The following is a 174,428-nucleotide window of genomic DNA, read 5'->3' as shown; positions in this document are numbered from 1 at the left end:
GCGGAGGCAGCAGCGGCGCCACACGCTGCCAGAAGGCGTCGGGAACGAGTTCGCGGACCATGCACTCAAGCTGGGGATGCCCTTCGTCGGTGGCCACCCCAGCCCTGACTTTTGTTAGGTCCTCTTAACCCAAAGTATGGTGTTCCTTTGATAGGTTCAAATCCGAGTCGCCCCCAATGCTGCTGAAGCTTTTTACGCGCGGCAAGCTGTTGGATCTTCGAAAAGCTGGAGAGCGAGGGGTCGGTCCTTCTGTTGATGTCGAACTGAAGCGGGAAGGGTTTGCAGATAACAAGTCCGCAGCCTCTTTCAAGGGTTTCAATGAAGCGAGATGCAACTGCAAGCCCAAGGTTGTGTCATGTGTAGAGGCTTTGTTTGGATTGTCCCATGGTCCAGTCAAGGCTGCGCCAGAGAACTCAAGGGATACATGGCGGTAGAGCACGAGAATCGAACTCGCCAGAGACGTCTCTCAACGCCTCTCACTGGGTTTGAAGCCCAGGCCGGCCACCAGGTCCGGAGGCCCTACCGTGGCCGATTAGTGCCGGGCCTTCCCAGCTCCGTCAACGCTCACCGTGCCGCTGGCTTCAACCCCGGCAGCCCATGCACCAGCGTCTCCGTCAGCGTCTCTCGCAGTTCCTCCGCGGACGTCTGGAACGCCGCGCACGTCAGCTTCAAGCTCACGATGCCGTGCAGCCCCGCCCACAGGGCCTCAGCCAGTCGCCCCGGGTCCGCCTCGGCCGCCAGTCTCCCCCCTGACTTCAGGTCCTCGAACACGCGGGCCAACAGGCCGAAAGCACGAGGCCCCGCTCCATCCGAGTCGCCTTGGAAGAGCTCGGTCGACAGCCTGGGGTCTTCCATGAAGATGAGTCGGTACGTTTCCGGGTGCTCCAACCCGAACCGTACATAGGCCGCGCCCATCACCGACAGTCGCTCCAGTGGCTCCGCCACCGCCGAGCCCGGCTCCAGCGCCCCCAACAGCTCCCCGAAGCCCCGCACGCACAGCTCCCGGGCAATCGCCTCCCGGTTCTCGAAGTGCAGGTACAGCGTCGCGGGCGCGTACTCGACCGCCTCCGCCAGCTTGCGCATCGACAGCGCGCTGAACCCCTCCTTCACCACCATGTCCCGAGCCACCCGGAGGATCTGCTCCCGCAGCTCCGCCCGCTGCCGCTCCTTGCGCTCCGAAATCCCCATCCTTCAACCCTAGGGCTTGACGCTTCGAACGGCCACCAGTAAATGAACAGCGTTCACGGAACGGTGTTCATAAAAATCTCGATGTTCGAAACGGAGCGCATCATGGATGGCAAGGTGGCGTTGTTCGGAGCCTCGGGAGTCATCGGGCAGAGCGTGGCCAACGCGCTGAAGGCGCAGGGGAGGGCCTACCGGGTGGTGGGCCGCTCGAAGGCCTCCCTGCAGGCCGAGTTCGGCTCGGACCCGCTCGCGGAAATCGTGACGTGGAACCCCGAGGACCCGGCGTCGGTCCGCGCGGCCGCCCACGGTGTCGACACCCTCGTCTACATGGTCGGCGTCAACTACTGGCAGTTCCACCTGCACCCGGTGCTGATGCGCAAGACGCTCGACGGAGCCATCGCCGAGGGCGTCAAGCAGGTGGTCCTCATCGGCACCGTCTACCCCTACGGCCTGCCGCGCACGACGCCCGTGAAGGACGACCACCCGAGCGAGCCCAACAGCTTCAAGGGCCGCATGCGCAAGGAGCAGGAGGACCTCCTCCTGGCCGAACACGCCGCCGGCACGATTCGCGGCACCATCCTTCGCCTCCCCGACTTCTACGGCCCCGGCGTCGAGCTCAGCTTCCTGTACCGCGCCTTCGTCGCCGCTGTGGACGGCAAGCCCGCGCAGCTCATCGGCCCCATCGACTCGCCGCACGAGTTCATCTACGTGCCCGACGTGGGCCCCGTGGTGACGAAGCTGATGGACGAGCCTCGCGCCTATGGCCGCTCCTGGAACCTCGCCGGCGCGGGCGTGACGAGCCAGCGCAAGCTCGTCGAGGAAACCTACCGACAGGTCGGCCGCCCCACGAAGGTCATGACGATGGGGAAGGGGATGATTCGCCTCGTCGGCCTCTTCGACCCGTTCATGCGCGAGCTGGTGGAGATGCACTACCTGCACACCCAGCCCGTGCTGATGGACGACTCGGAGCTGCGCCACCTGCTCGGCGACGTGCCCAAGACGCCCTACGCCGAGGGCATCCGCCAGACGCTCGCCGCCCTGAAGCAACGGCGCGCGGCCGCCGCCGTCAGTCCAGCCCCCGCAGCCACAGGTCGTCCTCGTCCAACCCCATGAGGTGACCGACCTCGTGCATCACCGTGATTCCAATCTGCTCGATGAGCTCCGCGCGCGTCTTCGCGAAGCGCTCCAGGTTCTTCTGGTACAGCACGATGGACGCCGGGAAGTGGTCATACGCGTTCGTCACGCTGCGCTCGCCCACGGGCGTTCCCCGGAAGACGCCGAGGATGCTCGGAGACAGGGGAGGGGACTGCCCCAGGAGGTCCTCCTCCGACGGCAGGTCCTCCACCGCGATGGTGACGTTGTCCAGGTACTGCTTGGCATGCTGGGGCAGGGCCTTCACCGCATCCTCCACCGCGCGGTCGAACTCCGCCTCGGCCAGCTCCACGGGGGGAGGGAACTCCTCGGACGCCAGTGACTGCGCCTTGGCGAAGCGCTTCCTGGCCTCCTTCTCGTCCCCCCGCCGCTCCGCCATCAGCCCCAGGTAGTGGTGCGCCCACGCCTCGTCGGACGCGTCCTTCAGCACCGCCTCGAAGCCCGCGCGCGCGTCGTCGAAGCGGCACAACTCGAACAGGGCGATGCCCCGCTCCAGCCGCGCGTCCACCGAGCGCGGCACGTGCCCCAGCGCCGCGTCCAGGCTCAGCAGGGCCTGCTCGGACTCACCCATCTGGTTGAGCCCCATGCCCTCCAGGAGGAGGAACTCGTAGAGCATTTCCACGTCGTCCTCGCGCTGGGCCAGGCGCTTGCCCCGTGCGCACAGGCCCAGGCCTTCCTCCACCGCTTCCCGGTCCTCGCCGGCCCGGCAGACCAGGCAGTCCGCGGCTCCCAGGAGGATTTCCAGGTCCTCGGGGGCGACCTTGAGGGCCTGGCCATAGGCGCGGCCCGCCTCCTCCAGCCGTCCCAGCTCCGCGAGCGCCGCGGCCCGGTAGTGCAGGGCCTCCGGCAGCTCCGGCGCGTCCGAAAGCAGACCTTCCACCTGTGCCAGCGCCGCCTCGATGTCACCCGACTCGAAGGCGTCCGACACCGCCTCCAGCCGCGCCGTCGGGTCCCCCGACCCCGATCGCTTCCCGGTCCGCTTCTCCATGGCCCGGCTCATAAGAAGCCCCGCTGTGCGTTGTCAACGACGGGGGCGGCTGTTACGTTCCGCCGCCCGTGCTGGTGCGGCGTTCCGTCCCGTGAACATCCTTGTCGTCGACGATGATCTCGAGCTGTGCACCTTGCTCTCTCGCTTCCTGGAGATGCATGGGTACACGGTGTACTCGGCGTCGGATGCGCTCCAGGCGCTCGACATCCTCGAGCGCAACCAGGTGGGCATGGTCATCACCGACTTCATCATGCCCCACATGGACGGCATCACCTTCACCGAGCAGCTGAAGGCCGACCCGCGCTTCCAGGCCATCCCCGTGCTCCTGATGACGGCCAGCACGGACGGGAACATCACCGAGCGCGGCCTGCGCAAGGGCGTGGCCCTCACGCTGAACAAGCCCCTGGACATGGGCCAGCTGCTCACCTTGATGCGCTTCGCCGAGTAGCCCCCGAAAAGGCTCCTCCCCGGCACGCGTCGGGCCGTCCGCTCGCCCACACGTCCGCCCTTCCTGGTTGACATCGTTGGGCTGACCCTTATGTTGGCGCTCGCCAGGGTCGAGTGCTAACGACCTGCGTAGTATCCACGAAAATTCCAAGTAACATCAGGAGGTTGCGATGGCAGCGAAGGAGATTTTCTTCCACCAGTCCGCGCGTGAGGCCATCCTGCGAGGCGTCCGGACGTTGTCGGACGCGGTCGCGGTGACGTTGGGTCCCAAGGGCCGCAACGTGGTCATCGAGAAGAGCTTTGGTTCGCCCACGATCACCAAGGACGGCGTCACCGTCGCCAAGGAGATTGAACTCGAGAACCGGTTCGAGAACATGGGCGCGCAGATGGTGAAGGAGGTCGCGTCCAAGACCTCCGACAAGGCGGGCGACGGCACCACGACGGCGACGGTGCTGGCCCGGTCCATCTACGAGGAGGGCCTGAAGCTGGTGGCCGCGGGCCACAGCCCGATGGACCTCAAGCGCGGCATCGACAAGGCGGTGGAGGTGGTGGTGGCGGAGCTGAAGAAGCTCTCCAAGCCGACCTCCGACAAGAAGGAGATTGCCCAGGTTGGAACCATCTCCGCGAACGGGGATGAGACCATCGGCACCATCATCGCGGACGCGATGGAGAAGGTGGGCAAGGAGGGCGTCATCACCGTCGAGGAGGCCAAGGGCCTGGAGACGACGCTCGAAGTGGTCGAGGGCATGCAGTTCGACCGCGGCTACATCTCTCCGTACTTCGTAACGAACCGGGACCGGATGGAGGTCGTCGCCGAGGACCCGTACATCCTCATCAGCGAGAAGAAGATCTCCTCGATGCAGGACATGGTTCCCATCCTGGAGCAGGTCGCGCGCTCCGGTAAGCCCCTGCTGCTCATCGCCGATGACATCGAGGGCGAGGCGCTGGCCACGCTCGTGGTGAACAAGATCCGCGGCGTGCTGAACGTCTCCGCGGTGAAGGCGCCGGGCTTCGGCGACCGTCGCAAGGAGATGCTCAAGGACATCGCCACGCTGACCGGCGGCATGGTGGTCAGCGAGGAGCTGGGTCACAAGTACGAGAACCTGACCCTGAACGACCTGGGCCGCGCCAAGCGCATCACGGTGGACAAGGACAACACCACCATCGTCGATGGCAACGGCAAGAAGGAGGAGATCGAGGGTCGCATCAAGCTCATCCGCGGCCAGATCGACACCGTCACCAGCGATTACGACCGCGAGAAGCTCCAGGAGCGTCTGGCGAAGCTGGTGGGCGGCGTGGCCGTCATCAACGTCGGCGCGGCCACCGAGACGGAGATGAAGGAGAAGAAGGCCCGCGTGGAGGACGCGCTGCACGCGACTCGCGCGGCCGTCGAGGAGGGCATCGTCCCGGGCGGCGGTGTTGCCTACCTGCGCACGCTGCCGGCGCTCGAGCAGCTCAAGCCGGGCGGCGAGCAGAACTTCGGCGTGGACATCATCCGTCGCGCGCTCCAGGAGCCGCTGCGGAAGATCGCCAGCAACGCGGGCGTCGAGGGCGCCGTGGTCATCAACAAGGTTCGCGAGGGCAAGGGCGCGTTCGGCTACAACGCGCGCACGGACACCTACGAGGACCTGGAGAAGGCCGGCGTCATCGACCCGACCAAGGTGGAGCGCACCGCGCTGCAGAACGCGGCCTCCGTCGCTTCGCTGCTCCTGACCACCGAGGCCATGGTCGCCGAGCGCCAGAAGGGCAAGTCCAAGGGCGGCAGCGGCGGTGGTAGCGGCGGCGGCATGCCGGACTACGGCGGCGACGACATGGAGTACTGAGCCACGCTCCGCGTCCCGGGCCCCACGGCTCGGGATGTGGCGGGTGAGCTGGCCTCGGCCCCGGATGCCTCTTTCGAGGCGCCGGGGCCGTTGTCTTTCGTAGGGAATGGAACTTCAGGGAACGCGGCCGACGGCGCCCCCGGTGCCGCTCTCCTGGGATGTGAAGAGCAGGGTGTCGCCGTCCGCGATGAGTCCACCCGGGCCGGTTCCCTCGGGGCCGACCGCGTCGGAGGTGCCGGGAGGACAGCCCCGGGTCCGGCGCAGGAAGGCGGAGGAGCGGGGCACGGCGTCCTTGAAGTAGACGGCGCCATTCAGCTCCACCGGGAACAGCGGACCTTGCAGGCCCTCCGCGAGCACGCGGGCCTCGCCGCCAGCTCGGGGCCGCTTGAGCAGCCGGCCGGTGCCTCCGCTGCCCTCGGTGATGAGGAAGTGCGTAGGCGTGAGCTCCAGCGAGGTGCCCGTGGTGATACTCGCATCCACGCGCTGGGCCGGCGTGTCCAGGTCCAGGGGGACGCGGTAGAGGCCCGGCTCGGTGCCTCCCGTGACGAGGAACCACACGTCGGTGCCGTCGATGCGCGCGCCACGGACCTGGGTGTCGACGGTGCCCTCGAAGAGCACCAGGGACGAAGGCGTGGCACCGGTCGTGTCGACGCGGACGAGGCGGCGGCGCCCCGTCGCCACGACGAGGACGTCCTTTCCGGACAGTCGTCCGATGCGGATATCGGTGCCCCCCGTGATGACGCTGTTCAGCGAGGACTCGATGGGCACCGTACCGCGCTCACCCGTGGCCTTGTCCACGCGCCAGAGTCCAATCTGGTCGAGCACGTAGATGTTCTTCTCGTCCACGGCGATGGCATCCGGCGCGAAGAAGCCTTTGGCAACCGAGGTTGCTCCTCCTCCTGCTCTTGGCAGTCGAAGGATTTGTCCCTCTCCTTCCGGGGCTTCAGGCCGCAGCGAGTGCGACTCGGAGATGTAGATGTCCGTCGCGTCCACGGCGAGTCGGCGGGGGTTGTTCAGCCCGGGCACGAGCAGGGACTCCCGCACCGACGGAGGGGGCTCGCAGCTTCCCGCGTCCTCCTCACCGGGCCCCGCGTCGGCGCCCGTGCCGCCGTCATCCCCCGAGCCGCCGTCGCCAGGGTCCACGCCTCCGTCTGGCTGCGTCCCCGCGTCCGAGCCCGAGTCCTCCGGGCCGCTCGCGTCCGGTTCGCCCTGCACCGGGGGCTTGTTTGAGGAACACGCCACACCCAGCAGCAGGACGGACAGGAGCGCAAGCCTCATGGGACGCCTTTCTTGAATGCGCGGCTCAGCTCACGGCTCAGCGCCGTGGTGTCGGACAGCAGCTTGGGCAGACAGGCCGAGGCCCCCGCGCGAAGCGACTCCAGCGCGGTCTCCATGGTGAGGTGCTCGGCCAGCACCACGAAGGGCGCTCCCTGGGCCATGGCCTTGCCCAGCTCCAGCGCCTTGCGCCCATAGGCCGGCGCGAAGTCCCAGGACACCACCACGCCCGCGGGCGGCTCCAGCGCGATGAGCTCCGAGGTGGGCAGCACGCGGGCTTCCAGGCCAATCAACTCCAGCGCCTCGGCGATTTGCGCGGCGGTGGCGGGGTTGTCCTCCAGCACGTCCACGCGCTTCACCTGGGCCGCGGCGCCGGGCTGTGTGGGCGGCGCCGCCAGCGTGGAGCGCAAGAGCGTGCGCACCTCGCGAATGTCGTCGAAGGGCTTGAGCAGGTAGTCCACCACGCCCAGCTCCAGCGCCTGCTGTGTCGTCACCAGCGACGGATAGCCCGTCATCAGGATGACCCGAGACGTGGCGGACAGCCGCCGCGCCTGCTGCGCCAGCTCCAGCCCGGACAGGCCCGGCAGGTTCTTGTCCGTGACGATGAGGTCCACGGGCGCCTCGCGCAGCAGGTCCAACGCCTCCTCGCCGCTCGCCGCCTCGATGACCTCGCACTCCTTGCCCATCAAGTCGCGGAACACCATGCGGATGATGGTCTCGTCATCCACCACCAGCAGGCGCTTGCGCGGCCCGGGTGCCGTCTCCGAGGCGGGGAATTGCACGCGGAACACCGTGGCCGGCGCCGGCACGTCCCGCAGCGCACCCTGCGGCGCGAGGTCGATGCGCGCGTGGTGCTCCTCGGCGATTCGTCGACACACGGCGAGCCCCAGGCCCGTACCGCGTTTGCTCGCGGTGACGTACGGCTCGAAGATGCGCTCGCGCAGCTCGTCGGGGATGCCCGGGCCCCAGTCCGCCACGTACAGCACGGGCGCCGAGCCCTCGCGCGTGAGCACCACCTTCACCCGTCCACGTCCGGACATGGCGTCGCGCGCGTTGTTGAGCAGGTTCAGCGTGAGCTGCTCGATGAGGCGCGAGTTGCCCTGGACGGAGATGTCCTCCGGGGCCTCCACCTCCAGCGAGATTCGCGCCGAGTCGGGGTTGACGCTGAAGAGCTTCGCAGCGGCCCAGATGGGCGCCGCCAGGGACAGTCGCTGCTGCGGCGCATGTCGCTCGCTGGCGAGCCGGATGAAGTCGGAGACGATCTGCTCCATCCGCTCCACCTGGGACATCAAGAGGCGCAGGGGGCCGGAGGGGCCGCCGTCCTCGGCGAGCAGTTGTGCATAGGCCTTCACGCCGAGCAGGGGCTGGCGCAGCTCGTGGAGCACCTCCGCGGCGAGCTGGGTGGCGTGGAGGCCGGAGCGCTGGAGCGCCGCCGCGGCCGTGCGCGCGGCTGGCAGGTCCCCCGCGTCCAGGGCCTGGAGCAGTTGGGCGAGCGGCGCGGGAATCTCCATGTCGGGAAGCATGACGGAGGCGGCCCATCCCACGCAACGCGCCTGGAGGGAATCCGTTGACCGGCCCGCCGGGGACGCGGATGCTCCCCGCGTTCTTCCCGCGTCGCCCAGCCTGCTGGACGCCGTCGCCCGGCCTCGGAGGGCCTCTCATGCCGCAGACCGACCCGTTCCACTCCCTCGTGCCTCGGAAGATGACCGACGCCGAGCTGGCCCGCTCCATCCGGCTCAACATCGAGGCGGAGCTGGACGCCATCAACCTCTACGCCGCCCACATCGACGCCACCGACAACGAGGAGGCCAAGGCCGTCCTCCGGCACGTCATGGACGAGGAGCGTGAGCACGCCGCCCTCTTCTGGCAGCTCATCGCCCGGTTGGACCCCGAGCAGGCCCAGCACGCCCAGGAGGCGGTGGAGAAGTTCAAGCTCATCATTTCCGGTGCCCCGCATGAGTCGGTGGAGGCCGTGGGCAAGGAGGGCGCCAGCGCCGAGGCGCCGGAGCCCAGCATCGTCAAGCGGCTCACCGTCGGCAGCATGCGGCCTTGAGCTAGGTGCCGGTGCTTCCCTGGCGACGTTCGGCTGGGGGGGCTTCCAGGTCCTGCGCGGCCATGTAGACGACGTTCCGGGTGCCGCGCTTGCCGCGGTACATGGCCCGGTCCGACAAATCCAGCAGCGTGGCCTTGTCTCGCGTGTGCTCGGGGAAGCTCGCCACGCCGATGCAGGTGGTGAGCTTGAGCGACAGCCCCTCGCGCGCCAGGAACCGATGGGTCTCCATGGTGCGGCGGATGCGCTCGGCGACCTTGAGGGCCCCGCCCGAGTCGGTGTTGCGCAGCATCACCACGTACTCGTCGCCGCCATAGCGCGCCACGACGTCATGGTCTCTCACGCAGCCCTTCACCACGCGCGCCGTCTCCACGAGCAGCTTCGAGCCGACGAGGTGGCCGTGGTTGTCGTTGATGGACTTGAAGTGGTCCAGGTCCAGGAACAGCAGGCTGAAGGGGCGGTGCGTCTGGGGCGCGTCCTGGAACTCCCGGTCCAACATCAGGTGCAGGTAGCGCGTGTTGAACAGGCGCGTCAGGTCGTCGATGTACGCCAGGTCCTCGACGGCCGCGAAGCGACCCAGGTTGCGCAGCGCCAGCGCCCAGTTGCGCACCAGGTAGCTGGCGGCCTCGGAGGCGCTGCCCTCGCTGTCGCGGGCGTCCGCGTAGAAGAGCACCGCGTGCCCCAGCACCGCGTCGCCCTCGACGGCGGGGAAGGTGAGGACTCGCTGGAAGGGGACGTCCGGCACCTCGAGTTCGCGAGGGGAGCGCGCTTCCAGGAGCTGCTCGCGCAGCCAGGCGACCACCGTCTCCTCGGCGCCGGTGGGCAGCCCGCGCGTGCCCTGCGTGCGCAGGCCCACCGCGGCGTCGCGCTCCAGCAGGACGATGGCGTTGGCGGAGCCCATGGACTCGAGCGCGCCGGTGGTGGCGGTGGCCAGCTTCTCCCGGTCCAGCGTCGTGGCCAGGCGCTGCCCGGCCTCCAGCAGCGCGACATGTCGGCGCAGGGAGGCGTTCTCCCGCATCAGGTCGCGGGTGGTGAGCGCGCGGCGCACGGCGTGCTGCAGGGCTTCTGGTGCCACGGGCTTGACCAGGTACTCCGCGGCGCCGCTCTTGATGGCGCGCACGGCGGGGTCCACCTTGTCGAGTCCGGTGATGACGACGACCTCCACGCCCGGGTGTCGCTCCCGCACGTGCCGGAGGACCTCCATGCCGTCGCCACCGGGGAGGATGAGGTCCGTCACCACCGCGTCGAAGCGGTCCGCGGCGAGCGCCTGTCGGGCCTCGTGGAGCGTGGCCACCGCCGTGACGGTGTGCCCCACGGCCGTGAGGTAGTCGCCGTAGAGGGTGCGGGCGATCTTTTCGTCGTCGACGAGGAGGATGCGCGCCATCTCCCGCATGGCTTAGCACCATCCATCGGAACGCTGCTAGGGTCGCTCCCGTGTCGCCCTTCGAAAGCGGTCGCCGACTCTGCTTGCTCGTCGAAGCCGGGGAGACCCGTTATGCCGTGGAAGCCACATCCGTCATGGAAGTGGCGATGCCTGGCTCCCATGGAAGCAACCTGCGAGGCGTGCTCGAGGTGAAGGATCTGGCGGCGCTGCTCGGCGGCGCGCCGGAGCCGGACGTGGGCATGGTGGTGGTGCTCGACGTGAGTCCCACGCTCGCGGTGCGGGTCCGCTCGGTGGTGGAGGTCGCGGATGTCGCGCGCGCGCCGTTCTTCCTGTTGCCTTCGGGCCTCGCGGACTCGCTGGCGCCGCTGAGCCGGGGCGCGGTGCTCCACAAGGAGCGGCTGTACCTGGAGCTCATCGCGGAGGCGCTGCCGCACCGGGTGGGGCCTCGGGCCACGCCTGCTCCCCCGCGCCCCGTGCACTGGGCCGAGTCCGTGCCCGAGCGGGCGCTCGTCTTCGAGTCACAGGGGCGCCTGTTCGGCGTTCCCCTGGCCTTCGTGTCCCAGGTGGTGGAGCGGGGCGAGTCCTTCAGCGTCCTGCCCGTGCAGAGCGGACCGGTGGCCGGTATCTTTCCGCATGCCCAGGTCCTGTGGCCCATCTGTTCGGTTCCCGCTTTGCTGGGGGCTCCCCCCGCGCCAGAGCCATTCTTTCTCCTGGCGGAACTGGCGGGGCGTAACGTAGGGCTGACGGCCACGCGAGTGCTGGGTGTCTTGCAGCGCTTCGAGCCGGACGACACCGCGGGAAGCTTCCGCGTCCCTGGATTGCCGGAGCCAGTGCTGTTCCTTGACCTGCAGCGCATGTTTTCTTGATCGTCCCGGAGCGCAAACCGTAAGCTGCCGGGCTTGATACCGTGCCGTGAAGAAGGTTTTCTCGGCCGGATTTCTCAACGAATTCAGGGGGGTCGACGCCCCCGAGGCCCGATAACGATGCCCAAGAATCTGCTGGTCGCCGATGACTCGCTCACCATCCGCAAGGTGATCGGCATGATCTTCGCGACCGAGGACTTTCAGGTGACCGTGGTCGACAACGGGCTGGATGCCATCGCGCGCGCGCGCGAGACGCGCCCGGACGTCGTCCTCGCCGATGTGACGATGCCGGGCAAGAGCGGCTACGAGGTCTGCGAGGCGCTGAAGAACGACCCCACCACCCAGGGCATCCCGGTGATGCTGCTGGCGGGCACCTTCGAGGCCTTCGACGAGAACCGGGCCCGCGCCGCCCGCGCGGACGACCACGTCACCAAGCCCTTCGAGAGCCAGATTCTGCTCGACAAGGTGAAGGCGCTGGTCGGCCAGAAGTCCAACACGCTGCCGGCCTCCATCGCCACGCAGGTGATTCGTCCTTCCGCCACGCCCGCCGCTCCGGTGGCGCCGCAGCCCGCGCCCGTCGCGGCGCCCGTGGGTGCCCGTCCTGGCATGCCGCCCGGGCCGGGTGCGCGTCCTCCCGGGCCGGGCATGCCGCCGGGGCCTGGCATGGCGCCGCGCCCTCCGGGTCCTGGCATGCCGCCGGGGCCGGGCATGGCGCAGCGTCCTCCGGGTCCTGGCATGCCGCCGGGGCCGGGTGCGCGTCCTCCCGGGCCTGGAATGCCGCCGGGGCCGGGTGCGCGTCCTCCTGGGCCTGGAATGCCGCCGGGACCGGGTGCGCGTCCTCCTGGGCCGGGCATGCCGCCGGGCGCCGTCGCGCGTCCGGGTGTGCCGCCTCCGCCGGGTGCTCCCGCGCCGGGCATGCCTCCGCGTCCGGGCATGCCGCCGGGCCCTGGGGCTCCGGGCATGGTGGCCCGTCCTGGCGCTCCGGCTCCGGGGATGCCGGGGGGGCTGCCGCGTCCTCCGGGCGCCACGCCGCTTCCTCCCATCCAGGGGGGCGCGCCGCAGCCTGCGGCCCGCGCGAGGGATCCGTTCGGGCTGGGCGCTCCCGCCGCTCCGGCTCCCGTGGCCGCGCAGCCCGCCATCAGCATCGAGGACTCGCTGCCCGACACGAGCGGCGCGGAGGAGATCTCGCTCGACATGGGTGGGCCCGTGGCTCCGGCCGCTCCGGCGCAGCGGGGGCCTCCGGTCGCCCGTCCCGCGGCGGATGGGGGCGAGGCCCTGCTGCGCGAGGCGCTGTCCAAGGCTTCCCGTGAGGTCATCGAGAAGATTGCCTGGGAGGTCGTACCGCAGCTCGCGGAGACGATCATCCGCCAGGAGCTCGAGCGGCTGATCAAGGACCGAGAGACGCAGCACTGAGGCGAGTTTCTCGCCGCAAACCTCCTGACTTCCCCGCCGGCCCCCTCAGGGGGGCTGGCCGTCTTCAATGACCGATACGACCGAACTGTCCAAGGCCTACGAGCCCACCGAGGTCGAGGCTCGCCTCTATGCCTTCTGGCTCGAGCGCGACTACTTCCGCGCCGCGGCGACGTCCGACAAGCCCGCCTTCTCCATCGTCCTGCCCCCGCCCAACGTCACGGGCAGCCTGCACATCGGTCACGCGCTGACCGCGACCATCCAGGACATCCTCACGCGCTGGAAGCGGATGAGCGGCTTCAACGCGCTCTGGCTCCCAGGCACGGACCACGCCGGCATCGCCACGCAGATGGTGGTGGAGAAGGAGCTGAAGAAGACCGAGGGCAAGAGCCGTCACGACATCGGTCGCGAGGCGTTCCTCAAGCGCGTCTGGGAGTGGAAGGGCAAGTACGGCGCCCGCATCGGCGAACAGCACCGCTTCCTGGGGGCGTCGCTGGACTGGAGCCGCGAGCGCTTCACCATGGACGAGCCGTCGTCCGCCGCGGTCCGCGAGGTCTTCGTCCGGCTGTACGAAGAGGGCCTGATGTACCGGGCCCAGAAGCTCATCAACTGGTGTCCCTCGTGTCGCACGGCGCTGAGCGACCTGGAGGTCGAGCACGAGGAGAAGAACGGCTCCATCTGGCACATCCGCTATCCCATCAAGGGCAGCGACCGCACGCTCACCGTGGCGACGACGCGCCCGGAGACGATGCTGGGCGACACGGCGGTGGCCATCCACCCCGAGGACGAGCGCTACGTGGGGCTGGCCGGCCAGCTCGTCGTCCTGCCGCTGACGGGGCGCGAGATTCCCATCGTCGCGGACGCGGAGCTGGTGGACCCGAAGTTCGGCACCGGCGTGGTGAAGGTGACGCCCGCGCACGACTTCAACGACTACCAGACGGGCCTGCGTCACAAGCTGCCGATGGTGTCCATCCTGGACGAAGCGGCGCGGATGACGAAGGACACCGGCAAGTACGCCGGCATGGACCGCTTCGAGGCGCGCAAGGCGGTGCTCGCGGACCTGCTGGAGCAGGGGCTGCTCGAGAAGGAAGAGCCGCACAAGCTGTCCATCGGCGCCTGTCAGCGTTGCACCACCGTGGTGGAGCCGCGCCTGTCGCCGCAGTGGTTCATCAAGATCGAGCCGCTGGCGCGTCCCGCGATTGAGGCGGTGGAGCAGGGCCGCACGAAGTTCGTCCCCGAGGCGTGGACGAACACGTACTTCCACTGGATGCGCAACATCCACGACTGGTGCGTCAGCCGCCAGCTGTGGTGGGGCCACCAGATTCCCGCGTACTACTGCACGTCGTGCAGCCCCCGGCAGGGTGACGACACGGACCTGCCGCTGGACGCCCCGACGGTGAAGGTGGGCGGCGTGGACTTCGCTCGCGCGGAGCCCATCGTCGCGCGCACGATGCCGGAGTCCTGCCCCAAGTGTGGCGGCAAGAGCTTCATCCAGGACTCGGACGTGCTGGACACCTGGTTCTCGTCCGCGCTCTGGCCGTTCTCCACGCTGGGCTGGCCTCGCGACACCGCGGAGCTGAAGACCTTCTACCCGACGTCCGTCATGGAGACGGGCCACGACATCATCTTCTTCTGGGTCGCCCGGATGATGATGATGGGCCTGCACTTCATGGGCGACGTGCCCTTCCGCACCGTCTACCTGCACGCGATGGTGCGCGACGAGAAGGGCGAGAAGATGTCGAAGGTCAAGGGGAACGTCATCGACCCCTTGGACGTCATCCTCGGCGCCAAGCCCGAGCAGCTCAACGCGACGCTGAAGAACAAGTTCCCGCAGGGCATGCCCGCGTTTGGCGCGGATGCGCTGCGCTTCACGCTCGCCTCGCTCACCCAGCAGGGCCGCGACATCAAGCTGTCGATGGACCGGCTCGCCGGCTACAAGGCGTTCTGCAACAAGCTGTGGAACGCCAGCCGCTTCGCCCTGATGAACATGGGTGGGTACCAGTACGACGGCCGCTCGCCGAAGGAGCTGCCGCTCACGCTGGCGGACCGGTGGATTCTCTCGCGGCTGCAGCGCGCGACGACGGAGGCCAGCGCGTCGCTGGAGGTCTACGGCTTCGCGGAGGCTGCCTCCACGCTGTACCAGTTCCTCTGGGCGGAGCTCTGCGACTGGTACATCGAGCTGGCCAAGGGCTCGCTCTATGGCGAGGACCCGGCGGCGAAGGACACCACGCGCGCGGTGCTCGTCTACGCGTTGGATCGCGTGCTGCGGCTGATCCACCCGTTCATGCCCTTCATCACCGAGGAGATCTGGCAGAAGCTGCCGATGACCCGGCCGACGGAGAGCATCATGATTGCCCCGTACCCGACGCCGGACACGGCGCTGGTGGACGAGGCGGCCGAGTCGGAGATGGCGCCGGTCATCGCGGCCATCGAGGGACTGCGCACCATCCGAGGCGAGAGCAACCTGTCTCCGGCCACCAAGGTGAAGGCGGTGGTGCAGAGCGCGGACGCTCGCACGCGCGAGCTGCTGGAGCGCTGGCGCGGCTACCTGTTGCCCCTGGCGGGCCTGTCAGACGTGCAGGTGGGTCCTCCGGGCCCGAAGCCTCCCCAGGCGGCGGCCTTCATGGCGACGAATCTGGAGATCTACGTGCCGTTGGCGGGGCTCGTCGACCTGGACGCGGAGCGGGACCGGCTGCGCAAGGAGATGGCCCGCTCGGAGCAGGAGGCGGCCAGCATCCTGCGCAAGTTGGAGAATCCCAACTTCGTGGCCAAGGCGCCGCCCGACGTGGTGGAGAAGGACCGCGCTCGCGTGCAGGAGTTGAAGGAGCGCAAGGCCAAGCTCGAAGATCACCTGCAGCGGATCGCCCCGGAGCCGTCCATGCCTGAGAATCTGCCGACCGAGAGCAGCAGCACGTCCACCCAGGAGAGTGCCTCCCCCTCCCAGCCAGCCCAGGTGAAGGTCGCCCCGTCGAAGGAAGACAAGGGCGGCGTGGACCTGGGCCAGGAACTGAAGGGTGAGATGGGGGACGAGGGCCGTGTGCCCGAGGAGGACCCCCAGGTGCAGGACGCGCTGGCGAAGCTGCGCGAGGGGACGAAGGAAGGCCTGTCTCCCACGGACCACCATGACCTGGGCGTCGCGTACATGAGCATGGGGCTCGTGGACGACGCGATGCGCGAGTTCGGCAAGGCGAAGGAGGGCGGCGACTCCCGCGAGGCTCCGTCCAAGGGCGCGGCGTCCACGCCCGCGCGCACGGGTGGCAAGAAGGCGAAGCCCCAGGCTGTTGCCGCCTCCGAGGCCAGCGAGGCTCCCGCGAAGCCGGCGGGAGTGAAGGCCCCGAAGGCTTCCAGCGAGAAGCTGACCGTGGCGACGCCCGCCCCGGCGAAGGCACCCGCGAAGAAGGCCGCGAGCACCCAGGCTCCCGCCAAGAAGGCTCCGGAGAAGAAGGCCCCGGCGAAGGCCGCGAGCACCGAGGCTTCGGTGAAGAAGCACTCCGCGAAGGCCGCGAGCACCAAGGCTCCCGCGAAGAAGGGGGCTGCCGCGAAGGCGGCGGGTGGTAAGGCCTCCTCGAAGAAGGCCGCTGCGGTGAAGAAGGCCGCGGGTGGCAAGGCTTCGGCGAAGAAGGGCGCGGTGAAGAAGGCCGCGGGTGGCAAGGCTTCGGCGAAGAAGGGCGCGGCGAAGAAGTCCGCGGGCAGGGCTTCCTCGAAGAAGAGCGCGGCGAAGAAGGCTCCCGTGAAGAAGGCGGCGGCCAAGAAGGCGGGCGGAAGAGCTCCCGCGAAGAAGTCCTCCGCGAAGAAGGCGGCGGCCAAGAAGGTCACCCGGGCGAAGCCCTCGGCACGGGCCAAGGCCCGGCGGTAGCAGGAGGAGACGTGCAGCAGGATTACCTCGATCGGCTCATCGACCTCGCCCTTGACGAAGACCTGGGGGCGGCGGGAGACGTCACCTCGCAGGCCCTCATTCCGCCTGACGCGGAGGGCAGTGCCGAGCTGGTCGCCAAAGAGCAGTTGGTGCTCGCGGGGCTGGAGGCCTTCACGCGCGTCTTCCACAAGGTCGACCCGGACGTCGAGGTGGAGCTGCTCCGCCAGGACAGCCAGGAGATCAAACCCAAGGTCGTGGCCGCTCGGTGTCACGGGCGGCTGCGCTCGCTGCTCGCCGCCGAGCGAACCGCGCTCAACCTCGTCCAGCGCGCCGCCGGCATCGCCACCCTGGCTCAGCAGGCGATGACGTCGGTGCGGGGCTCGAAGATGCAGGTGCTGGACACGCGCAAGACGCCCCCTGGCATGCGCGTGCTGGCCAAGGACGCCGTCCGCATGGGCGGCGCCACCAACCACCGCTTCGGTCTCTTCGATGGCGTGCTCATCAAGGACAACCACATCGCGGCCGTCGGTGGTTCCATCTCCGAGGCGCTCCGGCTCGCCAAGGTGAACGGTCCTCGCCTGTGCAAAATCGAGATTGAGGTCACCAACCTCAAGCAGCTCGCCGAGGCACTCGAGCACGGCGCCGATGTGGTGATGCTCGACAACATGGACGACGCGCAGATTCGCGAGGCCGTGAAGCTGGCGGCCGGGCGTGTACCGCTCGAGGTATCCGGTGGCGTCACCCTGGACCGGCTGCCGCGCCTGGCGAAGATGGGCGTGGACTTCGTTTCCATGGGGGCGCTGACACACTCGGCGCGGGCCATGGACCTGTCGTTGGAAATCACCGCCGCGAAGAAGACGCGCCGTCCGCGCGCCGCCCCTTCGCAGGGCTGAGCCCCGCTCACTCCGGGCCCTTGCTCCGCTGAGCGAGGGCCTGGGCCTTGAGCCCCTCCATGTCAGGCGTGAAGCGGCGCTCGGGCACCAGCCTGGGCCGGTGGACGCGGTCCATCCGGAACATGCGCGCCGCTGACTTCTCCACGTCGCGCGCCAGCACGTACCAGACCGGGGACTCGACGAGCAGCCCGTGTGGCTCCACACAGCGGCGGCTCTTCTTCCCGTGGCGGTCCTCGTAGTCGAAGGCGAGGCACACCTGCTCGCGGAACGCCTGCTCGAAGATGGCGAGCAGCTCCTCGGGAGGCTCTCCCAGGTCCGCGAGAACGCGGGCTGTCGCGGGGCGGCCCACCACCACGCGTTGGCAGAGCTCGCGCATGCTCCGGGAGCGCTCCCTCGGCACGCTGGCGAAGAGCTTGTCGAGCCCCGAGCGCGCCGCGCTCCCCCACGGCAACGCGCTCCCCGTCGACGATAGGCTCGCGGCCAGCCATAGCGCGACGACCTCCTCGACGCCGAGGTGGACGGCGGTGACACCCCTGTCTCGCTCCAAGCGAACGCCGCCTCCCGGCCCGGTGTCACTGGCGATGGGCAGGCCCTGCTCCCGCAGGGTGGCGAGGTCCCTGTGGATGGTGCGCGGACTCACCCCCAGTGCGGCGGAAATCTCCGCGACGGTGGTGGCCTCCCGGCCCCGGAGAAAGTCGACCAGACGCATGACTCGGCTGACGCGTGCCATTTGCTGACAGATTCTGACAGGGATGGGCCGTACTCAAGGATTCATGGCGCGGTTGGACGCGCCCCTGAATCGAGGAGGTCGTCATGAAGGGCCCGGCTGGGACGCTGTACGTGGATGACGGTGGTGTGGGTGGGCTTCCGGTGGTGTTCGTCCACTCCAGCGCTGGGAGCACGAAGCACTGGGCGGCCCAGCTCTCGCATCTGCGCGAGACGCGTCGGGCGCTGGCGCTGGACCTGCGAGGCCATGGCCAGTCCGAGGTCCCCACCGAGGGAGCGATTTCCGTCGAGAACTTCGCGGCGGACGTGGCGGCGGTGGTGGATGGCTTGAAGCTGGAGCGGTTCGTGCTCGTGGGGCACAGCCTGGGCGGAGCGGTCTGCACGGCCTACGCCGCGGCGCATCCGTCGCGCGTGGCGGGGTTGCTGCTGCTCGACCCTGCTTCCGATGGACGACTGATTCCAGAAGAGCAGGCGCAGGGGCTGATGGCGGTGCTGGGCACCGAGGCGTGGCTTCAAGTCGTCGAGGAGTACTGGGCGCCGATGCTCGCCCCCTCGCGGCCCGAGGTCCGGGAGCAGGTGCTCGGAGGACTGCGTGCCACCGCTCAGATGGCGGTCCGGTCGGGACTGGGTTCGCTCCTGACGTTCGACCCGGTCTCCGCGCTGCGTCGCTATCCGGGGCCCAAGCTGTCCGTCGTGACGGCGCACAACGAGGGTCCCGATGCGTACCAGATTCGGGTGCCCGAGCTGCCGTTCAAGAAGGTGGAGCCCGTCACCGGGCACTGGGTGCAGCTCGATGCACCGGCCTGGGTGAACAGAGTGCTCGACGGGTTTCTCGCATCGGTGCGCTGAGTTGCTCGTCCCGTCGGCGGGGACCTCACGCGGGAGGTCCCATGCCTCGAATCCCGCTCACTTCCCCGTGAGAATCTCCGCGCGAGGCTTGCCCTCCGTGGACGCGGGCATCCCCATCTCGAGCAGCGCCGCGAGCGTGGGCGCCACGTCCACCGGGTCGATCTCCGTCATGTACATCCCTGGCTTGATGCCCTTGCCCGCGAACACCACGGGCACCTGGGAGTCGTATGAATACGGCGAGCCGTGCGTGCTTCCCTCCGGGTCGAAGTAGACGACCTGGAAGGGCCGCAGCAGATACACCACGTCGCCGCTGCGCTCCGGGTAGTAGCCCTTGCGCAGGGGCGCCAGGTAGCCCGCGGGGTCCGGCGCGGAGAAGAGCTCTTCACGCGTCACCGCCGCGACGACATGGGGCTGCTTCAGCAACCAGTCCGCCACCGCGCGCCGCACCTGCGCGCCATCCACCTTGCCCGACGTCAGCGCGGGGCCGCCGAGGTACACGTCCAGTTCCTCCATCATCACCGTGACATCCGGGCCGAAGCGCTCCTTCACCATCGCGGAGATGCCCTCGCTGATAGTCTTGGGGTTCATCCGCTGCGCGGGAAGTCCCGCGGCTGCCCACTGCTCGGGCGCCGTCGCTCCACCATGGTCCGCCACCAGCGCGATGGTCAGGTTGGCGCGTCCACCGGCCGCACGCTCGGCCGCGGAGATGAGGTCCCCGAGCGCCTTGTCCAGCCGCAGCATCGTGTCCTGCATCTCCCACGAGTACGGGCCGTACTCATGGAACACGTTGTCCGTCCCGCTGAAGCTCACCGCGAGCAGGTCCGGCACCGCGTCCTTCCCCAGCGCCTCTCCGACGATGGCCGCCTTTGCCGCCTCCACGAGCAGCATGTGCGAGTCCGGCGAGACGCCGAACGCCTTGTAGAAGTTGAGCCCCGGCTCCTTCAGTCCGCCGGTGAGTGGATGGGGGAAGGTGCGGCCCAGGCCATAGGAGTCCGCCTCGTAGCTCCGGTCATCCTCGCCGATGTACTCGGCGCGCGGACGCATCAAGTCCCACGTCTTGCCGAAGGAAGACTCCGGAATCTTCCGCGCGTTGAGCTGCTTCACCCACTCGGGGAACTCCTTCGTGTACCAGGTGCCGGTCACGAACTTCCCCACGCCGTCGTCGAACCACCAGGCCTGTCCCAGCCGGCCCGCCAGGGCGATGGCCGAGCGCGACTTGAGCGACACCGCCACCGCCTTGCCTCGCTCCTGCGTGGCCATCCGCAGCCGGTCCGCGAGCGTCTCCGCCATGAGGTTCGCGGGACTGGCGTCCTGGCCCGGCTTGAGCGTCGCCTCCAGCACCGGATGCGCCGGGTCCACGAACGAATAGACGAGCTTCCCCGTGGAGCGGTCCACCCACCGGTTGTCCACGATGCCGTGACGCCAGGGGTTGGTGCCCGTGGCCAGCGTGGTGTGGCCCGGCGCGGTGCGGCACTTCGCGTAGGCATAACGCGCGTACGGGAAGTAGGCGCCACTGTCGAGCAGTTGACCCAACGCGCCCTGGAGCCGAGGCCGGTTGCGCAACAAGACGTCGCTGCCGAGCGCGTCCACGGTGATGAGCAGGGTGAGTCGGGGAGGACGCGCGGCGGCGGGCAGCGAACCCAGCAGGGCGGTCAGGACGAGGGCGCGAATCATACGTCCAAGAAGCTGCACTGCCCGACGGGGAAGATGCAACCGACAAGCGCTTCGGCGTCTTGGACGGCGGCAGTCAGCCCCTGCTACGGTCCGCGCCCTCATGGTCGAGGCCCGACTGCGCGTCATCTACGGTGACACCGATCAAATGGGTGTCGTCTATTACGCGAACTATTTCCGCTACTTCGAGTTCGCCCGGAGCGAGTACTTCCGCGCGCGCGGAGGCAGCTACCGGGAGATGGAGAGCTCCGGGTTGATGCTGCCGGTGGCGGAGGCGAGCTGCGCGTACAAGTCCCCCGCGCGCTACGACGACGTGCTCATCATCCGCGCGATGGTGAGCGAGTTGCGCCGGGCCTCGGTCGTGTTCACCTACGAGCTTTTCCGCGAGGGCGAGCCGCGCACGTTGCTGTGCACCGGTCGTACCCTGCACGCGTGCGTGGGGCGCGACGGCAAGCCCACGCGGTTGCCGGAGTCCGTGGCCCGGCTGCTGGAACATCCGAACGCAGGAACCTGAAGGAGCACAGACGATGGATCGCAACCTTGCAATGGAGGTCGTGCGCGTCACCGAGATGGCGGCCATCGCCTCCGCCCGACTGATGGGACGCGGCGACAAGAACGAGTCGGATCAGGCCGCCGTGGACGCCATGCGCCGCGCCTTCGACGCGCTGCAGATCGACGGCACCATCGTCATTGGCGAGGGCGAGCGCGACGAGGCGCCCATGCTCTACATCGGCGAGAAGGTGGGCCGACGCGGCGAGGGTGACCCCGCCGTGGACATCGCGTTGGATCCGCTGGAGGGCACCAACCTGTGCGCCTACGGCCGTCCGGGCTCCATCACCGTGGTGGCCATGGCCAGCAAGGGCGGGCTGCTCAACGCGCCGGACACGTACATGGAGAAGCTGGCCGTGGGCCCGCGCGCCCGGGGCGCCATCGACCTGCGCAAGAGCGCCACGGAGAACCTGCGCGCCGTCGCGGAGAAGATGAAGGTCTACGTGGAGGACCTCACCGTCGTCGTCCTGGACCGTGAGCGGCACCAGGACCTCATCAAGGAGATCCGCGCAGCGGGTGCTCGCATCCGGCTCATCGAGGACGGTGACGTGGCGGGCGCCATCGCCACGTGTTTCGAGGGCACGGGCGTGGACGTGCTGATGGGCACCGGTGGAGCGCCCGAGGGCGTCATCGCCGCGGCGGCCATCCGCGCCACCGGCGGCGACATGCAGGGCCGGCTGGTGCCCCGCAACCCGGGCGAAATCGAGCGCGCCAAGAAGATGGGCATCACCGACATGGCGAAAATCTATGCCGCCGAGGAGCTGGCCCGGGGCGAGGTGATGTTCGCCGCCACCGGCGTCACCAGCGGCGACTTCCTCAAGGGCGTGCGCTTCTTCGGCGGCGGCTGCGAGACGCACTCGGTGGTCATGCGCAGCAAGACGAGCACCGTGCGCTTCATCCAGTCCCTGCACAAGTTCGACAAGAAGCCGGGCTACGCTGCCTTCTAGGCCGTCCCCTCGACGCTTTCGGAGACCGACACCATGCCTGGCGCCTCGCGGACCATCGTCATCAACGCCCCCATCGAAAAGGTGTTCGACGTCATCACCCAGTATGAGCGCTACCCGGAGTTCCTGTCCGAGGTGAAGGAGACCCGCACCGCGAACCGGAAGGACAACACCGTCGACGTCCACTACAAGGTCGACGTGATGAAGACGGTCCGTTACTCCATCCGCGTGGTGGAGGAGCGCCCGCGCCGCATGTCCTGGACCTTCATCGAGGGCGAGGTCATGAAGGACAACAAGGGCAGCTGGGTGCTGGAGCCCGAAGGCGAGGGCAAGACGCGCGCGACCTACAACGTGGAGATGGCGCTGGGCCTGCTGGTGCCCAAGGCCGTCGTCAACGCCCTGGTCGACACGTCGCTGCCGAAGATGCTGGAGGCGTTCAAGCGCCGCGCCGAGGCGCCCTGAACGTGGCAGACAGGGGTCGCTCTAGACCCCATGTTCCTCGCTGACCCGCCCGCCTGGGAGTAGACAGGCGGGCAGGCCCTTCCGCCGGGTGCCCGCCGCCCCGAACGCCGGAGGTGTGCCGGGGAGTGGGTCCGCTTGCGGGCCGTCGCGAGGGCATTAGAATCAACACCATCCCGACCGGAAGTTTCGGGTCTCCATGACATCTACGCCACGGTTCCCCTGGCTCGGATGTCGGATGGCGGACGAGCAACCGTGCGAGATGGCGGCAGTGTACCCAGTGCGGAACCGGGGTTCTTAATTTGCATCTGAGAGTGGTGGCAGTGATTTCTGGGCGGGACGGCGGGCGTACATCGGGGTACGTAGGCTGAGGGGAGACGGAAACCCATGCTCGACGCCTTCATCATCGAAGAAATCAAGCGCAGGGAGCGCCGCCGGGAGGAGCACGACAGGCCCGTGGTGGAGCTGCCGCTGCCCATGCCCGACGACCGCCCGCGTCGTAGGACTGAAACCGACGAAGAGAAGCCCCAGCGGGGCGTGGTGGTCATCGACCTGCTGGCGTGAGTGACAGTCGCGGCCCCCAGGCCGCATTGGCGTGGCAACGAGCCCGCGGCGGGCGTCCCCCTGAGGACCGTCCCCCGCGGGCTTCGTGTATCCAGCGCCCCGCACGGGCGACGTCAGGCGGGGACCAGGCTCAGCAGATGCCGCGGGTGGTAGACGTCCCAGAGCGGGCCCTTCACCGTGCCGAGCGCCTCCAGCACCTGCTTGCGCCATTCGGCGGGCAGCGCCTCCTCGCCGTGGAAGGCGCCCACCAGCGCGCCCGTCACCGCGCCGTGGACCTCGGTGTCTCCGCCCCGGTGGATGACGTCGACGAGGGCGGCCTGGGCCGTGGGCGCATGGAGCAGCTCCCAGAAGGCCAGTCGGAAGGCGACGTGGATGGCGTGCTGGGCGCGGTGCACGTGCAGGTCCGGACCGTACAGCCGGGGGTCGTCGTCGCGGGCGCGCGCCAGGTCCTCGCGCAGCAGGCTGGAGGCGAAGGAGACCTCCTGGACGTAGTCGGGGGCGGAGCGCCCCAGCGCCGCGCCAGCCAGCAGGATTCCGGACTCCGCTGCGGTGAGGAGGTCCTCGGCCTTCAGGTCGGCGCCGGATGTCACGGCCTTGGCGATGGCGGCGGTGAAGGCGGCGCACGCCAGCTGGCAGCGCGGGTCGAAGTGGGTGAGCGCGGAGTCCTCCAGCGTGGCCTGGGTGCGGGCCTTCGGGTCGCTCGCCAGGTACACACCCAGCGGGGCGATGCGCGCGAGGCTGCCAGCGCCCACGGCCTTGCGGTGGCCGCGCAGCCAGACGCGCTTGCCCGAGCCCAGGGGCGGCAGGCCGGCCTGACAATCCTCCAGCACTTCCTTCATGGCCTCGCTGACGTCGAAGGCGTGAGGCTGCCAGGCCCGGTAGCGGCGCAGCGCGTCCGCGGCGTCATAGCGCTTGAAGTCGCGCAGGCTGTGCCCCAGGCAACAGGCCAGGTGGACCTCCTCCGTCACCTGACCCTTGCGCAGCTGATGAGGGCCTCCACCCATCAATCTGTCGTAGGGCCCATCCGCCATAGAGGGGAAGGGCGCGGCCTGCAGCGGACGGTGCGCGGTGGGCACGGCGAGGGCGTTGCCCACGGCGAGTCCGAGCAGGGCACCCCTGCGTCGCTGGGCGAGGAGGGGGTCGGGCCCCTGGGGGGCATTGCGGCGACGGGGCGGCGGCGGCATTCGGCGGGTGGACACTGTAACAGCGGCGCCGGTGAGCGTGCTTGCCCATGCTCGGGGGCTCCTCTACAACCGCGCGGCTATGCGGAAACCGCGCATCCTCGTGTCCAACGACGACGGCTATTTCTCCGAAGGACTTCAGGCACTGGTGGAGGCGGTGAGTCCCCTGGGAGAGGTCTGGGTGGTGGCGCCGGACCGCGAGCAGAGCGCCGCGTCCCACGCCATCTCCCTGCACCGGCCCCTGCGCATCAAGGAGGTCCGGGAGCGGTGGTTCGCCGTCGACGGGACACCCACAGACTGCGCTTATCTGGCCATCGTCCATCTCCTGAAGGATGATCGCCCCACGCTCATGGTGTCCGGCATCAACCACGGTTCGAATCTGGCCGAAGACGTCACCTACTCGGGGACGGTCGCGGCGGCGATGGAAGGGGCCCTGCTCGGGATTCCCGCCATCGCCTTCAGCCTCGTGGCGCGAGGCTCGTTCGACTTCGCTCCCGCGGCGCGGTTCGCCCGCTCGCTGGTGACGGCCGCGCTGTCGCGACCGCTGCCCAGGCGGATGCTGCTCAACGTGAACATCCCCGGCGGCGTGGAGCCGGAGGGCTACACCGTCACGCGTCTGGGCCGGCACTCGTACGGCTACAGCGTCGTGGAGAAGGAAGACCCTCGCGGCCGGAAGTACTACTGGATTGGCGGCAGCGACTATCAGCACGAGGACATTCCAGGCAGTGACTGCAACGCCGTGCACCTGTCCAAGCGGGTGTCGGTGACGCCGCTGCACCTGGACCTGACGGACCATGGTCAGCTCGAGGACCTGGGGGGCTGGAGCGTCCCGGACTTCGTCCGACACGAGCCGGATGGTGCCTAGCGTTGAGGCCGGGCACCCCCATCCGAGCGGGCAGGGCGCTCCTGGTTCTCCTCGTGTCCGCGCTCGTCGCGGGTTGTGTGGGCCCCCGAGCCGCCTCTCCCGGGACGGAGCTCACGCTGGTGGACTCGGACGCGCCAGCCCCGTCCGGTGAGACGCGTGGGGCGCCCGCCGCTGCTTCCCCGGAGCCCGCGCCGCCGCCGCGCAATGGGGCGTTGCCGTTCGCCTTGCGCGCCGCGCACCCGGAGCCGGAGCTGGTGTCCGTGCGGCACCGCGTCGCGCCGGGCGAGACGATGTACCGCATCGCCAAGACCTACGGCCTTACGGTGGACGAGCTGTCCTCCGCCAACGGCATCAAGGACGTTCGCGCGCTGGCGGTGGGGCAGGAGCTGACGATTCCGGGCGTGGAGCGCAGCGTGCCGGTGGAGTCGTCGGACACGCTCGCCGCGGAAGCGGACCCGGAGCCCGTGCGGACGTCCACCGGTGCGGCGCCCCGGCAGGTGGTGGCGCGTCGCGAGGAGCCACCACGTCGGCCCGCGTCGCGTCCTGGCGCCGGGCGGCCCCGGCTGGCCACCCAGGGGATGATTGACTGGCCCCTGAGGGGCGTCCTGTATGGGCGCTTCGGGAAGAAGGGGCGCGAGCCCCATGACGGCATCGATCTGGCCGCGCCCGCGGGCACACCGGTGAAGACGGCGCAGGAAGGCACGGTGCTCTACGCGGGCGAGCAGCGTGGCTACGGCAACATCGTCATCGTCGAGCACGCCAACCGGCTCATCACCCTCTACGCGCACAACCGCGACCTGCGCGTGCGCACCGGGCAGAAGGTGCGCCGGGAGCAGGTCATCGCCACCGTGGGCGAGTCCGGCAAGACGTCCGGCCCGCACCTGCACTTCGAGCTGCGCCTGGACGGAAAGCCGGTGGACCCGCTCGACTACCTGGGGCCGATGCCGTCCACCTGAGCCTCGGGACGGGGGCTCGCCTCCTTCCTCGCCCGTGGACCTGGATTCGGAGGGCGCACCCCGCGAATTCAGGCGCCACGGCCCGAGGCCCCCTCTGGGACCGGGCCAGGGAAGGGTAGAGTGCCGCGCCGTGCCGCACCCCTTCGCACAGCTCGCCCTCCTCCTCGTCCTTCTCGCTCCGACCGCACGGGCCCAGGTGTTCTCCCCGTCGAGCGGGCCTGACTCCGAAGCCGCGGCCGCCGGGCCGACGGCGCCTTCGTCGAAGGAGGAGGCGCCCCTTCGCGTCGCGGTGCTCGCGTTCGAGGCCAACGCCTCCGCCCGGGACTCCGCGACGGGCGTCACCTCGCTCATCACCGGGCGGCTGGCCGAGGCTCCGCGCCTGTGGGTCGTCTCCCAGCGTGACGTCGAAGCGTCGCTCGATGACGCCCAGCGCCGGCAGCTCGCGGACCTCAAGACCTCGTGCGAACGGGGCGCCTGCCTCAAGGACCTCTCCACGCTCACCGGGGCCCGGTTCGTCGTCATCGGCCGCGTGGACCGCTTCGGCGATTCCTACCTGCTCTCCGCCAATCTCCTCGACACCGAGCGCGAGGAGAGCCTGTCCAAGCCGCGCGCGGAGTCGCCCGAGGCGGACACCCTGTTCCCCACCGTCTACGCCATCGCCGACGCGCTGGTCGCCGAACTGGTGGCTCCCGGTGTGACTCAAGGCGCGCGGCCGCTCATCGGCGGGGCTCCCATGGTCGGCGGCGGTGGTCTCTCGCTGGGCCTGCGCATCAACAACAACTTCGTCGACAAGCTGGCCAACTTCAATCCAGGCGCCGACCTGGAGGTGGGCTACTGGTTCCACCCGGAGTGGCTCGGCTTCGTCCAGGTGGGCTTCTCCTATCTGCGCTCCGACACAGCGGGCGCCGAGGGTGGCCTCAACGTCCTGCCCAGCGTCGTCGGCGCGCGCCACTACCACAACGTGGAGAAGTCACTGCGCCCCTATTGGGGTTTCGGCCTGGGCGTGCAGCTGTCCTTCGGCGACTTCGGCATCTTCCAGTCCACCGGGCCGCTGCCCACCGTCGTCGGCTTCCTCGGGTTGGAGTACCTCATCGCCGGACACGTCGGCGTCCAACTGGAGGCCGGTACGAATGTGGCCCAGGCCGTGCTCGGACTCGCGGAGTCCAAGCTCGGCGATGGCCTCAATCTGGACCTCAACCTGGGCATCGCGTACCACTTCTAGGATTCGGAGCCCCCCATGTTCTCGCGCCTGCGTTCCCTGTCCCTGATTGCCCTGCTCGCCACCGCCGCCTGTGACGACAGTCCCACGGTGACGCCCAAGGACCACGCGGAGGGCCTCTACATCAAGGGCACCGCCGAGTATCTCCAGGGCCATTTCGAGGCCTCGCTCGCGTCCTTCGAGGAGATGCGCAAGCTTGCGCCCACCGACCCCCGGTTGCCTGCGGCTCGCGGCGAGGTCTTCCTCTCCATGGGCAAGCTCGCCGAGGCCGCCACCGAGTTCGAGGCCGCCCTCAAGCAGGACCCCAAGCGCTCCACCAACTGGAGCCGCCTGGGCTTCGTCCAGGCCCAGTTGGGCCGCCCCGATGAGGCCCTCAGCTCGCTGCGCAAGGCCGTGGCGCTGTACCCCAACGACTTCAACGCGCTGGAGCAGTTGGGAGAAATCCACCTCAAGAAGGGCGAGCAGGACGAGGCCATCCGCCACTTCATCCTGGCCGCCAACGCCGCCTCGGGCTCGGTGAAGTCCGAACTCGTCCTCCGCACCACCGAGGTGCTCATCCAGGTCGGCCGCCAGCAGGAGGTGCTCGCGCTCGTGCAGAAGGCCGCCAACGAGGGCATCCGCACGGCGGCGGTGCTCACCGCGCTGGGAGACGCCCTGGTGCGCGCGGGCAAGCTTCCCGAGGCCGCCGCCGCCTACAAGGAAGCCGCCAGCAAGTCCCCCAGGGACCCCACGCTGTGGGAGCTGGTGGGCACCATCCAGCTGCAGCTCGACAAGCCGGGGGAGGCCATCGATGCGTACAAGGAATCCCTGCGCGTGAAGGACCGCGCCATCGTCCACGTGGCACTGGCCCGAATCCAGCTCGCGATGAAGAGCAAGCAGGGCGCGGAGCAGGAACTCGCCGCGGCGCTCGAGTCCGTGCAGGGCAACGACGTGCGCGAGCTGCGGGAGCTGGCCGACCTGCTCGTCACCATGGAGCGCAAGCCGGATGCGCTGCGCATCCTCGCGAGCCTCAGCGCCGAGCACGACCTGGTGAAGGACGCCGACCTCCAGCTCTCCACGGCGCGGCTCGCCCGGGAGCTGAAGGATGTCGTGCTGGAGAAGGCCGCGTGCACCCGCGCGCTGGCCGCGGACCCTCGCGTGAAGAAGTGCCCCTGAGCGTGCGCCCAGGGGCGGAGGGCCCGCGACGACGCTACGCGCGCCCGCCCTGCATCTTCCGGTAGACGCCCACCACCAGGCCCAGAATCATCGTCGAGCGGAACTCCGTGCGGCTCACGTAGATGGGCTGCATGGTGGCGTTCGCCGGCTGGAAGCGGATGCGCTCGCCTTCCGGGTAGTAGCGCTTCACCGTGGCCTCGTCCTCGATGAGCGCCACGACGATGTCGCCCGGATTGGCCGCCGGCGTCTTCTTCACGAAGAGGTAGTCGCCGTCGTGGATGCCGTCGTCGATCATCGACTGTCCCTTCACCCGCAGGGCGAAGACCTCCCGGCCATTCACGCCGCCCAGGAGGAAGCTGTCGATCTTGACCGAGTCCTCCATGTGCTCCTGCGCGAGCAGGGGCGCGCCGGCCGCCACCTTGCCCAGCAGGGGGACCTCCACCATGCCCGCGTCGCGCTTGGCGCCCAGGCCCAGCAGCAACCGTGCTCGCTTGGTGGGCACCAGGGAGCGGCTCTGCTGCTCACCCCGGTTCAGGTAGCCCTTTCGCTCCAACGCCTTCAGGTGGTCATTCACCCCGTTGGTGGAGCGGATATCCATGTGCTCGCCAATCTCCCGGATGGTGGGCGGGAATCCGCGAGTCTCCGACTCCTTCACGATGAAGCTGAGAATCTCGCGCTGGCGGTCCGTCAGCTCTTCCATGCGCTCCCTCGCTCGGCCGGCCTGATTCCCTTGGGGCAGGTCCCCAGGCAACAGGCTTTCAGTGTCCACTTTCCCTGAACATACGTGTAGAGTCAATCCGTTCAGTGTCCCACGGCGCACCCTCAGTGCGTGTCGAACTTTTCGGCATTCTCAGTTCTTGAGGGCAGACGACGATCTCGACGTACAATTCCGCCCGCTTTGTCCGAGCTCCGCCACACGCTGCTCTTCGTCGACGATGAGGCCGACGTCCTGGACATCCTTTCGCGGATGTTCCAGCGCCGGTATCGCGTCCTCACGGCCTTGAGCGGTCAGGCCGCGTTGGAAGTCCTACGTCGCGAGTCGGTGGACGTGCTCGTCACGGACCAACGGATGCCGGAGATGACGGGCATCGAGCTGGCCGCGACAGCCCGCGCGGAGGGGTTCGACGTCACCACGCTTCTGCTGACGGGCTTCACCGACCCTGATGACCTCATCGCGGCCATCAACAAGGGGCAGGTGTACCGGTACATCACCAAGCCCTGGGACGTGAACGACCTGCTCATCACCGTGAAGAACGCGGTGGAGTACACGCAGCTGCGGCGGGACAAGGAGCGGCTCATCCGCCAGCTCCACCAGCGCGTGGAAGCGCTGTTCGTGCTGTACGAGGTGAGCCGGGCCAGCGCGAATGATCCGGCCAGCTACGACAACATCATCGACCGCGTGCTCATCGCCGTGGCGCGCGTGCTGCCGTACGACTGCGGCGCGGCGCTCATCGCCCCGGACGAGTCGCGCAGCGCGACGCTGCGGCTGCGCTGCCATGGCACCGTGGGCGAGCAGGCGCTGTTGGGCGTGAAGGAGTCGATGCTCGGCGCGTACCGCAAGAGCAGCGGCCTGCTGTTGCCGGAGGACCGGGTCATCACCCGCGTGGCGGGGACGACGACGCAGGACGCGGCGGCGCCTGCTGTCTACCCCAGCCAGCTCACGGTGAATCTGGTCGCGGGTGGGCGTCCGGTGGGCATGCTGTCGCTGTTCAGCCAGCGCGCGGACGCCTTCACCGAGGACGACGGCGTGCTGTTGGACGTGCTCGCCAACCAGACGGCGGACGCCATCCAGTCCCTGCGCTCGGCGGAGGAAGAGGCCCGCCACCGCATGGAGCGGATGGTGGAGTCCATGGCCGACGGCGTGGTGCTCACCGACGAGAAGAACGACATCGTCGTGATGAACCCGGCGGCGCGCAGGCTCTTGCGCGTGGGGGATGATCCGACCGAGCACACCAGCCGGATGATGGAGGAGCGGCTGGGCTTCCAGCCCTTCCACCTGGTGCGTGGCTGGGAGTACAGCGGCACGCAGGTGCTGCGCGAGGAGGTGAAGCTCTTCGACCGGCACGTGCAGACCACCACCACGCCGGTGAGCGATGCGCGCGGCACGCTGCGCGGCGTGTGCGTGGTGCTGCGCGACATCACCGACCAGAAGAGGTTGGAGGAGCGCAAGGACGAGTTCGTCTCCATGGTGAGCCACGAGCTGCGCACGCCGCTCACGTCCATCTCCGGCGCGCTGGACCTGGTGCTCAACTTCATGGCCGGGGACATCAACGAGCGGCAGCGCCGCTACCTGTCGCTGGCGCGGGACTCGACCGAGAAGCTCAACACCATCGTCGACGACCTGCTGGACCTGTCGAAGTTCGCCAAGGGCCGGCTGCGGATGAACTTCGAGGTCGCCTACCTGGACGAGCTCGTCCAGCGGGTGGTGGAGAAGTACGGCCCGGCCTTCGGCGAGAAGCGCGTGCAGGTGACGCCGGGACTGCCGCGCCATCCGCTGCGCGTCGTCGCCGACCCGAACCGGCTCAACCAGGTCCTCAACAACCTGCTCAACAACGCGGTGAAGTTCACGCCGGAGGGCGGCGAGGTGCGCGTGGAGCTGCACGCCACGTCCAGCCTGCCCGGCTACGTGGTGCTCTCCTGCTGGAACAGCGGCGACCCCATCGCCGAGGACAGCCTGGAGCGCATCTTCGACCGCTTCGAGCAGGCGCGCACCAAGGCCAACCGCACCGTGCGCGGCACGGGCCTGGGCCTGGCCATCTGCCGCAACATCGTGGAGGCCCACGGCGGCCGCATCTGGTGCGAGCCGTGCGCGGACGGCGTGCGCTTCATGGCGGTGCTGCCCACCGAGCCGCCGCCGGAGCTGCGCCAGTCCGACGACGCGGGCGAGGCACCGGGCCCCCGACGACGCGAGAGCCGGGGCCGCGTGCTGGTCATCGAGGGCGAGCCGGAGGTCGGCTACATCGCCAAGGCGCTGATGTCCGCGCGCGGCTACGACGTGCGGCTGGCGTTCAACGCGGAAGAAGGCCTGGCGAGCGCTCGGCTCCACCACCCGGACATGGTGCTGGTGTCCGTGCGGCTGCCGGACGTGGACGGGCTGCGGCTGGCGGAGATTCTCCGGCATGACCCCGAGACGCGGCGCGCGCCGCTGCTCCTCTCGTCCGCCTTCGACGAGCGCCAGCGCGCCTTCCGCGCCGGGGCCGATGCCTTCCTGGTGCGCCCGCTGATGCCGGACAAGCTGCTGGCCACGGTGGACTCGCTGGTGCGTGGCCGCGCGGGCACGGCCCACGGACGCGTGCTGGTGGTGGACGACGACGTGAAGATCGCCACCATCTGCCGCGAGGTGCTGGAGAACATCGGCTTCGACGTGGTGGTGGCGGGCTCGCTGGAAGAGGGGCGCCGCTCCCTGCGCGAGCGCCGGCCGGATGTCATCCTGCTGGACGTGACGCTGCCGGACGGCGATGGCTTCCTCTTCCTGGAGGAGATCAAGGCCGAGCGCGCCAGTGGCCACATCTCCGTCATCTTCATCTCCGCTCGCGCGGAGACGTCCTCGAAGGTGCGCGCCCTCAAGCTGGGCGGCGACGACTACCTCACCAAGCCGTTCGACGCGCTGGAGCTGGGCGCCCGGGTGGAGAGCGTGCTGCGCCGCAAGGAGCAGGAGCTGTCGGCCTCTCCGACGACGCAGCTTCCGGGCTCCACCGCCATCGAACGCGAGGTGCAGCGGCGGCTCGTGGCTCGGCGGCCGTTCGCGTTCTGCTACCTGGACCTGGACAACCTCAAGGCCTACAACGACTACTACGGCTTCGCGAAGGCCGATGGCGTCGTGCGCCAGACGGGCGACCTGATGCGCGAAATCTTCGCGCAGGAAGGACTGCCCGGAGACTTCCTGGGACACGTGGCCGGGGACGACTTCGTCTTCATCGCCGCGCCGGAGTCGGTCGACCGCGTCTGTCAGACGGCAATCGAAACTTTCGACCGCATCATCCCGCTCTACTACGACCGGCAGGACCGTGAGCGGGGCCACATCGAGGCGGAAGACCGCTTCGGAGAGCGCCGGCGCTTCCCCATCATGAGCGTGTCCATCGTCGCGGTGATGACGGACGGCACCCAGGACCACGCGGAGCTTGCCCGGCGCGCGGCGGACATGAAGAAGCGCGCCAAGGCCATCCTGGGCTCCGTCTATCTGCGCAGTGACCGCGAGCAGGTGGTACGCTCCGTCGCCGGGTGAGGCTCTACCAGCAGCTGGTCCTGTTCATGCTCGCGGCAACGGTGCTGCCGCTCGCCGCGGTCGGCTTCCTGTTGCTCTCACGCGCCGAGGCGGAGCTCGCTGCTCGCATCGACGCGGAGCAACGCACGCGGGCTTCCGCCGCGGCCGAGGCCGTGGGCGCCACGTTGATGGAGGTGGTGGACGCGCTGGCACGCTCCGCCGAGCTCATCGACTGGCAGTCCGCCACGGAGGCGGAGACGGTGGGAGGGCTGCGCCTGCTCTACGGCCAGTCCCCGGCGGTGAGCGCGGTGTTGAAGCTCGACGCCCACGGCCGCCCGCTGGGCGCGCCCGTGTTCCGGACGCAGGGCGTGGAGGGGCACCCCGGCTTCCAGGCAGAGGGGCTGACGCGGATGGTCCAGTCCGTGCCCGTGCAGCAGCTCCGCGGGGGCGGCAAGGGACAGGCCGCGCTCGGCGGCGCCTATGTCCACGCGGAGAGCGGGCACGCGGCGGTGGCCGTGGCGGTGAAGCTGGCGGATGGCGAGGATGCCCCCTTCGCGCTGGCGGAGGTGGTCTTCGAGCCGCTGGAGGCCGCGCTGCTCCGCCGTCCCGAGGGCGCCCTCGGGCGCGTGGACCTGGTGGACGAGGACCGGCGAATCCTCGCGAGCTCCGAGCCCGCGCGACGCATGAGCACGCTGGCCCCGGAGCTGGCCGCGCATCTGTTGACGCAGACAGCCCCGGAGCCGGATCTGGTGCGCAGCTTCCGCGTGGAGGGGCCGCCCCGGCGCGTGAGCGTGGCGCGGGTGTCCCGCGGCCTGCGCTTCGATGTGGTGGTGGAGTTGGACGAGGCCACGGCCCTGGCCCCGGTGCACGCCATGCGGCGCACGGTGCTGGCCTCCATCGGCGGGGCGTTCTTCGTCCTCCTGGGGCTGGGCGCGCTCTTCACGCGGCGGCTCAACCGCAGGCTGGAAGAGGTGGTCCAGGGCGCGGAGGCCTACGGGCGCGGCGAGCTGAGCCGGCGCGTCAAGGTGGAAGGCCAGGACGAGTTGAGCGAGCTGGCGAACACCTTCAACCGCATGGGCGAGGAGCTGGAGTCGGCCCGCGCCAGGATGCTGCGCTGGAATGACGAATTGCGCATGCGCGTGGACGAGGCCACCCACGATTTGCGAGGCGCGCAGGCCCAACTGCTCGAGGCCCAGAAGCTGGCGGCGGTGGGACAGCTCGGCGCGGGCGTGGCGCACGAAATCAACAACCCGCTGGCCGGCATCCTCGGCAACGTGCAGTTGCTCATGCTGGACCGAGGCACCTCGGACCCTGATTTGGAGACGCTGCGCAAAATCGAGCACAGCGCCAAGCGCTGCAAGGAAATCACCCAGAACCTCCTGCGCTTCTCCCAGCAGCGCGAGCGCGCCGACCTGCGCCCGGTGGACCTCAACGCCGTGGTGCGCGATGCCCTCAGCCTCACCGAACATCAGATTCTCAGTGACGGCGTAACACTTGCCACTCAGTTGTCACCGGGTCTGAGCCGTGTTCGCGCCGACCCCGGGCACCTGTCCCAGGTCATCCTCGCGCTCCTGTCCAACGCGCGCACGGCGATGCTGAAGTCCCCCACGCGGCGGCTCACCCTGCGCACGGGCCAGCGCGACGGCCGGACGTTCCTGGAGGTGGAGGACACCGGCAAGGGCATCTCCCCCGACATCCGTCCTCGCATCTTCGAGCCGTTCTTCACCACCAAGGACGTGTGGTCCAACGTGGGGTTGGGCTTGAGCGTGGCCTGGCGCGTCGTGACGGAGTCAGGTGGAACGCTCTCCGTCCGCTCGGAAGTAGGGCAGGGGGCCTGCTTCACCGTCGAGCTGCCGAGGGCCTGAGCATCCCACTCCGGCTGTGATAGCTAGAGAGACGCCATGGCCGAGCCCCGCCCCTCCCGGCGCCAGACGCCTTTCTTCGTCGGCCTCGCGCTGATCCTCGCGGCGTTGCCGTTGGGATGGTTCATCTTCCTGCGCGAGCCGCCTCCGCCGCCCCCGCCTCCCGCTCCGCCCGTGGTGTCGGTGCCGGCGCCCGTGGTGCCCAAGGCGATGGAGCTGGAGCTGACCGAGGTGACGGGCACCGTCGAGGTGAAGGAAGGCGACGGCACCTGGCGAACGGCTTCCGTGGGCATGGCCCTGCGGCGGCACGACAAGGTGCGCACCAACGACGGCTCCTACGCGGTGCTCATCGGCGGTGAGGCGGTGGAGTTCCGCATGGACCCGGGCACGGAGGTGTCCGTGGAGGAGCTGACCGCGTCGGTGTCCCGCATCCTGCTCGCCAACGGCATGGCGACCGCCGTCGTGCGTCCCGGCAAGCGCCACACCTTCGAGGTGAAGGCAGCGCAGAGCGACGCGGTGGCGACCCTGCAGGAAGCCGGTGCCTTCACCATGAGCAACAACGGCCAGGGCACCGTGGCCGTGGGCACGCGCGAGGGTGAAGTGACGTTGCTCGGTCAGGGCAAGGTCGTCATCGTCCGTGCGGGCCAGCAGTCCGTCATCCGTCCCGGTCAGGCCCCGTCGGAGCCGGCGGCTGTTCCCACCAGCCTGCTGCTCAAGGTGGACTGGCCCTCGGAGCGCACGCGCCGGGAGAAGGACCTCGTGGTTCGGGGCCAGACGACACCCGGCAGCCGAGTCCAGGTGAACAACGTGCGAGTCCTCGCCGACGCGGACGGACGCTTCGAGCGCAAGGTGAAGCTGCGCGAAGGCTCCAACACCGTGGACGTGCGCGCCGTGGGTGTGGGTCGTGTCGAGCAGCACGAGAAGGCGGAGCTCATCGTCGACACCCGGCCGCCTTCGCTCAAGACGGACCCCGACATCTGGAACCAGGCCAGCGACGCGGCTCCCTGACTCGGGGAGCGTGCGGGCAAGCAGTCGGCTTGACCCCTGCCAGGGGGTCTCCCTAGACTCTGAACCACAGTCGTTCCTGTTCAAGGGCAATCCTGGCCGAAAGGCCTGGTGCGCAAAGCCGCGGGGCCTGAAGTCCGGCCGGCCGTGACCGCCGTGGGAAGCACGCTCCGGGGAGCATTCCGGGCCCACTGCGCCTTGTGCGGGCCATGGGTCTGTCGTTCCTGAGTCCCCCCGGGAAGGTGGTTTCCGATGCTGCGCGCTCTGGCCCTCTTGACGTGCTTGTTGCCTGCGCTGTCCCCCGCCTCCCCTGAAGTCGGCAGTCTCTCCGGGTCCGCGAAGCTGGTGAACGGTGGCCCTGGAGACCAGACGGACCCGCACGTGAGCGGGGCCCTGGTCGCCTACACGAGCGAATCCGGAGGCACGAGCGAGATTCGCTACCACGACCTGGCGTCTGGGACGGACCAGGCGATTCCGAACGACGGCGCGTTCGACTTCGTGTCGGACATCAGCGGAAGCACCGTGGTGTTCACCCGCGTCAACACCTCCAGCGCCATCTTCACGTACGAGGTGGGCAAGGCGCAGGCGCCGGTGGAGCTGGCGCCACAAGCGGGCAGCAGTCGCAGGGCGGCGGTGATTGGCGGTCGCACCGTGGCGTGGCAGGACTTCGGCTACACCGGCAGCACGCTGGAGCCGGAGATCGCCCTCTTCGATCTGGACCAGGGCACGCTCACCCGGCTCACGGATGATCGCATGCTGGACCGCACGCCGTCGGTGGCTCCGGACGGGAAGACGGTGGTCTGGGCCAAGTGCGACGCGCAGGGGCAGCACTGCGACATCTGGCAGGCGCGCTGGGCTGGCAATGGCTTCAACTCGCAGGCGCTCACCGGCAGCGAGGGCGAGGAGTCGCAGCCCGACACCAATGGGGACATCGTCGTCTACGCCAGCACGCGCACGGTGGATGGGGTGTCGGACCGCGACATCTACTGGAAGCCGGTGAATGGCGGCACCGAGCAGCGACTCGCGCTGCCGGGACTGGATGCGAACCCCAGCATCAGCGGCTCGTTGATCGCCTTCGAGCGCAAGGACCCGGCGAAGGGCGACTTCGACATCGCGCTCTACGACCTGGATACGCAGACGCTCTACCTGCTCACCAAATCGGCGGAGAACGAGAACCTCAACGACTTGAGCGTGGCCGACGACGGCACGGTGCGGGTGGTGTGGACGGTGGCGGAGAACGGTGACTTCAACGTGCACTCGTTCACCTTCAAGCTGCCGGGAAACGCCCCCTGCGAGGACGTGGCGTCCGCGGAGCCTCAGCGCACGGCCGAGGCGGTGTGCACGCAGCCGGGGTCCACGCCGCTGCTCGCCGCGCTGGAAGTGGCGCGGACCACGGGCCAGCCCAATGCGGTGTCACTCGGCTTCTACGGCCTGGGGGCCGGGGTGCTGTGCGTCGACAACGGCTACAGCGGCGAGCGCGCCACGTCCGGCTGGGTGTGGCTGGACGGCGCCGAAATCGTCGACCCCTCCAGCTTCAAGCCCACCGTGTCGCTCGTGGCCCGGGATGTCACCCTGGATGGCAACACCTGGCTGGCGGCGCTGATCTCCGGAAATGCCGGAAGCTCCTTCCGCATTCGCATTTATGGCACCGCGTCACAGTGCGACGTGACGCCGCCTCCCGTGAAGGGGGAGGAGCGCATCCCCGGCGAGTACGTGGCTCCCCTGTCCCTCGAGGTGGGTGGGGTGTCATCCCTGACCTTTGTGCCGCAAGGCGAAACACATGGAGCAGGGTGTAGCGCGGGAGGCACGTCGATGGCGGCGGCCGGGTTGGTGCTGGTGGCGTTGTGGCTGGCGCGTCCCCGGCGTGTCTCCGTGAGGGTTTCGCGGAAGGAACTTCGGCGGAGCGGACGGGCCCTGTAGACTTCGTCTCGTCCTGAAACATTTTCCGCTCCCAGTCCTTGTGATGCTGTGCGTGTGTGCTTCGGCCCGAGCCGACACACTCGAACTGCTTGGGCCGTCGTCCGCCGTGACGCCAGAGGGCTTCCCGGTGGCGGTGGTTCGCAAGGATGCGTCCGGAGTGCCGGTGCCCTGGGTGGGGACGCCGACCCTCACGGTGGATGGCGCGGAGCTTCGAGAAGGGCCCGCGCAGCCGCCGCTTCGCACCTTCATCGTCGTGCCCCGTCCAGGCGCGCGCGACGTGGAGGTGCGCGCGCGGGTGGATGGACTGGAGGCGCAGGCGCGCTTCGTGCTCGGACCTCCGGCCACGGACGTGAAGCTGGGGTTGGAGCCCGCCGCGCCGGTGAAGGGGCGCGACAAGGAAGCGGTGCTCACGGTGAGTCTGCTGCGGCCGGATGGCACGGCCGACGACAGCGGCGCGCCGCCAGTGGTGCGGGTCAGCACCGGCAAGGTGGAAGGGCTGGAGCGCGTCGCGCCGGGGACGTATCGCGCGCGCTATGTCCTCCCGGACACGCGCCATCCGGAGGTGGCCATCCTGGTGGCGTTCTCCGCGTGGCCCAGTCCGCAGTCCGTCCACGGAGCCTATGGGCGCGTGCTGGTGCCGCTCGCCGCGTCGGTGAACCTTCCGGGCACGACGGAGCCGGATGCGCGCATCTCCATCGACATCGCGGGGGAGAGCTTTGGCCCCGTGACGGCGGGACCGGATGGCCGCTTCCGTCTTCCCATCGTCGTGCCGCCGGGGCATCGCTTCGGCCAGGGCCGCGTGGTGGACAGGGCTGGCAATGCGCGGCGTGAGAACATCGACTTGAAACTGCCGCCCACCGACGGGCTCGCGTGTGTGTTTCAACCGCAGCGACTCCCGGCGGATGGAGTGTCTCAGGCGCGGCTCCTGTGCGCGACGAGCGACCCCTTGGGCAAGCCCGTGGAGGACGCGAAGGTGACGGCGCAGGCGCGTCGCGGTGTCCTTCGAGGACCGTCACGCGCGGCGGGCGGCATGCTGGAGTGGCTCTACACGGCGCCTCGGACGCTCGGCGATGACGAGCGAATCGAAGCCGCGTGGCCCCAGCGCGGCGCGGGCTCTCGCGAGGTGCTGTCGCTGCAGCTCGTGCAGGGGCCGGTGGCGGAGCTGGCCCTGTCCGTGTCGGAGGCGCTCGTGCACCGGGGCGCCCAGGCGCGGGTGTCCGTGCGCGCGCGGGATGCGCTCGGCCGTGCACGCCCCGGAGCGACGTTGTCGCTGGAGGCTCGCGAGGGTGGCTTCACGCCCGCGGTGGAGTCCGCGTCCGGTGACTTCGCGAGTGCCTGGCAGCCGCCTGTCGCCGGGGGCGCGGAGCAGGTGACGCTGAGTGCTCGGGCCTGGGGGCCGGTGGGCAGCGAGCCCGCGCGCATCGCCGTGTGGCCGCGCGGGGGTGTGCTGTACGCGGGCGTCTCCGACCTGGCGGGACTGCCGGTGCCCTCGCAGCCGTTGCGCCTGGATGGACATGAGCTGACCACGGGCCTGGACGGCACGGTGGCCCTGGGCGCGTTGTCGCCGGGGACGCACCTGGTGGCGCATGGCCTGTGGACGGGATTGGTGCGCACCGTCCACGTCCTGGGCGGCGAGGGACTGGCGTATCCGCTGGATGTGCCGCTCGTGCCGGAGGCCGTCTCGCAGCAGGTGCGCGTGGCGCCCGAGGTTCCCGTCAACGTGCGGCTCCGCGGGGAAGGCGCTCGCGTGACGTACTGGCTGGAGGACTCCCGCGGACACGTCCTGGAAGGGCGCGCGGTGCATGTCGCGCTGTCGGACGGAACGCGTGAGGGCGAAGAGGTCCGCGAGGGACGCACGTCCTTCACCGTGCGCTCCACGCGTCCGGTGAGCGTCTCCGTGGCGGACGTGGCCACGGGTGTCACCGCGCTCATCGAGGTGCGCCCATGAGGCTTCCGGGCCTGCTGCTCGTGAGCGCGATGCTGTGCGCTGGGGCGGCCTGGGGACAGGGCGTGTCCATGGACGTGCCCTCGCTGGCGTCCACCATCGCCGGTCGCGTGTGTCTGGATGTCGATGGGGATGGGCGCTGTGGCGTCGACGAGCCCGGTGTCGCGGGCGTGCGGCTGGTGCTGACGACGGGGCGCGAGGTGCGCACGGACTCGCGAGGACGCTTCCACCTCACGGGCGTGGACTCCCGCACGCCGGACGCCACGCGCGGACTGCACCTGCGTCCGGGGCGCCACCGGCTCAAGGTGGATCCGCGCTCGCTGCCGGCCGCCAGTCGTGTGACTCCGGAGGCCGCCACGGTGGAGGTGCCGTGGGGCGCCGTCGCCCTCCAGGACTTCGCGGTGCGCAGTCTGGCTTCGGATGCGCCGCCGCTGGAGCTGTCCTATTCGCGAGTACCTCCCGTGGCGGACGTGGTCGCCGGCGAGGGGGCCGTGCGCTTTCGCCTCGCGGGTCAGGCCGCCGTGGGAGACCGCGTGCGCGTCGGTGCGCTGGACGCGGAGGTGGATGCTCGCGGTGGGTGGAGCGCCTGGGTTCCCCTCATCGCCGGGGACAACACGCTGGCCATCCAGGCCACGGCTCCGGATGGCAGGGTGCGCCTGTCACGGCAGCAGGTCGACGTCGTGCGCCGGGCCGAAGGCTGGTTGGTGGTGCCGAGGCCGCTGGTGCTCGTGGGCTCCTTCCAGCTTCCCTCCGCGCGTGACGAGGCCGCGGCCAGTGGTGTCACCCGGCTGAAGGTGGAGGCTCCGGCGGGGACGTCGGTGCGAGGCCCGGCGGGTGAGTCTTCCGTGGTCGGGCCCGAGGGTCGCGTGGAGGTCCCCGTGACGCTGGCTTCAGGGAACAACCGCGTGACGTTGGCCCTGACGCCGCCAGGAGGCTCCGCGCACGAGACGGTGGTGGACATCCTCGCGGAGCCGAGGCCGTTCGCGGTGGGGTTGCTGGACCTCGAAGCGAGCTATTCGCCGGCGGACAGCGACTTCCAGCTGCGAGGCCGGGGCTCCGCGCACGCGGAAGTGCGCCTGGGGCCGGTGGACGTGGTGGGGGAGTTGGACCTGCGCGACACGGATGGCCGCACGCTGCGCGGCGCGGAGCTTCCGGACTGGCTGCGTCCTCGCGTCCCCGAGCGTTTCGACCGGGTGGCGGACCCGGACTTCTCGCCGGAGGAGTGGGGCGACGACTCGGTGTCGCTGACGCCGAACGCCACCGAGGCCCGGCTTCGCGTGGAGGCGCGTCACCCGGACTTCGGCCGCGCGGGGTTGGGCACGTACCGGGCGCTGGTGCAGGACCGCGAGGTGGGCCGCTACCACCGCCCCCTCTTCGGCCCCTATGCGGAGCTGACCACCTCGAGCGAGAAGGGCCCGGGGCTCCGCGCCGGTGTGGATGCTTTCGGCGGCAGCCTCACGGACCCGACGCGGGGGCTCTCGGCCGTCCCCGCCCATGAAGAGCTGCGCGCGACGGGCGGCAGCCTCTTCTACCTGGGCGCGGTGTCGGTGGCGGAGGGCTCGGAGCTGGTTCGCGTGGAGGTGCGCGACGGCGTCACCGGTCTGCCGTTGGCGGAGCGCCACCTGGTGCGCGGGCGCGACTACGACATCGACTACTTCGCCGGGCGCATCCTGCTGTCGCGGCCGTTGTCGTTCCTCGCGGGCGACACCTTCCTTCGCACCGACATGCTCACGGAGGCCCCGGAGCCGGTGCTCGTCGTCGACTACGCGGCGCTGCGCACGACGGGCACGGAGGACTCCGGTGGCGGCGAGGTGTGGGCCGAGTGGGGCGGCGCGCGCGTGGGGCTGGCCGCGGTGCGGGAAGGCCGCGAGGGCCGTCCCTACACGCTGTACTCGGGCCGGGGCTCGGCGCGACTGGGCGCGTACTCGCTGGAGGCGGAGGCGGCCTCCAGTCGTGGCATGGCGGTGGACTCGGCCGTGTTCGGGGTGTCCGACGACGGAGGCCTGAGCTTCCTGCGCCCTGGCGCGGGGCTGGCGACGGGCGGCGAGGCCCTGGGACTGCGCATGCGGGGGCCGGGCCTGTGGGGCGACGGCACCGTGGATGCGTCCTATCGCTGGCGCGGGCGGGGCTTCTCGGATGGCGCGCACCTGGACGCGGCGCGCTTCCAGCAACTCGCGCTGCGGCTGCGTCAGCCGGTGGGACGGCTCCGATTGTTGCTGCTCGCGGATGGTCGCAACTCGGCGGACCCTCGCGAGCCCTTCGTGGACAACCCCTTCTCCGCGAGCACCGTGGGCGCGAGCGTGGGGTGGGAGGAGTCCACCTGGGGCGTGAGCGTGGAGGCGCGGGATGCTCGACTCAAGGCGGCGGAGGTCGTGGGGCAGGGCGAGGCGCTGACAGGCGGCCGCACCTCCATGGGCGTCGCGGGTCGCTACCGGCTGCTCGACGGCCTCTGGCTCCAGGCCTCGCATCGCCAGAAGCTGTCCCTGCATGGCGCGGGGCCGGGACGCGTGGACGACACGTTCAGCGCGGCGGGCGTGGACGTCGAACTGGGGCGAGACACGCGCGTGGGTGTGCGCGGTGGTTGGGGGCCCGAGCTGGGGCCTCGCGCATGGGCCAACGTGGAGTCTCGTCGCGGCTCGGACGTGTACTACGGCGGCTACTCGGTGGACGTGGATGGGCCGGACTTCGGTGCCGGACGGACGCTCACGGGCGCTCGCACGGAGCTGCCCGACAGCGGCACCGCGCTGTTCGTCGAGGAGGTGGGCCTTCACGACGCGACGTCCGTGCGGCTGTCGCGGGCGGTGGGCCTCCAGAAGACGGTGCTGGATGGCTTCAGCGTGGGCGCTCGCTACGAGCGCGGCGTGCGCAGCCTGCTGGACGTGAATCCTCCGCTGCGGCGCGACGCGGGCGGCGTCTTCGGACAGTTGCTCCTGGAAAAGCTGCGGGTGGAGGGGCGGTTCGAACTGCGACGGGAGAAGGGCACGCCGGAGCGCGGCACGACGGAGGCCGTGGACCGGTTGCAGACGGTGGTGGCGCTGGCCGCCGAGGCGGAGCTGGCGCGCGACGTGACGGCTTCCGGTCGCGTGGACTTCTCGCGAACCCTCAACGACGACGCGCTGGAGGCCCGGCTGTTGGAGGGCTACGCGGCGTTGGCGTGGCGACCCGGACCGTGGCTCGTGGTGGCGCGCTACGGAGTCACCCGGGAGCTGCTGCCGGGCACTCGCGCCGCCTTCGGCGACAGGGCGCTCCAGATTCTCTCCCTGCTTCCCGCGGTGCGCCTGGGCGACAAGTTCTCCGTCGCGGCGGGATTGCACGCGGGACACAGCAGCCTGGAAGGCTCCTCGCGGTGGGTGTGGACGGGCACGGTGCGCCCCGCCGTCCGCGTGGTGGGTGGGCTGGAAGTGGCGGGCGAGCTGGCGCGTCGGACGGCTTCACCCGACGGCGACCGGCTGACAGCGGTGCGGGCTGAAGTGGCATATCGGATGGATGAGAAGCTCCGAATGGCCGTCGGGTACACACTGCTGGGCTTCAGCGGCTTGGGTTTGGGCTCCGAGTCGTCTGAAGATCAGGACCGGCTCTACCTCCGGGCAGAGCTCGCCTACTAGGAGTATCGCGTGCGCTCCGGCATCCTCATCTGCCTCTGCTTGGGACTGTCCGCGGTGGCGGCCGCGGAGTGGAAGGAAGGCCTCTCGGTCGCGGGAGAACCGAGCGATGTGAGGGTGTGGCGTCCTGGCACCGTCGCCATCGCTTCCTCCCAGGGCGTGGAGCTCCACATCGACGGGGAGCAGGTGGCCAACCGGGTCTTGTCGCCCGCCGTGGGCACATTGCTGTTGTCCTCGGGTTGCTTCGCGGGCGTGCGGGGGGATGGGGATATCTTCGCCCACAACGACTGCCTTCCTCCTGACAGCATCCTCCCGGAGCTGCCCACCGCGACGACGACCGAGGTTCGCCGGGTGATACAGACCGCGTCGGGCACTGGCTACGCCTCCGTCGCGGTCGATACGAACGAGTTCCTGCTGCTGCACGCGAGCCCGTCCCAAACCGCCACCTTCCCGTGGAACACCCGCGTCCTGGAGACGGGGCAGTACAAGGCGACGTCGGTGATGGGCGTGACGGAGACCGCGGGGGGAGTGGCCCATGCGATCATCCCCGTCGTCGGCAATCCGAACCTCCTCTACATCCGAGGCGACCGGAGCGAGGCCGCGTTCAACATGGACGCTTCGCTGACGACGCTGCCGCTCCTGACAGTGGACCTCATCGCCACGAGCGGGGTGTATCCCATCATCCTGGCGGGCAACTCGGATGGACTGTTCCGCGCGCCGCTCTCCGCCTCGCCGGTTCCCCAGGACTTCCAGCGCGTCACGCTGCTCGACTCGGGACCGGTGAGCATCGTGTCCGTGGACATGAACACCGAGCTGAGCAGCAGCCGGGGGACGGGCTTTGGCCTCGCGGTGGGCACGCGCAACGGCGGAGAGAACGTCGTGCTCGGCGCGGTGCCGACGGGAAGCGCGACCGACTCGGGGGTGACGTGGCGAATCCATCCCGCGTTCGCCAACGCGTCGTTGCCGGTGTCGGACCCGTTCGCCCAGGTGTCCTGCGTGGACTCCACCTTCTGCGTCATCGCCCTGCGCAACCCGGTGCAGAACGTCATCTACTACATCAACGCCGTGGCACCGGTGTTCGGCGCGATTCCGGCGCCGGTCAACATCAACGAGGCCACGACGCGGACGCTGGATGTGACGGCGACCGATGAGGACGGCGACGCGGTCCGAGTCTCCGCGGAGGTGGGGCAGTCATTGGTGCAGGTCAACGCCACGCCCGGAGTGGACGCGGTGTCGCTGTCCCTCACGGCTCCAGTGGTCTGCGAGCCGACGATGACCCAGTTCACGGTGTTCGCCTCGGATGGTCTGGGCACGCATGACCGGCAGGCCACCGTGTCCGTGCGCATCGAAAACACGGAGGGACCCGGGGCGCCCGTGGTGATGCCGCTCCAGGCCACGACGTCCGCGGGAGGCCCCGCGCTCGTGTTCGCCGCGTCACCGGGCGCCGGAATCTGCGAGTCCGTGGACTACGTGTGGAGCACGCCCCCGGGCCAGCCGGTGTTGCACACGGACGCGGGCGGCCGCTCCGCCACGTTCATGCCGTCGGACTTCCTCTGCTCGGCGACAGGCGCGCGTTACACGTACGAGGTGCGGGCGAGGGACAAGGGCCTGGCTCCATCCGAGCCCACGACGTTCACCGTGGACGTGCGGCCGTGGGGAAAGCCCGCGGCGCCCTTTGCGCCGAACACCGTGCGCCCGTTGACCTCCGGGCACACCGTGGAGCTGCGTCCCGAAGCACTGCACCCCTGTGAAGCCACGGCGGGGCTGCCGCAAGTAGAGACGGTGTGGCGGCTCCAGGATGGGGGCGCGGTGCCTCCGGGGCTGACGGTGAAGGATGGTGCCGGCAACCCCGTCGACCTGACCTCGCCCGTCACCGCGCCGGTGCTCCAGGTGTCAGCGGAGAGCTGCGCGAGCACGTCGCTGACGCTGGTGGCCCGCAACCGGATGACCGTCGCGGGAGTCGGCGTGTTGGAAGGGCCGGAGTCCGTGGTGAAGGTGGAGGCCCAACCGGAGGCGGAGGATGTGTCGGCCGCCAGCCTCGACCTGTCGATGCGTGTCACGGGCGGGCAGGACGTCGAGGCGACGCTGGGCACGTCCCTGCGCTGCCCTGGGGCGCATGCGCTCAAGGCGCGCATGTTCCTGGAGTCCGCCGATGGCGCGCCCATTTCCTCCCAGGTGGTGCCCGTGCCCGGTGCGTGGCGCTTCCAGTTGCCAGCGGTCTGCTCGGCCACCCCGTACACGGTGCGAGGCGAGCTCTTCTCCGACGTCGCCGCCCCCGTCGAGGCGGGCCGGGCGCGACAGACGGTGACTTCCGAGGCGCGAGCGGTCGCCCTGGGTGAGCTGGAGGGTGAGGCGCTCGTCGCGCGTTGTGGCGAGGGCGCGACGACGACCCTCACGCAGGAAATTCCTCCCGACGCGTGCTCGGACGTGAGCGTCTCCTGGTCCCAGGAAGGTGGCCCCGCGCTCGCGCAGGGAGAGCTGTCGGGCCGCAGCGTCACCGTGGCCACGCGCGAGACAGGCCTGCAGGAACTGGTGGGGACGTCCGTCACCCTGCGCGTCAGTGCCGACGCGGGTGGGGGCAACGCGGCGGCGCGGGTGCACACGGTGCCGATTGTCGCGGAGCCCTTCGTCGACGTGGCGCATTCCACGGAGACCGCCTCCGGCCAGGAGACGGGGCTGGTGGGCGTGGTGGTGCAGCTGAGCAACACCACCGACTGTGCCGTCACGGGCCTGCGCTACGTGGAGCGCGTCGAGGGAATGGAGCTCGTGCCTGGCAGCGTGAAGGTCGCGGGGCTGGCCCTCGCGGAGCAGTCCGATGAAGGAGGCTTCGCCGTGGAGGGTGTCGCGCTCGCCGCGCACGCGACGAGCACGCTGACGTATGTGGCCCGGCCTCGGCTGCTGTCCTCGCCGCGCTTCACTGGCGAGGTGTTCCTCAATGGCGTGCCCGTGTCGGGAGCCCTGTCTCGCGAGCCGTCCTCGTCCTGTGGCTGCTCGCAGGGAAGCTCTGGCGGGGCCCTGTTCGGCTTGCTCGCGGTGGCTCAGTGGCTGCGCCGTCGCTGGGCCGGCGCGAGGCGCTGAGTCAGAGGCCGAAGGAGATGCGGTGGCGGCGGCTGGGAGTCTCCGGCCGCTCCTCCAGCACGCCGAGCAGCTCCAGGCCCCGCAGCGTCGCCAGGGCCTGTCGCTCCGACAGGTCCGTCAGCGCGAGCAGGTCCTCCACCGTCTTGCTGCCGTCCGCGTAGGCGAGGAGCAAGGCCTGCGGCCCTTGCAGCTTCAGCTCGTGCAGGCCGTAGGGCGGGTCGGCGGTGGGGAACAGGCGACGTCCCTGGCCCATGCGCTGACGCAGGGCCACCAGCGTCTCCGTCTTCTCCACACCCTCCAGCACCAGGTCACCCGGGAAGACAGACAGCTTCACCAGGTCCGCGCGCTGCGGCCTCATGGCGCTGAATCCGTAGGCGCCTTCCGTCCAGGTGAAGGTGGACCAGAGCAGCTCGCGGACCTGCTCCTCCAGGAGTTGTCGCCGCCGCGGGGCATCCAGCACGCCCAGGCGAATCATCGCCTCGCCGGTGCGCAGCCCCTGCTGCTTCGCGATGGCGGCCACCTCCGCGAGCTTCTCCTCCGTGAGCACGCCGCGCCGGACGCAGAAGCGACCGAAGCGCTCGTGGGCCAGGTTGGAGGCCGCGTACACGATGCGGCCGGACTCGAAGTAGACGACCTTGAGGATGGAGCCCTGCTGGAGCTTCAGCTCCCCGTGGTGGCGCGCCTCGTAATAGGCGTTGAGCAGCCGCGCCACGGAGGTGTCCTTCAGGTCTCCACCGAGGGACCACTCGGGCAGCGCGCGCCGTGTCTTGGCCGACGCGGGCTGAGCGTCGGTCCACACCTTCCCCCGGTGGGCGAAGGGCAGCGGCAGGGCCGGCTCCTCGCTCTCCAGGCCGGGCAGCGGCGCGGAGTCGGGGATGGCCTGCATGGGTGCACTGGCCTCGCCCGCGTCCTCCTCCGTGTCGGGAATCAGCTCCTCCAAGACGATGAGGTCCACGTCGTCGAGCAGCTCATCCTGGGCCGCGTCTTCCTCCACGGGAGGCGCGGCGCGGGGCACGGGCTCGACGCCGCCCGCGCGCTCCAGGGCCTCCATCACGGTGATGAGCTCGAAGGGCTTCTCGAAGAAGCCTCGGGCGCCATGGACCTGCACGGCCTCCTGCGCGAAGCGGTCACCCTTGTACACACCGCTCACCGCGATGGCGGGGATGCCGTGGGCCCGCAGGGCACCGAGCACCTCGCTGCCTCGGATGTCGGGAAGCAGCAGGTCCACCAGCGCCGCGTCCCACTGGGAGCCGGGGCTGAGCGCCTCCAGCGCGGCCTCGCCGGTGTGCACGGCGCGCGCGTCGTGGCCCCGGCTCTGGGCCGTGGAGACGATGAGGGAGGCCAGCTCGTGGTTGTCCTCGACGATGAGCAGTCGCGCCATGGGCGGCCGGACCATAGCATCGCCCCCATGAACGTTCAGGGCTTCCACCACGTGGCCATCCAGGCGTGGGACATCGAGCGCGTGACAGCCTTCTACAGGGACTTGCTGGGCTTTCCCGAGCTCACCCGGCATCCGCGCCCGGACGGCACCCTGCGGAGCATCTGGGTGGGCGTGCCCGGGGGCGGCTTCCTGGCCATCGAGGCGGCGGGCGCGGAGCCCGAACCCCAGCCCTTCCGGCACCCGGGTCCGGGCCTGCTGATGCTGGCGTTCCGCATCGCGAGGGCGGAGCGCGACGCGGTGGTGTCCGAGCTTACTCAGGCGGGCGTACCCCTGGAGCACGAGACGCGGTGGACGGTGTACGTGAGGGATCCAGAGGGCAACCGGGTGGCGCTCAGTCACCACCCGGAGGACTAGGGGGCGGGGTGTGCGTGCTTGCGGACCGGGATGGGGCGCGGCTACAAGCCGGTCATGCGTCTGGGCGAACAGCTCCTGAAGGATGGCCTCGTCACCGCGGAGGGTCTCGAGGAGGCGCTCGAGGCGCAGGTGGTGCATGGCGGGCGGCTCGGGACGAACCTGGTGGAGCTGGGGCTGGTGTCCGAGGTGGACCTGGCCCGGGTGCTGGGCTCCCTGCACAACAGCGCGTTCGCCTCCGGGGAGATGGTGCCGGACCCCAAGGCGCTGGAGCTGGTGCCCGCCAACCAGGCGGATGACAAGGAGCTGCTCCCCATGCGGGTGGACGCGACGCGCCTGAGCGTCGCCGTGGTGAACCCGCACGACTTCGAGACGTTGGACGCGATTGCCTTCAAGACGGGCAAGCGCGTGGTGCCGGTGGTCATCCCCGAGTTCCGGATGAACCAGCTGCTGCGCCGCTACACCAAGGCGTTCCGCCCGCTGCGCGCCATCGACATGAACGCGGTGCGGCCCCGTCCCAAGCCGGGCTCGCCCCAGGCGGAGGCGGAGATCGCCAAGGCACAGGAGAAGCCGCCCGACCTGATGAGCGAGGAGGAGTTCCAGTCCGTCTACGCGCAGGCCCTGCGCGGTGGCGCGGACTACGAGGGCGACGTCGGCGAGGAGGAGGTCATCACTGGCGTCGAGGTGGTGGAGGCCCTGCCCGAGCTCCCGCCGATGCCCATGGCGACGGTGCCCGTGTCGCGTCCGGTGGCCCCGCCTCCCGCCATGCAGGCGCAGCCTCCCGCGCCGCGCCCGGTGGCGCCTCCGCCGCCCATGCCGCCCCCGCCTCCTCCGATGCAGGTGGGCGTGCCCGCGGCCCCGGTGCCCCCGAGGCCGCCGGTGGCACCCGTGGCGAGTCCTCCCATGGCCACCGCGCCCGTGCAGCGTCCGCCCGAGCCACCTCCCACGCCGCTGACGTTCGCGGAGGCGCAGGCGGAGCTGGCGCGCAGCACGGACCGCGAGGATGTGGCGCGCACGGTGCTGCGCTTCGCGCTGGGCAAGTGGCGGCGCAACCTGCTGCTGTCGGTGCAGGGCAGCCTTGTGACGGGCTGGCACGGCATGGGCCCGGGGGTGCGCGAGGCGGCGGTGCGTCGCATCGGCGTCGCGCTCCGGGAGCAGAGCACGTTCCGTCTGGTTCGCGACACCCGCTCGCACTACGTGGGGCCGGTGCGCCGCGACGCGGCGATGGGCGTGTTCTACAAGCTGCTGGGTGGCGGCTTCCCGACGACGGCGGTCATCCTGCCGCTGCTGGTCCGGGGCAAGGTCGTGCACCTGTTGTACGTGGACAATGGGCCGGATCAGCTCACGCCGCCGGATGTGGGCGAGCTGATGATCCTCTCGCAGAGCGTGGGTCGCTCGTACGAAGCGATGATGCGGCGCCGCAAGAGCGCGTAGTCCCCGTTCGGGATTCTCGAAGACGGTTCGGGTGTTCGCTGACGCCGCGGTGACGTGGCGTCGCGAGACCGGGTGCGTTTCGTCCCAGTGACGGACGCGGGTTCACGGGAGCAAGGCTTGGAAGACGACGGCAACCAGGGGACAGCACCGCACGAGGCGCAGCTCCGGGACCTCCTGGCCGCGATGGAGGCAGCCAACCAGGGTGACTTCTCACGGCGCGTGTCCGTCCGGGGCACGAATCCGCTCATGGACCGGTTGGCGGAGACCTTCAACACGGGCGCGGAGCGGTGGTCGGCCCTCTCGCGAGAGGTTGCCCGGGTGGGCCGCGAGGTGGGAGTCGAGGGGCGGCTCGGCGCGCGGGTGGACGTGGCGCGGTCCGTCGGAGCGTGGCGGGAGCTGGCGGACGGAGTGAATGTCCTCGCCGGCAGTCTCTCCGCGCAGGTGCGGGACCTCATCCGGGTGAGCGGCGCGGTGGCGCAAGGGGACCTGTCGCAGACGCTCACCGTGGAGGTCCGGGGCGAGTCGCTGGAGCTCAAGAACATCGTCAACAGGATGGTGGCGCAGTTGACGACCTTCGCGAGCGAGGTGAATCGCGTCTCGCGGCGGGTCGGTGTGGAGAGCACGGGCGGCGGCGCGGACACGGGGCACTCCGGCGTGTGGAAGGAGCTCAACGACAACGTGGGCTTCACCGAGAAGCTGGCGCTCGCGTCACGGCACAAGAGCGAGTTCCTGGCGAACATCAGCCACGAGCTGCGCACGCCGCTCAACAGCCTGCTCATCCTCGCGAAGCTCCTCTCGGAGGACTCGGACCAGCGGCTGGGGCCAAAGGAGGCGGAGTACGCGCGGACCATCCATGCCTCGGGCGTGGATCTGCTCTCTCTCATCAACGACCTGCTGGACCTGTCCAAGGTGGAGGCAGGGAAGCTGCGGATCGAACCGGAAGAGGTGGCGCTCACGGAGGTGAAGTCGCTCATCGAGCGCGACTTCCAACACGTCGCCGAGCAGAAGGGCCTGGGCTTCGGCGTCGCGCTCTCGGGCACGCTACCTCCGACGCTGCGCACCGACTCCATGCGGCTTCGGCAGGTGCTCAAGAACCTGCTGTCGAACGCCTTCAAGTTCACGGATGCGGGGCGAGTGGAGCTGCGCATCACCCAGATGGCCCAGGGGTTGTTCCACTTCGAGAACCCGGTCCTGAATCAGGCCGACGAGGTGCTGTCGTTCAGCGTCGTGGACACGGGCATCGGCATCGCGCAGGACAAGCTCCAGCGCATCTTCGAGGCCTTCCAGCAGGCGGAGCCGGGCACGGGTCGCAAATACGGGGGCACGGGCCTGGGGCTGTCCATCAGCCGCGAGCTGGCGCGCCTCCTGGGCGGAGAGCTGCATGTCGCCAGTGAGCTGGGGCGTGGCAGCACCTTCACGCTCTACCTGCCTGATGTCTATGTGGGGGCGGAAGCCCTGGACGAGGTGGAGGAGTCGCGGGACTCCACGCGCGCTGGAAGGTCCGTCGTGCAAGGCGCGGTGGAGCTTTCGGCGGCCGACATCCCGGCGTTTGCCCGGGGTGGGCCGACACAGGGCGGACCTCGTGGGCCTGACGATGGCTCGAACTCAGTCGTGGTGGCGGCGGCTGGGGTCCTGGAAGAGGGGCGCGAGTCGAGAATGCTCGACTACGACGCGCCGCCCGAGACGGTCATGCGGCGTCGCGTGCTCGTCGTGGACGACAACATCCGAGAGGCCTTCTCACTCATCAGCGTCCTGGAGTCGCGCGGGCTGGAGAGCCTCCACGCGGAGAGCATGGACGAGGCCCTGCGTGTCCTGTCGGACTCGCCCGAAGTGGATGGACTGCTGCTGCTCATCGCGATGACGGAAGCGGGCTACACGGCCCTGAGGACGCTCCGCGCGGATGCGCGCTTCAGGGGGCTGCCCATCGTCGTCGTCACGGCGCATCCGCGCGATGACGAGCGGGCGAAGTGCCTGGACGCGGGCGCCAGCGACTGCGTGACGCGTCCCTTGGACACCGACCAGGTCATCGCGCTGCTGCGCCTGGAGCGCCGCGCGTAGGCGCTGGCAGGGCTCATTTCCGGGAGCGCCTGCCAGCGAGCATCGAGGGGGCCTACTCCTCGGAGGGCGACTCGAAGTCCACGTCGAATGAGACGCGCTGCCCGGGCTCCAGCTTGAAGGTCTTCTGCCACCGCGCGCCGTTGGCGATGACGAGGAGCTGGTGCGTGCCTTCGTAGACGTCCTGCTCCTCCACGGGAGCGGCGCCGACGAGCCGACCGTTGAGCGTGACGATGGCGTCCTTGGGCGCGCGCACGTTGATGAACCCCTTGTTGAGGAAGATCTGCTGCGCGTTCCGTCCGCCCGCGGTGATGGTGAACGTGCGTGCCACCTGGATGCCGAGCACGGCATTGGTGAGCGTGAGCACGTGACGGCCCGCGGGCAGGGCCACGCTGAGCGGCGTGCGACCGAGGAACCCGCCGGAATAGGACACGTCCACACGAGGGTCGACGGTGAGGTCCAGGAAGCCCGTCGCAATCACCTCGGCGCCCGCATCCACGCCACTGTCAGCGCTCGTCCCCGCGTCGGTATCCGGGCCGACCATCGCCACGGACGGAGGACCCGCGTCCTCCAGCTCCGCTTCGATTCGAGGGGGCAGTCGCTGGACGATGACGGCCGCTCCACCCAGCGCGAGCACCGTGCCCACGCCCACGGCGGCGAGCCAGGCCCGAGAGGACTTTCGAGGAGTACCGGCCGTGGGCGGCACGGGGCCCGAGGCAGGCACCGCGCCCGTTTGCGGCGCGGAGACCCCGGATGCACCCGCTCCACTCGCGACGCCCGGTGAGGTGCCCGCGAGCGGCGCGGCACCCATGGTTGAGGAAGCGGTGGCCGCGGAGGGCCCGGAGCTCACGGTGGCGGCGGGCGTTCCCGAACTCAAGGTCGCCGACTCAGTGGCAGCCGGAGTTCCAGCGCTCGCGGTAGCCGACCCGCTGGCGGTGGGAGCTCCAGCGCTCGCGGTGGCCGACCCGGTGGCGGCGGGAGTTCCAGCGCTCGCCGTAGCCGACCCGGTGGCGGCCAGCGTTCCCGCGCTCGCGGTAGCCGACCCGGTGTCGGCGGGAGTTCCCGTGCTCGTGGTTGAGACACCCGCGCTGCTGGTCCCGTCCGGGGTACTCGTCGACGCGGTGGCGGAGGCGCTCCCCGTCGCCGGAAGGGTCGCGACGGCGGGCAGCGTGGGATTGGATGCGGTGATGCTCGTCGCCTCGGTGGCGGGCGATGCTCCCGCCGCGACGGTCGCGGAGGAGCCCGTGCTCTCCGTCGACGGAGCAGGGCTCGTCGTCGTGCTCACCTCGGCGAGTTGCACGCCGCTGGTGCCGCCGGACATGGCCGCGAGGATGGAGAGCTGGCCCTGCATCGCCGGCCACACCTTCGGAATGGCCGAAGGGGGCAGGGTGCCCGTGACGAGGAACTCCGCCACGGCGGGAGGGGCGACGCCGACCTTCTGGAGCACGTCCGCGATGCCCGCCTCGATGACCCGGCGCCGCGCGGCGCGGGCCTCGTTCTCCGGCGGGAACAGTTTGGCGAGGTAGTCCGCCAGCGACGTGTGCGCGGGCAGCGTGCCGACCGCCTCCACAATCGCTTCACGGAAGGCGTGCGCGGACGGGTACCGGTCATACGCGCGCTTCGCCGTCGCCTTGCGAACCACCGCATCCAGCTTCAGCGGCACGTCCACGGACATCGTCGGCAGCGTGCGCGTCAGCGTCGCCTTGTCCGGGTCCGCGTTGTCCTTGAAGGGCATCTTCCCGGACAGGCACTCGTGCAGCACGAGCCCGAGCAGGAACACGTCCGACTGGACATTCACGGCCTCGCGGCCCCCCAACAGTTGCTCGGGAGCGCTGTACGCGCGGCGGTTCTTCACGCGCTTTCCATCGCGCTCGCGCGGGGCCACGCTGAGCGCGCCGTAGCCCGTCACCTTCGTCAGGCCGCTGAACGAGAGCATCAGCGTCTCGGGCCGCACGTCGCCGTGCACCAGCGGCGAGCCGTCGTCGTTGCCGGCCATGTGCGCGTAGTGCAGGCCCGTGGCGGCATCCGCGGCCACCAGCGCGGCCAGCGGCGGAGGCAGCCGAGGGCTTGCCTCCAGCACGCGGCGCAAGGGTTCTCCATCGGCGAACTCGGTGACGCGCGCCAGACCGCCGTCCTGGGCCGCGAGGCTGTGGACGCGCAGGATGTTCGGGTGCTCGAAGACGAGCGCCCGGCCCGTCTCTCGCGTCAGCTTCGCCGTCAGCTCCGGGCTCTGCACCACCTCCTGCGGAGCCCAGATGAGAACCACGGGGCGAGGAGGCAAGCCATCCTCGAGGGCAAGCCCCAGGAAGGCTCGGGAGCCCGCCCCGGCGAGCAGGGGACCAAGTGACAGGTAGCGCACGGTGCTCATGGGGCACGCATGCTAGTGCGAGTTGCGCGCCCATCGAAATCCGAGGAAGCCGCTGCCACGCTTGCCCGGAGGCCAGCCCTACAGGCTCTGGCCCCGGTCCTGCTCGAAGGGCAGCGTGATGTGGTACCCGTAGCGGCCCCTCCGCACGAGCAACAACACGCTCCGTCCGCGCCTCGCCGTCACCAGGGCCTCCTTGAACGCGTCCGCCGAGGCCACCGGCTGGTTGTTCACCCGGAGGATGATGTCCCCGGGCTCCAGCCCCACCTCCGCCGCCGCGCTCCCCGCCCTCACCCCCGTCAGCGCCAGCACGCCCCGGGACTCTTTCACTTTGAGTCCTAGTCGGTCCCAGGCCAGGGACTCCACCATGCGTGGGGGGAACTCGGAGGGGGTGAGCTGGACGGTGCGTGAGGCCCCTTCGCGGAAGAGGACCAGGGGGAAGGCGGAGCGCGCGGGGTAGCCGCGCACGCGGGTGTCGAAGTCCTCGGCGTCCTGGATGCGGGAGCCGCCCAGCTCCGCGACGATGTCCCCTCGCTTCACGCCGGCCTGGTCCGCCGGGCTGCCGGCCTCCACGGACGTCACCAGCGCGCCGTAGGAGCGGTCCCACCCGAGCTGTCGGGCCGCCCTCGGCGTCAGGTCCACGGCATCCAGGCCCACCCAGGACGGGCGCACCTTGCCGAAGCGGGTGAGCTCATCGACGATGCGGCGCACCTTGTCGGCGGGGATGGCGAAGCCGATGCCCTGGGCGCCGCCGCCGAAGATGGCGGTGTTGATGCCGATGATTTCTCCGTCCACGTTGAGCAGCGGGCCGCCCGAGTTGCCGGGGTTGATGGCCGCGTCCGTCTGGACGAAGTCGTTGTACACGCGGTTGTCCGCGCGGAAGGTGCGGCCCACAGCGGAGACCACGCCCGCCGTGACGGTTTTACTCAGGCCGAACGGGCTGCCGATGGCGACCACCGTCTCGCCAATCATCAGGTCCGCGCTGGTGCCCAGCCGGGCGATGGGCAGTGCCTCCTTCGCCGTCACCTTGAGCACGGCCAGGTCGTTGCCCGCGTCGCTGCCGATGACCTCCGCGTCGTACGAGCGACCGTCCGCGAGCACGACGTGGATGGCGGAGGCGCCCCGGATGACGTGGTCATTGGTGACGATGATGCCCGTCGGGTCGATGATGACGCCGCTGCCCAGGCCCTCGATTTTCTGGCGGCCCTGCTCGCCGCCCATGCCCCCGAAGAACTCCTCCAGCGGAGAACGGCGGCGGAAGCGCGACTCCACCTCCTGTTCGGTGCCGATGTAGACGACGGCCGGGGAGACCTTCTGGACGACCTCCACCACGGCATCGCGACGCCGGGCCATGTCCGCGCTCGCGCCGCTGGACGCCAGCAGCGTCACCACCAGGGGTCCCCACCTCATGACTCCAGCCTTCATGTCAGCCCTCCGTGCGCCCGCAGCGGATTGTCCGGCGAATGACACGCAGACTGTCGGGAAGCCGGCGTCATTCCCACGATTCGCTGGAGGCGGTGCGTTGCCTTTCATAGATCAGTCCGCACGTCCGTGAACGATTGCATCACCGGGAGGCGGCCGTTCCCCGAGGATTCCGGTTCATCCCAGGGGCAGGCGAAGTCCTGGCGGCGTGGCTTGGGGGCCGCGCTGGTGCCGAGGAGCGGAAGAATGAGTCTCGTCCTGGTCGCGGATGATGAACCCGCCGTGCTGGAAGTTCTCAGCCAGGTGGTGGAGGACCTCGGGCATGAGGTGGTGAGGGCTCGAGACGGCGAGGAGGCGCTGGGCCTGGCCCGGGCGTGTCGCCCACACCTGGTGGTGACGGACCACATGATGCCTCGGCTGAGCGGGGTGGAGCTGTGCCGCCGGCTGAAGCGAGACGCGGACCTGAAGGATGTGCCCGTCATCCTGCTGAGCGCCGTGTTGCCGCAGGGGGCGCCGGAGGCGCACGCGTTCCTGCACAAGCCGTTCGAAATCACGGACTTCGAGGCGCTCATCCACCAGTCGCTGGTGAACGCGCCGAAGCCCGTGGTGGGAGTCGAAGTCCCACCTGGGGCGACGCTGAGCCAGTGGGCGGCGAGGGCGCTGCAGGGGCCGCTGGAGGAAGCGCGGCGACAGCTTCGACGCCTGGAGTCGGGGCCCTCGGTGGACCGGGCCGCGCTGGAGGTTCTGCGCGCGCAGCTCGAGTCGATGGATACGGTGGCGTCGGAGCTGGCGCGCCTGCATGGGGGCGCGCTGTCCGTGGAGTCCCCGTTGGGGCGGGGCCTGTTGTTCGGGGCTCGGGTGCCGAAGGGGAGCGTGAGCTGAGGCTCAGGCCTTCTGGGACTTCAGCATCCAGCCAATCATCTTGTAGAGCAGGCGGGCGCCGACGTTGCCGTCCCACTCGCTGCCTTCGGGGTCCGGGGCGACTTCCGTCAGGTCGAAGCCGACGATGGTGCGGCCGGAGCGGACGACACCGGAGATGAGGGCGATGGCTTCCGGGAAGGACAGGCCGCCGGGGACAGGTGTGCCGGTGTGCGGGCAGAGCACGGGGTCCAGGCCGTCGATGTCGAACGAGAGGTAGACCTGCTGCGGGAGCAGGGCGACCATCTCATCGACCTGGCGATTCCAGGGGATGCCGTCGAAGCGCTTGTTCTGGAGGGTGGCGTCGAAGAAGCCGTGGACGCGGCCCTTCGAGTCCTCGATGTACCGGTGCTCTTCCTGGCTCATGTCGCGCAGGCCGACCTGGACGAGCGTCTTCACGCCGGGGATGCGCTCGGAGACGTTGTACATGATGGACGCGTGGGACCAGGTGAAGCCCTCGTAGGCGACGCGCAGGTCGGCGTGGGCGTCCAGGTGGAGGACACCCAGGCCGGGGTACTTCTCCGCGTGGGCGCGGATGATGCCGAAGGAGATGGAGTGGTCTCCGCCGACGGCGGCCACGCGCTTGCCCTGGTCGAGCCAGTGCTTCGTGGTGCGGTAGACCAGCTCGTTCATCTGGTCGCAGAGGGCGTTGACGTCGCGAGCGGCGGCGAGCAGCTCGGCCTCGCCCGAGTGGATGCCGCCGGCCTCGATGACGACCTGGGCGCGCTCCTTGGCGCGGGTGTTCCAGTCGCGGAGCTCCTCGGACTCGGGAAGCATGGCGATGCCGCGCTCGTAGGGGCGGCCCGTCTCCACGTCGAAGAGGTCGACCTGTCGGCTGGCGTCCAGGACGGCGGCGGGGCCCTCGGAGGTACCGCCGCCGTAGCTGGTGGTGGCCTCGAAGGGGACGGGGATGAGGACGACGTGCGCCTCGTCGGGAGAGTGGGGGAGTCCGAAGACGCCGGAGCCCGGCTGCGCCGCGGCGCTGGGGTCGAAGTGGGTGGCCATGGCGGCGGAGGATAAGGGGCCGGGAACGGGGTGCAACTGTCCGTTAGGGGCGCGGGCCACACTTCCCCACGGTCTGGCCCACCTCTTTCAGGCAGTGAAGGGTTCCGTCGCCTGGCGCGCAGTCGTGGTCCTTGGTGCAGCCCATGTCGACGGGACAGTCATGGCCGGCCCCCCCGCTCAGGGATGTCACCGTGAAGTCCGAGTTCGCGACGGATTCGATGATGGGCTGATTGCCCACGGCGCCCGCGGAGACGTGGCGCAGCTCCAGGGTTCTTTCCTCCCTGGTGACACGAAGCCGCAGCTCGGAGGGTCTCGTCTCGGGCGCCGTACAACCCGGTTCGAGTGCATCTCTCGTCGCCATGAAGATGGCGGTCTGGAGTGACTGGGCGATTGCAATCGATTCGGCACCGGCCGCGATGGCGACGGGAGTGTGGGTGCCAGGCGTCACGCCGTTGGTGTCGAACTCGAAGATGCACCGACGATTGCCGTCGCTGAGGATGACGAGTTCGCCGTCATTCACTGTCCCGTTGACCTGGATGCGGCCCTGGGCCCGGCCAGGAGTCTGTTCCTGGGTGCAGTCGTGGCTGCACGCGCCGCATGCATTTGAGTTCCCATCATCACAACTCTCGGGAACCAGGCTCGTGACGTTGACATGCCCATCGCCACACTTCGCGACCCTGCAGGTGTCGACGCAGTTGTCGCTGCTGTCCTCATTCCCGTCGTCGCACTCTTCTCCGGGGTCGACAAGGCCGTTGCCACAGCGCTCATTGGACCGACAGTCCGCGCGGCATCCGTCGCCGTCACGTGTGTTGCCATCGTCACACACTTCGCCCGAGGCCGTGTCGATGAGGCTGTTGCCGCACCGCTCCGTGGAATGACAGTCATCGCGGCACCCATCGTTGCTCACGGTGTTTCCGTCGTCACACTGCTCGCCCTGTTCCGTGTCGCGCACTCCATTTCCACACGTTTCGTTGGAGTGACAGTCTGGACTGCACCCATCACCCTTGAGCTTGTTGCCGTCGTCACACACTTCCCCCACGACGGAATCGACCACGCCGTTCCCGCAGGTCTCCGTGGACTTGCAGTCGGCACTACAGCCGTCACCCGAGAGGGTGTTCCTGTCGTCGCACTTCTCGTCCGTGGCCGCGTCCACGACGCCGTTGCCACAGACCTCCCGGGACCGGCAGTCCGCGCTGCATTGGTCGCCGCTCTCGTTGTTTCCGTCGTCGCAGGTTTCACCCCACTCGACATTGAGAAAGCCGTCGCCGCATTTCTCCTGGGACTTGCAGTCCTGGGAGCACCCGTCGCCACCGACGGTGTTGCCGTCGTCGCAGGCTTCCTGAGTCACGGCGTCGACGACGCGGTTGCCACAGGACTCATCGGACAGACAGTCGGCGCTGCATCCGTCGTTGTTCGTGTTGTTTCCGTCGTCGCACATCTCGCTATCGGCCGCGCTGAGGATTCCATCGCCGCACCGCTCGACCTGGCACGCGGAGTTGCATCCGTCGTTCTGGTTGATGTTTCCATCGTCGCATTGTTCGCCCTGGTGGGGCTGGACGAGCCCGTCACCACAATCGTTGAGGATGCAGGCCTTTTGGAACGCGGCGCATCTCTGGCCTTCGGGGCACACGATTCCGGAGGGACAGACCGTGCTCTCGGGCTGGACACAGGCGAGGGGGCCGGCGGTCAGGAATGAGAGGATGAACGCCGTAACGGTTCCACGGAGGAAGGAGTCCTGGTTCATGAATCACCTCTTCAGAAGCGAACCGTGCCCACGACGCCCTTCGATTCGGAGTCGAGAGCGGGGGCAATGACCATGGATGGACCTGATTCCTCGGGATTGAGGCGGAAGGCCCGCTGACGATTGAGATAGATGAGCACCGCCCCCGTGACGGCGGCGGCGCCTCCCAGGGAATAGGCACCCACGGCACCCGCGTGGAATCTGGAGCCCGTTCTGCGGAGCGCCGACAGCTCTCCCTCCAGGAGGCTCCCCTTGGGGTCGATGCGTGAATCGAAGTCCCGGAAAGCCTCATTCGCCTTCCAGTGCATCAGCCCGCCACCTCCCGCCGCCACCACCCCCACGCCCAGCACCGTCCACGGAATCCACGCCGACCATCGGCGCCGATAACGGATGACCTCGTCCTCCGTGTACAGCTCCAGGTGCAGCTCGGCCTTCTCGCCGGGCAGCAATGGCTGACGTTTCTCCGTCGGCAGATACCCATCCTTGAAGGCGACGATGCTGTGCACACCGGGCCGGATGAGCGCCTGATATCTCCCAGGCGCCGTGAACAGCGCCTGCCCGTTCAACGTCACGACGGCGCCCTCCTGGTCACACCGCACGTCCACCCACGCAAGCTGCTTCTCGAGCAGTGCGTTGTAGGAGCGGGCATGCTCGTACCTGCCGGCATCGAGCGGCTCGGGTCCATGGCCCATCGCCGCCTTCAGGTGCTTGTGGACCTCGATGGGCTGGTCGAGGTTCATCAACGCCAGCGCCAGGTTGTAGTGAATCGCCGGGTGGTTCCAATGCCGCAAGGCCCGGCGGTAGTTCCGACTCGCCTCGACGAAGACCGACTCTCGCAGGCGCTCATTTCCCTCGAAGAAGAGCGCCTGGGCGGCCTGCTGCTCATCCCGGGGCACGCCCAGGGCCCAGGGGCGGTCGCCGCCCACGTCCAGCGGCTTGTCCACACGCTGCGCCATGGATGCGCTCGCGCATAGACACATCAACACCACGGCCAGCCCGCGTCCACGCGAGCCGCCTCTCTGAATGGCTGTCATGGGTGCCTCACCTCAGGGTTTCGATGAAGGAACTTCCGAGCGTGGATTGGATGCGCAACGTCCGTTCCTGCTCGCGTTGGAGCAGTCGTTCCGCCTCCGCGCGCGCGAGTCGCGCCTGCTGAGCGCTCTGCTCGGCCCCGCGCAGCGCCTGGTTCGCGAGGTACTGAGCCCATCGCGCCCGCTGCACGGCCTTGACCAGCTCGGCGTTCTTCCTCAACAGCTCGTCGTTGGTCGATTCGACCTGGGCGTTGGCCTCGAGCGCGCGAAGCTCCGCTTCCTGGCGGTCCAGTTCCTTGGCCTGGACCTCCGCCAGTCGCTCCTCGGCCTCCGCCGCGGAACGCTTCGCCAGGAACTCCGCGTTTCGAGCCGAGGCCTCCGCGCGCAACGCGATGATGGCCTGGTGCTCCGCCTCCTGTTTCGCCTCGCGGATGAACACCAGCGCCACCGCCGCCGCCGCGAACAACAGCGTCACCAACGTCGCCGCGCCAACGACGAACCCCCGCTTGAGGCGAGCCATCCGAGTCGCCTGCGCCAACACCGCGTCCAGGAACGCCCGCTGCAACAGCGGCAGCTCTCCCCGATTTCGCCGCTGGAATCTCCGAGCCTCGTCCGCCATCTCGCCGCGCCAGAGCAGTCCGCTGTCCCGAGCCTTTGCCTGCCATTGTCGGGCCGCGTTTCGCAGTTGCTCCAGGAACGCCGAGTCCTCCTCGCCCTCCTCGAGCCACCTGCGCAGCGTGGGCCAGCCGGAGATGAGTGACTCGTGGACCAGCTCCACCGACGCGCCCGTGGCCTTGTTCCCCGTCTGGATGACGAGCAGTCGCGCCTGGACCAGGCTGTCGATGAGCCGCTGAAGCTCCTCCGCGTCCCGGGTCAGCTCTCGCAGCTCCTCCAACGAGACAATCGCGCGCGTGCGCTCGGACGTGACGAGCCGCAGGAAGATTGCCCGGGCCAGGGCCCGCTCCTGCGATGACATGCCCGCGAGCACGCTGTCCGCATGCGTGGCCAGCGCCCCCGCGATTCCGCCGAGCTGCTGGAAGGCGCTCTCCGTCAACATCCGGCGCGACGGGTCTCTCGCCTCCCACAGCCGGGTGGCCGCGAACTGGAGCAAGGGCAGGGCGCCGGGTGTCGTCTCCAGGTGCTGGAGCATCTCGGTCACCATCTCAGGGGACTCGAAGCGATAGCCCGCCATCTCCGCGGGCTGCACGAGTGCGTCACGCAGGCCGTCCTTCTGGGGCGCCGCCAGGAAGAACAGCCCTGGAGACAGCTCCGCCATGAAGCGCTCGTCCTCCGATACCCGGTCCAGGAAGTCGGAGCGCAACGAGAGGACGACGCGGATGGGAGAGGTGGCGTCGTCGGCGATTCCAGACAGGCAGGCCGTGAAGGCGCGACGCTCCCGCGCATCGGGCACCAGCGTGTAGAGCTCCTCGAACTGGTCGATGAACAACACGATGCGCCGGCGCTCGCGGCGGGCGCGGGCTCGCAGGACGGCGCCCACGTAGCCTGGCTCCAGTCGCAGGTGCGCGGTGATCTGCTGCTGCTTCCGGAGGTCTTCCTCCAGCGTGGGCGACGACGTGACGAGCGGAGCCACCATGCTGGCCAGCGCCCCGAGCGGATCTCTTCCCGGTCGGATGATGAGCGACTCCCAGGGGATGCCGGTCCGCTTGAGCACCGGCACCAGTCCCGCGCGAACGAAGGACGACTTGCCCGCACCCGATGGGCCGACGACCGCGAGCAGGGGCTGGTCCTGGAGCCGGTTGACGAGCGCGGCGGTCTCCCGTGCGCGGCCGAAGAACCGCGCCGAGTCCGCCTCCTGGAACGAGCCGAGGCCCGCATAGGGACTCTCGTCGAGCCCCGCCTCGTGGACGAACCGACCGGGGAGGAATGGCTCCAGGGCCCGCAGCACCGCGAGTGCATCCGGGAAGCGCTGTTCCTTGTGCTTGAGCAGGCACCGGTCGACGACGGAGGCGAGCTCCACGGGGACATCCGGAACCACGGCCCGGAGGGTCGGCATGGGCTCGTTGAGCAGCGCGGTGACCATCAACTGGGGACCCCGCAGGGGCTCCAGCGGATGGCGGCCCGCGAGCATCCGGAACAGCATGATGCCGACAGCCCAGATGTCGGTGCGGTGGTCGACGGGGATGCCGTTGCCCCACTGCTCGGGGGACATGTACGCCAGCGTTCCGAGCAGCGCGCCCTGGCGCGTCAGGTGAAGCGACTCATTCCGGGTCCCCGGAACAGGCAGCAGTCGCAGTCCCTCCAGGAGCGCGCGCGGGTCGGTCTCGCCGCGGTGCTCATCGCCCTGGAGCACCTTCGCGATGCCGAAGTCCAGCACCTTGATGGTGCCGGAGTCCGTCACGATGATGTTCTCCGGCTTGAGGTCCCGGTGGACGATCTTGTGCGTGTGCGCGCAGGAGAGGGCGCGGAGGACGGGCGACATCAGCTCCACGGCGCGCGAGGGCGGCAGGCGCGGGCTGCTCTTGAGGAGTTTGTCGAGCGGCTGGCCCTGCAGGTACTCCAGCACCATGTACGGGCTGCCGTTGGCTTCACCGACTTCGTAGATGATGACGATGTTCTCGTGGCTGCACCGGGCGGTGGTGCGGGCCTCGAGGATGAAGCGGCGGGCGAACTGCGCGTCCTGCGTGTGCAGCAGCTTGATGGCGACGCGGCGGCCGAGCCGGGTGTCGCGCGCCAGGAAGACGGTCCCCATGCCTCCGCTGCCGAGCTGTCGAATCAGCTCGTAGTGCTGGATGCGAGTGCCCGGGCCAAAGGCTCCCAGGCTTCCGGGCAGTGGGGCATGGGGATGGGGCGCACTGCGGGCGGATGAAGAGGGTTCTGGCTTCATAGGGGTACTCGGTGAGGCAGGGGGGCCTCGGGAAAGCGCGAGCGGCCCATCGCCCCCGCGAAGGGTGCGGGCCGTGCTTCAGCGAATCTCGATGAGGGCGGGTCCGACAGGGACGAGACCGCAACCGGGTCCCTGTTCGCGGGGAGACTGATGCCAGCCGTTGACGAGAGCTCTAGAAGGGGAGGACGGACTTTCCGGAGAAAGCTCTCGTTGCCAATCTTGAGCACACTTGCCTGCTTGCCTATGTGAACGCGAGGGCAGGGCTGTGTCGTGTGAGCGGCGCTTGAGCGTGCGCGTGCGCCCCGGGCGGAAACAGGCCTCGGGACGGGAGGTGGGGTGGGGTATCGACTGCGCGACACCTTGTCATGCCCGCCTGCTACGGTGAGGGAATGACACGTTGGCTCGTGCCCGTCCTGGTGTTGGTGGGCGCGGCGATGATGACGGCGCTGGGGCACCTCTCGTTCAACGCGGCCCTCTTCGTGCCGTTGCTGGCGCTGGGGGGAGGGCTGCTGCTGCTCGTGACGCTGGTCCTCGCGGTGCTGCCCGCACGGAGGTCGGTGAACTTCGTCACCCTGGCCTACCTGCTGGGCGGCGTCGCGCTCGCGAGCGCGGGCATGGTGCGCGGGATGTCCTGGCGATTTGATCGAGTCGAGGAGGAGTTCGCCCCGCTCATCGCGGCGCTGGACGCCTATCACGCCGAGAAGGGGCAGTACCCCGAGGCGGTGGCGGAGCTGATTCCAGCGCACCTGTCGAAGGCGCCGTCGTGCGAGCTGGAGAGCGAACCCGCGGTGAGGCAGGGACTCTCGGATGGCGGCTATTACCGCAAGGGACCAGACGACTACGGCATCACCTGCTACACCATCGTCTTCTGGAAGTACTCGTACAACCCCGTGAAGAAGTATTGGTACGGCTGGGATTGAAGGAGCGCCCGGGTCCGAGGTCCGGGCGCCCCAGGCGGGTCAGAAACCCACGCGCGTCATCGTGAAGGGCTGTGAGCCATTGACGCCCTTCTGGAGGACGATGCCGGTGATCTTCCCCGTGAAGAGGCTGCGCTGGATCTGGCTGATGGAATAGACGTCACGCGTCTCCCCAGCCAGGTCCCTGAAGGCGATGAACGAGCCGATGGCGGGGTTGTTGGGGAGCGCGTAGAAGCTGGCGGTCTCCGTGTTGCAGCCCAGCACGGGGCAGGTGCGGCTCACCGTGCGCACGTAGCTGCCCTCGACGCGGTCGGCGTACTCAGTGCCGGTCAGCGTCATCGTGAGCAGTTCCTCCGGCGCCGCGAGGGGCCACGTGCGGGAGTAGGTGCCCACCAGCCCCGCCAGACTGTCAGGTGACTCGTAGACGGCGGCCTCGACGGTGCCGGTGTCCTCGGGGCGCTGCACTCCTGCCTCCGTGCCCTCCAGGCCTCCACATCCCGCGAGCAGCGCCAAGCCGATGACCATGCCATGCCGAAGGTGTCCCATGTCGCGCGTTGCCTTCCCGGGCCGCACGTGTGCGGCGAATCCGTGAGTTGAGGGTTGATTCAGTCTTCAGATAAGTCGCCGCGCGTGACGCCGTCAAGCACCGTGCGTGGAGGCTCGCGGGCGGGAGCGTGACGTTCCCGTCACTGATGCACCGCGTTGATGTCTCACGGGATTCCATCGGTCACGCCAAAAGGCCACGCCAGCGGAACTGGCAATCCAAGACGTGAGGGAATAGAGGCCTTCCACGATTGACCGCGAGTGGTTGTCAGGTGCGAGTCTGCATATGGCCGTACCCAGACACGCAATTCCAAAGAGGAGCAATCATGACGCCAGTCCGAGGCGCAGCGCCGAGGTTCATGGGGTGGGGGCTGTTGGTCATTCCGTTGCTGTGGTCGTGTGGGTCGGCGACGGGGGACGCCGGAGGACCGTCGGCCTCACCGCCGGCGGGGGAGTCCGCGCGAGGCGTGGTGTCATGGGAGGAGTACCAGCGCAGCGCCCGGCAGGTGGTGGATGGCAAGGAGCACTACATCGTCGAGTGGGACCTGGGTGTGTCGCTGGAGGCGCTCCGTGAGCGTTATGACCGGTATGTGAAGGCGGAGGCCTTGGGGGAACGAGGAGCCCCGGAGCCGCTGGGGACTCGGACGTCACCGCTCATCGTCAACACGGTGGGCGGGGTGGATGACATCTGGCCCTGGGCTTCACGCTTCAACCTGCGCTACTGCGTGAGCAATGCGTTTGGCTTGAACAAGGCGCGCATGGTCAATGAGATGGCGAACGCGGCGGCGACCTGGCGGTTCGTCGCGGACGTCCAGTTCATCTATGACGCGAGCCAGGATGCGAACTGCAGCAATACCAACCCCGCGGTGACGTTCTCCGTGCAGCCCTGGACGGGCAGCGGCGCGTGTGCCTTCTTCCCCTCGGGAGGTGGCTGTGTGGCGCGCACGCTGGTCATCAACATCGCCGGACTGGACCCCGCGCCGCCCAGTTCGCCCAACGTGACGACGGCCACGGTGCTCATCCACGAGCTGGGGCACATCCTGGGTTTCCGTCATGAGCACACGCGGAACCCCAGTCCCTGCTTCGAGGACAACAACTGGCGCGCCCTTACGCTCTATGACGTCAACTCGACGATGCACTATCCCTGGTGCAACGGCGTGACGACCTCCACGCTCAACATCACCTATCCGGACGCCGCGGGCGCCGCCCTCCTCTATGGCTGGCATACGAACGCCAACGTGGACCGCTCCGTGCCCGCGACGCACACCCACAACGTGTCGGTGACGGCCCAGGTGGCCCAATCGTTCTACTTCCCCATCGACGTGCAGACGAACTTCGCGGAGGGCTGCTTCGCCGCGGGGGCGGCGCCGACGGCCGCGCACATTCGCGTGGGCAATGGCTTCGCCGGCGCCGTGGCGGGAGTCGCTACGTCTGTCTTCAACACGGGAGTCCAGTGCAGCCCCTTCGGCGCGACCTACACCTGGTACCGGGCCACCTTCGCGGGGGTGTCCATGCCGGCCCTGAGCACCTATACGGTTGCCTTTGGCACGGGGACCCAGCCGCTCACCATCGCCGTCGACAACAACAATCCCTACAGCGGCGGGACCCTGTGGGACTCAGTCGGTGGCGGGCGTTTCTATGCCACGGCGGACGGGCGAATCCGCGTGGGCCGCCTCGGGCCTCCCTGAGCTGAGCGCCACGACCTTCCAGGAGCGGGGCGGCCAGGACAACTCGGCCGTCCCGCGCTGGCCCGTCACTCCCAGCGCACGACCAGTTTTCCCACCGAGTCGTTGCGCGCCATGCGCTCCAAGCCCTGACGCAGCTCCGCCTTGGGCAGCACCGCGTCCACCACGGCGCGCAACGCGCCGGAGCGGAACAAGGGGAGCAGGTGGCGCTCCGCGCTCTGCGCCAGGGCCATCTTCTCCTCCACGGGGCGGCTGCGCAGCACCGTGCCCGTCATGGTGAGACGTTTGGTCAACAGCAGCCCCAGGCTCAGGTCCGTGTGCATCCCGGCCACCAGCCCCACCAGCATCATCCGCCCCCGAGGGGCCAGGGCCTGGAGCGACTCCGGGACGTAGTCTCCTCCCACCAGGTCCAGGCACAGGTCCGCGCCGCGGCCTCCGGTCTCCTCGCGCACGGCGTCCGCGAAGCTGGGGGGCGAGGACTCGCACAGCACCGTGCGCGCCACGCCCCACTCGGAGGCTCGCGCCAGCTTGGCCGCGTTGCGTCCCGTGCCCACCACGCGCGCACCCATCGCCTGGCACAGCAGCGCCGCCGCGGAACCCACGCCGCTGGCCACCGCGTGTACGAGCACCGTCTCGCCGGGCTTCAAGCCTCCCTGGATCACCAGCGCGTCGTACGCGGTGAGGTACGCCTCGGGCAGCGCCGCCGCGTCCGTGAAGTCCATCCCCTCTGGCATCGGCAGGGCCTCGCGCTCGTGCGTGAGCAACTGCTGCGCCCAGGCGCCGCCTCCCACCAGTCCCATCACCCGGTCGCCCACCTTGAAGCGGCGCGTGCGAGGACCCACGGCCTCCACCTCGCCCGCGTACTCGAGGCCCGGCACGTCAGGGGGCACGTCCGGCGGGGCGGGGTAGAGCCCGCGAATCTGGAGCAGGTCCGCGCGGTTCAGGGCGGTGGCCCGGACGCGCACCCGCAGCTCGCCGGGGCCGGGCGTGGGCTCGGGGCGCTCCTCCTCCGCGAGCACTTCGGGGCCACCGGGTTCGGTGATTCGCATGACCTTCATGGCGCGGACCTCCCTCTCGAACGAGCGGGCACGAAACGTCCTGGCTCGCGAGAGCGTCAAGGCTTATCTAAGGACAGGTCCATCATGAGCACTGCCCCCTGTCCCATCTGTAAGAAGCCCTCCCCTCCGCGGTCGGAGAACCCAGCCTTTCCGTTCTGTTCCCGGCGTTGCCGCGCCGTGGACCTGGGCCGGTGGTTGGGGGAGGAGTACCGCATGCCCGATCGCCAGGCCGAGCAGTCGGAGGATGAGCTGCCATCCGGCAGCCACCCCGACCGCCAGGGCGAGGATGCGTGAGCGGCTTCGTCGACCTGCACTGTCACCTGCTGCCGGCCGTGGATGATGGCGCGCGCACGCTGGAGGATGCGCTGGAGATGGCGCGCATCCTGGTCGACCTGGGCTTCTCCACCGTGGCGCCCAGCCCTCACGCGCGCCCCGAGTACGCGCCCGTCGACGTCGTGGAGGCCCGGCTCGCCGAGCTGAAGGCCGCCCTGGAGCGGGAGCGAATCCCGCTGTCGCTCGGCCGCAACGCGGAGAACATCCTGGATGACGCCTTCCTGCGCGGCCTGGGAACGCCCTCGGCGCGCATGCTGGGGGCGGGCCGTGTGACGCTGGTGGAGCTGCCCTACACCGCGCCCGTCCCGGCGCTCCTGGACATCCTCTTCCGCATCCGCACCAAGGGCGTGGTGCCGCTCATCGCCCATCCCGAGCGGTGCCTGGAGTTCGAGCGCAAGGGGCGCGCGGCCGACGCCGTTCGTTCGGGCGCCCACCTCCAACTCGACGTGGGCGCGCTCATCGGCCGCTATGGCGCGACGGCGAAGAAGCTGGCCCGGGCCTTCCTGGACGACGGCCTCTATTCCGTGGCTGCCACGGACCTCCACGGCCCCGTCGGGGCCCGGGATTGGCTCGGTCGGGCACTGGAGGAGCTCAAGGGCAGGGCAGGGGAGGAGGCATTCGGCCGCCTCCTCCGGGGCAACCCGTCTCGCCTTCTGGTGGGAGAGTCGCTGGAGTCCGGCCAGGACTGACGGTATACCCGGCCGCCGTGAAACGCGCCGTCAAGCTCACAGCCAGTCTGCTGGTCACCGTCCTCTTCCTGTGGTGGGCCTTTCGGGACACCGATTGGGGCACCCAACTCGCCAGCCTGAAGTCGGCCAACTACGTCTGGTTGGTGCCGTACTTCGGTTGCCTCCTCGCCATCCACGTGTTCCGCACGCTGCGATGGGGGAGCCTGCTGTCGGGCATGGAGCGCATCCCCTTCCGCAAGCTGAACGAGGCGTCCGGCATCGGCTTCATGATGCTGCTGGTGCTGCCGTTCCGCCTGGGGGAGTTCGCCCGGCCCTTCCTCATCGCCCAGCGCAGCTCCATCCGCCGCAGCGCGGCGATGACGTCCGTGGTGCTGGAGCGAATCGTCGACGGCCTCTTCGTCGCCTCGTCGATGCGCGTGCTGCTCTTCTTCGTCCCGAACGAGACGCCCGAGGTCCGCTACGTCAAGCTGGGCTCGTGGCTGATGTTCGCCGTGTTCGGCGGGGGGCTGCTCTTCCTCCTCGTCGGGCTGTGGCAGCAGGAGCGCACCGTGCGTCTGGTGCGCGCGACGGTGGGCCGCCTCGCTCCGGGCCTGGCCGACAAGGTGGCGGACATCGTCGACACCTTCGTGGGCGCCATGCGGCAGCTGCCGGACGCGAAGCAGGTGGTCTACTTCTTCCTCTTCACGTTGGGCTACTGGGGCCTGAACGGCTTCGGGATGATGCTGCTGGCGAACGCCTTCGACTGTTCGGGCGTGGCGGCCGGCACCGCGTGTCAGCCCTTGGAGCTGTCGCTCTTCCAGGCCTACGTGGTGCTGTGCGTGCTGGTGGTGGGAGTGATGATTCCGGCGGCGCCCGGCATGGTCGGGACGTTCCAGGCGGCCTGCAAGGTGGGCCTGAGCCTCTTCCTTCCCGCCTCCGTGGTGAATGCCAGCGGGCTGGCCTACGCGAACGTGATGTGGTTCGCGCAGACGGCGCAGACGGTGGGCTTCGGCATCCTCCTCATGTCGCTGGGCCACCTGTCCTTCAAGGACATCGCGGGCAAGCTGGAGAAGGAAGGCGAAGCCGCGGCTCCCACGACGTGAGCCCCGCGAGGTCCTCGCGGGAGCGCTCCCTGGACTTGTTCAGGGCGCCGACGGGTCGATGTTCCGCTTGATGGTGCCGAAGGGCGTGTCGACCTGGTGCTCGCTGCGGCCCTCGTCGGCGTAGCCGTCCGGCGCGCACCAGGCCTTGGCGGTGTCCCGGATGGAGACGACGGGGGTGTCCACCGCGACGCGCTCCTTCGACGTCGCCTTGGAGACGAGCTTGTCGTCGCGCATCAGCACGCAGCGGTCCTCGCCGTAGTACCAGGCGGTGGACTTGTCGGGGAACTCCTGGGCCCGGGTGGGGCCTTCGCCCATGGCATCTACGACTTCCCGCGCCGTCATGCCGGGGTAGAGCTTCTGGAAGCCACCGGTGGTGGAACAGCCGGAGGCGGCGACGGCGAGGGTGGCGGTCAGGATGAGAGAGCGCATGGGGTGCGGGGCTCCTGCGAAAGGATGCCGCCAGCCTAGCCCGCGCGTGTCGCCAGCCTCCAGACAGGGGCCGGGTGTGTCGGTCCTACAACTCCTGGTCCAACCAGCGAATGATGGCGTCGCGGATGGAGGTGGGGCGCTCGGAGGCCGGACGAGCGCGCGGGCCACGCGCCGTCTCCGCGTCATGGAGCCGCGCGGGCGACAGGTGCTCGCGCGTGCGGGGCGGCATTCCGTGCTGCATGAAGGCCCGACGCGTCACGACTGGCCTTCTTCCTTCGCGGGGCCTCGGCCGTACTTGCCGAGCAGGTCCTCCACCGCCTCGCGGAGGTACTCGCTCTGGTGGATGCGGGTCCGCCGCGCCAGCTCGCGCAGCTTCTGGACCTGCTCCTCCGGCACCAGGACGTGGGTGGAGACGATGTCGGCCTCGGGCCCACGTGCGTCCACGGAGACCTCGGCTGCGGCCGGGGACACGGGAAGCTCGGGGCTCAGGGGGCTGGCGTTTCCATCTTGCATCGGGGGTTCCTCCTGGCGTGGCTGCTACAGGCCGCTACCGACCTGTCCTGGCATTAGGAGGGCGCTCCGGGGACTCGTCAACAAAACGGCCCGGACCACGCGGGGTGGAATTGACACCTTTGTTATCCGTTTTCTCAAATTAGTGTGGTAATTCGCGGACTTCTCACCTGGAGCGAACTGATGAACATTCGTCGTGTGTGCGTCGCCGCTGCCGCTGTCTTTTCGTTCTCCGCTGGCGCCGAGGGAGTTCGGGAGTCCGTGTCGCTGGTGCAGGCGGACGAGTCCGCCGCGTCGCTGGCGAAGGTATGTCCCGCGGTGCCGCTGTCGTTGACGGCCATCAACGCGTCGTCGCTGGAGCCGGCGCGGGTGGCTTGGAATGCCGGCTCCAACAGCGGTGCCTGGCATTACCTGGACACCATCAATGCCTACATCACCCCGCAGTGCCCCGCGACTCCGGTGACCATCCAGGCGGTGCTGGCCAAGGTGGCGGACCTGAACCAGGGCCTGCCGTTCCCCGAGGACGGCATCTTCACCAACCGCGCGGGCCTGTCCCAGAGCATCTTCCTGAGCTCGAACTATTACGGCAATGGTCTCGCGGTGCTGGCGGCCATTGATGCCTACGCGGGCGGTGGGGAAATCCAGGCATGGATTGCCACCCAGGAAGTGCCCTGCCACAACTGCCACGAGTTCTACCAGTACGCCGTGCTGTACTACCCGGCCAGTCGCAAGGTCGTCGTGCTGCAGGGCTACACGGGTTACGACTCCTGAGCTGAAGGTCGTGAGGCGTCGGCCCTGGGTTCGGGCCGGCGCTGCTTTCCGAGGGTGTATCAATCCGACAGCGACTCGGTGCTCGCGCGGGTGTGACGGGATTGGCATGTCTCGTGGCCGGATGGTCGCGTTCTTGTTTATTCCCTGCGTCAACCGCCTGGAGCGGACTGATGAGGCTTTGCAACCTGTTGCTGTTGGTTGCGTGTCTGGTTGTATGGGGCCTGTCGGGCCTGCCGCTGTTCATCTCCGTGGAGACCTTCACGGGGACGGCCACGAGCTACACGGTGTGTATCCGCGCTTCTTCGACTTCCGTGGCTCGAATGCGGTACCAGGACTCCCCGACGTTCACGGAGGGTATCGCGACGAACCGGGCGGGGCTTGCGCAGAGCCTCCTGCTGTCGTCGAACGACTCCGGTGACGGGGCGGCACTGCTGGCGGCGATTGATGCCTACGCCGGGGGTGGCGAGGTCCAGGCGTGGCTCGCGACGCAGGAGGTCCCCTGCCACAACTGCCACGCGTTCAACCTACCCGGCGACGCGCACGGTCGTCGTGCGGCGGGGGTCCACGGGTTACGAGCCTGAGCCGCTCCGGCGTGGGGCTGGCCCCTTGGGGAGTCCCAGTGCCACGAAAAAAGAAAAGCCCCGGAATCACTCAGAAAGTGACTCCGGGGCAGTGGCCAGGGTCGGACTTGAACCGACTACCTGCGGATTATGAGACCGCCGCTCTAACCAGGTGAGCTACCTGGCCGTGAAGTGAGGGCCCGTATATCGGGAGCGTCGCGTCACCGCAAGAACTTCGAAGCGACCAGGCGACCAGGATGTTGCCTCCGTCGGGCTTCAGAGCGCGGGGCGGGTACAGGGCCCTTCCGGAAGTGGACCTCTGTGCCGGACCGGGAGTCCTTTCCTCCCTGGTGGCATGAGGAACAGAGGACCTTGCCGCGCCTGGGGCCTGAGCAGCCCGGCCGTACTCGTGGTGTTGGGTCCTTGCCTTCCCGGAGATAAAGCTGGGGACCCGCGCGGCGGGGGCCGCGGAGCGGTCAATCCGCGCTGCTACTCCATGGATTTCGGAAGCAATGGCGCGGAGGGGCGCATGACGCGGCACCGGGGCATGGTGTTGCTGCTGGTGTTTCTGGGAACAGGCTCGGCGACCCCGCGCGTCGTGCGCCTGGAAACGGGCGAGGGGCCCGCCCTCGTTTACACGCCACCTACGAAGTTGGCATGTGCCTACGGAGGCTGGTGCCAACGCAAGAAGAAGCCTCAGGCTCAAGCCTTGGCAGCAGGTGGTCTGTTTCGATGAGGCTCCCAACCAGTTGATTGGAGAAGCGCGCACGCCCCCGCCGGCCATGCCTGGCAAGCCCGCCGTTACGACGCTGAACACGGTGGAGATTGAAATCAGCGTGCTCACCCGCCAAGGCCTGGACAGGCGAATTGGCACCAAGGCCACCTTGAAACGGGAGGTAGCCCGCGTCCGCTGCTGCCTGAACCCTTCAAAATCTCTGTGCCGAGGTACTCGCCGAGGGTGGCTGACTCAGCAGGTCAGCGGATGATGGTGCCAAGTCAGCTCAAGCAGGCCGATTTGCTCATCAATGCTGCCGCGGCACACGGCGGAGCAGGGACAAAATGGCGGGCGGACCTGCCCGACTTGCGGAGTTGGGATTGAGGTGCCACCCCGCTTTGGGAAGCCCCGAGACTGCTACAACAGCCACCCAGAAGCGCCCTGGAATATTCGGTTCAAGCACCTGAGAGGTTCTGGAGCAACCTGGCGGGAACGAGCACCTGCAAGGTCAAGACGTTGCCAGAAATGAGAGGAGGGGCTGATGGAAGATCCCCATCAACCCCCCTCTGGTAATCGGAAACGAGGGACGCCCAGATGCGACAGCTGGCGTCAAACGACTGACTACTAGCGCGCCTTCGGGCCGCCGCGGACGTGGAGCTTGATCTTCATGTCGTGCCTCCTTTCAAGTTGAACGCTACGTGTACTCGAAACTGGATGTCAAATCGAACCAAGGAACAATAGTTCCTTCAGATGTGTGGCGCATTGCGGCGATGCGGGCGAAGCCCCGCGTCGCATCGATGTGCACGTATTCAGCCAATGGGAGCCTGAATCAAAAGCAGTGGCCGAGGTGTTGACAGGGCGCGACCATCAAGGCGACTTTGGTTCGCGGACCACGGCATATCCCTTCGAGCGGACCCTTCGTTCCCTGAACTACGAGTCGGACACTCGCCTCGTGTTTGTCGCTCTGATGGTGGTGTGCGCCGGCGGGCTCATGACCTGGTCGCTGTTCGCCAAGGTCCCGCTCGTCGAGGTCAGCTCACAGGCCCGGATCGAGCCACACAACGCCGTCCATCGCATCGAGCCGCCCAGCGCGGCAGGGTCGTGCTCTCGCTGCCCAACCTCGACCAGGAGGTCAAGGAGGGCGACCTTCTCATCGAGTTCGACGCACAGGCCGAGCGCCTCGCGCTCGAGAGGAGCAAGGCGACGCTCGCCGCGACCGAGAAGGAGCTCGCCGTCATCCGCCAGCAGAGCGCCAACGAGCGCGAAGAGGCGGCTTTGACGGCAGGGGTGGACGAGGTCGCGGTCAAGGAGGCGCTGTGGAAACGGGAGGTGGCCCGGTGGGCGCGAACGCGCAACAAGGAGGGTGCCCGCGTCCGCTGGCGTTTCACTCCAGACCGCGCCCGCACCAGGCTTGGGCGAGCGGACCCCCAGGTCCAGGCAGCAGTGGCCGCTGCTGCCTGAACCCTTCAAAATCTCCGTGCCGAGGGTGGCTGACTCAGCAGGTCGGAGGATGAGGGTGCCAAGTCAGCTCAAGCAGGCCGATTTGCTCATCAATGCTGCCGCGGCACACTGCGGAGCAGGGAGAAAATGGCGGGCGAACCTGCCCGACTTGCGGAGTTGGGATTGAGGTGCCGCCCCACTTTGGGAAGCCCCGAGACTGCTACAACAGCCACTCAGGCGCGCCCTGGTATATTCGGTTCAAGCACCTGAGAGGTTCTGGAGCAACCGGGCGGGAACGAGCACCTGCAAGGTCAAGACGTTGCCAGAAATGAGAGAAGGGGCTGATGGAAGCTCCCCATCAACCCCTCCTCTGGTATCGAAAACGAGGGACGCCCAGCTTCGACAGCAGGCGTCAAAACGACTGACTACGCGCGCGCCTTGGGGCCGCCGCGAACGTGGAGCTTGATCTTCATGTCGTGCCTCCTTTCTGGTTGAACGGTACGTGTAGTAGAAACTGAATGTCAAATCGAACCAAGGTACAATGTGTGGCGCATTGCGGCGATGCGGGCAAAGTCCCGTGTCGCATCGATGCGCCCGTATTCATCCAATGGGAGCGTGAATCACAAAGCAGTGGCCGAGGTGTTGACAGGGCGCGACCATTAAGGCGACTTTGGTTCGCGGACCATGGCATATCCCTTCGAGCGGACCCTTCGTTCCCTGAGCTATGAGTCGGACACGCGCCTCGTGTTCGTCGCTCTGATGGTGTTGTGCGCCGGCGGGCTCATCGCCTGGTCGCTGTTCGCCAAGGTCCCGCTCGTCAAGGCCAGCTCACAGGCTCGGATCGAGCCACACAACGCCGTCCATCGCATTGAGCCGCCCAGCGCGGGCAGGGTCGTGCTCTCGATGCTCAAACTCGACCAGCAGGTCAAGGAAGGCGACCCTCTCATCGAGTTCGACGCACGGGCCGAGCGCCTCGAACTCGAGAGGAGCAAGGCGACGCTCGCCGCGACCGAGAAGGAACTCGCCATCATCCGCCAGCAGATCACCAACAAGCGCGAAGAGGCGGCTTTGACGGCACGGGTGGACGAGGTCGCGGTCAAGGAAGTGCTGGGGAGGGCGCAGGAGCTCGTGCCCAGGCACCGGCTCGCGGTGGAACGCGCGGAGCTGGCCATCAAGAGCCCGACGGGCGCGGTCTCGGAGATGGAGAAGCTCGAGCGCAAGACCGATGTCGACGCGCTCAGCTTCGCGCAGACGGCGCAGGGCCTGGCGCTCACCCGACTGCAGCGCGAGCAGAACGTGCGCCGTCAAGCCCTCGCCGCGCAGTTGCTCGGACTCGAGCGCGAGGAGCTGGGCGCCGAGGGGCGGATCCGGGAGCTCCGGGGCGCCATCGACCGTCTCGAGTACCAGATTGAGCGGAAGCTGTATCGGGCGCCGGCCACGGGCCACCTGGTCGACGTGGCGGAGCTCGGCTCGGGAGCATTCATCGCCGATGGGCAGCGGGTCGGCACCATCGTCGCGAGCAATGCCGAGGTGCGGGTGCGCGCCCGTTTCCCGAAGGAGGTCGTCGGATTGATTCAGCCCGGCCAGACGGCGCGCCTCAAGCTCGACGGCTACCCGAACACCATCTACGGGACGGTCCCCGCCAGGGTGACGGCCGTCGGGACCGAGCCCGGGCAGACCGCCACGCCCGAGGCCATCCCCGGTACGGTGCGCGTCGAGCTCAAGTTCGCACCGCCGGACGATCCGCGCATCCAGCTCCGCCACGGCATGACCCTGGTGGTGGAGGTCGAGGTCGCGCGGGCGTCGCCTGTCGCGCTGCTGATGCGGGCGCTCGGCGAATGGAATCCGCAGCCTGAAGAACCGCCCGTGACCGTGTTTCAGCCCGAAGCCGAGGCCCGCTGACCATGACTGCTCCCAGGGTCCGGCGCTCGATCATTCCCGAGGTGATCCAGATCTCGGCGACGGACTGCGGTCCCGCTTCGCTCAAGAGCCTGTTCGCGGGAATGGGCGTCGAGCTCAACTATCGCGTCCTTCGCGAAGTGTGTCAGACGGACGTCGACGGCACCTCGATCGTCACCTTGGATGAAGTCGCGAACCAACTCGGGCTCGACTCCGAGGAGGTGATGCTTCCGCTCGATCACGTGGTGGTCCCTGAAGCCAAGGCGCTCCCCGCCATCATCGTCACGCTCAGCGCGGGAGGACGGCCGCACTTCGTGGTGCTGTGGAAGCGCGTCGGCCCATTCATCCAGGTCATGGACCCGGCGGCGGGCCGTCACTGGACCCGGATTTCGACGCTGCAGAGCCACCTGTACCAGCACACCACGTCCGTTCCGGCGGCCGGCTGGCGGGAATGGGCCGGGTCCGAGGAGGCGGTCGCGACGTTCGAGCGCCGCCTGCTGGACCTGGGGGCGACGCAGGCGCGGGAGCTGGTTGCCCGGGCGCTCGAGGACCCCGGGTATCTGTCGATCGCCAGGCTCGACGCCGCGTGCCGGGCGTCCGAAGCGATGATCCGCGCGGGCGCTGTCCGTCGAGGTCGGACGGCGGCGGGTCTGCTGCAATCCATGATTGCGAAGGACGCTTCCGGCGAAGTGCCCATTCCCGCTGCCTATTGGTCCGCTCGCCCCAACCCCGAGGTGGAGGGCGAGGTGTCGATGACCGGCGCGGTGCTGATGCGGGTTCGCGGTTGGCGCGAGGCTTCGAGCGCGGGCGAAGACGCGCCGAAAGCCGTGCTCGCGAGCAGCCTGGCGACGGAGCTCGTCGCCAAACAGGTGAGCCCGGCTCGAACGCTGCTCCGCCTGCGAGGCGAAGATTCGTGGGTCGTTCCGGGCCTGATTGCGGTGGGACTGGTGTTCGCCACCTTCGGGCGGATCCTGCAAGCGCTGATGCTCCGGGGCGTGCTCGACCTGGGGCGCGACCTCGGCACGTTCGCGCAACGCGCGACGGGCATGGCCGTTCTCGCGGGCGTCGCGCTCTGCTTCATGGTCATCCAGATCCCCATTTCATTGGGATTGCTCGGCATCGGCCGCCGGCTCGAGGTGCGGCTGCGGAAGGCGTATTTCGAGAAGCTCCCCGAGATGGAGGACCGCTATTTCCAGAGCCGGCTCGCCTCCGACATGGCGTCTCGCACGCACAACATCCAGGCGATGCGGTCGCTGCCGCAGCTGCTCGCGCAGGCCGTCATCCTGTCGCTCGAGGTCGCGAGCATCACCGCCGCGCTCATCTGGGCCGCACCGTATGCATGGCACATCGTGCTCGCGCTCGCGGCGGTCACGCTGATCGTGCCCCTGGTCGCGCAGAAGCTGCTTTTCGAGCCCGACCTGCGCGTGCAGATGCACTCAGGCGCGCTCAGTGGATTCACCCTGAACGCGCTCGTCGGGCTCACTCCCATTCGGATCCACGGCGCCGAGCGGTCGCTGCGCCGCGCGCAGGAGACCTTGCTCGTCAGCTGGACCAAGGCGCGCTATTGGATCCAGACGCTGTCGGTCGGGTTCGAAGGCGGGCTGATGCTGGGGAGCTACGGCCTCGTCATGCTGCTCGTCTATTCGTACCTCGCGGGCACCGAGCGGGCTTCGCTGGTGTTGTTGGTCGTCTATTGGGCGCTGCGGTTCCCCATCCTCGGCCAGCGACTGATGGTGCTGAGCCGCGCGTTCCCGAATGCGATGAACCGGGTTCGCCGGCTCCTCGACATCATCGGCGACATCAAGGAGACGCCGGCCCGGCCCGAGGCACCAGTGCAGGAACCTGTCGCGCCTGCGGACGCCGCGAGCGGCGTTTCGATCGTGATGGAGAAGGTCCGCGTGAAAGGCGGCGGTCACACCATCCTCGACAAGGTTTCCTTGAACATCGCCCCCGGCGAGCACGTGGCCGTGGTCGGTGTCTCCGGAGCAGGCAAGTCGACGCTGGTCGGCCTCTTGCTCGGCTGGCTCCGGCCGGCGCGCGGCGAGATCAAGGTCGACGGGCAGGTGCTCGATCAGGCCGCTGTCGAGCGGCTGCGGCGCACCACGGCCTGGGTGGATCCGGCGATCAGTCTCTGGAACCAGAGCCTCATCGACAACCTCCGGTATGGCAACGATGGCGCGCACGGCTGGGCACTGTCTGGGGCGCTCAAGGGCGCCGAGATGCTCGACATCCTCGAGGCGCTTCCAGACGGGCTGCAGACGTCGTTGGGCGAAGGCGGAGGGCTGGTCTCGGGAGGCCAGGGTCAGCGTGTGCGCCTGGCGCGCGCGATGCTTCGCTCCGGCGTGCGCCTGGCCATCCTCGACGAGCCCTTTCGCGGTCTCGATCGCGACCGGCGCGCGCGGCTCCTCGCTGAGTCCCGGCGGCTCTGGGCGGACATCACGCTCCTCTGTGTCACCCACGACGTCGAGCACACCCAGGAGTTCGATCGCGTGCTCGTGGTCGAGAACGGTCGGATCCTCGAGAACGGGCCGCCGAAGGTGCTGCTCGCGAACAAGGAGTCGCGGTACTCCGTGCTCCTTCGCGCCGACCAGGAGAATCGCACGCTGCTCTGGGGCGGTGGGCACTGGCGCCATTGGTGGCTTTCGGGCGGCCAACTGGTGGAGAGGCCGGCGCCGAAGCCCGTGGAGACGCCGGTCGCGGAGCCCGCCGCGGGCGGCTTGGAGCTGGTGGGATGACGCGCTCGAACTCCGACCTGTTGTGGCCGGTCGAGCGACTGCCCGACGCGCTGGAGCAACTGGCGCAGAGGCAAGGCTATGGCAGGGCCGCGGGTGAGATCGCCCCGCCCGCGGCGGCCGTCGAGCCGAGCCGGGTCTGGATGTTCGCGCTCGGAGATCGACTCGGCGTGGAGCTCGAGCCAATCACGCCGCTCTACAGCGAGCTGCCCGACGTCCTCGAACGCGCCGCGCCCTGCATCCTCCAGGTCCGGCGAGACGGCGTCCCGTCCTATCTGGTGCTGCTGGGGATGCGGCGCGGGAAGCTGCGCCTGCTCGCGCGCGACGCCACGGCGGTTTCGGTCCCGACGAAGAGCGCGCTCGCGCTCCTGCGCGAAGAGCAGGAAGCCACCGTCGCCGAGGTGGACCAGCTGCTCGGCGGCGTGGAGATGTCGCCCCGTGCGCGCGAGCACGCCCGCTCCCAGATGCTGTTGCAGCGGCTCGGCCAGGCGCAGTTGCGCACCGGTTGGATCATGCGCCCCAGGCGCACCGCGAGCCGGCGGACGCTGCTTGGCGACATCCCGTCGCTCGTCGTCGGCATCCTCGTGAGCCACACGCTCCTCTCGCTGGTGCTGGCCGCCTCGTTCTGGTTGCTCGGTCGCGCCGCGCTCCAGGCCCACCTCGAGACCGGCTGGTTCCTGGGGTGGATCGCCGTGATCGCGTGCGCGATTCCGCTGCGCATGCTCGAGGTGTGGTGGCAGGGCGTGTTCTCGATCCGGCTCGGAACGCTGCTCAAGCAGCAGCTCCTCGCGGGAACCCTCAAGCTGACCCCCGACGAGGTGCGGCTCGACGGCATCGGCCGCCATTTCGGCCGCGTCGCCGAGGCCGAGGTCGTCGAGCAGCTCGCGGTCGGCGGCGCCCTGCTCGCGGTGTTGTCGCTCGTCGACCTGGTCCTGGCGGGCGTCATCCTCGTGCTCGGGGCGGGAGGGTGGCTCCAGGCGATGGTGCTCGTCCTGTGGGTCGTGGTCGCGTTCGTCCTCGCGCGCCGCCACTACGGCGTCCAGCGGGCGTGGTCGGGCGCGCGCGTCGAGATCACCCACGACCTGCTCGAGCGCATGCTCGGCCATCGAACGCGGCTGGCTCAGCTCCCCCTCGAGCGCTGGCATGATGGCGAAGACGTCCGCTTGAGCTCCTACTCCGAGATCTCGAAGGTCATGGATCGCCGGACCATGCAGCTGACCGCGCTCCTGCGCGACGGCTGGTTGGTGCTCGCCCTGCTGACCTTGCTGCCGACGTTCGCCAGCGGTACGGCCAATGCCAGCGCGCTGGCGGTGTCCGTGGGCGGCATCTTGCTCGCGCTGCGAGCCTTCGACGAGGTCTCCGTCTTCTTCCAGCAGGTCTCACAGGCGGCGGTGTCGTTCGAGCAGATACGCGACTTGTTGCTCGCGGTGGGCCGCCCGGAGCTCGAATCGAAAGTCCCTCTCGAAATGGAGGGAGGCAAGCCCACCGACGCCGCCGGCGGAAACCTCATCGAGGCGCGGGGCGTGACCTTCCGGCACGACGCGCGCACCCGGCCGGTGCTCGAGAACTGCTCGTTCCAGATAGCGCAGGGCGACCGCATCCTGCTGGAGGGCCCATCGGGCGGTGGCAAGTCGACGCTGGTGTCGCTGCTCACGGGCATGAGGACGCCGCAGGGCGGGGTGATGCTGCTGCACGCGTTGGACCGCGCGACGTTCGGCTCCTCGGGCTGGCGCAAGCGCATCACCGCCGCGCCGCAGTTCCACGAGAACCACGTCCTGTCCGGCAGCTTCGCGTACAACCTCCTGCTCGGGCGCGAGTGGCCGACCTCGCCCGAGCTGCGGACCAAGGCCGCCGCGCTGTGCAAGGAACTCGGGCTGGACGAACTGGTCGCCAAGATGCCCGCCGGCCTCGAGGAGATGATCGGCGAGACCGGCTGGCAACTCTCGCACGGCGAGAAGAGCCGGCTCTACATCGCGCGCACGCTGCTGCAGGGGGTCGAGCTGGTCATCCTCGACGAGAGCTTCGCCTCCCTCGACCCGGAGACCATGCGGGTCGCGCAGCGCTGCGTCCTCAACCACGCGAAAGCCCTTGTGGTCGTCAGTCACCCATGAGCCTTCGACTCACGCTCGCACTCCTCGCGACGACCTGCTCCGGTTGTGGGCTGATCCGTCCCGTCGTCGTCACACCGCCTCAGGCGCCAGGCAGCTACTCGACCTCCGTCGAGCCGCCTCCACCGTCCAGCGCACCAGAGGGTGGGGCTCCAAGCCCTCGGCCGCCGAAGGAGGAGGGCGCACCCTCGCGGCCCGCCGAGCACGTCGCCCAGGACGAGGTCTGGTGGTCGGCGTTCGCCGATCCGGCGCTCGACACGGCCATCCAGGAGTGCTTCGCCAACAGCCTGGTCCTGCACGACGTGCGGGATCTGATCTACGAGAACCAGCTCGACCCCAACGTGCCGCAAGGTTGGTGGTACCCGCTCCAGGTCGGCATCCTCAACCCGGCGGGGCTGAGTCATGTGGTCGCCATCGTTCCGCCCGCGCCGGCAACCCGGGCCAGGTACAGCATCGCCACCGCCGATGTCGGCGCGAGGTACCAGGTCGACCTGTTCGGAAACCTCGCCGCGCAGCGGAGCGCGGGAATGAACTTCGCCGAGCAGCAGCGGCAGCTCACCGAGGCCCGCGTCCAGGACCTCGCGCAGCGGATCGCCCAGGTCTGGTTCGACATCCTCGAGGCCCGCGCGCTCCGGGACCTCACGCTGCGGCAGATCGACTACAACAAGGAGCTGCTGCGGCTGATTCAAGCGCGGTTCGAGCAGCAACTCACGCCCCGGCTCGCGGTGCTGCAGCAGGAGCAGTTGCTGCTGAACCTCGAAGCGCAGGTGCCGCTGATCTCCGCCCGGAGCGCGCTCTTGAATTCGGAGCTGAAGGCGCTGCTGGGCCGGGTCCCCAATCCCGCGGACGACATCGTCCCCCTCGAGCGACAGCTCCCCGATCTCCCGCCTCCGCCCAGACTCGGAACGCCAGGAGACCTGAACGCGAACACGCCGGAGATGCGGCTCCAGGAGCTGCGCGTCGCCGAGGTCGAGCACCGCATCAACGCGAACCGGGCGAGCTGGCTTCCGACAATCGAACTGGTGGGCAGCGTGGGCGCCGCGAAGGTCGGCCTCTCGGAGCCGGTTCTCCACCAGTCCGTCGTCGGCGTGAACCTGACCTGGGCCTTTTTCGATGGAAGGCGATTCACCGAGCACATGCGCCTGCCGATCCAGCTCCACCGTCGCCACGTCCAATACCAGCTCGCGCTGAACACCGCGATCGGACGGGTGCAGGATGCCGTGGTCCAGGAGGAGACCGGGGCGACGAGCCTGCGCGCCCTGCGCGCGCAGGTCCAGCTCGGGCGGCGGCTCCTGGACGAGGCGAGGCGGCTCTTCGAGCAGGGGCGTTCGGACTACCTGACGGTGCTCTCCGCCCTGACGAACCTGGTCGGGCTGGAGCGCGCGAGTCTGCAAGCACAGCGGCTGCTGCTCAACCATCGCGTCGCGGTCTATCGTTCGCTCGGCGGCACCTGGTCGCGCGACGTCACACTGAATCGGGAGTGAGAAGCCATGGCACAGCTACAAGCGGATGAGATTCTCTACATTCCCCATCGAAGGCGACTCACGCACGACCGGATCGACGCGGGGAATGGCCAGCAGGTCCTGCACCTCTTCTATGGCGAGGTGGAGCTCATCTTCGACGAGCCGGACATCGCGCCCGTGGGCGAGAAGCTGCTCCAGGTCGAGCAATTTCAAGCCTCCGACGCCATGGCGTGGTCGGACGGCGCGCCCCATTCCTGGGACACGATGCGGGACCTGCTCGAGGCATTGATCGAACAGGGGGTGTTGAAGCGGGTCTCGGATGCGCCCACGGGCCGCACCTCGGTGTCCTACCCTGAGCGGTTGGGTGAGGTGCCAGCCGGGCGTGAGCCGCTCACGTTCAGCGCCCACGACAATCGTTGCCCCGTGCTGACCGAACAGGCGTACGGACGGGCGTTGGAGCTGTCGAACCTCGAGGTGGTCGTACCGGTCTACCGCGTGGCGCATCCGGCGGTCGACGGTGACGGCCGGCAAGTGGGCGAGAACAACGTCGGACCGCGCACCTTGTTCCTCGATCTCCCCACCGTGCGCAAGCAGTGCCACTACGCGGGGAGCCGGTACCAGAACGAACTCCCGATGAACGTGACCGCGATGAAGGCCATGGCGCGTCAGTGGCCGGACCTGCTCTCGCTGACCGAGCAGTTCCGCAAGGCCTTCTTCGCGCGCATGCCGCCCCGGACCCCGGGCGTGCTCACCGCGGGCGAACTCCACATGATGGTCGTCTGCACGCTCGCGTCGGTCGGGTACGTGATGGTGCGGGGCACCCAGCCGGTGCCGAATGGAGAGCTCGACAGCGGGCTCGCGGCCATGTTCCGGCTGATCGACGGAGTTCGCCTGGTCACCAACGACCTGGTGCGCGACGCCCCTGAGCAGCCCGTCACCGTGCAAACGATCGTGGACTATGCCGAGCGTCACGCGGTCTTCAATGGTCCGCACGGCGTGTGCGCCGGGCCGCCGGCGCTGATCAATGAATACATGCAGGTGTTGACCGGCGCGGCCCCGGCACCCATTGATGCCCAGCCCGACATCGCGGCGCGCCTCGGAGATCTCGACGCCGCGATCGATTACGGCCTGCTCGGGCAGCGCGTCGAAGCGGTGGTCCGCTTCCTCGGAGCGAGCCAGGGGCTGCTCCACGAACGGCTCCGGGCGGCGTTCGCCGGACACCTCCCGCGCACCGCGCTGCAAGAGTTCGTGGAGGCGCCGATCGATGTCGCGCGTTACCCGTTGCTCCGGGACGATTTCCCACTCGCGGAGACCTACCAGCGCGAGATCAAGCTCAGCCGCTGGTTGTTCGCGCGCATCGGCGAGGCGTTCCCCGGCACGCCACAGGGCACCTCGCTGGACGAGCTGGCGAAGCTGGATCCCGCCGAGCAGGACACGAGCCGGCGGCGACTTGCCGAGCTCTTCGCACACGGGCTGCCGCAAGAGGCGGTCGTGGCGGAGCCCATCCGCGGCGAGCTCGCCAGCGTCACTGCCAGCGCGTTCGCCCTCGAGCGCCGGTGCCTGCGCGTCGTCGAGCGCGAGCAAGCGATGCTGAACCAGCGGCTCCGGCGCCCGGATTCCCCCCTGACCGGCATGGACCTGGCTGTGTTCACGCGGCCGCGCAATGGCCCCCCGTTGGCGGAGACCCTCGCGCGCGGCCTGGGCGTCTCGGTCACCAGCGACTCTGCTTCGACCGTGCTGGGCTACGGTGGGAGCAGCCTCACGTTGAAGGACTAGAGGGTTCGATGCATCCAGAGCTTGTCCGCCGCTTCCACGAACCGATTCGCGATGAGGCCGCGCGCCGGTATGGCCTGTCCCCCGAGCAGCTCACCGAGCTCCAGGCCTTCGAGAACTTCGTCTACGAGGCGGAGAACGACGACGGCGAAGGCCTTATCTTGCGCATCTCGCACAGTACGCGGCGAACGATTGACTACACGCTGGGGGAGGTCGAGTTCGTTCGCTATCTGGCCGCCGCGCGCATTCCAATCGCCTCGCCGATCCTCTCCGATTCGGGGCAGTTCGTGGAGCGGATCGAAGACCGCGAGCCCGGCAGCTACTTCGTCGTCACCGCGTTCGAGCGCGCGCCGGGCGTCGTCTTCGACGACGCGCCTCCACTCAAGGAGCGCTACTGGAAGCCCCCCCTGTTCCGCGACATGGGCCGGCTGTTCGCGCGGCTCCACAACCGCGCCGAGACCTACGCGCCTTCGAGCCCCAGGCTCAAGCGCCAGGAATGGCATGAGTACGACGTGGTCGACATCGACCGGTTCGCGCCTCCCGAGGAGACGCTCGTTCGCGAGCGCACCGCGGCGATCATCGCGCGATTGAACCGGCTCCCGCGAACACCGGAGAGCTACGGGCTGATCCACGCCGATCTCCACATGCACAACTTCTGCTTCGCCGAAGGGAAGATCACCGCGTTCGACTTCGACAACTGCGAGTACGCGTGGTTCGTCAAGGACATCGCGGTCCTCCTCTTCTACATCGCGCGAGGCGAGGCTCGAGAGGCGCGTGACGAAGCGGTCGCCGCGTTCCTGGGGCCATTCCTCGAAGGATATCGGGAGCTCCGACGGATGGATCGCGAGTGGCTCGCGGCCGTGCCGGACCTGCTCGCGCTCCAGCGCTCGATGAATTACGCGCTGTTCCACCAGTATCGCGACCCGGCCGTGCTCGACGAGAGCACGCTCGACCGATGGGGGCGGTTCCGGCGCGACATCGAAGCGGACACACCCGTCCTGCAGATTGATTTCAGCGCATATTGATTTCAGCGCATAACGAGCACTTCTCCAGCCTGCTGTGGAAGAAGGACCTGGCCCACCAGCTCGCCATCTGGCAGGGCGGCAATCACGACTGGCCCGTGTGGCGGGAGATGATTCAGCAGTACCTGCCCTGGTAGGCACCGGGCCTTGGAGCCCGCTCAGGCCTTGAGCGGGCGCAGCGTGCCGGCGCTCACGCGGTGGAAGCGCCAGAGCAGCGCGAAGGCCACCGCGATGAGCCCCGCGCACAGGCCCCACCAGATGCCCACCACACCCAGCCCCAGCTTGAAGCCCAGCAGTCACGTGAGCGGCAGGCCGATGGCGTAGTGCCCCACCATGTTGGCCAGGAGGGTGAAGCGGGTGTCTCCCGCGCCGCGCAGCACGCCCGCGCCCACGCGCATAAGAGGGAAGGGGGCGCTGTTGAGGGGGAGGGAGGGTGCAGAGGGGCGGAGGAGGGCCGCAGACGGGGCTGCCCGAGAGATGCACCCGGCCGGTGGACAGGCCGCGCTCCCATCAGGTGCGTGGCAGGAGCCTGGGCCTGTTGGCAAGTATCTCCCTCGAAAACCAGCGTGCATGACCAGAGCTGGGGACTGCCTTCGTAGACACCTTGCCGGCCCGAGTGGGTACGGCGGAAGCAATCAGAAGGTCCCCTCATGTCAGGAGAAAATTCCGTGCGTGTCACATCCTCCTTCTCCATCATCACCCGCTGGCTCATCCTGGGGTTGAGTCTCTTCGGAGCGAAGGCCTTCGCGGGCTACGTCTCCGCGCCGGATGGCTACATCCTGCTCGGCATCGAGACCTCGAATCGCTACTACGTGGCGGGCGGAGCGCGCTTCTTCATCCCTCCCGCGCAGCACAGCCTCTACTCGGGACGTTCGACGGTGGCCCTGCCCCAGGCCACCATCGACTCGTACACGCAGGTCCCCATGGACGGCACCCTCTTCCGTCAGATTGGGACCACGCCCATCTACGTCGTCGTGGGTCAGCGGCCCTGGTGGATTCCCAACCCCACGGAGCTGGATGTCTGGGATGACTGGAAGGAAGTCCACAACATCCCGAACAGCAACTGGAGCGACCCCTTCATCGACTACACCTACGCCATGAGCCTGCTGGTCCAGGAGCGCACCACGAGCCAGATCTATCTGTGGGTCGCCGGTGCCAAGTACCTGCTCACCGACCCTGCGGACATCGCCTACTTCGGTGGCTACAGCAGCGTGAAGACGGTGCCTCTGGGCACGATGGCGAGCGTCCCGAACGAGCCGTGGTGCGGCGCCGTGCTGCGTGAGCGCTCCAACTCCACCGTGTACGCGGTGGGCTTCATCAACAGCAGCACCCCCGGCCTGCGCAAGCACGCCACGACCCATCCGACGCACGGGGTGGTTCCGGATGGGGCGCTCTCCGCGTTCCCCACCATGTCCGTCAGCTCCCTGTCCTGCATCTGGTAGAGGAGTGCTCTCGCGGGAGGGCCTGTCTCACGGGCCCTCTCGCGGTTCGGGTGACGTTCGGCGCCGGAGACGTGCAGACAGCTGCCGCTTTTCAAGCAGCTTCGACATTCCGGCCAGGGTCCACCACGACTTCTACCCCGGCAATGCCTCCGGTGAGCGTCAAGGTAGATGTCGCGTGAGAGGGTTCAGCCGATGCGCTTCATCTCCTGCACGGACAGGGTGAGGCTGGGCGAGGGGCCCAGGCGGACGGAGCCCGCGGGAGTCCAGTTGCGCGTGACGCGGCTCCAGCGCTCCGGGTGACGGAATTGGGCGAGCAGGTACACCCGGTGGCGTCGAGCCAGCAGCGAGGCCTCGCGACCGAAGTGCCTGTCGTCGGGCGTGACGAAGCGGATGGCGGAGTGAAGGTGCTCGGTGTTGTACCAAGCCACGAAGCGCGTCACCCAGCAGCACGCGGCCTCGACGGAGGCAAAGGGCCGCCGGGGGAAGCTGGGGCGGTACTTCAGCGTGCGGAAGAGGGCCTCGGAGAAGGCATTGTCGTCCGAGACGCGGGGCCGGCTGAAGGACGGGGTGACGCCCAGCCATTGCAAGGTGGCCAGCAGAGTGGCGCCCTTCATGGGGCCGCCATTGTCCGCATGCAGCACCAGCCCCTTGGGGCAGCCCGCCTCCTGCCAGCAGCGGTGGATGAGAGACGCTGCATGCTCGGACGACTCCTCCTCGTGCACCGCGAAGCCCATGATGCGCCGGCTGAAGACGTCCACTACCAGGTACAGGTAGAGGAAGGCGCCCTTCACCGGGCCCTTCAGGTAGGTGATATCCCAACTCCAGACCTGGTTCGGCCCGGTGGCGGTGTGCTCGGCCCGAGGCCTGGGCGTGGGGGCCCTGGCATGGCCACGGTGGGCCAGTTGCCCCGCTTCGCGCAGTACCCGGTAGAAACTCGCTTCGCTGGCGACGTACTCGCCCCGGTCCGCCAGCCTGGGGACAATCTGCTTGCGCGAGGCGTCCCGGAACTCCGCGCTGTTGGCCACCGCCAGGATTCGGCGCCGCGCCGCCTCCGACAGCCTGTTGGCCGGACGGGTATGCGGTCCGCACCGCCGGTCCTCGGCCGTGGCTGGCTTCCTCCAGCGTTGAATCGTGCGCGGGGCTACCCCGAGCCGCTCGCAGATGGCCTCCAGGCGCACGCCTCTCTCCAAGGCCTCGTCGACGTGGGCGAGCGTCATTTCTCGCTCTTCTCGTCCGCTGCGTCGTCCTCGTCGCCGAGTGCCTGTCGTCCCACCCCATCGCCTGAAGTTTTTTTTCGAGCACCAACAGCGCCGCCGTCTCCGCCAGTGCCTTCTCCTTGCGGTGCAGCTCCCGCTCGAGCTCCTTCACCCGCTTCTCGGCGGCGGCCAGCCGCTTGCGCTCCTTGGCCGGCAGCGGCTCGCTCGCCGTGCCGGAGAGCGCCCCCGCAGCCGCCTGCTGCCACTCCCGCAGCTGCGCTTCATGCAGCCCCTCTCCACGCAGCAACGCCCCCAACTCCTCCCCTTTGAGTTCCTGGGCAGCCGCCAGCACGCGCAGCGTCTCCTCGGGCGTCCACTTCTTGGGCCCAGCGGGCGGGGCGGGCTTCTTCTCGTCGGACGGGGGCATCATGGCCGCTACCCTATTCGCCGCGCGCAACCACTGCGACAACGTCGGTTGGGACACTCCCACCTGCCGGGCCAGTGTCGAGGCATTCACCGCACTCGGGCCCATCATCCGCTTCACCATCTGCGCCTTGAATGCGTCTGTGTACGGCACTGCAACCGCCTGCGCTCGTCCCCATCGGGTGGTCAGCTCGGCAACTCAGCCGAGGCGACTTCTTCCCTGACACAGGGGGATATCGTGAACGGGAAACCGATTCGCGTCCCATCAATTCTTCTCGCCACTTCCCGCCCAACAATGGCCGAAAGCAAAGAGACAAGAAAACCGCACAAGCGTTCAGCATAGGTCCCAAGAAACCCTCTGGCGACAACTCCTCCGCAGCGTCAGCATTGCATAACGGGCTACCCTGCTCCGGACCAACCATCAACAACATGGCGCCTCACAGAGGCTCACCGAGGACTCCCGACATGACTATCACGGCGCCTTCTGCCTCGGCTATCACTCCTACCCCTCAGACCTCAACCACACCCCAACAAAACGCACTCACCCCCTCTCTTCCAGACACGCTAACTAACGCCATAAAGCAAGCCCTGGAAGAACTCCCAACGCATTTGACTTGGTCATCATCAACCTCGACAACACATGAGGTCCTCCAGGTCGTCGGATGGGGAAAGAACACAAAGGCCATCGATGCGGTTGCCACCTATTTCGTTGGCCTACTAGTCAGCTCAATAACCCGAGCACTCCAAATACGAGCCCAAGTCCAGGACACCCTAGAAGACAAGCTAGAAATACTCAAGAGTGTAGAGAGTCTCGCAGGCTCCCCGAGCGTCCCCCTCAGCCCCAAACAAAAGACCGATGAGCGAAATCCCTGGATGGCCGAATGCCTTTGGCACCTATGCCTCAATCTTTCATCCAAGCTCCCCGCCCTACATCCGCATGGACAAGTCGTCGCCCTCGATTTTCCGCACATCGCAGCAAAAGATCACGGCTTCGATGTCATAGCCCTGTACCTAAAGGGCAACACGCTAGGTATCTCCATAGTCGAATCAAAGGCATATGAAAACAACCCTAATGGAGCAATAAGCGATGCCGTTGAATTCTATAGAAGCGTCGACCAGGGCACGCACGACGTGCGCCTCAGGCAAACAGTTTCAGCCTTTCGCGAGAGCATTCCCGCAAACCTCCAGGGGATTCTGTCGGCATCGCTCTGGAAGAACATACGCACTTATCTGCCGAACCCCCACTACAACAACACTGCTGCAGTCGACTGGACAAACCAAAGACACTCATTCAAGACGCTTAAAGTTGGCAAGAGTCAAATTCTAATCATGCCACACGAAACAAGTGGCTTCTCGACATTCTTCGATGCCATCGGTGCATCAATGTGGCAGTTCGCCCAGAGCCTTTGACATGTTCGACAAACACGCACAAGCACTAATCGAAGACCTCCCTAGAATAGAGACGCTCGATCCAGCAGACTGCAGGCGAGCCCTGTCTCGAGCCTATCTCTTTATCATCAACAATCAAATATCCACGCATTCCTCTCCCCAGGAATCCGCGGAACGGCTTGCCGTTCGGGAACAATTACGACAACTGGCGAACACGTTGGAGAGCGCAGCCGTATTCGACAATCAGCGAGAACGAAGGATTGCGTCAAGAGCAACTCAGGCGGCTGCCTTTGTCGCAGCCGAAGCTCTCTCCCTTCTTGCAAAGCTCGTCTCATTCGACGTTACGCCATCACGACCTATCGACCCCATACAGGACGAGCGCGCCTACACGCTCATCGAAAGCGCTTTGCTTTTCATAATTGGCGGGTACGATATCAATGCCTCGGCAGTTGTTCGAGAGTTCAGCGAACCGCTATCGGCGACTGAGAATACGCCTGCAGGACAGCGAATCCAAAGCGGCCAGAAACTTTGGCAACGAATTAAGGCCCTCTGTGAAGGTAGGATTACTCAATTCTCGGACCAAAACACTTCCGATCGCAGCACTGAGACGAACTCGCTGGCTGACACCATAGATGCAACACGGACATCTTTGTATGTAGCCATATCTAGGGCGCTTGATAAGTATTTCGATTGGCTTCGAGGCGGAGACGCATTTCTGCTTGAGGTTGCAATAATCGAGCTCGAAAAGATTCGAAACCTCTCCGTTTCCGCACGAGACGTAAACCTCTCACTCATTACCCATGAATTTTCCGACACTTATCACCTTGCGACATTGCTATTGACGGCCCTTCGTGAAGGGTGCGCTCGTTCACTGACGCATGGCGTACCGCCTCCGATTAGTGATTCCTCTATCTTTGGTCAACAATTCAAAACTTACATTAATGCGCGTGCTGTTGGGACAAGCACTCTGCGAGGCCGACCATTTCTCTGGCCATCCGCTGTCGAATATATTCAGGAGTGCCTTCCTGGCCCACATAGAGATGCCGTCATCTCGATGCCAACTGGTAGCGGAAAAAGCTTCTTGGCCGAACTTGCTACGGTTCACGCTCTTGCTCGTGGCTGGGTGCTGTACTTAACCCCAACGAATGCACTTGCTCATCAAGTAAGAAGAGATCTAAAGGCTGCCCTCCGCCCATTCGCAGGAGTCGCAGTTTCGGCATTCCTTGGCGGCGCAGAGTATACATCTCTCGCAGACGAAGAGATTAGCACCAATTCTTTCATTGCAGTCATGACGCCCGAGAAATGCGCATTGGCACTGCGCCTTCATCCTGAGAAGTTCCGCCACTGCGCTCTTTGTGTCTTCGACGAATGCCACCTGCTAAATGATCCGCACCGGGGAGTGATTGCTGACATTCTCATTGCTCAACTTCTCGCCACAGCACCAAGTATGCGCCTGCTTCTAATGTCGGCCATGCTCAGCAATGCCGACGAACTAGCGGCATGGCTATCCGCTGCGCGTAATGCCGAGGAGGCAAATGCTCTATCCTCGCGCATTCGCTGGCGACCATCTCGTGCCGCCAGAGGATTCATCTTCGTAGAAAAAAAGCCTCTAAGAGATGCCTTAGCCTCCCGAAAGGACGCGTTGACTAGTCCTCCCTCCACATCCAAGGCGATTAGTTTCTCCGACAAAATTCCTCTCGGATGGATTGCAAGTCTGTCCGGTCCATGGACTCTCGATGGGGTAGGGGACTACAGGACTTCATCTCTCCCTCTGAGCGCAAAGCTCGTCCAGAAACGTTCAAAGAAAGGAGAAATCACCCGAGAGTTTGAGAGCTGGAAAAATCAGACGGGACTAAACATCGCGGAGACACTCGCCTCTCGAGGGATTCCCGCCATCAACTTCATTTTATCAAGCCGCCATCATGCGTTTGGGAGCGCCGAGCGCGTTACGACAGTCATCCCCGGGGCGGTCGGCAACACTCCGTTCCCAGATCTAATTGAAGCCCTACTGTCCGTCGCAGACGCTGAGTTGGGTGTGGACACATACCTGCGCGACACTCTTCGAAAAGGCATTGCCGTCCATACTAGCGCCATGCTCCAAGTAGAGCAGACGGCAACCGAGCAAATGTTTGCGACCGGGCATGCGAAATTAATGATTGCGACGGGCACGCTAGCCCAAGGGCTGAATCTGCCGGCAATCGCTGTGGTGATTTCGGGAAGCCAACTGGCTGGACAGTTTTACGACGACGATATTGACATCTCTGCTGGGCTCACACGGGCGAATGAGTTGATTCTCAATGGGTTCGGCCGCGCAGGCCGCCCCGGCTTTGCCAATCAAGGCGTTGTCATCTTGGTGAGCGACAGTCCACTTGCGGTAAGCACGGCAGAGGAAGACGGGGCGTATATTCTAACAAAATACCCTGTCTTAGGAGAGCCAGATGCATCTATCGCAGTTCGAAGCCCCGTCGAGCGATTTTTAGACGAACTCATGACCTCAAGCGATCTCGAAACAGCTTCTGGATTCGAGCTCACTCTCACTTCATTAATCTCAACAGAAAACTCTAACGGCGACAATGCCGGAGCAATCTTGCAAAGGACGTTCGGAGGGTTTCGCCAAAGAGCCCATTTCACTCAAGAACGCGCAGTGCTAGCTCAACAGCGGCTCAACGACGTTAAAGAGCGATTTCTTCTTCGCCCAGGCGTTCCTGTTTGGATGCCTCTGGCCGCAATGCGCGCTGGTGTTGACTTCTTCAGAGCGCAGCGCATGTGGGAGGCTTATCAGGCCCATGGCCTTCCCACGATTGAGAAACTCCAGTCCTTGAGCGTCGTTGACTGCTTTAATCTGCTAATCGAAGTCCTCAGTGCAATGCCTCCAAATCGAATTGATGAGTATCTCGACGAAAAGAAGACTAAGACGCCAAGGACTGTGCTCAATGATATGGCGAAGAAGTTGCCTGCAGTCGACTCAGTCCCCTGGCCTCGTCCGTCTGAATGGGTAAATGCATGGAAGGCCCTAGGCAACGTAGTGGCGGCCTATATGGCAGGAGAGCCATTTACTCAAATCGGTGCTCGCCTGTTTGAATGTTCTCCGGCTGAATTCACCTCCAAGCGCAACAATGGGGCAAAGGGGATTCCTGCTGTCTTTAAATTCATTGGCGACATTGTCGACCGAGCAATGTCGAGGGATGCTGGTTGCTTTCTTGCGATCAACGAATGCTGGCTAGCCTACAGCTTCCCGGGTAACACTGCGCCGGAGACGCTTCAGGCATTACCTCTGTGCATCAAAAATGGAGCAAATGCGCTGGACGTACTCGCTTGGTTTCGCTTCGGATATCGACAAAGAACGTGCGCACATCTATTGGCCAACGAATTCCCCCTAGAACCAGGAAGCACTACCGATGAGTTAAGGGCAGCGTCCGTTAGGCGGCTTCGTCGCCAATGGCTGGCCTCAACAACTTCCAGCCCTCCGCAGTTGACCGACCATGCCAGGACAATCATTCTCGAGGCAGACGAAACTCCAGGGTAAGGAGAGACTCGTGACTCTCGATCAAATTGGAGGGTAAACGAGCACGAGGGCGGTGAGCGTCAAGGTGGAAGTCGCGTGAGAGGGTTCAGTCGATGCGCTTCAACTCCTGCACGGCCGGGATGAGGTTGGCGCATAAGAGGGAAGGGGGCGCTGTTGAGGGGGAGGGAGGGTGCAGAGGGGCCGAGGAGGGCCGCAGAGGGGGCCGCCCGAGCGATGCTCCCGGCCGGTCAGACAGGCCGCTTGAGCTCCCTTGGGGCACACGCCTGCCCAGGCCGCGCACCCATCAGGTACGTGGCAGAAGCCTGGGCCTGTTGGCTGTCTTGAGGCTCAACACCACAAGGCCTGGGGTGGCCCTCGTGCCGGGGCCAACCTCGCACATGCCGTGGGCAAGCCCAGGTGCTCCAGAATCGCCCGTACCCCGGGGGGGCCCTTCACGTGCGCCAAGACCCTTGAGCCTGCCTCCACACCTCACGCAGTGGGCGTGACGCCGGGCCCCACGAAGGGCACCGGGGATGCACGGCCGGGCAGGTGCTTGCCGCCTGTGCAGCCGAGCACTCCACCCCGTGTAGCGGGCTGCACACCCGGCGGGGGCGCTGGGCGGCGGCCGGGCCCATCTCCTCGGAAGGAGGGGGCTTCCCGGCTGGCCCTGTTGGTGCATTGCTGAAACTCCATGTGCCGGGAACGCGCCGCCCCCCCTTTTGACGGCCTTCGCGCCGGTCAGCCCAGCGAGCACACCCGCTGGCTGGCGGAGCCCGATGAGCCCGCGCTGCGCGAGCTGCTCCACGCGCGCTACGCCGGGAGCTACTCCTACCGCTTCCTCCATGAGCCTGGAGGGGCCTCGCGGCTCTGGAGGGCCGGCGCGCTGCTCAGCCTGGGGGAGTTCGACGCCCAGGGCACGCTCCTCTGGCACACGGGGCTGTGGTGCAAGCCGGGGCGGGACTCCCTGGACTCGGGGCTCTCCTTGGCCCTGCCCATCCGGCGCACCGCCATGGACCGCTCCGAGCACGAGCGGCTGTGGAGTCACCTCCTGGAGCTGCTCAAGGCGCGCGTGGGCTTCCTGCACCAGCAGACGTCCACGCTGCACCTCATGGCGCAGCGCTACGCGTCGCGCTTCATGCGGGCCGTGCCGGTGGGCCTCATCGTCGACTACACCGAGGGGGAGAGGCTGGTGGGGGTGGAGGGCTCGGGCCTGCCAATGCAGGCGCTGGCGATGACGACGGTGCTTGCTCCGCTGCCTCCGCGTCGGCGCTTCCTGCCCGCGGGGCCGTGGGGGGAGTGGCTCGCGTCCATCCTCGCCGCTTCGGGCCTGCCGGGGACGGTGGAGCTGACGCCGCTTGCGCGCCGCCCTCGCGCTGGGGGCCTCGTGCCGCGCCCGCTCGACTGGAACGAGTCCCTGCGGCTCGAACGGCGGGAACTCGTGGGGCCCGCCGGGGAAGGGCAGGGGGCCACGGCGCTCCCGTCCTCGCGGGCGCGCGTGGACCTCGTCCACCTGTCCATGGGCGAGCCCCAGCGGGTGGCCGAGGCCACGCCCGTGCTCCTCGCGGCGGGCTACCTGCCGACGGGCCTCCGCCCGCGCCTGGACGCGCCCGACGACATCGTCTTCCAGCACCTGCCGGCGCCGGAGCGGGCGCGCGAGGCGGTGGGGCGGGCGCGGGTGGACGGCGAGGCGGCCCGGGCCCTGTGGAGCGGATGGGTGGAGCGATGCGCGCGAACTTCGTAGACACGCTCCTCGCGCGGCTGGACGGCGAGGTGGCCACCATCTGGGCCACGGTGCTGCTGCGCATCGACGCGCGGCCCGACGTGGCGCGGCTGCGCGGGGCCTTGCGCGCCCTGGTGCGCGAGAGCGAGCGCCTCAACGTGGCCTGGGACGACGCGCGCGGTGCGTGGGTGCCCGCGCCGCGCACGGACGAGGCGGTGGACGCGGCCCTGCTGGAAGGCGCCGAGCCGCTGGACGAGCCCGAGGCGGTGACGCGGGTCATCAACACCCGGGTGGACCTCGCGAGGGACGTGCCGCTGCGGCTGCACCTCCACCCCCTGGCCGATGGCGCGCCGGGCCCGTGGCTGCTCGCCATCCAGCTCCACCACGCGATTGGGGACGCCAAGGCGCTCGCCCACCTGCTGGAGCGGCTCTGGCTGCACTGCGCGGGGCGCGCGTCGGAGTCGCCCCCGCTGGGCCCCTCGACGCTGACGGATGGCAAGGTGCTGCTCGCGGCGCTGCGCGGGCCGGGCCGGGTGCTGGGCCTCGCGAGCCCCCGCCGCCGGCTCCTCGCGCAGCGGGGCCTGGGCCTGCGCCGCAGTGGAGACACCGCGGGCCGCTCGTTGATGGCGACGGCGCGCCTGACACTCCCGGCTGGCCGCACGGACGTCCAGGCCTCGGAGGTCTTCTTCGCCGCGCTGCTGGCGGGCGTCGCGCTGCGCGAGCCCACGAAGGACGGGCTCATCCGCCTGCGGGTGCCGGTGGACCTGCGGCGCATGCTGGGGCTGGGGCGGATGCTGGGCAACGGCTGCTCGACGGTGCCGCTGGAGTTTCCCCTGCGGGAGGTCCGCGCCCGGCTGAAGGACGCGCCCGCCCTGGCGGCGCTGGTGCGCGAGGCGCTGCGGCGCGTGCTCGACGAGGGCGTGCACTGGACGACGGCGCTGGAGTGCATGGCGGTGGCGCGGCTCGCCCCGGGGCCCGTGCTGCGGCGCAACGCGCGCCCCGGGCTGGTGGCCGAGCCCCGCACCAACACGCTGGTGGCGACCTACCTGGGGCGGCTCGACAAGCACTTCGTGGACGCGCCCTTCCGCATCCACTCCCTGCGCAGCCACACGGCCACCTGGGGCGCGACGGGCCTGGGCTTTGGCGACACGCTCAACATCAACACGGCGACGTTCGAGGGACTGTGGACCCGGGGCGAGCTGCGCGACTTCACCGAGCAACTCGCGGGCTGGGCCTCCTCGGGCTTCGGGCTTCCGGCGGAGGTGGTAAACCCATGAAGGGGCTTCGCGACGCGCCCGCGCTCTACCTGGGCTTCATCTCGCTGCACCTGCTGCTGGGGCACCTGGGCGCAAGCCTCGTCTACCGCCTGCGCTTCGGCCGCAGCCCGCTGGCCTACCGGAGCACCGGGGCCGACTCCGCCCACACGCGCCTCACGCGGCGCATCAGCGGCGCCTCGCTGGTGTGGGCGGGCTCGGTGGTGGCGGCGGCGCTCTGGCCGCGCTGGTCCGAGCTGCCCTGGGGCCGGCCCCTGCTGGCCCTTCCGCCGGAGGTGGGCTGGGCGCTGGGCGTGCTCGGGCTGGTGGGCATGCTGGCGGCGCAGTACGGCATGGGCGCGACGTTCCGCATCGGCGTGGACGCGGGGGAGGCCCCGCCCGTGCTGCACGAGAGAGGACTCCACCGCTCCTCGCGCAACCCCATCTACGTCTTCTCCTACCTGTACCTCGTGGGCGCCTCGCTCTGGGCTCCGTCGCTGGTGACGCTCGGGGCGTGCGCGGTGCTGGGGGGGCTGTTCCACGGGCTGGTGCTCCAGGAGGAGCGCTACCTCTCCGCCCGCCTCGGCGACGCCTACGCGCGCTACCGCCAGCGCGTCCCCCGCTACCTCTAAAGGCCCCATGCAGCCCGCCCTCGCCCCCGTCTCAACTTCACCCGCAGCCCCCGCCGGGCCGGGCCCCTCCCGCGACGAGCTGGTGGAGTTCTTGCGCATCCGCCCCGCGCGGGCCCTGGGCATGGCGGCCCTCCACCTGGGCGTGTGGGGGCTGGCCGGCGTGGGGCTCGCGCATGTCAGCGGCTTCTGGCTGAAGCTGCCCCTGTGGCTGCTGGCGGCCCAGGCCGTCATGGGGCTCATCCAGCTCGACCACGACGCGTGGCACGACACCCTCTTCACGAGGCCCTGGCAGAACCGCCTCTTCGGCAACGGGCTCAGCCTGCTCGTGGGCATCGCTTACGAGCCGATGCGGCACGACCACCTCGCGCACCACCGCTGGAACCGCACCGAGAAGGACCCTGACGCCTACAACGCGGGCCGCCGCTCGCCCGGGCTGTGGGCGCTCTTCTACGCCACCGTGCTGCTGGGCCTGCCGCTCAGCCTCGTCTACTTCAACGTCCTCTACCCGGTGCAGCACTTCGACGCCGCCCGCCTGCGCCGCCATGCGCTGGTGCTGCTCGGCTACGGGGCCTTCTACGCGCTGCTCTTCTGGCTCCTGGCGGGCCACGGGCTCCTCGGGGGCGCGGTGGAGTGCTGGCTGCTGCCGGTGCTCTTCGCCAGCCCCCTCAACGGGCTCAAGTCCATCTCCGACCACCACGCCAACGTCTGGCGCGGCGACCGCTTCCACACCGCGACGACGGTGCGCGGCACCCGGCTCGTCACCTTCCTGTGGAACGGCCTCAACCACCACCTGGACCACCACCTCTACCCGCGGGTGCCCGGCTACAACCTCGCGCGGCTGCACGCGCGCCTGCGCCCGGAGCTGCTCGCGCGCGGGGCCCCCCTCTTCGACAGCTACCTCCACGTCATGTGGCGGGCCCTCCTGGCCGGCCCCATGGTGGTGGAGGAGGACGTGCGACTCGTCACCCTGGAGCGAAAGCGCCCATGAACGCCCTGCGCCGGCTGTACGCGGACATCCGCTACGAGGACGGCCGCTGGCCGCTGTCCCGGTGGGACCTCAACCTGCGCTACCTCACCAAGAGCCTCCTGCACCTGCCGGAGCCGCGCTCGGCCGAAACCGGGGAGCACTTCTCGCGAGTCGCCCGGCACCTCGCCTCGGGGAGCTGGCGGCACGCGGGCGCGCCGGAGCTCCGGGTGAGCGCCGTGGGCGACATGATGTGGATTCGCAGCGGCTTCCACCGCGCCCTGTCTCCCGGCGTCCGGGAGGTGATGGCGGGGGACGCGGTGGCCTTCACGAATCTAGAGACGCCGGTGGACCCGGCGCGGCCCGTGCCCCGGCTCGTCTACGAGACGCTCCACTACAACGCCCCGCCGGACTACCTCGCGGCCTGGGAGGGCACGGCGCGCCACCGCGTCTTCTCCCTCTGCAACAACCACGCGCTCGACCAGGGCGCCGAAGGGCTCAAGCGGACCCGGGGGACGGTGCTGGCCTCCTCCCAGCACCGCTGCGTGGGAGGCCCCCGGCCGGAGGACGCGGTGGCCGCCCTGGAGGTGGACGGGGTGCGGATGGGCATCGCCGCCGTGACGTATGACATCAACCACCTGGTGGGGGCGCCGCCCGCCGGGGTGCCGGTGACGCGGCTGGGCAGCCCCCTCCACGCGCCGGACTGGGGGCGGCTGGGCGCGCTCATCGACGCCGCTCGCGCGGTGGGGCCGGACCTGGTGGTGCTGATGCCGCACTGGGGCTTCGAGTACGAGTACTGGCCCGAGGCCCTCCAGCGCGAGCACGCCTGGCGGCTCATCGAGCGCGGGGCGGACCTCGTCCTGGGCTCCTCGCCGCATGTCCTCCAGCCGGTGGAGTGGGTGTCCATCGACGGCGCGGACGCCACCTGCCCCACGCAGGTGCGACGGGGCGGGCCCGCGCGGATGGGGCTCATCGCGTACTCGCTGGGCAACTTCCTGAGCATCATGCCCACGCTGGCGTGCCAGACGGGGGCCGTGCTGAAGCTCGCGCTCGCCCGGGACGCGCGCGGCGTGCTCCAGCCGGTGGATTTGCGCGCGGTGCCCACCGCCTGTGGACGGGGGCTCGGTGGGGAGGGGTTCCTCGACGCGGGCGTGGTGCGCCTGGACGAGCTGCCCCGCGAGCGGGCGGCGCCGCACCTCGCGCATGCCCGGCGGACGTTGGGCGCGCTGCTTTCGGACCGGAGGGACTGAGGATGTCGTCGATTGAGGAGCAGTTGGAGGCGCTCACCGTCGGGATGGCGCGGCAGGTCGCGAGCTGGCTGCCGGCGGTGACGCCAGAGCGCTACGTGGCGTTCCTCGACATGATGTACCACTACACGCGGCGCAGCGGAGACCGGCTGCGGCTCGCGGCCGAGCGCGCCACGCTCCCCGAGCTGAAGGCCTTCTTCGCGGAGCTGGCGGAGGACGAGCAGTCGCACTACCTGCTGGCCAAGGCGGACCTCGCGGCCTTCGGGCGCGAGCCCTCGTCCGACACGCCTCGCGAGGTGGCCGACTTCCACGCCTTCTGGGAGGGAATCGGGCCGGAGCGGCAGCTCGCCTTCCTGGGCGCGTTGCGCGTGCTGGAGGGCGTGGCGGGGCACCTGGGAGGCGAGGCCCGCCAGGGGCTGGGGCGGCTCGGGCTGGAGCGGACGAAGGCGCGCTTCATCCTCGTCCACCTCGACGTGGACCTGGAGCACGGCGCGCGGGCCCAGGCGCTCTGCGCGGCGCTGGGGGCCGGGCACCCGGAGCCGCTGCTCGAAGGGGCCCGGCGGGCCGCCGACTTCTGGGTGGCCATCCACCGCGCGGCGCTGGCCGGCGAGGCGCGGCCCTGAGCGGGCGCCTCAGCGTACGGAGAGGGCGACAGCGTCCCTCTCCGTCTGAACCTCACGTACCTGCGTCACGACCGTCGGTGTCCAAGAAGTTCACGAATCCTGTCCCACGTTCGCGGATCGTGCTTTTCACGAGGTGGCAGTTTGGCGAGCGCGGTTTCGTTGTACTCATCAACCGCCCGCGGATCCGCCCCCTCCGCCATCAAAAGCTCGATGATGGGAACGTTGAACTTACGAGCGGCCATGCCGAGCGGCGTCAATCCGCGAAGTCCTCCCCACTCGTCCATCGTTCGTCCAGCACCATGGCGCAGGAGCAGCGCCGTGAGCTCCGGATGTTCATGTTCTACGGCCAGTTGCAAAGGTGACTCATGCGTTGATCTGCGGACGTTCGGATCCGCGCCTGCTTCGAGAAGCACCCGTGCGACCTCCAGCTCCGGAGGTTCCATGGCGCTGAGGAGCGGCGTCTCGTGATGATGGGCATCCCATTCGTTGACGTCCGCACCGTGCTCGATCAACAGCTTGATGAAGTCAATCGTTCCCCCAACGCCCATCTGGCCGATGGCGACATGCAGGGGTCGCCAGCCATCTTCCCTGGGCAGGTTGGGGTCTGCACCGCGAACCAGCAGCGCACGAACACGCTCCAGATCATGCTGGACGATGGCCTCGAACAATTCGGATGACAGCATTCGGGTTGGCAATGCTCGCCTGGGTGGCGGAAAGGGACTCGTGCATCGACGGGCGGTTTTGTAACGACTCTCCTCCGCGCTGTCGACACCCTCCTTGTTGGGGCACCACCTCCGGCCCCTGTGCCCCCTGCCTCGATGCGGCCGAGGGGCTCGACGGGGCACCCGCCTGCCCAGGCCGCGCCCCCATCAGGTGTGTGGCGGGAGCCTGGGCCTGTTGGCACCTCTTGAGCCTCAACGAGGGCGATCGTCTCCCAATCGCCGCTACCGCCGCCCTGGCGGGCCGCATCATGGGGTCCTTCATTGGGTTTGAGCTGTCTCATGCCGCCAATAGCGCGACACCAGCGCCGTCGGATGTCAGCGTGCTTCCGTCGGTGGCGGTGTCTCAGGGTGGAATGGCGTTGGGGCTGGGGGGGCCGCTTCTGAGCTCCTGACCTGACGAGCCGCCGCTCGTGATTCAACGCGGCACCGAGCTGTCCTCCAGGCTCGGGCCGTGGTGCGGTGCGTCGACCTGGTGTGTGTGGATGTCGCCGTTGGCAGGTGGGACGGAGGCGTCACCTGAGATGCGGAACAGAGGACCTGGACGACCTGCTATCCTTTGAGGCGCTTCAGCCGTGAGCGAGTTGGAAGCCGCTGTCATACCAACCTGGGAGGGGACGATGCTCTGTTCCGCGAAGAAGGCTGTTCAGGTATTGCTTGCCGTTGTCACGGGGGCGGCTGTGTCGTTCGGAGCCACGCTGGCGGTCGCAGCGCCCGCGGAGCCGCTGTCCTATTGTTCTGGCAATTGCGTCAATGAGTGCATCGAGGCGGGCTTCGCCTATGGTCGATGCTCTGGCGATGTCTGCGTTTGCTTCCCCTTCTCCTGAGCCTCCGGGCAGCGCCTCGCGCGGATGTGCAGGGTACCGCGGTGCGAAGCCGGGATGACTCGCGTGCGGTTGCTCGCCCTGCTCTCGAATCCCAGTCGGGGGGAGGAGGTCAGGGCGTCGACGCGGCGGGCTGCGCTCCGCGGGTACGGAAGGAGGCGCCGTCATGGGAGGCAGGGACCTCCTCTGGACATGTGGATGGCGACCTTGCCGCGGGCGTGTCCCTCCTCGAGGTACGCGAGGGCCTGGGGCAGCTCCTCGAACGGGTAGGTGCGGTCGATGACGGAGCGCACGGAGCCGTCGGCCAGGCGGTCGCGCAGGTACTCCAGGTCGTCCAGGTTGCTCTTCATCGTCAGGTAGCCCAGGCGCTTGCGACTACCGAGCGAGCGCAGCGGCCCGAGCAGGAGCGCCGCCGCCATCTGCTTTCCCGCTCCGCCCGTCATCACGTAGCGGCCGCCGGGCGCGAGCGCGCGCGCGTAGGCGCTCAGCGGGTGGTAGCCGTTGGCCGCGAGGATGACGTCGTAGCGCTGGCCGCCGCGCGTGAAGTCCTCCTTCGAGTAGTCGATGACCTCGTCGGCTCCGAGCGAGCGGGCCAGCTCCTGGTTGCGGGCGCTGCACACCGCCGTCACCTTCGCGCCCAGCGCCTTGGCGAGCTGCACGGCGAAGGTCCCCACGCCTCCCGAGGCGCCATTCACCAGCACGGACTCGCCCGCCTGGAGGCGACCCTCGCGACGCAGCCCCTGCAGCGCCGTCACGCCGGCCAGCGGCGCCGCGGCGGCCTCTTCGAAGCCGAGGCTCGCGGGCTTCGAGGCGAGGACTCCCTCGGGCGCGCAGACGTACTCCGCGAAGGCGCCCCAGTTGCTGCTGCCCAGCTCGCCCATCACTTCATCGCCGGCCTTGAAGCGCGTGACGCCGGGACCCGCGGCCTCGACCACGCCGGCCAGGTCGCAGCCGAGCACGTTGTACCGGGGCTTGAAGAGTCCGACCGCGAGCCTCGCGAGGAAGGGGTCGGCGCGCAGGATGTGCCAGTCGGCCGCGTTGAGCGCGCAGGCCCGCACGCGCACGAGGACCTGGCCTGCGCCCGGCGTGGGGACGGGGCGCTCCTCGCACTTCAGGACCTGGGGTGAGCCGTACTCGTAGAAGGTGATGGCGCGCATCAAGGGATGGCTCCAGCGGTAGGGGGCGGAGGAGGGCCGCGGACGGGGCCGCGGGTGCTGGCGGAGCAGGGAAACAGGACTCAGGACACCTGCACCATGATGGGTACGGCCGGCCTGCCGCTACCGAAGCGAGGCGGCCAGTGCCTGGGGCTCCTCCTCCGGCGACGCAGCGGCGGCGGCGGCGGGAAGCACCGTGGTCCCCTCGTATTGCACCGACTTGGGATAGGGAAGTTCCAGGCCGTTGGCGTTGAAGGCGTCGAACAACAGCCGGTTGAGCAGTCGCTTCACGTCGAAGTGCGTCCCTGGCTGCACCTTGGCTTCAATGCGAATGGTCATCCAGCTCTCGTCCATGCTCTCGATACCCAACAGCTTGGGCATCTCGGACACCTTGCCTGCCGACAGCATGGGCACCTGCTCGCAGACCTTTCCAATCACATCCAGCACCTTCTTCAAGTCGCACTCATAGGCCACGGCCATGTCCACGACCGCCAGCGTCCAGCCGCGACTATAATTGATGACATTCTTGACTTCGCCATTGCGGAGGATGTGAAGGCGCCCGAAGCGATCGCGAATGCGGGTGATACGAGGCGTTATCTCCTCCACCACGCCCTCGGTATCGTTGATGCGGATGTAGTCGCCGTTCAAGATCTGGTCCTCGAAGAGCAGGAAGATGCCGTTGACCATGTCCGTGACGATGGCCTGTGAGCCCAGACCCACGGTGAGACCGACGATGCCGGCGCCAGCGAGGATGGGGGTGGGGTCCACACCCAGGTCGCTGAGCACCATCATCCCCACCAGGAAATAGACCAGGTACGTGGAGGCTCTCTGGATGAGCGCGACGAAGGTGTTGCGCCGCCGGGCCTTGTCATCCAGGTCGAGACCGTCCACCTTGAAGGCGCGGGCGATGAGCAGCCGGACGAACTCCACGACGACGCTGGCGGCGAAGAACAGGGCGATGACGCGGATGAGCACCGGCCCGTACGGAGCAAAGGACTCCAGGCCCTGGAACCGACGGATGATGAGGGTCGCCACCGAGATATAGACGATGGCCTCCAGGCTCCGCTGCCCCACCGGTAGCAGCCGGCTGAGGGCCATGAAGTACTCCTCGTACTTCGTGGCCGTGCTCTTCGTCCGCCAGGACTCGACCAGCCGAACCGACATCAGGTGCAGCAAGGACACCGCCAGGCGCCCACCGCTGATGCACAGCAACACGAAGACGGTGGTGCCAACGAGCCATTCGAGCGCGGCCGGGGGTTGCAGCGAGGTGACCGCCATGCCCACCGCGAAGTAGGCCAGCACCAGCTTGATGAAGCCGGGCCCCTGCTCCATCGCCTTCTGGGAATGTGCCTTCGGCTCCGGGCTCAGTTGCCACTCGTTCATCCTGCGCTCGAGCCGCATCAGGAGCTGGCGTGCCGCCCGATCCAACACCAGGTAGGCCGTCAGCAAGAGCACCAGCAGGCCCGCTCCGCGCCCCAGGGCCGCCAGCCCCTCCACCGTCACCCCCGCCAGCAAGGCATTGAAGGAGGGCTCCAGATCCTTCTTCGCCCACAGGGAGAAGCCCAGCACGGCGATGCCGATGATGACCACCACGAAGGACAGGAGGGCGGCGCTCAGCCGGGCGCGCTTGCGAAGAGCGTCCGCCATCTGCTCCAGCGCCTTCACACCCATCAGCCGGATGCCCTGGTACAGCAGCGCACTGGAGGCCACGAGCACGGCCCAGAGGACGAGCAGCAACAATGCCACGCTCAGTCCGACGAGCCATGCGTTGTTCAACTCGACCGTATCCGCAAGTCGGAAGATTTCCATGCGCTGGGGCATAGCACACCAGCGAACACGTCGCGCCCCGCGCCCGAGGTGGAACAGAGGCTTGCCAGGCAGGAAAGGCCGCGAGCCTTTCGCCGTGGTTCCCATCCAGTGCGGGCAAGGCAACCGTGGAGCCCGAGACAGCGGCTGGGAGGGAGTCGATGAAGGGGCAGACGCCGTGAGCGCATAAGAGAAAGGGGGCGCAGTCCCCTATGACCGCGGTTCGTGTGGCGACGGAGTCTGCGGCTACAACGAGGAGATCTTCTCCTGCCCGGCGGACTGCGACATCTGCGGCAATGGGATTTGTGGTCCCACCGAGACTCCATACGACCGCGGCGCGGACCGCGGATGGCTCCCGCCGGGTACGAACGCACATCGCGATGCCCAGCGCGGCGAAGTTGCTGGCGATGCGCCCCGGCTCCTCCGCGTTCAGCAGTTCCTTCTTGCCGCCCCAGGACGCGGGAGAACAGTACGTGCAGCGGAAGCTGCGGCGGTCCGTGATGCTCAGCCGCAGGTACGTCATGCGGCGCCCCAGCGCATCCAGCAGGGGCGGGGCGAGCGGATCCGTCTGGAATGCGCACAGTGGGCGTGGCGGGCGGGAGCAGAGCGGGAGGTGAGGGACGCTGACGCGGATCCCGACGGTGCGCGGGCAACGTCGAGCGTGGTTTGGACACCATGCCTGGCGGCCTCGAAGAGCGGACTGCGGGGCCGCTTCCGCCGGACGGCAGAAAGCGCGTGGCATGAGGGCCCGCCAGGCGATAGGGTTTCTCGGATGTACTTTGCTCGCGCTCTTGTCCGACTGTGCTCGGTGGTCTTGCTCTCAAGTCTCGTCATCGTGGGGGGCGCGAGTTGCGGGGATTCAGAGACGGCGTTGCCGTCGGCCGTTCTCGACGTCACTCCATCCGCCCTCTCTCTCGTCGCAGGCACGTCCGCGACCGTGAAGGCAACGTTCACGGCCGATGGCGCGGCGACCCAAGACGTGACGGAGTCAGCGACGTGGGCGAGCAGCGCTCCCGGCGTCGCCACCGTCGCGGCCGGCAAGGTGAACGCGGTCGCGGCCGGCGCCGCGACGATCAGCGTGACCTCGGAAGGACAGACGAAGACCGTCGCCGTAACGGTGACGGCCGACAACAATCCCCTCGTCTCGCTGAGCGTTACGCCGGCGGCGCCAACGCTTCCGCCCGGCGCGAAGAAGCAACTCGTGGCGACCGGCACCTACGCCGATAGCAGCACAAAAGACATCTCGAGCGCAGTCGTTTGGAACTCGGCGACGTCCACCGTGGCGACCGTCGACCCGACCGGGCTGCTCACGTCGCTCGCCGCCGGAACCTCGAAGATCACGGCGACGCTCGGCACCGTCACTGGGAGCACCGAGGTCACGGTCATCGAAGTAGAGGTCGTCTCAATCGCTGTCACGCCGGGAAGCCCGAGCATTGGCGCTGGCGCCACGCAAGCGTTCACCGCCACCGCGACGATGACCGACAACACGACCAAGGACCTGACGACGCTCGCAACATGGACGTCGGGCACGCCGACCTCCGCTTCCATCGCGAACACGGGCATCGCCAAGGGACTCGCGGTAGGAACGTCGACGATCACCGCGACGTTCAACGGCATCAATGGGTCGACGCTTCTCACGGTCACGGAGGCAACCCTCGTGTCGATCTCCCTGCTGCCGGCGAACGCAACGATCCCGGTGGGCATGAAGCAGAATTACTTCGCCACGGGCACGTTCAGCGACGGGTCGACGGAGGACCTCACGGAGACGGTTGCGTGGAGTTCGGGCGATCCGACCCACGCAACGATCAGCGATGCCGCCGACTCCACCAAAGGAGAGGCAACGGCGATCGCTCAGGGCTCAGCGGTGATCACCGCGACGTACGGCGCGATCATGGGCAGCACCACGCTCACCGTATCGCCGGCAGAGGTCATGTTGATCCGCGTCACGCCGATCGCCTCATCGGCTGTGGTGGGAGCCACTCGTCAATACACCGCCACGGGCGAGTTCACTGACGGGACGTTCCACGATCTCACGAGCGTGGTGGCGTGGGCGTCGAACAATGCCACCGTCGCGCCCATCAGCACCTCAGGGAGCACACCCGGCGTCGCCCTGGCCGTCAGCCCGGGCAGGGCCACGATCAGCGCAAAGTCGGGCGGGGCCATGGGCTCCGCGGTCCTCACCGTCACACCCTAGCGTTACTGCCGCGAGTGCGCCTGGTACGCCCGCGGCGCGTCCTCAGGCCCTTGCGCGGGCAGGGCGCCTCTTTTCTCCAGCAGGCGCGGCGCGCCACGAAGCGGGCACGGTCTCCGGCGATTCACGCTGGAGGCCGGCCCGCTCCGTGACAGGTTCAATCGCTCCGGGGTCTCGCGCTAGCGAGGCGTGATCGCGAACCCGGTGCAGTCCCCGCTCTCCATCGTCCAGAGCGAGGTGGCGGGACCTTCCTTCACGTAGAGCTCGCCGTTGCTCGCGAGCACCGCGATGCCCGTGCCCGAGAGCTGGAAGGCCGTCACGGACGAGCTGACCCATTCCCAGGGACCGTCCCACGCCCCTTCCTTCACGAACACGTGGCTGTCCGTCTTCAGGACGCCGATGCGGTTGCCCGAGAGGGAGATGGCCTGGACGTCACCCGTCACCATGTTCCACAGCTCGGTGAGCGCGCCTTCCTTCAGGAAGAACTGGCCATTGTTCTTCAGCATGCCCACGCGGTCGCCCTCGAGCGCGAGGGCCGTGACGTCTCCACTCATCAGGACCCAGGCCGCGTTCCATGCGCCTTCCTTCACAAAGGCCTCGCCGTTCGTCTTGATGATGCCGATGCGGTCGCCCGACAGCGAGATGGAGGCCACATCCCCGGTCACCAGATTCCACAACCCGGTGAGCGCGCCTTCCTTCAGGAAGAACTGGCCATTCTGCTTCAGCACGCCAATGCGGTTGCCCGCGAGGGCAATGGCCTTGATGTCGCTGCTCTGGACGACCCAGGCCGCGTCCCAGGTGCCTTCCTTCACGTAGGCCTCGCCGTTCGTCTTGACGATGCCAATGCGGTTGCCCGCCAGCGCGACGGAGGCCACGTCCCCGGTCACCGTATTCCACAGCTCGGTGAGGGGGCCCTCCTTCAGGTAGAGCTGGCCCCCCTGCTTCAACATCGCGATGCGGGCGCCGTCCGTGGGACAGTAGTCGCCCGCCTCCAGACACTGCCCCCGGCAGGCCTGGGCCGTGGGGCAGACCTGATTGCCCTCCAGGCACGTCTGCCCCCGGCGCATGCAATAGGTGCCACAGAGGTACGCGTTGCTGCAGATATACATGCCGTTCAGGCAGGTCTCGAGGGTGGGGCGATAGCAGGCCCCACCACACTCCTCGGAGCCCAGGCCGCAGACGGTGCCATTGCTGCAATTGGAGCTGCCTGGGAAGTAACAGGCGCCGCCCAGCGGAAAACCACAGGTCGACCAACCCGTGGGGCATTGCGCGAGGGCCTCGGTCGAGACCAACGCGACGAAGAGCGACAGGAAGATGGAGAGAAGGGGCCCGTTGGAGGGCCTGAAGCGTTTCGGTGTCATGTGTCCGTTCATGGGGGTATTCGAGCTACGGCGTGGCCAGGACGAGCTGCGTGGTGGCCGTGGTCTCCCAGGTCCAGAGCCCGGTCCACGCCCCTTCCTTCACGTACCCATTGCCATCCGTCTTGACGATGCCGATGCGCCTGCCCGCGAGGGAGATGGACTGGACGTCACCCGTCACCAGGTTCCAGGCCGCGGTGAGGGCTCCGTCCCTGAGGAAGAACTCACCGTTGAGCCGCAGCACGCCCACGCGGTTCTCGGTCAGCGCGATGGCCTTGCTGTTGGAGCCCAGCGCGACCCAGGTGGCGTTCCAGGCGCCTTCCTTCACATAGGACTCGGTGTTCGTCTTGACGACGCCGATGCGCTTGCCCGACAAAGCGATGGCGGCCACGTCTCCCGTCACCAGGTCCCACTGCTCGGTGAGGGCGCCGTCCTTCAGGTAGAAATCGCCGTTCAGCTTCAGCATGCCGATGCGCTTGCCGGAGAGGCTGAGGGCCTTGACGTCGCCGCTCATCAGGACCCAGGAGGCGTTCCAGGCGCCTTCCTTCACGTAGGCCTCGCCGTTTGTCTTGATGATGCCGATGCGGTCGCCCGACAAAGCGATGGCGGCCACGTCTCCCGTCACCAGGTTCCACATCGCGGTGAGGGCGCCATCCTTCAGGTAGAAGTCGCCATTGAGCTTCAGCACGCCGATGCGGCTGCCAGACAAGGCCACCGCCTGGATGTCACTGGACTGAGGGACCCAACCGGAGGCGGCGCCACCCTCTTGTACGTGCGCTTCGCCTTGGGTCTTCAGGATGCCCACGCGGGGAAGGGGAGGGAGGGTGTCGTCCATCTTCTCCTGAAGGAAGACCGTCATGACGGCGTAGCCCGTCTCGTTGGGGTGCGCGGTGCCCGTGGTCTCGGCCTCGCTGTCCTCCGGCCCCTGCGTCGAGGACGCGTCGTAGCCGTTGTTCACCCAGCGGTTGCTGGGAGAGGCGCACAGCCCGTGGCCCACGCCACTGCCGACACCCGCGAATGCATCGGAGATGCCCGACACATAGTTCCAGCCATGGCGCTCGGCGGCGTCCTGCATCATGTTCATCAGGGGCAGCCGGACATAGCCATCCAGGTACGCCAGCTCCCCGTAGGACACGTCCGCTCCGACACCGGCGTAGAGGTTCGTCTCCTCCAGGATGGAGGAGCAGATCTGCCCGGAGTTGCCACGGGCGAAGTCCGGATACTCCATGAGGTACGTGCTCCGCACGTCGAGGCCCACCTGCTTGAGTTGCGTCTGGAGCAGGTCGTAGCTCGTGGGCAGGGCGGCCTTGAGCACGTCGACCTTGGAGCGCAGCTCCTGCCCGTCGTTGCCCTGGTGGCAATCCGTGTGCACGACACAGAACCGGAGGATGTCACCGAAACCCACGTCATTGCCGCCGGCGCTGAGGACGAGCGCGTCGATGGGGCGGTTGCCCACCAGCGTCACGAGCCGGTTGAGCTGCGAGGGCATGTAGTGCTCGGGATTCCAGGCGCCGTGCTGGTAGGCCGGGGCCTCGATGCCCACGTAGGGGCCGAGGATTCCCGAACCGCGGGGCGGCCCGTCGCTGGCGGTGGCGAAGCCGTCGAAGATTCCCAGGGGGAAATTACCGCCCCAGTTCTCATATTCGTAGGTCGTTCGCTGGATGGTCGCACCGGAGCACGCCAGCGACAGGAAGGTCACGGACGAGTGAGGGTCGCTCAACTCCAGGGCCAGCGCGGCCCGCGCCGCCGGAGACTTGAAGGAGCGATGGCATCGCGCATTCTGCCAGACCGGATGTGTGTCGTTGTCCCAGTTCGCCGCGGCGTCCGGAGCCCCTTCTCCCGAGCCATAGGAGTCACCCAGGCTGACGACGAGGTAGTCACGGATCGTCACGAACCGCTGGTACTGCGCGGTTTGAATCGGCCCGCCCCCCAGGAGCTCCGAGTGGGTGATCGTCAGGCGGACGTCGTAGGCGCCTTGCGTGGGAAAGGAATGGTTGATCTTGCAGACGCCGCCCATGTCGACGGTCGTGCCGGCAATGGTCCAGGTGAAATTGTAGCCAAAGAGGGAGTAGCCGATGTCGTCGAATTCCGGGGGACAGCCATTCAACGTGCTGGTGTAGCCGCTGTGGGCCTCTGGCTGGAGGTAGCTCGCGGTCTCGTTTTCTCCGCTGGCGAAGCGGGCCCCTTGAAACCAGCGAATGCCCTCGGGCAATGGATTGTACGGATCGGTGAGAGCCTTTTCCTCCGACCCCGTCTGTTGCGGCGCATCCTGGTGGTTGGCTTCAGGGGAACCACACGCCAGGGTGATACACAGGACCGTGGCGAACACGGCTTGCACACAACGATACATGAAGGATTTCCTTTGCGCGCGACAGGGAGGGCCGCGAGGAGACGGGTCGCTGATTTCACCCTGACGCGCGCTCGAACCAGTTCCCCCAACAGGGCCCTCGGCCCTCTTAGTCGTAAGTCCGATTTCGGACAAGTGTGGTTTGACGCGATGGAAAGACTGAGGGTGGCTCAACTCATTTGAACGGGCTCCCTGGCATCCAGGCCATCGTGGCGAGCGCAAACCCTTGCTCACGCTCGAGGTATGGGGGCGCGTGGTGGAATGGCTTGGACTGGCCCGTGTCAGGCCACCCGATGAGCGTGTCGGGCCTCACCTGGCGGAGGCTGCGGAAACCGAACCCATCGAGTCCCTCACACGTTGGACGACGATCCGACCTGGCGCCTGAACGGCTGCCCAGTGTCTTGAACGGGTGTGGACTGTGTCGTTCCCGGAGCGCTTCCACGGCGGGGTGTGCCTGACGCTGTCGGCGAGGGACTCGGCGCGCGAGGCGAAGGCGGGCGCCGGACTCGACAATCCCAGGCGCGCCGGACCAGCACGCCGCCGTCCTGATAGGTGCCGTGGGCGTGGCGGCCCTGTCGCGTGGCTGCACCAGGCTGAAAGCTCCGCACGCAGTTCGTGCCACACCTGTTACGCGGTTGTCCCTGGGGACCTGCTTGCACTGGCATTGACGGGGGACGGGGGGCTCATTTCAAGAGTCGAGGCCATCGCGCCTGGGGCACGCTTCCCTGGCGCTGTGGCTCACGGCATGACCGCCGCCAGTGCCAGATGAACTGTCCACCGCCGTCCCTATCGATGTCGCGCTTGGGGGGAGCTGCCCCACGGGTCCACGCTGCCAGACGAGTCCAGCGACACCTTCACGATGCCTCCCGCCACGAAGGCCGTCACATGGCCCGAGCCCTCGGACACGAGGTCCAGGTCCACGGCCCGGAGCGAGCGCGCCTCCAGCCCACCGCTGCCATATGGTCGCGCATCCAGGTGACGACGAGGTGCACTTCGTCCCGTTGCCGCCGCTCACGCGAGGAAGTGGAGCGGCTGGTGGCGGTGGCGCGCAGGTGGGCGCTGACGGCGAGAGCTACGGCTTCGCGGCAGGTGATGGTGCTGGCTGGTAGTCGCGGACGAACTCCATCGCGGCGACCGTCCGCGACGCGCCCCCAGGGCCCACCAGGTAGAAGAACGGAACGTCGCTGCTGGCGTACCTCTCGCCGGCATCCCTGGCGAAGTCGACCACCCTCCAGACGGGGAGCGGAGCGTCTCCTCCATCTTTCACTCCGGCCTCGACCCATTCGGACCCGATGGAAACGGACGTGACGCTGAATGGGCTCATCCCGTGGACTCTACCCTGGCCGAGACGTCCATGCTGCACAATCCGCGGAAGCCGTTGACCCAGTCGATAATCTCAACAGAATGACAAGAGTTATTCAGTGGAGGAAGTCATGCGCCGTCTCTTTCGGAGTCTCGCGGTCTGGTCCTTGTGCACCTTGCAATGGGGTTGTGGGCAGACAGACATTTCCACGCCGGAGGAGCCACTGTCCTCCAAGGTCGAGCCCGTCGTCGCCACGCTGTTCAATCAAGATGTGGGGGTCATCGCGGGCTCCGCCGGTTGTCCCAGCTCCGCGCCCGCCCTCTGGATGCACATGGACAACGAAGACAGCCGCGCGGCCAGCTATCTGAGGGATTGGGTGGGGAGCACCCAGTTGGATGAAGCGCGCAACACCACCTTCCGGTTCTGCCGCGTCGATGGGGCGAAGTTCAAGCCACTCGAGACTCACCCCACCACGCGCAGCGCCTATGCCGTGCTGATGCTGGGGGAGATCTGCCCCCCGGGTTCCTGGTACTTCTCTCGATTCTTCGACAACGAAGACCGAGACAACAGGAACGCGAACTCAGGCCGCATCCAGCCCAACGGCAATGCGGCCGGGGATACGATCATGTTCTTCTGTTTGTTCCATGGGGGCGGCAACGCCAGCACGCCCGCACCGAGCCTTCCGGACCTGGGGTTCGAGTATGGCGTCTTCGCGGCGCAGAGCTTCACCTTCGGCACGGCGAAGGGACAGATCTTCACCGACGACGAGGACACCCGGAACACGAACAGCTACAGCGTGTGGTCTGAGTATCGACACCTGGCCCTGGCCATGGTCTCGGAGGGAGAGAACACGTACATGCACGTGGCCCGTGCCGGCGCCATCTCCTGCGGCGACAACGTCTGCAACGGATTCGAGAGCGAGCTGACGTGCCCCGCGGACTGCACCCGGTGCGGAGATGCCTCCTGCGGCCCTCTCGAGAACCCGACCTCGTGCCCCTATGACTGCGGTTCGTGTGGCGACGGAGTCTGCGGCTACAACGAGGAGATTTTCTCCTGCCCGGCGGACTGCGACATCTGCGGCAATGGGATTTGTGGTCCCACCGAGACCCCCTCCGACTGCAGCGCGGACTGCGGATAGCTCCCGCCGGGTACGAACGCGCATCAGAGGGAAGGGGGCGCAGTTGAGGTGGAGGGAGGGAGCAGAGGGGCGGAGGAGGGCCGTAGACGGGGCCGCCCGAAAGAAGCTCCCTGCCGGAGGACAGGCCGCGTGAGCCTCCTTGGGGCACCCGCCTGCCCGAGGGGCCCCCTTCACGTACGCCAAGACCCTTGAGCCTGCCTCCACACCTCACGCAGGCGAACACGTCGAAGTCGAACGTCCTGCTGCGCACGGCGCTCGCTTCTGGTCAGGCCCGAATCTCGCCAGACGCATCATGGCGCCGCGCCTAGCGTCGCGAGCATGACCTCAGCGAACCCTTATGGCGACTCGCGCTTCGAATGCCTCGGTGGAAGAGGCGTCCTGTTCCTCGCGGCAGCGGCCGGCGTGGCCACGTCGACGAGCTACGTCGTCCAGCCGGAGCTAACCCGCATAGCCGCCGATCTCGGCGCGTCGCTCGCGACGACGAGCACGGCGGCGGGCCTGCCCATCCTGGGGTACATGTTCGGCTTGGCGCTTCTGGTGCCCCTGGTGGATCGCCATCCCGCCCGACAGCTGGTGTCCGTCCAACTCGCTGTCCTGAGCCTGTCCCTCGCGCTCGCCGCCATCGCCACGAACGTCTACGCCTTTGGCACAGCTCTCCTGATCTCGGGGATCTGCGCGAGCACCGGCGCTCAGATGAGCACCCTGGCCGGCAAGCACTCGCCAACCGAAACGCGGGGACGTGCGCTGGGAGGCGTCACGGCCGGGATATCGGCAGGCGTGCTTCTCGGCCGGGCGGTCGGGGGCGGTTTAGCCGATGGAATCGGCTGGCGCGCCATGCTGGTGATCGTGGCCGGCGCCTGCCTGGTTTGCGCGGCGGGGAGCAGGGTCATTCTTCCGGGCGCGACTCAACACCGAGATCAACCCTACCTCGCCACGTTGGTCGCCATGCCGCGATTGCTGTGTACTTCCCCTGAACTGAGCGCGGCGGCCGTGTCCGGGGCTTTATGGTTTTTTGCCTTCAGCCTGATCTGGATGGGTCTGTCTCTGGCGCTCGCCTTGCCGCCGCTCAACCTGTCGCCGACCGTCATCGGCCTCTACTCGCTCGCAGGCGTGGCGGGGATCGTCGCGACCCGCGCGGCGGGACAACTGGCGGACAGGTTCGGAAGCCGCCCGGTCGTGTTCGCCGGCCTGGCGCTGGCCCTCGCATGCACATTGGCGATGGCGCCCGCCTTGAGCTTCGCTCCCTTGATGCTATTGGCCTTGGCCCTGTTCGACACAGGCCTGTTTGCCGCCCAGGTCGCCAACCAGCGCCGGGTCCTGAACATCGATCCGCTGCAGCCGGCCCGATTCAACAGCGTCTACATGGTCGTCTATTTCATTGGCGGGAGTCTCGGCACGGCCATTGCCGGCCCCATCGTCTCGCTCTTCGGCTGGCCCGCCGCTGCGGCCACCGCGGCCTTTGCCCTCGCGGCCGCCGGCGCCCTCTACCGGATGCGGGAGCCCCGCAGGGCCGACTAGCGACCTCGGTGGACGGTCAGTTCTCGACAGCATACAAAAACGAGGGGCTTGAGAAGGCAACGGACGACTTGATTGATACGGCAGTGCCGGTGGGGCCGTCCTTCAAGTCAGCGCAACACTCGCGCCGCTTTCAAATCAAACCATGATTTCAGAAGAAGGCGTTGTGACGCTTCGCGCCTTCAACACTGCGTGCGGGTCATCCTAGACAGCGAAGAGCGTCTGGGCCGCGGTTGGCGTCCGGCGCCAAGTTCAGATATCCCTGATAGATGCGTTCGATTGACAGCTTTCCGCGTCTTTCTGTCTTGCTCCAGGAAAACCACACGAAGTGAAATGGACACGACGCTGTGTGGTTATTGTGTCCGTTTGTGTCCATCAGGGCTCCCCTCTGTTTCATTGGGTTTTGATACTGTATGGTGGCGGATAATTGCGCTGACCGTGGATCATACGGGGCCAAGGTCTGAGGCTGTCCGGCCCCTCCACCCTGAGTGTGATCCTTCCGGCGGCGGCACGCCACCACGGGTGCTGACGGCGGGAGTCCCCCCGAACGCTGTGTGGAGTCAACTCAATGTCCAAGCCGTGGCCCCGGTGGCCTCTGCTCCTCGCCGGTCTTTTCTCGGCGAGCTCATCCCTCGCGGCTGAGAAACTCACCCCTGTTTCACCACTCACGCTGACGCAACTCCAGGTCCGGGAACCCGCCCGTGTCGCGGAATCCCTGTCAACCCTCAAGGCGCAAAGCCTCCAACTCGGGCTCGGCTCGCGGGACGGCTTCCAACTGTCCAGCTCCAGCACGGACCGCTTTGGTCAGACGCACGCGCGCTTCGCGCAGACATACCAGGGCGTACCCGTATGGGGCGCCCTGGCCATCACCCACCAGGGACTGTCCGTGGGGGACCTCCGCATCACCAGTGAGGGTCTGCGCAAGGGCATCCGCCTGGACGTGACGCCCACGCTGGACGCGAAGTCCGCGGTGACGAAGGCCACCCAGGAACTGGCGCCCAAGGGTGAGTTCGGTGCCGCGCCGAAGAGTGAGCTCATCGTCTACCCCCAGACGCGGCTCGTGAACCGCTATCCCGGCAAGCCCGTCGCGAAGCAGAACGCGGCGGACTTCGACACGCAGGTCATGGGTTACCGGCTCGCGTACCACGTGCACACCGAGCTGGAGAACGCGAAGGACGGCGTCAAGCACACGGACTTCATCATCGACGCGCACTCGGGCGACGTGCTGAAGAAGTGGAACTCGCTCCAGACGGCCGCGGCCAAGGGCCTCGGCCGCTCGCAATACAGCGGTGACGTGCCGTTGGACGTCTTCCAGAACGCCCAGGGCCTCTTCGAGCTGCGCGACGTCACGCGCGCCGGCGGCGAGGGCATCCGGACCTATGACGTCAACCACGCCGCCGTGCAGAACGGCGTCATCCCCACGTTGACCCTCTACACGGACGCCGACAACACCTGGGGCGACGGCCAGAACTACATCGTCGGCGCCAACAACACCCTGAGCACCAACGGTCAGACCGCCGCCGTCGACGCGCACTACGGCCTGCTGACGACGTGGGACTTCTACAAGAAGATCTTCGGCCGCGACGGCGTGGACGGCTTCGGCTCGCCCACCTACAACCGGGTGCATGCCAGCAACCTTTACGACAACGCCTTCTGGAGTGATGGCTGCTTCTGCATGAGCTACGGCGACGGCTCGTACCCGGCCGCCAATGGCATGCGGTCCATGGGCGTGCTCGACGTGACGGGCCACGAGATGACCCACGGCGTCACCTCGCACACGGCGGGCCTCATCTACGAAGGCGAGTCCGGCGGCCTCAACGAGGCCAACTCGGACATCTTCGGCACCCTGACGGAGTTCTGGGTGGCCAACGGCCGCGGCAGCGTCATTGGAGACACCGGCGGCAACTGGCTCATGGCCGAGCAGCTCAGCGACATCCCGCTGCGCGTCATGTTCCGCCCGTCGCTGGACGGCGCGAGCGTGGACGCCTGGTACCCCGGCCTCGGAAACATCGACGTACACTTCAGCAGCGGCCCGATGAACCGTGCCTTCTACTTCCTGTCCCAGGGCGCGCAGCCGCTGTCCGTCGGCACCGACTACTCCAGCACCTACCTGGCCTCGGGCATGAGGGGCATCGGCAATGACAAGGCGGCGGCCATCTGGTACCGCGCGCTCACCGTCTACCTGTTCCCGTCGTCCAACTACATGTCGGCCCGCACCAGCAGCCTCCAGGCCGCGGCGGACCTCTTCGGCTCCCAGTCCAACGAGTACCGCGCGGTGCAGAACGCCTTCGCGGCCATCAACGTGGGCTACACCGCCGGAACGTACGACGACCGCACGTCCCCCACCGTCTCCGCGAGCGTCTCTGGCAGCGCGCCTGATCTCCAACTGCACGCGCAGGCCGACGACAACGTCGGCGTGGCCCGCGTGGAGTTCTTCGTCGACGGCGCCCTGACGGGGAACGTCTCCGCCCAGCCGTACCAACTGCCGCTGGACGCCACCTCGCTGTCCAACGGCTCGCACCAATTGGTGGCTGTGGCGTACGACGCGGCCGGAAACTCCACCGCGTCCGCTCCGGCGAGCTTCACCGTCTCCAGCAGCTTCGAGCAGCTCCTGACCGACCCGGGCTTCGAGCTGGCCGGCCAGGGATGGGTGGCGGACCCGCCGGAGAACATCAACTTCCCGGTCTCCTCCGGCACGCACTCGGGCCAGGGCTACGTGTGGCTCAACGGCTGGGGCACGACGCACGTCGACCGGCTGTGGCAGGACGTCGCGATTCCCTCTGGCGTCACCCAGGCCTCGCTGACGTTCTTCCTCAACCTCACCACCGCCGAGACGACAACCACCGCCGTCCGCGACACGCTGACGCTGCAGGTGCGCGACACCTCCGGCACGGTGCTGGGGACGGTGGCGACGTGGTCCAACCTGGACGCGACGCTGGGCTGGGTGCAGCAGAGCGTGGACCTGACGGCCTTCGCGGGCCAGACGGTGCGCATCTTCGTGGAGGGCAGCGAGAACGCATCGCTCGCCAGCAGCTTCCAGTTGGATGACTTCTCGCTGCGCGTCATCCGCGCGGCGGATGCCGAGGCGCCCCGGGTGAGGGCCAACGTGGTCTTCTCCGGCACGCGCGTGGGCTATTTCGCGGACGTGTCCGACAACGGCTTCGTCAACGCGGTGGAGTTCCTCGTCGACGGCGTGTCCCTGGGCAACTCGGTCAAGTCGTTCACCCGGGTCGTCAATCTCTCCACGTTGACGGCCGGCGAGCACACGCTCGTCGCCCGGGCCACGGACGCGGGCGCCAACGCGGGGGACTCTCCCGTGGTGACGTTCTACGTGGACACCACCGCCACCCAGCGCGTGCTCAATCCCAGCTTCGAGACCTCCACGAGCTGGACAGGGGCGACGACCTTGTCGGGCTCGGCGGGCATCTTCAGCAACGCGTCCTTCGCGCACACGGGCAGCCGCATGTACGTCTTCTGGACCAACGCGGGTCCGGCGCGGCACTCCGTCCGTCAGTCCGTGGCCATTCCGGCGACCGCGACCTCGGCCATCTTCAGCTTCTGGCTGCGCATCTACAACGGTGCGTTCACCGACGCCGTGGCCCACCACACCTTCAGCGCGAAGGTGCGGGATTCCGCCGGCACCGAGTTGGCGACGCTGAGGGCGCTCTCCAACGTGGATGACACCAACGCGGAGTACCTCCAGCACCGCTTCGACCTGACCGCGTACCGGGGCCAGACGGTGCAGTTGTTCTTCGACGTGGACCAGACGGCGGCCCCGCAGATCGCGGACGAAGTCACCCAGTTCTTCCTGGATGACATCAACCTGATCACCTCGACCCAGGCGGACATCCAGCGCCCCACCCTCTCCGCGGCGGTCGAGGGCAGCTACGGGACGGTGCAGCTCCGGGCCTCCGTGCGCGACAACGTTTGGACGTCCACCCTCGCGTTCCTGGTGGACGGCGCTCCGGTGAGCTCGTTCACGGACGTCGATGGCGTCTACGCGACGGCGTTCGACACGAGGAGCCTGTCCAATGGCCCGCATGAGTTCAAGGCGACGGCCACGGACAAGGCGGGCAACACGACGGAGCGCACGGTGAGCTTCGAGGTGCGCAACTCCACCATCCAGGACCAGGGCGCGCCGCACATCACCGCCAGCGTGGAGGGCCTGTTCGAGACCTACACGATGCGGGCCGAGGTCACCGACGACACGGGCGTGGCCTACGTGGAGTTCTACGTGGACGGCGCACTGAAGGGGAGGAGCACGTCCGAGCCGTACACGCTGCCGCTGTTCCCGATTCCGCTGGCGCCGGGGGAGCACGTCCTCGAGGCGGTGGCGTACGACGCCTACGGCAACTGGTCCAGGGCGACCACCCCCTTCACGCTGCATCCCGTCACGGTGGAGTTCGCGGTGGCACCGCACGTGGTGCCAGTGGGTGAAACGGTCGCTCTGCGGGCGAACGTGGCGAACGCGGTGAACACGGCGGTGAGCTGGTCCGTGGTGGAGGGCCGCATCTGCGGCACCATCAGCGCGGACGGCGTCTACGCCGCGCCGGGGGGCCGTGGCCTGTGCCACGTGTCCGCGGTGAGCGTCGTGGTACCGACGGCGAAGGCCGTGGCGACCTTCCGGGTCTACACGGGCGACATCAATGGCGACAACGTCGTGGACGGAGAGGACATGGGCCTGCTCGCGCAGGACTACGGCACCCAGGGCTCCGAGGAGACGAACCTCGACGGCGTCGACTCCGTGAACGACAGCGACATCACTCTCTTCGTCAGCCAGTTCGGACGGTAATCCCCAATGAAAACGTGGATGAAGCTCATTGTTCCGCTCCTGATGGGGGCGCTGGTGGCCTGCACCGACTCCGACTCGGGGCCGGTGACGGTGACTCCGAAGAACGTCACGGTGAAGGCCGGTGAGAAGGCGACCTTCAACGCCTCGGTGAAGGACGCGAAGGACCCGCGCGTCCTCTGGTCGGTGGAGGGAGGCGACTCCCACGGCACCATCAGCAGCTCGGGCGTCTACACCGCGCCGGCCGAGGCCGGCACGTACACCGTGGTGGCCACCAACGCGGTGGACACCTCGAAGAAGGACTCGGCCACCGTCAAGGTGGAGGCAGTCCAGACTCCGACGGTCATCGTGAAGGTGACGCCGGAGGTGGTGACCATTGGCCAGGGGACCGCCACGGACCTCACGGCGGAGGTCTCCGGTTCCTCCATCACCGCGGTGCAGTGGTCCGTGGAGGGTGGCGACGAGAACGGCACCGTGAGCAGCACGGGCCGGTACACGGCGCCGAACACGGCGGGCACGTACACCGTGACGGCCACCAGCGTGGCGGACCCGACGAAGAAGGGCTCCGCCTCCGTCACGGTGGAGCCTGTCGTCGTCGGGGAGGTGGCGGTGACGGTGAGCCCCTCGTCGGGCACCACCACTTGGGATGGCGTCGTCCAGCTCACGGCCGAGGTCACCGGCACCAACAACCTCGCGGTGCAGTGGTCCGTGGAGGGTGGCGACGCGAACGGCTTCGTCAGCAGTACGGGCGTGTACCGCGCGCCGAACAAGACGGGCACGTTCACCGTGACGGCCACCAGCGTGGCGGACCCGACGAAGAAGGGCTCCGCCTCCATCACGGTGGAGCCTGTCGTCGTCGAGGCGGTCGCGGTGGCTGTCTCTCCGAAGACGGGCACGGTGGAGCAGGATGGCTCCTTCTCCCTGTCCGCGCAGGTCACTGGGACGAACAACGTCGCGGTGCAGTGGTCCGTGGCGGGTGGAGACGACAACGGCACCGTGAGCAGCACGGGCGTGTACCGGGCGCCGCGCCGCGCGGGCACGTTCGTCGTGAGGGCCACCAGCGTGGCGGACCCGACGAAGTCCGACTCGGCCAGCCTCTCCGTGGAAGCCATCGTCGTTCCGACGGTGGAGGTGAGTGTCACTCCGAAGACGGCGACGGTGGGGCAGGCGACTGTCGTCAACCTCACGGCTGAAGTGACGGGCACCTCCGTCGTCGCGGTGACCTGGGCCGTCGAGGGCGGTTCGGCCAACGGCACCGTGAGCAGCACGGGTGTGTACACCGCGCCGAACAGGCCGGGGACGTACACCGTGACGGCCACCAGCGTGGCGGATGCGTCGAAGAAGGACTCCTCCGTCATCACCGTGCCTGTTGCTGGCACGGTGAACTACGTGGACCCCACGGGGGCGGGCTGGCGCCTGGTTCGCAACGCCAGTCTGTCTTCGGGCAACACGCTGGTGCTGGACCTGGTGGGCCCCACGGGCCAGTCCGGCCGCGGCGCGGACCTGACGCTGGGGCTGGATGCGGCCACGGCGTCGTGGTCCACCGTGGACGGCTCCGAGTACGTGGCCAACCGTGGCTATGAGCTCGGCGCCGCGCCCCAACTGCTCAAGTCGGGCGTGAAGGGCAGCACGCTGCGCGTGGGCGTGTACCAGAAGGGCGCTCCGGCGCACGCGTACGACGGCGCGCTGCTGTCCGTGGCGCTGACCGTGGAGGTCATCGCCGAGACGCCGGCCGGTATCGTGGTGCCGCTGAACGTCCTCAAGGCACACGCGCTGCCAGCCTCCGGCTCGCTGCAGGCAATCAACGTGGAGGTGGGCACCATCACCACCGCTCAGTAGTCCGGAGCCCGAAGCAGTGAGAGCGGTGGCCTCCCCAAGGGGAGGCCGCCGTTTTCATTACGAGGCCGCCGACCGTCAGCAGGGACGCGGCGACGTACCACGTGTGTCTCCACTCCCAGTGGTTCGCCACGAACAGCCACGCATAGAAGACGGCGACGTGGACCCCGTTCCACGCCACGAGCAACCCCAATTGTGTCGAATACCGCGCACCGCGGAAGCGCCACGCGAGCGCCATGCCGAGAAGAGCGAAGGCGATGGCCTCCGTGGCCATCTGCCCAAGGCTGCCGTTCGGGTGGTCGTAGTAGGTGTCGCAGTTCGGGTCGCTTTGCATGCCGACGCCGACCGCCACGAGGACCGCGAGGTGGGGCAGGAACTGCCATGTGGGGACCGCGCGCCACCGGAAGCTCAGTGCGAGGACCACGTTCATCCACAGCAGCAGGTTCGCCTTCGTGTAGAAGAAGAAGTTGCTCTCCCCCCAGTCGCAGCCGCCCTCCATGAAGAGCGCCATGCCCTCGTCACACAGCGGGCCGGGGGGCAGGGACAGGAGCAGACCCGTCGCGCACGTCGAGAGGAACATCGCCGGCACGACGAGTACGGCGAGGCGCGCGAGGCGAGCCTGCGCGGTCCGGGGCCTGGAAGGCTTGGCGTCGAGGAGCACCGCAGCACCTTATCGCGTTGCTCGCCGCCGGGGACTCAAGCCGCGGCTGGTGAATCAGAAGGACGCGGCCTTGAAGGCCCACAGGGGCGCGGCCGGGTCCCTCTTTCCAGCACCTGCTCGAGCACACCGCGGGCGGATGGGACAACAACAGCGCCGATGGCACGGGCGACCCCATGTCCAACTACGCGGGCCTGACGCACGAAGAACTCATCAACTGGGTGGTGCGGAGCGAGCCCCTCGAGTTCGCGCCTGGGACGACGTACCAATATTCGAACTTCGGCTACAGCATCCTCGGGCGCATCATCGAACGCGTCACGGGGATGACCTACGAAGCCTATATGCGTGACCAGGTGTTCACACCCAGCGGAGCCACCAGCTTCGCCGTGGGAGGCGATACGCTGAGCGAGCGTCTGCCCGACGAGGTCGTCTACCACCAGCTCGGAAAGAGGGCCTACAATCCCTACGGCATGCAGCTGCGTCGCATGGATGCGCATGGCGGATGGGTCGTCACGCCCATCGACTTGCTGCGCGTCACCGTGAGAGCGGATGGGTTCTCCACCGTCCCGGACCTGCTGAGCACGACCTCACTCACCACGATGACCACACGCACCACGGCGCGCGACCCCTCGGGAAATCCCACCGCCTACGCCAGGGGATGGGTGGTGAGCAACGACTCCGATTGGTGGCACAACGGCTACCTCCAGGGCACCTTGGCCATGTTGGTGCGAACCGCTGACCGCCATGGGCCCAGCGGCTCCGAAGAGTTCACCTGGTCCGCCATGGCCAATTCCAACAACAGCCCCGCCTCGAACACCCCCGACATCAACCTCGACGAACTCATGTGGGATGTCGTGAACGGCGTCAGCGCATGGCCCGCGCACGACCTCTTCTGACAGCAGCCTCGACCGACCTTCCGGCGCGGAACACAGGACCGGCGGGGCTCGCAAGGGCCTCCGTCGGTCCGCGATGCCCGCCATCGTCAGGCGGCTCGAGCTCGCCGACGACGCGGACGCTCAGTCCACCACCTTCGCCTCGCCCTGGAGCCGCACTCCCCCGGTTTGCTGCATGAGGCTGAAGAGCGCCAAGGCCAGCGAGTACTCGTTGAAGATTCCCTTGGCCATGTCCCCCGTGCGGCTCACTTCGATGGCGTTCCCCGAGCCCTGGGTCACCGACGTGGTCGAGGTCAGGTCCACGCCTCGGTAGCTGAGCCCCAGGCCCGCGAACCGGCCCTCCTCCTTGAGCAGCGAGGTGAGCGCCAGCCCCGAGCGCTCCTCGAGCGGCTGCATGAACTTGAGAGCGACGTGGCGATGCAGCGCCGAGTCCCAGGCGCGGAAGACCTGCCCCATGCCTCCCTGTCCAGCCGCTCCGTTTCTCCTCGGAACTTCGCCCCTGCTAGGAGGGTCGAAGCTGGATATAGCCGGGCACTTGCGGACGCCTGTCCGGCGGGAGGGAGCACGTGATGCGAAGACGCGCGTGGATGGGAGTGGGGGCCGCCGTGCTGGCGGCGGGCCTCGGCCTGGCGTGGAGGTGGGGCCAGCCGCCCGCCACCGCCCCAGCGCCCGCGGTCCACCGCCCTGCCACGGAAACGGAGGTGGAGCGCCTGAGGGCGCACGTGCGCATGCTGTCGGAGACGTTCCACCCGAGGGACTCGCGGCACCCGGAGAACCTGGAGCGCGCGGCGGACTACATCGCCGGCCACCTGGCGCAGGCGGGAGGGCACGTGGAGTCGCAGCACTTCCGGGTGGACGGCCGGGACTACCGCAACGTCATCGCGCGCTTCGGGCCGGAGGACGGTGAGCGCATCGTGGTCGGCGCGCACTACGACTCGGCGCGAGGCACGCCCGGGGCGGACGACAACGCCAGCGGGGTGGCGGGGCTGCTGGACCTGGCGGCGCGGCTGGGCCGCCAGCCGCCGCTCCTGCGGGTGGACCTGGTGGCCTACACGCTGGAGGAGCCGCCGCACTTCCGCACGGGGAACATGGGCAGCGCGGTGCATGCGCGCTCGTTGAAGGAGGCAGGGGTGCGGGTGCGCGCCATGGTGGCGCTGGAGATGCTGGGCCACTTCACGGACGTGCCGGGCAGCCAGGAGTATCCACTGGCGGCGCTGAAGCTGAAGTACCCGGACACGGGCCACTTCATCGGCGTGGTGGGCACGCCGGGGGACGGCGGGCTTACGGACACCGTGGCGGAGGCGATGCGGGGGGCGAGCCCCTTGCCGGTGGAGTCGCTGAGCGCGCCCCGGGCGCTGGAGGGGGTGGACTTCTCGGACCACGGCAGCTTCTGGGCGCAGGGCTACCGGGCCGTCATGGTGACGGACACGGCGTTCTTCCGGAACCCGCGCTACCACGAGGCGGGGGACACGTGGGACACGCTTGACTACGCGCGCATGGCCCAGGCTGTCCAAGGGGTGTATGCCGCTGTGAGGACGTTGGCCGGAAGCCCCTCCCCTGCGCGGTGAAGTCGAACGTCCTGCTGAGCAACTCGGCGTCAGTCCACTCGCGGTGCCTGGGCGTGGCCCGGTTCCGCAGACCGCGGCGGCTCCCTGGATGAGGACCGCCCGGGCGCTGGGGGTGGCCCGGGCGGGAGCTCATCACCAGTCGTAGCCGTGGTAGCTCTTCAGCGAGATGACCTTGCCGCTGTTCGGGTAGTACAGGACGCCATACTCGGCGTACCTGTGGCAGTTGTGGCAGGGGATCTCCTCCCAGGCGAACCACGCCTGGATGGGGCCACCGCCCGCGAACGTGTCGAGGGCGGCCAGCAGCGGGTCGCTGCTCGAGCCGAAGAAGTAGTTGTCCACCACCATGCCGGCGCGGTCGGTGGCCACGCCCCAATCGAACGGCAGCACGGTCTGCGTCGTCTCGTGGAGGTGGTCCACCACCGTCTGGATGGTCACCGGGGTGGCCGGGCACTCCGGGGTGCTGTACGCGTCGATGCCGACCAGCCCGTACCACGTCGTGGCCGAGGCGTCGGAGGCGGGCGCCTGGAGCGCGTGCGCCGGGGGCGGGAAGCCAATTTCGGTGAGCGACAGCGGCTGGCCGGGGAGCACCTCGCAGGCGCTCGCGTACGTGCAGCGCTGCACCTGGCGGTAGGTACCGCACGAGCTGAAGTCCAGCGTGCCCGCGGGCTTCGAGTGGTAGCAGTTGTAGACGGCCGGCTGGCAGGCGGGGGACGGCCACGTGTTGTACGGGTCGTCGTTGGTGCTGATGGCCAGCCCGGTGACGCGCACCACGAGGCGCGCCGTCTCGTCCACCACGGCGCCGGTGTTCAGCGCGGCGGTGAAGGTGAGGGGAATGGTGTGCGGGTCCACGGCCAGGTGCACGGCCGGGTAGCGCCAGTCCAGGGTGAAGGTGTCCGCGTCCACGCGGGAGACCGTCGGCACGCCGTCCGGCGCGGTGACGGTGAGCGACGTGGCCGCCGAGTCCACCCGGCCGCGGTACATCAGGGCCTCGGTGCCGGCCGTGTTGCGCACGTAGACCGGGTCGACGTTCTCGAAGACGGAGATGGAGTTCGGCCCGCGGAAGTCGAAGAAGCGGGGCGCGAGGATGATCTGCGCGTAGTACCGCGTCGGCGAGCCCGTGAAGGTGTCGATGGAGACCAGCAGCGGCAGGCCGGAGAGCATCGTGTTCAGCTCGTGGCCCTCCTCCAGTACGACCTCGAAGCGCCGCTCGCTGATGACGCTCGCCGTGCCGAAGGCGTCATCCGGCACGAAGCTGAAGACATCACTGATGTAGCGGTTGGTGGTGCCACGAATCACGAGCACGCGGCGGTTGTTGCGCGTCTCGAAGGTGCCCAGCGTCTCGAAGCTGAGTTCGTGCGTGCCGGTGGGCTCGTACGCGTAGATGCGGGTGGCCGTCGCCGCGGCGGTGGAGACGCCCGTCTCCTCGACAGGGACGACGGGCGACTCGTCGGGAGACGTGCTGCCACAGGCAGTGACTCCGAGAGACAGAGCACAGGCGAGTACGAAATTGCGGAACTTCATGTGTTTCCTCCAAGTGAAGAATTCCGGGGGATAGCACATGTGCCTGACGCAAGCGTGACGCGGCATGTCTCAGCTGTGTGACGACACCGGTGTGGCACGTCGGCGGAGGATGGTGGGCTTGTAGCGAGGAGCTTGTTCTGCCCCATCACGCGAACAGATCCACCTGGCGCGGCATCGCTCCTTCCAACTGCAGCAGGAACTGCTTGGTCGGCAAGCCGCCGCCGAAACCGGTGAGGCTGCCGTTTGCGCCGATCACGCGATGACAAGGCAGCACGATGGGAATCGGATTGCGCCCATTCGCCGCGCCCACTGCGCGTGTCGCCGTGGGTCTGTCCACGCGCAGCGCGAGTTCGGCGTAACTGATCGTGCCGCCAAATGGAATGTTGGCGAGTTCCCACCACACCTGGCGCTGGAACTGCGTCCCCTGCGGCGCCAGAGGCAGTTCGAAGCTGCGGCGTTTGCCCGCGAAGTATTCGCCCAGTTGCTTCTGAGTGTCCCGCAGTACCGCGTGGTCGCCTTCGTGCCAATCCTCGCTACGACGCATCGGGTGGCGCGGTGCATGGAACTCGATCAGCCGCAGGCCCTCGTCATTGCCGGCAATCAGCAACGCCCCGACCGGGCTTTCGATGTGGCGATAGAACACGTTGCTTTGCATTACGCGGTCACCTTCGCCTTCTTGACGGGTGCGCTCTTGGGCGGCGTGCGCTTGAACCGCGGGGGCTTGACCGTGGTGTTCGTGGAGGACGCGTTCGCGATGGAGGTGGCCTTCGCGGGCCCCATCGAATCCTTCCACAGATGAATCACACCATAGGCGCGCCAGGGACGCCAGGCTTCCGCCCGCGCGGTCAGCGCCTTCGCGGTCATGCGCGAACCATCATTGGGTACCGCGCGCTGCAGCACCAGGTCGTCGGCGGGGAATGCATCGGGATGGCCCAATGCGCGCAGCGCGATGTAATGCGCGGTCCACGGGCCGATGCCGGGCAACGCGACCCATCGCGCCGTGAAATCGTCCAGCGTGCGCTCCGGCTTGAAGTCGACGTGGCCATCCAGAAGTGCGCGCGCCATGGTCCGTACGGTCTGCGCACGCGCGCGTGTCAGGCCGATCGCACCCAGGTCGGCGTCGGCCAGCGCATCGGGTGTGGGGAAGATGTGGTCGAGTCCAGGCGCGAGGGGGGCGGGCAGTGGCTGACCGAAGTGATGCGAAAGTCGCGTCGCCAGCGTGCGTGCGCCGGCGACGCTGATCTGTTGGCCGATGATCGCGCGCACCGCGATCTCGAAGCCGTCCCAGCCGCTGGGAACGCGCAGTCCCGCGCGCTGCTTCAGCAACGGACGCAGCCGCGCATCGGCGCCGAGCGCTTCGATGATGGCCCGCGGATCCGCGTCGAGATCGAACATGCGTCGCAGCCGATGGACGATCTCCAGCATCTGCGAAGGGCGCGCGCCGTGCAGTTCGAGCTTCAGCGCATTGTCGTCCGCCAGGCGATGCGATGCGGGCCATTGCGAAACACGCAGCCAGCCCGGCGCATCGAGCGAGCCGAAAACTCGCGAGTAACTCGTGGCATCCACCACCTCGACACCGGGCAGCGCGCGCCCGCGCAGGAAATCGAGCATCGCGACGAAGTCGTAGGGTGGGCGGTAACCCAGGCGCAGCGTCACGGTCTCACCGGGAACTTCGACTCGTTGCTTGCGCAGGTCGCGCGGAGCCATTCGATAGGCTTCGAGGAAGGCGGCGTTGAAGCGGCGCAGGCTGCCGAAACCGGCCGCAAGCGCGACTTCGGTGATCGGCATCGCCGTTTCCGTCAGCAGCTGTTTGGCGAACAACAAGCGTCGCGTGCCATGCACCCCCGTTGGCGACACGCCGAGGCGTTCGACGAACAGCCGACGCAGCTGGCGTTCGCCGATGTCGACGCGTTCGGCGAGCGCCGACAGTGGCTGTTCGTCGAGAACGCCTTGCTCGATCAGTTTCAAAGCGCGCGCCAGCAGCGCATCGCCACGACGCCATGCGCCGTCGCCGGGTGACAGTTCCGGGCGACATCGCAGGCAAGGCCGGTACCCGCCGGCTTCCGCGGCGGCTGCGCTGGCGTAATACGTGAAGCGCTTGGCCATCGGCGCCGGACAGACGGGGCGGCAATAGATCTTGGTGCTGGTGACCGCGGTAAAAAAGAGCCCGTCGAAACGCGGGTCGCGGGTGATGCGCGCCTGCTCACAGGTGTGCGCGTCAGGGATCGCGGTGGCGTTGGCAAGCGTCGACATGAGTGCAGGCTAGCACCGCGTCGGGAGGCGGACTCGCCGGATTCGGACATCGTCATGAATGTCCGTTTCGTTCAGCAACTTCGTTCAGCCGACGCCGCTCAACCGGCCACTTCAACGCGTGCATAAGAGGGAAGGGGGCCCTGTTGAGAGGGAGGGAGCATGCCCCTCGCCAGCCTGGGCCTGTTCGCCTTCACCGAGGCCAACGCCCGCGAGGGGATGGCGGGCGTCGGTGCTCGATTCACGTTCGGCTTGCAGAGGAGGGAATGAGGGGCCCCAGCAGCGCTCGACTGCGCAGCCCTTCGGGTCGCTCCCGAACACCGGGGCGTCCGTCGGACGTGCGGGCGGCTGCGGCGAAGCTCTACCCCGGCGGAACGCGCGTCTGGGCCGTCTTCGCGGGCACGTAGCACCCGCCCTCGTGGACGTAGCCGACAGAGCCGCAGTCCCTGAGCCACAACTCCACCTTCTCCCAGCACCCGCCGTTAATGCCCAGGGACCCTCCGGTGCACGGGGGCGTGGCCTGGCCCGGGAGTGGCTTCGCTGGGATTCCGAATCCGAGGAGTCCGCCCGGCTCAAGTCCGCGGTCGTCGTTCTGCCAGTCCTCCCTCCACTGGCGGATGGCAGGCACCGCCATCACGAGTCCGGCGACGCCGAGCAGGGCCGCGAGGGCAATCATGAACTTCTTCAAGGGCACCTCCGCACGAGGGAGGCGACCATAGCCCCGCTTGCCGTCGAGCGCCCCTCTCTCATGCCGGGGCAATGGCTGGCGAGGGCGGTGCGGCGGGCCGTTAGACTTCCTGGCCCGTCCTTTACGGGCACGTGACATCCACCGGCGGGTGGCGTCCAATGATGAGGGATGACGCCTGAGCGTGACGCGCTTCTGCCGCTGGTTCCCTCGTCGGTGGCCACGCCGGAGGGGAGCCCCGATTCGGCACGTACCAGGGGGATTTGGCCGAGGTGGACCTGCCCAGTCTGCAGGGGAGGTGGGCCGTCTCCAGGATGTACCCGCTGGCTGATGTGCGCTTCGAATATCGCGACATGGAGTTGATGCGGCCGTGGAAGGTGACGACAATGGATGGCTCGGTGGACCTGCGTTTCCAGCCTGTCTACGTCCATGCCGAGAATCGCGAGGAGGCGCTCGTCCGCAGCAAGTTCGAGCAGCCCATGGGGCTCTTCGAGGGCACGGTGACCGTGGGTGGAAAGGCGCTCCAGCTCTCCAATGTGCCTGGCGTCACCAAGAGTCAGTCCACGCGCGGCCCCCACCGGTCCACCCTGTAGGCCATGAGCGCGCTGGCGCCCCAGGCCATGGCGAGGAAGGATGGGACGCCCACAGAGGACTGGGTGTGGCTACCGCGCAGCACATTCTGAGAGTCGGGCATTGTGCAATGAATGGCGTGGGCAAACGACTGCCCCCGCTCACGAGGGGGACGTCATGAGCTGGATTCCAACTGGGCGGAGTTTGCTGTCTCGCATGGCATCCGCCGTGGTGCCGGTGGTTCGCTACGTGCGCCAGAACACACGAGGCTGGCCGGCGAAGCTCGCCGTGCTCACGGCGCTCAAGGGGCTGCGCCGCATCCATGGTCCGCGGGACTTCGTGGTGCGCACCTCCTGGGGCTTTCGGTTTGCGGGGAACACCGCGGATCTGGTGCATGGCGCTGTCTATGCCGTGGGCGTATGGGAGCCGAGCCTGACGGCGTGGCTGCAGTCACGGTTGGTCGCGGGAGATGTCTTCGTGGATGTCGGCGCGAACGCGGGCTACTTCACGCTGTTGGGGGCCGCGTGCGTCGGTGCCACGGGCGGGGTGGTGGCCATCGAGGCCTCGCCGCGAAACTTCGAGTTGTTGCAAAGGAACTTGTCCCTGAACCCCGCCGCCAACGTCCGCGCTGTGAACATGGCCCTGGCGGATGAGGACTGCACGGTGAAGATCTACCCTCCCGATGCGGGCAATTCCGGCACGGCGATGACGTGGAGGGATGAGCGCAGAGGACGCGCACCCGAGAGCGAAGTGCCCGGGCGCCGGCTGGTGGACCTGCTCACGCGCGAAGAGGCTGCCAGGGCCCGCGTCATCAAGGTGGATGTCGAGGGGGCCGAGGGGTGTCTGGAGAGTGGGCTGGACGAACTGCTGGAGCGCTGTCATCCCGAAGTGGCGTTCGTGGTGGAGTTCGACCCCAAGCTCTTCCACCTGCAGGGACGGGATCCCGCGCGCTTCCTGGCGCGGTTCATGAACGCCGGGTTCGCGCTGTACACGCTCGACAACCACTCGGTGGAACCTTACTGGGAGGGCCCTCGCGACATGGCACCGGCCGAACCCGGGCAGGTCCTGGCCGAAGGTATCGTCGACCTCATCTTCGTGAGGGACTCGGTCGCCGGTGCTTCGCGGGCTCCGCGACGCGTGGGGTGAACCGTCGCCGTTGGGACGCGGCTTCGCGTCGCCCCAAGGCCGGTGTCGGAGGTCCTGGCCCAGGGAGCGGTCGAGTCCACGAATGCGTCCCGGGGGATGCTGGGTTGGCCCTGGAGAGAGGGCCAACCCACCCGTTGAATCAGTTGCGGACGGCGATGTAGCTGAGCGTTTCTCCATTCCAGCTGCCTTCGCCGTTCTGAAACCGGTACTTGAATGCGCCGAACGCCTGCCACTGGTAGGTGCCCGAGGCCTGAACGGTGCTATCGAACAGCAGAAGGGCATTATCGCCCTCGCTGCCCACTTCCTCGAAGCCCACGCTCGTGGGGAGCACGAGCACCGACCAGTCGCTCACGGCGGTGTTTCCCTGCGTGGCGAAGGTCTGGCCGTGCGTGGCGGAGCCAGTGAAGCTCGCGTCGCGCGAGACCAGCAGGTAGCTCACCTGGCCTGCGCCTACGAACGACAGGCCCTGGTTGGAATGGCGGAACTTGTAGGGGGCTTGGAGCTGCCAGGTGAAGTTGTCGACGATGGTGTAGGACGTCGAGAACCGCAGCAGGGAATTGTCGAACTCGGAGCCGGGCTCTTCGAAGCCGGCCGACGCGGGACTGACGATGATGTTCCAGTCAGCCACCGACGTGCCTGATGGCACGGCAAGGTTCTCACCATGCGTGAGCGTACCGGCGGCGCTCAACGCCTTGCGGACCAGCAGATAGTCGACGGCGCCGGAATACCAGGTGCCACTCCCACTGCTGTTACGATACTTGAAACGGGCCCAGACCGACCACTCAACGTTGTTGAGAGGAGAAGCCGATACCTCGAAGCGCAGGAGGGCATTGTCGCCCTCGGAGCCGATCTCCGTGAAACCCATGTTCCTGGGAACGACCAGGATGTTCCAATCGCTGACGCTCGTCCCCGGTGGGGCAGTGATGCTTTGTCCATGATACGTCGTGCCCGCGACGGCATTTGCGGCCATCGCAACCGAGGGGACGATGAGGGAGAGGACAGCGAGAAGAATGAGATGCACTCGGATGGTGAGCATGGTGAGGTCGCTGAGTGTGAGGTTGGGCTCGGTCTATGGTTGACTGGCCGTGAGGGCCAGCAACACAAGGTGTACCATCGAACAAGTCGATTGCTTGTAGCGCGGTGCTTCAATCTGGGGAGAGCGGTCGCCTTTCAGTCGCTCAAGATGCAAAACGTAAGGCGGTTTGGGGACTACCATTGTGCACCTTGTGCGACAGGGCCACGCGGTGTTCTCGTGCCCGCGGATGCCCTCTATGGCTGGCTGGATCTGAAGACTCGGTATGGCCAGTCATCAAAGGCCGGCGCCTTGGATGCATCGTGTGTCAAACCGTGGAATACGAAACCGGGATACGAGCGCGTTGATGCCGGTCCGCGGTGTGACGGCCTCAACCCGCTCGTAGCCTCCTCATGGCTCCGCCGCACGCCGGGCCTGCTCCAGCCCGGTCTGGCATTCGGCGGGTGCCTCCTGCAATCTCAAGCAGCGGTGGAACGCCGCTTCCGCTTCACTGACTCGCCGCTGCTCCATCAACACCGAGCCCAGCGCCTGCCACGCGAGAGGATTCTCGGGCGCGAGCTGAGCCGCCTTGGCGAGGTTCTGGCGCGCGCCTTCCAGGTTCTGCTCCTGGTAGTCCAACATCCCGAGGGTGCGGTGGAAGTTGGCGTTGTCAGGGGCGGTGTCCCGCACCGTGGTGAGCTCCTTCCGGGCCTCCTCCCGCCGGCCGAGCTTCATGAGCGCGAGCCCCAGTCCATGCCGCGCGTCGAGCAGGTCTGGCTTCAAGCTCAGTGCCTGGCTGAAGCGCTTCCGCGCTGACTCGGGGTCCCCTTCCTTGAAGTAGGTGAACCCCAGGTTCGAATGCGCCTGTGGGTGGTCTGGGTTGAGCTTGATCGCCAGGCGGAGGTGCCGCTTCGCCGTCGCGGTGTCATTCCGCATCAACGCGATGACGCCCCTGTTGGCGCGCAGCTCGGGGTTCTGGGGACTGAACTCCAGGCCCATGTCGCAGTGAGCCTCCGCCTTGTCCAGGTTCCCCCTGGCCAGTTCCTCCACACACAGGTCGAGGTGGTTGCCCAGGAGCCCGCATTCGATGACCGGCGGGTCATGCGCGCAGGCAGCGAAGAGCAGCGTCGCAGTGGAGGAGAGGGCGAGAGCGGGCCTTCGAAAGCGCATGGAGGGTGAATCCTAGTCCGCGCGGGTGTCGAGCCTGCCGATGGCCATGACTCACCGCCGCCGCTCTGCTCGCGGGGGGATGACTGCTGTCAGGGCCCTGATGACCGTGGACATCAGGGCCCGCCCCTGGCCTGCCGAGTCCCTCCCTCCAACCTGTTGAAATCAGGGAGGCGCGTTGCCCACGTCGTGCGACTTGAGCGTGGCATGTCGGGTGCAATCAGGCAGGACACCGCCGCACTGAACCACTCACCGCACTGCTTGAGGAGCCTCCCATGCGTACTCGCCGCCTTGGTTCGTCCCCCTCCCGTTCCTCGACCTTCCCTTCCTCCTCGACGTCCAAGCCCAAGCCGCCCGCGCGCGCCAACACGCTCCCCGCCTCGGCGCCCTCTTCGCAGACCCTGAAGCCCTCGCAGACGAAGCCCGCCGCGAGCACGCCGACCGCTCCGGAGTCCAAGCCGGTGAAGCACCCGGGCATGCCCGAGGGAGGGCCGTCCTACAGCCCCTGGGAGAAGACCACGGGCCAGGCCTCGGACATCATGGTGAGCGGTGGTGACAACAAGCTCACGCCGCCCCCGGGCGCAACGCAGAACATGCTCGTCGACAGGCCGGGCCGGCCCTTCGAGAAGGACACCTACGGCGGTGGCAAGCTGAGCGGCAACGTGGGCTCGATGCAGGCCTCCACGTCGAACTACAGCGGCAACGGCGTGCGCTACCAGTCGGCCCAGGCCGAGGTGAATGGGCCTGGCGCCGCCTACGAGCTGCAGAAGACGCACGCGGGCCGGTATGGCGTGACGAGCGGCCAGCTCACCGCCGATGCCACCAGCTTCAAGGGCCAGGCCCAGGCCGGGTATTCGCTGGACAGGAACTCGCACGCGTACACGGGGGCGCTGACGGCGAAGGCGGAGACGGGCGTGGGCGTGGGCGCGAGCGCGAGCCACGACTTCAACCGGCACGTGGGTGGGTACGTGAAGGGCGACGCCAGGGCCTCCGCCAACGCCTATGCCGAGGGCGTGGCCAGCCTGGACCCGAGGACGGCCACTGCGATGCTCTCGGGCCAGATGGGTGCGTCCGCCACGGCGGGTGCGTACGGCACGGCGGGCGGGCACCTGGGCCGGCTGCATGGCTCCGTCACGGGCGGCGTGGTGGCGGGAGCGGCGGCCCAGGCGGGCGGCAAGGTGGGGCTGGAGAACGGCTTCTTCAAGACGGCCGCGGACGTCAATGCCGCCGCGGGTGTGGGAACCCACCTGAAGTCCGACGTGGCGGTGGACCTGCGTCACCACATCAAGCCGGGCATCGCGTCGGGCCTGCGTCCCGCCCTGGGCACCGCCACGAGCGTGGCCTCGCCCGCGAGCACGATTCAGCCCGAGAAGTCGCGCCTCGAGAACCTCTTCGCCAGGGCCTTCCACACGGCCTGATGCCCCTCGGGGGCGGCGGCTTCGATTGCCGCCGCCTCCACGAAAACGTCCCCTCCATCAGCCCGCCGTGAAAGCGGGTGAACGCGGCCAACGCGAAGCTCGTGCAGCGGGTGTCCGCACCGCTCGCCACGCGCGACCTCCTCGACTTCGCCCGCATCGCGAAGAAGCTCATCGCCGCCCTCGACAGGCCCGACGACGAAGAAGGCACTTCGACGAGCACTTGAAGAGGACGCACCGTGCCCCACCCTGATGCGTGGGACACGGTGCGTTCAAAAGTGACTCAACGCTGGAAGCGCCCCGTGAACGCGGGGGCGGTGGCGCTCCACGGCGCGTCGAAGCGGGGACTGCTCACAGCCCCTCCGGTCCGCACGTCGGAGGTCACCTGGAGGAAGTAGTGGCCCCCGGGGTAGAGGAGCTCCGGCGGAAGACGGAGCTGCGTCTCGGTCGTGCGGAAGAATGCTCGCTGGATGCGGCCCGTCTGATTCGTGCTCGTCGCGTAGAGCCCATACAAGCGCACGGTGTACGAGGTGGGCGTGCCCAGGACCGGTGCACTCCAGGTCACCAGGGGCGTCTCGCCCACGCCCTGGAGCCCATCCTCCGTGGCGGCCAGGCCATTGATGCGAAGGTCGCGCGGCGGGCCCACCGTGGGGCTGAGCCGCAGGGGCTCGCCTTCCTGGAACGGCGCATGCGTATAGACGGTGAACCGGACCGACGCCGGCACGGTGTTGCCACCCCCCTCCCGGGGCACCGAGTAGGTCATGGAGCCCGCCGCGATGTTTGCGGCGAACCGGGTCCACGATGCCGGGAAGGGGTCCGCGAACTCCAGCTCCTGGGTGACAAGCGGCTGGCCTGGAACGAGGTTGGTGCCGAAAGCCAGGTCGAACCAACTGGCGTAGCTGCCGAAGCGCATGAAGCCCGGCAGCGCTCCGACAGTCAGGTCCTGGTTGTTGCGCATCGTGACGCGGGGATGGGCGGCGAGCGCCAGGGCCTCGAACTCGGAGGCGTTTATCCGCACCGTCCGCGACGAGGTGGCCTGGGGCAAGAGCATCCCCGTCAGGCTGACCGCGCCGCCCCCGGAGACGACGCCTCCCGGGCTCCCGCTGGAGACCTCGAAGCCCCGGCGCACCTCCCGGAGCACGTTCAGTCCCCCGGCGACTGGAGCGCGCGACACCAACTGGCCGACGTGCACCGTGTCCCCGCGCGCCAGGTCGATACGACCGACCCGGTTGCCGCAGTATTCGAGGGACGTGTTGTACCCGGTGCCGCCGGAGAGGACCGTCGAGCCCACCACGGGTCCCAGGGCCGGTGAGGCACAATCCCGCAGGCTGAGGTAGGTGAGGCCCGCTCCGAACGTGCTGATCTGGAGCTCGTCCCCGGAGGCCCATGGGTTGAGCCCGCTCAGGTTCAAGTTGAAGCGCGTGCCCTCGGGCTCCGGCTCCAGGTCGGCGCGGCCCGCGAGCGCCTGGCTGAAGTCCGGCGTACGGCTGTGCGTCCAGTAGTAGGCCGTGCCGATTTGCAGCAGGTAGGGCGTGTTCTCCACACCCTGGATGACGAAGGTTCCATCCCGCAGTCCGAGGCCGTAGTGCGACGTATAGGTCCCCTCCGCCGTGGGCACCCAGGCGACGATGAAGTTCGTGCTCAGGTCGGTGGGACGCGTGACGGTGGAGCCGTCCTCCTGGAAATAGAACGTGGAGCTGTGACCGAGGACCGTCGTCTCGTCGCAAGGAGGGGTGTTGGACCCTGGCCGGACGGTGAACGTCACCTCCGTGGCGGCGCCGCTCGCGTCGGTGATGATGGCGGTCACCTCGGCGGGGGCGTCGAAGCAGGCCGGGGCGGTCCAGTCCGCGGAGGCCGAACCCCCGCTTCCGCGAGTCGCCACGAGGGTGCCTTGCGAGGCCACCCAGGAGACGCTCAGCGCCGTTCCTTCCGGGTCATGCGCGGTGAGTTCGAACGTCACGAGCTGGCCGAGGCCCGCACGCTGGAAGGACTGGGAGACGCCGTCCACGACGGGGACCCGCTGTATGTCCACCTGGGGGCCGGGGCCCACCTGGAGGGTGAGGGTGCCGTCGTGAATGCCGCCAGAGAGGTCCGAGGCGAAGACGCTGAAGCCGCACCGGCCCTCGACAGGGGCGGCGCTCAGGGTGAACGTCGGGGTGGGGGCGTTGACGAAGTCGAAGGTGCCCTCACACGTGGAGGTCCAGTAGAAGTACAGGGTGTCTCCATCCGGGTCGGAGGCCGAGGCCGCCAACTGCGTCGGCCGGTCCACGGCGAGCACGGAGGGCGCCCCCATCATCGCGCTCACCTCTGGCCAGGTGTTGAGGCGCATCGTCACCGCGGCGCGGCCTGTCGGGCCCACGTTCCGCACGGTGAGGTCGACGGTGACGGTGGCCGTGGCGTTCTTGGAGTCCCGCACCTCGAGCTGGATGCGCTGCACGCCCTCGGTGGCGGGTGCGGTCCACGTGGTGGACGCGGCGGACGGGGGGCTGAACGTGCCCCCGGGCGCGCTCCACGTATAGGTCAGCGTGTCACCCGGGTTGTTGTCGTGCGCGACCGCCGAGAGGGTGAGGGATGCCCCCGGCTCCACTTCATTGGAGGACACCGCGAGCGAGTCGATGATGGGGGCCTCGTTCTCGAAGGGCGGGTGGGGATTGGCCTGCTGCAACACCATGAAGACCGCGGCCACTCGGCCGGCATGGATGGCCATGGGACTCACATGGCCCGCGTAGAGGAGGGTGGACGCCGCGTCGTACGCGTTCGCCGTGAAGAAGCGGTCAGCCCCCGCGGGGATGTCGTGGAGCGTACCGTTCCACGTGTTCCCATCGCGGACGAGGTCCATCCCCAAGGCGGTGGGGATGCCCGGGCCATGGACCTCCACTCGGATGCGCGCCACGTCGTCGGCCGACAGTGCCTGGCCGAGCATGACCTTGACGTCGGCACTCGCCGCCGGAGGCAAGGCCCTCTCGTCTCCACCGCAGGCCGCGAACACTCCCAGGGCAAGCACTGTCGTCACCAGGGACGCGGCACGCCCGACACAAAGAAACACAGACATTGAATCCCCCTCTTGGTTGAGCGGGGCTATAGATCAGGAGGTGGCTCTCCTGCAAACCTGTCGTTCGCGGCGGGGAGGCACCTCGGATGGGACTGCGTGGGGTATTCTCTGCCCCCACCTGCCGGGTTGCTGGCTTCTTGAAGAGGCCTGGCTGTATGTGGCACCGGCGGTCAAGAACGATGTGGGGGCTCCTGGATCCCAGGAGGGGAGCGGCTCACTGTTTCATCCTTCGAGTCGAGCGTGCGTTGGCTTGTCTGGCCGAGTCCCGCCCAGGCCAGTAAGCCCGTTAAGTCTCGTTGTTTGAACAAGGCGGCTTAATCAGGTTATGTTCTCGGGGTCGGTCATCTCGCCGGCACACACCCCAAGGACAATCACCCGTGAAGATGAAGACCCTGATTATCAGTCTGGCGTTCGGAGGCCTGTTGGCGGCGTGCGGTGGCGCGCCGGAGGAAGTGGCCGACACCGAGGTTCCTGTGGGCGAGGCGGAGCAGGGTGTTTGCGAGGGTTATGATCGCGGCGCGCGGCACTGCACGTTCAAGTGCACGGCCAACGACTGGCGTCACTGGTATGGCTACAACGACGTCGCGTGGGGCCAGTGCGAGAACGTGGCGCGGCGTGACTGCGGCAGGGAGCCCTACAGCGTCTGCTGGAGCATTCCCTGAGTCGGGCCCCACCCCTCTTCACCCCAGGAATCCCTCCCATGAAGAACCTGATGAATCCCCTGATGATGGCGTTGGTGTCCATGGCGTGCCTCTCCGCGTGCGGCGGAGCTCCCGAGGAGATGGCCGAGGAAGCCGCTCTGCCGGACCCCTCGACGGCCGTGTTGTCGAGAGACCGTGTTCCGGGTGAAGTCAGCGCGTCCTGGACCGCGAACTGTGCTGGCTGGGCGGACGGCGGGCGCACGTGTTCGTGGCGCTGCCGCAGCTCCAGCGAGTGGATGTGGGCCACGCAGAGCGTGGCGTATGGGCAGTGCAATGCCTACGCGAACAACTTCTGCGGGCGTGATGCCTACGCCACCTGCTGGAGCAGCAACCCGCATCCGTAGTCGCGATTGACGTCCGCGATGTCTCGGAGGCCCCGGGCTCCCTTTCGAGTCTGGGGCCTTCTTCATTTCGGGGGGTGTGCGGAGTCGCCGACCTTGTGTGTCATCTCGTGGTGCGTGTCTTTGGGGTGGTGGTTGGCTTTGCTGGACATCTGGGCCCACTCGCGTGGAGCGAAGCGCTGGCGCCTGTTCAGACTCCCAGCCGGGCGGAGATGCAGGACTGCAGGGAGTGGCGAACCTCCTCGAGCGTGGTGCCGCTGACCACGAGGCGCCCCGCGAAACCCGAGTCGCGCAGCTTGTCGGCGGCGAGCGCCTCCCTGCGGGGACTCGCGACGGTCTCGACCCCCGGCGGAGTCGCGGCGAAGCGCTGCACCTCCACCGTCACACCCTTCGCGCGCAAGGTCTCCCCGGCACGAAGCTCGTCCTCGGAGGCGCACGTCACCTGCCCCACGTAGGCGCCAGGTCCTTCGCGGAAGGGTGGGAGCGTGGGGACTCTCTCTCCCAGGTGCGTCTCGAAGACGAGCTCCGCCCACTTCATTCCGGTGGCTCTATCGACCAGCCCCGAGAGTCCCCCTCCGGAGAGGCGGAAGCCCATCTCGACGAAGAAGGCGCCTCCCTGATTGCGGAGGAGGTCCACATGGAAGGGGCCCTCGCGGTAGCCCGTGGCATCCAGACACGCCTGGGCCAGTGCGCGCAGGGCGGGCTCCGCGCGGTCTCCATGCGTGGCGATGTGGCCCGCCTCGCGAAAGCCACGCAGCTCGGGTGTGCCTGGCGCTGGCTCGCGCGTGACGAGCTTCTCGCAGGTGGTGAGGAGCAGCGCCCGCCCCTCATGCGCGAGCCCCTGGATGGAGTGCTCGCGTCCCTCGATGAACTCCTCGAGCAACACCCGCTCGAAGCGCCCGCCGTCGTAGTTGGACAGCTCTCCCAGCGCCGCCAGGGCCTGGTCGCGTTGCCGCGCATCCTCGACGAGGAAGACGCCCAGGCCGCCACTCCCGTTCGAGGGCTTCACCACCAGGGGAAAGCCCACCCGGGTGAGCATGGCCGACGCGCCCGGTGAGCCCAGCTCGAAGCTGACGTGGCGCGGCTGGAGCACGCGGGGACATGCGTGGGCCAGGGCCTCGCGCTGTCCCCACTTGTCGAGGGGATTGAAGGCCCCATGAGGCCACCGCTGGCGAGGCCCGTGCTCCATGACGGGCGCGAGCGCGAAGGCGCATTCCACGTACCGTTCGAAGCCCGCGAGCAGCAGCGTCACGGGGACACCGAGCGACTCGAGGAAGTGCTGGACCTCCGCGGGCTGCGAGGGGTGCTCCACCGGAAGTTCCAGGTCGAAGGGGCGGCGACCCAGGTGTTGCCGCCAGCTCAGATAGGCGGGCGTCTCCACGAGGATGGTCTGCAGTCCGCGCCTGCGAGCCGCGTCGAGATAGGGCTCCAGTCCATCGCGGGTGGCGCCGAGCTGGACGAAGGCGCCCGAGGAAGTCGTCGTCATCAAGGCCATGCGAAGTGCCTCATCGCCCCGAGAGGGTTGCCAGCACCGCCGGCCCAATCGAAGCCGGGCTCGCCCTGATGGCATCCGGGCGCGGTTCACTCGCGAGGTCGGCCTTCAGCAGATCCTTCTTTCCCTCCCGGGGTCATCCCAGCGCCGAGCGTCCGTGGGCCGAGCGTCCGCCCCTGGACGATGCCCATGCCGCGCCGTTGCGAGAGCGTGACCTGGAGGGCCCTGCTCTCGTCGAAGAGGGCAGGTGCATGTGTCGTCCACAGCACCTCCTCGTGGAGCGCGCCCCGCGCGTCAGCGCGTCAGTCCCAGACGAACAGCCACTTGAGGCCCTTGCCCAGGCCATAGAACACCCAGCCCACGGGCCCGGGCCGCACCGGTCGCTGGAAGTCCAGGTACACGGTGGACAGCGCGATGCTGCCCTCCAGCCCCTCCAGGCGCGACTTGAGGGTCTCGTATTCGAGCGTGATTCGCTCCAGCTCCTTCTCCACCTTGAGCGTGTCCTCGACGGTGACAGCACGCTGGAGCAGCTCCAGGTAGCGCTCGCGAATCCGCGTCACGTTGTCCAGGCGCACCTTGAGGTCACGGTGCGTGTCCGTCACGTCGTCGGCCGAGACGCTCTTGTTCGCCACCGTGCCCAGGGCGGGCACCGCGGCCAGGAAACCCTCGAATCGCTCGGCGGGGATGCGCACCACGACGGCCTGGGTCATCGCCTGCTGGGCATAGCCCCCATGGGACTTCGCCAACGCGATGGCTTGCGCGGGCCCTTGCTCCGGCTCGTCGCGCTCCAACTGCACCGTGGCGCGGTGGATGATGGACCGGTTCTGCTCGGCCGCTCCCGGGGCGCCGCCCGTCGCCAGGCCGTCCATGACGTCCCCGCGCTCGTGGACACGAGAAGTGGAGCACGCGACGAGTGCGAAGAGGGGGACGAGGAGGAGCGGGCGCACGGAGTTCCTTGGAGAGAGAGGACAGTCGCGGACTTCCTCCAGGACACACCTGCGATTATTCGCGTTCCATCCTCACGCGTCAGCGCCCCCTCCTGGAGGGCACTGACGGCGGGAACCACGACTTCAGGAAACGCGGGAGGCGGGGGCGGGGAGCGGCTGCACGCCGTCACCCTCGTAATAGATGCTCGCGCACCCCTTCTCGTAGACGACGAGCACTCGATCACTCTGGCCCAGCAGGTCGGAGGCTTTCTCCGTGGCCTTGCGGACCAGGGTGTCGAACTTCACCGAGCCCTGCTTGCTGCTGCTGGCCCGGACTGTCACGACTGGCATGCGGTGTCCCGCTCCTTGGTGCCCCACGGTGGGCGGCTCCAGGCAAGGCCCGGCTCCGTATCCATCCGCAGGTAACGAACGCGTCATAGCCAACCCAACACTTCGTTGACAAGCGCTCCGCTCCGTGGCGGGAAGAAGGTTCCTATGGACCGCAAGCTCTTCGTTTTGCTGGTTTTTACGCTGGGTCTGGTTTCCACCGCCCAAGCCCAGTCACGTCCGCGCCGCGTGCACACCTCGCCCACACCCGCCTGGTTGCCCCGAGGTGTCCTCGTGGGCGCCTCTCTGCGCGAGGAGCTCCTCACCACGCGCCTGAAGGTGCAGTGGGAGTGGGCCTTCTTCCAGGACCGCAAGGACGCCTTCGTCTTCCTGCTCGAGGGTGGGGTGGGGTGGGGCGCGTCGATGCCGACCCCGGAAGCAGGCAAGCCGGAGACGCTGCTGGGCTCGTACTACGAGCACACCGCGCAGGTGGGGGTCGGCTACCGCAACCACCTGCCCCACGGCCTTCACTGGGGCTTCCAGGTGACGGGCGGACCCGTCTTCTACGGCGCCCACTTCGACGGCGGCGCCCCCGCGGACAAGAACACCGTGGGCATCATCGAGGGCCGCCTCCAGGCGGGCTACCAGTTCGACACGTTCGCGCTGGGACTCGCCGTGGGCTACGGGGAACCCTTCGGCCTGAAGAGGCGCTACCTGGGCCGGAGCTTCGTGGGTGGCCCGCTGCTCGGGTTGTTCGTGGATTGGCGGTGAAGTCCGCGTAGACTGGGTTTCGCGGGAATCTCCCCCCTCCCGCGCCCCCTGTATGCCCGAGCTGCTGAGCGCCCATGTTTCGCGGTACCTGCGCAACCGGGGCGACCTCGAGCGGCACCTGCCGCCCGGGCTGCTCGTCTTTTCGCCTCCGGCGGTGGTGGAGAGCCTGGCGGACCAGGAGGAGTACCGGTTGAAGACGGTGACCAACGCGGGGCCGCCGACGCTGGGGGCCCACGAGCCGGTGGTGTTTCCGGTGGTGAAGTGCCGGACGAACGCGTTCGGCCGGGGCGTCACCGTGGGCCGCACGGGGAACAACGACGTGGTGCTGGATGACGGCAGTGTGTCGCGATTCCACGCCTGGGTGGCCCGTGATGAAGCCCAGGCGGGTTTCCTGCTGACCGACGCGGGCTCCAAGAATGGCTCGTGGCTGAGCGGGGTTCGGCTCACCCCTCGCAAGCCCGTCCTTTTGGAGGATGGCGTCCGGTTGCGCTTCGGACAGGTGGAGCTGGCGTTCTACACGGCAAGCGGCTTTGTCAGGATGCTCGCGGTTCGGATGGCTCCCTGAGCCTTGCCACGTCTCAAGCGGCCTGCATAACGTGCGGAGTCGCCTACAGTCACACACGGGAGTGTTCGCGGTGGCCTTGACCACAGAAGCCTTCGGACTGACCGACGTCGGCCGCAAGCGGCAGCACAACGAAGACGCGATGTTGGTGGACGTGCCGCTCGGCCTGTACGTGGTCGCCGACGGCATGGGCGGGCACGCGGCGGGAGAGGTGGCGAGCAATCGGGCCACCGAGGTGGTCAAGCAGCACATCACCGCGAACCGGCATCTGCTGAAGGACCTGGGCAACAACCCCACGGCGGACAGTCGTTCGGCGGCGGCGGCGTTGGTGGAAGTGGCCGTCCAGCGGGCGTGCGCGGACATCTACCGCACGGCGATGACGGACTCGACCAAGCGGGGCATGGGGACGACCTTCGTGTGCCTGGCGGTGGGCGGCAACAAGGCCGTCATCGGCCACGTGGGCGACAGCCGCGTCTATCTGGTGCGGCACGGGCAGTGTCACCGGCTCACCGAGGACCACACGCTCGTCGCCGCCCAGCTCAAGGCGGGCACCATCACCAAGGAGCAGGCGGCGACGTCGCAGTACCGCAACGTGATTACGCGTGCGGTGGGCATCCAGGAATCCGTCCAGGTGGACACGCTCATCGTGGACCTGGTGCCCGGCGACATGTTCGTCCTCTGCTCGGACGGCCTGCACGGCTATGTCGAGGATGAGGAGATGCTGCCGCTGGTGTCGGGGCTTCAGCCGGCGGACCTGCCCAAGCGGCTCATCGACATCGCGAACGAGCGCGGTGGCAAGGACAACATCACCGCGGTGGTGGTGAAGGTGGCGGGCGACAGCGCCGCCATGGCCAACGAGGAGACGAGCGAAGCGCAGTCGCGCATGGAGGCGCTGCGCAAGATTCCGCTCTTCCGTCACCTCACGTACAAGGAGCAGACGGCGGTGTTGTCCATCGCCACCACGCGCACCTATCCCGCGGGGCGGGAGATCGTGGTGGAGGGGCAGCCGGGCGAGGAGCTCTTCGTCGTCATCCGGGGCCGGGTGGCCATCGAGAAGAACGGCGTGGAGATCGCCGAGCTGCGTTCTGGCGGCCACTTCGGAGAGATGGGCCTCATCGACAACGCGCCGCGCTCGGCGACGGTGCGCGCGACGGAGCCCACGCGCACCATGGTCATCTCCCGTCCGGACCTGATGGGGCTGATGAAGCGCGAGTCCATCCTCGCGGTGAAGATGCTCTGGAGCTTCGTGCAGGTGCTGAGTGACCGGCTGCGCGCGACCAACTCGGAGTTGAGCGAGGCCCGACAGGAGCTCGCCGTGGCGCAGGCCATCCAGCCCTTCGCTGAAGAGTGAGGAGACCGACCATGAGCCAGCGCACCCGTCGTGGTTCCGTTGTCTCGTCCGGTCCTCGTCAGACCCGCCATGTAGCTTCCCGCCAAACCATGGTGGGAGGTCGGATGGCGAGGGCGGTGGGGCGGGATGTCATGGTGCGGTTGATCGGCGAGGTCGCGGAGCTCCGGGAGGAGATGCAGACCACGCGGACGCATACGCGAGTCATGGCCTCGAGCATGGGCTTCGTGCTGAAGAGCATGGGGGTGATGCGCGAGGACATGGGCGTGATGCAGGCCAACATGGGCGCGATGCAGGCGAACATCGAATCGCTTCGCGCGAACGTGGACTCCCTGAGCGCGAGCACGGACTCCCTGCGCGCGAACATGGACGTCATGATGACGCACATGGAGACGGTGGCGGGTGAGCTTCGTGGCCTGTCCGGTGGACTCCAGCGGATGGAGACACATGCGGGCCGCATGGCTCGGCTGCTCGGCTCGTTGGCGGATACGACGAACGCGCGCTTCGAGCGGGTGGAGAAGCGACTGGACGCGCTCGAGGACGACACGAAGCAGTGACCAACGCATGACGGTGTTTCCCCGGTGGCAACGCAGGCCACCGGGTGGGAACGCGTCATGGGGGGAGCGTCCGGGAGAGGACGGGGTCCGGAATTTCCGGAGGGAATCACCCGTTCCGGGCCCGGCCGCGGGCTAAGGTCCGAGTGACGTGCGCATGCGCAACTGGATTCTCATAGGGGTGATTTCCGCCCTGGTGGTGGCCGGGGCAGCCTGGCTCTGGTCCCATTCCGAGAGTGGGCCTCGGAGCCCTGCGTCCGCCGCGTCCCTGGATTCCACGCCGAAGTCGCTGCCCGAGTTCTCCGCGGTGGAGGTCTCCTCGGGAGGCCAGGAGGGCCTGGCGCTCACCGGCCGCGTGCTGGATGCGTCGGGCAAGCCCGTGTCGGGGGCGGAGGTGTTCCTCGCGGCCAGCGCCGAGCGGACGCTGGCGGACGTGCGCTGCGACGAGTGCGACCAGGCGCTCCTGTCCTGCCCGGCCCGCGAGTCCGCGTTGCACACGCTCGCCTTCTTCGAGCAGGAGCGAGGCTTTCTCAGTCCACGCGCGACGGTGCGCACGGACGAGCAAGGGCGCTTCCGTTTCGAGCACCTCGTTGGTGTGTCCTTCTCCGTGTGGGCTCGCGCCTCGGGGTTGGGTGTGGCGCTGAGGGACAGGGCGGCCCCGGGAGACCCGGTGGAGCTGTACCTCCCGCCCTTGCGCTCCATTCGAGGCCAGGTGGTGGACGAAGCGGGGCAGCCGCTCAAGGGCGCTCGCGTACACGCCGTCTCCCGTCGCGTGCCGCTGCCCTTCGAGGCGGAGTCCGGCGCGGAAGGGGCCTTCTCGCTGGATGGCCTGGGCGAAGGGCCTTTCTACGTGTTGGCGATGGCGGAAGGCTACCTGCCCGCCGTGGAGGCTCACGTCGAGGCGGGGCCGCAGCCGGTGCGGTTGCAGCTGACTCCCGCGCGCACGCTCGAGGTTCGCGTCATGCGACAGGGCCAGCCCGCGGCCGCGACGGTGCGCCTTCGTGCCGACCATCTGTCGCGTGAGCTGCGCACCGAAGGCGAGGTGGTGCGCTTCACCGGCCTGTATCCGGACGAACTGGTGGTGACGGCGGAGGCCCCGGGTCTGGGCTCGGCCCCGCGCACGCTGACGCTCGACGCGCGCGTGACGCAGGTGACGCTGGAGTTGGAGGAGGCGGGCAAGCTGCTCGTCACGGTGGTCGACGAGGCCGGACAGCCCGTGCCCACTCCGGAGCTGATGCTGCGCACCTCGCGGGGCGAACTCGTCCGGCGTGAGCGCGCGGCCACGGGCGCATTGGTGGAGCTGGGGCCACTGGCCGTGGGCGAGTACCTGCTGGAGGGCAAGGCGGAAGGCTTCCGCGACGTTCAGCTGCCCGCTCGCGTGGGCAAGGGCGAGACGACCCTGGAGCTGGAACTGGAGCGCGCCACGCTCATCACCGGACGGGTGATGGACGAGTATGGACGTCCCGCGCCCCGCGTGTCGGTGCTGGTGCAGCCCACGGGCGAGTCGGTGCTGGCGGATGGGGAAGGGCGCTTCGCGGCGCAGGTGCCCACGCCGGGCCTGTATGAACTGCACGCGCACCATTCGGAGTGGGGCGGTGGTCAGGTGAAGGTGACGGCGCCGGCTTCCGGTGTGGAGCTTCCGCTGGAGCCTCATGCCGCGCTGGAGGTGACGGTGTCATCCGGCGGTCGGCGCGTGGAAGGCGCGGACGTGGTGCTGTGGGTGGATCAGGAGGGCATCTTCCGGAGTGACCGTCCCTCCGGCCCCGATGGCGTCGTGCCCATGCGCGGGCTTCCGGAAGGGTCCTACTCGATGGTGGCCTCGCATCCGGACTACCAGCCCTCCGAGCGGCGGCAGGTGACGGTGGTGGAGGGTCAGACGCTCAAGCTGGAGGCGGAGCTGAAGCCCGGTGCGCCCCTGACGGGCGACGTGGTGGACACGCAAGGCACGCCCGTGGCGGGTGCCTCTCTGTCGGTGGTGCCGCGGGGCGCGGAGCCTGTCATCAGCGACGCGCGGGGCCACTTCGAGTTCCGCTCACTGCGCCCGGACCGGGGCTACCGCCTGGAGGTGAAGCACTCCGGTTATGACCAGACGGAGCGCGCGGAAGGCAAGGCGGGCGGGCCGCCGGTGAAGGTGGTGCTCAAGAAGCGCGATGTCTTCCGGGGGCGCGTCGTTGGCGATGACGGCGCTCCGGTGCGTCGCTTCCGGATGGACGAGCATCAGGTGGACAGCCCGGATGGCCGCTTCGAACTGGCGCTGCCCACCGCGGGCGACCGTGTCATCGTCGCGGTGGATGCCTCCGGTTACGAGCCGCTCATGGTGGACCGCCCGGTGTCACCCGAACTGGGCGACCTGGTGCTGGAGAAGCTGCCGAGCATCAGTGGCCTGGTGAGGGACGCGAGCGGAGGGCCGGTGGCGGACGCGGTGGTTTCCTGCGAGGTGTGCGACGAGTCGGTGCTCTCGGGACCGGACGGCCGCTTCACGCTGGCGAGCCCCCCTTATGTCGCGCGCTACACCGTCTCCGCGCGCAAGGGCCGGCTGAGCGGAACGCAGGCGGTGGAGCGCGGGAATCGCGCCGCGCTGGAGCTGACGCTGAAGCAGGCCACGCGCCTGAGTGGTCGCGTGTTCCGTCCGGGAGGACAGCCGGCGGCGGGCATCGAAGTCGAGGCGGTGAATGGCGACCGAGGCGAGCCGCTCACCATCGTCACCGGTCCTGACGGGGGCTACTCCGTGGACGTGGCGCCGGGCAGCTACCGGTTCATGCTGGGCTCGGGACTCGAGTACTCGGGGGAGCCCGCGCTGGTGGTCCAGGTGGGCGGCGCGGAGATGCACCTGGACCTGGGCCCCTCGCCCGGGAGCGCTTCGCTCACGGTGCAGCTCAAGCCCGAGCGGGGCAAGGCGCTCTGGGTGGTGGCCGGAGAAGTCCCGGTGTCGAGCAACCCGCCCGCACAGGAGTTGATGCGCTCGCGGTGGGCGCACCTCGTCTATCAGCCTCGCACCGAGCAGGTCATCGTGTCGGGCCTGCCTCCCGGCCGCTACACGGTGGTGTGGGGCGCGTTCCATGTGGAGACGCCCGGTGGCCCGGAGGTGCGCGTGGTGGATGTGCCCTCGCGGGGCGAATTGACGCTGGGGCGTTGACGCGTCGGTGGCTTGGGCACTGCTTCGGTTGCGAGCCGACGGGCGGGCGCATTAGGAAGCCGCATGGACGTATCGGCACTGAAGGGCCGTCGCATCGTGGTGGGCGTGGCCGGTGGCATCGCCGCGTACAAGGCTTGCGAGCTGGTGCGCGAGCTGGGTCGGGCGGGCGCCGAGGTGCGGGTGGCCATGACGGAGTCCGCTCGCCAGTTCGTCACCCCGCTCACCTTCCAGGCGCTCAGCGGGCATCCGGTGCTCACCGACTACTTCGACCCCTCGCAGGAGGGGAACTTCGGGCACCTGGACCTGGCGCGCTGGGCGGAGGCCTTCGTGGTGGCTCCCGCGACGGCGGACCTGCTGGCGCGAGTGCGCGCGGGCATGGCCAACGACGCGGTGACGACGTCGCTGCTGGCCTTCCGCGGGCCGGTGGTGCTGGCCCCGGCGATGAACGTGGCCATGTGGGACAACGCGATGACGCAGGAGAACGTGGCGGCGCTGCTGGCACATGCGCGCTTCTCCTTCGTCGGCCCTGGCGCGGGCCTGCTGGCCTGTGGCGACGTGGGTGAGGGGAGGCTGGCGGAGGTGCCGGCCATCGTCGCGGGAGTGGCCGCGCGCTTCGCCCCGGGGCCGCTCGCGGGCAAGCGGGTGTTGCTGACGGCGGGCCCCACGCGCGAGTTCCTGGACCCGGTGCGGTTCATCTCCAACCCCTCCACGGGGAAGATGGGACTGGCGCTGGCGCATGCGGCGCGTGCGCTGGGCGCCTCGGTGACGGTGGTTCTGGGGCCCGTGGGCGCGGTGGACCGCGCGGGGCTGGAAGTCGTCGACGTCGTGTCCGCCGAGGACATGGCGCGCGAGGTCCTGGGGAGGGTTGGAGAGGCGGACGTATTCATCGCCACGGCGGCGGTGAGTGACTGGCGCCCGGAGACTCGGGCCGCGCAGAAGGTGAAGAAGGGCGCCGCCTCCGGGCCGGAGACGTTGAAGCTGGTGCGCACGCCGGATGTGCTGGCGGAGGCCTCGCGGAAGGTGGCGGGGCAGGCGCGGCGTCCGGTGCTGGTGGGCTTCGCCGCGGAGACAGAGCGGGTGTTGGAGCACGCACGCGAGAAGCTGGAGCGCAAGGGCCTGGACGCGATTGTCGCCAACGACGTGACGGCGCCCGGCGCGGGCTTCGGCACCGACACCAACCGGGTGACGGTGTTGACGCGCGCCGGCTCGCCACGAGAGCTCCAGGGCACCAAGGACGCGGTGGCCCGGGGAATCCTCGAACTGCTGCTGGTGGAACAACGCCCGGCGAACGGCTGAGCGGCGGGGCCTGGAATCGACGGACAGGGCTGAATGCCGCTCCAGGACGTCCGAGCGACAGGTCTGTGACGCGATGTGTGGGCCCAGCGAGGACTTGACCCGGTGGGTGCCGGTGGGCCCGCCGTGGCGAGAGGCGTACGGTCGCGAAGGATGACCGCTTCCTTGCGCTCGGTCCCGTCGTCCGATACCGATCCACCACCGTGAACGACGACTCGCCCGATGCCTCGCAGGAACTGAGCGCCGTGCTCGAGGACGTGCGCCGTCACCTGCTCTGGCAGGAGGACGGTGCTGGCCGGTTGCTGATGATCGACGCGAAGGCGGCGGCCGAGCTTCAGCGCCTCGCCCCCTCCATGCGTTCGCGATTTGCTCGGCCCGGTGGTGCGGCCGAGCCCACGGCTGCCGCGCCCGAGCGCCGACCTGGCCCCGTGCAGGGCTCGCCCGGTGCGACGCCCCCCGTCGCTCCCCCGATGGCCGAGCGCCGACCCGGCCCCGCGCAGGTGCCGCCCGGTGCGACGCCTCCCAGCGCGCCCCCCATGGCCGAGCGTCGACCCGGCCCTCCCGTGAGTCCCCCGGATTCGAGCCGCGCGGCGCCCGTGTCGCGTCCGCTCGTCGATGCGCCCCCGCCTCCTCGTGCGGAGGCGCCCGTGGCGGCACGCGCGCCGCTGTCTCGTCCCTCCGCTCCCGCGAGCGCCGGAATGCTGCTCGACGTTCCCCGGTCGTCTCCGGGCGGAACCACCGTGCTGCCGGGGAGTGTCGACGGTGAGCGGCCGACGTTGGACCAGGTGCGTCGCGAGCTGGGGGACTGCCAGCGCTGCAAGCTGTGCTCGGGCCGCAAGAACATCGTGTTCGGTACGGGCAATCCTCGCGCGGAGCTGGTGTTCGTCGGCGAGGGGCCGGGCGAGAACGAGGACCTGCAGGGCGTTCCCTTCGTGGGCGCCGCGGGAGATCTCCTGACGAAGATGATCGAGGCGATGGGCTTCCGTCGCGACGACATCTACATCTGCAACGTGGTGAAGTGCCGGCCTCCAGGCAACCGCAATCCGGAGCCGGACGAGATCGCCGCGTGTGAGCCGTTCCTCCGGGCGCAGCTCGCTGCCATCCAGCCCAAGGTCGTCGTGGCCCTGGGCAAGTTCGCGGCGCAGACGTTGCTGCGCGATTCGACGCCCATCACCCGAATGCGTGGTGCCTGGCGCGTTTATGAGGGCATTCAGCTCATGCCCACCTTCCACCCCGCGTACCTGCTCCGCAATCCAGCGGAGAAGCGCAAGGCGTGGGAGGACCTGCAAGCCGTGATGAAGATCTTCGGCAAGAACCCGGGCTCGCGCGCATAGCGGGGCCTCGGGGGGGAGACTCAGATGAGGGGATTGTTGGAAACGCGCGAGGTGCAGTCGCCCGCGTTGGAGTCCAATCCGTTGGGCGACCCGGCTCGGCGGCGGCTCACCGTGTACCTGCCGCCAGGGTATGGCGAGGGAGACCGACGCTATCCGGCCGTGTACTTCCTGCACGCGTTTGGCAGTGGCGGCGGCAGCTGGACGAATGCCTCGGGCTTCGCGCCCAGCGTGCCCGAGCGGCTGGACGCGCTCATCGAGTCTGGCGCGGTGCCGCCGGTGGTGGGCGTGTTCCCGGATGGCTGGACGTCCCTGGGCGGCAGCCAGTGGATCAACAGCGACGCCATCGGCCGTTACCGGGACTACCTGGCCAAGGACATCGTCGGCTTCGTGGACCGCACCTTCCGCACGTTGCCCAAGGCGGCGTCGCGAGCCGTGCTGGGACACAGCTCGGGCGGGTATGGCGCGCTGGTGATGGGGCGCTACCACCCCGAGATTTTCTCGCACCTGGGCGCGCACTCCGCGGACTCGTATTTCGAGTACTGCTACCTGCCGGACCTGCCGAAGGCGGCGGGCGTGCTCCTCAAGGCCGGAGGCATCGAGGCCTGGCAGGGCGAGTTCCGCCAGCGCGTGCGCGAGACGAAGATGCGCGGCGATGACTTTCCGGTGGTGAACACGCTGGCGATGGCGGCGGCGTACTCGCCGAAGAAGGGAGAGCCGCTCAACCTGGAGCTGCCCTTCGACGCGCAGACGGGCCGGTTGAAGATCGACGTGTGGAACCGGTGGCTGGTGCATGACCCGGTGCGCTTCGTGCCCAAGTTCCTGGACGCCTACCGGAAGATGAAGACCGTCTTCCTGGACTGCGGCACCCGAGACGAGTTCAACATGCGCTGGGGCACGCGGATGCTGGCGGACGACCTCAAGAACGCCGGCGTGGAGCTGGTGCACGAGGAGTTCGAGGACGGCCACTCCGGCGTGAGCTATCGCTTCGAGCGGTCGCTGTCGGTCCTCCTGCCGAAGCTCGCGCGGGAGTAGCGGACCGGGCGCGGCGTCGGTCCTGGACGGGCCTCATGGGACGTGGGGCCCCGGGACTGATTGCCGCGTGACGTCATCCCTCGGAAGCGTGACGTTGCGCTGGCCATTGCCCCAGGGGAGCGGGTAGAGGCAGAGCGCCCGCGCGCCACGGTGGCTCGGTGGCAGGTGCGGGAAGACCTTCAGGGAGATGGGAACATGAGCAACGACCTCTACGGGCTGTCTCGCGTCGTCGGTGAGAAGGGTGTGCTGCCGCAGCGTGCGCGGAAGCTGGACCCCTCGCTGCCGTGCCGCGACTCGGAGGTGCTCATCGACGTGGAGAGCCTCAACATCGACGCGGCCTCCTTCAAGCAGATCAAGGGCGAGGTGGGCGGCGACCCCGCGCGCATCGGCGAGCGCATCCAGGAGATCGTCCGGGAGCGGGGGAAGATGCAGAACCCCGTCACGGGCTCGGGCGGCATGTTGATTGGCCGCGTGAAGGAGATTGGCGCCAAGCACCCGGCGAAGGGGCAGCTCCAGATTGGAGACCGCATCGCGACGCTGGTGAGCCTGACGCTGACTCCGCTGGTGATTGAAGAGGTGAAGGCCGTCCAGGTGGACATCGACCGGCTGGACATTCGAGGGCACGCGGTGCTCTTTGCCAGCGGTATCTACGCGAAGCTCCCGTCGGACATCCCGGACACGCTGGCGCTGGCGGCGCTGGACGTGTGCGGCGCGCCCGCGCTGGTGGCGCGCTACGTGCGGCCGGGCATGACGGTGGCGGTGCTGGGCGCGGGCAAGAGCGGGGCGCTGTGTCTGGCGCAGGCGCGGCGCAACCTGGAGAGCCGGGGCAAGCTCATCGCGCTGGACGTGTCCCAGGCGGCGCTCGACATGCTGTCGTCCATCGGCCTGTGTGACGTGGCGCTGAAGGTGGATGCCACCCAGGGCGTGGACGTGATGGAGGCGGTGAGCCAGGCCACGGATGGGCAGCTCTGTGACCTGGTGGTGAACTGCGCCAGCGTGGGCAACACGGAGATGGCCACCATTCTCTCGGTGAAGGATGGCGGCACGGCCATCTTCTTCTCCATGGCCACCAGCTTCACGACGGCGGCGCTCGGCGCCGAGGGCGTGGGCAAGGACGTCACCATGCTGGTGGGCAACGGCTACGTGCCCGGTCATGCCTCGCTGACGTTGGCGCTGCTGCGCACGGAGCCGGCGCTGCTCCAGCTCTTCGCCACGCGCTACGTCTGAGCGAGCCAGCGGGGCGCAAGCCCGTCCAGAGCGGCTTGCTCCCCGCGCGTCAGGCCCCTGTCGCCGCATCCTCCGCGAGGCCATCGGTCGCGACGTGAGCGTCGTGTCGCACTACCTCGCGGCGGAGGACGCGCCATCGGTCTCGGGCGCCACGGGTGCCTGGGGCTCGGTCTGCGTCCGCGCCCAGTCGCCGACACTCCGGCCACTGGCATCGCGAGCCTCGGGAGAGGCGCCCTTCTCGCGGAGCTGGTCCACGACTTCCCGCCGCCCGAAGAGGGAGGCGAACATCAGCGCCGTCTGGCCCAGGCTGTTGGCCTGGTCCACGGCGCACGGCTGTTGGTTCAGCAGCGCGACGACGTCGCCGTAGCCCTTGAAGGCCGCGCCCATCAGCGCCGTGTTGCCGCGCTTGTCGCCCGCGCATGCATCCGCACCCGCCGCGAGCAGCGCGCGCACGGTGTCCAGATGGCCGTGGTACGCCGCGAGGATGAGCGGCGAGAAGCCCCGCGAGTCGCGAGCCTCCACGGGGGTTCCGGCCTTCAGCAACCCCGTGACAATCTCCGTGTCACCGACGCGCGCGGCGGCGAGCAGGTAGTTCTCCGCCTCGCTCGTGGCCAGCATCCGCCCCTGGGGCGCGGGCTCCGCGCGCAGGGACCACCAGGCGGCCGTCAGCACCGCGCACACCAGCACCAGGAGACCGAGGGCTCCGAGCAGCACCTTGCGAAACATGGTCGTCCTCCAGACGAAGTCGGATGAGAAGGCCGGGGCGGGGGAGGCCACCTCGCGGGGAGCGCGCCTTCCCTGGCCACGCCCCGGCCGTCTCTCAAGGGGGCCCGGCGACACCCTGGCGCCGAGACCCGTGTGAATCACCGCGAGCTTCAGCGCGTGGCGAGCGGGGCCACGGCGGCGCGAGCGTCATCCACCTTCACGCCCACCGCGTTGGCCAGCTTGGTGCCGTACTCCGCGTTGGCGACGTAGAAGTGGCCGACCATGCGCGCCTTCACGCGGGCGTCACGCACCTGACCCAGGTCCGCGGCCAGGTTCTTCACCAGCCGGTCCTTCGCGGCCGCGTCGAGCGCCGTGTAGAAGGCGCCCGCCTGCGAGAAGTTGTCCGTCTTCTCGATGGGCTGCTGCTGCGTGGTGCCGGACAGCGCGGCGCGCGAGAAGAGGTCGGCGGGGGACTCCTGCGACTCACGGGCGATGCTCGGCTCGTAGTTCACGTCCGACTTCGTGTTGGCGATGTTCATGCTGCCCGCCTGGTTGTTGCTGTTCACCGCGGCGCGCGAGCGGTTGACGGCGAGGGACTGGTAGTTGGCACCCACGCGGTAGCGCTGCGTGTCCGCGTAGGAGAAGAGCCGGCCCTGGAGGAGGCGGTCCTCGGACGGCTCGATGCCGGAGGGCTGTACGCCCGGGGAGAACGCGGCCTGCTCGGTCTCCTCGAAGAAGTTGTCCGGCATCTTGTTGAGGACGAACTTGCCCAGCTTGATGGAGGGCACCTTGTCCTCCGGCCAGATCTTCGTCGGGTCCAGCGGGTTGAAGCTGAAGCTGTCCAAATCCTTGGGGTCCAACACCTGCGCGGACAGCTCCCACGCGGGGAACTTGCCCGCGCCAATGGACGCATACAGGTCCGTCGTCGCGTGCTGGTGGTCCTCGCCCGCGGTGCGCGCGGCCTCCTCGGAGGTCAGGCTCTTGACGCCCTGTTGCGAGGCCCAGTTGAACTTGACGTAGCGGTACTCACCCTTGGCGTTGACGAACTTGAACGCGTGGACGCCGTGCCCGTTCATCTGGCGGTAGTTCGCCGGGATTCCGATGTCCGAGTACACCTGTGTCAGCATGTGCGTGGACTCGGGGATGTGGGAGAAGAAGTCGAAGAAGCGGTTCGGGTCCTGCTTGTTGTTGATGGGCGACGGCTTGAGCGAGTGCACCATGTCCGGGAACTTGATGGCGTCGCGGATGAAGAAGATGGGCAGGTTGTTGCCCACCAGGTCCCAGTTGCCCTCGTCCGTGTAGAACTTGAGCGCGAAGCCGCGTGGGTCTCGCAGCGTCTCCGGCGAGCCGGACGGATGGATGACGGTGGAGAAGCGCACGAACAGGGGCGTCTTCTTCCCCTTGCTGGAGAAGACCGACGCGCGCGTCAGGTTGGAGAAGTTGCCGTAGCTCTCGAAGACGCCGTAGGCGCCCGTGCCGCGCGCGTGGACGACGCGCTCCGGGATGCGCTCGCGGTCGAACCGGGCCAACTTCTCGATGAGGTGGAAGTCCTCCAGCAAGATGCCGCCGCGAGGGCCGGCCGTCTTGGAGCTTTGATTGGTGCCCACGGCGGCACCGGTGTCCGTGGTGAGGGGCGGCGGATTGGCCGCGAAGGCAGGACCACTGAGCAACACGGCCGACAGCAACAGGGAGCGGGTTTTCATTCGAAGTCTCCTCTCGGGGGATGAGGCGGACCGCTCCAGAGCACGCGCCGTGCCGATTCCTGGATTCCAATAAATCCAAAGGCTTGTCACGAAGCCAACAGCGCCACTCACCGGCATGTCGGTGGAAACACCGCCTGCTCGGTGCAGGGGATCATCGCTTTTTCGGTGCGTTGGCTCCAGAACCGATAATGCGGTGCGGCAGCGCGTTCGGGGTCTGCTTCGGCGCTTCCTGTAGGCGTTTGGGCGGGTAAGGTGCGCGGATGCCTGGCCCGTTCATTGACGACGCGCAGATTGCGCACGCGCGCACTCTGGCGGAAGAGATCGTCAACCCGATCTTCGACCTCATCCGCCGTAACACCACTGTATCCATCGAGCGCACCGTGTTGCGCTTCTTCGGCATTTCCGGGGCCGGCGCGCGGGGGGTTCCGCTCGCCAACCTGATGGTCGACAAGCTCAAGGCCGCCGGGGTGCTCAACCGGGGCGCCGCCTATTGGTATGGCCGGGCGCTCCAGTTGGGCGCCAAGAGCCCGCTGGAGGCCGTGGAGCGGCTGACGGCGCTGCCGACGGACAAGTTGGGTCCCCTGTCTCCGGAAGTCGAACAGAACCTCCGCGCCGAGGTGCGCGCGGAAGCCCGCTCCGCCCTGGAGGACATGAAGTCCCGCCTCGCCGCGCGCGACGCGCTCCGCCAGCAGTTCCCCATGTCGCCGGCGCCGCACAAGTATGTCATCGTCGCCACGGGCAACATCTACGACGACGTGGACCAGGCTCGGGCCGCGGCCCAGGCCGGCGCGGACGTCATCGCCGTCATCCGCTCCACCGCGCAGTCCCTGCTGGACTACGTGCCTCACGGCGCGACGACGGAGGGCTACGGCGGCACGTACGCCACCCAGGAGAACTTCCGCATCATGCGCGAGGCCCTGGATGAGGAGAGCCGCAAGCTCAAGCGCTACATCCAGCTCACCAACTACTCGTCCGGCCTGTGCATGTCGGAGATCGCCTTCTGCGCGGCCTACGAGAAGCTGGACATGCTGCTCAACGACGCGATGTACGGAATCCTCTTCCGCGACATCAACATGCGGCGCACCTTCATCGACCAGTACTTCAGCCGCCGTATCTGCGCGCTCGCCGGCATCATCATCAACACCGGAGAGGACAACTACATCACCACCGCGGATGCGTACGACGCGGCCCACACCGTCATCGCCAGCCAGTTCATCAACGAGTGCTTCGCCAAGCGCGCGGGCCTCAAGGACTGGCAGCTGGGCATCGGTCACTCGTACGAGATCGACCCCTACCGGGACGACACGCTCCTGTTGGAGCTGTCGCAGGCGATGCTGGTGCGCCGCTGCTTCCCGGACGCGCCGCTGAAGTACATGCCGCCCACCAAGCACAAGGAGACGGACATCTTCTTCAGCCACGCGTACGACGTGATGGCGGACCTGGTGGCCATCTGGACGAAGCAGGGCATCCAGCTGCTCGGCATGATGACGGAGGCCATGCACACGCCGCTGCTCGCGGACCGCTTCGTGGCGCTCAAGTCCGCCAACTACATCCACCGCGCCGCGCGGGGCATCGACGAGGAGTTCACCGTCCGCGAGGACGGGAAGATCGCCAACCGGGCCCGCGAGGTGTTCGGCCAGGCGATGAAGCTGCTCCAGGAGTGCCGCGACGAGGGCATGGTGGCGGCCATTGGCAAGGGTCACTTCGGCGACGTGAAGCGCGAGGAGACCGGCGGCAAGGGGTTGGATGGCGTGATGGAGAAGGCTCCCGATTACTTCAACCCGTTCCTGGAAATCCTGGAGGCAACATGATGCTCGGTACCATCCTGACCGTGGTGATGGCCGCGGGCGGCTCGGCGGACTCGCTGGCGCAGTTCCAGGTGAAGAACGTGGGCGTGCAGGTGCCCGCCGCGTGGAACCGCTCCGTCGAGGACGGGACGACCAAGTTCACCGCGCCCAGCGGCGACGCGTACTTCCTGGTGGACGTGGGTTCGGTGCAGACGGCGGGCATGAAGGCCCAGGTCTGCGTGGACAAGATTGTCGCCGGCATCGGCGGGGCCAACTGGGAGCGCCTCAAGGTGGGCGGGCAGCCGGCGGCCAAGCGGCTGGACTCGGACAATTCGACGAACGGCGGGGTGGTGGACACGGTGACGTACGTCGGGTGCGATGGGCGCACGACGTGGTCGGTCGTCTTCCACCTGGAGCAGCGCAAGAAGGAGCGCTTCGCCGCGCTCGCCGACAAGGTGGGCACCAGCGTGAAGATTCAGCGGGCCGGGGGGAAATGATCCGATGGTGAAGCCCAGCAAGCAGATCATCCGTCCCTACGGAGACCGTCGGGACGACGGCGTGGTGCAGCTGTCGTTCACCCTGCCGGTGCCCCTGTCGGAGAAGGCCAAGGAGGCCGCCGCCGTCTTCACGAAGAAGATGGGGTTCTCCGACGTCAAGGTCGCCGCCGCCGAGCGCGCCGCCGACAATTACACGTTCTTCATCGTGTACGCCCGCTCGGGCATGTACCTGGACTACGCCGAAATCGACGTGCCGGAAGTCGTCGTGAAGAAGATGTCCTTCGACGACCTCAACGCCTTCATCAAGGAGAAGGTCGGCCGTCGCATCGTCGTGTTCGGCGCGTGCACGGGAACGGACACTCACACGGTGGGAATCGACGCCATCCTGAACATGAAGGGCTACGCGGGCGACTACGGCCTGGAGCGCTACCCCGGGTTCGAGGCGTTCAACCTGGGCAGCCAGGTGCCCAACGAGGACCTCATCAAGAAGGCGATGGCGAAGAAGGCCGACGCCATCCTGGTGAGCCAGGTCGTCACGCAGCGCGACGTGCACAAGGACAACTCGCGGCAGTTCATCGACGCGGCGAAGGCCGCGGGCATCCACGGCAAGGTGCAACTGCTCCTGGGTGGCCCGCGCGTGGACCACAAGCTGGCGCTGGAGCTGGGCTTCGACGCCGGCTTCGGGCCGGGCACCAAGCCGTCCGACGTGGCCAATTACATTGTCCATGCGCTCCTGAAGAAGGAAGGCAAGGAGCCCAAGGACGCGCACTACCAGGGAGAGCCGACGTGAGCACTGGGACGAAGGCCATCATCCGCCTGCGCATGAGCAGCCACGACGCGCACTACGGCGGCAACCTGGTGGACGGCGCGCGCATGCTGGGCCTGTTCGGCGACGTGGCCACGGAGCTGTGCATCCGGGCGGACGGCGACGAGGGCCTGTTCCGCGCATACGACTCGGTGGAGTTCCTGGCGCCGGTGTACGCGGGAGACTTCATCGAGGCGGAGGGCGAAATCATCAGTGCGGGCAACACGTCGCGGAAGATGCGCTTCGAGGCCCGCAAGGTCATCCGGCCTCGCACGGATGTGAATGATTCGGCGGCGGACCTGTTGCCGGAGCCTGTCGTGGTGTGCCGTGCTTCGGGCACCTGCGTGGTTCCCAAGGACAAGCAGCGAGGCCAGCGATGAGCACTCCCATGGTCATCACCGCGGCGATGGTGGGCGCGGAGACGACGCGCGAGCAGACGCCACACCTGCCCATCACCGCCGAGGAGATCGCCGAGGACGCCGTGCGCTGTCGCGAGGCCGGCGCGGCGATGGTGCACCTGCACGTGCGCACCGCGGACGGCAAACCGTCCCAGGACGCGGAGCTGTTCCGGGCCGCCATCCGGGCCATCCGCAAGCGCACCGACGTGCTCATCCAGACGTCCACCGGAGGCGCGGTGGGCATGACGGTGGACCAGCGCTGTGGCCCGCTGACGCTCACGGGAGAGGACAGGCCGGACATGGCCACGCTCACCACGGGCACGGTGAACTTCGGCGAAGAGGTGTTCTGGAACCCGCGCCCGCTGGTACGGGACATCGCCAAGAGAATCAAGGCGCTGGGCCTCCGGCCGGAGCTGGAGTGCTTCGACGTGGGCATGCTCGACGAGGCCCGCTATCTGGCGAAGGAGGGCCTGGTGGACCTGCCGGCGCACTTCGACTTCGTGCTCGGCGTGCCGGGCACGCTGCAGGCGCGGCCGGAGGTGCTGGACTTCATGATTGCCTCGCTGCCGGAGGGGAGCACCTGGACGGTGGCCGCGGTGGGCCGTCACCAGCTTCCCTTCGTGGACGAGGCGGCGAAGCGCGGCGGCAACGCGCGGGTGGGCCTGGAGGACAACATCTACGTGTCCAAGGGCGTGCTCGCGAAGGGCAACTGGGAGCTGGTGGCCGAGGCCGCCAAGCGCGCCCGGGCCCATGGCCGCGAGCCCGCGACGCCAGAGCAGGCGCGCAAGCTTCTGCGCCTGAGCTGATGAACTCCCGCCGACGCGCCTTCCTCGCGTCGGCGGTTTTCTTTTCCATGTCAGCAACCGCGGGCCTTTCGCGTCGGCAGCAGCCCGACGCCACCCGTCTGTCCGGATTCCGGCGCGACAGGGCCCCATGTCTTCCGAGGAACCATCTGAATGGACACGGAGCTGAGGGGCAAAGGCGTCCTGGTGACGGGCGGCGCGGGCGGTATTGGCACCGCGCTGGTCCGAGCGTTCTCCGACGAAGGCGCGAAGGTGGCGGTGCACTACCGCTCTCGCGAGGCGCAGGCGCGAAAGCTCGCCAGTGAGGTGGGCGGCGCGGCGGTGGGCGCGGACCTGACGGTGGAGGCGGAGGTGGATGCCCTCGTGCCCGCGTCGGTGGCCGCGCTGGGCCGGCTGGACGTGCTGGTGTGCAACGCGGGTGTGTGGCCCGCCCCGGATGAGCCCGTCTGGGAGATGTCGCTGGCGCGCTGGCGCCGCACGCTGGCGGAGAACCTGGACAGCGTCTTCCTGTGCTGCCGTGCGTTCCTCCGGCACGTGTCCACCACGGGCGCAGGCAACATCGTCATCGTCAGCTCCACGGCGGGTCTGTTCGGCGAGGCCGGGCACGCCGACTACGCGGCGGCGAAGGGCGCGCTCGCGAGCGGCTTCGTGCGCAGCCTGAAGAACGAGCTGGGCCGCATCGCCCCGCTGGGGCGCGTCAACGTGGTCTGCCCCGGCTGGACGGAGGTGGACCGCAACCGCGCCAAGCTGGAGGCCGAGGGTTTCGTGAAGCGGGTGACGCGCACCATGCCGTTGCGCAAGGTGGGCCAGCCCGAGGATGTCGCGCGCGTCGTGGTGACGCTCGCATCGGATCGCATCTCCGGCCATGTGACGGGTGAAGTCATCACCGTGGCGGGAGGCATGGAAGGAAGGGTGCTGCATGACGACTGAGTCCGTGGACGTGCGGAAGTACAATCGCGAGGCGTGGGACCGGCAGGTGGCTGCGGGAGACCGGTGGACGGTGCCGGTGACGCCAGAGGTCATCGCCGCGGCGAAGCGAGGGGAGTGGAGCATCGTCCTCACCCCGACAAAGCCCGTGCCGCGCGAGTGGTTCGGTGATGTCACCGGCAAGCGGGTGCTGTGTCTGGCGGGCGCGGGCGGACAACAAGCGCCAGTGCTCGCGGCGGCGGGCGCGCGGGTGACGGTGTTGGACAACTCGCCCGCGCAGCTCGGTCAGGACCGCAAGGTGGCGGAGCGGGAGGGCCTGGAGCTGCGGCTGGTGGAGGGGGACATGAAGGACCTGTCCGCATTCGAGGACGGAACCTTCGACCTCATCTTCCACCCGTGCTCCAACGCCTTCGTGGACGACGTGCGGCCCGTCTGGCGCGAGGCCTTCCGTGTGCTGCGTCCGGGCGGCGCGCTCCTGTCGGGCTTCAGCAACCCGGTCATCTTCCTGTTCGACCCGGATCTCCAGGAGCAGGGGGTGATGCAACTCAAGTACAAGATGCCGTACTCGGACTTCACCAGCCTCACGGACGCCGAGCGCAGCAGGTACACCGACAAGGGTGAGCCCCTCTGCGTGGGGCACTCGCTCCAGGACCAGGTGGGCGGACAGCTCGACGCGGGCTTCCTCCTCGCTGGTTTCTTCGAGGACCGGCACGTCGCGGGCGACAAGCTCTCCGAATACTTCGAGGGTTTCATCGCCACCCGCGCGGTGAAGCCCAGCGCGCCCTGAGCTCCCAGGGCTTCGCGACTCAAATGTGTGTTGCGCTGAGGGTCTGAAAAGACTCCCATGTGGGTTGTCCTGGAATCCCCAGGACTTCCCGCAAGGAGCGCAAATGCGTACACCCTGGCGTATCTCCTCGTTCTGTTTCGTGAGCCTCGCGCTGCTGGGCGCGGGTTGTGAGCCGGCGCCGTCGCCGGTGTCGTCCGAGTCAGGCGCGGTGTTGGAGCAGAAGAAGGACCGCGCGGTGGGTGACGTGAAGTTGTTCTGCGAAATCCCGCAGGACGGCAGCTACTTCGAGCTGAAGCAGACGGCGACGGGCTACGAGGGCGTGGTGGCGACGCAGGTCTATGACCCGTGGGACTGCCGCTGCATCTACCTGAAGCGCGAGGTGGTGGGGCAGTACACGTCCTGCCAGTTCGCCCCGTCGGACCCGCGCATCGTGAGCTGCTGGCGCCGCGAGCCCAATGGGACGATTGGGAAGATGGGCATGTTCTCCACGAAGGTGACGCGGCAGTCGCTCGTCATCGGTGGACCCACCCAGGAGGTGTCGGACCAGCTCCTGGATATCGGCGTCGTCAACCAGGACCCGGGCCAGACGCCGCGGCGCGACTTCTCCTACGCGCTCAATGACTGCACGGCGGGCTAGCGAGCACGAAGGGGGAGGGGAGGTGCTCCAGCCCGGTGCCGGAGCGTGGATTTAACCTTCTCCTCCGCGCGGGGTTCTTCCAGGCAACGAGGACGCGAGCGGGAGTGCCGCTCGCGTCCAGTTCAACCCACTGGAGAGCCTCACCATGCGTCAGAGTTTCCTGCTGCGTTCCCTTGTCACGGCTTCGCTCCTGTTCTCCGTTCCGGTGCTCGCGGAGGACACCGCGCCCGCGCCGCAATGCAAGGAGGGCCACCACGGGCGGCATGGCCACAAGGGCATGAAGGGAGAGCGGAAGCTCGCCCGGATGGAGCACCGCTTGGACCGCGCGGTGTCCGAAGGTCGCCTCGCCCAGTCGCAGGCGGACCAGTTCAAGACGGAGGCCCGCCAACTGCGAGAGGAGCTGAAGGCCCAGCGTGACGCGGCCGGCGGTCAGCTCTCCGAGGACCAGCGCCTCCAGGCGCGTGAGCGTGTCCGTGCCTTGCGCGAGAAGGTGAAGGCCGCCGTGCAGGCCACCGCGCCCACGAAGACCTGAGTCAGAAAGACAGCGGGTTCCCATGGAGCGTGAGGCCTTCCCAAGACAGGCCAGTCGCTGACCCCGGCGGGCCGTGCCGCACCCGCCTCCCGCCGTCATCACGGAACCCGCGGTTCCAAGATGGAGATCGTGGCGGAGGCCGCCTGAAGATTCTCGACGAGCGCAGAGCGGCATTGGAAGCAAGCGGCCTCGCCGACGACGCGCACGCGCGGCGTGACGGACCTTGGGGAATCGCGCAGACTCGTGGCACGAGGTCTCGCATGCGGCTGGTGGTGTCCCTGGTGGTGTTCGTGTCGCTCGTCGGATGCGGTGCGCACTCGTCGCGCGCGTTCCTCGGCGACGCCGCGGCTCCTGCTCCCTCTCGAACTCCCGTGGACGACGCGGAGTTGCTCCGGGTCCAGGCCCGCGCCCGCTACATCGTCGAGGCGGAGCGTGCCGCCATTCGCGCCACGGACGTGCTGATGGAGAGCAAGGACGTGGACCTGAGTCCCGCCCGGATGCAGATGCACGTCACCCTGCCTCACGAGGGCGCGTGGTACGGCCTCTTCGGCCGGGTGGATGACGGGGGGACCTTCATCCCGGCCTATGCGTTGAAGGCGCCGCACGAGGAGCCCGAATGGATGGAACTCATCCCCGTGGACACGCTTCCCGTCGACTTCAGTCCCGTGGCTCGGGCCGTGAAGACGGCGAAGCAGATCACCGTGGAGACCTTCGGGCGAACCAGCGTCAACCCGGTGGTCGTCAGGGAGGCGTCGGGCGACATCACCGTGTACACGCTGCAGGGGACGCGAGATCCGAAGCGCTTCTTCTACGGGGGTGACTTCCGGTTCCGCTTCGCTCCGGATGGCAGGACGCTGCGCGAGCAGGTGAAGCTGCACCCGAGCGTCATCGCGGTCGACGTCGCGCCCATCACCGAGGATGCCTCGCGGATGGATGCCCACCTGCACCAGCACTTCAAGGGGCCGCTGGAGACGGAGCTGGCCCTGCTGATGCTCTATCCGGAGCTGACCTCGCTGGCGGTGGGCCACGTGGACACGGCGGTGACCTACGTCCTGTTCCCGGATGGCAGCATCAGCGTCGTCACCGAGGACAATCCCGCGACGAGGCGAGACCTGCTGTCGGATGGCACCTTCGCGCCCGCGCCCGATGCGGCGAAGCCTCCGGAGCCGGAGGCCTCCCACGAGCAGGCGCCGTGAGCCTCAGTCGCGCAGCCGCTCGGCCCACGTGAAGTACACGGTCCGCGCCTCCACGAAGGGGTCCCTGAACAAGGCGCGGACTTCCGCCTTCGCCAGGCGCCCCTCGTCGAACGCGCGGTAGAGCCTGTCTCCGAGCAGGTAGCCCAGTGCGTGGCTGACGCCATGGAACAGGCGGTCCTTGCGCAGGGGCAGCAGCTTCACCGCCTCCTCGGGCGCCTCCAGCTCCGCGGCCTTGTGCGCCAGCACGAAGGCGGAGACCTGCCGCTCGACGCCTCGGCTCTCGCCGAAACGCTTCGCCCACTCGGCCAGCCCCAGACACGTGCGTCGCGGGTTCACCAGTCGGGAGCCGAAGAACCCCAGCGCCTCTTCCATGCACCGCGCGTAGAACGCGTCGGACGCCGTGCGAGGCGCCTCCATCGCGCTGCCCACCGCGCAGTGCCGCACGAAGTGCGCGGCTTCTTCCGCCGCGTGGTTCAAGGACAGCGAGGCAAGATAGGCCGTCCGCGCTCGGGGGATATAGCTGCTCTCCCGAGACAGGATGTGGCGGCGCAACTGGGACAGCTCCGCCTGCGTGAAGCGCCCGCGCCGCTGGATGCGCGCCAGCACGTCTCCGTCCGCCACCGTGGCGACTTCCACCGACTCCAGCGCGCGCACCACCGGCACACCCGCGAGCCGGCCGATGAGCGCCGCCATCTCCCGGAAGCGCTCCGAGGCGCCCCGGTCCATCAACGGTGAGTCTCCGGCCTCTGCTTCCAGGTAATCCAGGAAGCTTTGCTGGCAGACGACAGGGGAGGCGTTGAGCAGGCACACGGTGTCGTCCGCCAGCTCCACCGCCTCGGCCACGCCCATGCGCCCGTCGCGGGCCAGCCGCCACCAGACGCCTTCCGCGTTCTGGTAGACGACGAGGCCTCGTCGCGTGTCGTCACCGAGCGCGCGCTCCACCTGCGTGGGCAGGTGACACGGCGCCACGTGGTACTGGCCCACCAGGACGAGGACGAGCGGACGGTCCTCGGCTCGGGCGACCCGCGCGATGCGCTCCGCGGCGTAGGCATCCCTCAGCGCGAGCGAGCGTTCACCCTGGGCGCGCCGGTCGATGCCCACGACTTCCAGGCGGTGGCGCCGGGCGAAGGCGAGCAGCGTGCGCAGCGTGGTGCCCGGGCCGAAGCCCGCACCCTCCGTTTCACCGCCCAGCCGCGCCAGGAGGGAGCGCTCCGAGAGACGTCCCGTGCGCCAGGCATCGAGCGAGGCCTGGTGTCGGCCCTCGATGCACTCGAGGGCCAGGACGACGCGGCGACCCGAGGTGAGCGCGCGTTCGACGAGCTCCAGGTAGGTCTGCTGCGCCAACGGCAGCGTGTGGTAGTCGCCCACGTACACCACGTCCGAGGCGCGCACGCGCTGGTGCACCTCGGTCAGCGGCAGGACGCGCCGATAGCTGGCGGTACGCCGCCGGTAGCGGGCCTCGTAGGAGCGGAAGGCATCTGTCTGCCCGTCCACCACGCGGGCGATTTGTGCCCGCTGACGACGGAAGAGGGCAAGGTGCAGGGCGAGCGAGTCGCGCATGGAGTGCGGCGATCCCTCGCACGGCCCTGAAGGCCCGGCAAAAAATCAGCGGCGAGTGGCCCGGGGGCTCCCTTCCTTGACTCGGGGATCGGGGCAATGGACCATCCCCCTCAGCTTGAAGAACACACTCGCGCGCGCGACCCTCCTCAGCTTCGTGCTCTTCCTGGCGGTACCTGTCCGTGCCGAGGAGCCTTCTCTTCTTCACTCCGCACCGACCCGCGCCGAGCCCAAGCTGCCTCTGCGGCTGGACGGCACGCTCGTGGAAGGCGGTCGCATCCTGGAGATGTACGTCCGCTACCGCGGCCCGGGCGAGCCGTTCGCCCGCGTGCTGATGGAGCGCCAGTACGGCGACCTCTATCGCGGCGTCATCCCCGCCGAGCACATGGTGCCGCCGGGCGTCGAGTACTACGTCGAGGGCCTCACCGCCGACGGTGAGCGCATCCCCATCTTCCAGACGGCCGCGCGGCCCGCACGCGTGTTCGTGGCGGGTGACGTGGCCGCCACCGCGAGCCGGCCCGCGACGCCGGAGCCGGCGCCTTCCAACTCCGCCGACGAGCGACCGTCCACCCGGACGCCACCTCCCGAGCGCACCCGGACGCCGCCGCCCACGAGCAGCACCTCCGACGACGATTCGATGGCGGCCCTCACCGCGGATCTACCCTCCGATGTTCCGCCGCCGAAGGCGTCGTCGCGGGACACCCGCACCCCCTCGACGTCGCGCGAGCCTCCGCCTCCGACGCGAGGAAGCGCGACCACCTCACGCGAGCCCACTCGAGGGACGCGAGAAGCGCCCCCGCGTGAGTCGGGGACCTCCCGCGACGCGACCGCCCGCGAGACCGGAGCCTCACGTGACGCGCCCACGCGAGAGGCTGGCACTTCACGCGACGCACCCATTCGCGAGCCCGTGGCCTCGCGTGACTCCTCCCGGGAGTCCTCGACGCGCGACACGTCATCCTCGCGAGAGTCCTCCTCGCCGCGCGAGAGCGCGGTCGTCGCGCCGCCGCGCTCGGAGCTGGAAGAGGACATGGCCCTCTACAGCGCCGAGGACACCCTGGCCCTGGCCACGCGCCACGAGGAGAAGGTCCGCAAGGTGCCCGCCATCGCCGCCTCGTTCGGCCGCGAGCAGATCAGCGCGCTGGGTGCCCGCACCGTCGCCGACGTGCTGGACGTGGTGCCCGGGCTCACCATCAGCCGCGACGTGCAGGGCTTCCATCGCACGGCGGTGCGCGGCCTGCGCAATGACGCCGAGGTGCTGTTCCTGCTCAACGGCCATCGCCTCAACAACTTCTTCGACGGCAAGGCGCTGATGAACCTGCCTGTGGAGAACCTGGAGCGCATCGAGGTCATCCGCGGTCCGGGCTCCGCCCTCTACGGCGCGGGAGCGTTCCTGGGCGTGGTGAACATCGTCACCGACACCTCGGATGGTGTGCGCACGGCCGTCTCCGCCGGAGGCTTCCCGGAGAAGGACGACCGCCTGGCCATCACCGTCAACGGGCACGCGTCGGCGGGAGAGACCTTCGGCGACCTGCGCCTCTTCGCGGACGCGGACGTGTGGAACCAGACGGGTGACTCGAACGTCATCGAGCACGACGGCCTGGATGACGAGTCCACCTCCCAGGGGCTTCGCGCGGTGGAAGACCCCGCGGGCAAGACGCGGGATGACCGCTTCCTCCTCAACCTGGGCGGTGGCGCCACCTACGCCATGGGAGACGCGGGGCGCCTGGGGGCCTCGGTGCGCTTCCTCACCGAGAACCGCACCGCCCTGATGGGCCTCTTCGACACCGTGGGCGAGGACTCCGAGCTGAAGTGGAATGTCCTCATGGCGGACCTCCAATGGGAGCGCGCCATCGGGTCCTCGGTGCTGCTGCGCGCGCGGGCCGGGTTCGACCAGCAGTCCACCGACCGCCTCTTCCAGATCACCCCCCTGAACTTCCGCACGGGCCCGGACGCCAACCAGCTCTTCGACAAGGGCCTGCGGGAGCGCACGCGCATCTCCGTGCGTTCGATCACCGGCGGAGTGGACGCGGACATCTCCCTGTCGGCCAACAACCGGCTGTCGCTGGGCGCGGTGGTGGAGCAGCAGTCGTTGGGCGACTACGACTACGAGACCAACTACACGCTGGACGCGCGCGTGCGCCCGGAAGGCTTCACCGCGCCCGAGGGCCTCACGGACCTGCTGGGCCTCGCGGATGGCGCCGCGTCACGCCGGCTCATCGTGGGCTTCTTCGCGCAGGACCAGTGGACCGTCATCGCCCCCCTGACGCTCACGTTCGGCGTGCGCGTGGACGCCACGCAACTGCCCACCGTGGACGGCTCGGGCACCATCACCGGCACCAGCTTCGTGCCCAGCATCAATCCCCGCGTGGGCCTGGTGTTCTCCGCCACGGACGCCCTGGTGCTCAAGGCCCTGTACGGCCGAGCGTTCCGCGCGCCCACGCTCCAGGAACTCGTGGAGCGCATCCCGGACACGACCTACAACCAGGGCCGCTTCGAGGGAAACCCGCGCCTGCAGCCCTCCACGGTGGACACCTTCGAACTGGGCGCCGACCTCATCCAGTCCGCCGGAGAGGCTCGCGTGCGGCTGCGCGCCAACGCGTACCTGGAGCTCTTCGACTCGCCCATCATCCCGGTGGACACGTCCGGCAACATCGTCCCGCTGCGCAACCGCGAGCTGGGCGTGCGCGTGTACGGCATCGAGGGTGAGGCCCGCCTGGAGGCCTCCAAGCGCGCCAACGCCTGGTTCAACGCGAGCATCTCCCGCGCGCAGGACATGGAGCTGCCCTCGCAGTCCCGCCTGCTCACGGATACGCCGCAGGCCCGCTTCAACGCGGGCGTGTCCATGCCCATTGGCGCGTGGGTGAACTTCGACGTGGTGGTGCGCACGGGCGCGGAGCGACGCAACAACAGCCGCTCCGTGCTGGAGCTGGTCCGCCGCTACAAGATTCCCGCCTACAGCCTCATCACCGCGCAGATTCGCAGCGAGCCCATCGCCGACATCTGGGAGGTGTCGCTGGTGGCGCACAACGTCTTCGACCATGACCTTCGCGACGATGTTCCCCGCCCGGACCGCGTCACCGGGAGCCTCCCGCGCGAGGGCATGTCCGGCTACCTCACCGTGAGGGCCCACTTCTGATGCCGCTCCCCAAGTCCATCATCGCCGCGCTCGCGTGCGCCCTGGCGTCGCCTCTCGCCGGGTGCATCTCCTACAACGACTCGTGCCAGCCGCTCGTCGCGGACCCGGATGCCGTCGTCGGCTACCTGGGCCAGGACGTCCAGCTCGACAAGCCCTTCACCCGACATGACAACAACGCGCTGGCGCAGTTGGTCGCCGACGCGTTCCTTCATGCCGAGGACGGCTCGGTGCGGCCCGCCGTGCTGGGCGTCGTCAACGGCGGCTCGCTGCGCGCGGAGGGCCTCTGCTACACGCGCATGGCGCTGCGCAAGGGACCGCTCACCGACGGCGTACTCCACGAGGTCATCCTCTTCGAGAACCTCATCGTCACCGTGGACCTCACCGAGCGCGAGGTCGTGGGGATGATGGAGAACAGCGTGGGCGCCCTGTACGTGGAGGGACAGCTCATCGCCTCGCCCTCCGGCGCCTTCCTCCACGTGTCCGCGGGGACGTCGGTGCGCGTGGACTGCTCACGCCCCAAGGGCGAGCGGGTGCGGGCGCTGACAGTGGGGGGGCAGCAGATTCCGCTGCCGCCTCGCGACGACGCGAGCATCCGCTATCGCGTGGCCATGCCCAGCTTCCTGCTCGAGGGGGGCGACGGCTACGGCACGGTGTTCGGCAATGCCGGTCAGGACCCTGACCGGAACCCGGTGCAGGCGCGAAAGCTGGGCGGCACCGACGCGAACATCGCCTCGGCGTACATGCGGGAGAAGTACCCCACGCCCGTCCAGGCGCTCTCCGAGGAGCCTCGCGTCGTCTTCGAGAACTGCGCGCTGCCCGCGAGGCCCGCCGGCGGGTGAGTGCCGGTGGGCCGCTCGCGGGGCCCTTCAGGACTTGGGCTCGTCCGGGTTCGGAGCGGCCGCCACCATGCTCGGTGGGGTCGCGGGCGCCGCCGCCGCCGGGCTCGCCACGACAGGGGCGGGACGCGGTGGAGGAGGCGAGCTGAGCACGTCGTTGACCGACGGCATTCTCCGAATCTCCGCACGCGCGACCTTCCACGCCTGCTGGACAATCCAGGAGAGCGAGCGGTCCTGCCTCGTCGCCTCGCGCTGGATTTCCTCCAGCATGTCCTCCGGGAAGTAGAGGCTTTGTTTGCGGTGGTCGGTGGTGGCCATGCCTGCGCTACTCCTCGCGCGGGTCCTGGCGCTCGTCGCCAGTCACGTCGTTGACGGCGGGGAACGACTTGATGCGCTCGCGGGCGATCTTCCACGCCTGCTGGACAACCCAGGAGAGGGAGCGGTCCTGTCGATTCGCTTCCTCCTGAATCTCCTTCAGCATCTCCTCGGGGAAGTACAGCGACTGCTTGCGCTTGTCGGTGCCTGCCATACTTGAGTCTCCGGGGCGGATTCGAGGTGACGACCTGAACACACCGGGGCCGTTATCCGACAGACGCCCAAGAGGGTCAACGGTTTCGGAGGACTCATTCCGCGCTCGCTGGGTCCTCGCCCGGGCACGTTCAGTCAAGCCTGACGTATCCAACTGTGCGCGAAAAAGGAAACGCCCCGGCCCTCGCGACAGGAGGACCGGGGCGTCTCGGAAAGAGGGACCGCCGGGAGTGGATCTCCCAGCGGACCCGTGGGCCCAGAGGGGGAGGGGGGGGACCCCTAGGCCCAACACCTTGAAAATTCGACCGTCCCCTCAACAACTCCGGGGGCCGCGCATATTTCCTCTTCCGAGTCCGCGCCCATCCGGTGTGACGATCATAAGAACCAGCCCCCCTGCCTTCAACCGCACGCGCCTCTGTAACCCTGTTACCCGACACTCCATTCCCCCTGTCAGATGTCACGCACTGGACCCACGACACGTTTGCTGACGACGACGCTGCTCGATGCGTACGCGCGCCTCGGGTTGGAGGGCCGCTCCGTGCTGTGCGCCGTCTCCGGAGGCGCGGACTCGGTGGCCCTGCTCGTCGGCACTGCGAGCGTGCGAGAGCGCCTGGGGCTGCGCGTGGAAGTCGCCACGGTGGACCATGGCCTGCGCCCCGAGTCCCGAGCGGAGACGCGGGCCGTGGCGTCGCTCGCCGCGAGGCTGGGGCTGGAGTGTCATGTCCGCGAACTGGCGCTGAAGTCTGGAGCGGGAGTGGAGGCGCGCGCGAGGCATGCGCGGTACGCGGCGCTGGAAGAGGTGCGGCTCGCGCGAGGGTTGTCGGTGGTGGCGACAGCCCACTCGGCCACCGACCAGGCGGAGACGCTGCTGATGCGGCTGGCCCGGGGGACGTCCTCGCGAGGCGCGGTGGGCATCCACGAAGCGCGTCCCGGGCTCGTCCGGCCGCTCTTGGAGCGCACGCGCGAGGAGCTGGTGAACTTTCTGGCCGAGCAGGGCGTCGAGTATTGGACAGATGCGATGAACGCCGACCCGGCCTTCTTCCGGGTGCGGGTCCGAACGGACGCCTTGCCCGCGCTCAGCCGGGCGGCCGGCTTCCGGGTGGACGCGCGGCTGGCCTCGTTCGCGCGGCTGGCCGCGGAGGACGATGCGCTGCTGAGCGAGCTGGCGGACGCGGCCTGGCGCCGCGTGCGGCTGTCGGAGGGAGGATTGGATGCGGTGGCGGTGCGCGCGCTGGAACCTCCGCTGCGGCGCAGGGTGCTCGCCCGACTGCTGGCCGAGCATGACGTGGTGACGGATGCGGGGACGGTGGAGCGCGTGCTGCGCGCGGTGGAGCAGGGCGGCTCCGCGACGGTGGGGCGCGGCTCGAGGGTGCGAGCGACGGGAGGGCGGGTGCGCTGCGTGCCCCAGGTCGCCGGCGCGCGAGCCTCGCCGACGCTGTGTCTGGAGGGGGCGGGTGCCACGGGCGTGCTGGAGGGGACGGGGTGGGCGTTCCGCGTGGCGGTCCACGCACCTCCCGAGGGAGTGCATGGGCTGGCGCTGGCGGGGGATGTGAACTGGCCGCTCACCGTGCGGACACGCAAGCCGGGGGACAAGGTCCGGATGAGCGCGGGACAACGCCGGCTTCAAGATGTGTTGGTGGATCTTCGAGTGCCCGCGGAGTCGAGAGATTCGCGGCCGGTGGTGCTGGACGCCTCGGGCACGGTGGTGTGGCTTCCGGGACTCTGGATGCCTCCGCCCGGCAGGGCGGATGTTTCCGGACACTACCTGTGGGCGACACCCCCGGGTCCGAGCATTCAGCGGACCCCTTCGTTATAGAGTGGAATGAGAGTTGTCGGGGGTTGGTCGCGGCCCCTAAATAGTTGAGGGCGTTTTGCTGTTGCTGATACGGTCCGACGACAGGGGAGCTCGCCTGGTGTCGGGCAAACGACTGAAAAGGCTGGGTTTCTCCCGGCGCGGCCCTCATCCCGCCGAGTACCGAAAGGGCAGCTGACACGTGCGTTCGACTTACAAGACCATCGGGCTCTGGGTCATCCTGATCGTCCTCTTCGTCGCCTTCTACAACTTCTTCTCCCAGGGCAACGACCAGGTCCAGGAGCCCTCCTTCACCCAGCTTCTGACGAAGGTGGAGGAGAAGAAGGTCAAGGAAGTGGCGGTCAAGGGCAACACCTACTCCGGCAAGTTCGTCGACACGAGCGAGAAGTTCCGCACGACGGGCCCCGCGCCGGACGCGGCCATGCTGAACCAGCTCCGCAACAACGGAGTGGACGTCAAGTATGAGCGGGAGGAGCAGAACAGCCTCTGGCTGACCATCCTTGGTCAGTGGATGCCTGTCGTCTTCCTGTTCCTCTTCTTCATCTTCTTCATGCGCCAGCTCCAGGGGGGCAGCGGCAAGGCGATGACCTTCGGGAAGTCGAAGGCCAAGCTCCTGAGCGAGAGCCACAACAAGGTCACCTTCGCGGATGTGGCCGGTGTGGACGAGTGCAAGGAAGAGCTGGAGGAGATCGTCGCCTTCCTGAAGGACCCCAAGAAGTTCACCAAGCTGGGCGGTCGCATCCCGAAGGGCGTGCTGATGATGGGCCCCCCGGGAACGGGCAAGACGCTGCTCGCGCGGGCCGTGGCCGGCGAGGCGGGCGTGCCGTTCTTCTCCATCTCCGGCTCGGACTTCGTGGAGATGTTCGTGGGCGTCGGCGCCAGCCGAGTCCGCGACTTGTTCGAGCAGGGCAAGAAGAACGCCCCCTGCATCATCTTCATCGACGAAATCGATGCCGTGGGTCGTCACCGTGGCGCCGGCCTGGGCGGTGGGCACGACGAGCGTGAGCAGACGCTCAACCAGCTCCTCGTGGAGATGGACGGCTTCGAGTCCAACGACGGCGTCATCCTGATTGCCGCGACGAACCGTCCGGACGTGTTGGATCCCGCGCTGCAGCGTCCGGGTCGCTTCGACCGCCGCATCGTCGTTCCGCGTCCCGACCTGAAGGGCCGCCTGGGCGTGCTGAAGGTGCACACCCGCCGCGTGCCGCTGGCTCCGGAAGTGGACCTGGAGGTCATCGCTCGCGGTACGCCGGGCATGACGGGCGCGGACCTGGAGAACCTGGTGAACGAGTCGGCGCTGATGGCCGCGCGGCAGAACAAGGAGCGCGTGGACCTGAGCGACTTCGAGGCCGCCAAGGACAAGGTCTTCATGGGCCCGGAGCGCCGGTCGATGATCATGACCGAGAAGGAGAAGAAGAACACCGCGGTGCATGAGGCGGGGCACGCGCTGCTCGCCAAGCTGCTGCCGGGGTGCGACCCGCTCCACAAGGTCACCATCATCCCGCGCGGTCAGGCCCTCGGCGTCACCTGGAGCCTTCCCACCGAGGACAAGGTCAACGGGTACAAGAAGCAGATGCTGGACCAGATCGCCATGGCCATGGGTGGCCGCATCGCCGAGGAGCTGCTCTTCAACGAGATGAGCAGCGGCGCGGCGAACGACATCGAGCGGGCGACCGAGACGGCGCGCGCCATGGTGTGCCGCTGGGGCATGAGCGAGAAGCTGGGGCCCCTGGCGTTCGGCAAGAGCGACGGCGAGGTGTTCCTGGGCCGCGACTTCAACTCGTCCAAGGACTACTCCGAGGACACCGCGCGGGAGATCGACTCCGAGGTTCGCGCCATCGTGGTGGGCTGCTACGAGCGCGGCAAGGGCCTGCTGACGGCGAACCTGGACGCGCTCCACCGCGTCTCCGACGCCCTGGTGGAGTACGAGACGCTGGACGCCGAGGACGTGAACATCCTCCTGCAGGGTGGTCAGCTCACCCGTGAGCGCCCGCCCCCGCGCGTGAATGCGCCCCCGAAGGCGACGGAGAAGAAGGACAAGCGGAAGATCCTCGACGCCCTGGATGGGCTGCCGAAGATGGAGCCGAACAAGGCGTAGTCTCGCCGCTGTCCGAAGTGACGAAGGCCCTTCCCGCTGTCGGGGAGGGCCTTCTGCTTTGCGGGCCTCGCGCTCGGGTTTGCTTCCAGCGGCCAGGCGCGTGGCTCACGGGGTAGGGTGGCGCGGTGCCCTGGAGTCACTTCCCATGATTCGTGCCCGCCCCATCAGCGCTGACCGCGCAGAGGACCTGACGCTGGCCTTCCGGCGCATGGGCCTGCCCACGCCCGCGCGCGAGTACCTGCTGGAGAAGCTGCCGCACGCTCAGCTCCTGCTCACCGGCCTGACGAAGGACGTGGGCGCCTTCCTCCACTCACTCCCCGAGCGGGCCCTCGTGCCTGGACGCGAGGAGCATCCTTCGTGGGTCTCCGGTGACGTGCGCTCACGCCCCGGCGTGGGGCTGCTGTCGGGCCGTCGCGAGCAGTTCGAGCGGCTCATGGCCCTGGCGCGCGGCGAGGGCGGCGTGCTCGCGGAGCTGGCGAGCGCGCTGGAGCGCGGCCTGGACGCAGGGAAGTCGCCCGGGTCGATGGTGCTGGGAGAGCGCACGTTCGAGTGGGGCTCGCGCACCTACGTCATGGGCGTGGTCAACGTGACGCCGGACAGCTTCTCGGACGGGGGCCGCTACCTGAGCGCGGAGGCGGCCATCGCGCATGGACTCGCCCTGGCGGAGGCGGGCGCGGACCTGCTGGACGTGGGCGGTGAGTCCACGCGCCCCGGCTCCCAGGCCGTCACCGCCGAGCAGGAGGTGGCCCGCGTGCTGCCGGTCATCGAGGGCCTTCGCGCTCGCACCTTCGTGCCCCTCTCGGTGGACACCACGAAGGCCGCGGTGGCGCGCGCGGCGCTGAAGGCAGGCGTGCATCTGGTCAACGACATCACCGGCTTTCGCTCGGACCCGGAGCTGGCCCGCGCCGTGGCCGAGTCCAACGCCGCCTGTTGCCTGATGCACATCCAGGGGACCCCCGACACCATGCAGCAGGCTCCGCGCTACGAGGACCTGGTGGACGAGGTGCTCGACTTCCTCGACGACTCGGTGCGGCTGGCGACCTCGGCGGGCGTCGCTCGCGAGCGCATCCTGCTGGACCCTGGCATTGGCTTCGGCAAGACGTTCGACCACAACCTCTACCTGCTGCGGCGTCTGGGGGAGCTGCGCGTGTCGGGCCTGCCCCTGCTGGTGGGCACCAGTCGCAAGGGCTTCCTGGGGGCGCTGACGGGCGGCAAGCCGGCGGGCGAGCGGCTCGCGGCGACACTGGGCTCCGTGGCGGCGATGGCAGTGTTGGGTGGCGCGGATGTCGTCCGCGTCCACGACGTGGCCGAGGCGCGTGATGCGCTCGTGGTCGCCGATGCCATCCGGTCCGCCCGTGACGGAGGCACCCTGCTCGGACGGTGAGCGTGCGTGGACGAGGGGCCACGCGGCGTGGCCCTCGTGGTGTGGGCCCCGCGGGTGGGTCCTGGTATCGTTTTCGCACCGTTGTTCAGGGGTGATAGAGCCTGCAAGGCCGGGCCGTTGCCAGGGAGGCGTTGGGGCCCTACCTTCGAGCCCCGGCGGTGGGCGGGGTATAAGCCCCGACGTCGAGCGACCGGCACAGGCCCGGCGTGGGAAAGGTGGAGCGGCACCATGGCGTACAGGATGAACATGCCTCCGAAGGAGGAGCGCACGACACAGAAGCTGTTCGGTACGGACGGGGTTCGCGGAAAGGCGAACGTCTACCCGATGACAGCGGAAGTGGCGATGCAGCTCGGGCGGGCACTCGCGTTCCTCATCCGCAACGGGCCGCACCGGCACCGCGTCATCGTGGGCAAGGACACGCGGTTGTCCGGTTACATGCTGGAGCAGGCGCTCGCCGCGGGCCTGACGTCAATGGGCGTCGACGTGGAGCTCGTCGGTCCGCTGCCGACGCCGGGCATCTCCAACCTCACCACGTCCATGCGCGCCGACGCCGGCGCCGTCATCTCCGCGTCCCACAATCCGTACGAGGACAACGGCATCAAGTTCTTCTGGCGCGACGGCTTCAAGCTGCCGGACGAGACGGAGGGCAAGATTGAAGAGCTGCTCTCCACGGGCGCCATCGACTCCATCCGCCCCACCGCGACGAAGATTGGCCGGGCGTTCCGCATGGAGGACGCGCGGGGCCGCTACATCGTGTTCCTCAAGGCGACCTTCCCCCGCGAGCTGACGCTGGAGGGGCTGACCATCGTCGTCGACTGCGCCAACGGCGCGGCCTACAAGACGGCGCCCGCGGTCCTGGAGGAGCTGGGCGCCAAGGTCATCACCCTGGGCGTGTCGCCGGACGGCAAGAACATCAACCACAAGTGTGGCGCGCTGTTCCCGGAGAACCTGGCGCGCTCGGTCATCAAGCACGGCGCCCACCTGGGCATCGCGCTGGACGGCGACGCCGACCGGCTCATCGTCGTGGATGAGAAGGGCAAGGTCGTGGATGGCGACGCCATCATGGCCATCTGCACCGGCGAGCTGATGGCTCGCAAGCAGCTCAAGAAGAAGGTCCTGGTCTCCACGGTGATGAGCAACATCGGCCTGGAGCGGGCGGTGGCGCGCTGGGGCGTGAAGGTGGCTCGCACGCGCGTGGGTGACCGCTACGTCGTCGAGGAGATGCGCCGCAACGGCTACAACCTGGGCGGCGAGCAGAGCGGCCACCTCATCTTCCTGGACCACACGACGACGGGTGACGGCACGCTGGCGGCGCTCCAGCTTCTCGCGGTGATGTGCCGCGCGGGCAAGCCCCTGAGCGAGCTGGCCTCCATCTTCGAGCCGGTGCCGCAGACACTGGTCAACGTGGTGGTGAAGCAGAAGAAGGAGCTGGGCGAGATGCCGGAGGTGATGAAAATCATCAAGTCCGTGGAGCAGAAGCTCGGCAACTCCGGCCGCGTGCTCGTCCGCTTCTCCGGCACCGAGCCC

General features: G+C 68.3%; 134 protein-coding genes, 2 tRNA genes and 4 pseudogenes (1 of these 140 cut by a window edge). 90 read left to right on the top strand and 50 right to left on the bottom strand.

Annotation, left to right across the window (positions count from 1 at the left end; translation table 11 throughout):
• Positions 1-425: 425 nt before the first annotated feature.
• Both HUA76_RS27955 and HUA76_RS27950 read right to left on the bottom strand, forming a co-directional pair.
• A tRNA-Sec gene (locus tag HUA76_RS27955) sits at positions 426-524 on the bottom strand.
• A gap of 40 nt (positions 525-564) precedes the next feature.
• Positions 565-1,188 carry a TetR/AcrR family transcriptional regulator gene (locus tag HUA76_RS27950; RefSeq protein WP_174462555.1) on the bottom strand — a complete coding sequence of 208 codons (624 nt, stop codon included), beginning with the start codon at positions 1,186-1,188 and terminating at the stop codon, positions 565-567.
• Between the two features lie 81 nt (positions 1,189-1,269).
• Between HUA76_RS27950 and HUA76_RS27945 the strand changes: the two genes are divergently transcribed.
• Complete coding sequence (locus tag HUA76_RS27945) at positions 1,270-2,298, top strand: NAD-dependent epimerase/dehydratase family protein (protein ID WP_254614519.1); 1,029 nt, start codon at positions 1,270-1,272, stop codon at positions 2,296-2,298.
• Here HUA76_RS27945 and HUA76_RS27940 read toward each other — a convergent pair.
• Positions 2,252-3,325: a metallopeptidase family protein gene (locus HUA76_RS27940; protein ID WP_141645752.1), complete on the bottom strand. Its 1,074-nt coding sequence runs from the start codon at positions 3,323-3,325 to the stop codon at positions 2,252-2,254. The genes HUA76_RS27945 and HUA76_RS27940 overlap by 47 nt on opposite strands.
• Positions 3,326-3,416: 91 nt before the next feature.
• Between HUA76_RS27940 and HUA76_RS27935 the strand changes: the two genes are divergently transcribed.
• The gene (locus HUA76_RS27935) at positions 3,417-3,773 is read left to right on the top strand and encodes a response regulator (protein WP_174455618.1); all 357 of its coding nucleotides are present in this window, start codon (positions 3,417-3,419) and stop codon (positions 3,771-3,773) included.
• Between the two features lie 169 nt (positions 3,774-3,942).
• Entirely contained in the window at positions 3,943-5,595 is a 1,653-nt protein-coding gene (groL, locus tag HUA76_RS27930) for a chaperonin GroEL (RefSeq protein WP_174462554.1), read from the top strand.
• A gap of 114 nt (positions 5,596-5,709) precedes the next feature.
• Here groL and sinM read toward each other — a convergent pair whose 3' ends face one another.
• Both sinM and sinK read right to left on the bottom strand, forming a co-directional pair.
• A complete protein-coding gene (sinM, locus tag HUA76_RS27925) occupies positions 5,710-6,873 on the bottom strand; it encodes a signal integration modulator SinM (RefSeq protein ID WP_174462553.1) in 1,164 nt (387 codons plus the stop codon).
• Positions 6,870-8,381, bottom strand: coding sequence for a hybrid histidine protein kinase/response regulator SinK (gene sinK / locus HUA76_RS27920; RefSeq protein WP_174455878.1), 1,512 nt, complete (start codon positions 8,379-8,381; stop codon positions 6,870-6,872). The genes sinM and sinK overlap by 4 nt, the downstream gene beginning before the upstream one ends.
• A 149-nt stretch (positions 8,382-8,530) precedes the next feature.
• Between sinK and HUA76_RS27915 the strand changes: the two genes are divergently transcribed.
• Positions 8,531-8,923, top strand: coding sequence for a demethoxyubiquinone hydroxylase family protein (locus HUA76_RS27915; RefSeq protein WP_141645756.1), 393 nt, complete (start codon positions 8,531-8,533; stop codon positions 8,921-8,923).
• 1 nt (position 8,924) lies between these two features.
• Here HUA76_RS27915 and HUA76_RS27910 read toward each other — a convergent pair whose 3' ends face one another.
• Positions 8,925-10,304 carry a diguanylate cyclase gene (locus tag HUA76_RS27910; protein ID WP_141645769.1) on the bottom strand — a complete coding sequence of 460 codons (1,380 nt, stop codon included), beginning with the start codon at positions 10,302-10,304 and terminating at the stop codon, positions 8,925-8,927.
• Between the two features lie 50 nt (positions 10,305-10,354).
• Here HUA76_RS27910 and HUA76_RS27905 point away from each other — a divergent pair, with 50 nt between their 5' ends.
• The 4 genes from HUA76_RS27905 to nadC all read left to right on the top strand — a co-directional run bounded on the left by HUA76_RS27905 (position 10,355) and on the right by nadC (position 17,326).
• A complete protein-coding gene (locus HUA76_RS27905) occupies positions 10,355-11,170 on the top strand; it encodes a chemotaxis protein CheW (RefSeq protein ID WP_141645757.1) in 816 nt (271 codons plus the stop codon).
• A gap of 117 nt (positions 11,171-11,287) precedes the next feature.
• Positions 11,288-12,580, top strand: coding sequence for a PleD family two-component system response regulator (locus tag HUA76_RS27900; protein WP_174462552.1), 1,293 nt, complete (start codon positions 11,288-11,290; stop codon positions 12,578-12,580).
• 67 nt (positions 12,581-12,647) lie between these two features.
• Positions 12,648-16,433 (top strand): valine--tRNA ligase, encoded by a 3,786-nt coding sequence (locus HUA76_RS27895; RefSeq protein ID WP_174462551.1) that lies wholly within the window; start codon positions 12,648-12,650, stop codon positions 16,431-16,433.
• Between the two features lie 11 nt (positions 16,434-16,444).
• Complete coding sequence (nadC, locus tag HUA76_RS27890; RefSeq protein WP_174462550.1) at positions 16,445-17,326, top strand: carboxylating nicotinate-nucleotide diphosphorylase; 882 nt, start codon at positions 16,445-16,447, stop codon at positions 17,324-17,326.
• 7 nt (positions 17,327-17,333) lie between these two features.
• Here the strand turns inward: nadC and HUA76_RS27885 are convergent, their stop codons facing one another.
• Positions 17,334-18,035, bottom strand: coding sequence for a YafY family protein (locus tag HUA76_RS27885; RefSeq protein ID WP_254614518.1), 702 nt, complete (start codon positions 18,033-18,035; stop codon positions 17,334-17,336).
• A gap of 104 nt (positions 18,036-18,139) precedes the next feature.
• On the opposite strand from HUA76_RS27885, the gene HUA76_RS27880 reads away from it, so the two are divergent.
• Positions 18,140-18,901 (top strand): alpha/beta fold hydrolase, encoded by a 762-nt coding sequence (locus tag HUA76_RS27880; protein ID WP_174462548.1) that lies wholly within the window; start codon positions 18,140-18,142, stop codon positions 18,899-18,901.
• Between the two features lie 57 nt (positions 18,902-18,958).
• Here HUA76_RS27880 and HUA76_RS27875 read toward each other — a convergent pair whose 3' ends face one another.
• Positions 18,959-20,575, bottom strand: coding sequence for an alkaline phosphatase family protein (locus tag HUA76_RS27875; RefSeq protein ID WP_174462547.1), 1,617 nt, complete (start codon positions 20,573-20,575; stop codon positions 18,959-18,961).
• A gap of 100 nt (positions 20,576-20,675) precedes the next feature.
• Here HUA76_RS27875 and HUA76_RS27870 point away from each other — a divergent pair, with 100 nt between their 5' ends.
• From HUA76_RS27870 to HUA76_RS27855, 4 genes are all read left to right on the top strand, one after another.
• The gene (locus HUA76_RS27870; RefSeq protein WP_141645763.1) at positions 20,676-21,086 is read left to right on the top strand and encodes a thioesterase family protein; all 411 of its coding nucleotides are present in this window, start codon (positions 20,676-20,678) and stop codon (positions 21,084-21,086) included.
• Positions 21,087-21,099: 13 nt separating this feature from the next.
• A complete protein-coding gene (gene glpX, locus HUA76_RS27865) occupies positions 21,100-22,068 on the top strand; it encodes a class II fructose-bisphosphatase (protein ID WP_141645764.1) in 969 nt (322 codons plus the stop codon).
• 33 nt (positions 22,069-22,101) lie between these two features.
• Positions 22,102-22,527, top strand: a complete 426-nt coding sequence (locus HUA76_RS27860) for a type II toxin-antitoxin system RatA family toxin (protein ID WP_141645765.1) — start codon at positions 22,102-22,104, stop codon at positions 22,525-22,527.
• A gap of 384 nt (positions 22,528-22,911) precedes the next feature.
• The gene (locus tag HUA76_RS27855; RefSeq protein WP_174455609.1) at positions 22,912-23,088 is read left to right on the top strand and encodes a hypothetical protein; all 177 of its coding nucleotides are present in this window, start codon (positions 22,912-22,914) and stop codon (positions 23,086-23,088) included.
• Positions 23,089-23,201: 113 nt separating this feature from the next.
• On the opposite strand, the gene HUA76_RS27850 is transcribed toward HUA76_RS27855, so the two are convergent.
• Positions 23,202-24,272: an ADP-ribosylglycohydrolase family protein gene (locus HUA76_RS27850; protein WP_174462546.1), complete on the bottom strand. Its 1,071-nt coding sequence runs from the start codon at positions 24,270-24,272 to the stop codon at positions 23,202-23,204.
• 79 nt (positions 24,273-24,351) lie between these two features.
• Here HUA76_RS27850 and surE point away from each other — a divergent pair, with 79 nt between their 5' ends.
• The 4 genes from surE to HUA76_RS27830 all read left to right on the top strand — a co-directional run bounded on the left by surE (position 24,352) and on the right by HUA76_RS27830 (position 28,464).
• Complete coding sequence (gene surE, locus HUA76_RS27845; RefSeq protein WP_141648760.1) at positions 24,352-25,134, top strand: 5'/3'-nucleotidase SurE; 783 nt, start codon at positions 24,352-24,354, stop codon at positions 25,132-25,134.
• A 2-nt stretch (positions 25,135-25,136) separates the two neighbouring features.
• Positions 25,137-26,090, top strand: a complete 954-nt coding sequence (locus HUA76_RS27840; RefSeq protein ID WP_174455607.1) for a peptidoglycan DD-metalloendopeptidase family protein — start codon at positions 25,137-25,139, stop codon at positions 26,088-26,090.
• Positions 26,091-26,220: 130 nt separating this feature from the next.
• Positions 26,221-27,312: a hypothetical protein gene (locus HUA76_RS27835; protein ID WP_174455606.1), complete on the top strand. Its 1,092-nt coding sequence runs from the start codon at positions 26,221-26,223 to the stop codon at positions 27,310-27,312.
• Between the two features lie 15 nt (positions 27,313-27,327).
• The gene (locus HUA76_RS27830) at positions 27,328-28,464 is read left to right on the top strand and encodes a lipopolysaccharide assembly protein LapB (protein WP_174455605.1); all 1,137 of its coding nucleotides are present in this window, start codon (positions 27,328-27,330) and stop codon (positions 28,462-28,464) included.
• 34 nt (positions 28,465-28,498) lie between these two features.
• Here HUA76_RS27830 and lexA read toward each other — a convergent pair whose 3' ends face one another.
• The gene (lexA, locus tag HUA76_RS27825; RefSeq protein WP_141648756.1) at positions 28,499-29,164 is read right to left on the bottom strand and encodes a transcriptional repressor LexA; all 666 of its coding nucleotides are present in this window, start codon (positions 29,162-29,164) and stop codon (positions 28,499-28,501) included.
• Positions 29,165-29,362: 198 nt separating this feature from the next.
• Here lexA and HUA76_RS27820 point away from each other — a divergent pair, with 198 nt between their 5' ends.
• The 7 genes from HUA76_RS27820 to HUA76_RS27790 all read left to right on the top strand — a co-directional run bounded on the left by HUA76_RS27820 (position 29,363) and on the right by HUA76_RS27790 (position 46,080).
• A complete protein-coding gene (locus HUA76_RS27820) occupies positions 29,363-32,689 on the top strand; it encodes a response regulator (RefSeq protein WP_141648755.1) in 3,327 nt (1,108 codons plus the stop codon).
• Positions 32,686-34,533, top strand: coding sequence for a sensor histidine kinase (locus HUA76_RS27815; protein WP_174462545.1), 1,848 nt, complete (start codon positions 32,686-32,688; stop codon positions 34,531-34,533). The genes HUA76_RS27820 and HUA76_RS27815 overlap by 4 nt, the downstream gene beginning before the upstream one ends.
• 36 nt (positions 34,534-34,569) lie before the next feature.
• Entirely contained in the window at positions 34,570-35,538 is a 969-nt protein-coding gene (locus HUA76_RS27810) for a FecR domain-containing protein (RefSeq protein ID WP_174462544.1), read from the top strand.
• 249 nt (positions 35,539-35,787) lie between these two features.
• Positions 35,788-37,455 (top strand): hypothetical protein, encoded by a 1,668-nt coding sequence (locus HUA76_RS27805; protein WP_174462543.1) that lies wholly within the window; start codon positions 35,788-35,790, stop codon positions 37,453-37,455.
• A gap of 43 nt (positions 37,456-37,498) precedes the next feature.
• The gene (locus HUA76_RS27800) at positions 37,499-39,403 is read left to right on the top strand and encodes a hypothetical protein (protein WP_174462542.1); all 1,905 of its coding nucleotides are present in this window, start codon (positions 37,499-37,501) and stop codon (positions 39,401-39,403) included.
• Positions 39,400-43,005 carry a flagellar motor protein gene (locus HUA76_RS27795; protein ID WP_174462541.1) on the top strand — a complete coding sequence of 1,202 codons (3,606 nt, stop codon included), beginning with the start codon at positions 39,400-39,402 and terminating at the stop codon, positions 43,003-43,005. Before HUA76_RS27800 ends, HUA76_RS27795 begins: the two co-directional genes overlap by 4 nt.
• Before the next feature lie 9 nt (positions 43,006-43,014).
• A complete protein-coding gene (locus HUA76_RS27790; RefSeq protein ID WP_174462540.1) occupies positions 43,015-46,080 on the top strand; it encodes a hypothetical protein in 3,066 nt (1,021 codons plus the stop codon).
• A 1-nt stretch (position 46,081) separates the two neighbouring features.
• On the opposite strand, the gene HUA76_RS27785 is transcribed toward HUA76_RS27790, so the two are convergent.
• Entirely contained in the window at positions 46,082-47,476 is a 1,395-nt protein-coding gene (locus HUA76_RS27785; protein WP_174462539.1) for a response regulator, read from the bottom strand.
• A gap of 12 nt (positions 47,477-47,488) precedes the next feature.
• Here HUA76_RS27785 and HUA76_RS27780 point away from each other — a divergent pair, with 12 nt between their 5' ends.
• The 3 genes from HUA76_RS27780 to HUA76_RS27770 all read left to right on the top strand — a co-directional run bounded on the left by HUA76_RS27780 (position 47,489) and on the right by HUA76_RS27770 (position 51,364).
• Complete coding sequence (locus HUA76_RS27780; RefSeq protein ID WP_174455597.1) at positions 47,489-47,875, top strand: VOC family protein; 387 nt, start codon at positions 47,489-47,491, stop codon at positions 47,873-47,875.
• Between the two features lie 54 nt (positions 47,876-47,929).
• Positions 47,930-49,306 (top strand): general secretion pathway protein GspE, encoded by a 1,377-nt coding sequence (locus HUA76_RS27775; protein WP_174462538.1) that lies wholly within the window; start codon positions 47,930-47,932, stop codon positions 49,304-49,306.
• A 117-nt stretch (positions 49,307-49,423) separates the two neighbouring features.
• Positions 49,424-51,364 carry an ATP-binding protein gene (locus HUA76_RS27770; protein ID WP_174462537.1) on the top strand — a complete coding sequence of 647 codons (1,941 nt, stop codon included), beginning with the start codon at positions 49,424-49,426 and terminating at the stop codon, positions 51,362-51,364.
• 52 nt (positions 51,365-51,416) lie between these two features.
• Here the strand turns inward: HUA76_RS27770 and HUA76_RS27765 are convergent, their stop codons facing one another.
• Complete coding sequence (locus HUA76_RS27765) at positions 51,417-53,729, bottom strand: protein kinase (RefSeq protein ID WP_174462536.1); 2,313 nt, start codon at positions 53,727-53,729, stop codon at positions 51,417-51,419.
• 78 nt (positions 53,730-53,807) lie between these two features.
• On the bottom strand, positions 53,808-55,151 hold the full coding sequence (locus HUA76_RS27760) for a trypsin-like peptidase domain-containing protein (RefSeq protein WP_174455593.1): 1,344 nt from the start codon (positions 55,149-55,151) through the stop codon (positions 53,808-53,810).
• A gap of 243 nt (positions 55,152-55,394) precedes the next feature.
• Here HUA76_RS27760 and HUA76_RS27755 point away from each other — a divergent pair, with 243 nt between their 5' ends.
• The gene (locus HUA76_RS27755; RefSeq protein ID WP_141649307.1) at positions 55,395-56,030 is read left to right on the top strand and encodes a response regulator; all 636 of its coding nucleotides are present in this window, start codon (positions 55,395-55,397) and stop codon (positions 56,028-56,030) included.
• Between the two features lie 3 nt (positions 56,031-56,033).
• On the opposite strand, the gene HUA76_RS27750 is transcribed toward HUA76_RS27755, so the two are convergent.
• From HUA76_RS27750 to HUA76_RS27735, 5 genes and pseudogenes are all read right to left on the bottom strand, one after another.
• Positions 56,034-57,071, bottom strand: a complete 1,038-nt coding sequence (locus tag HUA76_RS27750) for an agmatinase family protein (RefSeq protein ID WP_141649308.1) — start codon at positions 57,069-57,071, stop codon at positions 56,034-56,036.
• Between the two features lie 43 nt (positions 57,072-57,114).
• A complete protein-coding gene (locus HUA76_RS45640) occupies positions 57,115-57,591 on the bottom strand; it encodes a hypothetical protein (protein WP_254614516.1) in 477 nt (158 codons plus the stop codon).
• 87 nt (positions 57,592-57,678) lie between these two features.
• A pseudogene (locus tag HUA76_RS46525) lies at positions 57,679-58,815 on the bottom strand (DUF4215 domain-containing protein); the annotation flags it as partial.
• A gap of 11 nt (positions 58,816-58,826) precedes the next feature.
• Positions 58,827-59,846, bottom strand: a complete 1,020-nt coding sequence (locus tag HUA76_RS27740) for a hypothetical protein (RefSeq protein WP_174462534.1) — start codon at positions 59,844-59,846, stop codon at positions 58,827-58,829.
• A gap of 7 nt (positions 59,847-59,853) precedes the next feature.
• Positions 59,854-62,688 (bottom strand): serine/threonine-protein kinase, encoded by a 2,835-nt coding sequence (locus HUA76_RS27735; protein ID WP_174462533.1) that lies wholly within the window; start codon positions 62,686-62,688, stop codon positions 59,854-59,856.
• A gap of 389 nt (positions 62,689-63,077) precedes the next feature.
• Here HUA76_RS27735 and HUA76_RS27730 point away from each other — a divergent pair, with 389 nt between their 5' ends.
• Complete coding sequence (locus HUA76_RS27730; RefSeq protein ID WP_174462532.1) at positions 63,078-63,608, top strand: hypothetical protein; 531 nt, start codon at positions 63,078-63,080, stop codon at positions 63,606-63,608.
• A gap of 39 nt (positions 63,609-63,647) precedes the next feature.
• Here the strand turns inward: HUA76_RS27730 and HUA76_RS27725 are convergent, their stop codons facing one another.
• Positions 63,648-64,130 (bottom strand): hypothetical protein, encoded by a 483-nt coding sequence (locus tag HUA76_RS27725; protein WP_174462531.1) that lies wholly within the window; start codon positions 64,128-64,130, stop codon positions 63,648-63,650.
• Between the two features lie 344 nt (positions 64,131-64,474).
• Here HUA76_RS27725 and HUA76_RS27720 point away from each other — a divergent pair, with 344 nt between their 5' ends.
• A complete protein-coding gene (locus HUA76_RS27720) occupies positions 64,475-65,836 on the top strand; it encodes a M57 family metalloprotease (protein WP_254614514.1) in 1,362 nt (453 codons plus the stop codon).
• Between the two features lie 65 nt (positions 65,837-65,901).
• On the opposite strand, the gene HUA76_RS27715 is transcribed toward HUA76_RS27720, so the two are convergent.
• On the bottom strand, positions 65,902-66,891 hold the full coding sequence (locus HUA76_RS27715) for an NAD(P)H-quinone oxidoreductase (protein ID WP_174462530.1): 990 nt from the start codon (positions 66,889-66,891) through the stop codon (positions 65,902-65,904).
• Positions 66,892-66,975: 84 nt separating this feature from the next.
• Here HUA76_RS27715 and HUA76_RS27710 point away from each other — a divergent pair, with 84 nt between their 5' ends.
• Genes HUA76_RS27710 through HUA76_RS27700 form a run of 3 tightly spaced genes read left to right on the top strand, consistent with a single transcriptional unit; the run spans position 66,976 to position 68,995 of the window.
• Positions 66,976-67,185, top strand: a complete 210-nt coding sequence (locus HUA76_RS27710) for a DNA gyrase inhibitor YacG (RefSeq protein ID WP_174455586.1) — start codon at positions 66,976-66,978, stop codon at positions 67,183-67,185.
• Entirely contained in the window at positions 67,182-67,913 is a 732-nt protein-coding gene (locus HUA76_RS27705) for a CpsB/CapC family capsule biosynthesis tyrosine phosphatase (protein WP_174462529.1), read from the top strand. The genes HUA76_RS27710 and HUA76_RS27705 overlap by 4 nt, the downstream gene beginning before the upstream one ends.
• A 17-nt stretch (positions 67,914-67,930) precedes the next feature.
• Positions 67,931-68,995 (top strand): lysylphosphatidylglycerol synthase transmembrane domain-containing protein, encoded by a 1,065-nt coding sequence (locus HUA76_RS27700; RefSeq protein ID WP_141645596.1) that lies wholly within the window; start codon positions 67,931-67,933, stop codon positions 68,993-68,995.
• A 39-nt stretch (positions 68,996-69,034) separates the two neighbouring features.
• On the opposite strand, the gene HUA76_RS27695 is transcribed toward HUA76_RS27700, so the two are convergent.
• From HUA76_RS27695 to HUA76_RS27685, 3 genes are all read right to left on the bottom strand, one after another.
• On the bottom strand, positions 69,035-69,424 hold the full coding sequence (locus tag HUA76_RS27695; protein ID WP_141645597.1) for a hypothetical protein: 390 nt from the start codon (positions 69,422-69,424) through the stop codon (positions 69,035-69,037).
• A gap of 85 nt (positions 69,425-69,509) precedes the next feature.
• The gene (locus tag HUA76_RS27690; protein WP_174455571.1) at positions 69,510-69,683 is read right to left on the bottom strand and encodes a hypothetical protein; all 174 of its coding nucleotides are present in this window, start codon (positions 69,681-69,683) and stop codon (positions 69,510-69,512) included.
• Positions 69,680-69,937, bottom strand: a complete 258-nt coding sequence (locus HUA76_RS27685; RefSeq protein WP_141645598.1) for a ribbon-helix-helix domain-containing protein — start codon at positions 69,935-69,937, stop codon at positions 69,680-69,682. The genes HUA76_RS27690 and HUA76_RS27685 overlap by 4 nt, the downstream gene beginning before the upstream one ends.
• A gap of 180 nt (positions 69,938-70,117) precedes the next feature.
• Here HUA76_RS27685 and HUA76_RS27680 point away from each other — a divergent pair, with 180 nt between their 5' ends.
• Together HUA76_RS27680 and HUA76_RS45630 are read left to right on the top strand one after the other, a co-directional pair.
• Complete coding sequence (locus HUA76_RS27680; protein WP_174455584.1) at positions 70,118-70,705, top strand: hypothetical protein; 588 nt, start codon at positions 70,118-70,120, stop codon at positions 70,703-70,705.
• A gap of 170 nt (positions 70,706-70,875) precedes the next feature.
• The gene (locus tag HUA76_RS45630) at positions 70,876-71,286 is read left to right on the top strand and encodes a hypothetical protein (RefSeq protein ID WP_254614513.1); all 411 of its coding nucleotides are present in this window, start codon (positions 70,876-70,878) and stop codon (positions 71,284-71,286) included.
• 92 nt (positions 71,287-71,378) lie between these two features.
• Here the strand turns inward: HUA76_RS45630 and HUA76_RS27670 are convergent.
• Positions 71,379-71,452, bottom strand: a tRNA-Ile gene (locus tag HUA76_RS27670).
• 1,629 nt (positions 71,453-73,081) lie between these two features.
• Here HUA76_RS27670 and HUA76_RS45625 point away from each other — a divergent pair.
• From HUA76_RS45625 to HUA76_RS27630, 8 genes are all read left to right on the top strand, one after another.
• Entirely contained in the window at positions 73,082-73,441 is a 360-nt protein-coding gene (locus tag HUA76_RS45625; RefSeq protein ID WP_254614512.1) for a hypothetical protein, read from the top strand.
• 663 nt (positions 73,442-74,104) lie between these two features.
• Complete coding sequence (locus tag HUA76_RS27660; protein WP_141645601.1) at positions 74,105-75,322, top strand: HlyD family secretion protein; 1,218 nt, start codon at positions 74,105-74,107, stop codon at positions 75,320-75,322.
• Positions 75,323-75,324: 2 nt separating this feature from the next.
• The gene (locus HUA76_RS27655) at positions 75,325-78,054 is read left to right on the top strand and encodes an ATP-binding cassette domain-containing protein (RefSeq protein WP_174455580.1); all 2,730 of its coding nucleotides are present in this window, start codon (positions 75,325-75,327) and stop codon (positions 78,052-78,054) included.
• On the top strand, positions 78,051-80,162 hold the full coding sequence (locus tag HUA76_RS27650) for an ABC transporter ATP-binding protein (protein ID WP_174462528.1): 2,112 nt from the start codon (positions 78,051-78,053) through the stop codon (positions 80,160-80,162). Before HUA76_RS27655 ends, HUA76_RS27650 begins: the two co-directional genes overlap by 4 nt.
• Positions 80,159-81,643: a TolC family protein gene (locus HUA76_RS27645; protein WP_174462527.1), complete on the top strand. Its 1,485-nt coding sequence runs from the start codon at positions 80,159-80,161 to the stop codon at positions 81,641-81,643. Before HUA76_RS27650 ends, HUA76_RS27645 begins: the two co-directional genes overlap by 4 nt.
• A gap of 6 nt (positions 81,644-81,649) precedes the next feature.
• Positions 81,650-83,398, top strand: coding sequence for a hypothetical protein (locus HUA76_RS27640; RefSeq protein ID WP_174462526.1), 1,749 nt, complete (start codon positions 81,650-81,652; stop codon positions 83,396-83,398).
• An 8-nt stretch (positions 83,399-83,406) separates the two neighbouring features.
• Complete coding sequence (locus tag HUA76_RS27635) at positions 83,407-84,420, top strand: phosphotransferase enzyme family protein (protein ID WP_174462525.1); 1,014 nt, start codon at positions 83,407-83,409, stop codon at positions 84,418-84,420.
• A complete protein-coding gene (locus HUA76_RS27630) occupies positions 84,417-84,554 on the top strand; it encodes a hypothetical protein (protein WP_254614511.1) in 138 nt (45 codons plus the stop codon). The genes HUA76_RS27635 and HUA76_RS27630 overlap by 4 nt, the downstream gene beginning before the upstream one ends.
• A 21-nt stretch (positions 84,555-84,575) precedes the next feature.
• On the opposite strand, the pseudogene HUA76_RS27625 reads toward HUA76_RS27630, so the two are convergent.
• Positions 84,576-84,809 (bottom strand): annotated as a pseudogene (locus HUA76_RS27625) (MATE family efflux transporter); the annotation flags it as partial.
• A 276-nt stretch (positions 84,810-85,085) separates the two neighbouring features.
• Here HUA76_RS27625 and HUA76_RS27620 point away from each other — a divergent pair.
• Positions 85,086-85,859, top strand: a complete 774-nt coding sequence (locus HUA76_RS27620) for a hypothetical protein (protein WP_371823530.1) — start codon at positions 85,086-85,088, stop codon at positions 85,857-85,859.
• Positions 85,860-86,044: 185 nt separating this feature from the next.
• On the opposite strand, the pseudogene HUA76_RS27615 reads toward HUA76_RS27620, so the two are convergent.
• Positions 86,045-87,632, bottom strand: a pseudogene (locus HUA76_RS27615) (IS3 family transposase).
• 311 nt (positions 87,633-87,943) lie between these two features.
• Between HUA76_RS27615 and HUA76_RS27610 the strand changes: the two are divergent.
• The 8 genes from HUA76_RS27610 (at position 87,944) to HUA76_RS27575 (ending at position 98,811) form a co-directional block, all read left to right on the top strand.
• The gene (locus HUA76_RS27610) at positions 87,944-88,888 is read left to right on the top strand and encodes a hypothetical protein (protein ID WP_174462523.1); all 945 of its coding nucleotides are present in this window, start codon (positions 87,944-87,946) and stop codon (positions 88,886-88,888) included.
• Position 88,889: 1 nt separating this feature from the next.
• The gene (locus tag HUA76_RS27605; protein WP_174462522.1) at positions 88,890-92,393 is read left to right on the top strand and encodes a DEAD/DEAH box helicase; all 3,504 of its coding nucleotides are present in this window, start codon (positions 88,890-88,892) and stop codon (positions 92,391-92,393) included.
• A gap of 670 nt (positions 92,394-93,063) precedes the next feature.
• Complete coding sequence (locus HUA76_RS27600; RefSeq protein WP_174462521.1) at positions 93,064-94,113, top strand: hypothetical protein; 1,050 nt, start codon at positions 93,064-93,066, stop codon at positions 94,111-94,113.
• Complete coding sequence (locus HUA76_RS27595) at positions 94,095-95,369, top strand: hypothetical protein (RefSeq protein WP_174462520.1); 1,275 nt, start codon at positions 94,095-94,097, stop codon at positions 95,367-95,369. Before HUA76_RS27600 ends, HUA76_RS27595 begins: the two co-directional genes overlap by 19 nt.
• Complete coding sequence (locus HUA76_RS27590; protein ID WP_174462519.1) at positions 95,366-95,977, top strand: isoprenylcysteine carboxylmethyltransferase family protein; 612 nt, start codon at positions 95,366-95,368, stop codon at positions 95,975-95,977. Before HUA76_RS27595 ends, HUA76_RS27590 begins: the two co-directional genes overlap by 4 nt.
• 7 nt (positions 95,978-95,984) lie before the next feature.
• Entirely contained in the window at positions 95,985-96,965 is a 981-nt protein-coding gene (locus HUA76_RS27585; protein ID WP_174462518.1) for a fatty acid desaturase, read from the top strand.
• Positions 96,962-98,191 carry a CapA family protein gene (locus tag HUA76_RS27580; protein WP_174462517.1) on the top strand — a complete coding sequence of 410 codons (1,230 nt, stop codon included), beginning with the start codon at positions 96,962-96,964 and terminating at the stop codon, positions 98,189-98,191. The genes HUA76_RS27585 and HUA76_RS27580 overlap by 4 nt, the downstream gene beginning before the upstream one ends.
• Before the next feature lie 2 nt (positions 98,192-98,193).
• Positions 98,194-98,811: an iron-containing redox enzyme family protein gene (locus tag HUA76_RS27575; protein WP_174462516.1), complete on the top strand. Its 618-nt coding sequence runs from the start codon at positions 98,194-98,196 to the stop codon at positions 98,809-98,811.
• A 65-nt stretch (positions 98,812-98,876) separates the two neighbouring features.
• On the opposite strand, the gene HUA76_RS27570 is transcribed toward HUA76_RS27575, so the two are convergent.
• From HUA76_RS27570 to HUA76_RS27560, 3 genes are all read right to left on the bottom strand, one after another.
• Positions 98,877-99,494: an ankyrin repeat domain-containing protein gene (locus HUA76_RS27570; protein ID WP_174462515.1), complete on the bottom strand. Its 618-nt coding sequence runs from the start codon at positions 99,492-99,494 to the stop codon at positions 98,877-98,879.
• 1,024 nt (positions 99,495-100,518) lie between these two features.
• Entirely contained in the window at positions 100,519-101,511 is a 993-nt protein-coding gene (locus HUA76_RS27565; protein WP_174462566.1) for an NAD(P)-dependent alcohol dehydrogenase, read from the bottom strand.
• Positions 101,512-101,631: 120 nt separating this feature from the next.
• Positions 101,632-103,317: a mechanosensitive ion channel family protein gene (locus HUA76_RS27560; RefSeq protein WP_174462514.1), complete on the bottom strand. Its 1,686-nt coding sequence runs from the start codon at positions 103,315-103,317 to the stop codon at positions 101,632-101,634.
• A gap of 769 nt (positions 103,318-104,086) precedes the next feature.
• Between HUA76_RS27560 and HUA76_RS27555 the strand changes: the two genes are divergently transcribed.
• Positions 104,087-105,508 carry an Ig-like domain-containing protein gene (locus HUA76_RS27555; RefSeq protein ID WP_254614510.1) on the top strand — a complete coding sequence of 474 codons (1,422 nt, stop codon included), beginning with the start codon at positions 104,087-104,089 and terminating at the stop codon, positions 105,506-105,508.
• Between the two features lie 176 nt (positions 105,509-105,684).
• Here the strand turns inward: HUA76_RS27555 and HUA76_RS27550 are convergent, their stop codons facing one another.
• From HUA76_RS27550 to HUA76_RS27535, 4 genes are all read right to left on the bottom strand, one after another.
• Positions 105,685-106,866, bottom strand: coding sequence for a hypothetical protein (locus HUA76_RS27550; protein ID WP_174462512.1), 1,182 nt, complete (start codon positions 106,864-106,866; stop codon positions 105,685-105,687).
• Positions 106,867-106,891: 25 nt separating this feature from the next.
• Positions 106,892-109,075, bottom strand: a complete 2,184-nt coding sequence (locus tag HUA76_RS27545; RefSeq protein ID WP_174462511.1) for a hypothetical protein — start codon at positions 109,073-109,075, stop codon at positions 106,892-106,894.
• A gap of 921 nt (positions 109,076-109,996) precedes the next feature.
• The gene (locus HUA76_RS27540) at positions 109,997-110,131 is read right to left on the bottom strand and encodes a hypothetical protein (RefSeq protein WP_371823529.1); all 135 of its coding nucleotides are present in this window, start codon (positions 110,129-110,131) and stop codon (positions 109,997-109,999) included.
• Between the two features lie 151 nt (positions 110,132-110,282).
• Complete coding sequence (locus tag HUA76_RS27535) at positions 110,283-110,534, bottom strand: hypothetical protein (protein WP_174462510.1); 252 nt, start codon at positions 110,532-110,534, stop codon at positions 110,283-110,285.
• A gap of 109 nt (positions 110,535-110,643) precedes the next feature.
• On the opposite strand from HUA76_RS27535, the gene HUA76_RS27530 reads away from it, so the two are divergent.
• The 4 genes from HUA76_RS27530 to HUA76_RS27515 all read left to right on the top strand — a co-directional run bounded on the left by HUA76_RS27530 (position 110,644) and on the right by HUA76_RS27515 (position 119,794).
• Complete coding sequence (locus HUA76_RS27530; protein WP_174462509.1) at positions 110,644-111,651, top strand: hypothetical protein; 1,008 nt, start codon at positions 110,644-110,646, stop codon at positions 111,649-111,651.
• Positions 111,652-111,969: 318 nt separating this feature from the next.
• Positions 111,970-113,169 carry an MFS transporter gene (locus HUA76_RS27525; protein ID WP_174462508.1) on the top strand — a complete coding sequence of 400 codons (1,200 nt, stop codon included), beginning with the start codon at positions 111,970-111,972 and terminating at the stop codon, positions 113,167-113,169.
• A gap of 565 nt (positions 113,170-113,734) precedes the next feature.
• Positions 113,735-117,958 carry a M4 family metallopeptidase gene (locus HUA76_RS27520; protein WP_174462507.1) on the top strand — a complete coding sequence of 1,408 codons (4,224 nt, stop codon included), beginning with the start codon at positions 113,735-113,737 and terminating at the stop codon, positions 117,956-117,958.
• Positions 117,959-117,976: 18 nt separating this feature from the next.
• Positions 117,977-119,794, top strand: a complete 1,818-nt coding sequence (locus HUA76_RS27515; RefSeq protein WP_174462506.1) for a hypothetical protein — start codon at positions 117,977-117,979, stop codon at positions 119,792-119,794.
• Here HUA76_RS27515 and HUA76_RS27510 read toward each other — a convergent pair.
• Positions 119,778-120,452 carry a hypothetical protein gene (locus HUA76_RS27510; protein WP_217440272.1) on the bottom strand — a complete coding sequence of 225 codons (675 nt, stop codon included), beginning with the start codon at positions 120,450-120,452 and terminating at the stop codon, positions 119,778-119,780. The two genes, HUA76_RS27515 and HUA76_RS27510, sit on opposite strands and share 17 nt — an antisense overlap.
• A gap of 104 nt (positions 120,453-120,556) precedes the next feature.
• On the opposite strand from HUA76_RS27510, the pseudogene HUA76_RS27505 reads away from it, so the two are divergent.
• Positions 120,557-121,345: pseudogene (locus tag HUA76_RS27505) on the top strand (serine hydrolase domain-containing protein); the annotation flags it as partial.
• 120 nt (positions 121,346-121,465) lie between these two features.
• On the opposite strand, the gene HUA76_RS27500 reads toward HUA76_RS27505, so the two are convergent.
• Positions 121,466-121,798, bottom strand: a complete 333-nt coding sequence (locus tag HUA76_RS27500) for a hypothetical protein (RefSeq protein WP_174462504.1) — start codon at positions 121,796-121,798, stop codon at positions 121,466-121,468.
• Between the two features lie 113 nt (positions 121,799-121,911).
• On the opposite strand from HUA76_RS27500, the gene HUA76_RS27495 reads away from it, so the two are divergent.
• The gene (locus HUA76_RS27495; protein WP_174462563.1) at positions 121,912-122,910 is read left to right on the top strand and encodes a M28 family peptidase; all 999 of its coding nucleotides are present in this window, start codon (positions 121,912-121,914) and stop codon (positions 122,908-122,910) included.
• Between the two features lie 132 nt (positions 122,911-123,042).
• Here the strand turns inward: HUA76_RS27495 and HUA76_RS27490 are convergent, their stop codons facing one another.
• The 4 genes from HUA76_RS27490 to HUA76_RS27475 form a co-directional block, all read right to left on the bottom strand.
• Positions 123,043-124,431 carry a hypothetical protein gene (locus HUA76_RS27490; protein ID WP_174462503.1) on the bottom strand — a complete coding sequence of 463 codons (1,389 nt, stop codon included), beginning with the start codon at positions 124,429-124,431 and terminating at the stop codon, positions 123,043-123,045.
• Positions 124,432-124,576: 145 nt separating this feature from the next.
• Positions 124,577-125,086: a methylated-DNA--[protein]-cysteine S-methyltransferase gene (locus HUA76_RS27485; protein ID WP_174456831.1), complete on the bottom strand. Its 510-nt coding sequence runs from the start codon at positions 125,084-125,086 to the stop codon at positions 124,577-124,579.
• Positions 125,086-126,684 carry a DNA-3-methyladenine glycosylase 2 family protein gene (locus tag HUA76_RS27480; RefSeq protein WP_254614509.1) on the bottom strand — a complete coding sequence of 533 codons (1,599 nt, stop codon included), beginning with the start codon at positions 126,682-126,684 and terminating at the stop codon, positions 125,086-125,088. The genes HUA76_RS27485 and HUA76_RS27480 overlap by 1 nt, the downstream gene beginning before the upstream one ends.
• A 358-nt stretch (positions 126,685-127,042) precedes the next feature.
• Positions 127,043-127,369 carry a hypothetical protein gene (locus tag HUA76_RS27475; protein ID WP_174462502.1) on the bottom strand — a complete coding sequence of 109 codons (327 nt, stop codon included), beginning with the start codon at positions 127,367-127,369 and terminating at the stop codon, positions 127,043-127,045.
• A gap of 311 nt (positions 127,370-127,680) precedes the next feature.
• Here HUA76_RS27475 and HUA76_RS27470 point away from each other — a divergent pair, with 311 nt between their 5' ends.
• Together HUA76_RS27470 and HUA76_RS27465 are read left to right on the top strand one after the other, a co-directional pair.
• Positions 127,681-127,959: a DUF2804 family protein gene (locus tag HUA76_RS27470; RefSeq protein ID WP_174462501.1), complete on the top strand. Its 279-nt coding sequence runs from the start codon at positions 127,681-127,683 to the stop codon at positions 127,957-127,959.
• Positions 127,960-128,152: 193 nt separating this feature from the next.
• Positions 128,153-129,082: an FkbM family methyltransferase gene (locus HUA76_RS27465; protein WP_174456828.1), complete on the top strand. Its 930-nt coding sequence runs from the start codon at positions 128,153-128,155 to the stop codon at positions 129,080-129,082.
• A 139-nt stretch (positions 129,083-129,221) separates the two neighbouring features.
• Here HUA76_RS27465 and HUA76_RS27460 read toward each other — a convergent pair whose 3' ends face one another.
• On the bottom strand, positions 129,222-130,118 hold the full coding sequence (locus tag HUA76_RS27460; RefSeq protein WP_174462500.1) for a hypothetical protein: 897 nt from the start codon (positions 130,116-130,118) through the stop codon (positions 129,222-129,224).
• A 387-nt stretch (positions 130,119-130,505) separates the two neighbouring features.
• Positions 130,506-131,264, bottom strand: a complete 759-nt coding sequence (locus HUA76_RS27455; RefSeq protein WP_174462499.1) for a tetratricopeptide repeat protein — start codon at positions 131,262-131,264, stop codon at positions 130,506-130,508.
• A gap of 272 nt (positions 131,265-131,536) precedes the next feature.
• Here HUA76_RS27455 and HUA76_RS27450 point away from each other — a divergent pair, with 272 nt between their 5' ends.
• Positions 131,537-132,679 (top strand): hypothetical protein, encoded by a 1,143-nt coding sequence (locus HUA76_RS27450; protein ID WP_174462498.1) that lies wholly within the window; start codon positions 131,537-131,539, stop codon positions 132,677-132,679.
• 77 nt (positions 132,680-132,756) lie between these two features.
• Positions 132,757-132,903: a hypothetical protein gene (locus HUA76_RS27445; RefSeq protein WP_174456824.1), complete on the top strand. Its 147-nt coding sequence runs from the start codon at positions 132,757-132,759 to the stop codon at positions 132,901-132,903.
• A gap of 56 nt (positions 132,904-132,959) precedes the next feature.
• On the opposite strand, the gene HUA76_RS27440 is transcribed toward HUA76_RS27445, so the two are convergent.
• Positions 132,960-135,728, bottom strand: a complete 2,769-nt coding sequence (locus HUA76_RS27440) for an Ig-like domain-containing protein (protein WP_174462497.1) — start codon at positions 135,726-135,728, stop codon at positions 132,960-132,962.
• A gap of 383 nt (positions 135,729-136,111) precedes the next feature.
• On the opposite strand from HUA76_RS27440, the gene HUA76_RS27435 reads away from it, so the two are divergent.
• Both HUA76_RS27435 and HUA76_RS27430 read left to right on the top strand, forming a co-directional pair.
• A complete protein-coding gene (locus HUA76_RS27435; RefSeq protein ID WP_217440271.1) occupies positions 136,112-136,390 on the top strand; it encodes a hypothetical protein in 279 nt (92 codons plus the stop codon).
• Between the two features lie 38 nt (positions 136,391-136,428).
• On the top strand, positions 136,429-136,773 hold the full coding sequence (locus tag HUA76_RS27430) for a hypothetical protein (RefSeq protein WP_174456821.1): 345 nt from the start codon (positions 136,429-136,431) through the stop codon (positions 136,771-136,773).
• Between the two features lie 187 nt (positions 136,774-136,960).
• Here the strand turns inward: HUA76_RS27430 and HUA76_RS27425 are convergent, their stop codons facing one another.
• The 3 genes from HUA76_RS27425 to HUA76_RS27415 all read right to left on the bottom strand — a co-directional run bounded on the left by HUA76_RS27425 (position 136,961) and on the right by HUA76_RS27415 (position 139,539).
• Positions 136,961-138,265 (bottom strand): acetyl-CoA carboxylase biotin carboxylase subunit family protein, encoded by a 1,305-nt coding sequence (locus tag HUA76_RS27425; protein WP_174462495.1) that lies wholly within the window; start codon positions 138,263-138,265, stop codon positions 136,961-136,963.
• A 299-nt stretch (positions 138,266-138,564) separates the two neighbouring features.
• Entirely contained in the window at positions 138,565-139,209 is a 645-nt protein-coding gene (locus HUA76_RS27420; RefSeq protein ID WP_174456819.1) for a DUF4349 domain-containing protein, read from the bottom strand.
• 123 nt (positions 139,210-139,332) lie between these two features.
• Positions 139,333-139,539 (bottom strand): hypothetical protein, encoded by a 207-nt coding sequence (locus HUA76_RS27415; protein WP_141649336.1) that lies wholly within the window; start codon positions 139,537-139,539, stop codon positions 139,333-139,335.
• Positions 139,540-139,683: 144 nt separating this feature from the next.
• Here HUA76_RS27415 and HUA76_RS27410 point away from each other — a divergent pair, with 144 nt between their 5' ends.
• From HUA76_RS27410 to HUA76_RS27370, 9 genes are all read left to right on the top strand, one after another.
• Entirely contained in the window at positions 139,684-140,286 is a 603-nt protein-coding gene (locus HUA76_RS27410; protein WP_174456818.1) for a hypothetical protein, read from the top strand.
• A gap of 52 nt (positions 140,287-140,338) precedes the next feature.
• The gene (locus tag HUA76_RS27405) at positions 140,339-140,851 is read left to right on the top strand and encodes an FHA domain-containing protein (protein WP_174456817.1); all 513 of its coding nucleotides are present in this window, start codon (positions 140,339-140,341) and stop codon (positions 140,849-140,851) included.
• Positions 140,852-140,912: 61 nt separating this feature from the next.
• The gene (locus HUA76_RS27400) at positions 140,913-142,199 is read left to right on the top strand and encodes a Stp1/IreP family PP2C-type Ser/Thr phosphatase (RefSeq protein WP_141649049.1); all 1,287 of its coding nucleotides are present in this window, start codon (positions 140,913-140,915) and stop codon (positions 142,197-142,199) included.
• 131 nt (positions 142,200-142,330) lie between these two features.
• Complete coding sequence (locus tag HUA76_RS27395; protein ID WP_254614508.1) at positions 142,331-142,753, top strand: hypothetical protein; 423 nt, start codon at positions 142,331-142,333, stop codon at positions 142,751-142,753.
• A 154-nt stretch (positions 142,754-142,907) separates the two neighbouring features.
• Positions 142,908-145,886, top strand: coding sequence for a carboxypeptidase regulatory-like domain-containing protein (locus HUA76_RS27390; protein WP_174462494.1), 2,979 nt, complete (start codon positions 142,908-142,910; stop codon positions 145,884-145,886).
• A 63-nt stretch (positions 145,887-145,949) separates the two neighbouring features.
• Positions 145,950-147,182 carry a bifunctional phosphopantothenoylcysteine decarboxylase/phosphopantothenate--cysteine ligase CoaBC gene (gene coaBC / locus HUA76_RS27385; RefSeq protein ID WP_141649046.1) on the top strand — a complete coding sequence of 411 codons (1,233 nt, stop codon included), beginning with the start codon at positions 145,950-145,952 and terminating at the stop codon, positions 147,180-147,182.
• A gap of 200 nt (positions 147,183-147,382) precedes the next feature.
• Positions 147,383-148,513, top strand: coding sequence for a uracil-DNA glycosylase family protein (locus HUA76_RS45615; protein WP_174462493.1), 1,131 nt, complete (start codon positions 147,383-147,385; stop codon positions 148,511-148,513).
• Between the two features lie 24 nt (positions 148,514-148,537).
• Complete coding sequence (locus HUA76_RS27375) at positions 148,538-149,545, top strand: esterase family protein (RefSeq protein ID WP_174456813.1); 1,008 nt, start codon at positions 148,538-148,540, stop codon at positions 149,543-149,545.
• Between the two features lie 195 nt (positions 149,546-149,740).
• The gene (locus HUA76_RS27370) at positions 149,741-150,772 is read left to right on the top strand and encodes an L-erythro-3,5-diaminohexanoate dehydrogenase (protein ID WP_141646625.1); all 1,032 of its coding nucleotides are present in this window, start codon (positions 149,741-149,743) and stop codon (positions 150,770-150,772) included.
• 111 nt (positions 150,773-150,883) lie between these two features.
• On the opposite strand, the gene HUA76_RS27365 is transcribed toward HUA76_RS27370, so the two are convergent.
• Together HUA76_RS27365 and HUA76_RS27360 are read right to left on the bottom strand one after the other, a co-directional pair.
• Complete coding sequence (locus tag HUA76_RS27365; protein ID WP_174462492.1) at positions 150,884-151,498, bottom strand: ankyrin repeat domain-containing protein; 615 nt, start codon at positions 151,496-151,498, stop codon at positions 150,884-150,886.
• A 149-nt stretch (positions 151,499-151,647) separates the two neighbouring features.
• Positions 151,648-153,180, bottom strand: coding sequence for a catalase (locus HUA76_RS27360; RefSeq protein ID WP_174462491.1), 1,533 nt, complete (start codon positions 153,178-153,180; stop codon positions 151,648-151,650).
• 260 nt (positions 153,181-153,440) lie between these two features.
• Between HUA76_RS27360 and HUA76_RS27355 the strand changes: the two genes are divergently transcribed.
• From HUA76_RS27355 to HUA76_RS27310, 10 genes are all read left to right on the top strand, one after another.
• Positions 153,441-154,991, top strand: a complete 1,551-nt coding sequence (locus HUA76_RS27355; protein WP_141646622.1) for a lysine 5,6-aminomutase subunit alpha — start codon at positions 153,441-153,443, stop codon at positions 154,989-154,991.
• Positions 154,988-155,464, top strand: a complete 477-nt coding sequence (locus HUA76_RS27350; protein ID WP_141646621.1) for a hypothetical protein — start codon at positions 154,988-154,990, stop codon at positions 155,462-155,464. Before HUA76_RS27355 ends, HUA76_RS27350 begins: the two co-directional genes overlap by 4 nt.
• Before the next feature lie 4 nt (positions 155,465-155,468).
• Positions 155,469-156,254 (top strand): OAM dimerization domain-containing protein, encoded by a 786-nt coding sequence (locus HUA76_RS27345; RefSeq protein WP_174462490.1) that lies wholly within the window; start codon positions 155,469-155,471, stop codon positions 156,252-156,254.
• Positions 156,251-156,649 (top strand): hotdog fold domain-containing protein, encoded by a 399-nt coding sequence (locus HUA76_RS27340; RefSeq protein WP_371745792.1) that lies wholly within the window; start codon positions 156,251-156,253, stop codon positions 156,647-156,649. The genes HUA76_RS27345 and HUA76_RS27340 overlap by 4 nt, the downstream gene beginning before the upstream one ends.
• Positions 156,646-157,473 (top strand): 3-keto-5-aminohexanoate cleavage protein, encoded by an 828-nt coding sequence (locus HUA76_RS27335; protein ID WP_141646619.1) that lies wholly within the window; start codon positions 156,646-156,648, stop codon positions 157,471-157,473. The genes HUA76_RS27340 and HUA76_RS27335 overlap by 4 nt, the downstream gene beginning before the upstream one ends.
• Before the next feature lie 150 nt (positions 157,474-157,623).
• Positions 157,624-158,400: an SDR family NAD(P)-dependent oxidoreductase gene (locus tag HUA76_RS27330; RefSeq protein ID WP_174462489.1), complete on the top strand. Its 777-nt coding sequence runs from the start codon at positions 157,624-157,626 to the stop codon at positions 158,398-158,400.
• Positions 158,390-159,184, top strand: a complete 795-nt coding sequence (locus HUA76_RS27325; protein ID WP_174462488.1) for a class I SAM-dependent methyltransferase — start codon at positions 158,390-158,392, stop codon at positions 159,182-159,184. The genes HUA76_RS27330 and HUA76_RS27325 overlap by 11 nt, the downstream gene beginning before the upstream one ends.
• A gap of 103 nt (positions 159,185-159,287) precedes the next feature.
• On the top strand, positions 159,288-159,821 hold the full coding sequence (locus HUA76_RS27320) for a hypothetical protein (protein WP_174462487.1): 534 nt from the start codon (positions 159,288-159,290) through the stop codon (positions 159,819-159,821).
• Positions 159,822-159,966: 145 nt separating this feature from the next.
• Positions 159,967-160,353, top strand: a complete 387-nt coding sequence (locus HUA76_RS27315; protein WP_141646615.1) for a hypothetical protein — start codon at positions 159,967-159,969, stop codon at positions 160,351-160,353.
• A gap of 260 nt (positions 160,354-160,613) precedes the next feature.
• Positions 160,614-161,549 (top strand): hypothetical protein, encoded by a 936-nt coding sequence (locus HUA76_RS27310; protein ID WP_174462486.1) that lies wholly within the window; start codon positions 160,614-160,616, stop codon positions 161,547-161,549.
• Between the two features lie 3 nt (positions 161,550-161,552).
• Here the strand turns inward: HUA76_RS27310 and HUA76_RS27305 are convergent, their stop codons facing one another.
• Positions 161,553-163,109 (bottom strand): ChaN family lipoprotein, encoded by a 1,557-nt coding sequence (locus tag HUA76_RS27305; protein WP_174456805.1) that lies wholly within the window; start codon positions 163,107-163,109, stop codon positions 161,553-161,555.
• Between the two features lie 115 nt (positions 163,110-163,224).
• On the opposite strand from HUA76_RS27305, the gene HUA76_RS27300 reads away from it, so the two are divergent.
• Entirely contained in the window at positions 163,225-166,242 is a 3,018-nt protein-coding gene (locus HUA76_RS27300; RefSeq protein ID WP_174462485.1) for a TonB-dependent siderophore receptor, read from the top strand.
• Positions 166,242-167,081 (top strand): 5'-nucleotidase C-terminal domain-containing protein, encoded by an 840-nt coding sequence (locus HUA76_RS27295; protein ID WP_141646611.1) that lies wholly within the window; start codon positions 166,242-166,244, stop codon positions 167,079-167,081. Before HUA76_RS27300 ends, HUA76_RS27295 begins: the two co-directional genes overlap by 1 nt.
• Positions 167,082-167,108: 27 nt before the next feature.
• Here HUA76_RS27295 and HUA76_RS27290 read toward each other — a convergent pair whose 3' ends face one another.
• Positions 167,109-167,396, bottom strand: a complete 288-nt coding sequence (locus HUA76_RS27290) for a TIGR04563 family protein (RefSeq protein ID WP_141646610.1) — start codon at positions 167,394-167,396, stop codon at positions 167,109-167,111.
• 7 nt (positions 167,397-167,403) lie between these two features.
• A complete protein-coding gene (locus HUA76_RS27285; RefSeq protein ID WP_015350409.1) occupies positions 167,404-167,607 on the bottom strand; it encodes a TIGR04563 family protein in 204 nt (67 codons plus the stop codon).
• A gap of 453 nt (positions 167,608-168,060) precedes the next feature.
• On the opposite strand from HUA76_RS27285, the gene tilS reads away from it, so the two are divergent.
• From tilS to glmM, 4 genes are all read left to right on the top strand, one after another.
• On the top strand, positions 168,061-169,422 hold the full coding sequence (gene tilS, locus HUA76_RS27280; protein ID WP_174462484.1) for a tRNA lysidine(34) synthetase TilS: 1,362 nt from the start codon (positions 168,061-168,063) through the stop codon (positions 169,420-169,422).
• Between the two features lie 178 nt (positions 169,423-169,600).
• Positions 169,601-171,517 carry an ATP-dependent zinc metalloprotease FtsH gene (gene ftsH, locus HUA76_RS27275; protein ID WP_141646199.1) on the top strand — a complete coding sequence of 639 codons (1,917 nt, stop codon included), beginning with the start codon at positions 169,601-169,603 and terminating at the stop codon, positions 171,515-171,517.
• 145 nt (positions 171,518-171,662) lie between these two features.
• The gene (gene folP, locus HUA76_RS27270; RefSeq protein ID WP_174462483.1) at positions 171,663-172,901 is read left to right on the top strand and encodes a dihydropteroate synthase; all 1,239 of its coding nucleotides are present in this window, start codon (positions 171,663-171,665) and stop codon (positions 172,899-172,901) included.
• A 228-nt stretch (positions 172,902-173,129) separates the two neighbouring features.
• Positions 173,130-174,428, top strand: the 5' portion of a protein-coding gene (glmM, locus tag HUA76_RS27265; RefSeq protein ID WP_141646197.1) for a phosphoglucosamine mutase. 96 nt of this gene lie beyond the right edge of the window; only the first 1,299 of its 1,395 coding nucleotides appear in the window; it begins with the start codon at positions 173,130-173,132; its stop codon lies beyond the right edge, outside the window.

The sequence above is a fragment of the Myxococcus sp. CA056 genome (assembly GCF_013336715.1).
GTDB lineage: Bacteria > Myxococcota > Myxococcia > Myxococcales > Myxococcaceae > Myxococcus > Myxococcus llanfairpwllgwyngyllgogerychwyrndrobwllllantysiliogogogochensis.
The sequence above is the reverse complement of the archived record's forward strand: the minus strand, read 5'-3'. Positions and strand labels throughout refer to the sequence as shown.

Bases quoted from the DNA above. Each gene is read 5' to 3' on its own strand.
- HUA76_RS27950 (WP_174462555.1), bottom strand. From the start codon at position 1,188: ATGGGGATTTCGGAGCGCAAGGAGCGGCAGCGGGCGGAGCTGCGGGAG.
- HUA76_RS27945 (WP_254614519.1), top strand. From the start codon at position 1,270: ATGTTCGAAACGGAGCGCATCATGGATGGCAAGGTGGCGTTGTTCGGA.
- HUA76_RS27940 (WP_141645752.1), bottom strand. From the start codon at position 3,325: ATGGAGAAGCGGACCGGGAAGCGATCGGGGTCGGGGGACCCGACGGCG.
- groL (WP_174462554.1), top strand. From the start codon at position 3,943: ATGGCAGCGAAGGAGATTTTCTTCCACCAGTCCGCGCGTGAGGCCATC.
- sinM (WP_174462553.1), bottom strand. From the start codon at position 6,873: ATGAGGCTTGCGCTCCTGTCCGTCCTGCTGCTGGGTGTGGCGTGTTCC.
- sinK (WP_174455878.1), bottom strand. From the start codon at position 8,381: ATGGAGATTCCCGCGCCGCTCGCCCAACTGCTCCAGGCCCTGGACGCG.
- HUA76_RS27915 (WP_141645756.1), top strand. From the start codon at position 8,531: ATGCCGCAGACCGACCCGTTCCACTCCCTCGTGCCTCGGAAGATGACC.
- HUA76_RS27910 (WP_141645769.1), bottom strand. From the start codon at position 10,304: ATGGCGCGCATCCTCCTCGTCGACGACGAAAAGATCGCCCGCACCCTC.
- HUA76_RS27900 (WP_174462552.1), top strand. From the start codon at position 11,288: ATGCCCAAGAATCTGCTGGTCGCCGATGACTCGCTCACCATCCGCAAG.
- HUA76_RS27895 (WP_174462551.1), top strand. From the start codon at position 12,648: ATGACCGATACGACCGAACTGTCCAAGGCCTACGAGCCCACCGAGGTC.
- HUA76_RS27885 (WP_254614518.1), bottom strand. From the start codon at position 18,035: ATGCGTCTGGTCGACTTTCTCCGGGGCCGGGAGGCCACCACCGTCGCG.
- HUA76_RS27880 (WP_174462548.1), top strand. From the start codon at position 18,140: ATGAAGGGCCCGGCTGGGACGCTGTACGTGGATGACGGTGGTGTGGGT.
- HUA76_RS27875 (WP_174462547.1), bottom strand. From the start codon at position 20,575: ATGATTCGCGCCCTCGTCCTGACCGCCCTGCTGGGTTCGCTGCCCGCC.
- HUA76_RS27870 (WP_141645763.1), top strand. From the start codon at position 20,676: ATGGTCGAGGCCCGACTGCGCGTCATCTACGGTGACACCGATCAAATG.
- glpX (WP_141645764.1), top strand. From the start codon at position 21,100: ATGGATCGCAACCTTGCAATGGAGGTCGTGCGCGTCACCGAGATGGCG.
- HUA76_RS27860 (WP_141645765.1), top strand. From the start codon at position 22,102: ATGCCTGGCGCCTCGCGGACCATCGTCATCAACGCCCCCATCGAAAAG.
- HUA76_RS27855 (WP_174455609.1), top strand. From the start codon at position 22,912: ATGCTCGACGCCTTCATCATCGAAGAAATCAAGCGCAGGGAGCGCCGC.
- HUA76_RS27850 (WP_174462546.1), bottom strand. From the start codon at position 24,272: ATGCCGCCGCCGCCCCGTCGCCGCAATGCCCCCCAGGGGCCCGACCCC.
- surE (WP_141648760.1), top strand. From the start codon at position 24,352: ATGCGGAAACCGCGCATCCTCGTGTCCAACGACGACGGCTATTTCTCC.
- HUA76_RS27830 (WP_174455605.1), top strand. From the start codon at position 27,328: ATGTTCTCGCGCCTGCGTTCCCTGTCCCTGATTGCCCTGCTCGCCACC.
- lexA (WP_141648756.1), bottom strand. From the start codon at position 29,164: ATGGAAGAGCTGACGGACCGCCAGCGCGAGATTCTCAGCTTCATCGTG.
- HUA76_RS27810 (WP_174462544.1), top strand. From the start codon at position 34,570: ATGGCCGAGCCCCGCCCCTCCCGGCGCCAGACGCCTTTCTTCGTCGGC.
- HUA76_RS27805 (WP_174462543.1), top strand. From the start codon at position 35,788: ATGCTGCGCGCTCTGGCCCTCTTGACGTGCTTGTTGCCTGCGCTGTCC.
- HUA76_RS27800 (WP_174462542.1), top strand. From the start codon at position 37,499: ATGCTGTGCGTGTGTGCTTCGGCCCGAGCCGACACACTCGAACTGCTT.
- HUA76_RS27795 (WP_174462541.1), top strand. From the start codon at position 39,400: ATGAGGCTTCCGGGCCTGCTGCTCGTGAGCGCGATGCTGTGCGCTGGG.
- HUA76_RS27785 (WP_174462539.1), bottom strand. From the start codon at position 47,476: ATGGTCCGGCCGCCCATGGCGCGACTGCTCATCGTCGAGGACAACCAC.
- HUA76_RS27780 (WP_174455597.1), top strand. From the start codon at position 47,489: ATGAACGTTCAGGGCTTCCACCACGTGGCCATCCAGGCGTGGGACATC.
- HUA76_RS27775 (WP_174462538.1), top strand. From the start codon at position 47,930: ATGCGTCTGGGCGAACAGCTCCTGAAGGATGGCCTCGTCACCGCGGAG.
- HUA76_RS27765 (WP_174462536.1), bottom strand. From the start codon at position 53,729: ATGAGCACCGTGCGCTACCTGTCACTTGGTCCCCTGCTCGCCGGGGCG.
- HUA76_RS27760 (WP_174455593.1), bottom strand. From the start codon at position 55,151: ATGAAGGCTGGAGTCATGAGGTGGGGACCCCTGGTGGTGACGCTGCTG.
- HUA76_RS27755 (WP_141649307.1), top strand. From the start codon at position 55,395: ATGAGTCTCGTCCTGGTCGCGGATGATGAACCCGCCGTGCTGGAAGTT.
- HUA76_RS27750 (WP_141649308.1), bottom strand. From the start codon at position 57,071: ATGGCCACCCACTTCGACCCCAGCGCCGCGGCGCAGCCGGGCTCCGGC.
- HUA76_RS27740 (WP_174462534.1), bottom strand. From the start codon at position 59,846: ATGACAGCCATTCAGAGAGGCGGCTCGCGTGGACGCGGGCTGGCCGTG.
- HUA76_RS27735 (WP_174462533.1), bottom strand. From the start codon at position 62,688: ATGAAGCCAGAACCCTCTTCATCCGCCCGCAGTGCGCCCCATCCCCAT.
- HUA76_RS27730 (WP_174462532.1), top strand. From the start codon at position 63,078: ATGACACGTTGGCTCGTGCCCGTCCTGGTGTTGGTGGGCGCGGCGATG.
- HUA76_RS27725 (WP_174462531.1), bottom strand. From the start codon at position 64,130: ATGGTCATCGGCTTGGCGCTGCTCGCGGGATGTGGAGGCCTGGAGGGC.
- HUA76_RS27720 (WP_254614514.1), top strand. From the start codon at position 64,475: ATGACGCCAGTCCGAGGCGCAGCGCCGAGGTTCATGGGGTGGGGGCTG.
- HUA76_RS27715 (WP_174462530.1), bottom strand. From the start codon at position 66,891: ATGAAGGTCATGCGAATCACCGAACCCGGTGGCCCCGAAGTGCTCGCG.
- HUA76_RS27710 (WP_174455586.1), top strand. From the start codon at position 66,976: ATGAGCACTGCCCCCTGTCCCATCTGTAAGAAGCCCTCCCCTCCGCGG.
- HUA76_RS27695 (WP_141645597.1), bottom strand. From the start codon at position 69,424: ATGCGCTCTCTCATCCTGACCGCCACCCTCGCCGTCGCCGCCTCCGGC.
- HUA76_RS27685 (WP_141645598.1), bottom strand. From the start codon at position 69,937: ATGCAAGATGGAAACGCCAGCCCCCTGAGCCCCGAGCTTCCCGTGTCC.
- HUA76_RS27680 (WP_174455584.1), top strand. From the start codon at position 70,118: ATGAACATTCGTCGTGTGTGCGTCGCCGCTGCCGCTGTCTTTTCGTTC.
- HUA76_RS45630 (WP_254614513.1), top strand. From the start codon at position 70,876: ATGAGGCTTTGCAACCTGTTGCTGTTGGTTGCGTGTCTGGTTGTATGG.
- HUA76_RS27660 (WP_141645601.1), top strand. From the start codon at position 74,105: ATGGCATATCCCTTCGAGCGGACCCTTCGTTCCCTGAGCTATGAGTCG.
- HUA76_RS27655 (WP_174455580.1), top strand. From the start codon at position 75,325: ATGACTGCTCCCAGGGTCCGGCGCTCGATCATTCCCGAGGTGATCCAG.
- HUA76_RS27650 (WP_174462528.1), top strand. From the start codon at position 78,051: ATGACGCGCTCGAACTCCGACCTGTTGTGGCCGGTCGAGCGACTGCCC.
- HUA76_RS27645 (WP_174462527.1), top strand. From the start codon at position 80,159: ATGAGCCTTCGACTCACGCTCGCACTCCTCGCGACGACCTGCTCCGGT.
- HUA76_RS27640 (WP_174462526.1), top strand. From the start codon at position 81,650: ATGGCACAGCTACAAGCGGATGAGATTCTCTACATTCCCCATCGAAGG.
- HUA76_RS27635 (WP_174462525.1), top strand. From the start codon at position 83,407: ATGCATCCAGAGCTTGTCCGCCGCTTCCACGAACCGATTCGCGATGAG.
- HUA76_RS27610 (WP_174462523.1), top strand. From the start codon at position 87,944: ATGACTATCACGGCGCCTTCTGCCTCGGCTATCACTCCTACCCCTCAG.
- HUA76_RS27605 (WP_174462522.1), top strand. From the start codon at position 88,890: ATGTTCGACAAACACGCACAAGCACTAATCGAAGACCTCCCTAGAATA.
- HUA76_RS27600 (WP_174462521.1), top strand. From the start codon at position 93,064: ATGTGCCGGGAACGCGCCGCCCCCCCTTTTGACGGCCTTCGCGCCGGT.
- HUA76_RS27595 (WP_174462520.1), top strand. From the start codon at position 94,095: ATGCGCGCGAACTTCGTAGACACGCTCCTCGCGCGGCTGGACGGCGAG.
- HUA76_RS27590 (WP_174462519.1), top strand. From the start codon at position 95,366: ATGAAGGGGCTTCGCGACGCGCCCGCGCTCTACCTGGGCTTCATCTCG.
- HUA76_RS27585 (WP_174462518.1), top strand. From the start codon at position 95,985: ATGCAGCCCGCCCTCGCCCCCGTCTCAACTTCACCCGCAGCCCCCGCC.
- HUA76_RS27580 (WP_174462517.1), top strand. From the start codon at position 96,962: ATGAACGCCCTGCGCCGGCTGTACGCGGACATCCGCTACGAGGACGGC.
- HUA76_RS27575 (WP_174462516.1), top strand. From the start codon at position 98,194: ATGTCGTCGATTGAGGAGCAGTTGGAGGCGCTCACCGTCGGGATGGCG.
- HUA76_RS27570 (WP_174462515.1), bottom strand. From the start codon at position 99,494: ATGCTGTCATCCGAATTGTTCGAGGCCATCGTCCAGCATGATCTGGAG.
- HUA76_RS27565 (WP_174462566.1), bottom strand. From the start codon at position 101,511: ATGCGCGCCATCACCTTCTACGAGTACGGCTCACCCCAGGTCCTGAAG.
- HUA76_RS27560 (WP_174462514.1), bottom strand. From the start codon at position 103,317: ATGGAAATCTTCCGACTTGCGGATACGGTCGAGTTGAACAACGCATGG.
- HUA76_RS27555 (WP_254614510.1), top strand. From the start codon at position 104,087: ATGTACTTTGCTCGCGCTCTTGTCCGACTGTGCTCGGTGGTCTTGCTC.
- HUA76_RS27550 (WP_174462512.1), bottom strand. From the start codon at position 106,866: ATGACACCGAAACGCTTCAGGCCCTCCAACGGGCCCCTTCTCTCCATC.
- HUA76_RS27535 (WP_174462510.1), bottom strand. From the start codon at position 110,534: ATGAGCCCATTCAGCGTCACGTCCGTTTCCATCGGGTCCGAATGGGTC.
- HUA76_RS27530 (WP_174462509.1), top strand. From the start codon at position 110,644: ATGCGCCGTCTCTTTCGGAGTCTCGCGGTCTGGTCCTTGTGCACCTTG.
- HUA76_RS27525 (WP_174462508.1), top strand. From the start codon at position 111,970: ATGACCTCAGCGAACCCTTATGGCGACTCGCGCTTCGAATGCCTCGGT.
- HUA76_RS27520 (WP_174462507.1), top strand. From the start codon at position 113,735: ATGTCCAAGCCGTGGCCCCGGTGGCCTCTGCTCCTCGCCGGTCTTTTC.
- HUA76_RS27515 (WP_174462506.1), top strand. From the start codon at position 117,977: ATGAAGCTCATTGTTCCGCTCCTGATGGGGGCGCTGGTGGCCTGCACC.
- HUA76_RS27500 (WP_174462504.1), bottom strand. From the start codon at position 121,798: ATGGGGCAGGTCTTCCGCGCCTGGGACTCGGCGCTGCATCGCCACGTC.
- HUA76_RS27495 (WP_174462563.1), top strand. From the start codon at position 121,912: ATGCGAAGACGCGCGTGGATGGGAGTGGGGGCCGCCGTGCTGGCGGCG.
- HUA76_RS27490 (WP_174462503.1), bottom strand. From the start codon at position 124,431: ATGAAGTTCCGCAATTTCGTACTCGCCTGTGCTCTGTCTCTCGGAGTC.
- HUA76_RS27485 (WP_174456831.1), bottom strand. From the start codon at position 125,086: ATGCAAAGCAACGTGTTCTATCGCCACATCGAAAGCCCGGTCGGGGCG.
- HUA76_RS27480 (WP_254614509.1), bottom strand. From the start codon at position 126,684: ATGTCGACGCTTGCCAACGCCACCGCGATCCCTGACGCGCACACCTGT.
- HUA76_RS27470 (WP_174462501.1), top strand. From the start codon at position 127,681: ATGTACCCGCTGGCTGATGTGCGCTTCGAATATCGCGACATGGAGTTG.
- HUA76_RS27465 (WP_174456828.1), top strand. From the start codon at position 128,153: ATGGCATCCGCCGTGGTGCCGGTGGTTCGCTACGTGCGCCAGAACACA.
- HUA76_RS27460 (WP_174462500.1), bottom strand. From the start codon at position 130,118: ATGCTCACCATCCGAGTGCATCTCATTCTTCTCGCTGTCCTCTCCCTC.
- HUA76_RS27455 (WP_174462499.1), bottom strand. From the start codon at position 131,264: ATGCGCTTTCGAAGGCCCGCTCTCGCCCTCTCCTCCACTGCGACGCTG.
- HUA76_RS27450 (WP_174462498.1), top strand. From the start codon at position 131,537: ATGCGTACTCGCCGCCTTGGTTCGTCCCCCTCCCGTTCCTCGACCTTC.
- HUA76_RS27440 (WP_174462497.1), bottom strand. From the start codon at position 135,728: ATGTCTGTGTTTCTTTGTGTCGGGCGTGCCGCGTCCCTGGTGACGACA.
- HUA76_RS27435 (WP_217440271.1), top strand. From the start codon at position 136,112: ATGAAGACCCTGATTATCAGTCTGGCGTTCGGAGGCCTGTTGGCGGCG.
- HUA76_RS27430 (WP_174456821.1), top strand. From the start codon at position 136,429: ATGAAGAACCTGATGAATCCCCTGATGATGGCGTTGGTGTCCATGGCG.
- HUA76_RS27425 (WP_174462495.1), bottom strand. From the start codon at position 138,265: ATGGCCTTGATGACGACGACTTCCTCGGGCGCCTTCGTCCAGCTCGGC.
- HUA76_RS27415 (WP_141649336.1), bottom strand. From the start codon at position 139,539: ATGCCAGTCGTGACAGTCCGGGCCAGCAGCAGCAAGCAGGGCTCGGTG.
- HUA76_RS27410 (WP_174456818.1), top strand. From the start codon at position 139,684: ATGGACCGCAAGCTCTTCGTTTTGCTGGTTTTTACGCTGGGTCTGGTT.
- HUA76_RS27405 (WP_174456817.1), top strand. From the start codon at position 140,339: ATGCCCGAGCTGCTGAGCGCCCATGTTTCGCGGTACCTGCGCAACCGG.
- HUA76_RS27395 (WP_254614508.1), top strand. From the start codon at position 142,331: ATGGTGCGGTTGATCGGCGAGGTCGCGGAGCTCCGGGAGGAGATGCAG.
- HUA76_RS27390 (WP_174462494.1), top strand. From the start codon at position 142,908: ATGCGCAACTGGATTCTCATAGGGGTGATTTCCGCCCTGGTGGTGGCC.
- coaBC (WP_141649046.1), top strand. From the start codon at position 145,950: ATGGACGTATCGGCACTGAAGGGCCGTCGCATCGTGGTGGGCGTGGCC.
- HUA76_RS27375 (WP_174456813.1), top strand. From the start codon at position 148,538: ATGAGGGGATTGTTGGAAACGCGCGAGGTGCAGTCGCCCGCGTTGGAG.
- HUA76_RS27370 (WP_141646625.1), top strand. From the start codon at position 149,741: ATGAGCAACGACCTCTACGGGCTGTCTCGCGTCGTCGGTGAGAAGGGT.
- HUA76_RS27365 (WP_174462492.1), bottom strand. From the start codon at position 151,498: ATGTTTCGCAAGGTGCTGCTCGGAGCCCTCGGTCTCCTGGTGCTGGTG.
- HUA76_RS27360 (WP_174462491.1), bottom strand. From the start codon at position 153,180: ATGAAAACCCGCTCCCTGTTGCTGTCGGCCGTGTTGCTCAGTGGTCCT.
- HUA76_RS27355 (WP_141646622.1), top strand. From the start codon at position 153,441: ATGCCTGGCCCGTTCATTGACGACGCGCAGATTGCGCACGCGCGCACT.
- HUA76_RS27350 (WP_141646621.1), top strand. From the start codon at position 154,988: ATGATGCTCGGTACCATCCTGACCGTGGTGATGGCCGCGGGCGGCTCG.
- HUA76_RS27345 (WP_174462490.1), top strand. From the start codon at position 155,469: ATGGTGAAGCCCAGCAAGCAGATCATCCGTCCCTACGGAGACCGTCGG.
- HUA76_RS27335 (WP_141646619.1), top strand. From the start codon at position 156,646: ATGAGCACTCCCATGGTCATCACCGCGGCGATGGTGGGCGCGGAGACG.
- HUA76_RS27330 (WP_174462489.1), top strand. From the start codon at position 157,624: ATGGACACGGAGCTGAGGGGCAAAGGCGTCCTGGTGACGGGCGGCGCG.
- HUA76_RS27325 (WP_174462488.1), top strand. From the start codon at position 158,390: ATGACGACTGAGTCCGTGGACGTGCGGAAGTACAATCGCGAGGCGTGG.
- HUA76_RS27320 (WP_174462487.1), top strand. From the start codon at position 159,288: ATGCGTACACCCTGGCGTATCTCCTCGTTCTGTTTCGTGAGCCTCGCG.
- HUA76_RS27315 (WP_141646615.1), top strand. From the start codon at position 159,967: ATGCGTCAGAGTTTCCTGCTGCGTTCCCTTGTCACGGCTTCGCTCCTG.
- HUA76_RS27310 (WP_174462486.1), top strand. From the start codon at position 160,614: ATGCGGCTGGTGGTGTCCCTGGTGGTGTTCGTGTCGCTCGTCGGATGC.
- HUA76_RS27305 (WP_174456805.1), bottom strand. From the start codon at position 163,109: ATGCGCGACTCGCTCGCCCTGCACCTTGCCCTCTTCCGTCGTCAGCGG.
- HUA76_RS27295 (WP_141646611.1), top strand. From the start codon at position 166,242: ATGCCGCTCCCCAAGTCCATCATCGCCGCGCTCGCGTGCGCCCTGGCG.
- HUA76_RS27290 (WP_141646610.1), bottom strand. From the start codon at position 167,396: ATGGCCACCACCGACCACCGCAAACAAAGCCTCTACTTCCCGGAGGAC.
- HUA76_RS27285 (WP_015350409.1), bottom strand. From the start codon at position 167,607: ATGGCAGGCACCGACAAGCGCAAGCAGTCGCTGTACTTCCCCGAGGAG.
- tilS (WP_174462484.1), top strand. From the start codon at position 168,061: ATGTCACGCACTGGACCCACGACACGTTTGCTGACGACGACGCTGCTC.
- folP (WP_174462483.1), top strand. From the start codon at position 171,663: ATGATTCGTGCCCGCCCCATCAGCGCTGACCGCGCAGAGGACCTGACG.